The sequence below is a fragment of the Kangsaoukella pontilimi genome (assembly GCF_009830125.1).
Taxonomy (GTDB): Bacteria; Pseudomonadota; Alphaproteobacteria; order Rhodobacterales; family Rhodobacteraceae; genus Kangsaoukella; species Kangsaoukella pontilimi.
This window is the reverse complement of the sequence record NZ_WUPT01000002.1, coordinates 166481-390423: the sequence shown is the minus strand read 5'-3', so window position 1 is coordinate 390423 and position 223943 is coordinate 166481. Positions and strand designations below refer to the sequence as shown.

Sequence of the window (223943 nt, the reverse complement as noted above, 5' to 3'; positions counted from 1 at the left end):
CGGACGAGATCGGGTTCGCCACTCGCGTCGCATCCGTCCCCGCACCGAAAAGACGCGCCGACGCCTCGTCGATGAAGGAATAGGTGACGCATTCATTGTAACCCAAGGCCGCCGCCGTCCTCCGCGCGATCTGTTCGCGCTTCTGCATCGGCGTCAGGATCGGCTTCGGCACGCCGGCGGTCGCCCGCTTCATCGGCTTCGGCTCAAGATTGGTGAGCGACGCAATCCGCGCAACCTCTTCCACCAGATCGGCCTCGCCCATGATGTCCGGGCGCCAGCTTGGCGGCGTCGCCATGTCGCCATCCATCACGAAGCCCAAGGCCTCCAGCGTCGCGCGCTGTGTCTCCGCGGGAATCTCCATCCCCACCAGCGACGAACAGCGCTCGGTGTCCAGACGGAAGGCACGGGTGGTATCGGGCACGGCACCGGCGGTCACGACCTCGGACGCCTCACCGCCGCAGAGGTCCAGCACCATCTGCGTGGCCAGTTCCAGCCCAGGCAGCGTGAAGGCCGGATCAACGCCCCGCTCGAAGCGGTATTTGGCGTCAGAGTTGATCCGCAGCGCCCGCGCCGTCCGCGCGATGGTCACCGGGTCCCAATAGGCGCTTTCGAGAAAGACGTTGACCGTCTCCTCGGTCACGCCGGACTCCTCGCCGCCCATGATGCCGGCAAGGCTCTCGGGTGCGCGGTCGTCGGAGATCACCATCATGCCCGGGGTCAGCGTGTAGGTTTTCTCGTCCAGCGCCAGAAGCTCTTCGCCCCCCTTGGCGCGGTGAACCCTCAGATCGCCCTGCACCTTGTCGGCGTCGAAAACGTGAAGCGGGCGGTTCCGGTCGAAAGTGAAAAAGTTGGTGATGTCAACCAGCGCCGAGATGGGCCGGAGACCGATGGCCTTCAGCCGTTTCTGCAGCCACTCGGGGCTCGGCCCGTTCTTCACGCCACGAATGACGCGGCCCGTGAAATAGGGCGCCCCGTCCAGCGTGTCCTCGTCGATGCTGACGCCGATGGACGACGGGAACTGGCCCGGAACGGGCGTGATCGGACGTTCGATCAGCGTGCCCAGACCCCGCGCGGCGAGATCGCGCGCGATACCTTCGACGCCCAGAGCGTCCTGACGGTTGGGCGTTATCGCGATATCGATGACCGGGTCCACCTTGTCCGGCGCATTGGCGGCAAGCCAACCGGCAAAGCTCTCACCGACCTCGCCAGAGGGCAGCTCGATGATGCCGTCATGCTCGTCGGACAGCTCCATCTCGCGCTCGGAGGCCATCATGCCATGACTCTCGACGCCTCGGATCTTGCCGACCTGAATGGTCGTATCGATGCCGGGCACATAGGTGCCGGGCTTGGCCACGACCACGGTGATCCCGGCCCGCGCATTGGGCGCGCCGCAGACGATCTGCTTCACGCCCTCATCCGTCTCGACCTCGCAGACACGTAACCGGTCGGCATCGGGATGCTGCTCGGCCTTCAAAACCTTGCCGATGGTGAAATCCGAGAGCTTGGCGGCAGGATCGATGACCTCTTCGACCTCGAGGCCGAGGTCGGTCAGCGTTTCCGCGATCTCAGAGACCGAGGCGTCGGTGTCGAGGTGCTCTTTCAGCCAGGAGAGGGTGAATTTCATTGGACGGCCTCCATCGGGGGCAGTGTGTTGCAACGAATTAAGGAGGGTCGAAATCCTGAAAGGATTTCGCGCCGCATTCTTTTCAAGAATGCGGCGTCAGCCAGCGGACCGGTGCGCGGTTGCAGAAGATGACGATCTGTCCGCCGTTCTCCAAAGCCTGAAACCCGCGTCTGTCGATTTCGGCCATGAACAGGTCCATACCCGCGAACCGCTCGATATCGCGCGCCTTGCGACGAATGACGGCGCCCCGATTCACGGCCTTGCTGGAAAACAGGTCGGCCAGCCAGATCTCGGGAGAGAGGGGCGAGTTTCTGTTCTGCATCCACAGAACTTTCCGCCCGGATGGTTAAGACGGCGTAAATCTCACACCCCCCCGTGCAGCGTCGGCACCTGTAGCGACCGGAATCCGTAATGGCGGAGCCACCGAAGGTCCGAGTCGAAGAACGCGCGCAGGTCGGGAATTCCGTATTTCAGCATCGCCATCCGGTCGATCCCCATGCCGAAGGCAAAGCCCTGCCACTCGGCGGGGTCGATCCCGCCGGCTTTCAGCACGTTCGGATGCACCATCCCCGAGCCGAGCACTTCAAGCCAGCCATCGCCCTCGCCCACCTTCACGGTGCCGCCTTCCCACGAGCACTGAATGTCGACCTCGGCCGACGGCTCGGTGAAGGGGAAATGCGAGGCGCGGAAGCGGGTCTTTACGCCCGTGCCGAAGAAGGCCGAGAAGAACTCTTCCAGCACCCATTTCAGGTTCGCCATCGAGATGTCACGATCAACGGCCAGCCCCTCGACCTGATGGAACATCGGCGTGTGGGTCTGGTCGTAATCCGCGCGGTACACGCGGCCCGGTGCGATGACGCGGATCGGCGCGCCCTGCGCCTGCATCGAGCGGACCTGCACCGGCGAGGTGTGCGTCCGAAGGACATGCGGCGGGCGGTCGTCGCCTTCGGCTCGCGCCATGTAAAACGTGTCCATATCGGTCCGCGCCGAGTGCCAGTCGGGCATGTTGAGCGCGTCGAAATTGTACCAGTCGGTCTCGATCTGCGGGCCTTCGGCCACGGCAAAGCCCATATCGGCAAGAATCGCACTGACCTCTTCCGTCACCTGACTGACCGGGTGGATGGTGCCCTGACGCCGGTCGCGCGCAGGCAGCGTGACGTCCAGCCATTCCGAGCGCAGCCGCTCGTCCAGCGCGGCATCGGCCAGCGCCTCTTTCTTGGCGGCGAGCGCCGAGTTGATCTCGTCCTTGAGCGCATTCAGCGCGGGGCCGGCGACCTGACGCTCTTCCGGCGTCATCTTGCCGAGTTCGCGCATCTTCAGGCTGACTTCGCCCTTCTTGCCCACCGCCTGAACGCGCAGGTCCTCAAGCGCCGCTTCATCCGGCGCACCTGCGATCGCATCCAGGTATTTCTGCCTCAGATCGTCCATCCGGACCCCCTTGGAATGTTCCCCGCCCTGCTAGCCAGAGGGCGCCTGAAAGACAAGAAGCCGCGAGACCCGTAAAGGTCCGCGGCTTCCTGAGAATTCGTAACCCCGATTGGGGAGATTACGCGAGCGCGGCCTTCGCCTTATCGACGATGGCTCCGAACGCATCCGGCTCGTGCACAGCGAGATCGGCCAGAACCTTGCGGTCCACCTCGATCCCGGCCAGCGACAGGCCGTTGATGAAGCGCGAATAGGTCAGCGCTTCGTCATGCGCGCGGACAGCGGCGTTGATCCGCTGGATCCAGAGCGCGCGGAAGTTGCGCTTGCGCTGCTTGCGGTCGCGGGTCGCGTACTGGTTGGCCTTATCGACCGCCTGCGTGGCAGTGCGGAAGTTACGGCTGCGCGAACCGTAGTAACCTTTGGCGGCCTTGATGACCTTCTTGTGACGGGCGTGGGTGACTGTCCCACCTTTGACTCGTGCCATGGGTCAGGCCTCCTTAGCGGCTATAGGGCATGAAGCTCTTGGCGAGCTTCTGATCGGGCTCTGACAGCACCTGGGTGCCGCGAGCATCGCGGATGAACTTCTTGGTACGCTTGATCATGCCGTGCCGCTTGCCGGCCTGGCCGCCGACGACCTTGCCGGTCGCGGTGACCTTGAAGCGCTTCTTGGCGCTCGACTTGGTCTTCATCTTGGGCATTTCCATCTCCTTTATTCCGGACGGTTCTAGGTGCGCACGGCATGCCACTCGGGCCGGCGCACCCGTCGGAGCGCGTGCCTTACAAGGGAACGCGCGCTCTGGCAAGAGGGTCGGGGCCTATTCCGGATCGGACGGCAGGATCAGCCGCTCGTCGCAAGGCGCGACGCGCAGGATGTTCGTCGTGCCGGACTGGCCGAAGGGCACACCGGCGGTGACCACAAGCTGATCGGTCGGATCGGCGAAGCCTTCGCCCCGTGCGGCCCGTGCAGCCGCGATGACCGCCGACTTGAACCGGTCGACCTCGGGCACCTTCACGCAGTGCAGGCCCCAGGTCAGGCACAGCCGCCGCGCGGTTCCCATCATCGAGGTCAGCGCGATGATCGGTACCTTGGGCCGCTCCCGCGCTACCAGCAGCGCGGTCTTCCCCGACTGCGAGAACGAGCAGATGACCTTGATATCGGCGGTTTCCGCGATTTCGCGCGCGGCCGAAACGATACCGTCCGCGACCGACTGCTTCGGCCCGCCCCGGCTGGCCGCGATGACGTCCAGGTAGGTCGGATCGCTTTCCACCTCGCGGGCGACGGCGTCCATGGTCTGTACGGCCTCGATCGGATAGCTGCCCGCGGCACTTTCCGCCGACAGCATCACGGCATCGGTGCCTTCATAGATGGCCGCAGCAACGTCAGAGACCTCGGCGCGCGTGGGTACCGGGCTTTCGATCATCGATTCGAGCATCTGGGTCGCCACGATCACCGGCTTGGCGGCGGCGCGGCACTTACGGACCAGCCGCTTCTGGATCGGCGGCACGTTCTGTACCGGCAGTTCCACGCCAAGATCGCCCCGGGCGACCATGATCCCGTCGGACACGGCCAGAATTTCGTCGAACGCCTTCACGGCGGCGGGTTTCTCGATCTTGGACAGGATCGCGGCGCGGCCCTGCGCCAGTTCACGCGCCTCGGCCACGTCGGCGGGACGCTGCACGAAGGACAGCGCCAGCCAGTCGACGCCAAGACGGCAGACGAATTCCAGATCCTTGCGATCCTTCTCGCTCAACGCGGCAAGCGGCAGAACCACATCCGGCACGTTCACGCCCTTGCGGTTCGAAATCGTGCCGCCGACCACGACCGAGGTCAGCGCATGATCGGGGCCGCATTCCTCGACCCGAAGCCGGATCTTGCCGTCATTGACCAGAAGGCTCGACCCCGGCTCGAGCGCCTCGAAGATTTCCTTGTGCGGAAGCTGGACCCGCGTCGAGTCCCCCGGCGTGTCGTCGAGGTCCAGACGGAACGCCTGCCCCTCTTCCAGTTCCGCCGAATCGCCGTCGAACACACCGACGCGAAGCTTGGGGCCCTGCAGGTCCGCCAGAATGCCGATCGGGCGCCCGGTATCCTTTTCGATCTCGCGGATGATCCGGTGGCGCTCTCCGATCTCGGAGTGGTCGCCATGGCTCATGTTCAGGCGGAAGACATCCGCGCCCGCCTCGAACAAGGCGCGAATCGTGTCGTAGTCGCTCGATGCCGGCCCCAGTGTTGCAACGATCTTGACCTTGCGAAGGCGTCTCATATGCCCCGTTCCCTTCAAAGCGTCTTTTCTGGCTCGCGCCCTCTTTGCCGCAAATGTTAGCGCGTGACAACTGGCGCTTTCTTTATGGCGGGGCTAGAGACGCGGAATGACCCGGCCCGAGACCGACATGACCTGGCAACCTGTCCATATTTTGGGCGAAGCGCGCATGTCGCGCTGGCTGGTGATCTGCGATCACGCCACGAACCGAGTTCCAGACTTCGTCGGCGGCGGCGATCTTGGAATCGCGCCCGAGGATATGGCGCGCCACATCGCCTATGACGTCGGCGCTTCGGGCGTCGCGATCCAACTTGCAGAAAAGCTGGGCGCGCCCGTGGTTCTGTCGAACTTCTCGCGTCTGGTGATCGACCCGAACCGGGGCGAGGACGACCCGACGCTCGTCATGCGGCTTTATGACGGCACGATCATTCCAACGAACCGTCAGGTGACACGGGACGAGGTTCAGGACCGGCTAAACCGCTGCTACCGACCCTATCACGACGCTGTGGCGGCGATGGCGGCGCGGCTGGACGATACCGTCATCGTGTCGGTCCATTCCTTCACGCCTCAGTTCAGGGGCAGGCCCATGCGGCCATGGCACACGGGCCTCCTCTTCGCGGATGATGACCGGCTGTCGCGCCCGCTGATCGACCTTCTGCGCAAAGAGCCGGGCCTGATCGTCGGCGCGAACGAACCCTATTCCGGGCATCTAGAGGGCGACACGATCGACCGCCACGCTATTGCAACCGGTCGCCAGAACACCCTTATCGAGATAAGAAACGACCTGATCACCGACGATGCCGGCCAGACCGCATGGGCCGACCGCTTTGCCCGTCTGCTGCCGTTGGCGCTGGACCGGGCCGACGAGACCTGAAGGAGAGTTGACCATGGACGACCAGACACGGATCGAGCTTGAAGCCGCCGCCTTTCGCCGGCTGCGCCAGCACCTGATGGAAGACCGCACCGACGTTCAGAATATCGACATGATGAACCTGACAGGCTTCTGCCGGAACTGCCTCAGCCGCTGGTACCAGGAAGCCGCGAACGAACGCGGTATCGAGATGTCCAAGGAAGATGGCCGCGTCGCCTTCTACGGCATGTCATCCGCCGAATGGAAAGAAAAATACCAGACCGAGGCGACGCCAGAACAGCAGGACGCCTTCGAAGAGGCACACAAGGATATGCCCGTCTGAGACTCGCCCTTCCGGGGGCCGCCCTCGTCAGATGGCGGCCTTCCGGCTTTCGTCCAGATAGATTTCCCTCAACCGCGTTGCGACCGGGCCGGGCGTGCCCGAGCCTACCGCCTCGCCGTCGATTTCGACCACCGGCATGACGAAGGTCGACGCCGACGTGATGAACGCCTCGTCCGCGCCCTGGGCTTCTTCGATGGTGAAGGGGCGCTCCTCGACCCGCATCTGTGCCTCGCGTGCAAAGCGCAGGACCGCGGCACGTGTGATGCCGTGCAGGATCTCGTTGCCCAGATGCCGCGTCACGATCACGCCATCCTTGACGATATATGCGTTGTTCGACGTGCCTTCGGTCACCGCGCCGTCCTCGACCATCCAGGCATCGTCCTTGCCCGCCGCCTTGGCCATCATCTTGCCCATGGACGGATAGAGAAGCTGCACGGTCTTGATGTCGCGCCGGCCCCACCGCTGATCCTCGATCGAAATCACCTTCATGCCCACCTTGGCGGCGGGGCTGTCGGCCAGCTTCTTCGACTGGGTGAACAGTACGATGCTTGACGGTACCTTTTCCGGGTCCGGGAAGGCGAAATCCCGGTCCGCATCCGCACCACGCGTGATTTGCAGATAGATCATGCCCTCGGCCACCTCGTTCCGCCGCACCAGTTCGCGATGGATCTCCAGAAGCTCGTCCATCGTCACCGGGCTCGCCATGTCGAGCTCCTTCAGGGACCGCTCCAACCGAGTCGCGTGGCCCTCGAAATCAATGAGCTTGCCGTCCAGAACGCTGGTGACCTCATAGACGCCATCGGCAAAGAGGAACCCCCGGTCGAACACCGATACTTTCGCCTCGGCTTCGGGCACATAGTCTCCATTGACATAAACGATGCGGCTCATCGGATGCTCCCTTCTCTGACAGGAAACCTGTTGACCGGTCACCCCGACCGCGTCAAGCCCTGCTTCTTCTTGGGCAAAATACTCCCGCCGGAGGCAAGATACGCCGCGAAGCGGCCCACCGCGACGGGGCGAAGCCCCGGCGCAAACCCTGCCTCATGCGGCGCCGATCAGCTCCGCCTGCCGGACGATCACCTCGGCCTGTCGAACGCTGGCGATATCGACTAGCCGCCCTTTGTAGACAGCCGCGCCCGCGCCCGAGGCCTGCGCCTCTTCCATCGCGGCCAGAATTTCGCGCGCTTCGGTCACCGCCTCGTCCGACGGCGTAAAGACCTCGTTGGCCAGCGCCACCTGCTTGGGATGGATCGCCCATTTGCCGACCATACCCAGCGTCGCCGAGCGGAGCGCCTGTGCACGGTACCCCTCGTCATCCGAGAAATCCCCGAACGGCCCGTCCACCGGCAGCACGCCATGGGTGCGGCAGGCGGCGACGATGGCCGTCTGCGCCCAGTGCCACGGGTCCGACCAGTAGCGCGCCCCGTCGCGCAGCATGTAATAATTCTCCTGCGTGCCCCCGATCCCGGTCGTCTGCATCCCCATCGACGCCGCAAAATCGGCTGCACCGAGGCTCATGGCGGCCAGCCGCGGCGAGGCGGCGGCGATTTCCTCCACATGCGCGATGCCGGCGGCGGTCTCGATGATGACCTCGAAGGTGATCCGCTTCCCTCGCCCCTTCGCCGCCTCGATTGCCGTCACAAGCGCATCGACCGCATAGACATCGGCCGCATTGCCGACCTTGGGGATCATGATCTGGTCCAGCCGCTCCGACGCGCCCTCCAGCACCTCGACCACATCGCGATACCAGTAGGGCGTATCCAGCCCGTTGATCCGGACCGACAGAGTCTTCGTGCCCCAATCGATATCATGGGTGGCCGCGATGATGTTCTGGCGCGCCTCAGCCTTGTCTCCGGGCGCGACCGAGTCCTCCAGATCGAGGTTGATGACATCCGCCGCGCTCGCCGCCATCTTTTCGAAGATCGCGGGGCGCGAACCGGGACCGAACAATTGGCAGCGGTTCGGACGGGCGGGCGGAGCGGGTTGAACACGGAAGGACATTGCGCAACTTTCTTTCGTATACTGTTGGAAACCGGATATGATGTTGCGTTGCAGCATTCAAGCCCTTTTGCTGTCGCAGCATTCATCCAAAGCGTGAAACAACATCGTTATGCAAGAATATCCGGCCATCCGCTGAAATCGCGCAAGGACTTCCATCAAATGGCATGAAGTGCGCGTCGTTAGGCAGGACATTCCACAAAAAACCGGGAGACTCGCACCAAACGAACGGAGACAGTTATGATTCGCACCCCCTATCTTCTCTTCCTCGGTGACGCCCACGATCAGCTTGCCGCGAAAGTGGCGCAGGGCATTCAGGACTGGCGACCCGAAAACGTCGTCGGTCAGTTGCGCATGCCTGGCTGCAAGGCGGATGTGGGCGCGCCCGACATGACCCTGGAAGAAGCGTGGAACGCCGGTGCCCGCACACTGGTGATCGGCGTCGCGAACCGCGGCGGCGTGATCTCCGAAAGCTGGCTCGACGTGCTCGTCGAGGCCATCGGCATGGGCTACGACCTTGCCAGCGGCCTCCATAACCTCCTCCGCAACGAACCGCGTCTGGCCGAGGCGGCGACCGGCTCGGGCGCGGCGCTCCACGACGTGCGTCTGCCTACAGTCTCCTACCCCATCGCCAGCGGCGCCCGGCGCACGGGCAAGCGCTGCCTTGCGGTCGGCACCGACTGCTCGGTCGGCAAGATGTATACCGGCCTCGCCATGGATGCCGAGATGCGGAACCGCGGGCTGAAGTCCACCTTCCGGCCCACCGGTCAGACCGGCATCCTGATCACCGGGCATGGCGTGCCTCTTGACGCTGTCGTGGCCGATTTCATGTCCGGTGCGGTCGAATGGCTGACGCCGGACAACGATCCCGATCACTGGGACCATATCGAAGGACAGGGCAGCCTCTGGCACCTGTCCTTCTCGGGCGTGACCATGGCGCTGATCCATGGCGGACAGCCCGACGCGTTGATCCTTGCCCATGAGCCGACGCGCACCCATCTGCGCGGCCTGCCCGATCACGCACTGCCCAGCCTCGAGGCGCTCCGCGACATGGCGCTGCCGCTCGCCCGCATCGCGAATCCCGACTGCGTGGTGGCCGGTATCTCGATCAACACCAAGGCGCTCGATGATGAGGCCGCCGCCCGCCTCTGCGCCGAGGTCGAGGATCGGATGGGCCTGCCCACAACCGACCCGTACCGTCACGGCGCGGGCAAGCTCGTGGACGCCCTCGAAGCGATCGGGTAACCGGCACCCATGCAGATCACCGTCACCGCCGACCGCTTCCCGCTCGCCGAAACCTTCACCATCTCGCGCGGCTCCCGCGATGCCGCCGAGGTGCTGACAGTCACCGTCAGCGACGGACAGCACACCGGTCAGGGCGAATGCGTGCCCTATGCGCGCTACGGCGAAAGCATGGACAGCGTGACGGCCCAGATCGAGGGCCTGCCGGACGGGATCGACCGTATGGCCTTGCAGAACGCCCTGCCCTCCGGGGCGGCGCGGAACGCCGTCGATTGCGCATTCTGGGACTATGAGGCCAAGACCGCCGGGCGTCCGGTCTGGCAGCTTGCGGGCCTCGCAGCGCCTGATCCGGTCACCACCGCCTACACGCTGTCGCTCGACACGCCCGAGCGGATGCAGGCCGCCGCGGCGCGCCATGCCCACCGCCCTCTTCTGAAGATCAAGCTGGGCGGCGAGGGCGACATGGCGCGGCTCGAAGCCATTCGCGCGGGCGCCCCCGACACCGCCATCATCGTCGATGCCAACGAGGGCTGGACGGCCGACGTCTATTCCGACCTCGCGCCCCATCTGAAGCGGTTGGGCGTTCTGCTGGTGGAACAGCCGCTCCCCGCCGGACAGGACGACCTTCTTGCCGAGATTGAACGCCCCGTTCCGGTCTGCGCCGACGAAAGCTGCCACGACCGCGCCTCGCTGCCCGGCCTCGCCGGCAAATACGACATGGTCAATATCAAGCTAGACAAGACGGGTGGCCTGACCGAGGCGCTGGCGCTTCGTGACGCGGCGAGCGCGGCGGGCTACCGGATCATGGTCGGCTGCATGGTCGGCTCTTCGCTTGCCATGGCGCCCGCGCTTCTGGTTGCGCAGGGAGCCGAGGTCGCGGATCTCGACGGCCCGCTCCTTCTGGCGAAAGACCGAACGCCCCCTATGCATCACGACGAGAACGGCCTGCACCCGGCGGACCCGGCGCTCTGGGGCTGACAGCCTCTTCGCCTGTTCTGAAATATCTCGGGGTGAATGCGCCGAAGGCGCAGAGGGGCAGCGCCCCTCCGCGCGGTTATTCGGCAGGCACCGCCATATCCAGCCCTTCGATCGGCACGTCGAGCTTGTTCAGCATTTCCTTCGGGCAGATTTGAAGGAAGTTGCCTTTCTCGTCGTCCCAGTGCTGAAGGATCGCCTCGGCGGCCTTCGACCCGGTCTCTGCAAGGTGCATCTCGATCAGCGCCTTCAACTCGGCCATGTAATGGCCTTCGTTCACCGGCACCGTCACGATGCTCTCGAGGTTCAGCATGTCCTGCGCCTTGCCGTCGGGATCGTAGAGATAGGCCATGCCCCCGGTCATACCGGCACCGAAATTCGCGCCGATGGAACCGAGGATGACCGCGATCCCGCCCGTCATGTACTCGCACCCGTTCGAACCGCAGCCCTCGATCACCACCTTCGCGCCCGAATTCCGGACGGCGAACCGCTCGCCCGCCCGACCGGCCGCGAAGAGATGGCCGTCGGTCGCGCCGTAAAGCACGGTATTCCCGATGATGACGTTGTCCTTGGCCTTGAGCGGCGAGATCATCGGCGGACGCACCACGATGGTGCCCCCCGACAGGCCCTTGCCCACATAGTCGTTGGCATCGCCGGACACTTCCAGCCGGAGACCCGGCGCCGCGAAGGCCCCGAGCGACTGACCGGCCGAGCCCTGCAGCTTGACCGTCAGGTGATCCCGCTGCAGCGCGTTCCGCATCCCGAAGCGCTTGACGATATGGCTGGACGTACGTGTCCCGATGGTGCGGTGGGTATTCCGCACCGCATAGGACAGCTGCATCTTTTCGCCGTCTTCGAGGAACCGCTTGGCGTCCTTGACGATTTCGGCATCCAGCGTGTCACCGACCTTGTTCCGCTTGCGGTCGCGGTCGTAGACGATGCGATCCGCCCCATCGACAGTGATCAGAAGCGGGTTCAGGTCCAGATCGTCCAGATGCGCCGAGCCACGGCTGACCTGGCTGAGCAGGTCGGCACGCCCGATCACGTCATCCAGAGACCGCGCACCAATCTTGGCGAGGATCTCGCGAACTTCCTGCGCGTAGAAGGTGATCAGGTTGACCACCTTGTCGGCGGTGCCCGTGAACTTCTCGCGGAGCCGCTCGTCCTGAGTGCAGACGCCCACCGGGCAGGTGTTCGACTGGCACTGGCGGACCATGATGCAGCCCATGGCGATCAGCGCGGCGGTGCCGATGCCGTATTCCTCGGCGCCCATCATCGCCGCCATGACGATGTCGCGGCCCGTGCGCAGCCCGCCATCGGTGCGGAGAGTCACGCGGTCGCGCAGGTTGTTCATGGCAAGAACCTGATGCGCCTCGGTCAGGCCCATTTCCCACGGAAGACCGGCATACTTGATCGACGTCGCGGGCGACGCGCCCGTGCCGCCGTTATGGCCCGAGATCAGGATCACATCGGCCTTGGCCTTGGCCACGCCGGCGGCGATCGTGCCGACGCCCGAGGCGGCGACCAGCTTGACCGTCACTTTGGCGCGCGGGTTGATCTGCTTCAGGTCGTAGATCAGCTGCGCCAGATCCTCGATCGAGTAGATATCGTGGTGCGGCGGCGGCGAGATCAGCGTCACGCCGGGCGTCGAATGCCGGAGCCGCGCGATTAGCTTGGTGACCTTCATGCCGGGCAACTGGCCGCCCTCACCGGGCTTGGCACCCTGCGCGACCTTGATCTCAAGCTCTTCGCACTGGTTCAGGTATTCCGCCGTCACGCCGAACCGGCCCGAGGCCACCTGTTTGATCTTGGCCGACGGGTTGTCGCCGTTGGGCTCGGGGTGGAAATGCGCCGGATCCTCGCCGCCCTCTCCCGAGTCGGACTTGGCGCCGATCCGGTTCATGGCGACGTTCAGCGTCTTGTGCGCCTCGGGGCTGAGTGCGCCAAGCGACATCCCCGGCGTCACGAACCGCTTCCGGATCGACGTGATGCTTTCCACCTCGTCCAGCGGGATTTCCGGCCCCAAAGGCTTGATGTCGAGAAGGTCGCGCAGATGGATCGGCGGCGCCGCCCGCATCTTGGACGAATACTGCTTCCACATCGCGTAGGACGCATTGGTGCAGGCGGCCTGCATCATGTGCATCGCCTGCGCTTCCCAAGCATGGGTCTCGCCTGAGCGGCGCGCCTTGTAAAAGCCGCCGATGGGCAGAACGCTGTCGCCAAGGAAGCCCTTGCCATGCACCTCTTCTGCCTTCCGCTGAAGGCCCATGACGCCGATGCCCGAGATGCGCGAGTGCATCCCCGGGAAATACTCGTTCACCATCGCGCGGCTCAGACCCACCGCCTCGAAGTTCAGACCGCCACGATAGGAAGAGATCACGCTGATCCCCATCTTGGACATGATCTTCAGCAGGCCGGCGTCGATCGCCGCGCGGTACCGCGCCATCGCCTCGGTCAACGAACCGTCGATCAGGCCGCGCTGAATTCGGTCGGCAATCGAGTCCTCGGCCAGATAGGCGTTCACGGTGGTCGCCCCGCAGCCGATCAGAACCGCGAAATAATGCGGGTCGATGCATTCGGCCGACCGGACATTGAGCGAGCAGAACGTGCGCAGCCCCTTACGCGTCAGCCACGAATGCACCGCGCTGGTGGCAAGTATCATCGGCATCGCGACCTTGCCTTCACCCTGATGCTGGTCGGTCAGAACGATGTGCCCCGCACCCGAGCGCACGGCATCCTCGGCCTCGGACCGGACGCGGCGAAGCGCCTCGGACAGCGCCCCCTGCGCGCCGCCCGCCGGGAAGGTACAGTCGATCTCGACCATGTCGGCGTTGAACGCATCCTTCAGACGGTCGAACTGGGCGTTGCCCACGAACGGGCTGTCCAGAACAATGATCTCGGTCTGGGACGAGTCCTGATCCAGCACGTTTTTCAGGTTGCCGAAGCGGGTCTTCAGGCTCATCACCCGGAATTCCCGCAGACTATCGATCGGCGGGTTCGTCACCTGGCTGAAATTCTGCCGGAAGAAATGGCTAAGGGGACGGTACTTTTCGGACAGCACCGCAGACGGCGTATCGTCACCCATGGACGCCAGCGTTTCCTTGCCATCCTCGGCCATGGGCGCGAGGATCTGCTCCAGCTCTTCAATCGAGTAACCCGCCGCGATCTGACGGCGGCGAAGTTCCGCACCCTCGAAAAGCGGCTTCTCGGTCAGGCCCTGAAGCTCGTCATCAAGCTCGGTGATCTTGCCCACCCACTCTCCGAAAGGCTGGCTGGCGGCCAGAGCATCCTTAATCTCTGTATCGTGGAAGAGCTTGCCGTCGGCCATGTCGACCGCGATCATCTGACCGGGGCCAAGCGCGCCCTTTTCGACGACGTTGGATTCATCCGTCGGAACCATACCCGTCTCCGATCCCGCGATCAGTAGGCCGTCGCCGGTGACCGTATAGCGCATCGGGCGAAGGCCATTCCGGTCCAGACCGGCACAGACCCAGCGACCATCGGTCATGGCAAGTGCGGCGGGGCCGTCCCACGGCTCCATCACCGAGTTGCAGTAGGAATACATGTCCCGCCACGCCTCGGGCAGTTCGACGGCCTGCTTCGACCACGATTCGGGCACCAGCATGGTCTTGGCCATGGGCGCATTCCGCCCCGCACGCACCAGAACCTCGAACACCGCGTCCAGCGCGGCAGAGTCAGACGCGCCATTTGCGATGATCGGTTTGATGTCCTCGGCCAGCTCCCCGAAATAGCTCGACGCCATCCGGATCTCGTGGCTCTTCATCCAGTTGACGTTGCCCTTCAGCGTGTTGATCTCGCCGTTATGGGCCAGCATGCGGAACGGCTGAGCCAGCCACCACTGAGGGAAAGTGTTGGTCGAATAGCGCTGGTGGTAGATCGCAAAGGCGCTGACGAACCGCTCGTCCTTCAGGTCGGGATAGAATTCGGCCACCTGCTCGGCCAGCATCATGCCCTTGTAGATGATCGACCGGCAGGACAGCGAGCAGAGGTACAGCGTCGGCACCTGCGCCGCAGCCGCCGCCTTCTCGATGCGCCGGCGGATGACGTAGAGCTCGCGTTCGAAGGTCTCTTCGTCGACACCCTTCGAGTTCGAGATCAGGATCTGCTCGATCTCGGGCCGCGTCGCGTTCGCCTTCTCGCCCAGGACCGAGGTGTCGACCGGCACGTGGCGCCAGCCGTAGATATAGTACCCCATCCGCAGGATTTCGGTTTCCACGATGGTCCGGCAGGTTTCCTGCGCGCCGAAATCGGTCCGGGGCAGGAACACCTGACCCACGGCCAGAAGCTCGCCCTCGCGCGGTTCGTGACCGGTGCGCTTGATCTGCGCGCCGAAGAACTTGAAGGGAATTTGCACGTGAATTCCCGCGCCGTCGCCGGTCTTGCCATCCGCATCCACGGCGCCCCGGTGCCACACGGCCTTCAGCGCGTCGATACCGTTTTCCACGACCTTCCGCGAACGCGACCCGTCGATCGACACCACAAGGCCAACGCCGCAGGACGCGTGCTCGTCCTCGTCGCGGTAAAGCGAATGCTCAGCCATCCACTTGCGGCGTTCTTCCTCGGCGCGGACCCATTCTGCATCGTACTTGGTCATCGCAGTCTTCCTTCTTCAACCGGCCGGGACAGCCTTGCTGGCCCGAGGGTGTCAATCTGTTGTGCGAAGGGTTGGCGCGGAACGCGCCTGCACCCGTCTTATTCAGCCGCCACTTTCGCGGCCTTGCCCACGTAATCGAGGATCGCGTCCGCCGCCTCGCGGCCGTCGCGGATCGCCCAGACGACAAGCGACGCGCCGCGCACGATGTCACCGGCGGCATAGACGCCGTCCAGGCTGGTGGCGTGGGTGCGGAAGTCGGCCTTGATCGTGCCCCAGCGGGTTACGTCCAGACCATCGACGCCCCAGAGCTTGGGCAGGTCTTCCGGCTCAAAGCCAAGCGCCTTGATGACGAGGTCGGCGTCCTCGACGTAATCCGATCCTTCGATCAGTTCCGGCACCTGACGGCCCGTAGCGTCGGGAGCACCAAGGCGCATCTTCTGCACCATGACACCTTCGACCGTATCACCCGAAAAGCCCTTGGGCGCCGACAGCCAGACGAATTCGACGCCCTCTTCCTCGGCGTTCTGCACCTCGCGCTGCGAACCCGGCATGTTGGCGCGGTCACGGCGATAGAGACACTTCACGCTTTCCGCGCCCTGCCGGATGGCGGTACGGACGCAGTCCATCGCCGTGTCGCCGCCGCCGATAACGACGACGCGCTTGCCCTCAGCGTTCAGCTCACCCGACTCGAATTCCGGAACCTCGTCGCCGAAACTCTTCCGGTTCGACGCGGTCAGATAATCGATGGCGCGGACGATCCCTGCGGCACCCGAGCCCGGCCCCTGAAGATCGCGGCTCTTGTAGACGCCGGTGGCGATCAGAACCGCGTCATGCTTGGCACGGATCTCGTCGAAGGTGATGTCCTTGCCCACGTCGCAGTTCAGAACGAAGGTCACACCGCCGTCCTCAAGCTGCTTGTTACGGCGCATCACTACGTCCTTCTCCAGCTTGAAGCCGGGGATGCCATAGGTCATCAGCCCGCCCGAGCGGTCATAACGGTCATAGACGGTGACCTGCAGGCCCGCGCGGCGCAGGCGATCGGCGGCGGCAAGCCCGCCCGGACCCGCACCAATGATCCCGACGGTTTCGGGCCGCTCGACAGACGGCTTGATCGGCTTGACCCAGCCTTCTTCCCACGCCGTGTCGGTGATGTATTTCTCGACAGACCCGATGGTGACGGTGCCGTGGCCCGACTGTTCGATCACGCAGTTGCCTTCGCAGAGACGGTCCTGCGGACAGATACGTCCGCAAATCTCGGGGAAAGTATTCGTCGCCTGGCTGATCTCATAGGCTTCCTGCAACCGGCCTTCAGCCGTCAGCATCAGCCAGTCAGGAATGTTGTTGTGAAGCGGGCAGTGCGACTGGCAATAGGGTACGCCGCACTGGCTGCACCGGCTGGCCTGCTCCTTGGCCTTGGCGTCGGCATATTCGGCATAAATCTCGTTGAAATCCTCGCGGCGCTGACTGGCATCGCGCTTTTCGGGCATGTCGCGCGGGACATTCACGAATTTCAGCATGGGATTTTCGGCCATGTCGACAGACTCCGGTCGTGGTTTCGGAAGCGTCCTCTTACGAGCGATCGCGGAAAAAGAAAAGGCAGTTATGCTGACCTATATTCAACTATTTTGAGCATCATCAACCGAAATCATGCTGCACCAGCACAAAATTAGGTCCGATTCGGTTCTTAATTAGATCTTTTTGGCTGAGTCTCAGCCGGTTAGAAAGCAACGGCATTCTGCAGCGCAACGAGCCCCATGCCGCTTCTGCACCTGATTCTGGTGGCCCTCGTACAGGGTATTACCGAGTTCCTGCCGATTTCGTCGTCAGGACACCTGATCCTTTTGCCTGCGCTGACCGGCCTTCAAGATCAGGGTCAGGTCATCGATGTCGCCGTTCATGTCGGCACGCTGGGCGCCGTGATGCTCTATTTCCGGGCCGAGACCGTGCGGCTGTTCCGCGGCGCTCCTAAGCTCTTTCGGGGCCGGATCGAGGATCAGGACAGCTGGCTTGCGCTCTGCCTCTTCATCGCCACCGTGCCTGTTGTACTTGCGGGTCTTATCCTGCACCTGACCGGTTTCGACGCCCTGATGCGCTCGGTCGAAATCATCGGCTGGTCAACGCTCATTTTCGGATTCGTATTGTTCTGGACGGATCGTCGGGGCGAGACGGAGAAGTCGGCAGAGGGCTGGTCGCTTCGCGATGCGTTGGTGATGGGCCTGTGGCAGATGCTGGCTCTCGTGCCAGGCACGTCCCGCTCCGGCGTCACGATCTCGGCTGGACGGATCCTGGGCTACCAGAGGGCCGACGCCGCCAAACTCGCCATGCTCATGTCAATCCCGACGATCATGGCATCGGGCGTGCTGGTCGGCGCGGACGCTGTCGCGCATCTGAATGGTCCGGCCCTGGGCGAGGCGGCCATTGCCGCCGCCTTCGCGTTCCTTGCGGCCCTTGGCGCGCTCGCATTCATGATGCGGCTGCTGAGAAGCGTCAGCTTTACGCCGTACGTTATATACCGAGTGTTCCTCGGCATCGCGCTCCTGATCTACGCCTACGCTTAAGAACGGAGGTTCCGCGCGCTTTCCTTGAGTGTCGCGTACTGCCCCGAAGGCCGGTACATCCACAGATACGACGGCAGCACGGCTTCAAGAGAGGTCGGGCGGATGCCGAGATCGTCCAGACCTTTTGCGCCTTCCGAGACGACATTGTCCCGCGCAAGCTGCTTGACCTGATCGACGGTCACCGGCGCGGGTGCCAGCCCCAGCGTCACTGCGCGGATAGCGCCGAACACACGGCCCATCGCGCGGCCCACCCAGAACGGCAAACCGAGAACCAGCCGGCGGCGGCGGACGACCTGAAGCATTTGCTGGATCAGTTCGCGGAAGGTGTCCACGTCCGGCCCGCCAAGCTCGTAGATGCCCGGCGCAGCCTGTCCCGTTGCGGCCAGTTCGGCAGCATGCGCGACGTCATCGACATAAACGGGCTGGAACCGCGTGTCGGCCCCGAAGAGCGGAACGACCGGGCTCATCCGCGCCATGGCGGCGAAACGGTTGAAAAACTCGTCCTCGGGTCCGAAGACGATGGACGGGCGCAGGATCACGGCGGACGGAAACGCGTCCAGAACCGCCTGCTCGCCCAGACCCTTGGTCCGGGCATAGTCGCTGTCGCTCTCCGGGTCGGCGCCGATGGCCGAAACCTGGACAAGACGCCCGACGCCCTGCTCAGTGGCAATGCGCGCGATGCGGGCAGCGCCTTCGTGCTGAAGCGCCTCGAACGTGTTCTTGCCCGATTCCTCCAGAATGCCCACGCAGTTGATCACGGCGTCAGAGCCGCCCATCACCTGCCGCACGCTGTCGTCGTCGCGGATGTTGCAGAAGACAGGTTCGACCTGACCCACGACGCCATAGGGCTTGACGAAATGCGCCTCGTTCGGACGCCGCACCGCGACCCGGACGCGCCATCCCGCACGTGCCATGCGCTGCGTGACATATCGGCCCACAAAGCCCGACCCGCCGTAGATCGTGACAAGCTTGGACATGAAAACCCGCCTTTCCTTATCTGTCTTGGGTGTAGCCAAGCCCCTCACCCGGAACAAGGCGCAATTCGCCGCGCGAATCCCGTTGACAGCCCCCGAGCGGACAAGTAATCGACGGCCTCACGACACCGGCCCAGGTGGCGGAATTGGTAGACGCGCTAGCTTCAGGTGCTAGTGTCCGTACGGACGTGGAGGTTCGAGTCCTCTCCTGGGCACCATTCCCGACATTTCCCGCCAATCCGCTAAAGGCATAGCCTGGACCAGTGCGCCGAGCGTCTTCGCGACGCGTTCGGCGGCGGCGTGGCTCGTCAGGCAGTCAAGGAAGCGTGCGCGGGCATGTCGGGCCATTTCCGCGCGGGCGCCGGGTTCGGCAAGAAGCCGGATCATTCCCGCGACCAGGACATCTTCATCATTGCTCATCAATGCGGTATCGGGATCGAAGAACGCGGGGTGTTCGCCCGCGTCGGAGCAGACCACAGGCACGCCACGTTCGAGATATCCAAGAACCTTGCCAAAGGACTTGCCGCGCACAAAGGGCGCGTCGGGCAGAAGAGGCGCCAGGCCGAGGGCGACATCCTCGAAGCTCTTCAGATAGTCGCCATAGGACATGGAAGGCCGCCACTCGACCCTGAGGCCGGGAGCCGCGAAGCCATGGGCGAAGTCGGCGGCGTCGCCCTCGCGCCGATCGTAAAGGCGCAACGTCACACCGGGCATCGCCTCTGCCACCCGCACCATGACGCGCGCCACAAAGGCCGCCTCGTTCGAATAATCCATGGGCCTGGTCTGCGCCCATGCGACGGTCAATCCGCGCACCTCCTGGCCCGGCGGCTCGGAGGGCAATGACCGGGTGCCGGTCCAGACGACAGTCGCCTGCTCCGCGCCGTTGGCCAGCGCCCAATCTGCGACGTATCTGCTTCCCGCGATCACCGTCGCGACGCCCGGCATCGCCTCGCGCACGTGTTGGGCGAGGTGCTCGAGGTGGAAATCCGCGTCATCCATGTCGAAGGCAATCGGAATACCGGGATAGAGGTCGGGCCTGTTCAGCGGGTGCCGCACCCCCTGCATCAGGATCACGTCAGGTCCGAACAAGCGGATCATCCGCTTGCGCTGAGCAAGGGTCAGTGAGGGGGGCAGGACGAGACATGTCCAACCGAGCGTTTTCAGGACGCCGCAGAGATCATAGATCCGCAGACGTGCCGCGCCGTCGGTTGGCGGCTTGGCGGGCAGCGCGACAAGGCGGCGCGGCGCCGACCGCCGCATCGCAGTGGGCAGGACGCGCGCCTCGCGGATAAGGCGCAAAGCCGGGCGAAACGGAGCTTTCAGGGTGGAAGAAGGCGGAACGGGCATGGCGCGACTTTCCTAGGTATTGATTAGCGCGCGATTAACGCTGATGCGGCTATGCGAAGGATTCAGGCAATAGCCACTTGGGATCACCGCCGAACTGGGTTCTATGATAAGTCTCGAAGATCACGGCCAAGGGGCACTCATTTGACTGAAGAACCGGAATTCGGAACCAGCGGCCTGCGCGGACTGGCCGATGCACTTACCGACGATCTGGTGGCGCGCTACGCAGCCGCCTTCACGCGCAGCTTTGGGAACAATGGAACCGTCTATCTGGGTCAGGACAAGCGCGCCTCTTCCCCCCGGATCGCCGCGGCGGTGGCGCGTGGAATCGCGTCCGAGGGCTGTCTTGCCGTGGATTGCGGCGTTCTTCCGACGCCTGCACTGGCGATGGCAGCAATGGGACAGGGCACGTCATCCATCATGGTCACCGGAAGCCATATCCCCGCCGACCGGAACGGCCTGAAGTTTTATCGCGCGGACGGCGAGATCGACAAAGAGGACGAGGCGCGTCTGACCGCCGCCGTTGCGGACATGCCTCCGCCCGGCCCGGGGCCGGCCAGCACACTGCAGGGCGATGCCGCCCAGCTTTACGTCGGGCGCTACCGGGACTTCTTTGGTAAAAGGGCGCTTTCAGGCCTCAGGATCGGTTTCTGGGCGCACAGCTCGGCGGCCGCCGACGTGCTGCCGGCGGTTCTGGACGCCATGGGGGCCGAGACCGTTGTTCTCGGAAAAAGCGCCGAGTTCGTGTCGGTCGATACCGAGGCCATCGACCAAAGCGTGCGCGCAAGACTGGCCGATTGGGCGCGGACGCATATGCTGGATGCCCTGGTCTCGACGGATGGCGACGCGGACCGCCCCCTCTTCGCAGACGCAGAGGGCGTCGTCATTCCGGGCGATGTTCTGGGGCCGATCACGGCCCGGCTTCTCGAGGCTACCCACGTGGTGACGACCGTGTCGGCCAACACAATGGTCGAGCGCATGGACGCATTCGACCATGTGGCGCGAACCCGCATCGGCTCTCCCTACGTGATCGCCGAGATGGCCCGGCACGCGGGAAAGCGGGTTGTGGGATATGAGCCGAATGGAGGGTTTCTACTGGGGTTCGAGGCGGCAAGCGGCAAGTCGAGGCTCAGCCCGCTGATGACGCGCGACTCGCTCTTGCCGATCGTGGCGGCGCTGGTGGCCAGTCAGGCAGCCGGGGGAACCGCCAAGCTGATCAAGGCTCTGCCCCGGCGACGGACCGCGACCGACCGGATCAAGGACGTCCCGCGCGAAATCGGGCGCGGCATGGCCGAGGCCCTTATTGCCGGGGATATGTCCATCCTGCCGGATGGCCTTGGCGACCTGGTCGCGACCGATACTACCGATGGCGCACGCCTGACGTTTGCGGGCGGCGAGATCGTGACCGTCCGGCCTTCGGGCAATGCGCCCGAGCTCAGGGTCTATGTCGAGGCCGACAGCGGCAAGACCGCGCGGTATTTGCTGGATGAGGTGTTCGAGAAGATACGCGCGCGGCTCTGACAGGACAGCAACGAAAAAGGGCCGCCGAAGCGGCCCTTTCTACGTTTCTCGGCCTGCCAATCAGAGCAGGTCGAAACGGTCGGCGTTCATCACCTTGGTCCAGGCCGCGACGAAATCCTTCACGAACTTGGCCGCGTTGTCGTCCTGGGCGTAGACCTCGGCGTAAGACCGAAGGATCGAGTTCGAGCCAAACACCAGATCGACCGAGGTCGCGGTCCACTTCACATCGCCCGACTTGCGGTCGCGGATCTCGTAGGTGCCGCCATCTACCGGGTGCCAGCTATTGGCCATGTCGGTCAGGTTCACGAAGAAGTCGGTCGTCAGTTGCCCGACGCGGTCGGTGAAGACACCATGGGTCGAGCCGCCGTGGTTGACGCCGAGGACACGAAGACCGCCCAGAAGCACGGTCATTTCCGCCGCCGTCAGACCCATGAGCTGCGCGCGGTCGAGAAGCATTTCCTCGCCGCTGACGACATAGTCTTCCTTCATCCAGTTCCGGAAGCCATCGGCAAGCGGTTCAAGGTAAGCAAACGAGTCCACCTCGGTTTGTTCGTCGGTCGAGTCGCCCCGGCCCGGCGCGAAGGGTACGTCGGCCGACTGGCCTGCCGCCTTGATCGCGTTTTCCAGACCCACATTGCCGGCAAGGACGATCACGTCCGCCACAGACGCGCCAGTCTCGGCCGCGATCTGCTCGAGCACGCCAAGAACCCGCGCCAGACGCTCGGGCTCGTTCCCGGCCCAGCCCTTTTGCGGGGCAAGGCGGATGCGAGCACCATTGGCGCCGCCACGCTTGTCCGACTTGCGGAAGGTCCGGGCGCTGTCCCATGCGGTGGCGATCATGTCGGCGTCCGACAGGCCGCTCGCTGCGATCTTGGCCTTGACCGCATCGACGTCGTAGCCGGTGCTGCCAGCGGGGATCGGATCCTGCCAGATCAGGTCTTCGGCAGGCACGTCGGGGCCGATGTAATTCGCCTTGGGGCCCATGTCGCGGTGGGTCAGCTTGAACCAGGCGCGCGCGAAGGTGTCGGCAAAATACTCCGGATCGGCGCGGAACTTCTGGCAGATCTCGTTGTAGATCGGATCGACCTTCATCGCCATGTCCGCATCGGTCATCATCGGATCGTGACGGATGGACGGGTCGGTCGCATCAACCGGCTTTACGTCTTCCGGCATATCGACCGGCTTCCACTGCCAGGCACCGGCGGGCGATTTCGTGAGCTCCCATTCATAACCGAAGAGATAGTCGAAATAGCCCATGTCCCACTGGGTCGGGTGCTGGGTCCATGCGCCTTCGATGCCCGAGGTAAAGGCGTTTGCCGCCTTGCCGTCCATGCCCGGATTGTCCCAGCCAAAGCCCTGGCTATGCACCGGGCAGCCTTCCGGCTCGGCGCCTATGCGATCGGTGGCGCCACGGCCATGTGCCTTGCCGACGGTATGGCCGCCGCAGGTCAGCGCCGCGGTTTCCTCGTCATTCATCGCCATTCGGGCGAAAGTCTCGCGCACGTGCTGCGCGGTACGTGCCGGGTCGGGATGGCCGTTCACGCCCTCGGGGTTCACATAGATCAGGCCCATGTGAACGGCGGCCAGCGGATTGGCCAGCGTTGTGGCGTCGTCCAGATCGTCATAGCGGTTCTCGCTCGGGGCGAGCCACTCGTTTTCGGCACCCCAGTAGACGTCGGTTTCCGGGCCCCAGATATCTTCGCGGCCAAAGCCGAAGCCAAAGGTCTTCAGGCCCATGGACTCGTAGGCCATGTTCCCCGCGAGGATGATCAGGTCAGCCCAGCTCAGCGCGTTGCCGTACTTCTTCTTGACCGGCCAGAGAAGACGCCGCGCCTTGTCGAGGCTTGCGTTGTCGGGCCAGGAGTTCAGCGGCGCGAAGCGGATATTGCCGGACGCTGCACCGCCGCGGCCGTCCATCGCGCGGTACGAGCCAGCCGAGTGCCACGCCAGACGGATCATCAGGCCGCCGTAGTGACCCCAGTCCGCAGGCCACCAGTCCTGACTGTCGGTCATCAGGGCCTTCACGTCTTCCTTGACCGCCTCATAGTCCAGACCCTTCACCGCCTCGCGGTGGTTGTAATCGGGGTCCATCGGATTGGTGCGGGCGCCGCCCTGATGAAGGATGTCCAGGTTCAGCGCGTTGGGCCACCACTTGGTCACCGCGTTGTTCATACCGGTATTGCCGCCATGCATGACGGGGCATTTGCCGCCTGTCGGAATGTCGTTTCCGTCCATCGTGATCTCCATCGTCGGGGGTTGGGTGAGTCGAATTTAGAATGGTTCTTAAACGAGTCTGACAATTAGTTTAAGTTGCAATTTCTGATATGTTCGATAACCCAAGATTATGAAAAATCTTACCCTCAGACAGATGCGGTATGTCGACGCTCTGGCCCGTCTTGGTCACTTCGGACGGGCAGCCGAGGCCTGCGCCATCTCGCAGCCGGCGCTGTCGGTTCAAATCCGCGAGGTCGAGACCGCGCTTGGCGCGCGCCTCTTCGAACGGGGCGCGCGGCAGGTCTCGCTGACGCGGCTCGGGCGCGATTTTGTCGAGCGGGCGCAGGATATCCTCCGCGCAGTGGACGAGTTGGGAGATCTTGTCCGCGCGTCGAGCGATACGCTTGACGGAGAACTGCGCCTCGGCGTGATTCCGACAATCGCTCCCTATCTTCTGCCCCGCATTCTGGCGGGCGCGTCCGCCGCCTATCCGCAACTGAACCTGAACATCCGGGAGACAATCACGCCGCGTCTGATCGACGACCTGAGGGACAATCGGCTGGATGCGGCCATCGTGGCGCTTCCGGTTTCTGAGCCATCCTTGTCGGAACTGCCGCTCTTCGACGAGGAGATGCTTCTGGTCCGTCCGGCGGAGGCCGCAGGAACCCCGGCACCGAGGGCGTCCGAACTGGGCGACCATCGCCTGCTTTTGCTGGAAGAGGGGCATTGCTTCCGGGATCAGGCGCTATCCTTCTGCAAGATCGGGCCGGGCGGCACGCAGGACGGGCTTGACGGTTCGTCTCTGTCGACATTGGTGCAGATGGTCGGCGCGCGCATGGGCGTGACGCTGGTGCCGGAAATGGCCGTTCCGATGGAAACGGCGCGCGCCCCTGTGGCGGTTGACCGGCTTTCAGGTCCCTGCCCCAGCCGGACAGTCGGCATGATCTGGCGGCGACAGAGCCCCATCGCGCGGCAGTTGGAGGAATTCGCAGCCGTCGTGTCCGAGGCCCACCGCGACAGTCGCGGCGGGCCAGAGGGCGATCAGGCGATGTCCTGATAGGACAGAGTCACGTCCAGTGTCGAAACCGCGGAATAGTCGTCGTCGCTATCCGCAAGGACGGCATAGGTCTCGAATGTGATGTCGTAGGGCGTCGGCACATCGACGCTGCCCAAGAGGATGTCGAAGGTATCCTTGTTGGCATCATCCCCGAGCGCGATGATCTCGAGCCGGGTGAAGCCATCTGCGGTAGAGACGATGAGCGTGTCGTTGTCCGCATCGGACCCCGCAGTACCGCCGCCGCCGCCATCGATGATCCAGCCCTTGGTGTCGTAGGTGGTGTCATCGAAGATCTCGACGGTCGTTCCGTCGTTGCCCAGGATGGAAGTTTCGCCACCAACGTCAAAACTCAGCACTGTGCCGTTAACTTCGAGAGACGTGATTTCAACCTCCGTTTCTCCGTTCCACGCCCGGATCAGGAAGTTGGCATCATCGCCCGGGCTGTTGTTCTGGTTCAGCACGAAGTTGAAGTTGTTGACGGTTACTATCTCGTCGCCGCTCACCGTGGCGTCACCCAGGCCGTCATCCAGCAGGAACTCGATCTCGAGCCGGTCGACGATATTCCCGGTCCGGTCGAAATCCTGACCGGTGCCAACGCCGACACCGGCGCCACTGATGTTCACGGTGGTGGGTGAGCCGTCGAGTATCTCGCCGTCGCCAATCTCGGACTCGTAGCCCTTGAACAGAACGTCGATATCGCTGCCGCCCACGTTGAAGACGATCTGCGAATCCGGGTTTCCGGACGGCACGTCGGCGACGAAGTTGTCACCGAAGCTGACCGTCACGAGGTTGTCGATGGGCGCGAACATCTCGATATCGAAGACGTCCGACCCCGCCACAAGCCCGTCGGTGTCGAGCGTCATGACGAAGACGATATCGTCGACGCCCTCGTCGTAACCGCTTGACGTCCCCGAGGTGTCTCCGCCCTTCTCAGCGTAGGCCGTCAGCGTGTCGGTCCCGAAGCCGAAGACGAACACCTCGGCCTCACCGGAGAGAAGCGCCTCGAGCGTATCGGGCGTATCGTCCTGAATGATGCCCTTGAGCTGAACGATGGTTGTCCCGTCGCCGCCCCCGGTGCTGGTCACGAAATAGGCCGTGCCCGGATCATCCGCGCCGACCCTGTCGGCGTCACCCAGAAGCTCGGCTGTCGCGTCTTCTCCAGCCTTGTTCCAGACGGTGAGGGTGTCGGGCTGCAGGCTGTCTGGGCCGTCGTCGCCGAAGAGCACATTGCCCCCGAGGTCGAGCGTCCCGGTCGCGGTCTGGCTGAAGTCACCTTCCTGATCGGTGGTCTTGGCGGTCGAGAACAACTCCACCAGGTTATCACCCAGCGCCACGGTCTGGTCGATATAAGCGCCGTCATACGGGGCACCCGGCTCGGGGTGGTCCAGCTCCTCGTATTGTGTCTGCGTCACGACACCCGCGGCCTGCGAGAGCGTAAAGATCAGCCGGTCGGTGTCGGCGTCGTAAACGCCGTTTCCGCCCTTCTCCACGTAGCCGTAGACCACGCCGCCCTGCTCATCGACCCGCACGTCGTCGCCACTTGCCGTGAGGTTCGTCAGAAGCGATCCGGTCGCGCCGCCGTCAAGCTGCAGCCCCCATGTCCGGGACGTCTGCCCGCCACCGTCGGCACCGAAATCATCGCCGCCCACGACGGAAAACTCGCCGCTGAAATCGACCACGGCAACGGTCGGATCGTCACTGTCGTCATCGTCAGCAGCAATTTCGGCACGGTCCTCTCCGTCGTAATTGCCGCCGGTCGTCCCGCCGTCATAGGTCAGAATCTTCAGACCGGAGTCGGTCACGTTGAATGTTGGGGACTTCGGGCCGTCATCGCCGAAGATGATGTTGCTCGTCTCGGGCGTGTCGCCGCCGAGGTCGAGAACCGCAACCGTCGCTGTCGCGGTGTCGCCCTCCTCGTCCGTCGTCTTCGCACCCGCGACGAACTCGATCTTGCCAGCGGCCAGCGCGACGATGTCATCGCGATAGTTGCCGCTGTATTCCTGGGATATCGTGTGATCCAGCTCTTCAGACTGCGTCAGGGTCACGACGCTGCCGCTGTTGGACACGGTGAAGACCAGCCGGTCGCCCGACGCATAGCCTTCGGTGCCGTCCGTATCGACATAGCCGTAGATCACCCCGCTGACGTCGGCCAGCATCACCGTCCCGCCATCGGATGTCAGGCCGGAGTCGATGGGCGCGGTTGCACCGCTACCCAGCCGGAGCGTCCATGTCCGGTCCGTGTCGCCCGCACCGTCCGCACCGTAGTCGCCCTCGTTCGCGAAGGTGAAATCATCTTTGAAGTCGACGACCGCGACCGCCGGATTGTCGTCCGGATCGTCATCCGCGGTGACGAGCGCACGGTCCTCGCCGTCGAAGTTCCCGTCCGTCGTGCCACCGTCATATGTCAGGATTTTCCTGCCGCTGTCCGTTGCAGACACGGTTGGCGTTTTCGGCCCGTCATCCCCGAAGACGACGTTGCCGCCAAGGTCCAGACCGTCTTTCACCGTCTGGCTCGTGTCGCCCTCCTCATCCTCGACCACGACCGACGCCACAAGTTCGACCAGCCCATCCGCCAGCGCGACGGTGTCGTCCAGATACCCGCCGCTATACGCCTCGGTCTTCGTGTGATCGAGCTCTTCGAACTGTTCGAGCGTCACGACGCTGCCGCTGTTGGACAGGGTAAAGACCTTTGCCGCCTTGATGTCGGCTTCGCTCCCGCTGGCAAGTGTCGAGCCGTAGACCACACCGCCGAAGATATGGAGATAAACCGCCTTGGTGTCGGACTTCAGACCGGAATCGGTTCCTGCCGCCTTCGACAGTTCGAGCGACCAAGTCGTGGTGGCCTTGCCGGCCCCATCCGCGCCGTAGTCATCTGTGTTTTCGATTTTGAAGTCGTCCTTGAAATCGACGACCGCAATCGTCTTGGACGGGTTGGTGTCCTCGGGGGTCAGATCGCTTCCGGTGAAGTTGCCGTCAGCTGTTCCACCGTCGAATGTCTTGAGGATCAGATCGCTGTCATCCTCCGACACCGTCGGGTCGGCAGGCCCGTCATCCCCGAAGACCACATTGTTGCCCAGGTCCTGAGTTTTGCTGACTGTCTGGCTTGTGTCGCCCTCTTCGTCCTTGACCACGACCGAGGCCTCGAGACCGACAAGGTTGTCGGCAAGCGCAACGGTGTCGTCCTTATATTCGCCCGCGTAGGTGTCGGTCTTGCTGTGATCCAGCTCCTCGAACTGCTCCAGCGTGACCTTGCTGCCGTCATTCGACAGAGTGAAAACCTTGCCGGCCTTGATCTGGTCATCGGTCCCGCTCTGAACGGTCGAGCCGTAGATCATGCCGTCGATCTTGTGCAGGTAGACAGCGCTGCCATCGGAGAACAAACCGGACGCCTTGCTGCCATCGAGCAGCTTCAGCGTCCATGTCGTCGTGGCCTCTCCGGCCCCGTCCGCACCATAGTCGTCGGCATTACCGAACTCGAAGTTGTCCTTGAAGTCGACGATCGCGATGACCGACGAGGCCTTGTTTTCATCCTCATCCAACTCCGTTCCGGTGAAGTTGCCGTCCGGCAGCCCGCCGTCAAAGGTCTTCAGAACGCCTGCATCGCCCTTGAGAGTCACTGTCGGGTCGTCCGGACCGTCATCCCCGAAGACCACGTTTCCGCCAAGGTCGAGCGCATCGCTGGCCGTGGGCGTCGTGTCTCCATCCGCGTCCTTTGTCGATGCCGAGGCTTCCAGCGCGACCTGCCCGTCGGCGAGTGCTACGGTGTCCTCGATATAGTCGCCGTCATAGGTGTCTTTTTGGATGTGATCGAGTTCCTGGCTCTGGGTCAGCGTCACGACGCCCTGGGTGTTCGACAAGCTGAAGACCGCGCCTGCTTCGATCTGTTCGTCAGTTCCTGTCTCGACGGTCGACCCGTAGATTACACCGTTGATATCGTGAAGATAAATCTGACTTCCGTCGGACTTCAGACCGATCGCGGCGTCCCCCTCATTGCCGAGAAGCTTCAGCTTCCATGAGGTCGTTGCGGTGCCAGCGCCATCTGCGCCGTAGTCACCGGTACCCGAAATGGTGAAGTCGGTTGTGAAATCGACCTCGGCGATTGTGGCCGAGGCGTTGTCATCCTCGTCCAGATCGTCGCCCGGGAAGTTGCCGTCCGACAGGCCGCCATCGAACGTCTTGAGGATGCTCTCGCTATCGTCGACCGAAACGGTCGGTTCGTTCGGTACGTCGTCGATCACCTTGACCAGCACTGAACCGGTCAGGTCGACCGTATCGCCGTCGAAATCCTCGGCCTGCAGAAGTCCGCCGAACTCAATGCCCGGAACGGACCCGTCGCCGTCGATCAGGTCGAGGTTCTCTTCCGACGCCGGGTCGCCCGAATAGGTATGATCCAGCGGCGCCAGAAGTGTGAATTTCCAGTCCTGACCGGTCGGGCCGACAAGCTCGAAGGTGAAGACCTTCTTGTCGCCGGCATCCAGCCCGGCATCGCCGCTGTCGATGAAGGCCGTCAGGACGTTCCCGGTCACATCGTAAGACACGGCATTGCCGCCGGACGTCAGATCGGGAAGCGTGGCCAGACTTGTCGCGTCCCCCTTGAGCGAGAATTTCGCACCGCCACCGAGTTGCTCGTCGGTGCCGACGGATACCAGCCCCGAGAGACTGCCGGTCGCGACGTCGGTAGTGACGTTGGGATCACCGGGGTCGCCGGGAACATCCTGATCCTCGGTGGGAACGCCGGCATCTTCATTACCGATAGTGGGAAGATGCTCTTCCTCCACAGTGCCGCCAAACGTGCCACCAAGATCGACCGGCTTGTCGTCGATGACGAAATACCGGCCGAGATCGTACAGATCGCGGACGTGATCGCCATCGGTATCGACCACGATCAGCGCAGACGACATGTCGAATTCGACCGCCGCCTCAAGGTTGTCGCCCTGCGTATGGTCGACCTGGCCGAGGACCGAGAACTTCATCTCGCCGCCCGGTGTGACCTCGAACAGGATCACGTCGCGGGTTGTGCTCAGAGTGCCATTAGAAATGCCGAGCGCGCCGAAACCCGTGAAGTCCAGCGCGTTGTGAAAGACGGACTCCACCCGCAGATCGCCGCCGTCGATTTCCGCCGTCAGGAAGTCCGTTCCGTTGATCGCGTCGATCAGATCTCCGAGCGTGGCGCCGTCATTCGGAACAGTGAAGGAGAAATCATCGACCCCGGGCGAGACCTCGTCGATCTCGTAAGTTCCGGCGGCAAGCATGTAGTCCCTGTCGGTTCCTCCCGGCAATGTGCCCGTAATCGACACGACGGACCCGGTCAGGATGTATTTCGTGATCTCGTCATCCGTGTTCTTTTCGGTCGTCAGATCCCAGTCGATCAGCGCGCTCTGCGAAGTGTGCACCGGAAGCGTCGCACCGGTCGGATCGAGCGCGAAGATCGCCGTGGCGTCGTTGCCGGACACGATGAAGGCGCTGCCTGCGTCGGCCACGTAGTCGATATTGGTGATAGTCCCGAGCGCACCGTCCTCGTCGGTATCCGCATCCACGGCGGGGCCGGGGGAATCCGAGCCCTCGATGATCGTGTCGGACGTCAGATCCTCGTTGCCTCCCGTAATGCCGTGTTCTTCCTCGACATAGGCGGGGTCGGCCTTGAAGGCGGCGGGGTAGTCATCCTCGAACCCGAAGATGCCGCCGATCGCGACGCTTTCGGTGCTGACCTGCGTGATCGAGAAATTGCCGACGTCGAATTCGGCGCTGTCCTGGCCCGCGCCATCGCCGTCGTTCTCGATCATCAGTCGGGAGTGGTTGCCATCGGTGGTGTAGCTGACCGTATCGCTTGCCCTCAGGCGGCTCAGCTGCAGCCCTTCGCCGTCCTCTCCGAAGGCGACCTCGATGAAGAAGGTGTTTTCGGTCTGGTCGTCCCAGACAACCATCTTGTCACCGAAGTCCAGATCTCCCGGGTCGGTGCCATCGTCATCCGCACTGATATATGCCAGGTAAGCCGCATAGGACGTCGTGAAAGTGACATCAGGTGCGTTCTTGCCCTTGGTCCGAGGACCGGACACGACGACCGTTTCGAACCCGACCATTACGTCATTCATGTTGGCGAGCTGCGTTTCCAGATCACCTTCGAAGTCGGAGCCGGAGCGGATCTCGGTGTTTGCAGCATCTCCCAGATCATTGGCGAGCGCCGTCAGATACAGCACCGCCGCCTTGCCGCTCTGCAGCTGCACCACCTCGAAGCTGGCCCCGGTCGTCTCCAGCGCCGACAGGAAGTCGATATTCGCTTCGACATCCGCCTCGTTCTGGTCGAGATCGGGCACGGTGTAGTCGGCATTCGTCCCCTGAACAAACGTCAGGATAAGCGTGTCGCCAATCCCGTCGTCGTCCGTGTCGGCGGTCAGCATCTGGTTGTTCGAGCCGAACACCTGATCCTGTCCCTTGGCCTTCGACGAGTTCACCGTATCTCCGGTCGACAGGTTCGCGCCGCCCTCGACATCCGCCGGATCGCGCCCGGTGGCGACGATGCCATAGTCGTAGCGAAGGGTGCCATCGCCATCGGCCACCGGCTCGGCATCCTTCTCGGGGAACATGATGAACAGGTTCTGCCCTGAAGGCGCATTGGTGGCGTCGAAATCCAGACTGCTGGTCGCGGTGAGCGAAATCGCTTCATTGTCGATCAGCTTGAGAGCGTCCGGATCGTTCGGGTCTTCGTTGTCGATGGAGATGCCTTCGAACTGGACGGTGTAGAACCGGGCAACCAGCGTGTCGTTGCCCAACGCGTTCTTTGTCAGTTCCTGGTCGAGATAAATGGCAATGGCCGGCGAATCCACGTCGATCGGCTGGCCGTCCGCATCCACCTCGTATCCGACAAGTATATAGACGGGCTCATCGGTGTCGTCGGCGGGCGTCGGATCGGGCACCAGCCAAAGATGGATAGGGGCCGGGCTGGAACCTGAGGTGTTCAGTCCACTGTTCACGCCATCGGGATAGGTGCCCGTACCGCCATCATCGAAGATCGGAAACGGGTTGCCGGCAGACGTGGTGGTAAGGGCAAGGTATTCGAGGTTGAGGTCGGAAAGGGTCAGAACCTTGGTCAGCTCGAAAGAGTCCGCCGCGACAGCAGCAAGCGCGGGAAGACCAAAGTAACCGGTATCGCCTGCAAGCGTCAGGTCTTCGGTTGTGTAGATGACAAGGGTGTTGTTGACGTTCGCCGCCGTGATCCCGGTCAGCTCGGCATCATTGATTGCCGCGACGAACAGGTCGAGAGTGTCATAGTCGTCCGTGCTGAAATCGGTGGTGCCGATGGTCAGGGTCTGGCCTGCATCAAGAGTGCCGCTCAGAACCTCGGTTCCCGTGACCGACCCGTAATTGGTCAGCGCGGCCTCGTGAATCAGTTGCTCTATCGTCGTGACTTCGGTCGTGAAGTACCCCGAGAGCCAGGTCGTAAAGATGTCGGGCAGAAGACTGACGTCGATATCGTTGTCGTTGTTGTCCTCCAGGGTCTCGCCGTTCAGCGTATCGGCATCGCCGTTGTTTTGCTCATTCGTGCTTTCGTCATTGACCACACCGCCAATGATGTCGTCTTCGGTAAAATCAACCATCTCTCCGGCCCCCACCGTAGTGTCGGCGACGACGCGAAATGACCCACCTCAGCGGGCACGCTCGCGCATCGCGCGTTCCAAAATCGGGAGAGATCGCCGGTTATTGTGCTGCCTGGTCCGCCCTTTGATGCGGACCTGAACAGACCTTGTCCGACCTAATTGCCATTCTCGGCGCCCCACCCAGTGACGCCCAACGGTTCTGGCTCTGTCGCCTCGATACCAATAAAAAGAAACTCGAAACCGCGAGGCACTGCCTCAAAAGCAAAACTACTTCTTGGAATACGGGCATGGTCGGCGGAAATTGGCTGCCGGTAAACAAAATTCCCGGAAACAGACACAAGTTACCCGCTCACGGTTGTATCAGATCCGACTTGTTCCCGCATAGGCCTGCGCAAATCGGGAACCTGTCCGACGAAAGGGCCGCACTGAGTCGGCCTAGAAATCGTCTACAACGACAACACCGGGAAGCGATTTGAGCGCGCCTTTTATCGTAGGTGAAACCGGCCAGCCGTCACCGATATGAACCGGCACGTCCTGCGCGGCACCGGGCAGGGGCACGTCCAGCGCGGTGATCCGGATGGGCCCTTTGGTCTTGACCGAGCCATCATTGCGGAAGCGTTCCAGAACCGAATGGATCAGCCCGACCGCGCCCAGATCATCGATCATCACGTCCAGACCGGCGGTGTCGGCATCAACGATGTTGTCGATCGGCGCGACGCCCCGTGCGATCGGGTCGAATTGACCCTCGTTGAAGCGCGCTTCAAGCGTCATCACCACCTGCGTCGTCTGATCGAAGACCCGCCGGCACGTGTCGAAATCCTCGGGAAAGAGCGCCATGCCCGGCACCTGAAGCGTCGGATCGGAAATGTTCATCCGGAAAAACCGCGTCCCGCGCCCCGACTTCCTTTCCTGAAGCGCCGAGACGATAACGCCCACCCGCGCGATGGCCGCGCCTTCCGCTTCCGCCTTTTCCTGAAGCTCGGCCAGCGTCATCAGACCTCGCCGCTTCAGCGCCGCGGCGTAGTCGTCCAACGGATGGCCCGACAGATAGAAGCCGATGGCGGTGTGTTCTTCAGACAGACGCTCGTTCGGCAGCCAGTCATCGACGGGCGACAGGCGCGGTTCGGGCAGGTCTTCGCCCGCGTCCCCGAAAAGCGATACCTGCGCGCTGCCGCGCTGCTCGTGGATCGCGGCGGAATAGGCCGTCAGCGCATCGAGCGACTTGAACACACGGTGCCGGTTCGGGTCGAGCTGATCGAAGGCACCCGCGCGCGCCAGCATCTCTAATGGCCGCTTTCCGATCCGCTTTAGGTCCACCCGACGGGCGAAGTCGAAGAGCGTCGCAAAGGGGCTGTCACCACGCGCCTCCGCGATGAGCCGCATCGCTTCAACGCCAACATTCTTGAGCGCGCCCAGCGCGTAGACCAGTTTTCCGTCCTTCACCGAGAACGTTGGCTCGGCCCGGTTCACGCAGGGCGGAACGATCTCGATATCCAGCCCGCGCCGGACCTCTTCGGCATAGATCGACAGTTTGTCCGTCAGGTGCAGATCGCAGTTCATGACACCGGCCATGAACTCGACCGGGTAATTCGCCTTCAGCCATGCGGTCTGATAGCTGACGACGGCATAGGCGGCGGCATGGGACTTGTTGAAGCCGTAGTTCGCGAACTTGTCGAGAAGGTTCCAGACCTCCAGCGCCTTCGCCTTGTCCACCCCATTCTTGGCCGCGCCTTCAAGGAACTTCGGCCGCTCGGCGTCCATCGCCTCCTGGATCTTCTTACCCATCGCGCGGCGGAGAAGGTCGGCGCCGCCGAGGCTGTAGCCCGCCATCTCCTGCGCGATCTGCATCACCTGTTCCTGATAGACGATGATGCCCTGCGTCTCGTCCAGGATATGGTCGATCAGCGGGTGCAACGTCTCGCGTTCGGCCCGCTCGTTCTTGACGTCGCAATATTGCGGGATGTTCTCCATCGGACCGGGACGATACAGCGCCACCAGCGCAACGATATCTTCGATGCAGGTGGGCTTCATGCGCCGCAGCGCATCCATCATGCCCGAGCTTTCCACCTGGAACACGGCAACGGTCCGGGCCTTGGCGTAAAGCTCGTAGGTGGCCGGATCGTCCAGCGGGATCTGCCCGATGTCGATCTCGATCCCGCGCTCTTTCAGAAGGTTCAGCGCGTTCTGGATGACCGTCAGCGTCTTGAGGCCGAGAAAGTCGAATTTCACAAGCCCGGCCTGCTCGACCCACTTCATGTTGAACTGGGTCGCGGGCATCTCGGAGCGGGGGTCGCGGTAGAGCGGCACCAGCTCGTCCAGCGCCCGGTCCCCGATCACGACACCGGCGGCGTGCGTGGACGCATTCCGCAAGAGCCCCTCGACCTGCTGGCCATAGGTCAGAAGCCGCTGCACGACCTCTTCGGCCTTCGCCTCTTCCCTCAGGCGCGGCTCATCCGCCAGCGCCTTTTCGATCGAGACGGGTTTCACCCCCTCGACCGGGATCAGCTTGGACAGGCGGTCGACCTGGCCGTAGGGCATCTGCAGAACGCGCCCCACGTCACGCACCGCCGCCTTGGACAGAAGCGCGCCGAAGGTGATGATCTGACCGACCCGGTCGTGACCGTATTTCTCCTGCACGTAGCGGATCACCTCTTCGCGCCGGTCCATGCAGAAGTCGATGTCGAAGTCGGGCATCGACACCCGCTCTGGGTTCAGGAACCGCTCGAACAGAAGCGAATAGCGGAGCGGATCGAGGTCGGTAATCGTCAGCGCATAGGCCACAAGCGAGCCCGCGCCCGAGCCACGGCCAGGTCCGACCGGAATGTCGTGATCCTTGGCCCATTTGATGAAGTCCGCAACGATCAGGAAGTAGCCGGGAAAGCCCATCCCCTCGATGATGCCCAACTCGAAATCGAGCCGCTTGTCATACTCTTCGCGGGGCGCGGCAGGCTCGATAACCTTGAGACGTTCCTCCAGCCCCTCGCGCGCCTGACGGCGAAGTTCCTCGACCTCGTCCTCGGCAAACCGTGGCAGGATCGGATCGTGCCGCTCGGCGGCATAGGCGCAGCGGCGCGCGATCTCGACGGTGTTTTCCAGCGCCTCGGGCAGGTCCGCGAACAACGCGGCCATCTCGGACGGTGACTTGAAATAGTGCTGCGGGGTCAGGCGACGGCGGGGGGCCTGCTGGTCCACGTAAGCCCCGTCCGCGATGCAGATCAGCGCGTCATGCGCCTCGTACATCTCGGCGCTCGGGAAATAGACGTCATTGGTGGCGACCAGCGGCAGGTTCATCGCATAGGCCATCTCGACCGTTGGTCGTTCGGTCAGACGCTCGGCCTCGGGCAGCGACCCGCCTTCGCCCGGATGCCGTTGAAGCTCGACATAGAGTCGGTCGGGATAGATCGCGGCCAGCCGGGTCATCACCGCCTGCGCACGCGGGGTTTGTCCGGCGCGGATCAGCCGCCCGACAGGGCCGTCCGGCCCGCCACTCAGGCAGAGCAGACCTTCCGAATGCTGGGCAAGATCGTCCAACGTCACCTGCGGCATGTCCTGCTCGCGGAGGTAAAGCGCCGAATTCAGCTTCATCAGGCTTTCATACCCGGCGCGACTCTGCGCCAGCAGAACGACCGGCGCGGGAGGCACCTGTTTCTCGCCCGGCGCGGGCGTCTCGTAGGCCACATCAATCTGACAGCCTATGATCGGCTGAATGCCGGCACCAAGAGCCGAGACCGAGAATTCCAGCGCTGCGAAGAGGTTGTTGGTATCCGTCACCGCAACCGCAGGCATCCCGGCCTTGGCGCAAAGACCCGGCAGCTTTTTCAGCCGTACCGCACCTTCCAGAAGGGAATATTCGGTGTGCAGGCGAAGATGGATGAATCGGGGCGCGGTGGTCATGACGCCACTCTATGTTGTGGGCAGAGGCTTCGAAAAGGCCATAACCGGCCTGCCCGGAAGAAAAAACTTAGCAGAGCAGCTAACTATATTTACAACGCACCTATAGGCAGATAGTTAGCCATATGACTAACCAAATCGACCGGTTCTTTTCCGCCCTCTCCGACCCCACCCGCCGCGCTGTCATCGAGCGGCTGACCAGAGGATCCGCCCCTGTCTCCGAGCTGCATGCGCCCCATGACATCGCGCTGCCGACATTTCTTCGCCACCTCCGGGTTCTCGAAGATGCAGGGCTGGTCCGATCCGAGAAAAAGGGCCGGATCCGCACGGTTCACATCGAAGCGGGGCCGCTGGCCGAGGCCGAAGACTGGCTGAGACGGCAGCGCCGGATATGGGAGGCGCGTCTGGACCGCCTCGGCGCGCTGGCAGAAGGCCTGGAAGAGCCACTCAAACAGGAAGAGACTGAATGACGACCTTCGACCCCGAAAGGGACCTGCGCCTCGAGCGCTTCATGAAGGCTTCACCCGAAATGGTCTGGCGTTGCTGGACGGATCCCGAGCTGTTCGCCCAATGGTTCGCCCCGAAGCCCGTGAAGGTCAGCGACGTCCATTACGAGTTCCATCCGGGCGGCGCCGCAAATCTGACCATGACGCTTCCCGATGGAACCGTCATGCCGCTTCAAGGCTGTGTGGTCGAGGTAGAGCCTGCACGCCGCCTCGTCACGACGGATGCCATGACGGCAGGGTTCCGCCCCGCCGGGCAGCCGTTTCTGACCGCGATCACCGAACTGATCCCGCAGGACGGAGGCACGCTCTACCGGGCGACCGCGCTCCACAATTCGGCTGAGGCCAGCGCCAAGCACGAGCAGATGGGCTTCTACGACGGCTGGGGAACAACGTTCCGGCAACTGGATGAGCTGTCCGACAGCCTGACCTGACACCCAGAAGTTTGCGCTTGCCATTCCGGTCGCTCTTTTGTTCACTTTTGAACCAGGGCTGGCGCGTCCTCTACGCCGCATCGACGACGCGCCTTGCGATACGCAAATTCGGGTAAGGCGGCAGGATTTCACATGACAGTCACGTTTTCTCTGAACGGAGAAACTGTGTCGATCGAAGCGGCGCCGACGGTGACGTTGCTCGACTGGCTGCGCGAGACGCGCGGCCTGAAGGGCACGAAGGAAGGCTGCAACGAGGGCGATTGCGGCGCATGTACGGTGATGGTGACCGATGACCGGGGCGCGAGGGCGCTGAATGCCTGCATCCTGTTCCTGCCCCAGTTGCACGGCAAGGCACTACGCACGGTCGAGGGGATCGCCGGACCGGGCGGCAGCCTGCACCCCGCGCAGGTCGCCATGGTCGAGGCCCACGGCTCGCAATGCGGGTTCTGCACCCCCGGCTTTATCGTCTCTATGGCGACCGCGCACCTGAACGGCAGAACCGACCATGACGACGCGCTGGCCGGTAACCTCTGTCGCTGCACCGGTTACGCGCCCATCGTCCGCGCGGCCGAAGCGATCGAGGGGATCGCCGCGCCCGACTGGATGCGCGACACGCCGCCCGGGGTGGACGTCCTGCCCGAGGCGCCGGAAACAGCTGACGCGCTGGCGGCGTGGTACGAGGCAAATCCCGACGGCACGCTGATTGCCGGGGCGACCGATGTGGGTCTCTGGGTCACGAAACAGTTCCGCGATCTGGACAAGGTCGCCTTCCTGCACCGTTGTCGCGACCTGCAGAGGATCGAGACGGGAAGCGACGAAATACGGATCGGCGCCGGCGTCACAATGGCGGCGCTTCTGCCGATGCTCCGCGGGCGCTATCCGTCCTATGCGGAAATGGTCCGCCGCTATGGCTCGGATCAGGTCCGGCAGGCGGCGACCATCGGCGGGAACATCGCCAACGGCTCGCCCATCGGAGACAACCCGCCCGCGCTGATCGCTCTTGGCGCGACGCTGCACCTGAGGAAGGGTGACACGCGGCGCGATCTTCCGCTTGAGGACTTCTTCCTCGACTACGGCAAACAGGACCGCGCACCAGGCGAGTTCGTCGAGGCTGTAACGATCCCGGCCGAGGCACCGTCTCTCAGGGTCTACAAGCTGTCGAAACGGTTCGATCAGGATATCTCGGCGGTCTGCGGGGCCTTCAACGTGACGGTCGAGGACGGCGCAGTCACATCGGCCCGAATCGCCTTTGGCGGCATGGCAGGCATCCCGAAACGCGCCGCATCGGTAGAGGCCGCGCTTTTGGGTCAGCCCTGGACAGCCGAGACAATCGTCGCAGCGGCCGCGAAGATGGGCGAGGATTTCACCCCGCTCAGCGACATGCGGGCCAGCGCCGACTATCGCCTCAAAACGGCCGGGAACATGCTGCGCCGTTATTTCCGCGATCTCTCCGGCGAGACGGTCTCGGTGCTGGAGGTCGCGCCATGACCGTCGCAAAACCGCTGCCCCATGACAGCGCCGCGCTGCACGTCACCGGTCAGGCGCGTTACGTCGACGACCTGCCCCTGCCCGAGGGCGCCGTCCATCTGGCGTTCGGAACAGCGCCGGTGGCGCATGGACGTCTTCGCTCGATTGATCTGACCAAGGTGCGCGCCGCCGACGGTGTGCTGGCCGTGATCACTGCCGCCGATCTGGATCACGAGATCGACGTTTCGCCCTCGCCCTCGCCCGAACCGCTTCTGGCGGGCGATACGGTGCAGTACGTGGGCCAACCTGTCTTTCTGGTGATCGCCGAAAGCCACCTTCTGGCGCGGCGCGCGGCGGCGCTGGCCGATTACGACATCGAAGAGCTTCCCGCGATCCTGAGCATCGAGGAGGCAATGGAGGCCGGAAGCCGCTTCGAAGAAGGACCGCGAATCTACACCCGAGGAGACGCGGCGGAAGCCATAACGACGGCGCCCCACAGCCTGACAGGCTCGATCGAGATCGGCGGGCAGGAGCATTTCTATCTGGAAGGTCAGGCCGCCGCCGCCCTGCCACAGGAAGCGGGCGACATGCTGGTCTATTCCTCGTCCCAGCACCCGACCGAAATTCAGCACAAGGTGGCCCATGCGCTCCACCTTCCGATGCACGCGGTCCGCTGCGAAGTCAGGCGCATGGGCGGAGGCTTTGGCGGCAAGGAGAGCCAGGGCAACAGCCTCGCCATCGCATGCGCGCTGGCCGCGCGGCTGACAGGCCGTCCCGCCACGATGCGTTATGACCGCGACGACGACATGACGATCACCGGCAAGCGGCACGATTTCCGGATCGATTACCGCGTGGGCTTTAACGGCGAAGGGCGGATCGCGGGGATCGAATTCCTGCAACTCTGCCGCTGCGGATGGTCGATGGACCTGAGCCTGCCGGTGGCGGATCGGGCGATGCTCCATGCGGACAACGCCTATTTCATTCCGAACATGCGGGTGGAATCGCACCGATTGAAGACCAACACCCAATCCGCCACAGCCTTTCGCGGCTTCGGCGGGCCGCAGGGCATGGTCGGGATCGAACGGGTGCTGGACCACGTCGCGCATGCCGTCCGGCGCGATCCGCTGGACGTCCGGCGGGCGAATTACTACCGGCCTCTGGCCGGCGCCTCCGGCGGGGATATTTCGGAACAGGCGAAGACGCAGACGACGCATTACCACATGCCGGTCGAGGATTTCATCCTCCACGAGATGACCGAGCGCCTTGTGGAGACTTCGGACTATCGCGCGCGCCGCGCGGCGGTGGCCGAGTGGAATGCCCGGAACGATGTGCTGAAAAAGGGCATTGCGCTGACACCGGTGAAATTCGGAATCAGCTTCACGCTGACCCATCTGAATCAGGCGGGCGCACTGGTCCACGTGTATCAGGACGGGTCGATCCACATGAACCACGGCGGCACCGAGATGGGACAGGGCCTGTTCCAGAAGGTGGCGCAGGTGGCGGCGTCGCGGTTCGGGATCGGGATCGAGCGGGTCAAGATCACCGCAACAGACACCGGCAAGGTGCCGAACACGTCGGCCACGGCGGCTTCGTCCGGCTCGGACCTGAACGGGATGGCCGTGCAGGCCGCCTGCGACACGATACGCGAGAGGCTGGCCGTCTTCGTCGCCGAGCGCGCGCAGGCGCGGCCCGAGGAGGTACGCTTCGAAGGTGGCAAAGTGCTGGTCGGGGGCGAGGCGCTGAGTTTCGACGAGGTGGTGCGCGACGCCTACATGGCGCGGGTGAGCCTGTCGTCGACAGGCTTTTACGCCACGCCCAAGATCGTCTGGGACCGGATAAAGGGCGAAGGGCGGCCATTCTTCTACTTTGCCTATGGCGTGGCCGTGACCGAGGTCGCCATCGACACGCTGACCGGCGAGAACCGTATCCTCCGCACCGATATCCTCCACGACTGCGGCGCGTCCCTGAACCCGGCGCTGGATATCGGCCAGATCGAGGGCGGTTATGTGCAGGGAGCGGGCTGGCTGACAACGGAAGAGCTGGTCTGGGACGGCAAGGGCCGGCTCAGGACCCACGCGCCCTCGACCTACAAGATACCCGCCTGTTCCGACCGGCCCGATATCCTGAACGTCGCGCTCTGGGATGGGGCGAACCGTGAAGAGACGGTCTATCGCTCGAAAGCGGTGGGCGAGCCGCCCCTGATGCTGGGCATTTCGGCGCTGATGGCACTGAGCGATGCTGTGGCCTCGTGCGGCAAGGCCTATCCCGACCTTGATGCGCCGGCGACGGCGGAGCAGGTACTGCGGGCGGTCGAACGGGTTTGCACGTGAGCTTCGACCGCGACGATATCGCCCGAGCGGTGGCAGAAGGTCCGGTCGCCCGCATCTTGGTCGTCGAGACGCGCGGCTCGGTACCGCGCAGTGCGGGGACTTCCATGCTGGTCGGGCCGGATTGGACCGAAGGCACCATCGGCGGCGGAGCGCTGGAATTCGCCGCGATAGAGAATGCGCGGAAGGTGCTGGCCGCAGGGAAAGACCAGGTGGAGCGGCATCCGCTTGGTCCCGCGCTTGGGCAGTGCTGCGGCGGGGCAGTCACGCTCCTGACCGAGGTCTGGAGCGAAACGCGGCTGAATGACATCAGCGAGGGCGACATCATTGCCCGGCCCGCCCCCGGCGGAAGCGCGGAGCGACCGCTGACCGTTACCCGCCTCTTGTCTGAAGCGCGGAGCGGGCGGCGGAACGTCACGACACGGCTGATCGACGGCTGGATCGTCGAGCCGGTCGCACGGCCCGAGCGCGCGATCTGGATATGGGGCGCGGGTCATGTCGGGCGCGCGCTGGTAAATGTTCTGGCCCCCTTGCCGGCACTGTCCCTGACCTGGGCCGACAGCGGCGAGGACCGGTTTCCCGACACCGTTCCGCATGGCATCCAGACACTCACCGCCGCCAACCCCGCCGACCTTGTGCCACTCGCCCCCTCCCATGCCGAGCATTATGTGCTGACATACTCCCATGCGCTCGACCTGGAGATCTGCCATCGCGTTCTTGGCCGTCCTTTCGCGTTCCTCGGCCTGATCGGCTCGGACACGAAGCGCGCGCGATTCCGGTCGCGTCTGGCGGCACTCGGGCATACGCCTGCTCAAATCGACCGCATGATCTGTCCCATCGGCGACCCGTTCTTGGGCAAACACCCGCAAGAGATTGCGCTCGGCGTCGGGGCGGAGATACTGGCGCGGGGACAAGGGGACACCGCGATGATCGGAAAACAGGCGTGAGCCGGCCCGACCTGATCGGGATCGACGGCCTGACCAAGGCCTACCCGGGCGTGGTCGCCAATGACGGCGTGTCATTCAGCGTGGGTCGCGGCGAGGTCCACGCGCTTCTGGGCGAGAACGGCGCTGGCAAGTCCACACTGGTCAAGATGATCTACGGTCTGGTCAAGCCCGATGCAGGTCAGATGACCTTCGCCGGCACCCCCTATGCCCCCGGCAGCCCCAACGAGGCGCGCGCAACCGGCGTCGCGATGGTCTTCCAGCATTTCTCGCTGTTCGAGGCGCTGGACGTGGCCGAGAACGTAGCGCTCGGCATGGAAAACCCGCCGCCGATGCGGGCGCTCGCCAGCCAGATCCGCGACGTCAGCGAGACCTACGGCCTGCCGCTCGACCCGACGCGTCTTGTGGGCGACCTGTCCGCGGGCGAGCGCCAGCGGGTCGAGATCGTGCGCTGTCTGCTGCAGGACCCCAAGCTTCTGATTATGGACGAACCCACAAGCGTCCTGACCCCGCAGGAGGTCGAGATCCTGTTCGAGACGCTGCGCAAGCTGCAATCCGAAGGGACTTCAATCCTCTATATCAGCCACAAGCTGGAAGAGATCCGCGCGCTTTGTGACGGGGCGACGATCCTGAGGCTGGGCAAGGTTGTGGCCACCTGCGACCCGCGCGAACGTTCGGCGCGGGAACTCGCGGAAATGATGGTGGGGGCGGAACTCAGAACACCAACGGCGCGAAGCCACGCGATGGGCGATGTCGCCCTGTCCATAAAGGGGCTCAACCTGCGCTCGGCCTCGCCCTTCGGGACGTCGCTCAAGGATATCTCGATCGAGGTGCGCGAAGGCGAGGTTCTGGGGATCGGCGGCGTGGCTGGCAACGGACAGGACGAACTTCTCGGCGCGCTTTCGGGCGAACTGCGCGCACCGCGCGATGCGATCCTTCTCGGCGGGGCGCCGGTGGGCCACCTTGGCCCGAACGCGCGCCGCAAGCTGGGCCTGTTGGCGGCACCAGAGGAACGGTTAGGCCACGCCGCCGCGCCGAATATGAGCCTGACCGAGAACGCTGCGCTGACGGCCCATACCCGCAAGGGGCTGGTCAGAAACGGCTTCCTCGATTGGCAGGGCGCCCGCGCCTATGCCGAAGAGGTCATTCGGGACTTCGACGTCAGAACACCCGGCCCCGGCAATGCCGCCGGAGCACTGTCCGGTGGCAACCTTCAGAAATTCGTCATCGGGCGGGAAATCCTGCAGAAGCCGAAAGTGCTGGTGGTCAATCAGCCGACCTGGGGCGTCGATGCCTCGGCGGCGGCGGCTATCCGTCAGGCACTTCTCGATCTTGCCGCCGAGGGTGCGGCTGTCATCGTCATCAGCCAGGACCTGGACGAGATCATGGAGATCTCCGACCGCTTTGCCGCGCTCAACGAGGGCCGTCTTTCCGCGCCCGTGGATGCGCGCGGACTGACGCTGGAGCAGATCGGCCTGATGCTGGGCGGCGCGCATGGCATGGAAGTCGCCCATGTGGGCGAGGAGACCGCGATATGATCCGGCTGGAAAAACGCGCGGCCCCGTCGCGGACATGGTCCTACCTGACGCCGCTGGTTGCCGTCATCGCCACGATGATCGCGGGCGGTCTGATGTTCGCCGCACTCGGCAAAGACCCTGTGGAGGCGATCCGCACCATCTTCTGGGACCCGCTCTTTGGAGAGTTCGCCTTCTACTACCGGGGCCAGCTTCTGGTGAAGGCCGGACCGCTGATCCTGATCGCCATCGGGCTCGCGCTCGGCTTCCGGGCGGGCATCTGGAACATCGGCGCCGAAGGTCAGTATATCATGGGCGCAATTTGCGGTGCTGCCGTGGGCCTTGCCTTCTACCCGATGGAGGCGCGCTGGCTGATCTTCCCGCTGATGATCCTTGGCGGCGCGGTCGGCGGTTTCCTTTGGGCGATGATCCCCGGCATCCTGAAGACACGCTTCAACACCAACGAGATCCTCGTGTCGCTGCTACTGGTCTACGTGGCCGAGCAAATCCTTGCGTCCATGTCGCTCGGCCTTCTCCGGAACCCCGAGGGCGCGGGCTTTCCGGGGTCACGCAACCTTCGCCAGTACGAAAGCGCCGCGAATAACGAGCTGATCGCAGGCACCGGCATGCACTGGGGCGTGGTGGCCGCTCTGATCGCCGTGATCTTCGCTTATATCCTTCTCAGCCGGCACATCATGGGCTTCAACATCCGCCTGACCGGCGAAAGCCCCCGCGCCGCACGCTTCGCGGGTGTGAACCCCAACCGGCTGATCCTGTTCTGCCTTGGCCTTTCAGGCGCGCTGGCAGGGCTTGCCGGTCTCTTCGAGGTCGCAGGCCCCGCCGGCCAGATCAGCATCGACTTCAACGTAGGCTACGGCTTTACCGCGATCATCGTCGCCTTCCTCGGACGGCTGCATCCCATCGGGATTCTTCTTGCCGGTCTTCTGATGGCGCTGACCTATATCGGCGGCGAAGCGGCGCAATCGTCCCTCGGCCTGCCATCCGCCGCGATACAGGCGTTCCAGGGGATGCTGCTGTTCTTCCTTCTGGCGTTCGACGTGCTGACCCATTTCCGCGTGAAGTTCGGGCGGGAGGCCGCTGCATGATCGCGCTGGACCTGTTCATCGCCATCATGGGTGGCGCCATCGCTTTCTTCGTCGCGCTGATCATCGCCGCTCTTTTCGAGGCGGTCGGCCTCGCATGGTGGTGGCTTGCGCTGACCTACGCGGTGATCTTCGCGCTTTACATGGGCTACCGGTCGCTACGGGACAGGTATGGGACAAGCTGGGTCGACCGGCTGTTTCCGGAAACCGCAAATCCCGAGGGCGACCGGACAGCATCTCTGGCGAGCATCTACGCTGTCGGCGCCGGCTTCATCATCGCCTTCGTCACCACGCGCGTGACACCGGCCTCCGACATAATGGCGCTCTTCTGATGGACCTGTCTTCGATCAATCCCGTTCTGCTGGTGGCCTCTCTCATGGTCGCCTCGACACCGATCCTGCTGGCCGCAATCGGCGAGCTTGTCGTCGAGAAATCGGGTGTGCTTAATCTCGGTGTCGAGGGCATGATGATCGTGGGTGCGGTCTGCGGTTTCGCCACGGCGGTGGCCACCGGCTCGCCCGCACTTGGCTTCGTCGTCGCGGCGATCGGCGGAGCGGTGCTGTCCAGCCTCTTCGGCGTCCTCACGCAGTTCCTCTTGTCGAATCAGGTCGCCACCGGTCTGGCGCTGACCCTGTTCGGTCTCGGAATCTCGGCACTGATGGGACAAGGATACGTGGGCGTTCGCCCTCCATCCTCACCCCGCCTCGACCTCGGCCCGCTGTCCGACCTGCCGGTTGTAGGCCGAATCCTCTTTTCGCATCACCCGATGGTGTACCTGTCGCTCGCCCTCGTCGCGGGCGTCTGGTGGTTTCTCCGCTCTACACGCGGCGGGCTCGTCCTGCGCGCGGTCGGCGAAAGCCACGACGCCGCTCACGCGCTTGGCTATTCGGTGGTCACGGTGCGCTTCGCCGCCATCCTGTTCGGCGGTGCCTGCGCCGGGCTGGGGGGCGCATTCCTGAGCCTCGTCATCGTCCCGCAATGGACCGAGGGGATGACGGCCGGACAGGGCTGGATCGCGCTTGCCATCGTGGTCTTTGCCTCGTGGCGGCCGTGGCGGGTGCTGATCGGTGCCTATCTTTTTGGCGGAGTCACGGTTTTGCAGCTGAACCTGCAGGCCGCCGGGGTTGCGATTCCGGTCGAACTCTTGTCGATGTCGCCCTACCTGATAACCATCGCGGTGCTTGTTATCATCTCGTCCGACCGCAGCCGGGCCGCATTGAATGCGCCGGCATCACTGGGACGGGTATTCCATGCCTCGAAATGAGGCGACGCGTAAAACTCTAGGGGAGAGAACAATGAAAAAACGCACATTCCTGGCCGGGGTCGCTGCCACCGCCCTCGCCACCGCTGCCTTTGCAGGCAGCCATGGGGACGGCCCGGTCAAGGCGGGCTTCATCTATGTCGGCCCGATCGGCGACGGCGGCTGGACCTATCAGCACGACCAGGGCCGTCTTGCCGTCGAAGCCGAGTTCGGCGACCAGGTCGAGACCGTCTATCAGGAAACCGTGCCGGAAGGTGCCGACGCCGAGCGCGCGATTACGCAGATGGCGCTGCAGGGTGCTGACATCATCTTCACCACCTCCTTCGGCTATATGGACCCGACCATCAATGTCGCGGCCAAATTCCCGAACGTGAAGTTCGAACATGCGACCGGCTACAAGACCGCCGACAACGTCGCGACCTATGATGCGCGCTTCTACGAGGGCCGTGCCGTCATCGGCACCATCGCCGGGCACATGACTGAGTCGAACAAGATCGGCTACATCGCGTCCTTCCCGATCCCCGAGGTCATCCAGGGCATCAACTCGGCCTATCTGCACGCCAAGAAGGTGAATCCCGACGTCGAGATGAGCGTCGTCTGGGTCTATACCTGGTTCGATCCCGCGAAAGAGGCCGACGCGGCCAAGGCGCTGATCGAAAACGGCGTCGACGTGATCATGCAGCACACCGACTCGACCGCGCCGCAAGCCGCCGCTGCCGAAGCCGAGGGCACCGTCTACACCTTCGGCCAGGCCTCCGACATGGGCGCTTATGCCCCCGTGCCGCGGATTTCGTCAATCATCGACGAATGGTCGCCCTATTACATCGAGCGTGTCCGCGCCGTGCTGGACGGCACCTGGGAATCGGGTCGCCACTGGGGCGGCATCGCGGAAGGCGAGGTCGTGATCGGCGAGATCTCGGAAGCGGTGCCGGAAGAGGTCCGCGCCGAGGCGCTTGCGCTTCGCGACGCGATCGCGGCGGGCGAGTACCACCCGTTCACCGGCCCGATCAACAAGCAGGATGGCACGCCCTGGCTGGCCGAAGGCGAGGTTGCGACCGACGAGGAACTGCTTGGCCTCAACTTCTACGTCGAGGGCATCACCGCCGAAATCCCGAACTGATCGGGACACCGGAGAAGATTGCAAAGGCCGCCTTCGGGCGGCCTTTGACTTTTTGCCTCCGGCGGGGATTTCTTGGACCCAGAGAAAGGGGATGTTCATGCTCACGACCATATCGGGCGCGCCGGTATCGCGCTTCAGCTTCGGAACGATGCAATTCGGGGACAAGGCGGACGAGACGGCTTCGGCCGCGATGTACTCCGCGTGCCGCGAAGCGGGCATCAATTTCTTCGACACCGCCTACGGCTATACCGAAGGCCGGTCGGAGACGATCACCGGAAATCTTGTCCGCGCCGAGCGGGACGACGTCTTCGTCGCGACGAAGACCGGCGGCTCGAACGACGCGTCGCCCGCGACCATCCACGCGCAATTCGCGGAAAGCCGGCGCCGGCTGGGACTGGAGACGGTCGATCTGCTCTACGTGCACCAGATCGACCCGGTCACGCCGCTGGAAGAGACGCTCGGCGCGTTTCGTGAATATGTGGAAAGCGGCACAGTCCGCTATGTGGGCCTGTCCAACCATGCCGCGTGGCAGATCATGAAGGCACGCGGCATCGCTCGGGAGATGGGGTTCGACATCGCCGTCCTGCAGCCGATGTTCAATCTGGTCAAACGGCAGGCCGAGGTCGAAATCCTGCCGATGGCGGCCTCCGAAGGCTTTGCCGTCTGCCCCTACTCGCCACTGGGTGGCGGGCTTCTGACCGGGAAATACGCCGAGGCAGGGGGCGGGCGCCTGCTGGACGATCCGCGATACAAGGCGCGCTATGCCGTCGACTGGATGCACCAGACCGCGGCCGACCTTCTGGCGCTCGGGCGCGAGCTGAACGTCGATCCCGCCACGCTGGCGGTGGCTTGGGTCGCGCATCAGAAAGGCGTCTGGGGACCGATCATCTCGGCCCGGTCGGTGGAGCAGCTCCGTCCGTCGCTTGCAGCTATCGGCTTCGACATGGACGACGACCTGTCGGGCCGGATTTCCGCGTTGTCGCAGAAGCCCGCGCCGGCGAACGACCGTCTGGAGGAAAGCTGAGGCGTCCGCGCCCAGTTACCCATCAAGGAAAAGGCGGCGCGGGGTCCCTATCCGGCCCCGTCGCCGCCCGACTGCTCGCGTGTCTTGGCCTGTCGCGATATCTTGGCCTTGGTCGTTTGCTGTCCCTCCGCCCGTGTCAGGCGAAGTCCGGGTTATATGAAACCCGCTCGCGCAGCTTGTAACGCGGGGCGGGGTAATCGGCGAATTTCGGGGCCCGTTCCGGGAACACCTTCTTGAAGTCCTCGCGCACCTGTTTCGGCGTTTCCTTCAGGCTGTCCGGCGTGGGGAGGAAGCTTTCCACCGGAAGACCGTTGGCGGCAAAGACCTGATGCTCGTCGAACACCACGTTGTAATACGTCACCTCGTCCGGCGCGCGGTCGATGAAGGTCGAGTCGTTCAGGCCGGCGATGTCACGGGCGGGAACGAGGCAGCTTTCCGAGTCCTCTTCATCGAGAAGACGCCACCCCGGGATCAGAAGCCGGTGCGCGCTGCCGACACTGAGCGTGCGCTGCGGCATCATCGGGCCCACGGCGCGGGGCCGGAGCACGATGGGCGCGAGCGACGGATCGGCGGCGATTTCATTGGCCGTGACCGTGCGTGTCCAGATCATGCGCACAGGCTGCAGGCCATTGTCCCGCGTTACCACAAGGTCACCCTGGCGCAGGAATTCCACCCGTCGGCCGCCACAGGGCGTCCTCAGGTTCGCCCCGGCGCAAATACCGGTGACGCCTGTCTTGGCTAGCGCATCCTCTTTCGAGAAATCTGCGACCATCGTCATAGGCCTGTTCCCTTCCGCACGATACCTCTTCGGCACCTTGTCAGCCTAAGTCGAAATGTGACCGAATTAGGGTCCGGTGATGGTGAATCCGCGAAGCTTGCCCCATATGCGCCGGTTTTCGTTTCCAAATCGTGAACAATCGCCCGAGGCCATGGGAATCATTCCCCGAATCCGGCCAACAAAGCGCCGAACCGGAACACTTTGTTCGCGGGGACGTCAGTGGTTGGGGCGGGTAGCCTGTGGGGCGTTCAGCTCGTCGACGACAGCCGTCACCGCAGCAAGAGGGTCTGAAGCCCGGTGCACGGGACGCCCGACAACCACGTGATCGGCACCCGCGGCGATGGCCTCGGCAGGGGTCATGACGCGCTTCTGGTCACCAAGGTCCGAGCCCACGGGGCGCACGCCCGGCGTGACGATCAGCTTGCCCTCGGCCTCGGGCAGCGCGCGCACCAGCGCAGCTTCCTGCGGAGAGCAGATCACGCCGTGGGCGCCCGCCTCCAGCGCGCGCGCGGCGCGCTCCCGGACAAGTTCCGGAATATCACCGGGAATGATAAGCCCCTCATCCAGATCAGCGCGGTCGAGCGAGGTCAGGATCGTCACCGCAAGGATATTCAGCGTCGAGCCGCCGGCCCCCTCGCGCGCGGCGCGCACGACATGGGGGTCGCCATGAACGGTCAGGAAGTCCAGATCGAAGCTCGAGATGCCACGCACCGCCGCCTCGACCGTGGCGCCGATATCGAACAGCTTCATGTCGAGAAAAATGCGCTTGCCGTGCTCGGACTTCAGCTCATTGGCCAGAGCGAGTCCGCCTCCGGTCAGCATACCCAGCCCGATCTTGTAGAACGACACAGCGTCGCCAAGCCTCTCGGCAAGCGCAAGACCGTCCAGCGCATTCGGCACGTCGAGCGCAACGATCAGTCTGTCATCTGCTGTGGTCATGGCGCTTCACTAGACGACGCGCCCCCGCCCGGCAAGAGCGCGTGATATCGCGTCGCGGCTCTTGCGCGGAACGGTCGGCGACCCCAGATAGTTCCCGAGGCTCACAGGTGACATGCCGGTTCCGGGTGCCACCGCCATGAGCGCTTTGTAAAGGAGAGTACCATGGACTTGGAGAAGTTCACGGAGCGGTCGCGCGGCTTTTTGCAGGCGGCACAGACGATCGCCCTCAGGGAAAGCCACCAGCGGCTTCTTCCCGAACACCTGCTGAAAGCATTGCTGGATGACGAACAGGGGTTGGCCTCCAACCTCATCAAACGCGCAGGCGGCGCGCCCGAGCGCGTTGTCGAAGCCGTCGACATGGCACTGGCCAAGACGCCGAAGGTCACCGGTGACGCCGGTCAGGTCTATATGGACGGCCAGACGGTCAAGGTTCTGGACGAGGCCGGGAAGATCGCCAAGAAGGCGGGCGACAGCTTCGTTCCGGTCGAGCGCATTCTCACCGCGCTTGCCGTCGTCCGGTCGAAAGCCAAGGACGCGCTGGACGCGGGTGCTGTCACGGCACAGGCGCTGAACGCCGCCATCAACGATGTCCGCAAAGGCCGGACCGCCGATACCGCTTCGGCAGAAGAGGGCTATGACGCGCTCAAGAAATACGCCCGCGACCTGACCGAGGCCGCACGCGACGGCAAGATCGACCCGATCATCGGTCGGGACGAGGAAATCCGCCGCGCGATGCAGGTTCTCAGCCGCCGGACCAAGAACAACCCTGTTCTCATCGGTGAGCCCGGCGTCGGTAAGACCGCCATCGCCGAAGGCCTTGCCATGCGGATCGTCGACGGTGACGTGCCCGAAAGCCTGCGCAACAAGAAACTCCTGGCGCTCGATATGGGCGCGCTCATTGCCGGTGCGAAATACCGGGGTGAGTTCGAGGAGCGTCTCAAAGCCGTGCTGAACGAGGTGACTTCGGCAGCAGGCGAGATCATCCTTTTCATCGACGAGATGCACACCCTCGTGGGCGCGGGCAAAAGCGACGGCGCGATGGATGCGTCGAACCTTCTCAAGCCGGCACTTGCGCGGGGCGAGCTGCACTGCGTCGGGGCGACCACGCTGGACGAGTACCGGAAGTACGTCGAAAAAGACGCGGCACTGGCCCGGCGGTTCCAGCCGCTCATGGTGAACGAGCCGACCGAGACGGACACCGTCTCGATCCTGCGCGGCATCAAGGAGAAGTACGAGCTTCACCATGGCGTGCGGATCTCTGACGCGGCGCTGGTCGCGGCCGCGACGCTGTCGAACCGCTACATCACCGACCGGTTCCTGCCGGACAAGGCCATCGACCTTGTGGATGAGGCCGCGTCGCGGCTTCGGATGGAGGTCGACTCGAAACCCGAAGAGCTTGACGCGCTCGACCGCGAAATCCTGCAAAAGCAGATCGAGGCCGAAGCGCTGAAAAAGGAAGACGACCGCGCGTCGAAAGACCGGCTGGAGAAGCTGGAGCGCGACCTGTCCGATCTTCAGCAGCGGTCGGCCGAGATGACCGCCAAGTGGCAGTCCGAGCGCGACAAGCTGGAATCGGCCCGTGACCTGAAAGAGAAACTCGACCGCGCGCGCGCCGAGCTTGAGCAGGCCAAGCGCGAGGGCAACCTGCAACGCGCGGGCGAACTCAGCTATGGCGTCATTCCGGGTCTTGAAAAGCAACTGACCGAGGCCGAAGCCGCCGAGGACGACATCATGGTCGAAGAGGCCGTCGGACCCGAGCAGATCGCGGAAGTGGTCGAGCGCTGGACCGGCATCCCGACCTCCAAGATGCTGGAAGGCGAGCGCGAGAAGCTTCTCAAAATGGAAGAAGAACTCGGCAAGCGCGTCATAGGTCAGCGTCAGGCGGTGCGTGCCGTCTCGAACGCCGTCCGCCGGGCCCGCGCGGGTCTTCAGGACGAGAACCGGCCGCTTGGCTCGTTCCTGTTCCTCGGCCCGACCGGCGTCGGCAAGACCGAGCTGACCAAGGCGCTGGCCGAGTACCTGTTCGACGACGAGCACGCGATGGTCCGGATCGACATGTCCGAATTCATGGAAAAGCACGCCGTCGCCCGTCTTATCGGCGCGCCTCCGGGCTATGTCGGCTATGACGAGGGTGGCGTTCTGACCGAAGCCGTGCGCCGGCGGCCCTATCAGGTCGTCCTGTTCGACGAGGTCGAAAAGGCGCATCCCGAGGTCTTCAACGTGCTTCTGCAGGTGCTCGACGACGGCGTTCTGACCGATGGTCAGGGACACCGGGTCGATTTCAAGCAGACGCTGATCGTTATGACGTCGAACCTAGGCTCTCAGGCGCTCAGCCAGCTTCCCGAAGGCTCGGACGCCAGCGACGCCAAGCGCGATGTGATGGACGCAGTCCGGGCGCATTTCCGGCCCGAGTTCCTGAACCGTCTCGACGACATGATCGTCTTCGACCGGCTGACGCGGGCGGATATGGACGGCATCGTCTCGATCCAGCTTGGCCGCCTCGAACGGCGTCTGGCCAAGCAGAATATCGGGCTGGAGCTGGACGAGGCCGCGCGGACATGGCTGGCGGACGAAGGCTATGACCCTGTGTTCGGCGCCCGGCCCCTGAAGCGGGTAATCCAGCGCGCCCTTCAGGACCAGCTGGCCGAGATGATCCTGGCCGGTGACGTGAGCGATGGCGAGACCGTTACGGTTACCGCCGGGTCGGATGGGCTCCTGGTGGGCGACCGGGTCTCGACCTCGAACCGCAGGCCGCCGGACGAAGCGGTCCTGCACTGAACCATCGAAAGCCCCGCGCCAGCCGCGGGGCTTTTTCTTGGCGATTGCTCCCGATCGAAACGGGTCCTAGGTTGCGAGCATTGATCCTTCGCACGAGGGGCCGAGCGCCCCGTCCGAGACCCCTGACATGACAAGCGCCAAGACTCCGCCGCATATCGGCACGCTCATCCTGATCGTCGCGATGGCGACCCTGTCGCTGAACATGTTCCTGCCCGCGCTCGCTCATGTGGCCGAGGATCTGGGAACCGACTATGGCACGATCAGCATCGCCGTCGCCGGGTATCTTGGCGTGACCGCCTTCATTCAGCTCATGGCAGGCGCACTTTCGGATCGGTTCGGGCGACGGCCGGTCATGCTTGTGGCGATCATCATCTTTGTCCTCGCATCCCTCGGCGCGCTTCTGGCGCAGGATGTCGTGACCTTCCTTGTCTTCCGTATGTTCCAGAGCGCGGTCAGCGTCGGCCACGCGATATCGCTTGCCGTGGTCCGCGACACGACGCCGGCACGGGAGGCAACAGCGAAAATGGGGACGATCAGCATGGTCATGGCCGTGGCGCCCATGATCGGACCGACCCTTGGCGGCGTGCTGGACCAGTTCCTCGGGTGGAGGGCGATCTTCGGCAGCTATGTCATCCTGGGCCTGGCGCTGTTCGTACTCGCGTGGATCGATCTGGGTGAGACGCGGCCCCGGACCACCTCCCAAGCGCCGCGCCCGCCCGTGTTGCGGCTTTTGAAGAGCGTGCAATTCTGGGCCTTCGCCCTTTGCACGGCCTTCTCGGTCGGTGCGTTCTTCATTTTCGTCTCGGCGGTCCCGCTTGTCGCGACCGAACGCTATGGCCTGTCCTCGGCACTGGTGGGAATGGGCGTCGGCAGCATCACGGCGGGTTTCATGGCAGGCGCCGCGATCACCCGGCAGGTCGGCGCGCGTTTTCCGATTACCCTGATGATGCGGCTTGGCCGGACTCTGGCCTGTCTCGGGCTCTTGGCGGGTCTGCTGATCGCCATGGCCGAGCCTGCGTCGCCTCTGTTCCTGTTCGGGGCGACGATCTTTGTCGGTTTCGGGAACGGCCTGTCGATACCGGGGAGCAACACGGGTGCCATGTCCATCGAGCCGGCGCTGGCCGGAACTGCTTCCGGCATCGCCGGCGCGCTGGTCGTCGGGATGGGTGGCGTCCTGACCTATGCTGCCGGCCTGACCATCGAAGCGTCGCCCACCCCGGCCACGCTGATTGGTCTGATGCTGGCTGCCACGGCCGCATCCCTCGCCACAGCCTTCATAGCGAAAGAGCCCGCCGGGGAACTTCCCGTCGGGCCCGAAGCGGCGGCTCAGGCGGGCCGCCGCGCATGAAACGGCGTCAGGCCGTCTGGTCGTCGAGCTTGGCGTCCGGCGCGTTCTTGGCCACCGAGGCGATGCCGTTGTCGCGTGCCGACGTGCTCTCGTAGCTTTCGCTGGTGCCGATCACCTGGCCGTTCGACGCTTTGAGGTTGAAGCGCGCCTTGCCGCCCTTCGTCTCGGTCCGGTCGAACCGCGCGTCGATCTGGCTGTTCTTGCGCACGGACTCGATGCCGTTCATGCAGCTTGCCTTACGCTTATAGCCTTCGCTCGCCAAAATGATCTGGCCGTTCCCTGCCTTCAGACGGAACCGGAACTCACCTGCCTTGTCCTTGTAGACCTCGAATTTGCCTGCCACCGGACGATCTCCCTGGGTTGAAACAACTTGCGAGACCGTTATCCCGCAGCTTTTAAGAAAATCAAAGTCTTCAAGACCCGAGGGCTCTGCGAAGGCTATTCTTTCGTGCAAGCGTTGCTTTTGGGACTCGCAGAGCCGGATTTCGAGTTTCTGGAAACAGTCATTGGTCATTTGGGCGCTTTGTTTCCAAGATTGTCGGAGAGCTTGGCAGCTTGACGCCCATTCGCTCAAATTGGATCGGCTCACCACAATCGTGCCGCAAAGTCATCACAATTGACCGCCACATCATGCGCATCGTGACCACATGGTCTTTGAGAGAGGGGGCGCGAAAGCGCGAATTCGATGAGCAAGATTCACAGAATTGCAGGCCTCAGAATTTCACGTGTCGAACCGGTCATTTTTTCCGCCGCAGATGAAGAGATGTGGGAACCCAAGGACGCGCTTCCCGAGCTGGAGCCTCCCGAGGATCGGCTGCGTCGCTCGAAAACGCATATCTTCGCGTCGGACACGATTTCCCTGACCCATAGCTCGGCGATGGAAGACGTCTTCGCGCCCAAGGAACGTGAAGAGCACAAGGACTTCACCGCACGTGCGACGGTCTATGTGATGAACATGATCGTCATGGTCATGGCCCTGCCCGTCGGCCTTGCGCTCCTGGCGTTCAACATCCTCGGTGGAGAGAACCTGCGGACCACAGCCCATGTCATTGCACTGACGGGCATGGCGACGGCACTGGCGCAGACGCCGGGCGGGATGCAACTTCTGTCGATGTTCTAAGGCGTCTCACGCCCTCGGGTCACGCGCTCCAGCGTGGCCCGCTGTTCCGCCGTCAGATCGGCGATCTCCACAAGTACCGTATGGATCGCGAATACGATTGCGCCGGTCCTGGGCAGCTTCCGAAGCGTCTGCCGCTCCGAGCGGAGAAACCGCCCCTCATCCGACAAGTGCCTTTCGCCCGACGCTTCGGCCTTGGGGCTGTGGAGACGCGGATGATCATAAAGAAGCGCGTTGGCCCGCCAGAGCGGAGTCTCGGGCCGCATCCTGTCGAACATACGCTGCACCCGGGGCGCGACAGTGTCGCCATACTCGCGCACCGGGCGATGGATGCGCGTCATCGGGCGCCCGATCTTTTCCGACAGTGTCCAGCTTGCCGGAAAACAGAGGATGGCACCTGTCAGCACATGCTCGTCACCAACGATGCGCTGAAGGATGCAGACATCCTCCTGAACGAGCCGACCGATGGTCAGCAGAGGCCGCGCCCGGTCCACCGGGACGAGCATGCCGTCCGGTCTCAGAACCGTGCTCTCTGTTTTCTCGTAACCCTGCGTCTGCCCACAATGCCCGAGCACGAACTCAAGACACTCCGCCGCCGCCTCTTCTGCTTCGGGCAGCATCGCGTGGACATCAGCTGGCCGACCGGCGATCAACCCATCCCGCAGCGCCATCTGTCCTGCGAAAGCGTCGCTGACGCGAAGCCAGTCTGCAGGGTCGAGAGGGAATGTGCCGGGAAGCCGCCAGGCGACGGGGTCGAGCCAGGGGGCTACGTCAAGAGAGCGGTTGAGGACAGGTGTTTCCACAAGAGCCTTCTAGCGCCGCCCCAGCCCGAAGGCGATGGGCCGCGGCCTCAACCGTGCTCTTTCAAAAGACGCTGCTTCTGACGGTTCCAGTCGCGTTTGGCTTCGGTCTCGCGCTTGTCCGGTGCCCTCTTGCCCTTCGCCACGCCGATCTTCACCTTCGCGATGCCGCGATGGTTGAAATACAGCACCAGCGGAACAAGCGTCATGCCCTTGCGCTGCGTGGCGTTCCAGAGATCTGAAATCTCTTTCTTCGACGCCAGAAGCTTACGCCGACGACGATCCTCGTGCCCGAACATCGCCTGCTCATAGGGCGCGATATAGGCGTTCACCAGCCACAGCTCGGTCCCGTCCACCTCGGCATAGGACTCGGCGATATTCGACTGCCCGGTCCGAAGAGACTTCACTTCTGAGCCCATAAGCTGGATGCCGCATTCCAGATCGCGGTCGATCGTATAGTCGAAACGCGCGCGCCGGTTCTCGGCGATCACCTTGTAATTCGGGTTGTCGGGTTTGCTGGCCATGATCCGGGGCAGATAGGGGCTGAAGCGCTGCCTGTCCAGTGGACTTGACCCCGGCCAAGCATGCGGGAACATGGGATCATGCTGACCCAGCTTGCCCTCGGAAGCGTTCTGACGCTTGCCACCATCATCATCGCAACGCTTTCCTGGTGGGCGTTGGAGGCGGTCCTGATCCGCATGCATGGCTGGTCGATCCGCCCGCCTCACGGTCCGCGGCTGATGTTCGTACTTGCCCTGTCGCTGGTCTGGACCCTGATGATGATGACCGTCGCGGTCTGGGTCTGGGCCATCGCGCTGCTGGAGCTTGGGATCTTCGCCACGCTGGAAGCGGCAGTCTATTTCGCACTGGTTGCGTTCACGACGCTCGGCTTCGGGGACGTCCTGCTACCGCAGGAATGGCGCCTTCTGGGCGGCATGGCGGCTGCGAACGGGCTGCTGATGTTCGGGCTTCTGACCGCGATCCTCGTCGAGATCCTGCGCGATACAAGGCTGCGCCAGCGAGGCGGCCGTCACTAGCTGGCGGTCACCGCGCGTCTGCCGCGCGCGAGGATGTAAAGACCGGACAGGACAACGATCAGGCTGCCCACAATGGTGGGCGTGTCCAGCGTCTCGCCGAAGACGACGACCCCAAGTGTGATCCCGAAGAGAAGGCGCGAATATCGGAACGGTGTCACCGCCGAGACGTCGCCCGTCCGCATCGCCAGCGTCAGGGACGCATAGCCAGAGACCCCGAAGACCACTGCAAGCGCCATGTAGGCGCCTGCGCTGCCCGCCGGCAGGACGAAAGGCACGCCCTCGAAGAGACGATAGATCAGCCCGGCTGCGACGATGCTCAAAAAACCCCAGACGCCCAGCGCCGCCGTTCCCAGCACCTTGGGCGCGGCCCGCGTGGCGAGGTCGCGACCGGCAAAGCCCAGAAGCCCCAGCACAGCGAGGATGGAGAGCGGCGTAAAGCTCTCGGCGCCGGGACGCAGGATGATCATCACCCCAGCCAAACCGATCAAAATCGCAGTCCAGCGCCGCCAACCGACCTGTTCGCCAAAGACCAGAGCCGCACCGGCCACCACGACGATGGGCGTGGCCTGCAGGATGGCCGTGGCAGAGGAGAGCGGCGTCAGGACGATGGCCAGCGTGTAGAACAAGCGGCCCATGACCTCGAACGCAGTCCGGACCGCCATTGTGCGCCCGAAGGCGGCGCGGGGAAACACGGTCTCGCCGCGCGCCAGGGCGAGAAGCGCGAAAACCGCCGCGCCGCCTGCACCGAACAGAACCATGACCTCCGCCGCCGGAAGGCTGACCCCCGCAGACTTCAGGAACATGTCCTCGACCGCGAACCCCGCCATGGCAGCCACCATCCAGAGGCTGCCGACAAGGTTCTCGCGGCCCGTCGCGCTGGCGAAGGTCTGGCTCAGTTCAAAAGCCCCGCGTGGACCATGGCGTCACGGATCGCCGCCTTGGTGCTGTCGGACAGCCCGACGAGCGGCAGACGCACCTCTTCGCTGCACTTGCCGAGCAGCGACAGCCCGTATTTCGCGCCCGCAAGGCCCGGTTCGAGGAAAATCGCGGTATGCAAAGGCATCAGACGGTCCTGAAGGGTCAGCGCCTTGGCATAGTCCCCGGCCAGCGTCGCCGCCTGGAACTCGGCGCAAAGGCCGGGCGCGACGTTCGCAGTCACGCTGATGCAGCCGACGCCGCCATGGGCGTTGAACCCGAGGGCCGAGGCATCCTCGCCCGAAAGCTGGACAAAGTCGGCGCCGCAGGTCTGGCGCTGCTTGGACACGCGGGTCACGTCGCCGGTCGCGTCCTTCACGCCGATGATCCGGGGCAGCTTGGCCAGCTCGCCCATGGTCTCTGGCGTCATGTCGATGACAGAACGGCCCGGAATATTGTAGATGATGATCGGAATGTCCGCGGCATCATGGAGCGCACGATAATGCGCCAGAAGACCGGCCTGGGTCGGCTTGTTGTAATAGGGCGTCACGACAAGCGCGGCATCCGCGCCCACCTCGGCCGCATGCCGCAGAAGACGGATACCCTCGATCGTGTTGTTCGACCCCGCGCCCGCAATTACCGGCACCCGGCCCGCCACAGCCTTCACGACTTCTTCGATCACGGTTTCGTGCTCGGAATGGCTGAGCGTGGGGCTTTCGCCTGTCGTGCCAACGGGTACGATCGCGCTCGACCCCTCGGCAATGTGCCACTCGACCAGCGATTTAAGCGTATCGAGGTCCAGTTTGCCGTCCCGGAACGGGGTGACGAGAGCTGGCATGGAACCTTTTAGCATGCGCTTATCCTTTCGGTCGTACGGTCGCTGAAATGCGGCGCGCGGAACCTATCTTCCGACGGGTGAATTGCCAAGATCACATGAAAATGGTTTTATCTTACCGCTGAGGGGCGAATGACGAACGGACCGGCATCCATGATCAAGGCCCTCGCAAGCGCCCTTTTCCTCTGTCTTTTCAGCGGCATGTCGGCCGCACAAACCTCGCCCGAGGTGGATCTGTTCGAGCGCTCGCTCGACCGTTTGCGCGCCGGTGACTGGCGCGAGGCGCTGATTCTGGGCGAAAGCGCCGGGGCGGTCGCCCGCGATGTGGTCGAATGGCACCGGCTTCGCGCAGGGCTTGGCGACTTCGACGCCGTCCAGAGCTTTGTCGAGCGGCGCGCCGACTGGCCGGGCCTCAGGCTCTTGCGACGTGAAAGCGAAGAGGCCGTGCCCATCGCCGCCCGCCCTGAAGAGGTGCTGGCCTTTTTCGCGGACACGCCCCCCCAGACCGGCGCAGGCGAACTGGCGCTGATCGAAGCCTATCGTGCGCTCGGTCAGCCGTCCGATGCCGAGGCCGAGGCGGTCCGCGCCTGGCTGACCGCGATCCTGTCCGAGGCCGATGAAAGCGCCATCCTCGCCCGCTATGGCGAGGCGCTTCAGCCGCATCATATTGCACGGCTGGACATGCTGCTCTGGCGGAACGCGCGGCAGGCGGCCGAACGGATGTACCCCCGCGTGCCCGAAGCGCAGCGCGCGCTGGCGCGGGCGCGTCTGGCCCTCCGCGCGGATGCGGACGGCGTCGACGCCCTGATCGACGCAGTGCCCGCACCGCTTGCCGACGATCCCGGTCTTGCCTTCGAGCGGATGCAATGGCGCGCCCGCAAGGGGCGTAACGACGACGCGATCGCTCTGATGCTCGAACGTAACGGCTCGGAACTGGGCCAGGCGGAGAGCTGGGCCGGTTGGCGCCGTGCCTTCGTCCGGACAGAAATGCGGGCCGGGCGCGCAGATGTCGCATATCGGCTGGCAAGCGCGCATGGCTTGGCCGACGGGTCCTCCTTTGCGGACCTCGAATGGCTGTCTGGATACATCGCGCTGACCTACCTGAACCGGGCCGACACCGCGCTCGACCATTTCCGGCGGTTCCGCGCATCGGTCGCTTCACCCATTTCGCTCGGTCGTGCGGGCTATTGGGAAGGCCGTGCACATGAGGCACTGGGCGATGTCGAAAACGCACGGCTGGCCTATGCGTTCGGCGGCGAATACCAAACCAGCTTCTACGGTCTTCTGGCCGCCGAAAAGGCCGGCATCCCTCTCGACCCGATGCTCACGGGCCGCGAGACCTTTCCGAACTGGCGCCTGACCTCCTTCGCGGAATCTTCGGTCTTCGAGGCGGCACGCCTTTTCATCGCGGCGGGCGAACGCAATCTTGCAGAACAGTTCCTGACCCATCTGGCCGAAAGCCTGAACGAGGACGAGCTTGGCAGTCTCGGCGCCTATCTCGACCGCGAGGGCGAGCCGCATCTGGCTCTGATGGTTGCCAAGATGGGCGCTCAGCGCGGTCGCGTGATCCCGGCGGCTTATTTCCCGGTGGTGGACCTCGACATCGGACAGCTTCCGGTGCCGGGCGAACTGGCGCTGGCCATCGCCCGGCGGGAAAGCGAGTTCGATCCCGTCGTGACCAGTGGCGCGGGCGCGCGCGGCCTGATGCAGGTCATGCCCGCCACCGCGCGTGCCGTCGCCGCAGAGTTGGAGATCGATTATGACGGACGCCGCCTCCTGAATGACCCCGTCTACAACGCCCGGATCGGCACCGCCTATCTGGACGAGTTGATGGAGGTTTTCGACGGTAACCCGGTCATGGTGGCCGCCGGATATAACGCCGGCCCGGGGCGACCCTTCCGCTGGATGACCGAGCGTGGCGATCCCCGGCGCGGGCAGATGGACATGATCGACTGGATCGAACACATCCCCTTCAACGAGACGCGGAATTACGTGATGCGCGTCACCGAAAGCCTGCCCGTCTACCGCGCCCGCCTCACGGGTGAAGTCGGGCCGATCCGCTTTTCGGAGGAGCTCCGCGCAATGCCCGGACACGAACGGCAGGCGATCAAGGGCGAGCTGATCCGCCCGCGCGCGCGGCCAGCCATCCTGACAGACTAGCGCAGCGCCCGGCCCTTCATGATCGCGTCCTGCCCGAAGCGGGCGCGAATTCGGTCCGTGGCACGCTCGGCCTCGGCCCGCTTGCCGGCCTGCGGGTCAAGAAGGTCACCGCTTACGTCAGCTCCATCGGCAGGCCCGAGATGGGACAGGCCCACGCCGATCAGCCGATATGGCCCCTTGTCGCCCACCTGATCAAACAGCGCCCGCGCTGTCCGGTATATGCGATCCGCGATCTGGGTGGGTGAATCCAGACTGCTCCGCCGTGTCAGGATCTTGTGGTTCGCCTGCTTCAGTTTCAGCGTCACGACGCGCCCCGCCATATCCCGCGCCTTGGCGCGGTCAGCCACATGCTCGGCCAACCGCCAGATATGGCCGTCCAGCACATCGGCATTTGCCGTATCTTCGCCGAATGTCGTCTCGTGCGAGATCGACTTGACCGGCGCATTGCGCGTGACCTGCCGGTAATCCTCGCCCCGTGCGAGATGCCAGAGCCGTTCGCCCATGCCGCCGAACCGCGCGGTCAGGTCCTGTTTCTCCCACCGGTGGAGGTCGGCAAAGGTTCGGATACCAGCGTTCTCGAGGGACGCTTTCGTCTGTTGCCCCACGCCCCAGATCAGGCTGACCGGTCGCGGCGTCAGGAACGCCACCGTTTCGGCACGGCCGATCACGGAAAACCCGCGCGGCTTGTCCAGGTCCGAGGCCACCTTGGCCAGAAACTTGTTGTGGCTGAGGCCGATGGACCCGCTCACGCCCAGCTCCGTCTCCATCCGCCGCACCAGCCCGGCCAGCATCACGGCAGGCGGTTTGCCATGGAGCCGTGCGGTGCCGGTCAGGTCGAGGAACGCCTCGTCCAGCGACAACGGCTCGACCACCGGCGTCAGGTCATCCATCATCGCCCGGATCTGACGACTGACCTCGACGTATCGCTCCATCCGCCCTTTCACGACGACGGCATCGGGGCAAAGCTGAAGCGCCTTGAACATCGGCATGGCCGAGCGGACACCCCGGATGCGCGCGATGTAACAGGCGGTCGAAACCACGCCCCGCCGTCCGCCGCCGATGATGACGGGTTTGTCCCTGAGCGTCGGGTCATCGCGCTTTTCGACGGACGCGTAGAAGGCATCGCAATCCATATGCGCGATCGACAGGTCGAAAAGCTCGGGATGAGACATGATACGTGGACGCGCGCAGGCGGGGCAGCGCGCGCCACGGTCGAAAACGTGCAGACAATCCCGGCAAAGCGAAGGCATGATGGGCCAGATATATCAGGCGGAACGAAACCCGAACAGGTTAAGTCCTATATGACCCTTTCCTTTCATGGCGCCAAGCTGGCAATTCTTGCAGGCGACGCCATCGTCACAATCCAGCGCGACGACATCCCCGGCTTGGCCTGGGCCGGCTACTGGGACCTGCCCGGCGGCGCCCGCGAAGGGAACGAGACACCGGAGGAGACTGTCCTGAGAGAAACAGAGGAGGAACTGGGGCTCTCACTTGCGCCAAACAGGCTTCACTGGGGGATCGAGAGCACGTCGCCGCCCAACACCGTCTGGTTCTTCGTCTGCGAATGGCCCGATTTCGACCCTGCCCATATCCGCTTCGGCGATGAAGGTCAGCGATGGGCACTGGCCCCGCTAGGCTGGTACATGCGGCAGGCCCGAGCCATTCCCACGCAACGGGCGCGTCTCGGGGCCTATCTGAACCGTCGCGACACGATCCGAGGCGCCGTGTCACCCGCGTGACACTTGGCGGCGGCTTTGACCGGGCACTTAAACATGTGTTGATCTGACCCCTGTCATTCGGAACTGTCCGCGCGGGGCGCATTGATCGAGACGGTTCATGGAAGACATTTTAGCAACGCTTGGCGGCGGTGGGATCGCGACGATCCTCTTCGCCCTCTTCATCATTCTCTGCGTCTACAAGGGCGTGCGCATCGTGTCGCAGTCCGAAAAGCACGTGGTCGAGCGGTTCGGGCGGCTTCGGACCGTTCTGGGACCGGGCATCAACTTCATCGTCCCGTTCCTAGACCGGGTAGCGCATGAAATTTCCATCCTCGAACGGCAGCTTCCCAATGCCAGTCAGGACGCGATCACGGCGGATAACGTGCTGGTGCAGGTCGAAACCAGCGTCTTCTACCGGATCATCGAGCCCGAAAAGACGGTCTACCGTATCCGTGACATCGACGCCGCCATCGCGACAACCGTGGCCGGCATCGTCCGCGCCGAAATCGGCAAGATGGAACTGGACGAGGTGCAGGCCAACCGCTCGCAACTGATCTCGACCATCAAGGAAGCGGTTGAGGAAGCCGTCGACAACTGGGGGATCGAGGTTACGCGGGCCGAGATTCTTGACGTGAACCTCGATCAGGCGACCCGCGACGCAATGCTTCAGCAGTTGAACGCCGAGCGCGAACGCCGCGCGGCGGTCACCCGTGCAGAAGGCCAGAAACGCGCGGTCGAGCTCAACGCCGATGCCGAGCTTTATGCCGCCGAACAGGCAGCCAAGGCACGCCGCGTTCAGGCGGACGCCGAAGCCTACGCCACCGGCGTCGTGGCGCAGGCCATCGCGGATAACGGTCTGGAGGCGGCGCAATACCAGGTGGCCCTGAAACAGGTCGAGGCTTTGAACGCCCTCGGCGCCAGCCCGTCATCTTCAACGGTGGTCGTGCCAGCCAACGCGCTCGAAGCCTTTGGTGACGCATTCAAGATGCTCGGAGGGCGGCGCTGATGTGGTCCGTCTGGTGGGTCTGGATGGTCGCCGCGCTGGCGCTCGCCTTCGTCGAGGTTCTGGCGCCCGCGCAGATTTTCCTGGGCTTCGCGATTGGCGCAGCAGTAACCGGAATCGCCCTGCTGCTCGGGGTGCCCTCCATGGCGACATCTCTGCCTTTGACGCTGATCGTCTTTGCCATCGCCTCGCTTGTGGCGTGGATCGTCGTGCGCAAAGTCGTGGGCGTGCGCCCCGGTCAGGTAAAAGTCTGGGACCGGGACATCAACGAGGACTAGCAGACCTTATTGCAAATCCGCGAAGGCGGCTTCGATCCCGGCTATCGCCTTTTCCAGCGTCGGACGCGGTAGCGCGACGTTGAAGCGCATATGCCCCGAGCCTCCGGAGCCGAATTGCGGGCCGGGGCTCGGCACGACCTTGGCCTGGTTCAGAAGGCGCGACATCAGCTCTTCATTGTCCATCCCGGTCCCGGTGAAATCGACCCAGGACAGGTAGGTCGCACGCATGTCCAGAACGCTGACACCGGGAAGCGCGCCAACACGGTCCCTGAACAGCGCGAAATTATCCGCAATATAGGCCCGCGCAGTATCCGACCAGTCACCGCCTTCGGCATAGGCCGCGGTCAGCGCGGCCATTCCCAGCCGGTTGGGAGACCCGTACCGCGCGCGCAACAGCGGATCAAGCCGCGCGCGGAGCGCCCTGTCCGGCACGATCAGCATACCGGTCTTCAGTCCCGCGATATTGAACGCCTTGGACGGCGCCGTCACGACCACAAGCCGGTCCAGAACCTCGGGCGCGGCAACCGCCGTCGGCACCGGTCTGGTGCCTGGATAGGACAGGTCCATATGAACCTCGTCCGAAATCATGATCAGATCGTGCCGCTTGCAGAAATCGGCAACGGCCCGGATCTCGTCTACTGTCCAGATGCGCCCACCCGGATTATGCGGCGAACAGAATGTAAGGATGCGCTCTTTCCCGGTCAGCGAACGCTCAAGCGCGTCAAGGTCCATCTCATGGCGGCCATCCACGACCTTCAACGGGCTTTCCAGAACAGTACGGCCGACCGCTTGCGTCTGATGTGCAAACTCGTGGTAGGCGGGCGGAAAGACGATGACGCCGTCGCCCTTCTCGCTGAAGATTTCGATCGTATCGACAAAGCCCGACATCACACCGGTGGTGTATCGGATGATGTCCGGGTCGACCTCCCAACCGTAGCGGGACCTGGCCCATTCGGCGAAAGCGGCACCGGCCCGGCGGGTGTCGGCGAAGTAACCCATGTAACCGCGCTCGACCTCGGCTCGGAGTGCCGCAAGGATCGCGGGCGCAGCGGCAAAGTCCATGTCGGCAACCCACATCGGAATGAGGTCCGGATCGTCAGTGCCATACGCGCGCGCGATGTTATCGTACTTGGATGTATTCGCACCGCGAAGAGGCAGTGGCGTATCGAAATCGTAACCCATTAACTTCTGTCCTCGACTGTCGGAGCGCGCACCCTACCAGCGCGCCGGGCCGCTGCAAGAGCAGGTGTCTTGCGGGTTCGCATCCCTTCGCCTAGATCATCCCCATGAGCCTGAGACAGATCCTTATCCACCCCGATCCCCGCCTAAAAGCGGTGGCGGATCCGGTTGCCGAGGTCGACGATACGATCCGTCGGCTGGCCGATGACATGCTGGAAACCATGTACGACGCCCCCGGCATCGGCCTTGCCGCACCGCAGGTGGGCGTGGGCAAACGGCTTCTCGTGATGGATTGCGTCAAGGGCGAGGACGAAGCGCCCCGCCCTCTCGTTCTGATCAACCCCCAGATCACGTGGGTTTCGGACGAGATGAACACCTACGAGGAAGGCTGTCTCTCGATCCCCGATCAATATGCCGAGGTCGAGCGCCCCGCGGTCGTGGACGTCACCTGGACCGCGCTTGACGGTACCCCGCAGTCCGAGCGCTTTGACGGTCTCTGGGCTACCTGCGTCCAGCACGAGATCGACCACCTCGATGGCAAGCTCTTCATCGACTACCTGAAACCGCTCAGGCGGCAGATGATCACGCGCAAGATGCAGAAGCTGAAGCGCGAGCGGGCGCGGACGTGATCTGGCCCTTCGTGCCCTGGCCGGACGCGAAACTGCGCACGCCCGCCGAACCGGTGGGCGAAATCACCGAACAGATCGAGACGCTCTGGTCCGACATGGTTGAGACGATGGAGGCGATGCCGGGCTACGGCCTTGCCGCGCCGCAGATCGGGGTCATGCTCCGGGCCGCCGTGGTCGATTGTTCCGAGGAACGGGGCCGGGTCGTGCGCCTGGCCGATCCCGAGATCGTTTCGGCCTCGGACGACACTTTCGACTGGGACGAGGCGTCGCCCAACCTGCCTGGCGTCTCGGCCCGCGTCACGCGGCCCGCTCGCGTCAAGGTCGCCTTCACCAATGAACAGGGCAAGCGCATCGCGCAGGATTTCGAAGGGCTCTGGGCCACCTCGGTCCAGCATCAGATCGACCACCTGAACGGTCTCATGTTCTTCGACCGCCTCAGCCGGACAAAGCGCGACATGCTGCTCAGAAAAGTCAGAAAGGCGCGCGGATGAAGGTCGTTTTCATGGGAACGCCTGACTTCTCTGTCCCTGCCCTGCGGGCGCTCCGCGAGGCCGGCCACGAGATCGTCGCCGCCTACACCCAGCCGCCCCGCCCCGCAGGCCGCGGCAAGAAGGACCGGCCGACCCCCATTCACGCTGCTGCCGAGGCGCTCGGCATAGAGGTGCGCCATCCCAAGACGCTCCGCACCGACGAGGCTCAGGCGGATTTCGCCGCGCTCGGCGCGGATGTGGCCGTGGTGGTCGCCTACGGGCTGATCCTGCCTCAGGCCATCCTTGACGCTCCCCGCCACGGATGCCTCAACATCCACGCCTCGCTCTTGCCCCGCTGGCGCGGCGCAGCGCCGATCCACCGCGCGGTTCTGGCGGGCGACGCGGAAACCGGCGTCGCCATCATGCAGATGGAGACCGGGCTCGACACCGGCCCCGTCCTTCTGGAAGAGGCCACGCCCATCGGTCCCGAAGACACCACCGGCGACCTCCACGACAGGCTGTCCGCTATCGGCGCACGCCTTATCGCCGAGGCCCTTGCGCGGCTCGACAGTCTGACAGCGATTCCACAATCCGAGGACGGCGTCACCTATGCCGAAAAGATCGACAAGGCCGAAGCCCGTATCGACTGGTCGCGTTCCGCCGCCGAGGTCGATCGGCAAATTCGCGGCCTCTCGCCCTTCCCCGGCGCCTGGTGTCTGGCCGGCGACGAACGCCTGAAACTCCTCCGCTCCCGTCTGACCGACGGCAGCGGCGCGCCCGGCACCCATTTAGGTGGTTTCCGTATCGCCTGCGGCGACGGCGCGGTTCAGGTCACGTTGGCACAGCGACAGGGCAAGGCGCCAATGCCGGCAGAAGACCTCCTCAAGGGTTTCCAACTCCCCGACCAACTCGACTGACCCTTTCTCTTTCTTCTTGGTCCAAATACTCTGGGGAACCGGGGGCAACGACCCCGGCGGATCGACCGGCGAAGCCGGGCGAAACCACGAAAGGGCTTAGCACCATGTTCTTTTCATTCTGGGGATCGCTCGTGCTTGGCGGTATCGCCGCCTATCTCTCGGAAAAATGGGGCTTCACCCATCACGGCGTCCTGCAGGCGATCATCATCGCACTCGGAGGCGTCATCCTGATCTTCATGGCCCGCGTGATGTTCCACCTCTCGGTTGGCGCGCCGGGCTGGGACGCGCTCATCGGCGCCATCGGCGCGCTGATCCTGATCCCGTCCGAAGCCATCGACCGCCGCCGGAAGCGCCGCCGCTAGGCTTTCGCGCCCTTCGCGGGCTTGAAGGGTGCCATCCCCTCGCGCGCCAACTCATCCGCCCGCTCGTTCTCGGGATGCCCGGCATGGCCCTTGACCCATTCCCAGGTCACATCGTGCCGCCCCGTCGCTTCGTCCAGACGCTGCCAGAGATCGTCGTTCTTGACCGGCTTCTTGTCCGCCGTCCGCCAGCCGTTCCGCTTCCAGCCGTGGATCCAGCTCGTCACACCGTTCTTCACATAGGCCGAGTCGGTGATGACCGTGATCCGGCTCGGCCGCTCCAGTGTCTCGAGCGCCGTGATCGCGGCCAGAAGCTCCATGCGGTTGTTCGTGGTATGCGCCTCGCCACCAGACAGGCTCCGCTCCTTCAGCACGCGGTCCCCGTCCCGCGCCTGCAAGAGAACGCCCCAGCCGCCCGGACCGGGATTTCCCGAACAGGCCCCGTCGGTATAGGCGAAAAGCGCACTCATTCCGGGATATCCCACAGCCCGATATGACCCGGAAGCGCGGCAACCCTCTCCACCCAGGCCACTACATGCCCGAAACGGCCAAGGTCGAAACCGCCCTTCGTTCCGGCGGAATGCGTGTAGGCATATAGCGAGATATCCGCGACGCTCGGCCCATCTCCTGCCAACCACTGCCGCCGGGAGAGATAAGCATCCATCTGGCCGAGGATGTCGTGCCCCCGATCCAGCAGGCTTGCCATGCGCTCGGGCGTCGCAAGATGCCGCCGGCTCGCATACACCTGTAAAGCCGCCCGGACGGCGATCACGCCCTCATGCTGGTTCTGCTCCCAGAACATCCAGCCCAGCGCCTCTGCGCGGGTCACGGGATCGGCGGGCATCCAGTCGGTGCCGTCAGCCAGATAGCAGAGGATCGCGTTGGATTCCGCCAGCTTCTTTCCGTTCTCCAGTTCGAGAACCGGCAACTTGCCGAAGGGCAGGATGCCAGAGGCGTGCGCTTCGGCCAGCGCTTCGCTCTCGAATTCGAGTGGCACGTGGCGATAGGGCAGGCCCAGATGCGCAAGCAACAGGCGCACCTTGTAGCTGTTGCCGGAAGACGGCATCGAATAAAGCGTCAATTCGGTCATGAAACACCTGTAAGAAGCGCCAAACCAAAGCCTTTCAAAGGCTTTGACGCGAACTCTTCTGAAGAGTTCGCGCGCATCAGAGAACCAGAAGCGACAGGCAGGCCACAACCACCACGGTCAGCAAAATGCGCAGCCGCATCCACCATTCCGGTGCCAAACCTTGACGCCAGAAGGACCAGTCGAGCCCCAGAAGCCCAATGAAGCCCGCGATCAGGTAGATGGTAGATGAGGCCGGACCCGCCCCCACCATGAAGAAGACCCAGAGCGCGGGGATCACCGAAAGCGCATAGCCCACCGCCGCCCTGCTCCCGCTGGCGCGGGTCGCGAACCCCCAGAGCACCCCCGACATGAAAGCCAGGATGATCGTGCCGTAATTCAAAAGCACGAAGGGCGCGATGAAGCGCGGCCCGAGATTGGAGGCGCCCCATGACGCCAGCCCGCCATGAACCATAGTGAGCGCTCCCCAGAGAAACGGGATCAGCCCGGCAAGTCCGAGAAAAAGCGGCGCGCGCGGGATCATGCGCGCTCCATCGCCAGCCGACCGGCAAGAGCCGCAAAGACCGCGGCGAACCCCCGGTTCAGCCAGCGCATGACGGTGGCGCTTTGCAGAAGATAGTCGCGCGCTGCGGCGGCAAAGACCCCGTAGACGACGAAGACCGCAAAGGTCAGTGCCATGAAGACCGCGCCGAGAGTAACCATCTCGGCGGTTGCGCGAACCGGATCGCCCGAAAGAAACGGTGGCAAAAGCGCCAGAAAAAAGATCGAGAGCTTCGGGTTCAGAATGTTGATCAGCGCGCCCCTTCGCGCGATCCGCCAGTCCGCCTCCCGGCTTCTGTCCGGCTGGATCGACAGCGCACCACCCGAAGACAGCGCCGACCACGCGAGATAAAGCAGATACGCCACGCCCGCGAATTTCACCACGGTGAAGAGAACCGCGCTTGTGTGGAGAACGGCCGCAAGTCCAAGGATTGCCGCCAGAAGATGCGGCACGATCCCGAATGTGCAGCCGAATGCCGCCGCGATGGCCGCCCGTCTTCCCTGCCCGAGACCCAGCGCGAGGGTATAAATCACACCCGTGCCGGGCGCGACGACCACGACGAAGGCCGTGATCAGGAACTGGAGAGTAATCATACGGTTTCTCTCAGAACGCGCGGGACCTTGAACTCGACACGCTCGACCGCCGTTTCGACGATTTCGACGGACACGTCGAATCGCGCGCGGAAGGCGTCGATGACCTCGTTCACCAGGATCTCGGGTGCCGAAGCGCCTGCCGTCACGCCAACCGCTCCGATCCCGTCGAGTGCGCGCCAGTCGATATCGTCCGCGCGCTGCACCAGCTGCGCATAGGCGCATCCGGCGGCGCGGCCGACCTCGACCAGTCGCTTCGAGTTGGAGGAATTCGGCGCGCCGATCACCAGAAGTGCGTCGATCTTCGGCGCCACCTCTTTCACCGCCTGCTGGCGGTTGGTGGTGGCGTAGCAGATGTCTTCCTTATGCGGACCCACGATGGCCGGGAACCGTGCCTGAAGCGCGGCCACGATATCGGCCGTGTCATCGACCGACAGTGTCGTCTGCGTGATGAAAGCCAGCTTTTCGGGATCGCGGGGGGTGACTCCTGCCACATCCTCGACCGTCTCGACCAGAATAACCTCGCCCTCAGGAAGCTGGCCCATAGTGCCCAGCGTCTCGGGGTGACCCTCGTGACCGATCATCACCATCTGAAGCCCGTTGGCATGGTGACGCTCGGCCTCGATATGGACCTTGGACACCAGCGGACAGGTCGCGTCCACAAAGAGCATTTCACGGCGCGCGGCCTCGGCGGGGACCGCCTTGGGCACGCCATGCGCCGAGAAAATCACCGGACGGTCATCAGGGCAGTCGTCCAGCTCTTCCACAAAGACCGCACCCTTGTCGCGCAGCCCGTCCACGACGAACTTGTTATGGACGATCTCGTGCCGGACATAGACAGGCGGCCCCCATTTCTCGAGTGCCATCTCGACGATCTTGATCGCCCGGTCGACACCCGCACAGAAACCGCGCGGGGCCGCAAGATAGAGGGTAAGGGGTGATTTTGTCATTCGCGCTTCTCCAGCCCAAGACCTATGGGATGGCAGGGCGAGCGTCCAGACCCGCTTGACCTTCCAGTGGGGGGAAAGACTATCTCACGGCGAGTATGCAAGGAGACGGAATGAAACCTGTATTTCTGGTATCTGCTTTTGCCGTGATCGCCGTCGCGGCAGGGAGCGCATTTTTCGCAACCGGTGGCAATGCTTCGTCGTTACCCCACCTGTCGGCAGAAACCGTCGCGATGGGGGCGGAGATCTATGCCGAGAACTGCGCGAGCTGCCATGGGGCGGCGCTGGAAGGAGAGGAAAACTGGCGCGAGCGGGATGCCGACGGCTACCTGCCCGCACCTCCTCACGATGCGAGCGGTCACACCTGGCACCATCCCACGGAACAGCTTTTCGAGATCACCAAATACGGAACCGAGACGGTGGTCGGCGGCGGCTACCGGTCGAATATGGCGGGCTTCGGCGACATTCTGACAGACGACGAAATCCGCGCGGTGCTTGCCTATATCAAAAGCACCTGGCCGGATCGGATCATCGAGCGGCACAACGAGCTGGACGCGGCCTACAAGGCCAGTCAGCAGTAAACGAGGGGGCTGTCTGCCCCCTCGAACTGCCCCGAGGATATTTTGAACAGGCGAAGGAGGCGGGCGCGCCTGGGCGTCAGTCCTCGTCGCCGTCGTCACCGTCACGGGGTTCGCGCGGCGGGCGGCCGATGACTTCGCGAAGCTCGTCCAGTTCGATGAAGTTGTCGGCCTGGCGACGAAGCTCATCCGCGATCATCGGTGGCTGCGAACGGATCGTCGAGACGATGGACACCCGGACGCCCTGGCGCTGAAGGCTCTCGACGAGCGGGCGGAAATCGCCGTCGCCCGAGAAAAGGACGATATGGTCGACATGAGGGGCAAGCTCCATCGCGTCGACGGTCAGCTCGATATCCATGTTGCCCTTGACCTTGCGGCGGCCCTGGCTGTCGGTGAATTCCTTGGCCGGCTTCGTGACCATGGCGAAGCCATTGTAGTGGAGCCAGTCCACGAGCGGCCGGATCGGCGAATACTCGTCGTTTTCAAGAAGGGCGGTATAGTAGAAGGCGCGCAGCAACTTGCCACGGCGCATGAATTCCTGACGCAGCAGCTTGTAGTCGATATCGAATCCGAGGGATTTGGCGGCAGCGTAGAGATTTGCTCCATCAATGAAGAGCGCAAGTCTTTCGTCCCGGTAGAACATACGGGCTCCTTCCAAAATTCATTTTTTCGAAACGCAGGCGTCCGTGAGTGTGAGTGGTGGGCATGCCGGAAGCGTTAAGTGACCTAAACGTAAAAATACATATGGTTGCAACTATCTATTTGGACGGTTTGCATATCCTTTCGTATAGATCTGAACACGTTATGCGGTAGTTAAGGGGATAAACCGCAGAATTGGCGGCGCCTTGGAGGGTTTGCGCGCCCGCCGTCGACGCTCTATCCGTCAACGGGTGACAGGCGCACGAAAAGCCAAGAATATACTTGTGTTTCCGGCTTGGGCGGCATAGGTACGCAGCCTGATCCCATGAGCTATGGAGTCCACAATGGCCCGCGTGACGGTTGAAGATTGCGTTGACAAGGTTCCGAACCGGTTCGAGCTGGTGATGCTTGCCGCCCATCGTGCGCGCGAGATATCGGAAGGCGCGCCGCTGACCGTGGACCGCGACAACGACAAGAATCCTGTCGTCAGCCTGCGTGAGATCGCCGAAGAGACCCAGTCGGCCGATGATCTGCGCGAACGCATGATCGAGTCGCACCAGACCCAGATCGAGGTCGACGAGCCGGAAGAAGACGCCATGGCGCTTCTTATGGGGGCAGAGGCCGACAAGCCTGCCGACAACGACATGAGCGAGGAGAAGCTTCTCCGCGCCTTGATGGAAGCGCAGCGCCAGGGCTAAGGCCAGTTCCCGGCGCTGGCCAGGGGGTGGCCGGATGATAGACGCCGCCGACCTGATCGCCCTCGTTCAGAATTATAACCCGAAAAGCAACGCATCGCTGATTCAGCGCGCCTATGACTATGGGCTCGAGATGCATGAGGGCCAGTTCCGGCATTCGGGCGAGCCCTACTTTTCGCATCCGGTTGCGGTGGCCGCGATCCTCACGGAACAGCAGCTTGACGACGCCACCATCGTCACAGCGCTTCTGCATGACACGATCGAAGACACCCGCTCGACCTATTCCGAGATCGAGCGGAACTTCGGCAAGGAAATCGCCGAGCTTGTCGACGGTGTCACCAAGCTGACGAATCTGCAGCTTTCCTCGACCGAGACGAAGCAGGCCGAGAACTTCCGCAAGCTCTTCATGGCGATGAGCCGCGATCTGCGGGTGATCCTCGTCAAGCTGGCCGACCGTCTTCACAACATGCGCACGATCCGCTCGATGCGGCCGGACAAGCAGGTCCAGAAGGCCCGCGAGACGATGGACATCTTCGCGCCGCTCGCCGGCCGGATGGGCATGCAGTGGATGCGCGAGGAACTTGAAGATCTCGCCTTCCGCGTCCTCAACCCCGAGGCACGGAACTCGATTATCCGGCGGTTCATCACGCTCCAGCGCGAAACGGGCGACGTGATCCAGAAGATCACCGCGGATATCGAACGCGAACTGGACGTCGCCGGGATCAAAGCCGAAGTGCTGGGACGCGCCAAGAAGCCCTATTCGATCTGGCGGAAGATGCAGGAGAAGGAGATCGGCTTCTCGCGCCTGTCCGACATCTATGGCTTCCGGATCATCGTGCAGACCGAGCGGGATTGCTACGGCGCGCTTGGCGCGGTGCATCAGCGGTGGCGGGCAGTGCCGGGCCGGTTCAAGGACTATATCAGCCAGCCCAAGTCTAACGGCTACCGCTCGATCCACACCACGGTATCGGGTCGGGACGGCAAACGGGTCGAGGTGCAGATCCGCACGCAGGTGATGCACGAGGTCGCCGAGGCAGGCGTTGCCGCGCATTGGTCTTATCGCGACGGCGTCCGGGCCGAGAACCCCTTCGCGGTCGATCCTGCCAAGTGGATCAGCACGCTCACCGAGCGTTTCGACAGCGAGGATGACCACGATGAATTTCTCGAAGCGGTCAAGCTCGAGATGTATGCCGACCAGGTGTTCTGCTTCACGCCGAAAGGGGACGTGGTCAAACTGCCGAGGGGCGCAACGCCCCTGGATTTTGCCTATGCCATCCATACCCGGATCGGGGACAGCTGCGTCGGCGCGAAAGTGGATGCAGTGCGCGTTCCGCTCTGGACGCGGCTCAAGAACGGGCAGTCGGTCGAGATCATGACCGCCGAAGGCCAGCGGCCCCAGGCAACCTGGATCGACATCGTGGCGACCGGGCGTGCCAAGGCAGCGATCCGGCGCTCGCTTCGGGAAGAGGACCGCGAACGTTTCATCAAGCTCGGGCGCGAACTGGCGCGGCTGGCCTTCGATCAGGTCGGCAAGCGCGCAACGGAAAAGGCACTGTCGACGGCGGCGAAGCATCTTGCGCTCGAAAACAGCCAGGTTCTTCTCGAACGGATTGGATCGGCCGAGCTCACCGCCCGGCGGGTGATCGAGGTGCTTTATCCCGACCTCTCAAAGAGCAGCGGCAGCGAGATCGACGCTACCCGCGCGATCGTGGGTCTGAAACCCAGCCAGACATTCCGCCGCGCCGCCTGCTGCCAGCCGGTGCCGGGTGAGCGTATCGTCGGCATCAGCTATCGCGGCAAGGGCGTGATGATCCACGCCATCGACTGCGAAGCGCTGGCCGAGATCGAGGAGCAGTCCGAACGCTGGGTCGACCTGCACTGGCAGGAAGGGCGTCACCCGGCTGTGCATACGGTCAGCCTGGAACTGACCATCGCGAATGACAGCGGAGTTCTGGGGCGCATCTGCACGCTGATCGGCGAACAGCAGGCGAATATCTCGGACCTTGTTTTCATCGACCGCAAACCCGACTTCTATCGTCTGATCGTCGATGTGGATTTACGGGACGTTGCGCATCTCCATGCTATCATCACGGCATTGGAAGCGGAAAGCGACGTCGCCAGCGTAACGCGGCATCGCGATTTGGAACGGAAACCCTGAGGCGGGGAAGCGCGACGCGTGGTCTTCAAACGCCGAAAGCCCAGAACGTATTACGAAGCGTTCACCGAGAGCTTCTATCCCAAGGGCGGATGGCGGCGCGCGGTACAGTACATCGTCCATCGCCTGCGCCGCCTGCCCGACCCCGCGCACAAGATCAGCCGGGGCATAGCCGCCGGGGTCTTCGCCTGTTTCACCCCGTTCTTCGGGCTACATTTCGTGATCGCCGCCGGTCTGGCCGCTCTTCTCCGCGGGAACATCATGGCGGCGCTTCTTGCGACGTTCTTCGGCAATCCGCTGACCTTTCCGATCATCGCGGCCGTCGCCATGGAACTTGGCAACTGGATGCTCGGCCTGCCACATATTCCGCTCTACCGGATCGCGGGCGCGTTCTCGGACGCGGCGGTCGAGCTTTGGCGGAATTTCATGGCAATCTTCACCGCCGCACCCACGCGGTGGGGGTCGCTCGCAGACTTCTTCAGGACGATCTTCTTTCCGTATCTCATCGGTGGCATTCTGCCTGGGATCGTCACTTCGATCGCCGCATATTTCCTCACCGAGCCTGTGCTTCACGCATACCAGAAAGCGCGCGTCGCCCGCCTGAAGAAGCGCTTCGCCAAGAAACGCGAACGGGTCGTGTCGCGGCGGCTGGATGCCGAGGGCAAATCCGGCGACGGCACGGCCGCGGAGTAGCTTGCCAAGGCGCGCAAGACCGTGCCACTTGACGGACATGGCACGAAAACCGGCCCCGAAAAAAGCGAAAGCGAAGAAAGACACCGGATCGGCCCGCCGCATCCGACCCTTTCGCCTTTTCCTGAGGGGCCTCCTCACTCTTGGCTGCGCCATGGTGATCTCGATCACGCTTTACAGCGTCTTCCGGCCGCCCACGACAGCGACGATCCTGTCCGAGTCCATGCGACTGGGCGGCATTCAGCGCGAGTGGGTGGATATCGACGATGTCGCCCCTGTCATGGCGCGCGCGGTCGTGGCCGCCGAGGACGCGAATTTCTGCCTGCACTGGGGCTTTGACATGGCCGCGCTGAGGCTGGCGATCGCCGAAGGCGCGGACCGGGGCGCATCGACCCTGACGCAGCAGGTCGTAAAGAATGTATGGCTATGGCAAGGGCGAAGCTGGCCACGGAAGGCACTGGAAGCACTGATGACCCCGATGGTCGAAGCGCTCTGGTCCAAGCGGCGAATCGTCGAGGTCTATCTGAACGTTGCCGAGTTCGATGAGGGTGTCTTCGGGATCGAAGCGGCGGCCCGGCATCATTTCGGAATCCCCGCCAGCGAACTCTCGGCGCGGCAGGCCTCGCTTCTGGCGGCCGTTCTGCCCAACCCGAAAGAGCGGCAGGCCGTCAATCCGTCGACCGCCGTCCAGAGACGTGCGGCCTCCATCGCGGATGGTGCGGCGACGATCCGCGCCGATGGTCGCGCCGCCTGCTTCGAGGATTGAACGCGCGCGGCAAAAAGGGCATTCAGACGGGAATGACGGGGAAATTGCGATGATCCGCCTCTATCACGTTCCATTGTCGCCCTTCTGCCGGAAGGTGCGCCTGAGCCTTGCCGAGAAGCGGCTCGAAGTGGAGCTTGTCGAAGAGCGCTACTGGGAACGGGACGCTGATTTTCTGCGCCGCAATCCCGCCGGCAAGGTTCCCGTTCTGAAGATCGACGGACTGACCCTGACCGAAAGTGCCGCCATCTGCGAGTACCTCGAAGAGCGGAACCCTGACCCGAGCCTTATGCCCTCCGATCCCGCCAGCCGGCACGAGGTACGCCGGCTCGTCGGTTGGTTCGACGACAAGTTTCACAACGAGGTCACGTCGAAGCTGCTCTATGAGCGGGTGAACAAGAAAATCACCAAGGAAGGCTACCCGGACTCTGGCAACGTCAAGGCGGGCGCGAAGGCGATCAAGTTCCATCTGGACTACTTGGAAAACCTGCTCGAAGAGCGCCGCTGGCTGGCGGGCAATGCCCTGACGCTGGCAGATTTCGCCGCCGCTGCACATCTGTCGTCGCTGGACTATATCTCTGACGTCGACTGGAACCGGACCGCCGGTGTTCGGGACTGGTATGCGAAGATCAAGTCGCGCCCGGCCTTCCGCAGTCTTCTGGCCGATGTCGTCCCCGGTTTCCCGCCGCCTGCGCATTATGCCGATCTGGATTTCTGAGAGGGACTGCGCCGGGCGTGCCGCCCGTCGCGGTGGCCGCCCGGCATATCCGACGCCCATGCGTCCGACCGGTTGCGCTTGGCAAGCCAAGCGCCCGAGGCGAGAGGGCTTTGCCCTCTCGCGCTCTCCCAGGATATTTTCAGGCCGATAATGGATAGGGACGCTCTGAAATCGGCGCTGATCGGTGAGGCGGTCGGGGCGGGCTTTGCCATGGCCCGTCTGACCACGCCCGACGCCGTGCCGGACGTGCCGGAGCGGCTGCGCGCGTTTCTCGACGCGGGCTATCATGGGCAGATGGGCTGGCTGGAAGAGCGGGCGGCGTGGCGCGGTGACCCGGCCGCGCTCTGGCCCGAGGCGCGGTCGGTCCTGATGCTGGCCGAACCCTATACGCCCGAGCACGATCCACTTGAGGATCTCAAACGGCGGGACCGGGGTGTCGTGTCGGTCTATGCCCGGAACCGGGACTACCACGACATCGTCAAGAAGCGGCTGAAGCGCGTTGCCCGCTGGCTGGTGACCGAAACCGGCTGCGAGGTGAAAGTCTTCGTCGACACCGCGCCGGTGCCGGAGAAGGCGCTTGGGCAGGCGGCGGGGCTTGGCTGGCAAGGCAAGCATACGAACCTTGTGAGCCGCGATCTGGGGAACTGGTTCTTTCTTGGCGCGATCTTCACGACGCTCGATCTGGAGCCCGACAGCTCGGAGATCGACCATTGCGGGTCCTGCCGTCGGTGTCTCGACATCTGCCCGACCGATGCCTTCCCTGCGCCTTACCGCTTGGATGCAAGGCGCTGCATTTCCTATCTGACCATCGAGCACAAGGGACCGGTGCCGGAAGACCTGAGGACAGGGCTAGGCAACCACATATACGGCTGCGACGACTGTCTTGCCGTCTGCCCATGGAACAAGTTTGCCAGCACCGCGCGGGATCAGCGCTATGCCGCGCGGGACGATCTGGAGGCACCGCCTCTGGCAGAACTGGCGGCGCTGGACGATGGCGCGTTCCGCGCAAAGTTCTCCGGCTCGCCCATCAAGCGGGTCGGACGGGACCGCTTCGTGCGGAACGTCGCATATGCCATCGGGAATTCCGGTAAGCGAGCGCTTCTTTCCGCGCTCGACCCGCTCTTGAATGACCCCGATCCGGCGGTAGCCGACGCGGCAGAGTGGGCAAGGAGGCGGCTCGCGGAGCCTGATTAGGCACGCAGGCCTTGTCGTGCTATGGTCGCTACAGGAGGTGACGCCATGAAGCATATCCTTGACCATCCGAAGACCCGCGACGACGCGACGAAGCTGGCGCGTTTCGCCGATCTCGACCGGAAGACCGGAGACCGGCCGACGGCCGAGACGGAAACGCTGGTCCGCGCACCGCGCCGGCGGGACGCGTCCGAAAAGCTGAAGCGCTTCGTCGGTATCGCGCGGCAGGGCGACTGAACGAGAGCGCTGGCGCGACCGAAAATCCGCTGGTAGTCAGGGGTATGAGTTTCGCCCCTGTCGATCCCTTTCGCGCCATCGCGCTCAAGGTGATCTCGGTCCTTCTGTTCGTTGTGATGGCATCGTTCATCAAGGCGGCTTCTGCGGAAGTCCCGCCGGGGGAGACCGTGTTCTTCCGCTCGTTCTTCGCGCTTCCCGTGATCATCGGCTGGCTGGCCTGGCAGGGCCAGTTGGGCACCGGCCTGAAGACCGAGAACCCGCTCGGGCACCTCTGGCGCGGCCTGATCGGCACCATGGCGATGGGCATGAGCTTTGCCGGTCTAGCGATCCTGCCGCTCTACGAGGTGAAGGCCATCCAATACGCGATGCCGCTTTTCGTGGTGATCCTGGCGGCGATGTTTCTGGGCGAGACGATCCGCAAGGTGCGCCTGACCGCCGTGGGCATGGGGATGGTGGGCGTGCTGATCATCCTCTGGCCGCGCCTGTCCGCCTTCGGCAGCGACGCGCCCTTCGACCCGATGCTGGCCTTCGGCACAATGATCGTGCTGACCGGCTCTTTCTGCGCCGCTCTGGCGCAGGTCTTCGTGCGGCGTCTGGTCGAGACGGAAAACACCGCCGCCATCGTCTTCTATTTCTCGATCACCGCGACGCTTCTATCGCTGATCACCCTGCCCTTCGGGTGGAAGGTGCCGTCCGGCGAGACGCTTCTCTACCTTCTGGGTGCGGGGCTGGTGGGGGGCACCGGCCAGATTTTGCTGACAAGCTCGTATCGCTACGCCGATGCCTCGATCATCGCGCCGTTCGAGTATTCGTCGATGCTGTTTGCGGTGACGATCGGCTTCGTCTGGTTCGACGAGGTGCCGACGGCGATGATGATGCTGGGCGCCGCAATCGTTATTGCGGCAGGCGTACTGATCATCCTGCGGGAGCGGTACCTGAAGATACAGCGCGGCAAGGCGCGGAACGTGGTCACGAAGTACGGCTGACGGTCCTTTCGATGCCGGCCGGAAACGCGGCAAGAGCAAGACCGGCGAGGAAGGAAATCGCGATCATTTCGCCCCCGTCTTCTGCAATGAAGAGGGCCTCGGAGATAAACGAGTCCTTGCCGAACAGAGTTGACGCAGCCTGGTGCAGCACGTCGATCACAACCGCGCAGAAGGCTGCCGACGCGATGAAGACCAATGCGAGGACGATGTAGAGTCTTTCCGAACGATCGGCGCGCAGCCACGCCATTAGAAGCGGCGCGCCGGCAATGACTGCAAGCATCGCGAAGCCGATCAGTTCGCCCAGGTCCTGAGACCTCAGCGGGCCGGGCGCGAAATTCAGCCAGCTCTCCGAGACAAGCATCCCGACCGTTTCGTGCAGTTCCAGCATGTCGTCCAGCGCGATCGCGGCGATCGCGACCGTCAGCGCCGCGAAGATAACTCTTCGGGTGACGAGGGCTGAAACGATGAAGAGGCCACAGATGACGGCATATTTCCCGGCCGTGTAGAACGCCGCAAGGCCGAGGGGCGCACCCAGGCTTTCGGAAAGCCAGGCCATGTTGTGAGACGACATCCCGATGTCGAGATAGCTGGTGTGCAGAAGGATGAAGAACAGATCCGCCGCAAGAAAGAACACCAGCCCTGATAGGGCCGGTTGTCTCAGGAAAAGGGTGCGCGACAACCGCGCCAGATCGGAAAACACATCAAGCAAGACGAGAGGCCCCCATCCCCTCGCCTTGAAAGATAACACGAAATCAGCTTCTGACCAGCTTCTCGTAGTCCTCGGCAATGCCGCGGGCCATGGCGCCAACCTCGAAATTGTAGTCGCCGATCTGACCGACTGGGGTGACCTCGGCGGCGGTGCCGGTCAGCCAGCACTGCTGAAAGCCTTCAAGTTCTTCCGGCATGATATGGCGCTCATGCACCTTGATCTGGCGATCCTTCAGCATACCGACAACGGTCTGGCGGGTGATGCCGTTCAGGAAGCAGTCGGGAAGCGGCGTGTGCACCTCGCCGTCCTTCACGAAGAAGATGTTGGCGCCGGTCGCCTCGGCCACGTAGCCGCGATAGTCAAACATCATCGCGTCCGAACAGCCCTTCGCCTCGGCGGTATGTTTCGACAGCGTGCAGATCATGTAGAGACCGGCGGCCTTGGCGTGGCTCGGGATCGTCTCGGGTGAGGGCCGCTTCCATTTCGAGATGTCGAGCTTGGCACCCTTCATTTTGGCATCGCCGTAATAGGCACCCCATTCCCAGGCGGCGATGGCGAGACGGACAGGGTTCCGGGCAGACGCTACACCCATATCCTCGCCCGCGCCGCGCCAGGCAACGGCACGCACATAGGCATCGGTGAATCCGTTCTCGGCCAGTACCTGCACCTTCGCCGCCTCGATCTCGTCGACCGTAAAGGGAATTTCGAAATCGAGTTGTCCGGCCGAAAAGTGCAGACGCTCCGAATGCTTGCGGGATTCGAAGATCTTGCCGTTATAGGCGCGCTCGCCCTCGAAGACCGACGAAGCGTAGTGCAACGCATGGGTCAGGATATGCACCTTGGAGTCGCGCCACGGCACCATCTTGCCATCCATCCAGATCAAACCGTCGCGATCGTCGTAAGCGCCAGCCATAGCGGCCTCCGTTTTCAAAAGTTGCCCAAATAGTTCCGCATCGGACATTTTGTTGCGGAAAATTCGAGCATCGCTAACAATTGATTCTTGGAATGTCAACAAGGCTGACATAAACTCGAGCAAAACAGAACCGAGGGACAAAGACGCACAATGGCCGAGGGACAAACCGGCCCGGGGGGAGAGAGCCTGCTCTTTCTGACGGACGACCAGCTCAGAAAAGGGATCGAGGCCATGTTTTTCGCCTATCGCGGATTCACCGCCGATCCCGACCGTATTCTGGCCGAAAAAGGCTATGGCCGCGCGCATCATCGGGCGATCCATTTCATCAACCGGGCGCCCGGCACGACGGTGAACAACCTTCTGTCCATCCTGGGCGTCACCAAACAATCATTGAACCGCGTGCTGCGCACCCTGATCGAGGACGGGCTGGTGGAAAGCCGTGTCGGGTCCCGCGACAAGCGCGAACGCCATCTTTACCTGACCGAGACGGGCGAGGCGCTCGAGGCCGAGCTCTCCACGGCGCAGCGCGCGCGAATGCGCGGGGCCTTCCGTCAGGCCGGACCCGAAGCCGTATCTGGCTTTCGTCAGGTTCTGGAAGCGATGATGGATAACGACATGCGCCGCCACTATGCGCGGCTTATGGACAATGGTTGACATGATCTCGGACGCCCATCTTCTGATCGTCGACGACGACGAGCGTATCCGCGGCCTTCTGCAAAAATTCCTGATCCGGAACGGTTTCCTGGTGTCTGCCGCGCGCGACGCGGCCCATGCCGACCGCATCCTGTCCGGGCTCGATTTCGATATGGTGATCCTGGACGTGATGATGCCGGGCGAGGACGGGGTCAGTTTCTGTCAGCGTTTGCGCGCGGCACGAAACCTTCCGATCCTTCTTCTGACGGCCAAGGGCGACACCGAAGACCGGATACGCGGTCTCGAGGCCGGGGCGGACGATTACCTGGCCAAGCCGTTCGAGCCGAAAGAACTGCTGCTCCGCATCAACTCGATCCTGCGCCGCGTCCCGCAGGCCGAAGCCGTAGAGGTCACACCGAAGGTGCTTGGCCTTGGCCCCTATCGCTACGATGTCGAGAAAGGCACCCTCTGGGAGGGCGACGCGCCCGTACGCCTGACCGCAACCGAGTCGCAGCTCATGCGGATCTTCGCGACCCGGCCGGGCGCGCCCTTCTCGCGCTCCGAACTGGTCGAAGAACTGGGCCGTGACGGCGGCCAGGCGCAGGAACGCGCCGTGGACGTGCAGATCACACGGCTGAGGCGCAAGCTGGAAGCCGACCCGAAGCAGCCGCGCTATCTTCAGACCGTGCGCGGGGCGGGATACATGCTGGCCCATGACTGAGTTTTCGCCGGCTGGCGCCGTCGAGCGGCTGGGGGGCGCCGCCCCCCAGACCCCCCGAGATATTTGAAGGCCGATAATGTTGCAGGGAGGCGCGAGATTTGCGACGTCTCTTCCATGACCATTCTTTATGAACACGATGCGGCGCTGTCCCATGTCACCCCGCCCGGACATCCCGAACGGGTTGACCGGATCAAGGCAATCCGGAGTGCTTTGTCGGCCTCCGCGTTCGATGCCCTCGACCGTCGCGAAGCACCCGTTGCAGACCGGGCCGAGGTTCTGCGCTGCCACCCCGAGCGTTATGTCGCGCGGATCGAGGCGGCGATCCCCGAGAGTGGCTACCGCCCGCTCGACGCGGACACCCATGTTTCGCCGGGGTCGCTGGAAGCGGCCTTGCGGGCAGTGGGCGGCATCGCCGCAGCAGTCGATGCGGTGCTGGCGGGCGAAGACCGGACTGCCTTTGTCGCCATGCGCCCGCCGGGTCATCACGCCGAGGCCGAGACGCCCATGGGCTTCTGCCTGTTCGGGACAGCGGCCATCGGGGCCAAGCGGGCGCTGGATCATCACGGGCTGTCCCGTGTCGCGGTTCTGGATTTCGACGTACATCACGGCAACGGGACCCAGGCGCTGCTCTGGGATGAGGCGCGCAGCCTCTTCGTCTCGTCGCACCAGATGCCGCTCTGGCCGGGGACCGGCGCGGCCCATGAAACCGGCGCCCATGACAACGTCATCAATGCGCCCCTGCCCCCGATGAGCGGCGGGACGGAGATGCGCCGGGCATGGGCCGACCAGATCCTGCCCGCAGTCGATGACTTCGCGCCCGAGCTGATCATCATCTCGGCCGGGTTCGATGCCCATGCCGCCGACCCCCTGGCGAACCTGAACTGGGTCGAGGAGGATTTCGTCTGGCTGACCCGCGCCATCCGCGAGGTTGCCGACGCCCATGCAGGCGGGCGCGTGGTCTCGACACTGGAAGGTGGCTATGATCTTGATGCGCTGGCGGCGAGCACGGCCGCCCACGTAGCCGCGTTGATGGAGTGACGGACGATGAGCGAAAAGAGCGTCGGAGAGATGAGTTTCGAAGAGGCGATGAAGGCGCTCGAGGCCGTGGTCAACCGGCTGGAATCGGGCGACGTGCCGCTTGAGGAGTCGATCTCGCTTTACGAACGCGGCGCGGCGTTGAAGGCCCATTGCCAGGCGAAGCTGCGCGAAGCCGAAGAGAAGGTCGCTCAGATCACGCTTGACGGCGAGGGCAAGCCCACGGGGACCACGCCGGTCGACCCCGAGTGAGTTTCGAAGACGCATTGACGGCAAGGGCGTCTCGCATCGGTGCGGCGCTCAGGGCGGAGATGGAACCATTGCCGCCGGGTCCGGTGACCGAGGGAATGCGCTATGCCACAGGCGGCGGAAAGCGTCTTCGCGGCTTTCTGGTATGCACGGCAGCACAACTGTTCGAGGGTCCTCGCGAGGGACACTTGCTGGCGGCCGCGGCGATCGAATGTCTTCACGCCTATTCGCTTGTCCATGACGACCTGCCCGCGATGGATGATGACGACCTCCGCCGCGGCCAGCCGACGGTTCACAAGAAGTGGGACGAGGCGACCGCGATCCTTGTAGGCGATGCGCTTCAGACGTTCGCCTTCGAGCTTCTGGCGCGAGACCCGGTCGGGGACGCCGCCACCCGTATCGCGCTGATCCGCTCTCTGGCGGTGGCATCGGGCGCCGAGGGGATGGTGCTGGGTCAGGCGCAGGACATCGCCGCCGAAAGCGCCGGCCGGATGCTGACGCTGGACGAGATTACCGCGCTTCAGGCCAACAAGACCGGAGCGCTCATCCGCTGGTCGGCGGAGGCGGGCGCGATCCTTGCCGGGGCCGATCCCGCGCCGCTTACCCGCTATGCCACCGCGCTTGGTCTGGCGTTTCAGATCGCGGATGACATCCTCGACGAGACAGGCGACGAGGCGAAGGCCGGCAAGCGTCTGCAGAAGGATGCCGAGGCGGGCAAGGCGACGTTCGTGTCGCTGCTCGGTCTGGAGGGCGCGCGGGAACGGGCGCGCGAACTGGTCGCAGAGGCCGTTAACGCATTGTCCCTATATGACGATAAAGCCGACAACTTGCGCGATGCGGCGCGCTTCGTTATCTCGCGAGACTTCTGACGCCCGGAGGCACCATGTCCGACCGCCCGACCACCCCGATCCTGGACCGGGTCAACGTCCCCGCCGACATGAAACGGCTGAGCGACGCCGAGCTGAAGCGGCTGGCCGACGAGCTGCGCGCGGAGACGATCAGTGCGGTCAGCGAAACGGGCGGGCACCTTGGCGCGGGTCTGGGTGTGGTCGAGCTGACGGTGGCGCTTCACGCGGTCTTCGACACGCCCAAGGACAAGCTGATCTGGGATGTCAGCCACCAGTGCTATCCGCACAAGATTCTGACCGGCCGTCGCGACAGGATCCGGACGCTCAGGATGAAGGACGGTTTGTCGGGCTTTACCAAGCGGTCCGAAAGCCCATTCGACCCGTTCGGCGCCGCCCATTCCTCGACCTCGATCTCGGCGGCGCTCGGCTTTGCAGTGGCGCGCGATCTTGGCGGCACGACCGAGAGCGGGCTGGGCGACGCCATTGCCGTCATCGGTGACGGGGCGATCAGCGCGGGCATGGCCTATGAGGCGATGAACAACGCGGGCCACCTGAAGAAGCGGCTCATCGTCATTCTGAATGACAACGAGATGTCTATCGCACCACCCACGGGCGCGATGTCGTCCTACCTGTCGCGGCTCTATGCGGGCGATCCGTTTCAGGAGTTCAAGGCGGCGGCCAAGGGCGCGGTCGGGCTTTTGCCCGAACCCTTCCGTGAAGGGGCGAAACGCGCCAAGGATCTGCTCAAGCACACCGTCGTGGGTGGCACGCTCTTCGAGGAGTTGGGCTTCAGCTATGTGGGCCCCATCGACGGTCACGATCTGGATCAGTTGCTGCCGGTCCTGCGCACCGTCAAGGCACGCGCGACCGGGCCGATCCTGATCCACGCCATCACCAAGAAGGGCAAGGGCTATGGCCCCGCCGAAGCGGCTCGCGACAAGGGGCATGGCGTCTCGAAATTCAACGTCGTGACCGGCGAGCAGAAAAAGGCACCGTCGAATGCGCCCTCCTACACCAAGGTCTTCGCCGAGGCGCTGATCGACGAAGCGACGCGGGATGACAAGGTCGTTGCCGTGACTGCTGCAATGCCGGACGGCACGGGACTTAACCTTTTCGCCGAGCGCTTCCCCGCGCGCTGCTTCGACGTCGGAATCGCCGAGCAGCACGGTGTGACCTTCGCCGCAGGTCTGGCCGCCGGGGGCATGAAGCCGTTCGCTGCGATCTATTCGACCTTCCTGCAGCGCGGCTACGATCAGGTGGTGCACGACGTCGCGCTGCAGCGCCTGCCCGTGCGTTTCGCTATCGACCGCGCAGGCCTTGTCGGCGCCGACGGCGCGACCCATGCGGGCGCCTTCGACGTGGCCTTCATGGCGAACCTGCCCGGCATGGTGGTGATGGCGGCAGCGGACGAGGCAGAGCTGGTCCACATGGTCGCCACGGCGGTGGCACACGACGACGGCCCCATCGCCTTCCGTTACCCCCGTGGCGAGGGGGTCGGCGTCGAGATGCCGGAACGCGGCGAGGTTCTGGAAATCGGCAAAGGGCGGATCATCCGCAAAGGCAAGGGCGTCGCGATCCTGTCCTTCGGCACACGGCTGAGCGAGGTCGAAGCCGCCGCAGAAGCGCTGTCGGCGCGCGGGATCGAGCCCACCGTGGCGGATGCGCGTTTTGCCAAGCCACTCGACCGCGACCTGATCCTCGACCTTGCGGCCAATCACGATGCGCTTATCACCATCGAGGAGGGCGCGGTCGGCGGCTTCGGCAGCCATGTGGCGCAGCTACTGGCCGAGGAAGGCGTCTTCGACACCGGGCTCAAATATCGCTCGATGGTCCTGCCGGATATATTCATCGATCAGGCCAGCCCCCGCGACATGTATGACGTGGCCGCCATGAACGCCGAACATATCGAGGCAAAGGTTCTGGCCACGCTCGGTATCGCCGACATCTCAAAGCGCGCCTGATCGCCCTTTCAGGGCTGGCGGCGTATCTTCGCTGGCGACGACCGGGCCAGAAGCAGGAAGGCGGGCAGCGCGGTTCCCAGCCAGACGACGCTGTAGAGCGCTGCGGGAATTGCGTAGGCGTTGAACGTTGGCCCGTTCACGACCAGCAAACCGGCGATGGCCAGCGCCAGTGCGCCGTTCTGAACGCCGGTCTCAATCGCGATCGTCTTCGCTTCACGGTCGCTGGCCTTCAGCAGGCGCGAGAGGCCAAACCCAATGACCGAAAGCGCAGCAACGAGCGCGAACAGCCCCAGCCCCAGCCTCGCGAAGTTTTCGGTCACGACTTGCCAGTTCGAAAAGATCGCACCTGCGATGACACCCGCAAAGAGCAGAACCGCAACTCTTCCCAGACCGGGAGCGAGCGCCGTCGTGGCCGAAGGCGCGGCGGCACTGCAGATCATGCCGAGCGAGATCGGCAAGGCCGTTAGAAGAAAGGCCGTCAACGCAGTCGACAGAATGTCGATATCGGGAGCGGCCTCGCCCATGAAGGCGCCCACTGCGAAATCGAGCACGAAGGGGATGGTCAGCACGCAGGTCAGGCTGAAAGATGCGGTCAGTGTCACCGACAGGGCCACATCCCAGCCCGCCAGTTTGGTGATGATATTGCTGGCCGCTCCGCCCGGACAGGCCGCCAGGATCATGATGCCCACAGCGGTCTCGGCGGTGAATCCGAAAAGAAGGATGATGACGTAGCCAACGACCGGCAGCAGCACGACCTGGTTCAGCGCCCCGATGAAAAACGCCCGGGGCCGCCTTGCGATGCGCCGAAAGTCCGATCCCGTCAGCCCAAGGCCGAGGCTGAACATGATGACGACGACGGCGAGCGGCAGAAGCGCGCCAACAAATACGTCCATTCGCCGCCCCCTCGCGCCCGCAATTCGTTTTGTCTGCGGGGACAGTATGTCCTGTGACACGTTTTGACGAGGGTTCTGGCAAAAGAGGCGTTTCACCCGGTGCTGAGTGGCCTCGGGCCTAGGCGGCAACAGCCTGCACACCGATAGGCACGCCGATTGCGTGCATCTCCGTAATAGCCGCGACCTCCCGGGCAGCAGCAGGTTCCAGCTGCTCTGCAAGAGGAACCTCTGCGACGTAGCGCGGCCGCATTCCGACCGAACGGGCCGCCAGAAAGTCGCGACGGTGCGCGACCAGAACCGCGACGTCACCGTGGGCCACGCCGAGCGCCGCAGCGGAAGCGGTCAAGCCGACGGCAACGTCTGGCACCTCCGCCCGGCTGGACGGTGCGCTGACATGCCCAAGGCGTGATGCGGCGGTCAGAAGGGCTGCCGACCTGACGAGGTTGGTGGTCAGGATCGGATAGTCCGAGACGAATGCCGTGGGCCTCTTGAACGCCACCGGCTCCAAAAGCGTGTTGAAGACGCTCTGATGTCCGGCAAGCGACGCGGTCCAGATGTCTTCGTTGAGAATATCCAGATAGGTTTCGATCAATGCATCCCGTTGCGCATCCGAACCAGGCAGCCGACCGAGCAGTTCGAGCATCGTCATCTCCGTGAGAATGCGCGCATGGTCCCTGTCTGTAAGGATGGCGGGAATGCCGTGTTCCGCACAGGCGCGGTTGCAAGCGGTCCGCTCGAGCGCGGAGATATCGCACAAGGCGTGGACCGAACAGACGATCAGAGCTTTCATGTTGGCCTCCATCTGGTCAATTCGTGGAAATGAAAAACGCAGCGCCGGAGCACAGGCGCCGCACATCAGAGAAACAGCGCGACGTGCCAGCCGACAGCGAGAAGCAGGGAAAGAAACGAGCCGTAAATCAGGTAGAGTTGCATGTCGGGCATCCCGTGCTGGTGCTGATACAGATGAATTAGACCACCCGGTCCGGTAGGGATTGACCCGTAGGGCCACCGTTTTGACCATCACGGCCAATGTGACGACTTGTGTCGTCAGGAAACGATCACCCCGCTCAACCACGGCCGGCAATTCGCCGGGAGGCGCACAAAAAAGACGGGGCGCAGCGGCCCCGTCTCATCCGAAAAGATCGATGATCGCTTTTGTCAGGTCATCGCCAGCAAGCCCGAAAGCAAAAGGGCTGACGATGCCGTGGAAGCGATCGTCCGGATCGTGTTCCAGAAGGTCCAGCGCGGCAGATACGTCTCTTCCCAGTACGTCCCTACAGCAGCTGAGGACGCGTCGAGGCCCGCAAGCGCATCATTCATCGGCACGTTGAAAAAGACCGTCACCCCGAAGCATCCGACGAAATAGACAAGACCCGCCAGGGCAAGCAGGCTTCCCGCGCCACCGCCGACGACGAACGCGCCATAGGCCGCGATCGCAAGCGATACCGGCGCCATGCCGATGAAGAGCGTCATGAACACCCAGCGAAAGACCTCGCGATTGATGGCCTGCATGGTGCGGACACCGCCAGCCTCGGCAAGCGAACGCATTATGAAGTCGGAGAATGCCAGAAAGACCCCGCTGACAAGCGCATAGGCGATAACGGCACTTTGAAGGATGATGAAAATGAGTGATGACATGGTTGGATTCCAGTTCTGAAGAGGGCGTCGGCGGCACGGATAGTCCCGGCACCGCGTCAGAGCTCAAGGTTTGACAGAGCCGCCGGCCAGCCGTCTGCGGAAGGCAAAAACGCACAAGGCGGCTATGGCGATTTCAAAAAGCAGGGCACCGACTATTCCGGAAGACGGTGCACCGTCCGCTGCGGCACTGACGAAGCGCCCAACAGGGAAGGCGATAAACACCGTCAATGCCGTCGCCAGCGCAATCTGCACCATGGCAGGTCTAAAGATGCCCGAGAGCATCAGCACTCCCAGTACCGTAAGACCTGCCGCGGGCGCTCGGAGTTCGCTCAGCAGGCTGGGGTTCGCGGGCAGTGAAATCCCGTAGCTGGCATAGAAGGCATGTGGAACGAGAAGGATCATCGCACCGATGCCAATTGCCGTGAGGCCGGACGTGCCAAGGGCGATCTTTTCAAGAATGTTCAGGGTCATGGGCTTATCCTAGTCTTGGTTTGAAGGGCCGCGGCGCGCGTGGGCTGATCCGCTTCCACGGCGCGGGTGTCATTCAACGGGCCGGGCTCTTGCGAAGCCCGGCCGTCTTCGTAAGGCGGAGGAGTGGCGGCGGCGTCCGAAATCACCCATCCGAACGGTATGAGCAAAATCAGGGTGGCAATCTTCAGGGTTTCCATCGGACCGGATCCTTTCGTGATAGCGCATTGCCGCCGCCCGAGGCGCTAAGCGGCGCTGGTCCAGACACCGCGAGAGGCGGCGACAGCAGCGAATTCGGCAAAGTCTCTGGGCTCGCGGCCAAGCGCCCGCTGCACGCCATCGGCTGTGTACTCGTTCCGGCCGTCCAGCGTTTCGCGCGCGATCTGGGTGAAGACATCCGCCACAAACGTGTCGCCGGAGGCGGCGACATTTGCGTGGAAGTCCTCGAAGCTGATCGGCACATGCTGAATATGCCGGCCAAGCGTCCGGGACAGGACCTCGGCCATCTCGGCGAATGTCATGAGGCGAGGGCCTGTGACCTCGTAGCGCTCGCCGATGTGACCGTCTTCGGTCAGCGACGCGACGACGACGTCCGCGATATCGTCGATGTCGATGATCGGCTCCGAGATATCGCCGCCCGGCATTGGAAGGACACCGCCCAGAATGGGATCGCGAAGATATCCCTCGCTGAAGTTCTGCGCGAACCATGCGGCCCGTACGATGGTGAAGCCCAGGCCGGAGTTGCGCACGATCTCTTCGCCCATGCTGGCGAAATGTTCGCCACGACCGGAGAGAAGGACGATATGCTCAAGCCCTGATTCAGCGGCGACCCTTGTGAACGCCTCGAGCTTTTCCACCGCACCCGGAAAGGCGAGGTCGGGGAAGTAGGTGACATAGGCCTTGCTGACGCCGGCCAGCGAGGCCGTCCATGTCTCGGGCGCTTCCCAGTCGAAGGGGATTTCTGCATTGCGGGAGCCGCGGCGGACGGCGTGGCCATTGTCTTCAAGCCGGGCGACGACGCGCGAGCCGGTCTTGCCGTTGGCGCCGACAACAAGGATGGGTCGGGTGTGCATCGGTAATACTCCGTGGTTCGATGTGATGACCACGAAATATGCAAGGCGTCCGCCACTCTCTTGACAGCGACCGCCAGCCTTTTGACCCGCGCGGCCAAAGACCCGCTAGCGCCCGAGCGATCTTCGATAATTTGCCGGGGTCTGGTTCGTCCAGCGCTTGAACGCGCGGTTGAAAGCGCTTTGCTCGGAAAAACCGGCCAGGAACGCGATTTCCGAGAGAGGGCATGTATCGTCCCGCAACATGCTCATCGCGATCTCGCGCCGCGTCTCCTCGGCCAGCGCCTGAAAGCTGACGCCGTGATCCGCCAGTCGACGGTGAAACGACCGCACGCTCAGGCCCAGCTCACGGGCAATGTCCGCCATCCTCGGCACGCCTTCGCTTAGCCCGCGGGCGATCTCTTCCTTAGTGCTGCGCACAAGGGTCGGCTCGGACTTCACCTGTTCGAGTTCTGCGTCGAGATGCCGTGTCAGAAACTCGGAGAGCGCCTGATCCCCGAGCCGGTTCCTGGTCGACAGACTTTCATGAGAGAACAGGATGCCATCCGATCCGGCCTCGAAGTCGACGGCGCAGCCGAAGAACGCTTCGAAGGCAGGGGCGTCGCGCGGCGCACTGTGCCGGAACGTGACGGCGGCGGCGGTTATCGTGTCAGCCGCCACCTGCCTTATTGTCTGGAACATCGCGCAAAGCCCCGCTTCGGGCGAAAAGACAAGGCCGGGTCCGGTGCCCACCAGAACATCCTGACGCAGAAAGACCCCGTTCTCCTGCGTGTCGAGATGATAGCGCACGCTGTCGGACAAGAGAGAGTGATAGCGCGACATGCGCTGCAATGCGCCGCCCACATTCGGCGCGGCCTTGCAGGCGAGCGCCAGCGTCCCGAGCTTGTCGATATCTATCAGTCTTGCGTAGCGGATCGAAAGCTCGGCCCGGTCCGGCACCTTTTCGGCAACGAGGCCCAGGATGTCATAATGGGACTGCGCGGGGAAGCGACCGTTTTCCACCTTCGTCCGTAGCAGGACCTCGTCGCCGTCAAGCAGCACACCGGCATCCGTCAGAGTGAACCCCGCGGCTCTCGCGAAATACTGAGAGATGATGATCGAAACGCCTGCCATGTTCCCCGGCCCCGATCGGGGACTGTCCGCTAATCAAATGTGTCTTATAACTAACACGCGAGACACCGCGTTGGGAAACGCTTGTCCCCTGCGCCGACTCTAGCGGTCGTCCTCGGCCTCCAGCACGGCCGCAAGGCCGGAACGGTAGTCGGGATAACGAAGCTGGACGCCCAGCTCATCCTTGATCCGGTCATTATGCACGCGCTTGGATTCGCCGTAAAAGCTGCGGGCCATCGCGCTCATTTCGGCCTCTTCGAAAGGAATGGCCGGCGGGATCGGCAGCTCCAGAAGCTCGGCGGCATGGGCGATCACGTCTTCAGGTGGCGCTGGTTCGTCATCGCACACGTTGTAGACCGCTCCGGGGTTCGGCCTTTCGATCGAGGCGTGCACGACCGCCGCGATATCGTCCACATGGATACGGCTGAAATACTGGCCGGGCTTGATGATCCGACGCGCCGTCCCGCGCTTGACCTTTTCAAAGGGCCCGCGGTCCGGACCATAGATGCCAGCAAGTCGGAAGATGTGAACCGGCAGACCCAGGGCCAGCCAGTCGGCCTCGGCCCTGATCCGCGCCTGACCCCGGTCGGTCTCGGCCAGAAGTTCGGACGTCTCGTCGACCCAGCCGCCGTCCCGCCCGCCATAGACTCCTATGGTCGAAAGATAGCCGACCCATTCCAGATGCTGAGCCTTCGCGAGCGTTTCACCGGCCTCGATCAGGACCGGATCGCCGGCGTCATCAGGACTGACAGACGTCAGAACATGAGTTGCGCGGTCGATGGGCAGGGGATTGCCGGGCCAGATCATTGGCTCGACCCCCTCAGCGGCGAGGGTTCTGGCCTTGTCCTCGCTACGGGTCGTGCCGATCACGGTCCAGCCGAGGGGGATGAGCAGGCGGGCAAGCGCGCGCGCGGAATAGCCGTGTCCGATGGAAAGAAGCGTCTTAGTCATGGCGCCACCATCGTCGGATGTGACACCGGGCGCAAGGAGGGGGCTGTCTGCCCCCTCTGCGCGTTGCCGCGCATTCACCCCCGGGGGTTTTTCAGGACCCAAAGAACGGCAGTGCCGCTTTTGCCCGGAAAGGCTTGCAGCAGGCTGCGGTTCGGTGTCATGTCCGGCCATGACAGACGCCTTGCACCTTCCGATTTCCTCTCCCGACAGCCCGCCGCACGAAGCCTTCCGCGATCCGGCGGCCGCGGTCGCGCGGCTGAAGGAGCTTTACGATCAGGCGTCGAATTTCCTGTGCGAGAACCTGACCCAGGTGCTGGCGAATGGTGCGCCCGAGACCCGTTTCCGCGCCTTCTACCCCGAGATCCGGCTGACAACGGCCAGTTTCGCGGCCACGGACAACCGGCTGAGTTTCGGCCACGTGTCCGAGCCGGGGCAATACTCCACAACGGTGACGCGGCCCGATCTCTTTGCGAATTACCTTGCCCAGCAGATCGGTCTGATCGTCGAGAACCACGATGTGTCGGTCGAAGTCGGCGTGTCGATGACCCCGATGCCGGTGCATTTCGCCGTGGCGAATGACGCCTCACTCACGGTACCGCAAGGCGGCGCAACCGAGTTTACCCTGCGCGACGCCTTCGACGTGCCGGACCTGTCGACCACCAATGACGACATCGTCAACGGCTTCGGCTTTCAGCATCCAGACGGATCGCGCCCTCTTGCGCCCTTCACGGCGCAGCGCATCGACTATTCGCTGGCCCGGCTGGCGCACTATACCGCGACCAAGCCCGAGCATTTCCAGAACCACGTTCTCTTCACAAACTACCAGTTCTACGTGGACGAGTTCGAGGCCTATGGCCGCCGGATGATCGCCGACCCGTCTTCGGGCTATACCTCTCTGGTCGGCCCGGGCAATGTCGAGATCACCGATCCGGATGCGCCGATCCCGCAGCTGTCGAAGCTGCCGCAGATGCCGACCTATCACCTGAAGCGTCCGGGCGGGGCTGGGATCACGCTGGTCAATATCGGTGTCGGCCCGTCGAACGCGAAAACGGCCACCGATCACATCGCCGTTCTGCGCCCTCACGCCTGGCTGATGGTCGGCCATTGCGCAGGGCTGCGAAACAGCCAGCGGCTTGGCGATTTCGTGCTGGCGCACGCCTATCTGCGCGAGGACCACGTGCTGGACGATGACCTGCCCGTCTGGGTGCCGATCCCGGCCCTGGCCGAGGTGCAGGTGGCCCTGCAGGACTCGGTCGCCGAAGTCACCGAGCTGACAGGCTACGACCTGAAGCGGATCATGCGGACCGGCACCGTCGCCACCATCGACAACCGCAACTGGGAGCTGCGCGACCAGTCCGGTCCGGTGCAGCGCCTGAGCCAGTCCCGAGCCATCGCGCTCGACATGGAAAGCGCCACCATCGCCGCCAATGGGTTCCGCTTCCGGGTGCCTTACGGAACGCTTCTTTGCGTGTCGGACAAGCCGCTGCATGGCGAGCTGAAACTGCCGGGCATGGCGTCTGAATTCTACCAGACGCAGGTCGCTCGGCACCTGCAAATCGGCATCCGCGCAATGGAGCTGATCCGCGACATGCCGCTCGAACGCATCCATTCGCGCAAGCTGCGCAGCTTCGAAGAGACGGCATTTCTCTGAAAACATCAAAAAATCGCCCACAAAATGCGCGATATGGCTTGGCAAGCGGCCACAAATCGTTGTGTTATGCCGCGATATCCAGTTAAATAAGGGGAATGAGCCCCTAAGAACGGGCCAGAACGAGGAGATTCAACATGGCAAAACCGATGACCAAGACCCAGCTTGTTGCGGCGATCGCAGACAAGATGGACAGCGACAAGAAGTCGGCGGCTGCTGCGCTCGACGCGATCACGTCGATCATCACCGACGAAGTGTCTGGCGGTGGCGCCGTGACCCTTCCCGGCGTTGGCAAGATCTATTGCCGCGAGCGTCCGGCCCGCATGGTGCGGAACCCCGCCACGGGCGAGCAGATCCACAAGGAAGCCGACAAAGTGGTCAAGATGACCATCGCGAAGGCACTGAAGGACAGCGTCAACGACTGATCCCGGTCCTTACCGCGTCTCATCGGCCGTCCTTCGGGGCGGCCTTTGTTTTTCGGGTGAGGCCTGCTGCCGCGGCGCTCATGCGGGAACGGGGGTCGAGGCCATCTCCCGGCTCGGGGCGATCCCGAACTTTCTCTGATAGTCCCGGCTGAAATGCGTCGGGCTCTCGTAGCCCACGTCGAAACCGGCGGCGGCGACGCTGTGACGGCCCGCGCGCAAGAGGTCGCGCGCCGCGATCATCCTGAGGTCCTTCTGATACTGAAGCGGCGTTGTCCCGGTCACCTGTTTGAAATGGCTATGGAAGGACGACTGGCTCATGCCCGCGACGCGCGCCAGATCGCCCACCTTGAGCGTTTCGCGAAATCCGGCGCGTAGCTTCAGGATGGCCTGCGACACGCGGCTAGCATGGCTGTCGACGGACAGAAGGCTTCGCAGCGTTCCGCCGACCGGCGACATGAGCAAGCGGAAATGAATCTCCCGGAGGAGGGACGGGCCCAGAACGGCAGCGTGCAGCGGATCCTCTTGCAAGGCGAGATACCGGGCAACCGCGTCGATCAGATCGGGTCGGGCCGGCCCGGACAGAAGCGACCGCGACGCGCGGGCCTCGAAGGCATGGGGACCAACCTGCTCGTAAAGCCCCCGGAGCAGGCCGAGATCGAGCGAAACGATCAGCGCCACATAGGGCCGCTCACTCGTGGCCTCGGTGATCCGGGACTCGACCGGCAGGTCGTGACTGACGATCAGCGCATCGCCCGCCGATGGCATTGCCACCCTGTCGCCGACCGACGTTATTTTCGCACCTTGCAGGATCAGGCAGACCACCGGCTTGTATATGACCGCCTCGAACGCGGTCACCCTATCCTGTCGCAGTATCATAAGATCCGGGAGAGGTTGCGCTGTTTTCGCACGTATTCTTTCGTGAATTTCAAGTGCTTTGTCGGTCAGGTCGCGTAGTTCCATGGGGCGTCCTCCTGCCGGACTGTATATCAGACGCATCCGTCGCCAACATCATTTCCAACGAAGACTCAGAGGAATTGGCAGAATGAATGGAGTATGTGGCAGGCACCCGCTCGAAATGGCCGATACGGTTTGTCCGACGCAAACACGACCAGGGAGCCCGGCATGACCGCCATGACACAGACCTTTTGCCTTAACGACAGCACCGATATCCCCGCCGTGGGCTACGGCACTTACCTCGTGACGCCCGAGGATGCGCCGGAAGCGATCGAAACGGCGATCCGCATCGGGTACAGGCACATCGACACCGCGTCCGGCTATCACAACGAAAAATCCGTGGGCGCGGGCATACGCGCAGGGCTGCAAGCAACCGGGCTGTCGCGGGCGGATATCTTTGTGACAGGCAAGCTCTGGCCAGGCAATCCCGCCTGGGGCGACGTGCCCAAGACCGGGGCAGAGACGCTGAACGAGTGCGGGAAAAGCCTCGCCCGGCTGGGCCTCGACTATTTCGACCTCTACCTCATCCACGCGCCCTATGGTGGGCCGGAGCGGGTAGCCCAATGGCGCGCCCTCTTAGAGTTGCAAAATGCCGGCAAGGCGCGATCCATCGGTGTCAGCAATTATAACCAGTCCCATCTGGAAGAGATCCGCACCGCCGGATTGCCGAAGCCCGATGCGAACCAGATCGAATTGCATCCGTGGTCTCAGAAGCCAGAGCTGCTTGCCTACATGCGCGACCATGGAATTGCGCCGATCGCTTACAGCAGCCTCGTCCCGCTTTCGACCTGGCGCACCGAGGAGGGACAGGCCAGTGCCAAGACCGACCAGATGAAAGCGGACGGAGAGGTCTTCGTCGCAATGGCGAGAAAATACGGCGTGACCGAAGCGCAGCTTCTGCTCCGCTGGGGCGTGCAGAACGGGTACGCCGTTCTGCCCAAAAGCCTCAATCCCGAACGGATGCGCCAGAACCTGGGTCTCGCCGGTTTCGAGATCGACGCGGCCGATATGGCGGCCATGGCCGAAATGGACCGTGGCGCGGGCGTCGCATGGGCGACGGGAGACCCCAGCACGGCGGCCTAGACCGGATCGCCGGACATGCCTACCGCGCGTGGAGCCAGAAAAGCACCACGCGGAAGATCGCTCGTGTCCTAACCAAGCACCGACGAAACCGCCGCCGCCGTCTTGCCCACGACTTCGTCTGCTTCTTCGCGCGTCAGACAGAAGGGCGGCGCAAAGCCGAGGATGTCACCCTGCGGCATGGCACGGGCGATAACGCCGCGTTCCAGCAGCGCCGCCGCGATGCGCGGGCCGACCTTTTCGCTCGGATCGAAGAACACGCGTTCATCCTTGCCCTTCACGAATTCGACTGCGGCCAGCAGACCCTCGCCCCGCACCTCGCCCACATGGGCATGGTCGGAAAGCGCAGAGGAGAGGCTTTCGTTGAGATAAGCTCCCGTCTCATCCGCATTGGTCACGAGATTCAGGTCATCGAGCAGCTTTAGATTCGCCACACCGGCAGCCGCCCCGATGGGATGCGCCGAATAGGTCCAGCCGTGGCCGATGGGACCGTTTTCGTCCGTCCCCTGCTCCAGCACCTTCCAGACCTTGTCCGAGATGATCGACCCCGACAGTGGCGCATAGGCCGAGGTCAGACCTTTGGCGATGGTCATGATGTCGGGGCGGATGCCGTAGTGATCGGAGCCGAACATCGACCCCAGACGCCCGAAACCGGTCACAACCTCGTCCGCGATCAGCAGGATGTCATGCCTGTCCAGAACCGCTTGAATCGCAGGCCAATAGCCTTCGGGCGGCGGCACGATGCCCCCGGTGCCCAGAACCGGCTCTCCGATGAAAGCGGCGATGGTGTCGGCCCCTTCGCGCGCGATAAGCGCTTCCAGTTCGGCCACGCAATGAGCGACGAAACCGGCCTCGTCCATGCTCAGATCGGGGCGGCGATAGAAATAGGGCGCTTCGGTGTGCAGCACCTGCGTCAGCGGCAGGTCGAATTTCCTGTGGAACAGCTCCAGCCCGGTAAGCGACCCGCTCATCAGGCCGGAACCGTGGTAGCCCCGCCAGCGCGAGATGATCTTCTTCTTCTCGGGACGGCCGAGGATATTGTTGTAGTACCAGACCAGCTTGATGTTGGTCTCGTTCGCATCCGAGCCGGACAAACCGAAATAGACCTTGGACATATGCGCGGGCGCACGCTCCATCACCATCTTGGCCAGCGTGATCGACGCCTCGGTCCCGTGGCCGACATAGGCGTGATAATAGGCCAGCTCCCGCGCCTGTTCGGCGATGGCATCGGCGATCTCGGCACGGCCATATCCGACGTTGACGCAGTAAAGCCCCGCGAAGGCATCGAGAAAGCGGTTTCCGTCCCGATCCTCGATATGGACGCCGCTGCCGCCGGTCACGATGCGGTTCGGGCTTTCGCCCCGGGCATGCTGGGCAAGGTGGGTCGAGGGGTGAAAAAAGTTCTCGCGATCCCAGGCGTCGAGTTTGTCGTTGGTCAGCATTTCAGGCACCTCTTGCGCGGCGGTGGCGCGTCATGTCGTTGTCGATACGGAGAAGCCTTGTCGCACGCGAGCACGGGCACCGAAGGCTCCGGACACCCTCACAGCAGCGCGCTATGCCTTTATTGCGGGGCGGGTTCTGACTAGCGCCAAAAAGGCGGTTTGAAAAGGGATCAGGAGCGGATCGTCTGACCGCGCCCGCCGGATAGCGACAGGGCATGGGTGGCGATGGCGGTGTCCTGCGCGCCGGTGCCGGTCAGATCGCAGATGGTGATCGCCTCGGGCGACGTGCGCCCCGGCGCGACACCGGCCACGATATCGCCCAGCTCGACCGGTTCGACCAGCACGCCCGCTATGTGCGCCGCCTCCAACTCGCCCGAGACCTCGCATTGCGCGACCCGGTCGCAGACATAAAGATCTGCGGCCGCCAGCGCCTGTGGGTCGATCTCATTCTTTCCCGCCTGATCGGACCCCATGGCGGTGATGTGTAGACCGGGGTGCAGCCATTCGGCGCGCAAAACCGGCTCGCGCGCGGGCGTCGTCGTGACCACAAGCTGACTGTTCGCCACCAGCCGGGCCGGATCGGGTTGGGACGTGGCCGGAATACCAAGTCGGGCCGAGATATCCGCCGCGCAGCCCTCGGCCGAGACCGTATTGCGGCCCCAGACTTCCACACGTTCGAAGGGCCGGACCAGATGCGCCGCCTCGATCTGAAGCCGCGCCTGAACGCCCGTTCCGATGACACCCGCGCACTCGACCGTGGCGGGCGCAAGATGCCGGGCGGCAACGGCCCCCGCAGCAGCGGTGCGCACATCTGTCAGGTAGCCATTGTCCAGAAACAGCGCCTCGACCAGACCCGTCCGGGCGGAAAACAGGATCATCAGCCCGTTCAGACTGGGCAGGCCCAGTTTCGGATTGTCGAAGAAGCCAGGGCTGACCTTGATCGCGAAACCGTCGAAGCCGGGGATATAGGCCGTCTTGACGTCCACCTCTCCGTTCGCTTCGGCGATCTCCATCGACAGGATCGGCGGCATGACGACCCGCCCGCTGGCCAGCGCCGCGAAAGCGCGCTCGACCACGTCCACGGCGGCCAGGTCGAGCGGCACCGCCGCGCGCAATTCGGCCTCGGTCAGAATATGGACGTCATGGCTCATAGCGTCTTCCCCGCACCGTAGTGTCGCCCAGCGCAACGTCGCGCCCGGCCATGATGTCGGCATGAACCTGCATGTCCAGATTGCGCCCGGTGATTATCGTTGCGGTCGGCCCGGAAAGCTGCACCTTTCCGGTCTGCACGGCGGCGATCCCCACGACGCAGGCCCCTTCGCAGACGATCCGGTCTTCGTAATAGACGGTCTGAAGCGCGTGGTAGATCTCGTCCTCGCTGACCAGAACCACGTCATCCAGATAGTCGCGGCAAAGCGGAAACGAGATACGGTTACCCAGCCCGATCCCCCCGCCAAGGCTATCGGCGAGGCTCGGCACCTCTTCCACCTCTACGGGATACCCCGCCTTGAGAGACGCGTGCATCGCCGCGCCCCGGTCCATGCTGACGCCGATCACCCTTATATCGGGCCGGATCGCTTTTGCGGCGAAGGCGACACCCCCGGCCAGACCTCCGCCCGACAACGGGACGAGGATGGTGTCCAGATCAGGACGTTGCTCCAACAGTTCCAGTCCGATTGTCCCCTGCCCCGCGACCACATCAGGCGCGTCGAAGGGCGAGATATCGACAAGCCCCTCGGCGGCGACCAGCCGCTCCGCCTCGGCCTGCGCATCGTCCTGCGAGTTGCCGACGATCCGAACCTCGGCCCCAAGCGCGCGAACGCCCCTGACCTTGGCCGCTGGCGCAAGGCGCGACATGCAGACCACCGCGCGGAGACCACGCGCGCGCGCCGCATAGGCCACGCCACGCCCGTGATTGCCGGTCGAACAGCAGACGACGCCAGGCGTCTCTTTTGGCAGGTTCAGAATGGCATTCATCGCGCCTCTGAGCTTGAATGCACCTATGGGCTGGGTAATCTCCAGCTTGAGCAGGAAATCCACGCCGAAGGCATCCGTCATCGCGGACGGCACCAGCGGCGTCCGGTCCGCAAGGCCGGCAATCCGGTCTCGCGCTGCATGGATGTCCGACAGGGTAATGTTCATTGCCGCTCAGAGATCCAGAACCGGCAGGCCCATCGCCCCGGCAACCTGTCTGAGAAGAGGACGATGATCGCCGTAGGCGATGGCCATGTGATGCTCCAGACCGCAGGCCATCAGGTCGGCCAGCACCGCGCCCGCGGGCCGCTCGAACCTGAGCACTCCGGAGGTGCCAGTAAAGGCCATCGGGCGCCTCAGCATCTCGGCTCCGGCAAGGACCATCTTGGTCTCGCCCCGCGCCTGCGACACGCGCATCAGCGTGACGGGCCCGGGTTTCAGCGGGAACTGGTAGAGAAGCGGCATCTTGCGGTTCGTATGGATCGTCGCTTCGGCGGTGGCCTCGGGGTCGCACATCGACAGGGGCGCCTGCCCGCAATGCCAGACGACCGCACTGTCGTCCGCCACGTCCACATCGACCAGATCGGTCAGGAAGACAGGAGCGCCCGCCGCCTCCTGCAGGATCATCTGGGTCAGCGCGCCATAAACATCCGCCTCGCAGGCACAGGGACGCTTGGCCTCTGCCATCATCGCGGCAGGACCGCAGACCGCGCCCCCGTATTCCGTGAAGGTCTCGGGCCAGCAGCGAATGGCTGCGGCGCCGTAGTCGCCGCGCTCGAATATCCCGTCCAGCGCCACGCGCAGGCGAAGCGAACGGTCGAGTTCAACCTGATCCACCGCATCCAAGCCAGTCACACGGTCGGCTGCGCTGGCGCGAAGCTCGGCCACCTGTCCGGCCTCGACCACGCGCGCCTCGGCGAAGAGGTCATCGAGCGGGATCGCATCCACCGAGACACCGGCAAGGCGGCTTAGGCGATCCGCATCATAGGCGCAGGTGTCGAAACCGTCGGGATGCGTCCCGATGCACGCAATGCGCTTGCCCGACACTGCCCCCGCCACGCGTCGCGCCTCATCCTGCACATCCCCGTCGAACAGTCGGGCGGCAGGGCCGCCCTGTGCCTCCGGCGCGGACAACAGACGCTTCATCCGGGCGGCATCCATGTCTTCCGGCGCGGACAGCACCCAGTTGAAATCGATGCCGCGCAGCCCGAGCGCATGACCGGCCAGGTTCAGTCCGCAGAAGGAATTGAGCCTCAGCCGTCCACCGGCACGCGGCTCGGGCAGCGCCCAGATGGACAGAGGCAATCCGGTCTCGGCCGCCTCCACGACGATGATCGCGTCCGTGAAAGTTACCTGAAGGATCAGCAGCCGCTCCGCCCCGGCCGAGACGATATCCGAGATCGCAGAACGGGCAGCCTCCCCGTCCATCAGAAGATATCGCGGGCCGACCGTCGGCTCACCGAGCGCCGCGATGCGGTCCAGTATCTTGGCAAGCCGCTCCTCGGCATAGGGAACATCGAAGGTCGCGCGACCGACGGGAAGAATGCCAATTGTCATGTCGCGCCCTCCCCTGCCTCTGACAACAAGGCCTCGGTCTGCGCGCGATCCGGGCAGCTTTTGACACCACCGAACCGCGCGCATTTGAGCGCAGCGGCGGCGTTGGCGTAGCGTATGGCGGCGACCTCGTCGTCGCCCATCCCCAGGCGAAGCGCGAAGACCCCGTGCCAGATATCTCCGGCCCCGAGCGTATCGACCGCCTTCACAGGGAAGGACGGAACATGCCCGATACCCTCCGGCGCGATGTACCGTACGCCCTTCGGACCATCGGTCACCGCGACCCAGGCCGCGAACTCGGCACGGGCGCGCTCCAAGGCGGCGTCGACCGGCAGTGACGGCTCGAACTCGCGAAGTCCCTGCATCGAAAAGACGATATGGCTGGCCCCCCGCACCGCATCCGCATCGAACGGCGCCTCGGCATCGACGACCGCCGGCACCGACCAGCGGCGCCCTGCAGCGATGGCTTCGGCGGTGAGCACGCTCCAGCGGTTGTCGGTCAGGACGGCCCCGGCGGGCGTGGCCTCCGAAAGGTCGATACTGGGGGCAAGATTGCGGCCCCTGAAATTCATGATCTGCCGCTCACCGGTCCCGTCGATATAGATCGAGGAGAACGAGGACAGCGCATCCGGGCGGATATTGCACAGGGACAGATCGACACCTTCCTGCCGGAGTTCTTGCGCGATCATGGCGCCCACAAGGTCGCCCCCAAGCCGCGCCGCCAGCCGCGCCACCCCCCCATGCCGGGCCACGCCGATGGCGGCATTCGCCGCGCATCCGCCAACGGTCACCACGGCATCCTCGGCCCGATATTTCTCGGCGGTCCTCGGCAGCTCAGCGACCCGCATCACGATGTCGGCCACGGCAACCCCAGCGATGAGAACGTCGGTCATCTTGCAATCCTAGCAGTCCATTTCAGCCTAACCCAAGGACGGCTTCCTCGTCTGCACTCAACTAATGCCCGCCAACAGACGCTCTGTGTCTTGATCTTCCGCACGGTATCTGACCCTCTGCCGCCAAAACACACCCGGGACGCAGACGGTTGGATATTCGCGCTATCTTCATGGGGCTGGCCTTCGCGCTCATGTGGTCATCGGCCTTCACATCGGTCAGGGTGATCGTCGCCCATGCGCCGCCCCTTGCGGCCCTGTCGGTCCGCTTCCTGATCGCAGGCATCATCGCCGTCGCCATCGCCCGAGCCCTCGGTCAGACATGGCAACTCACGCGCGAGCAATGGCGCCTGACGATCGTCTTCGGAATCTGCCAGAACGCGCTTTATCTGGGTCTCTATTTCGTTGCGATGCAGACCGTGGAGGCGTCGCTTGCCGCGATCATCGCCTCGTCCCTGCCACTCTGGGTCGCGCTCTCAGGGTGGTTGATCTCGGGCGACCGGCTGCCCCCGATGGGCGTGGCCGGGCTTGTTGCGGGCTTTGCAGGAGTCGCCATCATCATGGGGTCGCGGCTTTCTGCCGGGGTCGATCCCTTCGGCGTCATGCTGTGCGGACTGGGTGTGCTGGCCCTGACCTTCGCCACTCTGGCGCTGCGGGGCGCGTCCTCGGGCGGCAACGTCCTTATGATCGTCGGTCTGCAAATGCTGATCGGTTCGGCCGCGCTCGTCGTCCCCGCGCTTTTGCTGGAGGAATGGGTGATCACACCGACATGGTCGCTGACCATCGCGTTCACCTACACGATCTTCATTCCCGGTCTCGCCGCCACCTTCACGTGGTTCCTGCTGGTGCGCCGGATCGGCACGGTGCGTGCCGCGACGTTCCACTTTCTCAACCCGTTCCTCGGCGTCGCCATCGCCGCGCTTTTTCTGGGCGAAGCGCTGGGACCGCTCGACATCCTCGGCGTGGCGATCATCACGGCAGGCATTCTGGCCGTGCAACTGTCCAAGGTCAGCACGCGGTCCTGACGCGCTTGTGACATGACAGAGAGCATATCCAGCCTCCATAAGGCGGCATGGATATCGTCCTTGGATACGCCGCCGGGCTTCTGACGCTGATCAACCCCTGCGTCCTGCCGATCCTGCCGATCGTGCTGGCGACAGCTCTTCAGGCCGGTCGCGCGGGTCCGCTGGCGCTGGCCGCGGGGATGAGCGTCAGCTTCGTGGCGCTCGGTCTTCTGGTCTCTGCCGCCGGTCGGAGCCTTGGCCTGACCGAGGAAACCGTCTCTAACGCCGCCGCCGTCCTGATGATCGGCTTTGGCGCGATCCTGCTGGTCCCCGCCTTTTCCGCCCGCTTCGCCACCGCAACCGCCGGTGCCGGATCGCGCGCAGATGCCGCCATGGACCGGGTCGGCACCGAGGGTCTGTCGGGCCAGTTCGTGGGCGGAATGCTTCTTGGCGCGGTCTGGAGCCCCTGCATCGGCCCGACCCTCGGCGGCGCGATCTCGCTGGCCAGCCAGGGCGAAAGCCTGACGCTGGCGGGCGCGATCATGGTCGCCTTCGCGCTTGGCGTCTCGACCGTAATCCTCGCTCTGGCCTATGGTGCGCAATCCCTCCTCAGCCGTCACCGGGACCTGATGATGCGCATCGCCCGCGCATCGCGCCCCGTAATGGGCGCCGCCTTCATCCTCGTGGGAACCGGCATCCTGCTCAAATGGCACCACGCCGCCGAAATCTGGGTGCTGGACACCCTGCCCGCATGGTTCACCGAACTTTCCGTCTCGATCTGATGAGGTCTCACATGAAACGCCGTCACTTCCTTGCCACCGCCGCCGCCGCCACGCTCGCCACTCCCGCCCTTGCCGCCACCGGCACCGCCTATCGCAAAGGTCTGGTCGAGGCCGAGCTTGCCGCCGGCCGCACCGTCTTCCTTGATTTCTACACCGACTGGTGCACGACCTGCCGCGCGCAGGCCGCCGCCATCCGCAAGCTCAAGTCCGAGAACCCGGCCTATGAGGCGAACATGACCTTCATCGCCGTCGACTGGGACAAGCACGCCAGCTCGCGTCTGGCCCATGACCTGAAGATCCCGCGCCGTTCGACGCTGGTCGTTCTCCACGGTGATCAGGAGATCGGGCGCATCGTCGCCAGCACCCGCCGGGCCGAGATCAAGGCCCTCATGGATGCCGGTCTGGCGGCGGCGACCGCCTGACGCCGGTCAGCTCATTTCGGCTCCAGTTCGGCCCTGAGGTCGTCCAGAAACCCGCGCATCACCTCGGTGCGTGCGCGGGCGATACGGCGGCCCGTTTCGGTCAGCATGGCGTCAGCAAGGCCCAAAAGTTTGACTTCGAAATGGTCCAGACCGAACGCGCCGTCATCCAGCGGTCGCGCAGCCGCGAAAGGATCACCCGCATCCCAGAGAGGCCGACCCAGAGACCCCGACACGGCGAAGGTCCGCGCGATCCCGATCGCCCCCAGGGCCTCGATCCGGTCGGCGTCGCGCAGGATGCGCGCGGCGTCTGTCAAAGGCTCGATCCCGGCTGAATAACTATGCGCCGCGATCGCATGAGAGGCCTCGTTGATCTCCGACCCTGACAACCCTTCTGCTGCAAGGATGGGCCGCGCCGCCTCGGCGGAGAGGGTCGAGGCACGCTTTCTGTCCGGGTGGTCCTTCGGCAAAGCAACGAGGTCATGGAGAAGCGCAGCGGCCAGAAGCGCCCGGTCCGGCATCCGTCCCTCGCCCTCGGCAATCGTCCGGCAAAGCGACCAGACTCTCAGGACGTGGCCCCGGTCATGGGCCGCGTCCCCCTCCGGCAGATGCGTCAGCAGTCGCTCGGCCAGATCCCCGAACGCGGCAGGAAATCTATCCGATAGGACCACGGACCCCACCGGTCTGCGCCCGGTCCAGCAGGATGTGGTCCAGAACCACCGCCGCGGCCATGGCCTCGGCCACCGGGACCGCGCGGATGCCGACGCAGGGGTCGTGCCGGCCCTTGGTGATGATCTCGGCCGCCTCGCCCGCCTTCGTGATCGTCTTGCGTGGCGTCAGGATCGACGACGTCGGCTTGACCGCGAACCGGACGACGATGTCCTGCCCGGTCGATATCCCGCCCAGAATGCCACCCGAATGGTTGGACGAATAGACCGGCCCGTCGGGACCCATCGAGATCTCGTCGGCGTTCTCCTCCCCGCGGAGCCGCGCAGCCGCCATGCCTTCGCCGATCTCGACGCCCTTGACCGCGTTGATCGACATCATCGCGGCGGCAAGATCGGTGTCGAGCTTGCCATAGACCGGCGCACCGATGCCCGGCGGACACCCACGGACGGTAACTTCGATCATCGCGCCCACCGATGAGCCGGATTTCCGAAGCGCATCCAGGTAATCCGCCCAAAGCTCGACCGACCCCGCATCGGGAATCCAGAAAGGGTTGCGACCGATCTCGTCCCAGTCGAACCGCGCCCGGTCGATATCCTTGTCGCCCATCGCGACCATGTACCCGGTAATCCGCACGTCCGGCGCAACATGCGCCAGCGCCGCCCGCGCGACGCCACCTGCCGCCACCCGCGCCGCGGTCTCGCGCGCCGACGAACGCCCGCCGCCCCGATAGTCGCGAATGCCGTATTTCTGCCAGTAGGTGATGTCGGCATGGCCGGGCCGGAACTTCTCCGCGATGTCACCATAGTCCTTCGACCGCTGGTCGGTGTTCCGGATCATCAGCTGGATCGGCGTGCCGGTTGTCCTGCCTTCGAAAACGCCCGACAGGATCTCTACCTCGTCGGCCTCGCGGCGCTGCGTCGTGTACTTGTTCTGGCCGGGTTTCCGCTTGTCGAGCCATGTCTGGATATCCGCCTCGGCGAGCCGAACGCCCGGCGGGCAGCCATCGACGGTCGCACCCAGGGCCGGTCCGTGGCTTTCACCCCAGGTCGTCACCCGGAATACATGTCCGTAGCTGTTCAGGCTCATGCGTCTCTCCCTCAGCGCGCCTCCCCGCTCATATCCGCTGCAGCCCGGAAGGAAAAGCGCCCCGCCCGCCCCTTCTTTGGGTCCGGAAAATCCCGGGGGGAATTGGCCGGAGGCCAAGGGGGGCAGAGCCCCCTTGTCGGCACCGGCCGCAGGCGCTAGATCTCTCCTCACCTCGGGGTGCTCCAAACCGGAGCTGAGATGCGCATATGCGCGAACCCGTTGAACCTGAACCGGTTAACACCGGCGGAGGGAAGGTCGAGCAACTCGCACTCCTTACCCCCCGTCCGGCAGCAAAGGAGACATGAGATGCTTTATCCCATCCTTGCGGCAGGACTTCTGGCAGCCACCGGCGCGGCAGCGCAGGACACGCCCGTTCTGACCGTCTACACCTATGACAGTTTCGTCAGCGACTGGGGCCCCGGCCCCATTATCGAAGAGACGTTCGAAGCGACCTGCGCCTGCGATCTCGAATTCGTGGCCGCCGGGGACGGCGCGGCGCTGCTTGCACGTATCCGGCTCGAGGGTGCGCGGAGCGACGCGGATATCGTCCTCGGCCTCGACACCAACCTGACCGCCGCCGCCCGCGAGACGGGTCTCTTCGCGCCCCACGGCATCGACGCCCCCGCGCTTGACCTGCCCATCGCCTGGGACGATGCCGAGTTCCTGCCTTTCGACTGGGGCTATTTCGCTTTCGTCCACGACACCGGCCTCGAGAACGCACCGCGCGACTTCCGCGAGCTTGCGGCCAGCGACTATTCGATCGTCATTCAGGACCCGCGCTCCTCGACGCCCGGTCTGGGCCTGCTCCTCTGGGTCAAGGCCGCCTATGGCGATGATGCTGCCGGAATCTGGCAGGACCTGTCGGACAATATCGTCACCGTGACCCCCGGCTGGTCCGAAGCCTATGGCCTGTTCCTGGAAGGCGAGGCCGACATGGTCCTGTCCTACACCACCTCGCCCGCCTATCACCTGATCGCGGAAGAGGACGAAACCAAGACTGCCGCCGCCTTCACCGAGGGCCATTACATGCAGGTCGAGGTCGCCGGAAAACTCGCGTCGACCGATCAGCCCGAGCTGGCCGACGCCTTCCTGGCCTTCATGCTGACTGACGGCTTCCAGTCGGTCATTCCGACGACGAACTGGATGTACCCTGCCGCGGTTCCGGAAGAAGGCCTGCCGGACGGTTTCGAGACCCTGATCGAGCCCGACCGTGCGCTTCTCTACCCTGCTGACGAGGCCGCCGCCATTCGTGGCGAGGCTCTGGACGAATGGCTGAGCGCGCTCAGCCGCTGACCGGTACGGTCGCCGCGGGGCTACTCGCCGCCGCGGCGATTCCCGCCCTGATCCTCGTGACGGGCGGCGCTGTCCTAACGAAAGCGACCGGGGCGAGCGGGCTTGGGCCCGGCGATTGGGCCGCGATCCGCTTCACCTTGCTGCAGGCGGCCCTGTCGGCGCTCTTTAGCGTCGCGCTCGCCGTTCCGGTCGCCCGCGCGCTGGCGCGCCGCCGCTTTGCCGGGCGCAGCCTTCTGGTGGCGCTTCTGGGCGCACCGTTTCTGTTGCCCACCATTGTGGCGATCTTCGGCCTCTTGGCGATCTTCGGACGCGGTGGCGTTCTGAACGCGGGGCTGGTGGCATTGGGTTTCGAGCCTGTCTCGATCTACGGACTTTGGGGCGTCGTCCTTGCCCATGTCTTCTTCAACCTTCCACTGGCCACGCGGCTGTTCCTGCAAGGCTGGCTCGACGTGCCTTCCGAGCGTCTGCGTCTTGCCGCCTCTCTCGGCATGGGTCCGGGCGCGATCTTCCGCCATATCGAGCTGCCGATGCTGGCCCGCACCGCACCCGGCGCGCTTCTGGTGATCTTCGTCATCTCGACCACCAGTTTCGCCGTCGCCTTGACCCTCGGCGGCGGCCCCCGCGCCACGACTGTTGAACTGGCCATCTACCAGGCGGTGAGCTTCGAATTCGACCTCGGACGCGCCGCGCTTCTCTCCGCGATCCAGCTTGGTCTGACCGGGGCGGCCGCGCTTTTCGCCCTGTCCTTCGTCGGCCATGCCGGGTTTGGCGCGGGGCTCGACCGGCCGACACGCCGCTGGGACGGCAAAGGGGCAATGACCCGGACCGCCGACAGTGTCGCCATCTGTCTCGCCGCGCTGTTCCTGATCCTGCCGCTTGCCGCCGTTCTCATCGCCGGGCTTCCGGCGCTAATATCGCTTCCGGACGTCGTCTGGTGGTCCGCGATCCGCTCGCTCGGAGTTGCGGCGGCCTCGACCTTGTTGGTGGTCGCGCTGACGCTGGCCATGGCACGCGCAGCCGTCCGCCGCCGCTCGCTCGCCCGGCCCATCGAAGGCGCGGCGCTGCTGGCCATCGCGGCGTCGCCCCTCGTCCTTGGCACCGGGCTCTTCATCCTTGTCTTTCCCTTCGCGGACCCGACGCGCCTTGCCCTGCCGGTCACTGCGCTGGTCAATGCCATCGTCACCGTCCCATTCGCGCTCCGGGCCGTCCTGCCCGCCTGGCAGAAGATCGAGGCGGACCACGGCCGTCTTGCTGCCTCACTCGGGCTGAAAGGCTGGGCGCGGCTCAGGCTGGTCGAGCTTCCGCGTCTTGCCCGCCCCCTTGGGTTTTCGGCGGGTGTGGCCGCCGCCCTGTCCATGGGCGATCTGGGCGTGATCGCACTGTTCGCGGACAGCGACACCGCGACGCTGCCCCTGCAGGTCTATCGGCTGATGGGCGCTTACCGGATGGAGGATGCTGCCGGCGCAGCCCTTTTGCTGATGCTGGTCAGTTTCGCTCTGTTCTGGCTCTTCGATCGAGGAGGCCGCGTTGATGCTGACGCTTGAGGACGTGACCTTCACCCGCGACGGCTTTTCGCTGACCGCCGACCTCTCACTCGCGCCCGGCTCGCGCACGGCGATCATCGGCCCCTCCGGCGGAGGCAAGTCGACGCTTCTTTCGCTGATCGCAGGGTTCGAGATGCCGGACGCGGGGCGCATCCTGCACGATGGCACCGACATCACGCCCCTTCCACCATCCGACCGGCCCGTCGCGATGCTGTTTCAGGACGGCAACCTTTTCCCCCATCTCGACGTGCTGACCAACGTCGCACTCGGGATAGAGCCGGTCGCGCGACCGTCCTCCGCCGCACAGAAGCGCGCGCGCGAGGCGCTTGAGCGGGTCGGCCTGACCGAGCACACCGCCAAGAAACCCGGCGCACTCTCCGGCGGACAGCAAAGCCGAGCGGCGCTGGCGCGTCTTCTGCTGACGGCAAGACCGGTGGTCCTGTTGGACGAGCCTTTCGCTGCCCTCGGCCCGTCGCTCAGGCGTCAGATGTTCGACCTTCTGGTCGAGCTTCTTCCGGGGGCCACCATCCTGATGGTCACGCACGACCCTGACGAGGCACGGCGCAGCGCCGGACAGGTGATCTTCGTGGATGGCGGACGCGCCGAGGCGCCGGTTGACGTGAACCGATTCTTCGATGCGCCCAGCGCCGCCGTCAGCGCCTATCTGGCGTGAGAGGTCAGGCGTAGAGCAGGTTGTTGATGATGACGATCCGGATCGCATAGACGGCGATCAGCGCCACCAGAGGTGCAAGGTCCAGCCCACCCGTATTCGGCATGAAGCGGCGGATCGGCCCGTAGATCGGCTCAAGCAGACGGTTCAGGCCATCCCAGATCTGGCGCACCAACGGTTGGTACAGGTTCAGCACCTGGAAATTGATCAGCCAGGACATGATGATGTGGACGATCATGATGAACCACGCCACGTCCAGAACCAGCAGAAGAATTTGCGCGACAGATTGCATGGGCGACCCCGATCAAGCGTTTTGGGACACCTAAGGTCGGAGTGTCGCCAAGACAAGCTCTGGTTGCCGCAGCGTCCAGGTTGACGTTCACGTCAGCTATGCCACATCGGGCGGAAAGGAGTCGCCCACATGTACCCATGGTTCCGATTTGCCCGTGAGATGATCCGCGCCCACAGGATGCCTGCGCTTCAGCCCGGCGAAACGCATGTCACCCCGCTCTATTGTATGCCGCAGGACATCGACATTCAGATGGAGATGAACAACGGGCGCATCATCACGCTTTTCGACCTCGGCCGCGTGCCGATGTTTCAGCGCATGGGTGTTCTGGGGCCGATGACGAAGGCGGGCTGGTACGGCACGATCGCCGGATCCTCGATCCGCTATCGCCGGCGGATCACACTGTTCCAGAAGCTGGAGCTCCGCAGTCGCTCGGTCGGCGTGGACGGGCGGTTCTTCTATATCGAGCAGGGCATCTTCCGGGGCGACGAATGCTGCGCCCATGGTCTTCTGCGCGCGGCGATCACCACCGGCAAGGGCATCGTCCCGACCGACGAGGTGATCGAGGCTTTGGGCTTCACCGAGACCATCCCGCAACTGCCCGACTGGGCGCGCCACTGGGACCAGGCCGAGACGATGCGCCCCTGGCCGCCTATGCAGGATGACCTGACCCCATCACGGGAATTGTTGCGCGCCTGACATTTGCTTGCTCTAACGGTTCCCAAGGGGACGAGGGGACCAGGCGATGGACGAAAAGACTGCGCGGAAGCGCATTTGGGGCTGGTATTTCTTCGACTGGGCCAGCCAACCCTATAACACCCTCCTCCTGACCTTCATTTTCGGTCCCTACGTGAAGGAGATCCTGGAAGACGGCGCAGCCGCTCAAACGGCCTGGGGTATCGGAGTGGGACTGGCCGGACTGGTCATTGCGATTCTTGCACCCATACTCGGCGCTATCGCGGATTCCTCCGGTTCACGGATGCGCTGGATCTGGCTCTTCTCGCTTCTCTACGTGATCGGCAGTGCGGGAATCTGGATCGCCGCGCCGGACGATTTCAACCTTGTCCTCGTCCTCGTCTTCTTTGCCATCGGCCTGATAGGAATGGAGTTTGCAACGATCTTCACCAATTCGATGCTCCCCGATCTTGGTCCGCCCGAGGTGCTGGGGCGGATCTCGGGAAATGGCTGGGCCTTTGGCTACGTCGGCGGGCTTATCGCGTTGGTCATCATGCTGGTCTTTTTCGCGGAAAGTGCGGCAGGCACCACCTTTGTCGGGCTGACCCCGCCCTTCGGACTGGACCCGGAGGCGCGTGAAGGCACGCGCTTTGTCGGACCGCTAACTGCGATCTGGTTCGTGGTCTTCATGATCCCGTTCTTCCTGTTCGTCCGAGATCCGCGCCCGGTAAAGCCCGTCGCGGGCGCCGTGAAAAACGCGCTGCGGGAACTGGGTGGAACGATCCGCACGCTGCCCCAGCATCCCAGCCTTTTCGCCTATCTCGGGTCGTCCATGTTCTACCGCGACGCGCTGAACGGCATGTACACCTTCGGCGGGCTCTACGCTGCCGGTGTCCTGGGCTGGAGTGCGGTAGACGTGGGCATCTTCGGCATCCTCGCCATCATTACCGGCGCAATCTTTGCGTGGCTGGGCGGGAGAGCGGACAGCGCGTTCGGTCCCAAGCCCGTGCTGACGGTTGCGATCCTCGTCCTGACGGCAGTTGCGATCTGTATCGTCTTCATCTCGCGCGACAGCGTCTTCGGCGTCGCGGTCACCGAAGGCTCACGCCTGCCGGACATCGCGTTCTACGTCCTCGGCGCGCTGATCGGCGCAGCCGGCGGCGTCCTTCAATCGGCGAGCCGTACGATGATGGTCCGGCAGGCCAATCCCGAGCGCATGACCGAGGCTTTCGGCCTCTACGCGCTGGCCGGCAAATCCACATCGTGGCTCGCACCGCTTCTGATCGGCTTTGTGACGCTGGCAAGCGAAAGTCAGCAGATCGGCGTCTCTCCCCTCATCTTTTTGTTCCTTATCGGCCTCCTTCTGCTACGCTGGGTAAAACCCGACGGAGATCGAGCAGAAGCATGGTCAAAAGACACTTCGCCGCTTTCCTAGCGGCCCTTTCCCTATCCCTGACACCGGTGGCCGCCGAGCCGCTTGCCAAAGAGCTCTTCGGCTCCGAGCACAGCGCGTCACGACACAAGCCCGCGCCCTTCGGCAGCTATTCCAAGGGCTGCATTGCAGGCGCCGAGGAACTGGCCGAAACGGGGCCGACATGGCAAGCCATGCGCCTCAGCCGGAACCGGAACTGGGGGCATCCCGAGGCAATCCGTTTCGTCGAACGCCTTTCTTCCTATGCAGCGCGGCAGCCTGGGTGGAACGGGCTCTACATCGGAGATATCTCGCAACCGCGCGGCGGACCGATGCTGTCGGGGCACGCGTCGCACCAGATGGGTCTGGATATCGACATCTGGATGCTGCCTGCAGATAACCTTCGGCTCAGCCGGAATGCGCGCGAAAACATCTCGTCCATTTCCATGCAGCGGGCCAAAGGCGCCTACGTCAACAGCGACTGGACTGCCGCCCATCACCGAATACTGCAACGCGCGGCAGAGGACCCGGCCGTCGCCCGCATCTTCGTCTTCCCAGGCGCCAAGGTGCAGATGTGCCGGGATGCCACGGGCGACCGGTCATGGCTGAACAAGATCCGGCCCTGGTGGGGACATCACTATCATTTCCACGTGCGCCTCGCCTGCCCCGATGGCGCGCGGGGCTGCACGGATCAGGCGCCGCCCCCCGCCGGGGACGGATGTGCCGATGCCGAACAGTGGGTTGCGAATATCCTGAACCCGCCGCCGCCCGACCCGAACGCCCCAGCGCCCACACCCAGACGAGAGCTGGTCCTGGCCGACCTGCCGCAGCAATGCGCGAAAATCCTGTCCCGCTGATATTGGTCACCACGGCTGCGGCAACAGCCGGATGGGCGGATACCGCCGAACCCGTGGCCCGCTACCTCTGGGATACCGAGATCATCGAGGGTGTCTCGGGGCTTGAGCTGGACGAGACAGGCACCGTCTTCACCGCTATCGGCGACCGCGGCTTCTGGATGACCGGACGCCTTGTCAGGACGGGCGGCGGGATCGTGGAGGTCGCCGTCGACACTCTGGCCCCGATCCTCGGGCCGGAGGGGTTCCCGGTCGCTGCCCGGCGCGTGGGCGACTGGTCGGATTCCGAGGGCCTCGCCATCGCCCCCGACGGCACAGTATGGGTGTCGTTCGAACGATGGGCGCATGTCTGGAGATACGATCAGGGTCTCGGCGGCCCTGCCTCGCACATCAAAGACCATCCGACATTCTACGATCACGCCGAGAACTGGCAGCTTGAAGCGACCGCCATTTCACCCGAGGGCGACGTCTATACCTTTTCCGAAAAACCTTTGCCCAACGGCTTTCCGATCTACCGGCTATCCTCCGGCGGCTGGGTGATCGACGGCACGCTCCCGGAAAACGACCTTTTCAGCATCGTCGGGGCGGATTTCGACGAAAACGGCGATCTGTACCTGCTCGAACGCAAGCTCGTCATGGGCTTCTGGTGGCAAAGCCGCCTCAGGCGCGTCCGCCTCGACGGGTCCGAGGACCGCGTCCTCTGGACCAGCCAGCGTGGCGATTTCGGCAATCTAGAAGGGCTGGCGCTCTGGCGCGACGGCGACACGCTGATGATGACGGCGGTCTCGGACAATAACGGCGATCTGAACACGCCGACCGAATGGGTCGATTTCAGGCTGACGCCGGCACCGCCCGAGCCCATTGACGCCGAAAGCCCCGAGGGCTAAACGCGCCGCCTGCCTCGCGAACGGGGCCAAGTCTCCGCAACCTTGTCAAAACGGAACCTGACATGTCCCGACTTCTTCCCGGCGTTATCGCCATGGCCGCCATTGTCGTGGCCTCGAACATCCTTGTGCAGTTCCTGTTCGGCCAGTGGCTGACATGGGGTGCCTTCACCTATCCGCTCGCGTTCCTCGTGACCGACGTGATGAACCGTATTTACGGCCCGTCGACCGCACGAAAGGTCGTCTTCGCCGGTTTCGTCACGGGCGTCATCTGCTCTCTGATCGGCACCCAGATTCAGGGCGAATTCGGCCCGCTGGTCACCTGGCGGATCGCCATCGGTTCGGGGCTGGCGTTCCTGACGGCGCAACTTCTGGACGTCGCCATCTTCGACCGCCTTCGCGAAGGCACGTGGTGGCGCGCGCCTCTCGCCTCGTCTCTGGTCGGATCGGCCGTAGACACCGCGCTGTTCTTCACAATCGCTTTTGCCGGCTTCCTGACCTTTGTCGAACCTGGGAACGATGTCTCGTGGGCGGGCGAGGTTCTGCCGCTTCTGGGCCAAGGGCCGGACGCTCCGCTCTGGGTATCACTGGCTGTGGCGGACTGGGGGGTGAAACTCGCCCTCGCTTTGATCGCTTTGGTGCCCTTCCGCCTGATCGTTGGGCGAATGACCGCACGGGTAGCGTAAAAATATTTGACAGACACAAAATATGTGCCAACCTCCTGATATCGGCAACAATTGAAAGGAGGTGGTCCAGTGTCTAGAGCGATATTGGAGAGAGGTGTCCGGACAGTCGGGAGGGCCGTCGCCTGAAGGCAAACCTGAAGGCAGAACACTCCTGATTGGGTCTGTCGGTACGCCGACCCCTAACTGGCCCATCTCCAAGAACCTCGGAAGGGTCGCCGCATCGGCGACCCTTCTTCGATTTACGGGCAAGGCATGAAGATCAGCGACAAGATCGAGATCGCCGACTGGGAGATCACCGAGCAATTCGTACGCTCGAGCGGTCCGGGCGGCCAGAACGTCAACAAGGTGAACTCGGCTGTCGAACTTCGATTCGAGGCGGAGCGGTCGCCGAATCTGCCCGATCCGGTCAAGCGGCGCCTGCGACGGCTTGCCGGACGGCGCTGGACCCGGGACGGCGCGCTGGTCCTTCAGGTCAGCGAAGAGCGCAGTCAGGCCCGAAACCGGGAGATCGCCCGCGACCGGTTGCGCGACCTGATCGTCGAAGCTCTCCATCCTCCGAAACCAAGGCGGAAAACCCGCGTGCCGGTCTCGCAGAAGCGCAAGCGCGTCGAGACGAAGAAGAAACGAGGAGAGGTGAAGGCGCTGCGCGGCAAGATCGACCCCTAGCGCCGGCGCGACCGGACGCGCGGTCAGGGGCTCTGCCCCTCTTGGCCTATGGCCAATTCACCCCGGGATTTCCGAGACCCAAAGAAAAAATTTGATTCAAATTGTCTTCGCCTGTTTCGAAATATCCCCGCCGGAGGCATTGCGCGCCCTGGCGCGCAAAAAAATGGCGCCCATCTGGGCGCCATTTTCTGTGTGATCGGGAAGACTTCAGGCCGCGCGGCTGACGAGAACGTCATCCACCTGCTTCTGCGCATCGGTTTCGTCCGAACCGGACACCGCCGCCACTTCGCGAGTCAGACGCTCGAGAGCCGCCTCATAAAGCTGACGCTCGGAATAGCTCTGCTCGCGCTGGTCATCGGCACGATGCAGGTCGCGTACGACTTCGGCGATGGCGATCAGGTCGCCCGAATTGATCTTCTGTTCGTATTCCTGTGCCCGGCGCGACCACATGGCTTTTTTCACGCGGGCCTTGCCCTTGAGCGTGGTCATCGCCTTGGTCACGACATCGGGGGACGACAGCGTCCGCATCCCGACCTCGGCCGCCTTGTTTGTCGGCACCCGGAGAGTCATCTTGTCCTTTTCGAACGAGATCACGAACAGTTCGAGCTTGATGCCCGCGATTTCCTGTTCCTCGATCGAGACGATCTTGCCCACGCCGTGCGCCGGGTAGACGACAAAATCGTTCGGACGGAATTCCATTTTCTTCGCTTTACTCATGCAGACTGTGTCCTTCTCAGACTCCTAAAACCAGGCGACAAGAATAACGGCGGGAACACACACATCCTCCCGTCGCTTTCGTCCCTGTCGCTGGCCGCGATGCCGGGCAGATCGCCCCAAGCACCACAATGCTGCACGAATATAGCAGAAAAAACGCCCATTTCCAAGACATATGGCGGAAACGCCATATCCTGTTGGGACTTGCGGGCCTTATCCGGTGATAAAACGCGCCCGAAGAGCGCGAATCGGTCAGCCGCCTTCGCCGGGCGCCTCCGAAAACAGGTCCATCTTCCCCGGCTTGCCGTCCATCTCATCGGCCTCCGGCAGAGGATCCTTCTTGGTGATGATGACCGGCCATTCCTCGGAATATTTCCGGTTGAACTCGACCCATTTCTCCATGTCCGGCTCGGTATCCGGCCGGATCGCGTCGGCGGGACATTCGGGTTCACAGACGCCGCAGTCGATGCACTCGTCAGGATGGATCACCAGCATATTCTCGCCCTCGTAGAAGCAATCCACGGGGCAGACCTCGACACAGTCGGTGTATTTGCAGGCGATACAATTGTCGGTGACGACATAGGTCATGGGTGCGTACTCATCGCTGGCGGTCAGGGCGTCCTACCCCGTGGGAATTCGTCAATCAAGCGGGTCGGGCAGGGAAAGGTCCATGCGCCGTCTGTCGCGCCCCGTGGGCCGACCCTTTCCCTCGTAGCGCGGATTTTCCGAACCGCTGTTCTGATCCTCGGGAGAAAGGTCGTCGTAGAGCGCCTGCGCCTCGGGCGCGGGGCCGCGCCGCGTGGCAAGCGCGACAACCCGGATCACGCGAATCCGCCGCGCCTGAGCAAAGGTCAGGGTCATGCCCGGCCTGAGAGCCAGCGACGGTTTCGAAACCTTGACTCCATCCACGCGGACCTGCCCCGAAGCGACCAGTCGTGTGGCCAGCCCGCGCGTCTTGAAGAAACGCGCGTGCCAGAGCCACTGGTCGAGCCGCTGAGTGCCCTCGGTCAGGACTTGCCGTCCTTCAGCCCCATCAGAGCCTGAGCGAAGGGGTTATCGGGGTCGATGCGATCTTTCTTGGGCGGTCGGGACTGGAAGCTCTTTGGCTTGTTGCCGCCACTGTCACGCGGGCCGCCTTTGCCCTTGCCCTTCGGACGACCCTTGCCCTGCGGCTTGCCGCCCTGACGCCGCGCCTGACCGCGGTTGCCGCCCCATGTGAAGGTATAGAAAACCTCGACCTCGGGACCCTCGGCTTCGGCGCTTTCGGTTTCGGCGGGCGCCGCGCTTGCCTCGACCGTGCTGGCGGGTTCTTCCGAGGGCGCATCCTGCTTGTCGGCATCGGGCTGCGCGTCTGCTGCGCTGTCACCCTCTGCTTCCGCGTCCGGCAAAGGTGCGTCGGCATCGGCCGGCGCTTCTGTGGCGGTCGCTTCGCTCGGAGAGTCGGTGCGCTGCTTCTCGCGCTCGCCACGGGCGGCGTTGTAACCGAGCCCTTCCATCAGGTTTGCGAACTGCTCCAGCGTCATGCCGGTAATCGACAGCATGTCCGCCGTCGCCTCGAACCCGCCCCGCGTATCCTGATTGCGCAGCATGTCGGCCAGACGCTCGAGCATGTCGATCCGGATGGCACGCTCGCCCGCAGCCCGGTAGCCCGAGCGCAGGTGATAGCCCTTGGGCGCGTCCTTGGCGACCGGAACGGTCACAAGGCCGGGCGGCGGGCTTTCGGGGAATTCGTCCAGCCCCTCGGCCAGCGACCAGAGCACAAGGCGCAGCCGGGTCGGCGCGGGCTTCAGAAGAAGCGGCATGAAGACGGTGAACTGACCGAAGCGGACCCCGTGCTTGCGGAGCAGACCGCGCGCCTCCTGATCCAGAGACTTGACCTCGTCGGCCACCTCGGCCCGGGGCAGGACACCCATCGCCTCGACAAGACGGAAGCCGAAGCCGCGCGCCATGCCGGTCAGCGTTTCGTCACGCTGGACCGCGATCAGCGGCTCGAACAGGGCTGCGATCTTGCGGTCGATGAAATGTTGCAGCCGGCGGCGCACCTTTTCGGACACCTCTTCGCTGGCTTCTTCATCGACAAAAGCCTTGACCTGCGGCTTGAGCGGATCGTCGCCCTTCACCAGCTTTCCCACCGCATGTTCGCCCCACATCAGGCCGCCCTGCTCGGTGAAGTCCATTTCGGTGTCCGGCGCGTTGTAGAACCGGTCGGCGCGCAGATGGAATTCCGGCTGAAGCGACTGAAACGCCGCCTGGCGCACCGTCTTTGCCTCGTCCCCGGTCGCGCTGGCGTCCTGATGGAACCGGAATCCTTCCAGACGGCCGACGAATTCGCCTTCAACCGTCACTTCACCTTTATCGTTCACCTCGGCCACAAGGCCCTCCTTCTGTTTCAACCGCCGAAGCAGAACACTGGTCCGCCGGTCGACAAATCTTTGCGTCAGAGCATCGTGGAGCGCATCCGACAGACGGTCTTCTACCCTGCGGGTCATCCCACGCCAATCGGATTCGTCCCGGCACCAGCCGCGACGCTGCGCGACATAGGTCCATGTGCGGATATACGCCAACCGCTTTGACAGCGCGTCGATGTCGCCGTCCGTGCGGTCGATACGTTTGACCTGCCGCGCAATCCAGTCGTCTGGAACATACCCGTGCTCGTGCAGGAAGCCGAAGATCCGTTCCAGAAGCTGGGCATGTTCCTGGTGGCTGATGCCCCGGAAATCCGGGATCCGGCAGACATCCCAGAGAAGCTGAACAGACCGCCCGTCCGACGCGCGCGCTCGGACTTCGGCCACCTGCGAAAGCGCCTTGAGCGCCATCAAGTCGTCGGCGTCGCGGGCGCGGACCAGAAGCTCGTGTTCGGGTGGCTGTTCCAGAGACTGAATAAGTCGGTCGATCGAGCCGTATTCCAGCCGCGCGTTCCGCCACTGGAGCTTTTTCAGGGGCGTGAAGCTGTGAGAGGTGATCGCGTCCACCACCGGATCCGGCAAGGGCGGCGCCTCTCCCGTCACGCCAAAAGTGCCGTCCTTCATGTATCGCCCGGCGCGGCCCGCGATCTGGGCAAGCTCGTTCGGCTGAAGGTCGCGCATGCGCCGCCCGTCGAACTTCCGTAGACCGGAAAATGCGACGTGGTTGATATCGAGGTTCAGGCCCATGCCGATGGCGTCGGTCGCCACGAGGTAATCGACATCCCCGTTTTGGTACATCTCCACCTGCGCATTCCGTGTACGCGGGCTGAGCGCGCCCATCACGACGGCTGATCCACCCTTCTGGCGGCGCAGAAGCTCGGCTATGGCATAGACGTTTTCCACCGAGAAGCCGACGATGGCCGCCCGCGGTGTCATCCGGCTGATCTTTTTCGAGCCGGTATACATCAGGGTAGAGAACCTTTCCCGCCGCTGGAACTGAACGCCGGGCACCAGCGCGGCGATGGTGCCGCGCATTGTGTCGGACCCCATGAACAGCGTCTCGTGCGTGCCGCGCATTCTGAGCAGACGGTCGGTAAAGACATGGCCCCGCTCGGGATCGGCGCAAAGCTGGATCTCGTCGATAGCGACGAAATCCGCGCCCATCCCGTCGGGCATCGCCTCGGTCGTGCAGACCCAGTACTGGGTACGCTCGGGGACGATCCGTTCTTCGCCGGTGACGAGCGCCACGACCGACGGGCCCCGGACCGCAACGATACGGTCATAGACCTCACGCGCCAGAAGCCTCAGCGGCAGCCCGATGACGCCTGTGCGGTGGGCCAGCATACGCTCGATCGCATAATGCGTCTTGCCGGTGTTTGTAGGACCTAGGACCGCGACCACGCGGCCTTTCAACTGGGACATGTCACTGTCGGGAAAATTGCGTCACAGGGGTTAAATAGCAGGACGACGCCCGAGACAAGGCGACCCCAGGCTGAGGGTTTTTCAATCTCAGACCTCTTTGCCCAAATTTTGCCACATTTTGGACATAGAAAAGTCTGTAGCGGGCCATGTTTCCGCCCGTTTTGTAATGAGTGACCAAGAACGAGTACCCCCATGCGAGCCTGGAATCTGCCCAGCCTTCAAACTCCCGATGGACTAAACTCTCCCGGAATGAGCGTTAAGAGCGCTCATGGCGGAAAGGGTTCGGCGCATCCATTGCGCCCCACGCAGCGCCCTTCGCTGCGCAAGTCGATGGGTTTTATCGATATCGAAGAAATCTTCGCGGAGATCGAGCAGGGCTAGGCGCGGGCTAGGCCCTCAGAACGAATTTTCGTCCTTGCCGCGGTTCTTGCCTTCGGACTTGCCGGGGTCACCAGCCTCGTCGCCATTTCCGCCGCCCGCATTCATACGCGAACCCTTACCATTGGTCTTGGTGGGTGCCGTCGGCTCGGGGTCTTGCGACACCGCGGTGACACGGGGCGCATCCGTATCCGTATCGGGCAATATGGCGGCCGAACTGGTACTGCCTTTACCCGGCGCCGGTCTCGGCTGGACGATCTTGCGGTCCATCCGGCCCATCACCTCGGTAATCACCCGGCGATTCAGACGCTCCCGATCCTCGGTTCTTACGGCGGGCTTCTCCTCGCCAAACGACACCATTGCGACAAGCCGTTCGGATTCGATTCCCTTGGACACCAGATAGGCCACGACCCGCTTGGCGCGCCGCATCCCCAGATCCCGATTATACGTCAGGTTACCCACCATGTCGGTATGACCGGTAACGCCGAACTTCAGATTGGGCCGTGATCGGATGTAGGCCGCCTGCTGGTCAAGCTGTTCGCGCGCCGAAGGATCGAGGAAATCGCGGTCGAAATCGAAATAGACCGTATCGAACCCCTCAAGCGACGCACCGCCAGGCAGGATTGCAAGCACCCGGTCCAGCATCGGCGCGTCGGACGCCGTAACCGGCGCCGGCACAGCACCAAGGAGAAAGATGAGCGAAAAACTTGTGAAAATTCGGGTCATTCCGTCACCTGAGCGACACCCCCGCGTCCCAGCACCGCCATTTTCCCACGAAATGTGGCGTGATCAGGGCAGGAGCGCGGATTCTCAGGGTCAGCGTTTCCCCACCCCCGACAATCCGCCGTACGCCCCCGACAGTGTCACCCGACGATCAGCTTTCGCCCGCCTCGATCAGCGTCCGAATGATCGCCTTGGCGCTGTCCGAGTTCCATTCGGCGTCCCCCCGCATCCGCGCGATCTCACGGCCTTCGGGGTCGAGAATCAGCGTGATCGGCAGGCCGAGCACCCCCATGTCGCGCGCCAGACCAGACCGCGGATCAAGGTAGAGAGGCAGGTTTTCGACGCCGACCTCCTCGAAAAACCGGCGGATGCCGGCGATCTCGTTCCGTCCCGTGGCGATGGTGACGACCTCGAAGTCGTCGCCGCCGAACTCACTCTGCAACTCGGAGAGCATCGGCATTTCCTTCCGGCAGGGTGCGCACCACGTGGCCCAGAAGTTCACCAGCACATGCTTTCCCTCGAAATCGCTCAGGCTGAACGTCCCGCCTTCGGGGTCGGTGAAGGTCTCACCCGACACCGCGACCGGGTCGGAGAACAACAGCTTCTTCATCGTCCCTTCGCGGAGCGCCTCGGCGGCGGCGACATCCGCATGTGCCGGGTTTGCACCGAGAACGAGGGCCGTGTAGAGGACGCCAAGAATGAACCGCATGTTTTCCTCCGGGGTACGAACAGCATGACCGACAGCGCGAATACGATGTGGGGCGGCCGCTTTGCCGCCGGACCCGATGCCATCATGGAGGCAATTAATGCCTCGATCGGCTTCGACCAGCGCCTTGCGCGGCAAGACATCGAAGGCTCGCGCGCCCATGCCGCCATGCTCGCGGCGCAGGGCATCCTGACAGATACCGATGCCGAGGCGATCCGGAAAGGCCTGCTCACGGTCTTGTCAGAGATCGAAGCGGGCGATTTCGCCTTCTCGACGGAGCTTGAAGACATCCACATGAACGTGGAAGCGCGGCTGAAGGAAATCATCGGAGAGCCTGCCGGACGCCTGCACACCGCCCGCAGCCGGAACGACCAGGTGGCGACCGATTTCCGCCTCTGGGTCCGGGATCAGTGCGACGCCGCGATCACCGCCATCGAAGCGGTGCAGCGCGCACTTCTGGCTCAGGCCAAGGCGGGCGCGGACTGGGTGATGCCGGGATTCACACATCTCCAAACCGCGCAACCGGTGACCTGGGGCCATCACATGATGGCCTATGTGGAAATGCTGGGCCGCGACGCCTCGCGGTTTCGCGACGCGCGTGCGCGGATGAACGAAAGCCCGCTTGGTGCCGCGGCGCTGGCCGGCACGTCCTTCCCCATCGACCGCCACGCGACGGCAGAGGCGCTCGGTTTCGACCGCCCCATGGCCAATTCGCTCGACGCGGTCAGCGACCGGGATTTCGCGCTGGAGTTCCTGTCCGCCTCAGCCATCTGCGCCGTCCACCTCAGCCGCTTTGCCGAAGAGCTGGTCATCTGGTCTTCGGCCCAGTTCCGCTTCGTGGCGATGTCCGACAGGTTCTCGACCGGCTCTTCGATCATGCCGCAGAAGAAGAACCCCGACGCCGCCGAGCTGGTCAGGGCCAAGATCGGCCGCATTCTGGGCGCGACCGTAGGCCTGTTCACGGTGATGAAGGGGCTGCCGCTGGCCTATTCCAAGGACATGCAGGAAGACAAGGAACAGGTTTTCGACGCCGCCGATACGCTGATGCTGGCGCTCGCCGCGATCGAGGGCATGGTCAGCGACATGAGCGCCAACCCCGACGCGCTTCGCGCCGCCGCGTCCTCAGGCTTTTCCACTGCGACCGACCTTGCCGACTGGCTGGTCCGCGAGGCGGGCCTGCCCTTCCGCGACGCGCACCATGTCACCGGTCGCCTCGTCGCCATGGCCGAGGAACAGGGTTCCGACCTGCCAGACCTGACGCTCGATCAGATGCAGTCGGTCCATGAGGCCATCACCGATGACGTGTTCTCTGTTCTCGGCGTGGACAATTCGGTCGGAAGCCGCACATCCTATGGCGGCACGGCGCCTGAACAGGTGCGCCAACAGATCGAACGGTGGAAGGACCGGCTGGGATGAGAAAGCACTTCTGCGCGATGCTCCTTCTTGCGCTGCCCGCCTGCGAGGATCCCACGCTGAACCTCGGCGCCTCGATCTCGTCGAGCGGCGTCTCAGTGGTGCCTTCGGTCTCGGGCCGCGCGGGCGGCATGACCGTCGCGGTCAGCCCATGATCCGCGCGGTCTTCACAGTCCTCGTCCTTGTGACGCTGGCCGCCTGCGGCGCGGATGGCGACCCCGAACCGCGCGAACCCGGGCTCTCGGTCAGCGGCGATATCCGCGTTGGTGTAAGAGGGGGGCTCTGATGTCCGGTATCCGCGTCGTCTACCTGGGCCTCGCCATCTGGGGTGCGATTCACCCGATGTATTACTTTCTGGGCTACATGGCCGAGACGGGCACCGGCCTCTCCGGCCTGATCGACGCCTGGTACGTGAATGCGTCGACAACCGGACTGGTCTGGGACCTGACCATCGCCGCCACTGCGCTGACCGTCTGGATCATTGCGGAAACGGTGGTGCGCAAGAACTGGCTCGCCCTCGTGGCGATCCCGGCCACCTTCTGTATCGGCGTGTCCTGCGGGCTGCCGCTTTACCTGTTCCTCAGAACCCGAGGCGTCGAATGACCAACCACCTGTACAAGTGCGACCTGCCCGAAGGGATCGACTGGGGCGATGCCGTCGCCATCGACTGCGAGACGATGGGCCTGAACCCTCATCGCGACCGGCTCTGCCTCGTGCAGCTCTCAACGGGTGACGGCAACGCGCATCTGGTCCAGATCGAAAAAGGTCAGACATCCGCGCCCAACCTCGAACGCCTTCTGACCGACCCGAGCATCACCAAGCTCTTCCATTTCGGCCGTTTCGACATCGCCGCGCTTTACCACACCTTCGGCGCGCTGGCCGAGCCGGTCTACTGCACCAAGATCGCGTCCAAGCTGATCCGCACCTACACCGACCGCCATGGCCTGAAGAACCTGCTGGACGAACTTCTGGGCGTCGACATCTCGAAACTCCAGCAGATGAGCGACTGGGGCGCCGAGACCCTGACCGAGGCTCAGCTCGCCTATGCCGCCTCCGACGTGCTCTACCTGCATCGCCTGCGCGACGCGCTGAACGAACGGCTCGACCGCGAGGATCGCCGAGACCTGGCCGAGGCCGCATTCCGCTTCCTGCCGACGCGGGCAAGGCTCGATCTGGCAGGCTGGCCGGAAATCGACATCTTCGCCCACTAGGCGCTCGACGGGCACTTCTTTGGGTCCGAAAATCCCGGGGGAGGCGCGCGCAAGCGCGACGGGGGCAGAGCCCCCTTGCCACGCTGATCGGCAATTCTTCGCACGCGCTGTTTCGCGCAGCCCCTCACAGGCTTATATCCCATCCATGTCCCGCGACGACCGATACAGCCGCTTGGTGCTCTGGTTGAAGGTGGCGTTCCCGCTCGCGGCGCTCGCCATTCTCTCGACCCTGTTCATGGTGGCCGAAACCCTCGATCCCGAGGCCGCGATCCCCTATGCCGAGGTGGATGTCGAACAGATCATGCGGGAACAGGGCGTCACACGCCCCACCTTCGGCGGCGTCACGCAGGACGGTGTTCAGATCGCACTCGGCGCCGAGGCTGTTCGGCCAAGCGGAGCGGCATATCGCGGCACCGAGTTGAACGTCACGCTGGACTTGCCACAGGGCGGCAGGATCACGGTCGTATCTCCCGAGGGTACGATCGACGTCCCGGGCGAAGCGGCGACACTCGATGGAGGTGTCGAGGTCGAAAGCACCACCGGCTACCGGGTCGAGACTCAGACGCTCAGAACCGCATGGAGCGTCGCCACGCTGGAGACAGACAGCACCGTCACCGCGACAGGACCAGGCGGCGATATCGAGGCGGGACGCATGGTTCTCTCCGCCGATGGCGAAGGAGGCGGACATGTTCTGGTTTTCAAGGATGGCGTCCGGCTGGTATACCGGCCGGGATTTTAAGGAGCATATGCACGTGCCGCGTTTTCTGTCCGCCATTGTTCTGACAGCCGCCCTCTGCTTTTCCGGACCGGTCCTGGCGCAGGGCGCCGACGTGGCGCTCGGCCTAGGCGGGTTCAGCCCCGACCAGCCGGTAGAGGTCACCGCTGACAGCCTGAGCGTCGATCAGGCAACCGGGCGCGCGGTCTTCAATGGCAACGTTCTTGTCGTGCAGGGCGAGGTTCGAATGAGCGCGGGAGAGATCGTCGTGATCTACGCCACCGACGAAGGTGGCGCGCCGAGCGGCATCTCGGAACTGCGTGCAACGGGCGGCGTGACCGTGGTCACACCAACCGATGCGGCCGAGGCACGCGAGGCCGTCTATGTGATCGAAAGCGGTTCCGTCACCATGTCCGGCGACGTACTTCTGACACAGGGCCAGACCGCGCTGGCGGGCGAGCGTCTCGTCCTCGACCTCGAGGCCGGCAGCGGCAGGATGGAAGGCCGCGTGCGCACCGTCTTCGGCGGCGGGGGCAACTGATGGCCTCCCCCGCACTCACAGTGGCCGACGGCGGACAGGGTCTGAGGGTCCGGAATCTGCGCAAGTCTTACCGCAACCGTCCGGTGATCCGGGACGTTTCCATGGATCTGCACCGGGGCGAGGTCGTGGCGCTTCTGGGGCCCAACGGCTCGGGCAAAACGACCTGTTTCTACTCCATCGCGGGCCTCGTCATGCCGGATGGCGGCGAGGTGACGATCGACGGCAAGGATGTCACGACCCTGCCCATGTACCGCCGCGCAAAGCTGGGTATCGGGTATCTGCCGCAGGAGCGCTCGATCTTTCAGGGGCTGAATGTCGAAGAGAACATCCTCGCCATTCTCGAAATCGTCGAGAAGGACCGGATGCGGAGACGCGAACGTCTGGAAGAGCTTCTGAACGAATTCTCTATTTCCCATCTCAGGCGGACGCCGTCGGTCGCGCTGTCGGGTGGTGAGCGCCGCCGCTGCGAGATCGCGCGCAGCCTTGCGGCCAACCCCAAATACCTGCTTCTGGACGAGCCCTTTCCCGGTATCGACCCCATCGCCGTAGGCGATATTCGCGATCTTGTAATGGACCTGAAGACACGCGGTATCGGCGTTCTCATCACCGACCACAACGTGCGGGAAACGCTCGAAATCGTCGATCGCGCCTATATCCTGCACGATGGCGGTGTTCTGATGAGCGGCACCGCCGAGGAAGTCGTCCGAGACGAAAAAGTGCGTAGCGTCTATCTCGGCCAGAGCTTTCGCATTTCCTGACCTTCATGCCGCACCGCCGCGTGAGATCTGATTGACAGACACCCCAAGGTTGTCGCCAAATGGAGCAAATGACGGACCGTAACGTCTCCGCCCAGTCTCTGTTCTTCCAAGCACCGTGGACCCGGCCGGTATTCCTCAATCTCAAGCCATTCGACTGCAGCGCACATCGCGCGGGCAGTTAGGGTTTTCCCCTCCACAACATCAGGAGTCCTCCATGCGTTACCAGATCACCGGAAAGCAAATCGACATCGGAGATGCGCTTCAGACCCATGTCCGCAACTGTCTGGACGAGGTGATTGAGAAATACGCAGGACGGCCCACCGACGCGGCCATCATCTTTTCCAAATCCGGCAGCGAATACACGTGCGAGGCGACGATCCATCTGTCCACCGGCCTCACCGCGCAGGCCAAGTCTCATGACCACGAGATCTATGCCTGTTTCGACAAGTGCTGCGAGAAGCTGGACAAGCAGCTTCGCCGCTACAAGCGCAGGTTGAAGGACCACCATCGTGAACGGGCCCAACCTGTTGAACTTCTTGCCGCTTCATCCTATGTGCTCGCGTCATCAGACGATGAGGACGAATCAGACGACTCGACGTTGCAGCCGATGATCATCGCCGAGATGGAGACGAAGATACCGTCTCTTTCCGTGGGCGAGGCTGTGATGCAAATGGAACTCGCTGGCGCACCGGTGCTGGTGTTCCGTAACGAAAAGCAGGATTCCGGCGTGAATATCGTCTACCGCCGGGATGACGGGAATATCGGTTGGATCGACCCTAACTAGGACAGCCCAAAAAGCGCAAAGGCGCTCGAGCAGGAAGACGGGTTCTTAATGGATTTGACGAAAATCCTTCGACTTGGCGCCGTAAAGGCGGTCAGTGTCGTCGGCAGCAAAAAACGGCTCTTTCAGGAACTGGGCGATATGGCCTTCGCGGCCTATGGCATTCGCGGCAGCGACGTCTGCGCGGCACTTCAGGAACGCGAAGCCCTTGGGCCGACCGGTGTGGGACATGGCATTGCCCTGCCCCATGCCCGCCTCGGCGGGCTCGATCAGGTCTGCGGCCTGTTCGTGCGGCTGGAAAAGCCCATCGACTTCGATTCAGTCGACCGGCAGCCCGTGGACCTCGTCTTCGCGCTACTTGCGCCGGAAGACGCGGGCGTCGAACACCTGAAGGCACTGGCCCTCGTGTCGCGCACCATGCGGAACGGTGATCTTTGCGCGAAACTCCGGGCCAATGGCGATGTGTCGACGCTCCACACTCTCCTGACCGAAGCGCCCGCGTCTCAGGCCGCCTGATCCGGCGCCCAACGCCGATATCCGAACATAAGATAATCCCGGCGATAGGCTGCCTCGACGGCCGACTGAATGTCGTCCGTCACGACCTCGGCCAGCGGGAACGGTGACGGTACCCGGAAACCGCCTTCAAGCGGCGGAGCCTCGACACCCGCCTCGGCGGCGATCCACTGAAGCGACTCGGCCAGCCTCTCTTCACGGATCACGCGATCGGGGATCGCGAACTGTCCGATCGCACTCAGAAGCATGTCCTGCGTCGCCCATGTATTGTCGACGCGCAGGCTGGTCTGGCCCCCCAGGTTGCCTTTCAGAAAGACGAGGAATGCCAGAAACGCGGCCCGGTGCCGGTCGAGCGTCCAGTCTTCGCCCGACCCGTCTGGCGGCAGCGGCACGTCATAGCGCGAGATCAGACCCGCGCGCATATCGGCATAGGTTTCCTCGCCCGCAGGCAGAATGAACCGGCAGAACGTGTCGTGAACCCGGTCGAGCGGATGCCTTACGACACTAAAGCCCCGATGACCCGGATGCTGCCGCTTCCAGCGGCGCATGTCCCGCTGGGTCAGTCCGCTGTCCACCTTGCCGTCCGGATCCACCGATTTCAGCCAGTCGGGCACCGGATCGAACCCGGCGCCACGGATCGGCATGTAGAGAAGTGGCGCGCTCTTGCAGACGCGGAACATTTTCAGGCCCGGCCCACGCTCGGGCTCGTGGATCGGCACTCGCCCGATATCCGGCGCGGCGATGGACAAAAGCGCCGCTTCCGCATCGGCGGGGTTGGTCAGCCGGTCGCGCACCGGAGTCGGGTTCTGCACCTTCGCCCGCACGCGCTCGGGGTCCGGCGGACCATCGGCGCCAAGATACTTGCCCAGTCCGGCGATCACGTCAGGGTCGGACAGATCGTCATAAGCGATGTGAAACGCGGTCTGCCCAGTCACCTGCAACCGATAGGCGATGTCACCCTGAAACGCGGCCAGCGTATTCAGGAACGAGACGTATTCATCGGCATCGAAAGGAACGCGCGCGGCCTTGGCCGTTTTCATGTCGCCCAGCCACCACTGATCCGTCTTGCGCGCGATCTTGAGCGACACGTAGCTGTCGATGGGCCGCCGTGTCAGAACGATCTTGGCGGCGTTCGGGTCGTCCAGAACGTGCCGGATCACCCGGGGATCGTGATCGTAGAACAGCCGGAAGCCTGGAAGACTTTTGGCATTCGTGCGCATGGCGCCCACCGCCCGGATCGGGTCCGCGTCACGCGCCGCGATGGACAGACCGAAGCGCGACTTTTCTCCCGGCTTGCCGAAGAAATGCGGATTGAACAACTCGCCATGGCTCTCGATGCCCGGCATCGCGCTCAGGTATTCCTCGAGCAGGTTGGAACCGGTCCGCATCCCGCCAAGGACGACCCAGTAGTCGAAACGCCCCACCATGTCAGCGCCTGCCCCGCTCGCGGCCGCGGCCGATACGTTCGGCCGTATGCGTGCGGTCGATCTCTGGGATGTCGCCGGCGGTATGCGGGCTCATCCCGGCATTCCGAAGCTCTTGCAGGAATCCGGCCAGCCCCTCCATCGGCTTCAGACGGGGCATCTGCGTCAGGTGCTGCGCACCGGGGACCGAGAAATCGTCAATGATCACCTGCAGCGGCAGCGCCGGGTCGGCCACGAACTCGGCCAGTGTCCAGAGACGGACCCGCGCCCGCGTCTGCCGTTCGCGCAGGCGCAGCAGGTGCTTCGCTTCACGCTTCTGAAGCCGCGCGGCTTCGGGGCGGATATCCGCGATTGCGCGTCCCGACCGCAGGAGCGGCAGCGCCCACGTGCCGCTGACCGCCGCGACATAGGCGTTGGAATCGCTCGCCAGAAGTTCGGAAATACCGGAGCAGTCACCTGGCCCGTAGAGAAAGGACTGATGCTCGCCCCGCGTCGACCAGATCAGGTTCTTGAGAAAGCTCTCGGGATTGTAGTTTCTCAACGCCGCCGAGGTCGATAGCCCGCCCGGTCCGCCATGCGCCCCTTGCGCGAACTCGGCCCTGTCGGGCGCGAACAGATGCCCATGCGCGGTCGAACCAAGCGCCTCGGCGATCCAGCCGGGAAAGTCCTCGAACAGCTCTGAGAACCCGTGAAAAACCGAATAGGGCGCGGCAGTCGGCGTCATGTCGTAGCCCGGATCGGGGAACCGCGCGGCGGAAAGAAGGCCCTGTCGACCCTCGGTCCTGCGTTTCAGCGCGGCGGCAAAGACGCGGTCGATCTCGGTCGCGGTCACGGGCGGCTCCGGCACCTCGCCCGCCGGGCGCGGCGTCAGGAAAGCATCGTAGAGACCAGACGCGCCCCGCCAGATCTTTCGCGCGAAGAACTCGTTCGAGGTCCTCAGGAGTGACAGATGGTCGTCGTAAAACAGATGCGGCTTGCCCTGAAAATCGAACTTGGACAGCGTGAGCGACATGCTTTCGATACGATGGCCAAAGCGGCGCACCATGGTCTGGTAGTAGCTCTCGTCGGGAATCCAGACCCGCCGGAAATAGCGGTCGACGGCGACCCGGTTCGGATCGCTCCGTATCTTGGTCAGAGTCTCGCGGCTGAGGCACCACCATTGCGACCCCATATGCGGCTTCAGCGCCTCGGGCATCCGGCGACGCCGGCCAATCTTGCGCTGCAGATCGACCCAGATGTCGAAAAGCCGCTTCTGCCGCTTCCACGCAAACGGGAAAGACAGCGTGAACCGCTCTTCGCTGAGGCCTCCTTGCGTCCATGGGACATCTCGGATGGTGACGCTTTCGATGAAATCCGTTCCCTGGTGCCGCTTCAGGAATGCCAGCAGCTCCGGTACCGGTTTGATCGGCAGGCAGGCACCCGACATCAGGAAGACGTGTCCGATCTCAGGGTGCCGATCGAGAAGCGCCGCCGCCCCCCGCCGCGTGGCACTGACCAGCGACCACGTTCCCCAGTCGCAGGCGATGCGCGGCAGAAGCGTGATCAGCGGCTCTTCCGAGATGCGTTGCTCCAGCCCCCTGAACTCCGCCATGGGCGTGCGGCGGTCGACGTGGATCGCCACCGGGCAGCCATGCGCCGCCAGATGCCGCGCCACCTGCGCAGCCCGATCGAGCGCGGTATGCGCCAGCATGACGAAGCCCACCGTCATGCCCAGTTGCCCTTCGACATCAGGCCAAGCGTTTCAAGCTGCCGCCACCCGGTCAGCCGCTCGGACCATTTGCACCAGAGGCCGTGACGCCCGTGCTCGGTCAGGTGATAGGCGGCATATTCGCGGCCCCGCGCGAAATGCTCGCGCCGGACGACCTCTTCCGCAGCCTTCTCGATCAGGCTGTCGAGGAACTTGGCGTGCAGCAGGCAGCCGGAGGTCTTTTCGCCGCCCTTCCGGTCATAAACCTGGTTCAGACCGCGCGGCAGCAGCATATGGGTTGAGGAAACGAAGGCGTATTTCCGGTCCCACCGAACCAGCGGGATCTTGTTCAGCGACGGCGCCTCTTCGGGGGCATCGGGAAAATAGACCCGCGCCCTTGGTCCACCCTGTATCCAGAGGTTCCCGTATTTCGGGTTCTTGCTGATCGAGTAGTTGCCGGGATCGAACCAGTCGGCCAGCGAGAACGGGTCCTGCCCCTCGCGGTAGCTGAGCCCCGACAGCGGTCCTTTGGGGTACATATCCACCATAAGCGTGCCGAAAGACCGGATACCGGACTGATCCAGCCAGTCGCAGAGCGCGGACAAGGGCCGGGTGTCGCAGAACGGGTAGACGAGAAACTCATCGGGATCGAGCGTCAGCGTCCAGTGGCCGTGGCCGTACCGGAATTTGAGCCAGTTCATCCAGTCCGTGCCATACCGGCTGCGGCGATAGCTGGCATTGGTCCGCCAGACCGAGACGTCGGGCTGCGCCGCAAGGTATTCGCACCCCCCGTCGTCCGAGCCGTTATCGACGAAGAGAAAATGGTCGACGCCCAGACGGCGATAGTAGTCGAGGAAATAGGGAAGTCGCGGCTTCTCGTTCCGGACAGAGAGAAAGGCAAGGATATTGCCCTTCCCGATCAGGTCGGTGCGGTCGGACACTGGTGCCAGGTCGCGGCGCCGCCGAATGGCGCGAAGCTGCCAGCGCCGCCGCTCCATCCTCAGCCGGAATGCCGTCGAAAGGCCCACGTCTGTCCACTCCGCCGTCGCGGATGGTCAGCCCGCGATCATTTTATCAGGTCGAAGACACGGGCAAAGTGCCGGTACCACGTCGGAATGCGGTATGCGCGAAGCTCCGATCTGCGGCGGGTCTGCTCTGCCAAGTCCTCGCTGGCCAGGTCTCTGATGGCCCTGAACCATTGATACATGTCGCCCGCTTTCGCGTAAACGGCCATATCCCCAAGATGTGCCTCTATCGAGGGCAGCGGCGTCGATATCGTGGGGACGCCGAGCGACGCGGCCTCATAGGGCGGCAGCCCGAAACCTTCTGCCAGCGACGGGAAAAGCAGCCCCGTCGCACCCGCCAGATGCGCCTTCATCTCCTTGTCGGGAAGCGGACCCAGCTCGAACACGGTACGGCCCATCATCGGAGAGGAATCAAGACGGTTGAACAGCTCTTCGTTCTTCCAGCCCCGGCCACCGATGATCCTGAGCTCGGGCACCTTCTGCTCGTCCATCTTCTGGTGCATCCGCTCCCAGATATCGAGGAGGAAGCCATGGTTCTTGCGTGGCTCGATGGTCCCAAGAACGACGAAATAGGGCTTCTCGGAATGCTCGACCTTGGCGGGCGGGGCGCCGATGCTGACGCCAAGAGGCGCCACCGTGATTGGCACACGGTGCCCCGTACCCACCATGCGATGCTCCAGCCGTTCCTTCACGTCATCCGAGGGCACAACGATGTGGTTGGCGAAATTGATAGTGGCCGTCAGCCGTTCGATGAATTTCGAGCGGGCGACGTCAGTCTGAAACTCGGGGAAATCGATGGGAATCGTATCATGGATCATCACGATCTTGGTGTGATCCGGCATTTCCATCATCGCACGGAAGGTCTGCGGATTCAGGTTGGTGTGCCCGACATTGATGTAGGCCAGCCCGTTCGGCATCCGCCACATGATCTTGCGGATCGACAGGCTCGATGCACGCGACGACGCGATCGCCCGAATGGTCGAGGCCATATCGGCGCCGTCCAGATCCTTGCGATCGAAATACTCGGGCAGGCGGGCAAGGCGGTCCGGCTCGAACATCAGGAACCCGCGAATGGTGCGGATCAGGCCCCAGCCTTCCTGTTCGATCACCTCATCCAGATATGCGCGTTCAACCCGGTCGATGCCTGTTTGCACCGGGCTCCCAAGCCGGGAAAACGTTCGGCTGAGGTCGAGAACTGGCGTCGCCACTTTCCGTTTCCGCCTTTTCTTCCGTCCTACTGGTTCTGCGTACCCAACGTCGGCACGATCTGCCGAAGATATTCGGACAATTCATCCCGCAGGTCCGATCTTGCAAGCGCGAAACCTACCGTTGCCTGAAGAAATCCCGCTTTTGAGCCACAATCGAACCGCTGACCGTCGAATTTCAGGCCATGAACGGGACGGCCGGCAGCGATTTCGGCGGCGATGGCGTCGGTAAGCTGGATTTCCCCGCCTGCACCCTTGGTCTGCGTGTTGAGGGTTTCCAGCACGGAAGGCGTCACGATATAGCGTCCGATCACCGCCAGCGACGAGGGCGCCTCGTCGACCTTGGGCTTCTCGACCATACCCTTGACCTTGAGAAGGCGACCGTCCGGATCGCCGGCGGACGTGTCGAGGTCCAGAATACCGTAAGAGGACGTCTTCTCGCGCGGGACCTCCATGGCGGCAACCATCGATCCGCCTGTCTCGGCATAAGCTTCGACCATCTGCTTCAGGCAGGGCGTGTCGGCGGCGATGACGTCGTCGGTCAGGATGATGGCAAAAGGTTCATCCCCGATCAGGCGGCGGGCGCACCAGACGGCGTGTCCCAGACCCATGGGCTTGTGCTGCCGGATATAGGCGATAGCACCCGATTCCATGTTCGTGGCTTTAAGCGCATTGATCAGCTCATCCTTGCCCGAGCCTTCCAGTGCGGCTTCGAGCTCTGGCGCGAAGTCGAAATAATCTTCGAGCGCGGATTTCCCGCGCGACGTGACGAAGATGAATTCGGTGATCCCGGCGGCACGCGCCTCGTCGATGGCGTACTGAATGAGCGGTCTGTCGACCAGCGTCATGATCTCTTTCGGAACGGCCTTGGTGGCTGGCAGGAATCGAGTCCCTAACCCCGCGACCGGAAACACGGCCTTGGTCACTTTACGCGTCGTATTCGTCACAACTGCCCTCTCGTCCCGTGTTTTGAATTCGCCTCCGGCGCCGCTCTCGGAGCGGCAATTCCCCGCGAGCCTTTCGTCGCCATGTCGGGGAAGTATGCAGTTTCTCCGATACCACGGAGCAATGCAACGCGCCGGATTTCTTCACGAACCCGATCGGCAAAACTGCACCACCGGAAGGCGGGGCCGGACCGCAGGCTGCGGCCGAACTGCCCGCCGGTCTGAACCCAGATTCCAGGGCGCAGAAACCGGACGCGGTGCCGGATCGAGGTCGCAGAGAAGCTAAAAACGCTGGCGCGCCCACCCTCGGCGACGATCCGCGCTGCACGCAATATGGCGGCGCGGCGCCCGAAAAGCCGTGCGGTGATGACGCGATGTCCTAAGGCAACGCAAGCGCTGCGCCGGAACGTCCCCTCGGCCCGGATCGGTTCAGGATAGGGCGGGCTCAGCACCGCACCTTCCCGCCACCCGGCTTCCAGCGTCGCCATGCGGGGCGCGATGTCCCTGGGCTCGCAAGTGCCGCGCACCATATGGGCGACAAGCCGCTGACGTTCTCGCTGGAACAGGCGTTCCTTGATCTCGTCGGGCGGCGCACCGCGATAGCGGTGGGCGAAAATGGCAGTGCTTCGGCCGACCTCGGTCAGGTCCAGCGGCGCCCTGAGGCGGGTCCGACGACCTGACGGTGCGAACGCGTGATGCACCTGCGCCAATGGCGCGACCCCCGCCACATGCCCCGCGCGGGCCAGCCGGATCGACAGGTCGGTATCGTCCATGAAGAAGCGATATGCCGGATCAAAGCCGCCGACAGACAAAAGTATATCGCGCCGGATCAGGCAATTGGTCCCGACCAGCTTCAGCGCCCGCCCCGTTTTGAGAGAGGGCACGAAGGCAACGCCGTCGCCTGCGTGCTCGGTATGCGTCTCGCCCTCGGCGTCGACCGAAGCCACCGCACTTTGATAGCTGATCCCGTTCCGGCCACGCACGAAACCGACCAGCGCGGGGACATCAAGCAGCGCGGCAGCGTCCATGTAGTGGGTCAGCCAAGTCGGTTCGGCCACGGCATCATCGTCAAGGAACGCGATCCACTCGCCGCCCGAGGCCCGGATGCCCGCATTTCGCGTCACCGAAATATTGCCGCCTTCGACCGTGACCACGCGGATCGCGCCGCGCAGCGGGTGCGGGTCGAGCGCCTCGATGGACGCGGCATCGGCGGCGACCACGATCTCGAAGGCTGGATAGTCGAGCTGACCCAGGGACGTCAGGCAACGGGCAAGCCATCCGGGCCGCGCGTGGCTAGCCACGACGACGCTGACTTTGGGATGACCCGTTCCCGGCAAACCTACTCCGCGACCAGGTCGACACCCGGGGCGAGCGCCAGAAAATGAGGATTGCGGAAGCCGGGTTTTCCGTAGGCGAGCGGCGTGTGATCGTCGCGATTCAGAACTGTCCCTCCGGCTGCATTCAGAACGGCGTGACCTGCAGCGGTATCCCACTCCATCGTTGGACCGAGACGAGGGTAGAAATCCGCCTCGCCCGCCGCCACCAGACAGAACTTCAGCGACGATCCAGCCGCCACGCTGTCGGCAACCGAGTACCGCCCGATATAGTCTTCAAGCTCTGGGCTCCGGTGAGATTTCGAAGCGACCACGAACAATGCGGAATTGTCGGGGCGCCTGACGCATATCGCGCGAGTTTCGCCCATGGTCTCCGGATCGAGCGCGCCGGTTTCCTCGACTGCGCCGCCGTCGGCGAGGGTCAGAAACAACCGGCCCTTGGCGGGTGCATAGACGACCCCCAGAGTAGGCGTCCCGTTCTCGACCAGCGCGATATTGACGGTGAAATCGCCGCGCCGGTTCACGAACTCTTTCGTGCCGTCCAGAGGATCGACAATCAGGAAGGTGTTGGCGTTCAGATCGTGGGTGGCGGCCTGCTCCTCGGTTACCAGCGTCAGATCCGGCCAGCCGGCGCGCAGCCCGTCCGAGATGATTCCATCTGCCAAAAGATCGGCCTCGGTCACCGGGCTTTGGTCCGCCTTCTCGGTGACAGCGAACTCGTCACGCTCGTAAACGTCCATGATCGCGCGACCCGCTTCGATGGCGAGGCGGCGAAGTGTCGAAACCATGTCAAACCGGTGAATTTCCGCCATCCCGATTCCTTTATGCTGGGCGCAGATGCTATTGATGGCTTATGGTGTCCCCCGGGGGCGACGACAAGGGCGGCAAGACCGGTACCAAAAACCGGCGAAACCGACCTACTAATACAGGCAGGCGACGACCCAGTGTTTCAGACCGAGCAAAGACAGCGGCCCTCTCTTGTCCGTTCTGCGGGCACGATTCTGTCCCTTGTATTCCACAGCACCGTCAGGTCGATCCGATCGGGTCATCGTGATGCTCTGATGGCGATCGCCAAGAACCTGCTTCAGATGATCGTCATGATCGGCATTTTCTTTGTCGTCATGGATATGCTTGGCGGGCGCCGCATGGCGGTTCGGGGCGATTTTCTGCTCTACGTCATGTCCGGCATTTTCGTCTTCATGACCCATGTAAAGGCGATGGGCGCGATATCCGGTGCAGACGGCCCGGTATCTCCGATGATGCAGCACCTTCCGATGACACCGCTCATCGCCATCGTCTCGGCGGCACTGGGTGCGATCTATGTGCAGGTTCTGTCCATGGCAGTGCTTTTGACCGTCTATCACCTGATGTGGGAACCCATCTCCATCGCGCACCCGGTCGGCGCTGTGATGATGCTGCTGCTTGCGTGGTTCTCGGGCTGCTGCTTCGGGCTGGTCTTCGCGGCGCTCAAGCCCTGGCTGCCCGGTGCGACGGGCATGATCCAGATGGTCTACCAGCGCGTCCAGATGTTCGCCTCAGGCAAGATGTTCCTGGCGAACGGTCTTCCGACAAAGATGTTCGCGCTTTTCGCCTGGAACCCGCTTTTTCACATCATCGACCAGGGGCGCGGCTATATCTTCGAGAACTACAACCCGATGCGCACGTCTCTCGAGTATCCGCTGACAATCTCCATCGTGGTAGGTGTGATCGGAATTCTCGGCCTGAGCTATACCAACCGCTTCGTGTCTCTGTCGTGGAGCGCCGGCCGTTGATCCGCGCCGTGCTGGCCATTGTTCTGCTTCTGGCTGGACCGGTTCACGCAACTCAGGACGCCTTTCCCGGCCTTTACGATGTCACCGGCGTTGCCTCGGATGACGTGCTGAACATCCGGAGTGGTCCGGGCGCGAGCCACGCCATCATCGGGTCGCTGCCACCCGACGCCACCGATATCGAGGTCATCGCCCCAGACGACCGTCACCGTTGGGCCAAGATCAATTTTCGGGAGGGCACCGGCTGGGTCTCGATGGACTACCTCGTCCCGCATCCCGGACAGGTCAGCGGTTTCGTCCCCGACATCCGTCACTGTTTCGGCACGGAGCCCTTCTGGTCGCTGACTTATGATCAGCCGCGTATCACGCTCAGCATGCCCGATATCGAACCGCGCGACGGGCTGATCTCGGGCTATCACGGTTCGCTGTCGCGGCGGGACCGCTTCGCCTTCACCGGCTCGTTTTTCCCGACAGCGGCGGGCGACCGCGAGATCCAGCTTTTCGTCCGGCAGGAGATCTGCACCGACGGCATGTCGGACCGTGAATATGGCATCGCCGCCGACGTGCTGATCAAGCGTCCGACGGCCGGCGGCGACCATAGCGGAACCGGATTCTATGCCGGGTGCTGCAGCCTTACCCCGCCATCCGCAAGGTGACGTTGACCCGCCCGCCCTCGGGCAACAGGTCCGACGACCGGAATTTGATCCGGTCGATCCCGTGCCATGCCAGCCGGGCCGCCCCGCCTATAACGGCCACGTCCCCCGACTTGAGCCAGCGGCTTTTCGAGGGCGTCGGTGTCTCGACCCCGCCCACACGGAACAGCGCGTCATCTCCGAGTGAGATCGAGACGACGGGCCAGTGCAGATCGGCCTCATCCTTGTCCTGATGAAGACCCATCCGCGCGCCCTCGCCGTAGAAGTTGACCAGGCAGGAATCGGGGTCGCGATCGACGCCGGAGACCTGCCGCCAGACCGTCAGGACGCTTGCCGGAATATCCGGCCAGGGTGATCCGTCGAATGACGTCTCGGCATAGCGATAGCCCTTGCGGTCCGTGACCCAGCCGCGCGCGCCCGCTGCCGTCATCCGCACGCTCATCTGCCGGCCGCCCGGCGTCTCGTACTGCCGGAACGGAGCGGCCTTCGCGACCGCGCGAAGATCGTCTAGCATCGCCTCCTGCGCGCGCCTGTCCAGATGCCCCGGCATGATCGTGACACCGTTCAGATCCACCGCATCGGAAAACAGATCAGCCACGCCATTCCTTCCGTCCATTTTGCGCGATTCGTTTGCGCCGGATCGCTTGCAGGCGCATTTTGCGCTCCTTATATACCCCACGAAGCCGTGATCGGCCCGGACGGGTCGTCACACATCAACTCTGGGATGGGACAACGGGGCGCCGAACCGGGCCCATGTCCCCACTATCGCCGTAAAGAGAGGATAGAGCATGGGTAAAGTAATCGGTATCGACCTCGGGACGACCAACAGCTGCGTCGCCATCATGGACGGGTCGCAACCCCGGGTGATCGAGAACGCCGAAGGCGCGCGCACGACGCCGTCGATTGTCGCCTTCACCGAAAGCGAGCGTCTGGTGGGCCAGCCGGCCAAGCGTCAGGCGGTCACCAACCCCGAAAACACCATCTTCGCCGTCAAGCGTCTGATCGGGCGCCGTGTCGACAGCGAGGAAGTGAACAAGGACAAGAAGATCGTCCCGTATAACATCGTGGACGGTGGCAATGGCGACGCCTGGGTCGAATCCCGTGGTGAGAAATATTCGCCGTCGCAGATTTCGGCCTTCATCCTTCAGAAAATGAAGGAAACCGCCGAATCATATCTGGGCGAAAAGGTCGAGCAGGCGGTCATCACCGTTCCGGCCTATTTCAACGACGCCCAGCGTCAGGCGACGAAGGACGCCGGCAAGATCGCCGGCCTCGAAGTCCTGCGGATCATCAACGAGCCGACGGCAGCCGCGCTGGCCTATGGCCTCGATAAGAAAGAGACGCGCACCATCGCCGTCTATGACCTTGGCGGCGGTACGTTCGACATCACGATCCTGGAAATCGACGATGGCCTCTTCGAAGTGAAATCGACCAACGGGGACACGTTCCTCGGCGGTGAAGACTTCGACATGCGGATCGTCAACTACCTCGCCGACGAGTTCAAGAAAGAGCACGGCGTCGATCTGACCAACGACAAGATGGCGCTTCAGCGTCTGAAGGAAGCGGCCGAAAAGGCCAAGATCGAGCTGTCGTCGTCCAGCCAGACCGAGATCAACCAGCCGTTCATCTCGATGAACAAGGACACCGGTTCGCCGCTGCACATGGTCATGAAGCTGACCCGCGCCAAGCTGGAAAGCCTTGTGGGCGACCTGATCAAGAAGTCGATCAAGCCGTGCCAGGCCGCTCTGAAAGATGCGGGCCTGACGACCGGCGATATCGACGAGGTCGTTCTCGTCGGCGGTATGACCCGTATGCCGAAGGTCATCGAAGAGGTTACCAAGTTCTTCGGGAAAGAGCCGCATAAGGGTGTCAACCCGGACGAGGTCGTCGCCATGGGCGCCGCCATTCAGGCCGGTGTTCTGCAGGGCGACGTCAAGGACGTGGTCCTTCTGGACGTCACACCGCTTTCGCTCGGTATCGAAACGCTGGGCGGTGTCTTCACCCGCCTGATCGACCGCAACACGACGATCCCGACCAAGAAGTCGCAAATCTTCTCGACCGCCGAGGACAACCAGAACGCTGTGACGATCCGGGTGTTCCAGGGCGAGCGTGAGATGGCCGCGGACAACAAGCTTCTGGGTCAGTTCAACCTGGAAGACATCCCGCCCGCTCCGCGCGGCATGCCCCAGATCGAGGTGACGTTCGACATCGACGCCAACGGCATCGTGTCGGTCAGCGCCAAGGACAAGGGCACCGGCAAAGAGCAGAACATCACGATCCAGGCGTCGGGCGGTCTCTCGGATGACGAGATCGAACAGATGGTCAAGGACGCCGAGGCGAATGCCGAGGCCGACAAGGGTCGCCGCGAGCTGGTCGAAGCCAAGAACAACGCCGAAAGCCTCATCCACTCGACGGAGAAGTCGATGGAAGAACACGGCGACAAGGTCGACCCGACCACGATCGAAGCCATCGAGCTGGCCATCGCCAACCTCAAGGAACAGATCGAGACGGACGACGCCGGCAAGATCCGTGGCGGCATCCAGAACGTCACCGAAGCCGCGATGAAGCTGGGCGAGGCCATCTACAAGGCCGAGCAGGCCAAGGCCGACGGCGGTTCGGATGAGGATGACGAAGGACCGCGCGGTGTGGACGACGATATCGTCGATGCCGACTTCGAGGATCTCGACGACGACAAGCGTGCCTCGTAAGGCCGATTGAACGCGTGACCGGCCGGCCTGATCCGTTCGGGCCGGCCTTCGCGTTCCAAGGGGATGAACCAAATGGCCAAACGCGACTATTACGAGGTTCTGGGGGTCTCGAAAGGCGCTTCAGCCGAAGAGATCAAGAAGGGCTATCGCAAGAAGGCGAAAGAGCTTCACCCGGACCGGAACGCTGACAATCCCGACGCCGAATCCCAGTTCAAGGAAGTGAACGAGGCCTATGACGTCCTGAAGGACGCCGACAAGAAAGCCGCCTATGACCGTTTCGGTCACGCTGCTTTCGAAGGCGGCATGGGCGGCGGCGGACGACCGGGCGGCGGCTTTGGCGGCGGCGGTCAGGGCGATTTTGCCAGTGCCTTCTCGGACGTGTTCGACGACCTCTTCGGCGACATGATGGGGCGCCGTGGCGCCGGTGGCGGACGCCGCGCCGTGCGCGGGTCGGACCTGCGCTACAACCTGCGCATCTCTCTGGAAGACGCCTTCAACGGCCTGCAAAAGACGATCCAGGTGCCCACTGCGGTCGCCTGCGATGTCTGTAACGGAAGCGGTGCCGAGGGCGGTGCCGAACCCACCACCTGCCCGACCTGCTCGGGAATGGGCAAGGTCCGTGCGCAGCAGGGCTTCTTCACGGTCGAACGCACCTGCCCGACCTGTTCCGGCATGGGGCAGATCATCAAGAACCCCTGCACGAATTGCGGCGGCGCGGGCCGGGTCGAGAAGGACCGCTCGCTCAGCGTGAACATTCCGGCGGGCGTCGAGACTGGCACCCGCATCCGGCTTGCCGGTGAGGGCGAAGCGGGCCTGCGCGGCGGGCCATCGGGCGACCTCTACATCTTCATCGAGGTGAAGGAGCACACGCTCTTCCAGCGCGATGGCAGCGATCTCTACTGCCGCGTGCCCGTCTCGATGGCGACCGCAGCACTTGGAGGCGACATCGAAGTGCCGACCATCGACGGCGGCCGTGGCCGGGTCAAAGTACCCGCAGGCAGCCAGTCGGGCCGTCAGATGCGCCTGCGCGGCAAGGGAATGCCTGCGCTTCGCGGTGCGGGCACCGGCGACATGTTCATCGAGCTTGCAGTCGAGACACCCGTGAACCTGACCGCACGCCAGAAAGAGCTTCTGACCGAGTTCGAGAAGCTTTCGGAAGAGAACAACCCCGAAAGCTCCGGCTTCTTCAAGAAGGTAAAGTCCTTCTGGGAAGGCATGAAAAGCTGATACGGCGGCGCGTCTGACGCGCCCCGGCTTCTTCTGTTCGGAAATACTCCGGGGAGTCGCGCCAAAGGCGCGGCGGGGCAGCGCCCCCATTAACCCGACATTCACCACATGCGCGCGAATGTGGCCTATGGACCAGTTGCCCCTTCAATTCTCAGAAGCGCCACTTCGCGCTCTGGTCAAGCGACAGCCTTCTTACATCGCCGGTCATCGAGAACGGCTGCGCGACCGTTTCGTCACCGGTGGTGCTGCGGCTCTTCCGGATTACGAGCTTCTGGAACTGGTCCTCTTCCGGGCCGTCAGGCGCGGCGACGTGAAACCGATGGCTCGGCACCTTCTCGACCGTTTTGGGGACTTCGCCTCGGTGCTGTCGGCACCTCGCGGGCAACTGGTTGAGGTGGACGGCATTGGCGATGCCATTGTCACCGAACTGAAGATCGTCGAGGCGGCCGCGCATCGCCTCGCCCAGAAGCGCGTGCTGTCGCGCCCCGTTATCTCAAGCTGGGACGCGTTGGTCGACTATGTCCGGACCGCCATGGCCCATAGCGCCATCGAGACGTTCCGCACGCTTTACCTCGATACGCGGAACACGCTCATCGCCGATGAGGAGGTGGCACGCGGCACCGTGGACCACGTCCCTGTCTATCCCCGCGAAGTGATCAAGCGTGCGCTTGAACTGAATGCCTCGGCCCTGATCCTCGTCCACAATCACCCTTCGGGCGACCCGACCCCGTCGGAGGCGGATATCGTCATGACCCGCGCCATCGCGGAGGCCGCGCAGGTCTTTTCGATCACGCTTCACGACCACCTGATCATTGGCAGCGGTGGCGAGCGGTCGTTCCGGGCCGATGGGCTGATCTAAAGCAGGGACTGACCGGGCCGGCGCATGGGGGGCGGCGTCTTCAGAACGATGGGAACCAGCGTCGCCGCGGGCGGCACCGGCAGCGGCGGCGTGCGGCCTTCGTTCTTGAGAATGGGCGCGGCATCCGGCATCTCACCTGTTGCTGCCACGCCGGGCTTGTCCGTCAGAACGGTCTGCATGATGTGACCCGATCCGAAAGCGATCACCAGCGCGATGAGCGCGGTGATCGCACGTCTGCGATCGATTGATACGAAACCGAGCATTGCCCCGAACCCTGTCTGTACGGCGGCATCCTAGGCGCGCGACCATGGGCCAGACCAGCCCACAGGGCGAGGCAACCGAAAAACCGATACGCCAGAGGCGTTTAGGTCACAGGGTCAGAGCGCGCCGTGGCAGTGCTTGAACTTGTTGCCCGATCCGCAGGGGCAGGGATCGTTCCGACCCGGATTGCCCCAGGTGGTCGGATCGTCCTCGACGAAGCCCGCTTCGATGGCCTCTTGCGTGGGCGCGGGCAGCTTGCGCTCGGGCGAGGCCGCAGCCTCGGCTGCCTTTGCCTGCCCGGTCATCTGTGCCAGCATCGCTTCCTGCTCTTCCTGCGTCAGCGGCCGGATATGGGCGAGCTTCTGCGTGACCTCGCCCCGAAGCCCGTCCAGAAGCCCCTCGAACAGCTGGAAAGCCTCGCTCTTGTACTCGTTCAGCGGGTCGCGCTGCGCGTAGCTGCGGAAACCCACGACCGAGCGCAGATGCTCCAGCGTCAGCAGATGCTCACGCCACTTGGCATCGATGGTCTGCAGGATGAGTTGCTTTTCGATCGAGCGCATCTGCTCGGCCCCGAAGGCCTCGGCCTTGGCGGCCATGTGGACGTCGGACGCCTCGTAAAGACGCTCGCGGATGACCTCGTCATCCACACCCTCTTCATCGGCCCATTCCACGACGGGGACAGAAATGCCGATCTCTTTCTCGATTTCAGCCTTCAGACCCTCGGTATCCCACTGGTCAGCATAGCTCTTGGGCGGCATGTGCACGTGGACAAGATCGTCGATCACATTGTGGCGCATGTCCTGCGCGATCTCTTCCAGATCGTCGGCTTCCATGATTTCGCGGCGCTGGCTGAAGATCACCTTCCGCTGCTCGTTCATGACGTCGTCGAACTTCAGAAGCTGCTTCCGGATGTCGAAGTTGCGGCCTTCGACCTTGGCCTGCGCCCGCTCAAGCGACTTGTTCACCCAGGGGTGCTTGATCGCTTCGCCTTCCTGCATGCCCAGTGTGGAGAGAACCTTGTCCAAGCGTTCAGAGCCGAAGATGCGCATCAGATCGTCTTCCAGCGACAGGTAGAAGGACGAACGCCCCGGGTCACCCTGACGGCCCGAACGGCCGCGAAGCTGGTTATCGATACGGCGGCTTTCATGGCGCTCGGTCGCCAGAACGTAGAGACCGCCTGCCTCAAGCACCTTTGCCTTGTCACCGGCCACTTCGGCCTCGATCCGGTTGCGGAGCGCCTCGGGGTCGGCCTCGGGATCGGCGGCCATCGCCTGCATCACGCGCATTTCCACGTTGCCGCCAAGCTGAATGTCCGTCCCGCGGCCGGCCATGTTGGTGGCGATGGTCACTGCGTCGGGCTTGCCCGCGTCGGCAACGATCTGTGCTTCCTGCTCGTGCTGACGTGCGTTCAGGACGTTGTGCGGCACGTTCTCGGCCTGCAGAAGACCCGACAGGAATTCCGACCGTTCGATCGAGGTGGTGCCGACCAGAACCGGCTGGCCCCGCTCGTTCGCGGCTTTGATCTCCTGCACGATGGCTTTGTACTTTTCGTCCGCCGTCCGGTAGATCTGGTCGTCTTCGTCGACACGTGCGACCGGCTTGTTGGTCGGGATCTCGACCACGCCAAGGCCATAGATTTCCTGGAATTCCTCGGCCTCGGTCGACGCGGTACCGGTCATACCGGCAAGCTTCTCGTAGAGACGGAAGTAGTTCTGGAAGGTCACGCTTGCCAGCGTCACGTTCTCGGGCTGGATGGCCACGCCTTCCTTGGCCTCGATCGCCTGATGCAGACCGTCAGACAGGCGGCGGCCCGGCATCATGCGTCCGGTGAATTCGTCGATCAGAACGACCTGATTGTCGCGGACGATATAGTCCTTGTCCTTCTGGAACAGCTTGTGTGCGCGCAGGCCCTGGTTCACGTGGTGAACGATGGTCGTCGACTCGGGGTCGTAGAGCGTGTGGTCTTCGGGCAAGAGGCCCGCACCATGCAGACGCTCTTCCAGAAACTCGTTGCCCTCGTCGGTATAGGTGACGTTGCGGGTCTTCTCATCCAGCGTGAAATGTTCTTCGAGCAGTTCCGGGATGATCTTGTCGATGGTGATATAAAGCTCTGACCGGTCCTGAGCAGGGCCAGAGATGATCAGCGGCGTCCGCGCCTCGTCGATCAGGATCGAGTCCACCTCGTCCACAATGGCAAAGTAGTGCCCCCGCTGCGCCATCTCGGAGAGCTGCATCTTCATATTGTCGCGAAGGTAATCGAACCCAAGCTCGTTGTTGGTGGCATAGGTGATGTCGCAGGCATAGGCCGCCTTCTTCTCGTCCTCGGGCTGCTGCGGATAGACGACACCGGTCGTCATGCCGAGAGCGCCATAGACCTTGCCCATCCACTCGGCGTCGCGCTTGGCCAGATAGTCGTTGACGGTGACGATGTGCACGCCCTTGCCCGTCAGCGCATTCAGATAGGCCGGGAAAGTCGCCACCAGCGTCTTGCCCTCGCCCGTCTTCATCTCGGCGATGTCGCCCGAATGCAGGAAATAGCCACCGATCAGCTGCACATCGAAGGCCCTGAGACCAAGCGCCCGCTTCGCGCCCTCGCGGCAGTTGGCGAAGGCTTCGGGCAGAATGTCGTCCAGGTCTTCACCCTTGGCGATACGGTCGCGGAACTCGGCGGTTTTCTCTTTCAGCCCTTCGTCCGACAGAGCTGCGAATTCCGCCTCGAGCGCGTTGATCCGGTCCACGATAGGCTGTACCGCACGCACCCTGCGGTCGTTGGTGGTGCCGAAGATCTTCTTCGCGATCGTTCCAAATCCAAGCATGTATCACTGCCTTTAAAGCGCTGGTCTGACGAGGAAGTGTGAGGGGATGCGCTTGCCCGTGCCTCTGGCCCGCCATAGAAGGGGCAAACGCCAACCGGCGCAGCCGTCTCAGGCGATGTAAGGGGCCGGTTTCACAGTGTCAACGCCGCCCGCAAGGGCAGCTGAAAGGATAATGTATCATGTTGTTCCAACGAGCCACGATGACCGCCGCCGTACTGCTTGCCAGCGCCCTTGGCGCCCAGGCCGACAGCCACGTGAATGCCGACACCGTCGTTGCCACCGTGGGCGACACCGAGATTACCCTCGGCCACATGATCGTGCTCAAGGCGCGGCTGCCGGAACAGTACCAGTCCCTGCCGAACGACGTGCTGTTCGACGGCATCCTCGACCAGCTTGTGCAGCAGAGCCTTCTGGCCGAAACGCAGGAGACGCTCAGCATCGGCTCGCGGAAGTCGCTTGAAAACGAAGAGCGCGCGCTCCTCTCGTCAGAAGCCGTGCGCGGCATCGCCAACGAGGTGACCTCGGAAGAAGCCGTTCAGGCCGCCTATGACGCCGACTATGCGGGAAACCCGGAGTTCGCGCGGTTCAATGCCCATCACATCCTCTTCCTGATCGACCCGGTGCCGGGTGCGGATGAGACGCAGGAAGCCTTCGATGCGAGGGACGCCGAACAGCGCGCCCGCGCCGAAGAGGTGATTGCCGATCTGGCCGCAGGCGAAGACTTCGCGACCATCGCACAGGAACGCTCGGAAGGGCCGTCGGCCTCGGCAGGCGGCGCACTGGGCTGGTTCGAGTCGGGCCGCATGGTTCCCGAATTCGATGCCGCCGTGAAAGACATGAGCGCGGGCGACATCTCGGTCGAGCCGGTTCGCACTCAGTTCGGCTGGCACGTGATCCGTCTGAACGAGGTGCAGTACCCCGAGCTTGATGCAGTCCGTCCGCAGATTGTCGAGACGATTCAGCGCGCGGCGATCGATGCGCGGCTGACCGAGCTTCGCGACAGCGTCGAAGTGACCACCTCGACCGACGAGATCGACCCGACCCTGCTCGACGATCTCTCGCTTCTCGGAGAATAACATTGGGCCACGACCTTCCGCAGTCGCCGCTTGCCCCGAAGGGCGGCTTTCCGGACCTGCCGGTGATCGGCGGCGTTCGCTTCGCAAGCCACGCAGCGGGCGTGCGGTATTCGGGCCGCGTCGATGTGATGCTGGCCGAGCTGGCGCCCGGCACCGTCGTGGCCGGAACCTTCACCCGGTCGAAGACGCGCTCGGCCCCGGTTCTGGATTGTCAGGCAAAACTCGGGGGACCCGCCGATGACGGCGCGGCGATCCTCGTCAATGCGGGCAACAGCAACGCCTTTACCGGGCATAAAGGGGTCGAGGCCGTCGAGGCGATCACCGGCGCAGTTGCCGACGAAATGAACGTGCCCAAGGCGCGCGTTTTTACCAGCTCGACCGGCGTTATCGGTGAGCCGCTGCCGTTCGAACGCGTGACCGCCGCGATTACAACGCTGAAGGGTCAGCTGGACGAGACCGGCATCGCCGGCGCGGCCCGTGCCATAATGACCACCGATACGTTCCCGAAAGGCGCCGGCGCCACGGTGACCATTGGCGGTCGAGAGGTTCGGATCGCAGGCATCGCCAAGGGCTCGGGCATGATCGCGCCGGATATGGCGACTATGCTGGTCTATATCTTCACCGATGCCAGTATCGGCTTCGACGCATTGCAACCCATGGTCGCGCGCCTCACCGACGGCAGCTTCAACGCGATCACGGTGGACAGCGATACGTCCACATCCGACACGCTTCTTGTCGCCGCGACCGGTTCGTCCGGCGTGAACGTCACCGGTGAGACGGCCTTCGAAGAGGCTCTGGAGCGTGTGATGCTGGACCTTGCGCATCAGGTCGTCCGCGACGGCGAGGGGGCAACGAAGTTCGTCACCGTCGAAGTCACAGGTGCCGCAGATCACGCCGACGCCAAGCGCTGCGCCATGGCCATCGCGAATTCGCCGTTGGTCAAGACCGCCATCGCCGGAGAGGACCCGAACTGGGGCCGTGTTGTCATGGCGGTCGGAAAATCCGGCGCCGAGGCCGACCGCGACCGGTTGTCCATCTGGTTCGGTGACGTGCAGGTCGCGGAGAACGGCCTCCGCCACCCCGATTACTCGGAAGAGGCCGCAGCCGCCCACATGAAGCGGGACGAGGTCCGCATCCGCGCCGATCTCGGGCTGGGGGGCGGCAGCTTTACCGCGTGGACCTGCGATCTGACCGCAGGCTACATCGCCATCAACGCAGATTACCGTTCGTGAAGACCGTGCTCGTCTCGGCTGTAGCGCTGATCGACGGCGACGGGCGCGTCCTCATCGCCCAGCGCCCTGAGGGCAAGTCGATGGCAGGCCTCTGGGAGTTCCCCGGCGGCAAGATCGAGCCGGGCGAAACGCCGGAGGCGGCGCTGATCCGCGAGCTTCAGGAGGAGCTTGGCATCGACACCTGGGAAAGCTGCCTCGCACCGCTGACCTTCGCCAGCCACAGCTATGACGACTTTCACCTGCTGATGCCGCTCTTCGCCTGTCGGAAATGGCAGGGTACGCCTGTCTCGAAAGAAGGACAGACGCTGAAATGGGTCTTCGCGCGGGATCTCCGCGATTACCCCATGCCCCCTGCGGACCTACCTCTCATCCCGATCCTGAGGGACTGGTTGTAAGCCGGTAGCCGCTTCGCGGCACATTTTGCCTTCGGCGAGGATATTTTATTTCCGAACAGGCGAAGAAAATTTGATTCAAATTGTCTTCTTTGGGTCCTGAAAATCCCGGGGTGAATTGGCCGCAGGCCAAGAGGGGCAGAGCCACTGAACTGAAAAGGGCCGTCATTTCGACGGCCCTTTCAATGAGATTCTCTCAGGCGATCAGCTCAGCGAGCGTTCGACCTCTTCGCGCTCGAAGATCTCGATGACGTCGCCCGGGCGGATGTCTTCATAATTCTCGAAGGCCATACCGCATTCCTGGCCGGACTGCACTTCGGCAACCTCGTCCTTGAAGCGCTTGAGCGTCTTCAGCGTACCTTCATGGATGACCACATCGTCGCGGAGCAGACGGACGCCCGCAGAGCGACGCGCAACACCCTCGGTCACGAGGCAGCCGGCCACGCGGCCCACGTTCGAGACCTTGAAGACCTCGCGAATTTCCGCGTAGCCGATGAAGTTCTCGCGCACCTCGGCCGACAGAAGACCCGAAGCCGCCGCTTTCACGTCATCCACAAGATCGTAGATCACGCTGTAGTAGCGAATCTCGACGCCCTTCTGGTTGGCCGCATTCCGCGCGGGCGCGTTGGCCCGGACGTTGAAGCCGATGACCGGTGCGCCGGAGGCTTCGGCAAGGCCGATATCCGATTCCGTGATCGCGCCTACACCGGAGTGGAGCACGCGGACGCGAACCTCTTCGTTTCCGATCTTTTCCATCGCCTGAACGATGGCTTCGGCCGAGCCCTGCACGTCGGCTTTGACGAGGATGGGCAGTTCCGCCACGTTCTCGTCTTCCTTTGCCTTGGCCATCAGCTGTTCCAGCGTGGTGGCGGCACCGGCGGCGGCGCGTTTTTCCTTGGCGGCCTTCTCGCGGTATTCCGCGATCTCGCGCGCCTGGGCTTCGGTCTCGACCACGTTCAGGACGTCGCCCGCTTCGGGCGTGCCGTTCAGACCGAGAACCTCGACCGGAACGGACGGACCGGCTTCCTTGACGCGCTCGCCCTTGTCGTTCTCCATCGCGCGCACCTTGCCCCACTGTTCGCCCACGACGAAAATATCGCCCTGGCGAAGTGTGCCGTGCTGGACAAGAACCGTGGCAACCGGGCCGCGGCCCACATCGAGCTGGGCTTCAATCACGGCACCCTGCGCGGCGCGGTCGGGGTTGGCTTTCAGCTCGAGCAGCTCGGCCTGAAGCGCGATGGCTTCGAGCAGATCGTCAAGGCCCTGGCCCTTGATGGCCGAGACTTCCACGTCCTGAACGTCACCCGACATCTTCTCGACGATCACTTCGTGCTGAAGAAGATCGGTCCGAACCTTGTCCGGCGTAGCGTCCGGTTTGTCGATCTTGTTGATCGCGACGATCATCGGCACTTTTGCGGCCTTGGCGTGATTGATCGCCTCGACCGTCTGCGGCATGACCGCGTCATCGGCGGCAACCACAAGCACCACGATATCGGTGACCTGCGCACCACGCGCACGCATCGACGTAAAGGCGGCGTGGCCCGGCGTATCGAGGAAGGTCAGCAACTGCCCGCCATCGGTCTTTACCTGATAGGCGCCGATATGCTGCGTGATGCCGCCGGCTTCGCCGGAGACAACCTTGGCATTCCGGATCGCGTCCAGAAGCGAGGTCTTGCCGTGGTCGACGTGGCCCATGACGGTGATGACCGGGGGACGCGGTTTCAAATCCGCTTCTGCGTCCTCGACAGTGTCGATGACGTCTTCCACGTCTGAGTCCGAGACGCGCTGCACCCTGTGACCGAACTCTTCGATAATCAGCTCGGCAGTATCCTGGTCGATCGTCTGGTTCTGCGTCGCCATGATGCCGTTCTGCATAAGCGCCTTGACGACATCGGCCACACGCTCGGTCATACGGTTGGCGAGCTCGGAGACGACGATCGCCTCGGGAAGCTGCACTGTGCGCACAACCTTCTCGCGCTCGACCGGGCCGCCCATGGCCTTCTGCCGGGCACGCTCCTGCTTGCGCTTCATCGCGGCGAGCGATTTCTGACGTCCGCCCTCGCCGCCCGAAAGCGCCTGGTTCAGCGTCAGCTTGCCCGCGCGGCGCCCGCCGTCGCGGTCGCCGCCGCGGCCACGGGTTTCACGTTCCTGACCGCGGCGATCGCGATCGTCGCGTTCGCGTGCCTTGGGCGCAGCTTTCGTGTTGGGCTTGCCAGCTTCAGGAGCCTCTTCCGGAGCGGGCGCGGTAGCGGCACGCGCCTTGGCCTCTTCGGCCTCGCGCTGGCGGCGCTCGTCTTCTTCGGCTTTGGCGCGGGCTTTTTCCTCGCGCTCGCGCTCTTCCTGCTCCTTGGCCTCAGCCTCGGCGCGGCGGCGCTCACGCTCTTCAGCGCGCGCACGCTCTTCGGCTTCGCGGGCCTCCTGCTCCTCTGTCTCGCGCGCCTTCGCGGCGGCGAGCGCCTTCATCCGGCGTTCGAGTTCGGCGTCGGAGATCCCAGCGGGACGCTTGCTCTGGTCGCCCGCCTGCGGAGAAGCCGCGCCGGCGCCGCCTGCCTTGGCCGCACCCGGCTTCGGCACCACAACGCGCTTGCGCTTGGTCTCGACCACGACGTTCTTGGTCCGGCCATGGCTGAAGCTCTGCTTCACCTGTCCGGGTCGTCCGGAGCCGCGCAGTCCAAGGGGTTTTTTGCCGTCAGTGTCGCTCATAGGGTCTTCTTTACCTTTCCGGCGGCGTCACCGCCGATACTCTCGCGAACGCCGGATAACCTGATGGCGTCCTCTCTGATACGTTCAGTGAGTCCGCCCTTTCCAAGCGCGGCATGTATCACACGTTCGCGCCCAAAGGACAAACCCAATTCTGAGGCCGTCAAAACCTCGAAAAAACTGCCCCGTCCGCCCGGCGGAAAGAGCTTCGATTTCCCCCGTTCCGACCCGTCCGAGGCCTGGAACAGGATTCGGACCGACTCTTTCCCGAGCGCGTCCTTGACCTTTTCGTAGCCGGCAATCGCCAGCCCGGCCTTCCGCGCCATCGAGATGCCGTCGATCACCCGGCGGGCCAGAAGCACCTCGACCTGATCGACCAGATCATCAGGCACCGTAACCTGCGCCTTGGCACCGCGGGCGAAAAGCCCCTTCGCGACAGCCTTTTCAAGCGCCTCACGCTCGGCGCTGACCCAAAGACCGCGACCGGGCAGCTTTGCCAGAATGTCCGGCACCACCTGCCCGTCGGGACTGACGGCAAAGCGGATCAGCCCACGCTTGGGCTGAACCTCGCCGGTGACGAGGCAGCGACGCTCGGGGTCGTCGCGATACTTGTCCTTGCCACCGCGTGACATGGGCCAGCTCCGAGGCCTGCGATCAGGCCTCGGCCTCCTCGGTTTCAGTGCCCTCGACCTCGTCCTCTTCGGACTCCAGATCGGCCGGATCGACCCAACCCAGAAGGATACGGGCCGTCATGATCATGTGCTGGGCCTCTTCCAGCGACACATCGAAGGGTTCGAGGATACCGTCATCCTTGACGCGTTCGCCGCCATCGGTGGTCCAGCCGCCGGCAAGCTCCCAGTCGGCGCAGGTGGCGAAGTCTTCCAGCGTCTTCACGTCATCCTTGGCCAGAGCCTCTACCATCTGGGGTGTCAGCCCCTCGAATTCAATGAGGCTGTCCTCGGCGCCAAGCTCGCGCGCGTTCTCCAGCGCCTTCTTGTTCTGCGCATCGATATAGTCGCGGGCGCGGGCCTGAAGCTCGTTCGCGGTGTCCTCGTCCACGCCGTCGATCACCAGCAGCTCGTCCAGCTCGACATAGGCGACCTCTTCAAGGCTGGTGAAGCCTTCGGAGACCAGAAGCTGCGCAAAGAACTCGTCCAGATCGAGCGTGTCGACAAAGAGCTTGGTGCGCTCTTCGAACTCGGCCTGACGGCGCGCCGATTCTTCTTCCTCGGTCATGATGTCGATATCGAGACCGGTCAGCTGCGAGGCCAGACGCACGTTCTGACCACGACGGCCGATGGCAAGCGAAAGCTGCTCTTCCGGCACGACGACTTCGATCCGCTCGGCTTCCTCGTCCAGAACAACCTTTGTCACCTCGGCCGGCTGAAGCGCGTTGACCAGGAAGGTCGGCGCGTCTTCGTTCCACGGGATGATGTCGATCTTTTCGCCCTGAAGCTCGTTCACGACGGCCTGCACGCGGCTGCCGCGCATACCGACACAGGCGCCCACGGGATCGATCGAGTTGTCATAGCTGATGACCGCGATCTTGGCGCGGCTGCCCGGGTCGCGGGCCACAGCCTTGATCTCGATGATGCCGTCGTAGATTTCCGGCACTTCCATCTTGAACAGTTCGGCCATGAATTCGGGCGCGGTGCGGCTCAGGAAGATCTGGGGACCGCGGGCCTCGCGGCGGACATCCTTGATGTAGCAGCGGATGCGGTCGTTCGGGCGATAGCTTTCGCGGCCGATTTTCTCGTTCCGGCGGAGCACACCCTCGCCATGACCCTGAAGGTCAACGATGACGTTGCCGTATTCCTCGCGCTTGACGACGGCGTTGATGATCGTGCCGACGCGATCCTTGAATTCCTCGTACTGACGATCACGCTCTGCCTCGCGGACCTTCTGCAGGATGACCTGCTTGGCCGACTGCGCGGCGATCCGGCCCATCTCGACCGGGGGCACCTCGTCCACGATGACGTCGCCCGGCTTGGGGTCGTCCAGATACTGCTTGGCCTGCTCGGGCGTCATCTGCGCCTGATAGTTCTCAAGCTCTTCGGTCTCGGGGTCGATCACGGTGCGGACGCGGGTGAAGGTCGCCTTGCCCGTCTTGCGGTCGATCGACACGCGAATGTCCATTTCCGCGCCGTAGCGGCTTTTCGCGGCACGGGCGAGGCTTTCTTCCATCGCCTCGATCACCAGCGCGGGGTCGATCATCTTCTCGCGCGCGACGGCCTCGGCCGTCTGGAGAAGTTCAAGCTGGTTTGCGGATGTGATCGCCATTCTCAGGTCTCCTCGTCGCCATCCATGATGGTCTGTATTTCGTCGAACTGCTTTTCATCTACCTGGCCCGCGTCCTTGCGGGCCTTCAACACGTCGCGGATCAGGTCGTCGGTAAGCACCAGTTTCGCGTCCGACAACCAGTCGAACTGAAGCCCGATGGTCACCGGTTCGCCGTTCACCTCGATCTCGATCAGCACTTCCGAGCCTTCGGTGCCCTGAAGCGTCCCCTTGAAGCGGCGGCGGCCGTCGATCATCTCGGCGGTTTCCAGCTTGGCCTCGTAGCCTTCCCAGGTCTCGAAATCCTTGAGCCGGGTCAATGGCCGGTCGATACCGGGCGACGATACTTCAAGCGTGTAGGCGTCTTCGAGTGGATCCTCGACATCCAGTGTCGCACTGACGGCGGTGGAAATCTCGGCGCATTCGTCGACTTCGATCCCGCCATCGGGACGCTCGGCCATGATCTGAAGCGTCTTTGTGTTGCCGCCCATCAGCCGCACGCGCACCAGTTCGAACCCCATGTCCTCGATGACGGGGGTAATGATCTCGGCAAGGCGCCGGTCGATGCTGGCTTTGGCAATAAGATCGGACATTGGTTCAGACATAAAAAAACGGGCCAGCGGGCCCGTGGAATTTTCCGGTGGAGCCTCGGGGGTGGAAGCCGAAGCGCCGCTGTTGAGATGCATATACGCAGGCGGCCCTGAGTCTGCAAGGGGAGAGTGTGCGCCCTAGAGAAGCGCGCGCACCCAGTCGATGAAATCATCCAGTAGCGGAGAGCGCGGCCCCTTCGGCACAACGGCGTAGTAGTCCAGAATTCCGATCGGCGCCGTCGGCATCTGCACGATCTCGCCCGCCTCGATGAAGCGGCGCGCGATCCGCTCATTGAACAGCGTCAGACCAAGCCCCTGCCGCAGCGCCTGAAGCTGAAGTTGAGCGCTGCCGATCCGTACCCATTTGATCCGGCCAAGGTCCAGCCCGGCCGTCTCCATGATCTCGGGCTTCGGTGCCATTTCGTCATGCAGGAGCCATGGCATGTCGTGAGGGTCGGCGGTCCCGTCCCCCACCAGTTTGGGCGCCCCCACAACCATCATTTGCGCTTTCGCAAGGAAGATCGCGTCCAGTCCCGGCCAGTCCGGTTCCTTCGTCGACGGGATGACCCGGATGCCGCAATCAAAACCTTCGCGGATGATGTCGATGAACTTTCGCGCGGGGAAAAACGCGATCTCGACGCCCGGATGCCGCTCCCAGAACTGGGACAGGTTCGGCATCAGGATTTCGTCCACCAGAAACTGCGTCGTCGTGATCCGAAGGCCGCGATGAGCCTCGGCATCGGCCAGCGCCTCGACCCCCTTGGCGATCTGTCCGAAACCCTCCGACAGCGCCCCGGCCAGATGCGCACCCGCATCCGTCAGAACTACGCTTCGCCCTTGTCGCATGACCAGCCGGACGCCCAGCGCCGCCTCCAGCCCGCGCACCTGTTGCGCAACCGCGGCATGGGTCACGTTCAAGGCGCGCGCGGCGCCGGCAAAGCCCCCCTCGCTCGCCGTCGTCTCGAAGGCGCGGAGCGAGGACAACGAGGGCAGATGGCGCCAGTCCACAGACATGATAGCTGAACTTTCGTATGGCTATTATTTCTGCTTAGGCGAATTGGTCCCCTTTGGATAGCCTGTTTCCAGGATCAGTTGAGTTCAGCGGAGACCCTGAAGATGCTTGCAACCGACACCGTGGCCCAGGAAAATCGGACCTTCATGACCGAACCCAAGCCCTTCACGCTTCGCCGTTTCACCCGCGAGGCGGACGTACCGATGGCAGAGGCCAAGGCGCTTCTTCTTGATCACGCCCGTTTCATGCATGGCCGCATGGTCGGCGCGGGCGGTCCCGATTTCGATATACACGCCCATCTGGATGCCTTCTGGTCCAACTTCGGGGCGGTCCTCCCACCCAACGGTAGCTACTATCTGGCCTTCGATCCGTCGGGGAAGGTCGTGGGAACCGGTGCGCTCAAGCGGCTGTCACCGACCACGGGCGAGATGAAACATCTCTATGTCCGGCCCGAAATGCGGCGCTCTGGCCTTGGACAGGCACTCGTCGAAGCGCGCATTAGAGACGCGCGAGAGATGGGGCTGACCGAGCTTGTGGCAGACACTTTCTCGGCCAACCACGAACAGCCCGCGCTGTACGACAAGATGGGGTTCGAGCGGCTGGATCGGCCCGGTCAGGCCTCGACCAGCGCAATCGCACCAGAGCTGACACCGTTCATGCTGTTCTTCCGGATGACGCTCTAGGCCCTCCGGGCCGAACCACGTCTCCGCCAGGGCTTCGCCCGTTCGACGCTCAAAAGGTCCACAGGACATTTTGTCGACCCTCCGGGCCGAACCACGTCTCACCCAATGAAGTTCTGGGTAATCCAGAAGCGGCCGCAGAAATCGGCTTTCGGCTCGAACGCGATGGCCGAGGATACGGCTTTCGCGTTGCGGTCCAGGATATTCTTGCGGTGACCGGGGCTTTCCATCCAGAGCGTCACGATATGCCGCGCAAGGGTCGCATAGGAATGCGCCGGCAGCGGCTCACCCTTGGTCGAAACAAAGGCGCAAGAGTTCGCGTCGATGATGCGGAAGCGCCGGTTGTCGACCTGATAGCGATGGACCATCCCTATGTTCTCGGACCCGGTGCGGAACCGGACGCCGGACTTCTTGATGCGCTGCATAAGTGTTGCGCGCCCGGCAACGGTGCTCTTGTGAGCGAGCTGTCCGGTCTTGGCCATCCACTTGCTGTGGGCGTGCGCCTGACGGGCCAGACCGTTGCCTGCGTCCCCCAGTTCAGAGAGACCCACACGACACCGGTGATAGTTGACCTCGACACGGATCGCGGCCTCCAGAAGGTCCTGATCGATGCCCTTCGCCGGTACCTGCGTTTTCACTGCCTTGGCCGGCACAGCGCGCGAGCACGCTTCCGCCGAAGCCGCCGACAGAACCACAACGGTAGCCGCGATAGCAGCCGTCCAGATTTTTCCGCGCATCCCCAGGTCCTTTGCAGCGCCCCCGGAGGACACAAAATCCAGCAATTGGGGCGAAACAAGGGCGACCTGCCGGCAGGTCTTGGGAAATCGGAAAACCGCGCAACCGCATCAAGGGGCCGGCGAAAAACTGCGCAAGCGCGGCAAACGCATTAGAACCGGCGGCGCAAACCGTCCATCACGCGCACCAGTTCCGCGCTGATCCCGGGCTCGGACAGGGCATGGCCCGCGCGCGGCACGATGGTCAGCGAGGCGCCGGGCCAGGCCGCCGCAAGCCGATGCGCCGCAGCGGGCGGGCAGATCATATCGTACCTGCCCTGAACAATGGTGCCGGGAATATTGGCGATGGTGCCGATATTCTCTTCGATCCAGCCATCGCTTTCCAGGAAACCGCCATTGGTGAAATAATGGTTTTCAAGCCGGGCAAAGGCGCGGGCGTATTCCGCAGGGCTTTCGCCACCCGGCCCATCATTCGAGATCGAGGCCAGCGTGTTCTCCCAGCTTGCCCAGGCACGGGCGAAACGTGTCTCCTGACTGAGGTCGCCCGAGAACAAGCGCCGGTGATAGGCGGCGATCAGGTCGTCATGCTCATCCACGGGGATGATCGCCGTGAACCGTGACCACACATCGGGCCAGAAACTGCCCGCACCGCCGCCATAGAACCAGTCAAGCTCGGCCCGCGTCATCAGGAACACACCGCGCAACGCCAGATAGGCGGTCCGGTCGGGATGGGTGATGGCATAGATCAGCGACAGCGTCGCACCCCAGCTTCCGCCGAAGACGATCCACTTGTCGATGCCCAGCGTCTCGCGGATCAGCTCGATATCACGCACCAGATGCCAGGTGGTGTTGTCCTTGACGACCGCATGAGGTCGGGAGCGACCGCATCCGCGCTGATCGAACAGGATCACACGATAGTGGCTCGGATCGAAATAACGCCGCATCGCCGGGCTGCATCCGCCACCCGGCCCGCCATGCAGCACCACCACAGGCTGACCCTCTGGATTGCCGCATTGTTCGACATAGACGCGATGACCGTCGCCCACGTCCAGCATCCGCTGATCGAAGGGGTCGATCGGCGGATAGAGAAAATGTGCCGCACTCTTTTTGTCTACGGACCGGTCCATGACGGATCTATATAACTCGAAAATCCGGCAATCTATGGGTGCCGGGTCAGAATGTTCATGCCGGGGGCCTTATGGAAAGCGCAACAACCATCGATCCGTCCGAAATCGCCAAGTTCGAGGCGATGGCCGCCGAATGGTGGGACCCGAACGGTAAGTTCAAGCCGCTGCACATGCTGAACCCCTGTCGGCTGGACTATATCACACGACAAATTGCGGTCGAGTTCGATCGCGACCTGTCCGCGTCGCGACCGTTCGAGGGGCTGCGCATTCTGGACATCGGCTGCGGCGGCGGTTTGTTGTCCGAACCGATGGCCCGGCTCGGGGCCGATGTGGTGGGCGCCGACGCCGCCGAACGGAACATCCCCGTCGCCCGTGTCCATGCTGAGGCGCAGGGCCTGAAGATCGACTATCGCCACACGACGGCCGAGGCTCTGGCCGCGGCGGGTGAGCGATTCGACGCGGTTCTCAACATGGAAGTGGTCGAACACGTGGCCGACCCGTTGGCCTATCTGACCGCCTGCCATGACCTGCTGAAACCGGGCGGCCTGATGACCTGCTCGACCATCAACCGGAACCCCAAGAGCTTCGCCATGGCCATCGTCGGGGCCGAGCACATCATGCGCTGGCTCCCCAAGGGCACGCATGAGTGGTCGAAATTCATCACGCCGGACGAGCTTTATAGTCTGCTGTCGCAAGCCGGCCTCGACCCGGTGGATCGCAAGGGCTTCGTCTTCAACCCGGTGTCATGGCGCTGGTCGCTGAGCGACAAGGACCTGTCGGTCAACTACGTGACGACGTCCCTTCGTCCTGCGTAGCTTCTTCGTCGAAGCGCCGCCGGATCTCGCGGATCACTGGCAGGGCGTTCCGGACACGCTCGGGGCCGACCGCCTCGACCGCTTCGCTGATGATGGGATAGATCGCGGCGATCGCCGCCTCGCGCGCCTTGCGACCGGTCGCGCTGATGGACACGAACTTGCGCCGCGCGTCGTCCCAGTCGGGCCGGACATGGACGTAGCCCGCCCATTCCAGCTTGCTGACCGTGTTGGTCATTGCGCCCCGCGTGACGTGAAACGCGCGAGCCAACTGCGCCGGGGTGCGTTCGGCATTCGCGCGGGCCAGATGGTTCAGAACCGAGAAATGGCTCAGCTCCATTCCCTTCGGCAAGGCCTTGGCCAGACGCGCGCGGGCAAGCTGATCCGCCATGAACATCTCGCTGAACAGCGCGATCGACAGCGGGTCGCCGGGGTCCTTGTTTTCGGCCATTACGGTCCTTCGAAGTCTCGGTCATGGGTCAGGGACGGCACGCGTCCCCGCACATCCTTGACCGCAGACACGTCCAAATCAACCGTTGTGACCCCGGGCAAATCGCCGCCATCGGCCAGAATTCTTCCCCATGGATCAACAGCCAGCGAATGGCCATGGGTCCGCCTTTCGCGGCCCTGCACGGCCCGGTGCGTGCCGCATTGCGCCGGCGCCAAGACGAAAGACCCGGTCTCGATCGCGCGCGCCCTTAGAAGCGTTTCCCAATGCGCCGCGCCTGTGTCCGGCGCAAAGGCGGACGGTACCGTCAGCACCTCGGCCCCCGCCTGTGCCAGACGGCGGAAGAGATAGGGAAAGCGCAGGTCGTAGCAGATCGTCAGGCCAAGCGCGGCTGCGCCGGCCTGAACAAGCACAGCGCGGTCACCGGGCGCATAGCCCGCGCTTTCGCGATAGGTCTCGGTCTCGGAAATCGAGACGTCGAACATGTGCATCTTGTCATAGCGCGCGGCGATCCCGCCATCCGGCCCGATCAGCAAGGACCGGTTCACAAAACGGCCATCTGCACCGCCCTTCAGCGCCAGCGACCCGATCAGCACCCGCATTCCGCGCCGCGCGGCAAGCTCGCGCACCGCCGCAAGGGTGATGTCTTCATTCTCGTCCTGCAGCACTTCAGCCTGCCGCGCGCGACTGGCCGAGACACAATTCGTCACCTCGGGCGTCAGCGCGATCTCCGCGCCTGCGTCGGCGGCGTCTTCAAGAAAACCAAGCGTCACGGGCAGATTGGCGGCCGGATCGTCCGAGGCGTTGAGCTGGACCAGTGCCGCGCGCATCGGCCTCAAGCCGCCAGTATCGGGTCGAGCTTACCTGCGCGCTCGAGCGCGTAGAGATCGTCGCAACCGCCCACGTGCTGACCGTCTACGAAGATCTGCGGCACCGTGTGGCGCCCGTTGGCCCGCGCCATCATCTCCTGCCGCTTGTCAGGAGCGCGCGAGACGTCAATCTCGGCAAATGCCGCATCCTTCTGCGTCAGAAGCCGCTTCGCAGCGTGGCAGAACCCGCAAAGGGGCGTCGTATAGATTTCAATCTGGGCCATGGAGGTCTCCGCATTCCGTTGCCCCTTATCTAGGGGCTTCGGACCGCCCGTGCCAGCACCCCGACGATAACCCGGCTTGCACCCGCGTCATGGCAGGCCGTGGTCGCGGCGGCGAGTGTCGCGCCCGAGGTCATAACGTCATCCACAAGGATCACCGTTCTACCGTCCAGCGCAGACCGTTTCGCCCCAGCCACCACGATGGCATCGGCGACATTCGCAAAGCGCGCGTCGATCCCAAGCCCGTCCTGCACGGCGGTCGCCCGGAGCCGTGTCAGCGCATCGGGCACGGCAGGCACCCCCAGAAGCGGCCCCATCGCCCGCGCGATCTCGGCCGCCTGATTGTAACGCCGCCGGAGAAGCCGACTCCAATGCACAGGCACCGGGACCACAACCGCGTCACACTCAACCAGCGGGCGCAAACGCTCGGTGAGCCAGCGCGCAGCGGGACCTGCAAGGTCGGTCCGGTCGCCATGCTTCAGCGCCAGCACGAAGCGTCGCCCCGCGTCACGATAGAGCATCACTGCCCGGCCCTTGTCCCAAGGGCGCGCAACCGTCAGGCAGTCGTCGCAATGATCCGCCGCCCCATCCCCCTGCCCCGGCAGAGGCGCGCCACACGCGTCGCAGACATGGCCCTGCACGAAGGGGACCCCGCGCCAGCAGTCAGGGCAAAGCGCGCCGGGCTGATCCACCAGATTTCGGCAGATCAGGCACTGATCGGGATAAAGAACCGAGAGTGCGCGTTGCAAAGCGCTCATGCGTCGTTACCTTCTGGGGCGTCATGCAGACCCTGACCGACCGATCCGCGCTCATCGCGCACCGACGCCGCGCCACGATGGAGGATGCCTTCCTCCACGCCGAAGCGGCTGCCGAGATCGAGGAAAGACTGAGCGAGGTTAACAGGACGTTTACGGCGCCTGCCGTCATTGGACTGTCGAAGGGGCCATTTGCCACGCTTCTGCCCGGGGCGACCCAGCTGGACGACGCGCCGGAACTGTCCGGCTCGCGCGGCGCGCATGACCTTGTGGTCCATGCAATGTCGCTGCACTGGGCAGATGACCCGGTCGGGCAGCTTGTTCAATCGCGGCTGCTTCTCAAACCCGACGGGCTCTTCATCGGCACGATGTTCGCCGGTCAGACCCTGCACGAGTTGCGCACCTCTCTCGCCGAGGCCGAGGCGCGGGTCTCGGGCGGCCTTTCGCCGCGTGTGCTGCCCATGGCAGATTTGCGCGATCTGGGCGGGCTGATGCAGCGTGCGGGCTTTGCGCTGCCAGTCGCGGATTCCCAGCGGCTGACGGTGAGGTATCGCACGCTTGCCGCGCTTTGCCGCGATCTGCGCGTTATGGGCGAAACGAACGCGCTTGCTGACCGCCCACGGCAGTTCACCAACAGGCGGCTCTTTTCCACGGCCGAGGACATCTACCGCAGCCATTTCTCGGACGACGAAGGCTATCTGTTGGCGACATTCGAGATGGTCTTCCTGACCGGTTGGGCGCCCGATGAAAGCCAGCCGAAACCTCTTCGCCCCGGCTCGGCGCAACAGCGTCTGGCAGACGCGCTTGGCACCACTGAAAGCCCTGCGGGCGATACGGTCGCACCCCGCATACGTTGACCTTGGCGAAAGGACCGTTATGTCGCGGCTCTAGGGGCAGACATGCGAAACAGGGTTTTCTAGGATGTTGGATGCGCGCTCACGTCAGGATGTGACCTTGCCGAAAGACGAAACAGAACCGCACAACCCGCACCTTCCGGCGGATCACCCGCCGGTTAAGCGCCCGCGCGTGGGCGTCCTGCTGGCCAATCTGGGGACGCCGGACAACTACGATTACTGGTCCATGCGCCGCTACCTGGGCGAGTTCCTGTCAGACCGCCGCGTCATCGATTACAGCCCGTGGATCTGGCAGCCGCTTCTGCAGCTTGTGATCCTGTCCAAACGGCCCTTCTCATCCGGCGCCGCGTACAAGTCGATCTGGAACGAGGATCTGGGCGAAAGCCCCCTCATGACGATCACCAAGGCGCAAACGGAAAAGATCAAGGCCGCGATGCAGGCGCGCTATGGCGATGACGTGCTGGTGGACTTCTGCATGCGCTACGGCAACCCGTCGACCAAATCCAAGGTCCGGGTCATGGCCGAGCGCGGCTGCCGGAAGATCCTGTTCTTCCCGCTCTATCCGCAATACGCGGGTGCCACGACCGCGACCGCGAACGACCAGTTCTTCCGCGCCCTGATGGAAGAAAAGTGGCAGCCGCCGGTCCGCACCGTCCCCGCCTATTTCGACCGCCCGTCCTATATCGAGGCGCTTGCCCAGTCGGTCGAACGTGCCTACGCGATGATGGAGACCAAGCCCGACATCCTCGTCTGTTCCTATCACGGCGTGCCGCAGCGTTACCTTATGGAAGGCGATCCCTATCACTGCCAGTGCGTGAAGACGACGCGGCTGCTGAAAGAGCGCCTGGGCTGGGACGACACCCAGATCACCTCGACCTTCCAAAGCCGCTTCGGCCCGGAAGAATGGCTCAAGCCCTACACCGTCGAAGAGGTCGCGCGCCTTGCCGAGGACGGCAAGAAGCGCATCGCCATCATCGCGCCGGCGTTCTCGGCCGACTGCATCGAGACGCTGGAAGAAATCAATGAAGAGATTCGCGAGAGCTTCGAGGAAGCGGGCGGCGAGCACTTCACCTACATCCCCTGCCTTAACGACGACGAGGCGCATATCGCGGCGCTCTCCGAGGCGATCGAGGATAACCTCAAGGGGTGGCTCGACTGACCGGCTTTCAAAGTTGGTCACAATGTCCACGCGTCTTGAGCTGTGCCCTCAGATGCGGAATATTAACTTATTTTGTAAAATGATGTCGACATTTCCAAACTCGCGAACAGTCGACGTTATTAGCCAGTGAGAGATAGGGCAGCGCAGGGCATGTCAGACTTTCCCACGTTCGATAGAGGCAGCGACCACCTCAATCTGATTCAAGCTACGTCCGAGATCGGAATCTGGGAGCTTGATGCCGAAACCGGGAAGGCAGAGCGCAACCTACGGCACGACCAGATTTTTGGGCACGAGACGCTTCTCGACGAATGGAGCGCAGAGATTTTCCTGAGCTACGTCGCCGAAGAAGACCGCGACCGTGTCGAGAACCTCCTGAATAGCTCGCTCACCGACGGCAACCCTTGGTCTTTTGAAACCCGGATACGGCGCGCCGACGGCGTCGATCGCTGGATCAGTGCGAAGGGCATGCCGATTTTCTCCGACTCGGGCGAGGTCACGAAACTGATCGGCCATGTGATCGACATTACCGAAACTAAGCGGAACGAAGATCGGCTCAAGCTGCTTTCGAGGGAACTCGACCATCGTGTTTCGAACACCTTCGCGATCATGAACTCGATGATCCGGCAGGTCGCCAAAAGAGCGGACTCGGTCGAAGAGTTCTCGGAGACACTGATGGAACGGCTGGCGGCCCTGTCGCGCGCCAACAAGGTTCTCATTTCGGACGAAGCCGAGCGGTCCAGCCTTAAAGACATCCTGACGACGGAATTGGATGCCTTTTCCGGCTGGCTGGACCGCCTCTCAATCACTGGCGAAACACGCATCTGGTTCACGGGTGAAGCGTCAGAGGCGCTTGCCATGATTTTCCACGAGCTTCTGACAAACGCGGTCAAACACGGGGCGCTTTCCCTGCCGGACGGTAACGTCAGCATAGATGTCTCGACACATGCAGACCGCACCGTATCTATCCGCTGGGTCGAAACGGGTGGCCCGGCCATCGCCGACAATCGGCTCTCCGGCATCGGATCGTCTATCTTTCGGAATGCCCTGCGTGACGACGGGGCGGTGGATATATCTTACTCGGATGACGGTCTGAAATGTGACATCAGGGTACATCGTAGCTTTCAGAACGAGGCGCTTCCGGACACCCCTTCGATTGCGGTCTCGACACCGGACCAAGCGGCGGATCCCGAAACGTGGTTCTCGGGTCGCCGGATCATGGTGGTCGAAGACGACCCGATCATCGGCATGGATCTGGCCGATATCTTCGAATCCCGAGGAGCTACGGTTCTGGGTCCGTTTTCCAGAGTGACCGATGCCTTTGCGGCACTGGAAAGCCCGCCCGAAGCCGCCTTGATCGACTTCAATCTCGGTCGGACAACATCAGATGAGATCGCGTCCCGCCTGTCGGAACTCGCGGTCCCGTTTATCGTCCTCACAGGGCAGTTGGACAGCGCAGACCTCGGAGAGGCATTCGAAGGCGTCACCGTGATCTCCAAACCCTTCCGCGAGGTTGACCTGGTCGCGCAGATGATCGCTCTGGGTTCGTAGCCGCTATCTGACAACAGCAAAAAGGCCCCGCGCTCACCGCCGGGGCCTTTCCTGTTTCACCTGACGGTTACCGTCAGATCACCAGAACCTGCGTTCCAACCTTGGAGAGATCGTAAAGCTCGGTGATGTGCTCGTTATAAAGGCCGATGCAGCCATTCGACGAGCGGCGTCCGATCTTGCGCGTGTCGTGGGTGCCGTGGATGCGGTAATAAGTCCAGGTCAGGTGCATCGCGCGGATGCCGAGCGGGTTGTCCGGTCCCGGCGGCATGTAGTCGGGCCAGTCCGGGTTCCGCTGCTTCATAGCCGGTGTCGGGCGCCAGTCTGGCTCGGGGTCCTTCAGAACCACGCGGGTCCGGCCACGGCGGGTCAGATCCTCGCTCAGCGGCACGCTGGTCGGGTAAAGCTTGTAGATCGTGTCGGTCTCGTCCCAGTAGTGCAGCGCACGCGACGTGATATCGACAAGGATCGCTCCGTTATTCAGGTTGTCGAAATAGGGCCGCCATTCCAGCGCCCGAAAGCTCGACGCATTCCGCCTTACCGAGTCCGACACCTGGTCGCGGAATTCGGGGTCGACGTTGCTTTGCGCGATGGCAGGCGCGGCCAGCACAGAGGCCGCCCCGGCGGTGCCTGCGATAAAGCCGCGGCGGTCCAACTTGGGAATAGTCATTACTTACATCTCCGTTTCCGGTCCGCTGCAGAACTTAGTGCGGAAAAGAAACAGCTTCAAATCAAACCGGCGTTAGCTTGCCGAACAGTGTGGCACTTCGGTTTGTATAGGAGGCACGTTGGCTGTAAGGCTTGCCCCGAAAAATGTCATCGAGTGTTTCCCATGCTGCGTAAGTTTCTTCTGCTGATCGGCCTTGCCTTTACCCTCACAGCCTGCGCAACGCCCGAGCCGCCGCGTTTCGGTCCGGACGGGCGCCCGCTTCCGCAGATCTACCGCATCGACTCATCGGACACGTCCGAGATCCAGTTCCGGGTGCTCGACGGGGTGAACGCACTTCGCGCGGCGTCGGGGGCCGGTCAGGTGAAGCTGTCGGCGGAACTGAACGCAGCCGCTGCAACCCATGCGCAGGACATGTCGCTTCAGAACCGGCCTTGGCACTTCGGGTCGGACGGGTCCAGTCCGCTCGATCGTGTGCAGCGGGCAGGCTATCGCGGCGGACTTCTGGGCGAGAATATCTCGGAAACCTACGAATCCGAACTTGAGACCCTTGCCGCCTGGATGACGCAGCCCGACACGCGTGGCGTCATCCTCGATCCGCGCGCCACCGATCTGGGCATCGCTTGGTTTCAGGAGCCGTCGGGCAAGATCTGGTGGACGCTGATTACCGGTCAGGCCAGCACGGCAGCCCTTCAGGGATAAATCGAGACGATGGTGCCGTCGCGCACCATTGCATAGACCTCTTCGATCTCGTCATTGGTTACGGCAATGCACCCCCAGGTCCAGTCCCGGCGCAGCCGGGACACCGGATTGCCCTGCCCGTGGATGAAGATGTCGCCGCCCGGCTCCTTGCCCAGCGCGCGCGCCTCCGCAATGTCATGGGCGCGCGGATAGTCGATACCGATCGAGAGGTGGTAGCGACTGTTCGGATTCCGTCGGTCGATCAGGTAATGCCCTTCCGGCGTTTTGCCGTCGCCCTCGACCTTCTTGTCACCCACCGGCGCAAAGCCGAGGTCGATGTCATAGGCCTTCAGAACGCTCTTGTGATGCAGAAGATACATCCGGCGGCTGTCCTTGAAGACGGCCACGCGTGTGACCGCTGGCCCGGTATAGGACTGAAATTTCGAGCCGCAGCCCGTCAACGCCAGTAAGCTGCCCCCGATAAGGGCGGCGCGTCTTGTCAGTTTCATTGGGTCTTCGCCCGATTTGATGCCTCGGAAATCACGCTACCCGAAAGCGTAACGTCTGGGAATCCTCAATCGGTTAACGTGAAGCTGGCCGCTAGTTCCACGTGGGGCGACCACCGGAACTGATCGACCACGTCCACCCAGTCAAGCGCATAGCCCGCCGCGACGAGCGTCGCCGCATCCCGCGCGAAGGTCACCGGGTTGCACGACACATGGGCCACACGCGGTACGCGGGCCGTTGCGATTTCCGCGATCTGGGCGGCAGCACCCGCGCGGGGCGGGTCGATCACCAAGGCAGCGAAACGCTTCAGCTCATCCGGCAAGAGCGGGCGCCGGAAAAGGTCCCGCGTCTCGGTCGTGACCTGGCGAATGCCGGTCGCACCGCGCCAGCCCCTGTCGAGCACGCTGGTCATGGCTGCGGCGCCTTCAACCGCGTGCACCTCGTGGCGCGCCGCCAGCGGAAAGGTGAAGGTGCCGATCCCGGAAAACAGGTCCGCGACCGCCCCCCGGGCACCATCCAGCGCATCCGCCACAGATGCCGTCAGCGCCGCCTCTCCGGGAATCGTCGCCTGAAGAAAAGCGCCGGGCGGCAACGGCACGCGGAAGCCGCCGATGGTGACGAAAGGCTCGGTTTCCTGAAACACGGTCTCGTCATTCCATGTCAGCCGCGTCACACCCCCTCCCGACACAAGCGCCGTCAGCCGCGTACGCCGGTCCAGATCCAGATCGGGGCCGTACTGTACCGACAGGTCCAGCCCCGCATCGGTCACCGTTGTGGTCAGCCGAAGCTCGCCCTTCCGGCTGCCACCGATGGCCGTGACCTGCTCCAGAACGGGTAAGGCAGCCGTCAGGGCCGGGTCCAGAACGCGACAGTCCGGCACAGCGGTCAGAGTATGGCTTTGCGGTCCGTGAAACCCGACGATCGCCCCCGACTTTGTCCGCCGCCCGCCGAAGACGGCGCGCCGGCGGCTTTCGGGGGGCGAGGTGTGAAGGCGGCGGAGAGGCGCGGACAGACCATTCGCCTCCAACGCGGTGCGCACGATGCCCAGCTTCCACTCGGCCACGAAATCGTCGCTGACATGCTGAAGAGAACACCCGCCGCAGGCCTTGTAGTGCCGGCAGGGCGCGGCAACCCGGGCGGCTGACGGGGTGACAATCCGGGGCGCGGTCAGCTTTTCGCCCTCCGGGATGCCTTCGACCACCTCGCCCGGCAGAACGCGCGGTACGAAGACGGGGCCGGGCGCGATACCGTCACCCTTGTGGCCCAGACGCTCGATCGTCACCCGCACCGGGCTTGTCATTCGGCGGCCTCTTGCACGCCGATGAACCCGCCCGACTGCCGTTGCCAGAAGCGGGCATAGACCCCGCCTTGCTCCAGCAATTCGGCATGGGTCCCCTGTTCGACAATATGTCCGTCATCGAGCACCACGATCCGGTCCATGCGGGCAATCGTGGAAAGCCGGTGCGCGATGGCCATGACCGTTTTGCCATCCATTACGCGCTCGAGCGCTTCCTGAATCGAGGCTTCGACCTCGCTGTCCAGTGCGCTTGTCGCTTCGTCCAGAACCAGAATGGGCGCGTCTTTCAGAATGGCGCGCGCCAGTGCGATCCGCTGGCGTTGCCCGCCGGAGAGCTTGACGCCCCGCTCGCCCAGATGCGCGTCGTATCCCGTACGTCCCTTGTGGTCCTTCAGGCCCAGAATGAAACCATGCGCCTCGGCCCGCTTTGCCGCCGCGATCATCTCGTCCTCGGTGGCATCGGGACGCCCATAGAGGATGTTCTCGCTGGCCGAACGATTGAACATGGCGGTTTCCTGCGTGACCATCCCGATCTGCTGGCGCAGGCTTTCCTGTGTCACGTCGCGGATATCCTGCCCGCCGATGGTCACGCGGCCGCCCTCGGTGTCGTAGAGCCTGAGAAGCAGCGCGACGAGCGTGGACTTGCCCGCGCCCGATGCGCCAACGATCCCGATCTTCTCGCCCGGCTCGATGACGAGCGAAATCGCTTCGACCCCGCCCGTGCGCCGACCGTAGGAAAAGCTCACATCCTCGAAGGCGATCCGGCTGGCATCCGCCGGAAGCGCCGTCGCGCCGGGCCGGTCGGTCAGAGCGTGGGGCGGCGTCAGCGTGCGCATGCCGTCCTCGACCTCTCCGATAGCGGCATAGATGGCCATTAGTGTATGGCTGACCCAGCCCGTCATCTGCGCGATGCGGATGGCGATAGCTCCGGCGGCGGCGATGTCGCCCGGCGTCGCCGCGCCCAGCGACCAGAGATAGAGCGTGGCCCCGATCAGGAAGACCGGCAGAACTCCGGCCAGCGACATCAGGCAGAACCGGAACATCCCCGAGATGTATCCATAGGCCAGCGTCTTTTCACGAAAGCTCTTTACCGCGCCCAGCGCCGCGCCTTCCTCGTAGTCGGCATGGGCGAACAGTTTGACGGTCTTGATATTGGTGACCGTGTCGACGATCTGGCCCGTGACCATGGCGCGCGCACCTGCCCGCGCCTGCGACCTCACGCGGATACGCGGCATGAACCAGCGGATCATCAGGAGATAGATCACAAGCCAAAGCCCAAGCCCCACGGCCATCCATCCGTTTATCGTCGTCAGCAGCAGCGCGGACCCCACCAGAGAGGCCAACGCGAAAAAGCCCACGTTGATTATCTCGCTGACGATGTCCGTGACCGCGCGCGACGTCTGAAGCTGCTTCTGCGCGATCCTTCCGGCGAAATCGTCGTCGAAGAACGTCACAGCCTGCCCCAGCGTCCAACGATGCAGACGCGTCAGCACCAACGGGTTGATATTGGGCATGACAACGACTGCGTTAGTCAGCGAGTTCGCGCCGAACAGGATGGGACGCAGGACCAGAAAGAACCCGAGTAACAGCAACAGCGTCGTGGTGTTGGTCGAGAAATAGACCTCCGGTGTCGAGTTCAGCGCCGAATCGATCACCATGCCCAGAAGGATCGCGCTCAGAACCTCGAGCGTGCCGGTCGCTGCGGACAGGACCGCGGCCACGGCCAGAACGGGCATGGCGCCCTTGAGGACCCAGCGAAAGAACGGCCCGAGCGTCTGCGGGGGTGGTCCCTCCGCAGGGCGAAACGCGTCGATCAGATCCTCGATCCGGGTCACTCGGCGGCCTCTGTCGTGTCGATGAAACCGCCCGACTGGCGGCCCCAGAACCGGGAATATAGACCGCCCGCCGCCAAAAGCGCGGAATGGCTGCCTTCTTCCACGATGTGACCGTCGTCGATAACCACGATGCGGTCCAGATGGGCAATGGTGGACAATCTGTGTGCAATCGCGATGACCGTCTTGCCTTCCATCATCCCGTAGAGCGTTTCCTGAATTGCCGCCTCGACCTCGCTGTCCAGCGCGCTTGTCGCCTCGTCCAGAATGAGGATCGGTGCGTCTTTCAGGACGACGCGTGCCAGCGCGATCCGCTGACGTTGCCCGCCGGACAGTTTCACGCCGCGCTCGCCGACCTGAGCGTCATATCCCGTCCGACCCTCGGGGTCCTGCAGGTCCAGAATGAAGTCATGCGCCTCGGCCCGTTTTGCCGCCGCGATCACCTCGTCCTCGGTGGCGTCGGGTCGGCCATAGAGAATGTTGTCCCGCACCGAACGGTGAAGAAGGGACGAATCCTGCTGAACCATGCCGATCTGCAGCCGGAGCGAGTCCTGCGCCACGTGGGCAATGTCCTGACCGTCGATGCGGATCGCACCAGCCTCGGCATCGTAAAACCGCAGAAGCAGCCTCACGAGCGTCGACTTGCCGGCACCCGAACGCCCGACAAGCCCGACCTTTTCGCCGGGACGAATGGTCAGGGTAACACGGTCCAAACCGCCAGAGCCTCGCCCGTAATGATGCGACAGCCCGTCGATCTCGATCAGGCCCTTCTCCAGTCTCAGAGGCTTCGCGTCCGGCGCATCCACCAGCTCGATCGGCTGCGCGATGGTCTGCATGCCCTCGGCCACAACGCCGAGGTTGCGGAAGAAGCTGGACAGCGCCCACATGATCCATCCGGTCATGGCGTTCAGCCGGAGCACAAGCGCAGACGCGGCAGCAACGACACCCACAGTCGCGGCACCGGTCGCCCAGAGCCACACCGCCCAGCCGACGACGGCGACGATCAGGAACCCGTTCAGAAAGACCAGCCCAACATCCATCTTGGTATAGATGCGCATTTCCGTCTGGAACGTCTCTCGGGCGTGTTCGATGGCCTCTTTCGCATAAGCGCGCTCGGCCTCGTTGTGGGCGAACATCTTGACCGAGTGGATGTTGCTATAGGCGTCCACGACACGGCCTGTCACCTGACTGCGCGCGTTCGAAGCCGCCTGACTCGCCGGGCCGACGCGTTTGATGGTCCAGCGCACCAGCCAGAGATAAAGGCCCAGCCAGAGCAGCATCGGCAGCATAAGCCGGGGATCGGAGCCGGACAGCAGGATCAGCGCGCCGACGATGTAGGCAAAGGAATAGGCCATCGCATCGAAGACCTGAAAAACGGCCTCGCCCGCCGCGGGCGGGGTCTGCATGATCCGGTTCGCGATACGCCCCGCGAAATCGTTCTCAAACCAGCCGACGGACTGTCTGAGCACATGACTGTGCGCCCGCCAGCGGATCAGCGTGCCGAAATTCGGCATGATTCCGTTGTTCAGAAGCCCGACATCCACAAGCTGGACCAGAGGGCGCAGGACCAGAAGCGCCACGCCGATCGCCACCATCTCGAACCCGTAATCGTCCCAGAAGGTCGTCCGGTCGGCACTGGCAAGAAGGTCGACCAGACGGCCCATATAGGCAATCAGCCAGACCTCGATCAGGGCGACTAGGATCGTCAGGGTGCCGGTGACGGCAAAGAGCTTCCGGAACGGCTTGCTGTAGTCCCAGATAAAGGGCCAGAGCCGCTGCGGTGGACGGTCCTGTTCCTCATAGGCGACGTAGGGATCGACAAGGTTTTCAAAGAAACGAAACATGGAAAAGACTTTCGAAGAAGATGCGAGGGCTGCAATGGACGGGCAAAGGGCCGTCCCGAACTGGATCCGGCCGGTCAGGCGGTGTCGGACAACATCCAGTTCATGAGCTCGCATCCTTCTTGAAAGGTGTTATCCGATTAGCCGAAAAAACCGGCCCTGTCATCCCGCTTTCCGCGCGACGCCTTCAAGGCTCTGACGGTCCAGCGAAAAATCACTGTCGATCCAGGCGCGCTCGGCCGCTTTGAGCGCACGCCCCAGGGCCGCGCCGGACAGGTCCGGCATCAGGTCGGCGGCGGTCAGGGGAAACTGCGCCTGCATGCCCCTGGCGATCACCCGGCCGGTCTCCGGCGCCAGCGGGGCCTCGGACATCGCTGCGCGCAAAAGCGCTGCGTCCCATGCGATTTCCGCTCCCTCGCGCCACGCCAGTTCGGCAGGGCCGGTACCCTCTTCGACCGCTGACCGCAGAGTATCCAGCCGCCTCGCGTCCTGCCGGCTAAGCCGCAGTTCCGCGCCCGCGCCGCCCAGCGCGGCCAGCCTGCGAATGGCCTCAGGTGGGATGCCGCCCTCACCTTCGAGATAGACCAACGGGCCGACAAAGCGCGACGACGCGCCGGGAAGAAGCCGCCCTAGAACGCCGGACGTCTCCATGGCGGCGAGCGCGGGTGCAGGGTCGGCCGCAGAAAGAAGCTTCCTGAGCTCGCTCCAGACCCGTTCTGCAGCCAGTTGACCCAACCCGTCCAGATTGCCGGCAATGGCCGCCAGCGCATCGGCGTCGAGACCGCGCTCGGGATCGCCGTATTGCGCGTGAAACCGGAAAAAACGCAGGCTTCTGAGATAGTCCTCGCGAATACGGTCCTCGGCATGGCCCACAAAGCGCACATGACGCTCGCGCAGGTCTGGCAGGCCGTTCACCGGGTCTGTCACAGTGCCATCCGCATCCGCGTAAAGCGCGTTCATCGTGAAATCGCGCCGCGCCGCATCGTCTTCCAGCGTCGCGGAGAAACTCACCACAGCCCGGCGCCCGTCGGTTTCGACGTCCCGGCGAAAGGTCGTGATCTCGAACCCTTGGCCGTCGATCACCAGCGTCACGGTTCCATGATCCACACCTGTCGGCACGCTTCGGATGCCCGCAGCGTCCGCCAGTTCGATAACCGTTTCCGGCGGGGCAGAGGTAGCGATATCGACGTCATTGACAGGCACACCCAGAAGCGCGTTTCGCACGCAGCCGCCCACGACAAATGCCTGATGGCCCGCGCCCGTCAGAAGGCCGAGCGCCTGTTGCGTCGCGTCATCGCGAAGCCAGTCCGCATCAAGTCGTGTCATCGGCCATCCGGTCCGCCAGACCGCGCAATATACGCGCGGTCGCACCCCAGATGTAATAGGGCCCCCAGGGCACCGTAAAGTAGGATCGCGACTGCCCCCGCCAGAGCCGGGACTGAACGCTGTAGTTCCGAGCGTCCAACAGATGCGCCAACGGCACTTCGAAGACCTCGTCCACCTCGCCCGCCTCGCGCCTATATGCGGACGGTGGCGTCAGCAGCGCCAGAACCGGCGTCACCTGAAACCCTGTCACCGTTTCATGGGGCGCAAGAGTACCGATGACCTCGATCGTCTCGGGCGGTACGCCGGTTTCCTCATGCGTTTCGCGAATGGCCGCCGCGACGACATCGGCATCGACGGGATCGACCTTGCCGCCAGGAAAGGCAATCTGGCCGGGGTGATGCTTGAGCGCCGAGGACCGCTTGGTCAGCAGAACACGCGCGCCACCGCCGCCCTCGATCACGCCAATCAGGACGCCTGCGGCACGGAGCTTGCGGTTCTCGGGCAGGACAACGGACGGGTTCAGGTCGAAATCCGAAGAGGGCCGGTCGGTCCGGGTCGCCGCCCGGACCAACCGGTCCCGAAGATCAGTCACCTTCAGGGTCCTTTTCGGCCTCAAATCCCAGCGTCAGCGGGTCGAACTCGTAATGCGCCCCGCAGAACTGGCAATCCGCCGTCACGATCCCCTCGTCGGTGGTCATGTGGCCGATATCCTTTGCCGAATAGATCGAAAGCGACTGACGCACACGATCCGACGAACAGGTGCAGCCGAACTTGACCGGCTGCGCATCGAACACCCGCGGGCCATCCTCGTGATAGAGCCTGACCAGCAGTTCGGTCGGCTGGACCGTGGGTCCGATCAGCTCGATCTCTTCGGCGGTGTCCAGAAGCACGTTCACGTGGTTCCAGTTCTCGGCCTCGTTCCCTTCGAGGATATCTTCGGCCAGAAGAAGCCCGTTATCGCCGGACCCGCCGCCCGACGCCCCGGGCGACGCCTTGGGCATCTGCTGAAGCATCATGCCACCCGCGCGCCAGTGAAGCGACTGCCCCGGCACCTGCGACTGACCGAAGCTCAGCGCGAACCGCGTCGGCAATTGCTCGGACTGGGCGAAATAGGCTTCCGCACAGGCAGCGAGCGACCCGCCCGCGATGGGCGTGATGCCCTGATAAGGGGTCATGCCCGCCCCCTGATCGATCAGGATCGCAAAATAGCCTTTGCCGATCTGCGGGAACGGATCGCCGTTCGGGTCCAGCCGCTCCTTGTCAAAGCTGGCATAGGCGCGGATACGCGCCGGCTCGCCATCCTCGGTCGGGCCGTAATAGTCCGTGGCGATCAGACGCGCCGGCCCATCGCCCCGCACCTGAAGCGACAGTTTCCACTTCAGCTTGATGGTCTGGCCGATCAGCGCGGTCAGCAGAGTGGCCTCGGCGATCAGGGCTTCGATGGCCGGCGGGTAATCGTGCTGGGACAGAACCTGTTCCAGCACACCGTCGAGCCGGGCCACGCGGCCCCGCGTGTCCGTTCTATCAAGCTGAAAGGGAAGGACGGTATCGTCCCAGGCGATATTCGATCCGATGTTCATGGGGTTTTCCTGTCGAGCGCGCTCGTGCATACCGCCTCCATATAGGAACCGCAAACGAAGGACCAAGGGGATGATCCCAAGACTGGGCGAACCGGTTCGGTCAGATCGCCGCTACAGGCTCAGGCCCGGTGTCTACGCGATCCTTCCGCGGGGCGGGGACGTTCTGCTGACATACCAGGCGGAACCCGAGCACGAGGTCCAGCTTCCCGGCGGCGGCATCGACACCGGCGAGCAGGTCCTGCCAGCGCTGCATCGCGAGGTTTTCGAGGAAACGGGTTGGACCATTGCGGGTCCGAAACGCGTCGGCGCCTTCCGTCGCTTCGCCTATATGCCGGATTACGACCTCTGGGCCGAAAAGGTCTGTCATGTCTATGTCGCACGTCCCGTTCAGCGCATCAGCGCACCGACCGAGCCCGAACACACTGCCATCTGGGCACCGTTCGAGGCCGCGCCCGGCCTCATCCAGAACGAAGGCGATCGCATGTTCCTTCTCAGGGTACTTTCGCGCCTTTGAATCAGGGCCTCACGTCCGCTCGATCACCATGGCGGAAAGGTCGTCGGGAAAATCCGTCCGGCCCGCAAACGCGCCCAACGCATCGGTCAGCGCGGCGACGAACGCCTCGCCATGGAGATGCCTGTTGGCCAGGACCATGTCCCGCAGCCCTTCTTCCTCCAACAGCTCGCCGTCGGGTCCAGGACATTCCGTCAGACCGTCCGAATAGAGGATCAACCGGTCGCCTTTCGAAAGCTGCACGACCGTCTCGTCGTATTCCGCCCCGGGGATCAGACCGACGGGCAGGCCATAGGTAGCCAGATACTCGGCCCGGCCATCCGCACGAATAAGGAGCGGGCTGGGATGGCCCGCCTGCGCCATCACGATCCGCCCGGAGGCGAGGTCGATCTCGGCCAAAATCATCGTCAGGTACTTGTCGGTATCCGATTCCTCCAGAAGAAGCCGGTTCAGCACCTGACAGACCTCAGCCGGGGGGAGCATCGCGCGCTGCCCCGACGCATAGACCGTCAGCGCCACGTTCTGATCGGGCGACACCGCGGACAGGTTCGCCGCCAGCCGCGCGGTCATCAAAGCCGAGGCGATACCGTGCCCCGCAACGTCCAGCGCGTAGACCCCATACCGGTTCTCGCTGATCGGGAACATGCCGACCAGATCGCCGCCGACATGTCCGCTAGGCTGATACAGGATCGACAGGTCGGCCCCCGGCAGGGCGCGAAACCGCTCCGGCACCAGACCTTGCTGAAAGCTGTGCGCCTCTTTCAGGTCACGCTCGATCGCACCTTGCGCCTCTTCCAGATCGTCCAGCGTCCGACGCAGAAGCCGGTTCTTGGCGATCAGGTCGCGCTGGGCGTGAAGCACCCGCTGACCGGCACGAACACGGGCCTTCAGCTCGATCACGTTGAAGGGTTTGGACAGGAAATCGTCAGCCCCGCTCTCCAGACCCTCTGCCAGCTTTTCGCGTTCGGTCTGCGCGGTGAGCAGAATGAAATAGGCTGGGCGCTCCGACTTCAGCGCGCGGAATCGCTGACAGAATTCGACGCCGGTGAGGCCGGGCATCAGCCAATCGCTGATGACGAAGTCCACATCGACTGACGCGCAGATCGACAGCGCTTCGTCGCCTGAGCCAGCCTCAATCGTCTCATAGCCCCATTTCGTCAGTGTTCGGGACAAAAGACGACGCTGCGCCCGGCTGTCGTCGACAACAAGGATCGGGCGCGCCTCTTCGGCGGCCACAAGCTTGGGAAACGCGGATTCGGACGCATTCATGCGGTGGGTGCTACACCAGCAGCGGTTAATGTGTCCTGAAATCACGGGCTGCCGCGGCGGAACGCAAAATTAACGCACCTCCGCTAGACGGTGCCCATGATCGACTGGGCACGCATTGAAGAACTGAAGGCCGAGGTGGGCGAAGACGCCGTCGCCGAGGTTGTTGAAATCTTCTTCGAGGAGGTGGACGAGGCGATGGCCGCGCTGGGCAGCGCCGGCACGCCGGACGCCTTGGCAGATGCGCTGCATTTCCTGAAGGGCAGTGCGCAGAATGTCGGGATGTCGGACGTTGCTGGCGCCTGTGCGGCGCAGGAAGTCGACGTGCGCGCGGGCAGACGCACAGCCGTCGATCTTCCCGCAATTCAGACCGCGCTACGGTCAGCCCGTACCGAACTGATCCAGCGCCTGCCCTAGATCAGGAACCGCGCCAGCAATTCGTCCGCAGTGATGTCGCGGTAGGACAACCCACCGGCATCCATCGCCGCGAAGAGCCGGTCGAAATTCTCGGGCTCGGACGTCTCGATCCCGATCAGGACCGAGCCAAAGTTACGCGCGGATTTCTTCAGGTACTCGAACCGCGCGATATCGTCGTCCGGGCCGAGCATTTCGAGAAAGTCGCGCAGCGCTCCGGGTCGCTGAGGCAGGCGCAAAACGAAATACTTCTTGATGCCCCGATAGCGCTGCGCCCGCTCCTTCACCTCTGGCAGACGCTCGAAATCGAAGTTTCCACCCGTGGTGATGCAGACAACCGTCTTTCCCGCGATGCGATCGGTAATGTCCTGAAGAACATCGACCGACAGCGCGCCAGCCGGTTCCAGAACGATGCCTTCGACATTCAGCATTTCCAGAATCGTTGCGCAGAGACGGTTTTCAGACACTGCATAGAGATCGCCCGGATCGACGGATTTCAGAACCTCGAACGGCCGCTCGCCGATCCGGGCGACCGCTGCGCCATCGACGAAATTGTCCACGCGGTCCAGCGACACCGGCTCACCCGCGTCCAGCGCCGCCCGCAGGCTCTGTCCGCCTTCCGGCTCGACAAGGATCACCTCGGTCGCGGCCCCGAACGCCCGAAGATAAGACAGAACACCCGCCGACAGCCCGCCCCCGCCGACAGGCATGACCAGGATGTCAGGCGGCGTGCCCATGGCTTCGATCAGTTCGACCGCAATGGAGGCCTGGCCTTCGATCACGTCAGGATCGTCGAAGGGCGACAGGAAATGTGCCCCGGCGCTGGTGCAGAAGGCCTGCGCCGAGCGCAGCGTTTCGTCGAAATAGTCACCCGTCAGTTCGATTCGCACATTGTCGCCGCCGAAACTGCGCGTCTTGTCGATCTTTTGCTGAGGCGTGGTCACTGGCATGAAAATCGTCCCATTGACGCCAAAATGACGACAGATATAGGCGACCCCCTGCGCATGGTTCCCCGCACTGGCGCAGACGAAATCGCGCTTTTCCGGTGCGGTCTGCAGCGCCTTACGGACCGCATTCATCGCCCCCCGGATCTTATAGGAGCGAACAGGCGTCAGATCCTCGCGTTTCAGCAGGATATCGGCCCCATAACGCAAGGAAATATGGTCATTTCGCTGGAGCGGCGTTGCCGGGAAAAGCCCGCGGACCGCGTGTTCGGCGGCCTTGGCATCAGGTAGTATTCCGCCCATCTTCACGCTCCTTTCGCCCGGCTGATTTCCGCCATCGCACCCGGCCCAGCCCGCTTCTGCGGCCGGAACAGGGTGACGGCCACATTTGCGCCATCTATCGTTTCTAGCGTCCCGGGCATAGACCATGCACCCGAAAAGGAGACCGGAAATGCGGAAGACACTACGCCAGACAATGGCGGCCATCCTGCTCTCGTCGGTCGCCCTCGTGCCGGCAGCGACGGTTTCCGTCATCGCAACCGCCGATGCGGCCTATGCAAAGTCCGAAAAATCGCGCGGCGGTGGCGGGAAACCCGATCACGCCGGGCAGAAACTGATCCGCGGCAAGTCGGGCGACACGACGGCCTCGCGTGGTGGCGGCTCCAAGTCGAACCGTGGCCTGAAAGGCTTTGGCGACGACCTGCGCGGGATGGGCCGCGAGATGCGCAATCTGTTCGACGGAGACACGCGGGGCAAAAAGCCCGCCAAGGTCGCCGGCGGCGGCAAGAAGGCCGCAGCGCCCGACGGCGAGGAACAGCTATTCGCGCGCGGCAAGTCGGGAAAGGTCAGCGCGTTTCACCCGAGCGAACTTGGCAACATGAACGGCGCCATGAACGCGAATATCAACGCGGTTCTGGCGCATATCCGGAATGGCAACACCAACGGCCCCGTCGGACACATGGCGCTGCTTGCCGTGTCTGGTGCGGCCATCTATGCCGCCGCAGGCGTTGTCGAGCGTGAGATGCTCTATCAGTCGCTGGACGATGCTGTAGTCGGGTCGGAATATGACAGTCTGGAAGACTATCTGACTGCCGTCAAAGAGGGCGCTGACCGCGATCCGGCAATCGACGCAGCGCTTGATGGCGTCGGTTACAGTGAGGACGGATTCGCCGTCACGCGCCCGGCCGAGGAAGACTACCTTGCCGCGCAGGAAGAACTTGACGGTTACGACGAGGACGACTTCCAGGCCAAAGCCGACGCCGAGGCCGCGATCCTTGCGTATTGGAACAAGAACTCCGCAGAAGGTGACCTTCGCACCGACGAGGAACAGACTCTTCTCGACGAACTCTATTCCCGCTTCGACGGCCAGCAGGACGCTATCGACGGCGCCATCGCTGCGTCGGAGACCCACGGATCGGACGAGGATGATGACGACATCGCCGATACCTGTGGCGATGACGAGGTCTGCGACGAAGACGATATCGCTCTTGTCGACTGACCTGAGGTGACACCGAATGGTGCAAAGGGCGGCTTCGACCGCCCTTTCTGTTCGCCCGCCCTTGTTCAGGCGCGCAAAACTCCGTAAACGCCGCTTGCCCAGCGAAACGGGGAAAACCATGTCCGCACCGAAGAAAGTCGTCCTCGCCTATTCCGGCGGTCTCGATACGTCGATCATCCTGAAATGGCTTCAGACCGAGTACGGTTGTGAAGTAGTCACCTTCACCGCCGATCTCGGTCAGGGTGAGGAACTCGAACCCGCCCGCCAGAAGGCCGAGATGCTGGGCGTCAGCGAGATCTATATCGAAGACCTGCGCGAAGAGTTCGTACGCGACTTCGTTTTCCCGATGTTCCGCGCCAACGCTCTCTATGAGGGGCTTTACCTTCTGGGCACGTCCATCGCGCGGCCGCTGATCTCGAAACGTCTGGTGGAGATCGCCGCCGAGACCGGTGCCGACGCCGTCGCCCATGGTGCGACCGGCAAGGGCAACGATCAGGTCCGTTTCGAGCTTTCGGCCTATGCGCTGAACCCCGACATCAAGGTGATCGCGCCCTGGCGTCTGTGGGACCTGACCAGCCGCACCAAGCTGATCGACTTCGCGGAAAAGAACCAGATTCCCATCGCCAAGGACAAGCGCGGCGAGGCCCCGTTCTCGGTCGATGCCAACCTTCTGCACACCTCCTCCGAGGGCAAGGTGCTGGAAGACCCTGCCGACGAGGCGCCCGATTACGTCTATCAGCGCACGGTCCATCCCGAGGATGCGCCCGATACGCCCGAATACATCGAGATCGGGTTCGAAGGTGGCGACGCCGTCTCGATCAATGGCGAGGCGATGAGCCCCGCGACCGTCCTGACGAAACTCAACGAGCTGGGCGGAAAGCATGGCATTGGGCGGCTCGACCTTGTCGAGGGACGTTTCGTCGGCATGAAGTCGCGCGGCATTTACGAGACACCCGGTGGCACGATCCTTCTTGAGGCTCACCGCGGGATCGAGCAGATCACGCTCGACCGTGGCCAGGCGCATTTGAAAGACGAACTGATGCCGCGCTACGCCGAGCTGATCTATAACGGTTTCTGGTTCAGCCCCGAACGCGAAATGCTTCAGGCCGCCATCGACAAGAGTCAGGAGCACGTTACAGGAACGGTGCGCCTCAAGCTCTACAAGGGTCTGGCGCGCACCGTTGGTCGGTGGTCTGATCACTCGCTCTATTCCGAGGCACATGTGACCTTCGAAGAGGATGCGGGCGCTTATGATCAGAAGGACGCGCAGGGCTTCATTCAGCTCAATGCGCTGCGCCTCAAGCTGATCGCAGCACGCAAGCGGCGCCTTTCCGGCAAGTAACGTGAACGGTGACGTGTTCTCACGTCACCGTGACCTCACGGCCCGGTGAATTGCGTGGCCTTTCCTCCGCGGGGCAGTCTTGCCCCATGTCGAGAAAGGACAGCGCCATGAGTTTGACCGCACAATCCCTGAAAGCCCCGATGTTGGCGCTTTTCATCGTGCTTGGCCTTGCCATCGAATGCGGCAAGGCACAGGCCGCCGCGACCGAGACGGCTTATTTCGCCGGCGGCTGCTTCTGGTGCGTCGAAGCCGATTTCGAGAAGGTCAGAGGCGTTGACGAGGTTGTGTCCGGCTACACCGGCGGCACGGTTGCCAACCCGACATACAAACAGGTCACGCGCGGCGGTACGGGCCACTACGAGGCGGTAGAGATCCGCTACGATCCGGCTGTCGTCAGTTACGAGGCACTGCTTCACGCCTTCTTCCGGTCGGTCGACCCCACCGATGCTGGCGGTCAGTTCTGCGACCGGGGGGACAGCTATAGAACCGCCGTTTTCGTCTCTAACCCTGAGGAAAAGCGTCTTGCAGAGGCAGCCAAGGCCCGCGCCGAGCGCGATCTGGGACAACGGATCGTGACCCCGATCCTTGATGCCTCGGCCTTCTACGATGCCGAAGAATATCATCAGGATTATTACAAGAAGGGTGAGATCGTCCTGACCCGACGCGGCCCGAAATCCAAGATGGAAGCCTACAAGTTCTATCGGAACGGCTGCGGCCGCGATCAGCGGATCCGACAGCTCTGGGGAAATGACGCGCCCTTCGCGTCCTAAGGGCTGAACGCTTCGACTTCGGCTCGCATCGGAATCGCATTAGCGGTCCCATGCCGGGTGACCTTCAACGCAGACGCCTTGCCCGCGAACGCCATCGCTTCTTCCGGCTTCATGCCTTCATGCAAAGCTGCCGCAAGATAGCCGGCGAAAGTGTCCCCCGCGCCGGTGGTATCGACGGCCTCAACGCGGGTGCCCGCGACCTCCCAGCTGTCACCAGACCGCGTGTCGATCCAGCGCGCACCCTTTGCGCCCAAAGTCACGACGATCCGGGCGACGGGTAGGGAAAACAGGCTCTGTTCAAGGGCTTTTTCAAGTTGCGCCGCCTCAACCTCGTTCAGAAGCAGCATGTCGGTTGCGGGGAGAATTGCGCGCACCGCCTCGGCATCGAATGGTGCGGCGGAATAGACGACCTCGACACCCTTTTCGCGAGCGACGCGGGCCGCTTCGACCTGACAATTGGTTTCGTTCTGGATCAGCAGAACGTCTCCCGCGCCTGCGTCTTGCAGAGCGGCCGCGATCCGGTCCTCGGATTGCGCCCCATTCGCACCAGCAAGGATCACGATGGCGTTCTCACCGTCCTCCGCCACGTTGATAATCGCATGGCCGGTCGGAACATCGAGGGTCGCAATATGCCGCGTGTCGACACCGTATGATTCAAGTCGCTCGAAGATCCACTCGGACCCCGGCCCTACCCCGCCGATATGAATGACCTGTGCGCCTGCCTTTGCCGCCGCAACAGACTGGTTGGCGCCTTTGCCGCCCAGACCCGTGGTGAGTTCCAAAGCCGCGAGTGTTTCCCCCGGCTCTGGGATATGCGGCACGGCATAGAAGTGGTCTGCGTTGACAGAACCCAGGCAATAAATCGTCATCTCAGCCAACCTTGCTCGCGGCCAGAAGCGCCATGTTCAGAATGTCATTTACCGAGCTGACGGTCGGGCAAATCTGGATGGGCCGATCAACACCGGTCAGAATCGGTCCGATGACCGTCGCGCCCGCCATTTCCTGCATCAGCTTGACCGAGATCGAAGCCGAATGCCGCGCCGGCACCACCAAGACATTTGCCGGGCCGGTGAGCCGCGAGAACGGATAGGCCTCTTGCGCTTTGGCGTTGAGAGCCACGTCCACTGTCATCTCGCCTTCATACTCGAAGTCGACATTCATCTTGTCGAGAACATCGGGCGCCCAGGACATTTTGACCGCCCGTTCCGACACAGGATAGCCGAAGGTCGAGAAGCTGAGAAAGGCGACTCTAGGCTCTAAACCAAGGGATTTCGCCACTTTTGCGCCCTGAATTGCGATCTGGGCCAAGTCGTTTTCATCCGGCCATTCATGGACCAGCGTATCCGCAATCAAGACGATCCGTCCCTTGTGCAGCACGGCCGTCACGCCAACAGCACCATGCTCGGCGCTGGCATCGAACACATGGTTAATCAGCTTCAGAACATGGGCCGATTTACGCGTCGCGCCGGTCACAAGCGCGTCGGCATGGTCATGCGCCAGCATGAGTGAGGCAAATACGTGCCGATCCCGCGCCGCAAGGCGGTGAATATCGGCGGCGTCAAAACCGCTCCGCTGGAGCCGGTTGTAGAGAAAGCTCTTGTAGGTCTCGAGATGCTCGGTTTTGGCCGCGTTGATGACCTCAATCTCGCCAACGGCATCGCCTAAACCCTCTGATTTGAGTCGCGCTTCGACGTCCTGATCCCGTCCGACCACAACCGCCTTACCGAAACCGTTCCGCTGATAGGCGACGGCCGCGCGCAACACTCGGTTGTCGTCACCCTCCGCAAAGACGACACGGGACTGCGCCGCCCGGGCCCGCGCGTTGATTCCGCGCAGGATCGACGCGGTCGGGTCCATCCGCGCCTTCAGGCTTTCGCGATAGGCCTCCATGTCGATGATGGGCCGCCGCGCCGCGCCCGTATCCATGCCTGCCTTCGCAACAGCGGGCGGTATGCGATAGATCAGCCGCGGATCGAACGGCGTCGGGATGATATAGTCACGGCCAAAAGTCAGCTTTTGCCCATAGGCCATTGCGACCTCGTCCGGCACATCCTCTCGCGCCAGCTCGGCAAGCGCCTCAGCACAGGCGATCTTCATCTCGTCGTTGATGGCGCGTGCGTGAATGTCCAGCGCCCCCCGAAAAAGATACGGGAATCCCAGCACGTTATTGACCTGGTTCGGATAGTCAGACCGACCGGTCGCAACGATGGCGTCAGGGCGAACGGCTTGCGCATCCTCGGGTGTGATCTCGGGGTCAGGGTTCGCCATGGCAAACAGGATCGGATCCTTGGCCATGCTTTCGACCATCGCCTGTGTCACGGCCCCTTTTGCGCTGACGCCGAGAAAGACGTCGGCGTCCTTCATCGCGTCTTCCAGGGTCCGCGCGTCGGTCTTGACCGCATGGGCCGATTTCCACTGGTTCATGCCCTCGGTCCGGCCCTGATAGATGACGCCCTTGGTATCAGCCACGATGCAATTTTCGTGCCGCGCACCCATCCGCTTCAGCAGCTCGATACAGGCGATCCCGGCGGCACCAGCGCCGTTGAGGACGATCTTCACGTCCTCGATCTTTTTCCCCGAAAGATGCAGCGCATTCAGAAGCCCCGCCGCACAGATCACCGCCGTCCCGTGCTGGTCGTCGTGAAAGACGGGGATGTCCATCTCTTCCTTGAGGCGCTGTTCGATGATGAAGCACTCCGGCGCCTTAATGTCCTCAAGGTTGATCCCGCCGAACGTTGGCCCCATTAGCCGGACGGCATTGCAGAAAGCATCCACGTCCTCGGTATCCAGCTCAATATCGATCGAGTTCACGTCGGCAAAGCGTTTGAACAGAACTGCCTTGCCCTCCATCACCGGCTTCGAGCCCAGTGCACCAAGGTTGCCAAGACCCAGAACCGCCGTCCCGTTCGAGATGACGGCAACCAGATTGCCCTTGTTCGTGTAATCATATGCCGTCTCCGGCGCGGCGGCGATTTCCTCGCACGGCACGGCAACACCGGGGCTATAAGCCAGCGAAAGGTCGCGCTGCGTCGTCATCGGGACGGTCGCCTGCACCTCGAACTTGCCCGGCGTCGGGTGCATGTGAAAGGTCAGCGCGTCCTCGCGCGTATACTTGGTCTTGGCCATTGGGGTCCTCCACTTACCGCCCATCCTGACGGGGCCGGCAAGGCGGGGCAAGATGCCGATTTTCACCTTTCGCCGCGTCATTGGGGCCGTTAGATTCTCACGACCACCGAAGCTTGGGGGAGCGTTCGTGACCGTTGCCAATGCCGCCGTCACCCCGATGATGGCGCAGTATCTCGAAATCAAGGCCGAGCATCCGGGTTCGCTTCTGTTCTACCGGATGGGCGATTTTTATGAGCTTTTCTTCGACGATGCCGTCGCCGCGGCCGAGGCGCTGGACATTGCGCTGACCAAACGCGGCAAACATCTGGGCGACGATATTCCGATGTGCGGCGTGCCGGTGCATTCGGCCGAGAACTATCTGCTGACGCTCATTCGCAAGGGGTTTCGCGTTGCAGTCTGCGAACAGTTGGAGGACCCGTCCGAAGCGAAGAAGCGCGGGTCGAAGGCCGTCGTAAAACGTGGGGTCGTGCGAGTCGTCACTCCCGGCACAATTACCGAGGACTCGCTTCTGGAGGCGCGGCGGCATAATTTTCTGGCCGCGATTTCCGATATTCGCGGGGATGGCGCGATTGCCTGGGTCGATATCTCAACGGGCGAGTTTCGCGTGCTGTCCGGTTCGCAGGTTCGCTTCGGTCCTGAACTGGCGCGCCTCGCGCCTAGCGAAGTCGTTCTGGCCGACAGCAAAGAAGCGGAATTGTCCGATCTAGTGACTGATATAGGAGCATCCGTTACGCCGCTGGCTGCTGCGAGCTTTGACAGTCAGTCGGCCGAAAAGCGCCTCACAAAGCTCTTCAAGGTCGATAGCCTGGACGCCTTCGGCACATTCAGCCGCCCCGAGATTTCGGCCATGGGCGCTCTGATCGACTATCTGGACCTGACGCAGAAGGGCAAGCTGCCGCTGCTGAGGCACCCGATCCGCGAACAGCCCCGTGATGTCCTGCAGATCGACGCGGCCACGCGGCGGAACCTGGAGCTGACGCAGGCGCTGTCCGGCGGTCGGGCGGGGTCGCTTCTGCACGCCATCGACCGGACGGTGACTGCGGGCGGCGGGCGCCTATTGGAACGGCGGCTGTCCTCGCCATCGCGTCACCTGCCGACCATCGCGGCGCGGCTTGATGCGGTCGACTACGCGCTGGAGACGCCCGATTGGGCAGAAGATACGCGCGACGCGCTGAAATCCTGCCCCGACATGGACCGGGCGCTGTCGCGCCTCGCGCTCGACCGGGGCGGTCCTCGGGACCTTGCCGCCATCCGCGACGGGTTAAGCCAGGGCGCACGCCTTATTGCGCGAAAAGCCGCGGATATGCCCGGTTTAGTGACTGATCTGCTCGACCGACTGACCGGCCTGGACGAGGTTACCGACGCGCTTGATACGGCCCTGATCGCTGAGCCACCGCTTCTTGCGCGGGATGGCGGCTATATAGCGGCGGGCGTGGATGATGAGCTGGACGAGGCACGCAAGCTGCGCGACGAGGGGCGCAGCGTCATCGCCGGGTATCAGGCTGAGTATGCCAGGGAGACTGGCGTCAGCTCGCTGAAGATCAAGCACAACAATGTACTTGGCTATTTTATCGAAACCACGGCCACCCATGCGGAAAAGATGCTGTCCGCTCCGCTTTCCGACACGTTCATCCATCGCCAGACGACGGCCAATGCCGTGCGCTTCACGACGGTCGATCTGTCCGAGATGGAAACCCGCATCCTGAATGCGGGCGCGCGGGTCATCGAGATCGAGAAACGTCACTATGACAGGCTGAAAGCGCTGATTTTGCACCACGCTCCCGGAATTGGCGACGCGGCGCGTGCGCTCGCGGAGATCGACGTCATCACCGCGCTTGCGGCGCTTGCCCGCAGCGAGGATTGGTCCCGCCCGAAAGTCACGGAAGGCCGGGAATTCAGGATCGAAGCGGGCCGGCACCCGGTGGTCGAGCGCGCGCTGAAATCCGAAGGCGCGCCCTTTATCGCCAATGGATGTGATCTGTCGGCCGAGTCCGGAGCCGCCATCTGGCTTCTGACGGGACCTAACATGGCCGGTAAATCGACATTCCTTCGTCAGAACGCGCTCATCGCCATCCTCGCGCAGTCCGGCAGCTACGTACCCGCGGATAGCGCGGAAATCGGCCTTGTCAGTCAGGTTTTCAGCCGCGTCGGCGCCTCGGATGATCTGGCGCGCGGTCGCTCGACCTTCATGGTCGAGATGGTCGAGACCGCCGCGATCCTGAACCAGGCGGATGACCGCGCGCTGGTGATTCTGGACGAGATCGGGCGCGGAACGGCGACGTATGACGGTCTTTCCATCGCCTGGGCGACGCTGGAGCACCTACACGAGGCGAACCGCTGTCGAGCGCTTTTTGCGACCCATTACCATGAACTGACTCAATTGGCCGACAAGCTGGAGGGTGTCGATAACGCCACCGTCGCGGTCAAGGAATGGGACGGCGACGTCATCTTCCTGCACGAAGTGCGGAAAGGCGCTGCCGACCGCAGTTATGGCGTGCAGGTGGCGCGGCTCGCCGGACTGCCCGCAAGTGTGGTCGAGCGGGCGCGCATTGTTCTGGATGCTCTCGAGAAGGGTGAGCGAGAAGGCAGTACGCACCAAAAAGCGCTGATCGACGATCTGCCGCTTTTTTCGGTCACGGCACCGCAAGCGGCGCCGAAACCGACGAAATCATCCGAAATAGAGACGGAAATAGCCAGGCTGCTGCCCGACGAGATGACACCGAAAGAGGCTCTCGCCGCGCTTTACGAGCTCAAGGCGATGCTGGACGTATCCTGATCAGGAGGCTGGCGCAGAGCTGACGCCGACCTGTGCCGGGCGCAGCAGGCGGTCATGCAGCATGAAACCGTGCGCCGAGACCTGAATGATATCGCCTGCGCGGGTGCCCGGCAGCGGGGCCTCGAACATCGCTTCATGGTGCTGCGGATCGAACCGGTCGCCGACTTCGGGCATGATCGGCACGATGCCGTGCTTTTTGAAGACGTTCAGAAGCTCACGCATGGTCAGCTCGACGCCCTCGATCACGGCGGCATTCGTTTCACGCGCGTCCTCGGGGATCGAATCCACAGCGCGCTTCATGTTGTCGAACACGGGCAATAGATCACGCGCCAGACGAGACCCGCCGTATTGCTCGGCCTCTCGGCGATCCCGTTCGGACCGCTTGCGCGAATTCTCGGCATCGGCCAGCGCACGCATGAACTTGTCACGGAACTCGTCGCGTTCCGCTTCCAGCGCCTGGATACGTTCGTCGATGTCCGGGTCTTCCAGCGCCTCCGGACTGTCGATGTCGATCAGCTCTTCTTCGGCGGCTTGCTTTTTCGCGTCTCCGTCACTCATGACTGTCCTCGGTCTGATATCAGGCGCCCAACCAGCTGGGCGGTATAGTCAACAATTGGAACGATGCGGCCGTAATTCAGGCGTGTTGGCCCGATCACGCCGACTGCACCGATGATCTTTCGATCCGCGTTCATATAGGGAGAGACCACCAAAGAGGAACCGGAAAGTGAGAAAAGCTTGTTCTCGGAGCCAATGAAAATACGCACGCCCTCGCCGGTTTCCGTCAGGTCGAGAAACTCGGCGATATCCCTCTTCCGCTCGAGGTCATCGAAAAGCGAGCGGATGCGCTCCAGCTCTTCTTCCTCGGCGCTTCCGGCCAGAAGATTCGCGCGGCCACGGACAATCAGTCGCTCATAGGATCCGCCTTCGTTTTCCCAGAACGCACTTCCATTTTCGACCAGTTCCCGCGCGGCGCTGTCAAGTTCCTGACGGTGCTTGGCGATCTCACGCGAGACGACCTCACCCAATTCACTGATGGTATGGCCATCCACGATAGAGTTCAGGAAATTCGCCGCCTCGCGCATGGAGCTGGCGGTCTGTCCCGCCGGAGGCGTGAAGATGCGGTTCTCGACATGGCCGTTTGAAAAAACAAGCACCACAAGCGCGCGATCATGCGCCAGGCTGACAAAGTCGATATGCTTGAGTGGTGCTTCGAGCTTTGGCGCAAGAACGAGGCTAGCCCCGTGAGTCGCACCGGAAAGCGCAGAACCGACCCGATCCAGAAGGCCGCCGACCTCGGAAGACGAGCCCTTGAGCGAAACGTCGATGGCGCCGCGATCCTCATCCGAAAGCTCGCGCACCTCAAGGAGTCCGTCCACGAACATGCGCAGACCAAGCTGGGTCGGGATGCGGCCCGCCGAAACATGGGGAGAGTCGAGCAGGCCCAGATACTCCAGGTCCTGCATGACGTTTCTGACGGTTGCGGCACTGACCTTTTCGCTCAACTCGCGGGTCAGGGTGCGGCTACCGACCGGGTCGCCCGTTGCCAGATATCCCTCGACGACGCGGCGAAAGACTTCGCGCGATCGCGCGTTCATCTCTTCCAGAATTTTGCCAGTCTCGGTCATCAGCCGCCTTGTGAGAAGCGATGCAATTAAAGGGAAGGCGCCAGCGGCGTCAATCGGGGTTGATGAGGGGGGCCACCATGACTATCAACCGCCAACCCGCAAAGGAGAAACCAATGCGCCCTTCCGGACGTGATGTAAGAGAAATGCGACCCGTTTCAATTGAAACGGATGTGACCCGTCATGCCGAAGGCTCGTGCCTGATCCGCTGCGGGGACACGCATGTCCTCTGCACCGCGTCCATCGACGAGCGGGTACCGCCGTGGATGAAGAACTCGGGCCTTGGCTGGGTTACTGCGGAATACGGGATGCTTCCCCGCGCAACCCACAGCCGGATGCAGCGTGAGGCGAAAAAGGGTCAGTCTGGCAGAACGCAGGAAATTCAAAGGCTTATCGGTCGATCGCTGCGCGCGGCTGTTGATCGCTCGGCCCTGGGGGAACGTCAGATCACCGTGGATTGCGACGTGATCCAGGCCGATGGCGGGACGCGCTGCGCATCGATCACCGGCGGCTGGGTCGCGCTCCGACTGGCGGTTAACAAGCTGATGAAGGCGGGGATGATAAGCAGCGATCCGCTGACCGATCATGTCGCGGCGGTATCCTGCGGCATCTACGCCGGTCAGCCGGTGCTGGACCTCGATTATCCCGAGGACAGCGAGGCTGGCGTCGATGGCAATTTCGTGATGACGGGCGGCCGACGCCTGATCGAGGTTCAGATGTCTGCCGAAGGCGCGACCTATTCCCGGGATCAGATGAATACGCTCCTGGATCTGGCGGACGCGGGCGTCGGCACATTGGTCGGGGCTCAGAAAGCGGCTCTTGGCTGATGCGCAGGTTCGACGGCGATACCCTGCTGGTTGCGACCCATAACAAGGGAAAGCTGGAAGAGATCGCAGATCTTCTCTCCGATCTGGGCATCACCGTTACCGGCGCGGCCGACATGTCCCTGCCTGAACCGGAGGAGACCGGCACCACTTTCGTGGAGAATGCACGGATAAAAGCCCATGCCGCGGCCAGCGCGACGGGGCTCCCGGCTCTGGCCGATGATTCCGGCATATCTATCGACGCGCTCGATGGCGCGCCCGGTGTCTATACTGCCGACTGGGCCGAGACACCGAATGGCCGAGACTTTGTGCTGGCCATGACCCGTGCGCATGAAGAGTTGGAGGCGCGGAATGCGCCGCATCCGCGGCGGGCCGCGTTCAACTGCACTTTCGTTCTGGCTTGGCCCGACGGACATGACGAGGTCTTCGAAGGCTGTGTGGGCGGGCATCTCGTCTGGCCGATGCGCGGCGAAGAGGGTCACGGATATGATCCGATATTTCAGCCTGACGGTTACGACGTAACCTTTGGCGAGATGGACCGGTGGGAGAAAAACCGGATCAGCCACCGCGCGGATGCCTTCAGGAAGCTGCGCGCCGTATTCGACAATGACTGACCCGCGCCACGTTGCGCTTTACGTCCATTGGCCCTTTTGCCAGGCGAAATGTCCCTACTGTGACTTCAACAGCCATGTCGTGGCTGGTGTAGACCACTCGCGCTGGCGGAATGCGTTGGTCGCCGAACTCGATCGTGTCGCTTCGGATGTTCCCGATCGTATTCTGACGTCGATCTTCTTCGGCGGCGGAACGCCCAGCCTGATGCAGCCCCAAACGGTGCGCGCCATCATTGACGCAGCGCGGACTCGCTGGAGCGTAGCGAATGACGTCGAGATCACGTTGGAGGCCAATCCAACTTCGGTCGAGGCCGATAAATTCCGCGCGTTTCGCGATGCAGGCGTCAACCGGGTTTCGGTTGGGCTTCAGGCGCTGAACGACACCGATCTGCGGGCGCTTGGTCGTCTGCATTCGGCAGATGAAGGCATCCGCGCTTTTGAAACGGCAAGGGACGTCTTCGCGCGTACGTCTTTCGATTTGATCTACGCCCGACAGCATCAGACGCGAGAGGCATGGGAGCAGGAGTTGCGCCGCGCCATCGGTTTCGGTCCGGATCATATGTCGCTCTATCAATTGACGATCGAGCCGGGGACGGCCTTTGGCGACCGGTTCGACCGGGGTCGTCTGAAAGGGCTTCCGGATGAGGATATCGCCGCCGACATGTACGAACTGACGCAGAGCATCACAGCATCCGCCGGTCTGCCTGCCTATGAGGTCTCGAACCATGCAAGGCCCGGCGCTGAATCGCTGCACAACCTTACCTATTGGCGCGCGGGCGATTGGGTCGGCATAGGTCCTGGCGCGCATGGGCGTTTTACGCGGCACGGTACGCGGCTTGCGACCGAGACTTTTCTGGCGCCGGGCGCATGGATCACAGCAGTCGAGAGCGGCAACGGCGAGAACAACCGTCAGAGTGTTTCTCCAGACGACATTCAGGCTGAGCGGTTGATGATGGGCCTGAGGCTGACCGAGGGCGTTCCGGTCGAGGACATCGCGCCCGATTTTCTCTCTAGGGTCCACGAAATCAATGAGTTGATGGAGAGTCCGGCTTTGGATGTCTCGAACGGCCGACTTCGGGTGACCTCATCAGGCCGTCCTGTCCTCAACGCCGTCCTGCGCGAACTCTTGGTCTAAACCTCGCCTGCGCCAGTCGTCACGGAAAGACGGCGGCAAATCTCATCAAGCTGATCGAGGTCCTTGTACCGCAGCGTCATCGTCCCAGACCCGGCTTCGCCGTTATGCGAGATCGACACCGGAAGGGACAGCGCCGCAGCAAGGTCTTTTTCCAAAGCCTTGGTATCGGCGTCCTTTTCAGGCGTTGTGGCCGTGTTCGTGGTCTTCTTACCGGGCGTGCCCTTGGCGAGTTTCTCGGCCTGACGAACCGAAAGACCGCCCTTGATCACTTCCCGCGCCAGAGCCAACGGATCAGGTGCCGTGATGAGTGCTCGAGCATGGCCCGCAGACAAGGAGCCATCGCGCACCATGTCCTGCACTTCTTCGGGAAGATTGAGCAATCTCAAAAGGTTAGCGATATGGCTGCGGCTCTTTCCAAGCGCTTCAGCAAGTTTTTCCTGCGTGTGTCCGAACCGCTCCATGAGTTGACGGTAACCCGCGGCTTCTTCGACCGCGTTCAGGTCGGCGCGCTGGATGTTTTCGATAATGGCGATCTCAAGGACCTCAGTATCGTCCAGCTCGCGGACGATGGCAGGAACCTCGTGCAACTGCGCGCGCTGAGCTGCCCGCCACCGACGCTCGCCGGCAACGATCTCGTACTGCCCCGACCCACCTGGCCTGTTCCGCAGGATCAGCGGCTGAATGATGCCCTTGGTCGCCACCGAGGCCGCAAGTTCCGCCAAGGCCTCTTCCGTGAAAGTCCGGCGGGGCTGATCAGGATTGGGAAAAATCTTGTCGATCGAGATCGTAACCTCGGCCTTGCGCGCGGGCGTATCGCCACGCTTTGCGGGCGCCGTATCGACATCCGCCATAAGGGCCGAAAGCCCGCGCCCCAAGCCGCGCCGTTCCGTCTTTGCCTGTGCCATGCCCCTACCCTATCAAGTAGCCGATTGAATCTTTTCTACCATTTCTTGTGCCAAAGCGCGATAGGCATATGAGCCTTTTGACATCGGATCGTAGGTGATCACCGGCATGGCAAAAGACGGCGCTTCGGACACACGAACGTTGCGCGGAACGATTGTCTTGAAGACCAGGTCCCCAAGCGTCTCGCGCGCGTCCAGCTCGACCTGCTGGCTTAGATTGTTCCGCCCGTCATACATTGTGAGGACGACGCCCTCGATCCTGAGATCGGGATTTGCGGACTGACGCACCTCGCGAACGGTGAGCATGAGCTGCGAAAGCCCTTCCAGCGCAAAGAACTCGCTTTGAAGCGGGATCAGGACACTGTCAGACGCGACCATCGCGTTCACTGTCAGAAGATTCAGCGACGGCGGGCAATCGATCAGGATAAAATCCAGGTCATAGTCATCGATCCGCGGCTGCCTGAGCGCATCATACAGAAGAAAGCTCCGCCGCTCGTTCGATACCATTTCGATATCCGCCGAACTGAGATCCGTCGTCGCGGGGGCAATCAAAAGCCCTTCAATATTCGTCGCCCGGATTACTTTTGACAGATCAGCGTCTTCGACGAGAAGATCATAGGTCGTATATCCCCGATCCTCGGGGTCAATCCCGAGGCCCGTCGAAGCATTCCCCTGCGGATCCAGATCCACCAGAAGGACGTTGAACCCTTCCTCCGCAAGCGCCGCGCCAAGATTGATGGCTGTCGTGGTCTTACCCACGCCGCCTTTCTGGTTTGTCACGGAAATGATGCGGGGCTGAGAGGGCCGCGTTGGGTCAGACACGCTCGATTTCTCCGATATTCAGGACAACGGCCTCTGAGTCCGTCTTGCTTGGGTGAGTTTCGCAATCGAAGCGCCAGCGTTCAAGCGCATTCGAAAGCTCAACAGCATGTCCTGCGCCCTTCAACAAAAGCGCCCGACCAGACGCAGAGACATGCCGGACGACGAGGGGCAAAAGCTCGGGGAGAGGCGCAAGCGCCCGCGCCGAAACGATATCCGCCTGCTGCGGTTCGGCCGCCTCGATACGCTCCGCCAGTACCTGAAAGCGCACGCCCGTCTCTCGGCTGACAGTCCTCAGAAACGTCGCTTTTCTCTGATCGGATTCGATGAGTGTCGTGCTCCGCGCAGGCGCACGCTCCGCCGACAGGATTGCAATGACTGCGCCAGGGAAGCCTCCGCCGCTGCCCAGATCGCACCATGTTTCTGCGGACTCCGGCGCCAACTCCAAAAGCTGGGCGGAATCCAGAAAATGTCTGCTCCAAAGTGCGTTGAGCGTGCCGGGCGCAATCAGGTTTATCCGTCTCGTCCACTTTTGAACGAGCGATTCGTAGATATCCAAGCGCTCAAGCGTTTCACGTGAAACATTTACCGCGCGTTGAAACGCGTCTCGCTCCGAATTCATGCCGACTGGCGCGCCTGACGGCGGAGTCGCGCGAGTATCAGCGTCAGGCCTGCCGGGGTCATACCTTCAACGCGCCCGGCTTGGCCAAGCGTCGCCGGACGAACCTTTTCCAGCTTCTGGCGCAGCTCATGGGAAAGCCCGTCGAGGCTGGCGTAATCGAAATCTGTGGGAATCGCCTGCGCTTCGTCTTTCTTCAGGGAGGCCACATCTTTCGCCTGTCGTGCGATATACTGCGCATAAAGCGCGTCGCGCTTGAGTTGCTCTCGGATTTCGGGCGCGATCTCGGCCAGATCCGGCCAAATAGCGAGGATCGTATCAAACTCGACATCGGCGAAGGCCAGAAGGTCATTTCCGTTCCGCTTGGGCCCGTCGACCGAAACCTTTATTCCCGCACCAGCCGCTTCGCGCGAAGATATCGTAACGCTATCCAGGCGTTCCTTCCCTGCGGACAGCGCTTCCATCTTATTCTCGAACAACTCCTGCCGGCGTGAACCGACGCAGCCCGCTGAAATACCGAGAGGCGTCAGCCTTTGATCCGCGTTGTCGGCCCGCAGCGACAGACGGAACTCTGCGCGCGATGTAAACATCCGGTAGGGCTCGGTAACGCCCCGCGTCACCAGATCATCCACCATGACGCCTATGTAACTCTGATCCCGCGTGAAAATGACCGGATCGAGGGAAAGCGCCGCACCAGCGGCGTTCAGGCCAGCGACCAGCCCTTGCGCAGCCGCCTCCTCATATCCCGTCGTGCCATTGATCTGACCAGCAAGATAAAGCCCTTTGACGTCCTTGAGTCGCAGATCAGACCTCAGCGCACGCGGATCCACATAGTCATACTCGATGGCATAACCCGGCTGAACGATCTCGGCGCTCTCAAGCCCACGGATCGAGTGCACATAGGCCTCTTGTACATCCCGCGGCAGCGACGTCGAAATACCGTTGGGGTAAACCAGATCACTGGTCAGACCTTCCGGTTCCAGGAAAATCTGGTGACTTTCTTTTTCCGCAAAGCGCACGACCTTATCCTCGATCGAGGGGCAATAGCGTGGGCCCACGCCATCGATGTGGCCGCCATACATAGCAGATCGGCTCAGATTTTCCTGAATGATTTCATGCGTGCGGGTGTTTGTATGGGTGATCCCACAGGCAACCTGCCGTGCGGTAGCCGCCTTAGACAAAAACGAAAACAGCACCGGGTCGTCATCGCCTGGCTGCATTTCGAGTTTTGACCAGTCAATGCTCTGACTGCGCAGCCGTGGAGGCGTACCGGTCTTCAATCGACCCAGCGGGAGGCCGAAAGCATCTATCCGCTCGGCCAAATGCGTGGAGGCCTTGTCACCCATGCGGCCACCGGAGCGCGACTCGTCGCCAATATGGATGACGCCGCGCAGAAAGGTACCTGTCGTCAGAATGACTGCGGCAGCCTTGATCCGCGAACCATCGGCAAGCTCAACGCCGGCAACCGTTTCGCCCTTCAGGACAAGATCCGTAACCTCTCCCTCAACCACCGTGATACTCGGATACGCTTCGATCTCGAACAGCATTTCGGTTTGATAGATGGCGCGATCCGCCTGCGCGCGCGGACCTTGGACCGCAGGTCCTTTACGTCGGTTCAAGAGGCGGAACTGAATGCCAGCCTTGTCCGCCACGCGGCCCATAACGCCGTCCAGCGCGTCAATCTCCCTTACGAGATGGCCTTTCCCAAGCCCGCCGATAGCTGGATTGCAAGACATGACGCCTATGCCATCACGCTTCAGCGTAACGAGTGCAACCTTGGCACCGCGCCGCGCTGCCGCGTGCGCAGCCTCGGCACCCGCATGGCCTCCGCCAATCACGATTACATCTGCGTCCCGCTGTTTCACGTGAAACATCCCCTACTTCCCGATGCAGAAGCTTGAGAAGATATCGTCAAGCACATGCTCGACATCAACCCGCCCGACAAGGCTGTCCAGGGCGCGGACGGCATCCCGGAGTTCTTCTGCGATCAGTTCGGCCAATTCAGGCGCGCTGTCTAACCGATCCTCCGCGATTCCCAAAGCCTCGATTGCCCTCTGCATCGCAATTCTGTGTCGATCCCGCATGGCTATCCCTGCACCTGTCGCGCGGGCCGCTAGTGCCTCCGAAATGCGTCCAACAAGACGATCAAGCCCGGCACCTGTCGCACCGGACACGTCGCCCTCTGCATCGACATCGGATTTCGACCTCAGGACGATATCATCCGCTCCGGGCGTGAAAGCCGGCGAACTCTCGCCATGGCCAAGAAGAATGATCCTCAGATCGGCTGCTTCCGCCCGCTTGAGCGCTCGCTCGATCCCCAGACCCTCAACCTTGTCGGCCGTTTCCCGCAAACCGGCTGTGTCGAGGAAGGTAACCGGAAGCCCCCCAAGGTCCATCCGAACTTCAATGACATCACGCGTGGTGCCAGCCACATCCGAGGTGATTGCAGCCTCACGACCCGCGAGCGCGTTCAACAAGGTTGACTTGCCCGAATTCGGTGGCCCGACAATCGCCACTTCAAAGCCGTCGCGAATGCGCTCGGCAACTCCGATACCGTCCACCTGTCTCGCAAGCTCTGTGCGCACACCGGCCAGAAGCTCTTTCACTTCGGGACCGACGTCGACCGGTACTTCCTCATCCGCAAAGTCGATGGTCGCTTCAAGAAGCGCCGCAGCCCGGATCAGCCACATTCGCCAGGATTCGGCGAGCTCGCCCAAAGCACCCGAGAAGACGCGCATTGCCTGACGCCGCTGCGCCTCCGTCTCGGCTTCAATGAGATCGGACAAGCCCTCGACCTGGGCGAGGTCCAGACGATTGTTCTCCAGTGCGCGTCGCGTGAACTCCCCCGCCTCGGCGGTGCGAAGTCCAGGTTGTTCTGAAAGCGCGGTCAGCACCGCGTTCACGATGGCCGTGGCCCCGTGGACCTGCAGCTCGATCACATTCTCGCCCGTGAAGCTGGCTGGTGCGTCAAAGCGAAGAACCAGCGCTTCATCCAGAACCATGTCGTTCCAGGTCAGGCGTCTGGTCGCCGCCGTCCGGACCGCTGGCAGCGATATGCCAAGAGCCTTGGCCGCGTCATGCGCTCGCGGCCCCGATATGCGAATGACTGCAACGCCGGATTTCCCCCGCGGCGTCGCAAGGGCAAAGATGGTATCCATGACTATCCTGTTGATTTAAAACAGGAATTACGTGTTCATCGAGTCGAAGAATTCAGAGTTTGTCTTGGTCTGCTTCAGCTTCGAGATCAGGAATTCGATCGCATCGGTCGTTCCCATCGGGTTCAGAATACGACGCAGAACGAAGGTCTTGGCCAGGTCGCCCTTGTCGACCAGAAGGTCTTCTTTCCGGGTCCCCGACTTGAGGATATCGAGCGCCGGGAACACGCGCTTATCGGCGACCTTGCGGTCAAGCACGATTTCGCTGTTACCCGTACCCTTGAACTCTTCGAAGATGACTTCGTCCATCCGGCTGCCGGTATCGACCAGTGCAGTGGCGATGATGGTCAGAGAGCCGCCCTCTTCGATGTTCCGCGCGGCGCCAAAGAAACGCTTGGGCCGCTGCAGAGCGTTCGCATCCACACCACCGGTCAGTACCTTGCCCGACGACGGAACGACGGTGTTGAATGCACGACCCAGACGCGTGATCGAGTCGAGGAGGATCACCACATCCCGCTTGTGTTCTACAAGCCGCTTAGCCTTTTCGATCACCATCTCGGACACGGCCACGTGACGGGTCGCCGGTTCGTCGAAGGTCGACGAAATCACCTCACCCTTCACCGAGCGCTGCATGTCCGTGACCTCCTCCGGCCGTTCGTCGATCAGAAGAACGATCAGATAGCACTCGGGATGGTTGGTCTCGATGGAATGGGCGATGTTCTGCAAAAGCACCGTCTTACCAGTCCGCGGAGGCGCGACGATCAGCGAGCGCTGACCCTTACCGATAGGCGCGACGAGGTCGATGATCCGGGCCGAACGATCCTTGATCGTAGGGTCCTCGATCTCCATCGTAAGACGCTCATCCGGGTAAAGCGGCGTCAGGTTATCGAAGCTGATCTTGTGACGCGCGCGCTCGGGGTCTTCGAAGTTGATCTTCTCGACCTTCGTCATCGCAAAATACCGCTCGTTGTCGTTCGGCTCGCGAATGACCCCTTCCACGGTATCGCCGGTCCTGAGCGCAAACTGACGGATCATCTCGGGCGAAAGGTAGATATCGTCCGGGCCCGGAAGATAGTTGGCCTCTGGCGAGCGCAGAAATCCGAACCCGTCCTGAAGAACCTCCAGAACGCCATCCCCGCCAATGATCCAGTCCTCGTCCGCGCGCTCTTTCAGGATCGAGAACATCATCTCGCCCTTGCGCATGGTGGACGCGTTCTCGATCTCGAGCTCTTCGGCAATCGCCAGCAGTTCTTTCGGAGATTTCAGCTTGAGGTCCGACAGGTTCAAACGATCGGTCATGACATGTCCTGATGGGCCGCGCATAAGACGCGGTCTGAATTTCGTGGTCTGGAAAAGCGAAGTCTGGCCAGGACGGCCAACGCTGAGCCGCATTTAGGCAGGCCAGACGGCCAAGTCAATCTTTCTCAGACCGGCTTCACGATCACCGAAAAGACGATCACGATCAGCAGGAGCGTCGGCACCTCGTTCATGATCCGGTAGTAGCGGCCGGGATGCGTGTTGGTACCTGCCATGAAATCCTTGCGCCTCAGTCCGCACCAGTGATGGAACCACGTCATTGTCAGAACGGCCAATGCTTTGGTCCAAGGCCAGACCTGACCCCAGTCGATCGCACCCGGCGTGAACACCATGAGAAGGCCGGCAACCCATGCCGCGATCATAGCGGGGTTCATGATCGCTTTGAGAAGCCGACGCTCCATCGTCATGAACAACTCATGCGTCTCACCGCTCATTCCGACTTTCTCAGCGTGATAGACATAAAGTCGGGGCAGGTAGAATAACCCTGCCATCCACGCGATGACCGAGATCACGTGAAACGCTTTGACCCAGGGGTAAAGTAACCAGAGGGTATCGCCCATCATCCCCGCCTTTCTTCACGGCTCTCTTAATACATAAAAGAAAAAGAGAAAGAGATGATGTGGTTTGTAGGACAGGGGCATAAGTGGAATTAATGACTTACTAACCAAGATTTCCCAGACGTGGATAGTCGAGGCGCCATCGGCTCAAATCCTGAAGGTAACCTGAAAAGTCTCTTTATATCAGATATCTAAACGGATACTGGACGGGAATAACCCGTGGATAACTCTGGGAAGCGTTTTGGATATCCGCCTTGTCCACACACACCCGATCCGGCTTTCCCACCGGGGATAACTTTGGCACTCTTTTCCCGCGTATCCTCGGATCGGGGGGAACACCTGTGCTTGCCCGTGAGCGGACGAGATGTCATCTGAACCATCACACGCTCAGCCACAGACTTATCCACGACATGTCCCCACTCGTCCTTGCCTCAGCTTCGGAAATCAGACGCCAGTTGCTCGACCGGTCTGGGGTTCCCTGCCGCGTTCAACCGGCGCGCGTGGACGAGGACGCGATCAAGGACGCGCTTCTGTCAGAGGGCGCATCACCTCGGGATATCGCGGATGCGTTAGCCGAAGCGAAGGCCCGCAAGGTTGCGTCGAAAGAGCCGGGCGCCCTGGTTCTGGGATGTGACCAGGTTCTGGATTTCGAGGGCACCATCCTGTCGAAACCCGAAAGCCCGGAAGACGCACAAATCCAACTCAAGGCCATGCGCGGCAAGCGACATATGCTGCTCTCCGCCGCTGTCATTTACGACGACGCCAAACCAGTCTGGCGGCATGTCGGGGTCGTTCGTCTGTACATGCGCGATGCAAGTGACGGTTGGATCGACGACTATGTCAGCCGGAACTGGGACAGCATTCAGCACGCGGTTGGTGCATACAAGCTGGAAGAAGAGGGCGTGCGCCTTTTCAGCCGGATCGACGGCGACCATTTCAATGTGATGGGCCTGCCGCTTCTCGAGATCTTGTCCTATCTGACTTTGCGCGGCACTTTGCCCCGATGAGCACGAACGTCATCCCTCTCGCCGGTGTCATAGGATCGCCCATCGCGCATTCGAAATCACCACGGCTGCATGGCTATTGGCTGAAGAAATACGGAATTCCGGGGCACTACGTTCCGCTCCACGTCAATTCCGACGATTTGGAAGACGTGCTGAAGACCATGCCGCGGATGGGATTTGTCGGGGCGAATGTCACCATCCCTCATAAGGAACACGTTCTCACCTTCGCGGATGTGGTTACGGATCGCGCTGCGCTGATCGGGGCCGCGAACACGCTGATCTTCAGGGAAGACGGCAAGCTTCTGGCGGACAACACGGACGGTTACGGATTCATCGAAAACCTGCGCCAGGGTGTGCCGGGCTGGTCTGCAGACGCCGGCCCTGCCGCCGTGATCGGTGCAGGAGGCGCAGCCCGGGCCGTCGTCTCGGCCCTCATCGAAGTGGGGTGTCCCGAAATTCGTCTTGCCAACCGGACAAAGGCACGAAGCGAAGCGCTCAGGCAGGAATTCGGAACAAAGATACAGGTTATCGACTGGGTTCAGGCGGGCAATATGCTCGAAGGGGCCGCACTGGTGGTCAACACGAGCTCGCTCGGCATGGAGGGCAAGGCCGAAATGCGGATACCGCTGGATGGCATCTCGCCAGACGCTGTGGTCACCGATCTTGTTTATACGCCGCTTGAGACAAAACTTCTTGCCCATGCCCGGAGCATCGGCTGCCGCACGGTCGACGGGTTGGGCATGCTGCTTTATCAGGCCGTTCCCGGCTTCGAGCGCTGGTTTGGGACACGACCAGAAGTAGACGACGCATTGCGCGAAACCATGCTGAAATGACTCGGCCAACCGTCATCGGTCTGACCGGGTCTATCGGCATGGGCAAGTCCACCACCGGCACGATGTTCGAAGAGATGGGCATCCCGGTCTGGAGCGCAGATGCCGCTGTCCATCGGCTATATGCCAAAGGTGGATCGGCTGTGGCCAAGATCGCAGAGCTATTCCCTGATGCCATCCGCGACGGTGCCGTCGACAGGACACGCCTGAGCGAGATCATCGCGGGCGATGGCTCGGCACTGAGAAAGATCGAAGCCGTGGTCCATCCGCTCGTCGCTGCGGACCGCGAGGCCTTTTTGAACAGCGTCGATACCGATCTGGCACTTGTCGATATTCCGCTTCTCTTTGAGACAGGCGCGGAAAGCTCTGTCGACGTTGTTGTCGTCGTTTCCGCGCCGGAAGATGAACAGAGGCGCCGGGTTCTGGAGCGGCCTGGTATGACCGGAGCCAAGCTGGACCTGATCCTGTCGAAACAGATGCCCGATGCGGAAAAGCGCGCGCGCGCCGACTTTGTGATCGACACCACCACCCTTGAAGCAGCCCGCGCTGCCGTTCAGAATGTGATCGGGCAGATCAGGAACAGGCAGAACGATGCGTGAAATCGTCCTTGATACCGAAACCACCGGATTCGACCCCGAAACCGGCGACCGGATTGTGGAGATCGGTGCAGTCGAACTGCGTGGACACGTGCCCACCGGTCAGACCTATCACCAATATATCAACCCGGAACGGTCCATGCCGGACGAGGCGTTTCAGGTTCACGGGCTGGGCGACGACTTTCTCAGGGACAAGCCGGTCTTCAAGGATATCGCACAGGCGTTTCTGGACTTCGTAGGCGACGCGAAACTGGTCATCCATAACGCTGCCTTCGACATGAAATTCCTGAATGCCGAGCTTGGCTGGTGCAACCTGCCCAAGTTGGACTGGGAACGCGCGATCGACACGCTGGACATTGCGCGAAAGAAATTCCCCGGCTCGCCGGCGTCTCTCGATGCGCTTTGCCGTCGCTATGGGATTGATAACTCGTCCCGTACACTGCACGGCGCACTTCTGGACAGTGAAATTCTGGCCGAAGTCTATCTTGAAATGATCGGCGGGCGGCAGCCCGATTTCGCGCTGACCACGGACAATTCTTCGAACGGCCCTCAGGGTGAAAGCGGTGCCCTGCCACGCGTTGGCAAACGGCCCGAGCCGCTGCCCCCTCGTCTGACCGAGGAAGAGCGCGCCGCCCATGATGCGTTCATCGCAAAAATGGGCGACGCGGCGCTTTGGAAAAAGGTCAGCTGACCTGCGTATCGGCAGCGGCGGCCTGCTGCTGCTGACGCTGAAGCAGCGTCTGACGATAAAGCGACACGAAGTCGATATTATCGATATTGAGCGGCGGGAAACCACCGTCACGGGTCACGTCGCTGACGATGCGGCGCGCGAAGGGGAACAGCATCCGCGGGCACTCGATCAGAAGAAACGGATGAAGCTGCTCTTCCGGGACGTTGTCGATGTGGAAGATGCCGCCATATTCCAGTTCGAGCAGGAACAGTGTTTCACCGCCGTTCTTGTTCTTGGACGTCACTTTGTACTTGGACAGAACCTCATACTGCTTGTCGTCCTCACGTTTGCGCGCATCCAGAGATACCTGAACCTGAATATCGGGCTGAACGTCGCCCTGAACCGGTTTCTGAGACAGGATGTTCTCGAAAGACAGGTCGCGGATGAACTGACCCAGGATTTTCAGTTGCGGGGGCGTCGGCTGTGCGGGTGCCGCGCCGTTTTCATTCTCAGCCATGGATAACTCCGTTGAGCATGTCAAAATTCCGCAGTCGGATAGCAGGTTGCGCGGCTGCCCTCAATGCCGGGTCCACCCCGATGGCCCTTGCTGGCCTTTCGGCGGGTCCAGATCCTCGTAATCGCCATCGATAATCGTTGGATCCTCGGGTGCGCGTTGCGGACGGCTGCCGTATTGGACCGTTTCGATATTCACTCGTTTGCGAATTGTGCGGTACATCGCCGACCGTATGCCCGGCACAAGCAGGGCAAATCCGACCGCATCGGTAAAAAAGCCCGGCGTCAGAAGAAGGGCGCCGGAAAACAGGATCATGGCGCCATGGGCCAGAGGCTCGGTCGGATCGCGGAGCTCTTCGAAGGAACCGCGAAGCTGGTTAAGCACCTGCAGCCCCTGGCTGCGCACCAGAAACGTACCCAGAATGGCGGTCAGGATGACGATGGCCAGTGTCGGCCACAAACCGATGAGCCCGCCAATCTGGATGAACAGGGCGATCTCGATCAGCGGGACGAGCAGAAACAGCAAAAACAGTCGCATATGATCCTCTTGGTCGCAGGTGGGCCGGTAGACTCGGGCTCACCCTCGCCCTACATATGTGCCCTGACGAGCGGAAACCCAAATTCATCGTTTCGAGAGAGAAATGGAATCTCAGTTGATACAGCTTCTCGTACTGGCCGGCATCGCGATCTTTCTCATTCTGCGCCTGAGAAGCGTTCTCGGAACACGTGATGGTTTCGAGAAGCCCCCGGTCGAAGGCCCGTCGCCCGCGCGACGCGTCGGCAATCGCCCTGAGTTCGACGTGATCGAGGGCGGCCCGGACCGCGACATCACCGACCACGTGGAAGACGGATCGCCGTCGGCCAAGGCGCTCGCCTCGATGAAAATGGCTGAGAACGGTTTCAACGTGACCGAATTTCTCGAGGGCGCACGCGGCGCCTATGAGATGATCCTGATGGCTTTCGAGAAAGGCGACCTTTCGCCTGTTGCCGACTTCCTGTCGTCCGATGTGCGCGAGGCGCTGCAATCCGTGATCGACCGCCGCGAGGAAGAGGGCCTGTCCGTCGAAGCCAATTTCGTTGGCGTTCGCGAGATTGCGTTGAAGTCCGCCGAGTTCGATCGTTCGACGAATGAAGGCGAAATGACGATCAAGTTTGTGGGCGAGCTGACCTCGGTCGTGCGGAATTCCGAAGGCGAAATCGTTGAAGGCAACCCGAACGAGATCAAAAAGCAGCGCGACGTCTGGACCTTTGCCCGTGTGATGGGGTCCAGCGATCCGAACTGGCAGCTTGTCGCAACGGGCGAGTAATCGGGCCGCGGGGGGTCTTTGACCTATGTCCCGCCGAAAGCCACGTGGATTGCGCCCCGACGAGCAGGAACTTTGGTCGCGCATCGCGAAATCGGCCAATCCGATGCGTTCGGCCAAGCCTGACAAGGGCGAGCCGGGCAAGATCACCCTGCCCGGCAAGGCCAAGCCAGTTCCTGAAAAGCCAAGACCCGAACCGATAGCACCCTTTCGCCTGGGAGAACGGGCGTCGACCGCCCTGCCCCCCAACGACCTTTCTGCGCCGCTTGGCGACCGTCTCGCGGCTCAGCCCGTCGCGATGGACAAGAAAGCACATAAGCGTATGTCGCAGGGCCGATTGACGCCCGAGGGCCGGATCGACCTGCACGGCATGACGCTGGACACGGCCCATGGTGCGCTGACCTCGTTCATCCTGTCCTCACAGGCCGCAGGCAAGCGTCTGGTTCTTGTGATCACAGGAAAGGGCCGCAAGGTTGAATCCTATGACCCGATCCCGACCCGTACCGGCGTTCTGCGCCATCAGCTGCCGCACTGGCTGTCGCTTCCGCCTCTGTCGCAAGCGGTCCTTCAGGTCTCGGAGGCGCACCGGAAACATGGTGGCTCTGGCGCCTTCTACGTCTACCTACGCAGGCGCTAGGCTGCGCTTCGCGCGGGCGGTCGCAACCCAGACCAGAATGGCAGCGATCAGGAAATAGACCACCAGGACCCCCATCTGTTCCGGAAAGCTGTAGCCGAGGTCGATCAGCGCACCGGATATGCCGGGGCCGATGGCGGATCCGAATACCATTATGCTGGTCGAGACCGCCTTGATCGCACCGATATGCCGGGTGCCGAAATACTCCGACCAGAAGGCGGCAGGTACGGTCGATTGGATGCCGTGGCCGATGCCGAAGAAGATCATCCCGATGGCCGCCACGCCAAGTGTCTCGGCCGATCCGATCAGAAAGAACGTCGCCGCGAAGGGCAGCATGTAGAAGCGCGCAAGCGCGGCCGATCCGAAGCGGTCGATCAACTGCCCGGATACAAGCGTCGCCGCGATGCCAACCACTGTCAGCAGCGGGATCAGGGCCAGATAATCCACCAGAGGCCAGCCTTTGACCGCCGCGATATGCACCTGCTGAAAGAACAGCGCCGTCCCCCACGCGGGCGGACCAAGAAGCATAGGCAGCAGGAGCCAGAAGATAGGCGAGCGCAGGACCTCGCCCCGCGTCCAATGCCGCCCGTCCATGCCCACCGATTGCTTGTCTTCCGCGTGGGATTGCGGCGTCCGCTCCTTGGTCAGAAGCCAGTGCAGGAGCGGAACAGAAAGGGCCAGGATCAGCGCTGCGCCCACCCACATGGACCGCCAGTCGAAGACCGTCAGACCAAGCGCGACGATAACCGGTAGCCCGGCCTGACCGACCGCAAAGCCGAGTGCGGCGAGCGACAGCGCCAGCCCCCTCCGCGCCGCGAACCATCGCGCCATCGCGACGACGGAAAGCTGCATGGTCATCCCCTGCCCGAACAGCCGCAGAAAGAAGATCACGAGGAACAGTAACGGCACCGCCGAATTTGCCGCCATGGCAAGGCAAGTCAGCGCAAGAACGGGAAGAACTGTCCAGATAAGTTGCCGCACGCGAAACCGATCGGTCAGCGCCCCGGCCCAGAGCATGACCAGCGCCGAGGCCGTGGTCGAAACGGTATAAAGGCCGCCCCACTGGCCGTCCGACAAATCGAACGTCCCCATGATCTCGGCTGAAAAAATCGCAATGAAATAAGTCTGCCCGAAGCTGGACAGGAACGACAGAACCGCACCCGCGAAAAGAAAGCGGCGGTTCTCGTGCAGGAATGCGAAAAGACTCATGCGGCCTTAATGTGACCGATCTCTTCGGGACAAAAGCGGAAAAGAGTTGGCGCTGCGCAAATTAGGGACGATCGAAAGCCCGACGTCAGGAAACGGCAGGGCGCGCCAAGAGCGCCCCGGGTCTCAGCCGCGCCGCGCCCGTGCCACGCCCAGACCCGCCAGACCGGCAAGAAGAAGAAAGCCCGAGGCCGGAAGCGGAATTTCAGGAGGGGTGACGGTCGTACCGATAGTATAGGACATGCGCTCGATGTGGATCTGATCGAACGGATCGAACGTGCCGTCGTTGAAGCTGAAGAACAAAGACGAGACATTTTCGAAGCCGGACAAGTCCCACAGGCATTCGATGATCCGGCACGCGAGATCGCCGGCGACAAAATCCGTCCCGGCTTCGTGATCGACGGTCACGCCGCCCTCACTGTTGATCGCGGAATAGGACACCTGAAGATCATTCACGAGGGTGTTGAACGTGATCTCCATTTCATAGCCGCTGTTGTTGTCGAAGGAGTTGGTCTGAAGCACTGACGCTGGCGCGCCACCGACATAGGTCGAGATAAGGATCGAGGCCGCGACATCGGTATCGACAAGATCAACAGAAAAGTCGGCATATTGATCCGTGATCGGTGTTCCGTTGGCATATTCGTCGAATTCTATGACCACGCTGGCCGTCGCAGGACTGGCGGAAAGAAGTGCTACCGCTGCCAAAGCTTCAATTCTCATTTCGTACCCCCTTCATAAACAACGCGATTGTATCCGAAAAGCCGGTGGCGAAATGGTGCAAACGCCCTATCCTCGGCTCCATGGAACTTACCCTCAAAGAGCACGAAGCACTTGAAATCGAACGCGCTCAATCCGCGCTTCTGGATGGAACCACGCTGAATGACGAAAGCCGGACGCGCGCCCTGCTGGTGCAAATGCGAAAACTGGTCAGGGCCGTTCGGAGCTTTGCGGCCTTTCCCCTGGAAGGCGGATACCGGTTCATCAGCGACGGCTGCGGTCCGCAGATCGAATCGTATCTGATGTCCAATATCGAGGGCTTTGACGCGGACGGAAATGTGCTTCTGGCCGACAAGGAGTTGGAAGAGATCAACCGCCGCCGCAGGAACATGGGTGCGGGCGTTCATCACGAGGGGCGCCTTCAGATGCGCGAGAAGATCGTCGAAACCACATATTTTCGAGATGTTTTCGAGCCTGCGGGGATGCACCACGTGATCGGCATCACCGCGCCGATGCCGGTTGGGGAGGCGGTTTTTGCCTTTGGCTTCAGGGGCGACGACGACCCCGGTTTCCGAGGCGAAAGAAGCGAAGCGCTGCTGCGGTTGATGCTGCCTGCCTTTGTCGCGGGTTTCGGGAAGCTGGCGGCACCAGTTGTTACCAAACCTGACGTTGCCAGCGCATTGCCGCCGAAAGCGACGCTGATCGAAAGCGGGCGCGCACTTGGCCTGTCGCCGAGACAGGCTGAAACAGCCGCACTTATCGCCGAAGGTCTGACAGCACGGCAAATCGCCAATGCGATGGGCGTGACCGTCGATACCGCCCGTCGGCATTCCGAGGCGGTCTTGTCGCGGCTCGGCGTCAGATCACGCGCGGCTGTCCTGCCGCGCCTGATGGATCAGAGCACGTAGCGGCTCATATCCGAACCATGGGCGAGGTCGCCCAGGTTGGTTTCGACGAAATCCGCGTCGATTGTCACGGTTTCGCCGGTTCTGTCGGGGGCGGTGAAACTCAGCTCTTCGAACACACGCTCCATCACGGTGTAGAGACGCCGCGCACCGATATTCTCGATGCTCTGGTTCACGTTGGCGGCGATCCGTGCAAGCGCGGCGATCCCGTCATCGGTGAAATTCACCGTCACTTCCTCGGTGCCCATGAGGGCCGTGTACTGCCGTGTCAGCGCATTATCGGTTTCGGTCAGGATGCGGACGAAGTCCTCTTCGGTCAGCGCGCGGAGGTTCACCCGGATCGGCAGGCGGCCCTGAAGCTCGGGCAGAAGATCGGACGGTTTGGCGATATGAAACGCGCCTGAGGCGATGAAGAGGACGTGATCCGTCTTCACCGGCCCGTATTTGGTCGACACGGTCGTCCCTTCGATCAGTGGCAGGAGATCGCGCTGCACCCCTTCCCGGCTGACATCCGCGCCACGCGTCTCGGACCGGGCGGTCACCTTGTCGATCTCGTCCAGAAAGACGATGCCGTTCTGTTCGACTGCTTCCAGCGCAGCCTTCTTGACCGCCTCGTCATCGAGGAGCTTGTCGGCCTCTTCGCCAATCAGGATTTCATAGCTTTGTGCCACGGTCATCTTCTTGCGGGTGGTGCGGCCGCCGAAGCCCTTACCGAAGATCGAGCCGAGATCGAGCGCCATACCGCCCTGCCCCGGCGGCATTCCTGGCATCTCCAGGCCCTGAAAGGGGTTGGTCTGATCCGCGATGTCGAGTTCGATCACCGTGTCGTCCAGATCGCCATCGCGGAGTTTCTTCCGGAACATCTCGCGGGTCTGTTCGCGTGCGCTCTCGCCCGCGATGGCGGCAAGAACGCGGTCCTCGGCGGCCTGATGCGCGGCCGCTTTCACGTCCTCGCGCATGTGTTCGCGGGTCATGGTGATGGCCGCCTCGACCAGATCGCGGATGATCTGCTCGACGTCGCGGCCGACATAGCCGACCTCGGTGAACTTCGTGGCCTCGACCTTGAGGAACGGTGCGCGGGCCAGCTTGGCCAGCCGCCGGCTGATCTCGGTCTTGCCGACGCCGGTCGGGCCGATCATCAGGATGTTCTTCGGGTACACCTCGTCCCTCAGGTCATCGGCAAGCTGCTTGCGACGCCAGCGGTTCCGAAGCGCCACAGCGACAGCGCGCTTGGCGTCCTTCTGTCCGATGATGAAACGGTCGAGTTCTGAGACGATTTCGCGAGGGGTCAGATCGGTCATTGTGAAATGGTTTCCACGGTCAGGTTGCCGTTGGTGTAGACGCAGATATCAGCGGCGATCGCCATGGCGCGGCGGGCGATGTCTTCGGCGTCGAGGTCTGTGTCGACAAGGGCGCGGGCCGCAGCGAGAGCATAGTTCCCGCCGGAGCCGATGGCGGCCACGTTGTGCTCGGGTTCAAGGACATCACCGGCGCCGGTGACAACGTAAAGGTCCTTGCCGTCGGTGACGATCAGCATCGCTTCGAGCTTCTGGAGGTATTTGTCGGTGCGCCAGTCCTTGGCGAGTTCGACTGCGGCGCGCTGAAGCTGACCGGGGGCCGCTTCCAGTTTGGCTTCGAGGCGTTCGAGCAGTGTGAAGGCGTCGGCGGTAGAGCCGGCGAAACCGGCGACGACGTCATAGCCGCCGGGGCTGAGGCGGCGCACCTTGGTCGCCGTGCCTTTGATGACGGTCTGGCCCAGACTGACCTGCCCATCGCCCGCGACGACAACCTTGCCGTTCTTGCGGACGCCGATGATCGTCGTCCCGTGCCAGCCGGGGAAATCCTCTGCCATGTCAGCCTCCGTTCAGTTCGGGGGTATATGCGGTTGATTGGCGCCCACTGCAAGGAGGGGGTGATCGACGCCTCCGGCGCCGATCCGCCGGGGCTCTGCCCCGGGCCCCGGGATATTTGAAGGCCGATAATGGACAGGACAGCAAAAAGCCGCCCCGGTGGGACGGCTTTTCACGAAATCGGGATGCGTGCGCTTCAGAGAGCGTCGTCGATCCAGCCCTTGAGTGCGGCTTTGGGCGCGGCGCCGGTCTTGTTCGATACGACCTGTCCGTCCTTGAAGAGGAACAGAGCCGGGATGCCCCGAACGCCAAGCTGCGCCGGAGAGTTCGGGTTCTCGTCCACGTTGACCTTGGCGATCTTCACCTGGCCGGCATACTCGTCGCTCAGTTCTTCGAGGGCGGGTCCGATCATCTTGCAGGGGCCGCACCATTCGGCCCAGAAATCGACGACGACCGGGATGTCCGAGTTCCGGACTTCGGCGTCGAAGGTATCGTCGGTAACGGCAACGGTGGCCATGCGGCTCTCCTTCCGGTGGGATGTGTCAGGGGAGCGAAACTAGGTATCCGCCAGCGGCGCGTCAAGCCGATGTTGTGCGTGAAAAGGCCCGGATCGCGATATCGTGTGGAACGTTCATGGGGGTCGCATCAACCGTCCAGAGAACGATCAGATCAACCTTTTTTTCGGGCCAGATCTGCTGCGCGGCAGTCAGATAGGCGCCCATCTGCCTCAGGACACCTTCGGGAATTGCGTCGGGCGATTGGGGACGGACGGCATTCGTCTTGTAGTCCACGATGGTCACCCGCGTATCGCTCAGGATCAGGCGGTCGACGGTGCCGGTCAGGCGCGAAGTTTCGTCAAGCCGGCATGTCAGATCGATCTCGCTGAGCCCATCGGTCTGGAAAAGCTGCGGCAGCGCATGGATGCAACGCGCGGCCTCGTCCAGAAGCGCTGGAATTTCTGCCTCGGAAGCTGGTTCTGGACCGCGTGACAGGATGTGAAGCGAAAGTTCCGGCCAGGTGGCCTCCGGGTGGCCTGGCAGATGTTCCAGCAGCGCATGTATCCAACGCCCGCGGCGCTTGGCCTCCTCCTCCGGCAGGCCGGCGTCGCCGGGGACGATCTTTGCGCCTCCCAGATCGGATGGGGAAAGAATACGCTCCGGAGCCGCGCTCACGGGGGCGGGGTCGCTCCAGGTGCCAGTGGCGCGCGGCTCATTCTCATTGCTCTCGTCGACAGGCTCGGGCGCTGGTTCCTTCGGCCAAAAACCGCTTTCCAGCCGAAGGATGGCACCACCGCTATCCGGCACCGCCTCTGCGCCCGCGGCTTCTGCCCCTGCCCGGATCGAGGCGTGCCAGCTTTTGTCCCCGCTACCCTTCTTCGGTGCGATACCCGCCACGATCAGCCAGTGCTCGGCGCGCGTCATCGCCACGTAGAGAAGGCGGTGCCGTTCCTCGCGGTCGGCGTCACCCTGCACGGCCTTGGCCGTCAGAACGAGGCGGGGCGATTCCGTGGCGGCTGTGTTCCAGACCGGTGCACCAGTGCCTGTGATCACAAAGCTACCAGAACGGGACGTTTCGGCGCGGATCGTCTCGGGCAGAATGACGATCGGGCTTTCGAGACCCTTTGCGCCATGAATCGTCATTACCCTGATCTGACCGCTGTCTCCGTCGAGTTGTCTTTTGACCTCGATCTCGGAGGACAGCATCTCGGATACGAACCCGGTGATCGTCGGAACTGCGGTTTGTTCGTAATGCAGTGCCTGATTGAGAAGCTCGTCGATGGCATCCTCGGCTTCGGGACCCAGTCGCGCGGCCAGCTTTGTGCGCCCGTCGAACCGTGTGAGGATCGTCTCCAGCATCTCGAAGGGTCGATGGAAATCGACCTTGTGCCTGAGTCCGTCCAGGATCGCGACGGTTTTGGGCCACTCGTCGCGCCGCGCCCTGAGCTCGGCCCAGAGAAAGGACGCCTTCCTGCCCTGGGCCAAGTCGTAGAGATCGGCTTCCGACCAGCCAAACAGGGGGGAGCGCAGGGCAGTTGCGAGCGAAAGATCATCTTCGGGCAAAGCGAGAAAGGACATCAGCGCCAGCAAATCGCGCACCGCAAGGGACGATGTAATCCTCAGCTTGTCTGCTCCCGAAACGGGGAGGCCTGCCGCCTTGCAGGCACGTATGATCTGATGAAACAGCGTCGCGCGGCGCTGGACCAGAATCATGATATCTCCGGCCAAAACCCTCCGGAATTGGCCATTTTTTGCCGGAATAGTCTCTGTTTCCAGAAGCCCCGATATATGGCCCGCGATCTGCTCCGCCAGAAGTACCGCCGGGTCGTCATCGGCGACGCGATCGACCGGGTGATACCATTCCGGAGGGTCGCTCGCGGCTGGTGCGGCAATCGGCGGCCAGACATCGACGCGGCCGGGAAGATCGGGGAAGACCGCCTCGTGCGAGACCGCGTCCCCTGCCCCCTTCAACCCGGCAGCCTCGAACGTGGCATCCACCGCCTTGAGGATTGCGGGCGACGAACGAAACGAGAAGGGCAATTCCTGCCGCTCAAATCGTCCGCCTTGCGCCATCATGTCTTCGAAGCGTTCTGACATGCCGTCAAAAGCACGCGCATCGGCGCCCTGAAAGCTGTAGATCGACTGTTTTTTGTCGCCGACCACGAAAAGTGAGCGCGGAACCGCGGCGCGCGACCCCTCGCCCGATGCGATCTCTTCGGCCAATGCCGAGATGATCGACCATTGCGCCGGACTGGTATCCTGCGCTTCGTCCACGAGAATATGGTCGATCCGCGCGTCGAGCCGGTAGAGAACCCAGGCAAGCGACCGGTCGGTCAGAAGCGTCCGGGTCTTGTGGATGAGGTCGTCGAAGTCCAGAAGCCCACGATCATCTTTGGCTTTCTGGTATGCGGGTAGCAGTCGGCTGGCGAAGCGGTGCAGGGTAAGCGATTTCTTCGTGGCATCGAGCGAGACGATCTGCTCGCGGGCCTCTGCGACACGCCCGGCGATTGCAAGATATCGACCGAGAAGCGGCGCAAAGGCACCTTTCTTCAGGTCAGCGGTCGGCGGAGAGGTTTTGGGACTGAAAGGCTCGGTCGCGGTTGACCCGGTCAGCATCGTCCCGACGAGTACGTCGAGCGCGTTGCGATCAGGCATCGAACCAAGACCCGTCAGAGCCGCGCCGACCTTCTGGTCGGTCGTCTTTTCGCTGGTCAGAAGAACGGAACCACAATCCTTCAGAAACCGGAGATCGTCCGGCGAAATCGCGGTTGTGATCACAGAATGTTCAGTCACGCCATCCGCCAGCCCGAAGAGCCTGCGCAAGGCCGTCTCGTCCTGGATCGGATCGAAGGCGTCGCGTGATCCGGTTACCTCTTTCGCCAGTGAAACAAGGTCGCTACCGCTAAGCTGTCGCGCGACGCCGCTCACGATGTCCGGCTCTGCAAGGCAAAGCGCATTCACCACATCTTCAAGCAGGTGATCCTGCCCGGTCTCGTCCAGTTCGCGGAAACCGGGGCTTACGCCAGCTTCCAGCGGAAACTGCCGCAGGATGGCGCTGCAGAACGAGTGGATGGTCTGGATCTTGAGGCCGCCCGGCGTTTCGATCGCGCGCGCAAAGAGCGTTCTGGCACGCGACAGATCGAGCGGACCGGTCTCGCCCAGACCGCGAAGCCGCTTCGACAGGTCCTCGTCGTTCAGCATCGACCATGTGCCGAGATTGGCGAATAGGCGGTTCTGCATCTCGCCGGCCGCGGCCTTGGTGTAGGTCAGGCAGAGAATGTTCTGCGGATCGGCTTTTCGGAGTAGAAGCCGGGCCACGCGGTCGGTCAGCACGCGGGTCTTGCCCGAACCTGCATTGGCGGCGAGCCAGGTCGATGCGTCGGGATTTGCGGCAGCGTTCTGCCGTGTTGTCGCCGCGTCGATGCTCATGGCAGCAAGACCTTTGTCGCCGGCTTCGTGTCGTCCCACTCCCCATATCGCGCCAGATGGTCATAGTCGCCATCCCATGCCAGTTCCTCCATGGCGCGCCGCGACGGATATCCTTTGTCCGGATTGTCGAAAGCCGTAACCAACTGGCTCAATTCCGCTGAAATAGTGACTGTTCTGAAGTCCAGCTCGTCACCCGCCACCAGTTCGTGCATGTCCTCGCCATGCTTCCTGTCCAGCCCGAGATGGCTGACAAAGGCGACCTCGGCAGGGTCGATATCCTTGAACCCGCCAGCCTTGGCCATCACCGCCTCGATCAGAAGCTGCCGCTGGAAATAGCGCATCCGCTTGGCCGAGGGCGGTCCCCCCGCCTTGTAGTCGAAAATCGCCAGCCGTCCGTCTTTCAGGAGGTCGATGCGATCAGCCTTGCCCTTGATCGTATAGCCATTGCCCAGGGGAATCTCGCCCCATTGCTCGCGCCAGATGCGTTGGGCGCGCACCTGTCGAACAATCTCTCGTTCAGAGAAACCAGGCGCGATCGCCTCGAAATGGGCGCCCCACTGAACGCGGGCAGACGGCCAGGGCACGGTTTCGCCCAGAACCTCCCTGGCCTTTGAAATCAGGCACTGTTCAAGGGATTTCGCGTCCTCAAACGGCCCGAAAGCGAGCGCACGATCCATGATTTCGTGATAGACGATGCCCCTCAGAGCCATGTCGGGCCTCGGTCGCAAGGGATCGAGCGGTTTCACCCTGAGCACATGTTTGGCGTAGATGGCATAGGGATCGCGGATCAGCGTTTCGATCTCGGTGACGGAAAGCGTGCGCGGTCGGACGGACACCGGCGGCGCCGGGGCAGGGCGCGGCGCCGGCTGCTCCGGTTCAACGGGTGTCTCCAGCCCTTGTGCGATATCCAGATACCGCTTGCCGCGGTCTTTCATCGCGTCGAGCGCGGCTTGCCCATTCTGATTGGGCAAACCCCTGAGAAGGTTCGTGAATCGGTTCAGCCAACGCGAAGGAACTGTTTGCGCTTCGGCATCCCTCAGAGAGCGCGAGAGGATCACCGTCTCCGCCGCAACGGCTTGCTGATAATCGTGTGCGGACAGCCCGATCTGACGTTCCGGCAGCAGAAGCCCCGCCTCGCGGCGCATGGCACGGTTGAGCCATGGGTCGGCGCTGGGCGTGCCCGGCCAGGACCCGTCGTTTAGGCCGCCGAGAATGACAAGGCTCGCCCCCTGGACGCGCGCCTCAAGCGTCCCCCAGATCATCACGTCGCGCCGCACGGTGTCCGGGTTTCGCATGTTTTCGGCCGCAAGGGCGCGGTCGAACAGCCGGATATAGTCCGGAAGGGGCATCGGTGCCCCGGACGCGCCCGTCTCTCGGAACCGGTCCATCAGAACCGAGATGTCCCTGCCTGCCTGTTCGCGCCAGAGTGTGCCACCGCCCGTGCCGCCATCCGCAATAAGCTCGGCAAGGCGAAGATGTGCGTCCACCATCAGCCCAAGCGAGGGATCAGGTACGACACGCGCGATATCCAGAACGCGGGCAATCCAATCCGCCCATTCGCTGCGCTCGGGTTTCGCGTCGGTGAAGGCATCCAGATCGGCCTGACCGGGAAGATGGGTGCCTCGCCGCCGCAAGAGCAACTCGAAATCCCGCGTATGCAAAAGATGCGGGCCGCGATCCGCGTCCCCCGACCGGACCAGCGGATGCTTGAGCATCGCGACCAGCGCCTCAGAGGTCACTTCAGCTCCGATCAGCCGGACAGCCTGGCGCAGAAACCGGCCGGGCGCGGTTTGGTTCAACGGCTGGCCGGCGCTGTCATCGGGCTGGATATCCCAACGGGCGAGGCTGGCGGCGACGCGGCGCCCCAGAACGCGGTCAGGTGTGATCAGCGCGACCGTCTCGCCACGTTCGACGGCGTCGCGGATCGCGACCGAAATGGCCGTAGCCTCTGCGCGCTGGCCGGGCGCTTCGATCAGGGTCATGCGCGACGTGGCGGGGATCAGGTCACCCAGCGCTGGTCCTTCCGACAACCACTGATCGGTGACCGGGGCAGGGCGCAGCGACAGCGAGACAAGCGCGTTCCGCGCTGGATCCGGTACCGCGCTGGGCCAGGGCGAAACCTGACCCGGGGCAACGCCGAGCGCCTTTAGAAGCAGGGCGAAGCGGTATTGCGGGTGATCCTCGACTCCGTTGCCATCGGTCAGAAGCGACCAGATTTCACTGGGGAGGTGATCGTCGAAACCGGGCAGGATAAGAGCGCCTTGCGGCAGCGACGCCACGGCCTGCATTAGTCGGAACGTGGTGCCGCGCGATCCGGTCGAACCTGCAACAATGACGGGTCCATCCGGCGGGTCCTGCGACCAGCCGTCCAGAAGAATATCCAGCGCGGCGCGATTGATCGCCTCAGGATTGGCCTGACCGTCGTCGGTGGCAGCGAGATAGTCGGTGACCACACCAAGGAACGTCTGCGTGCGTGCCCAATGGCCGGAGCCATCGCCGGTGCGGATGTTGCGCAGCCGGTCGGGCGGCACGCCTTCGACCTGCATTTCGTCCAGAAGCGCGGCAAGGCTGTCGGCCAGATCGAAAAGCGCGGCGCGCGGCGCCAGCGTCGGATCCTGATCGAGCAGCGCGGCGATGAGACGAGCAAGTTCCAGCCGCCTTGCAAGCGCTGAGGTGGGGCGGGGTAGGGGTGCCGTCGGCACTAACTCGGCAATGTCGGTCACAAGCCGGATGCGCGGCAAAAGCCGGGCGGTGTCGCGAGAAAAGAGCTCTCGCAACCGTCGCTGCATCCGGCGCGTGTTGACCAGAACCGTCACCCGGGCGAGTGCCTCGGGCGGTTGCCCTGACATCCGGTCCAGAATGCCCGTGACCACGGCGTCGGGAAAATCCGCGCCGGGCGGCACGCCGAAGACGCGGGGGGTATCGGTTGGATCAAACATGGCCGGTCGCCATCATCCGCTCGGCCAGCGTCAGTCCCTCGGGGTGGCCGATGTCGCACCAGTCGCCAGCGTATTCGATCCCTCTGAGCCGACCGTCGGCATTCAGCCGGTCCCAGACCTGATTGAGCGAGAAGGCGGTGTCGGAAATATCGGCAAGTATTTCGGTGCGGAGGATCTGGACACCACAGTAAACGTAATCGCCGCCCCGGCTGAGCCTACCACCATCGAGCGTGAAGTCTCCGCCGCCCTGCCGCCCGAGGGCACGTTCCATCGGCACGACCAGCAAGAGCGCGCCATCGTCCTCGCGCCACGCGCCCAGAAGCTGTTCGACCGGGTTCGGGCCGCGCCAGCCGGCGTCGGGGTTCATCGTGACGACCGGGCCCGGCCCCAGAAGCGGCAGCGCGGCCTTGAGACCGCCGCCTGTATCGAGAATCTCGGGCTCTTCCCGGCTGATCGCGACGCCACGCTCGGTGAGATGCGGCTCGATCCGGTGGGCCAGATAGTGCGTGTTCGCGACAAGAGTACTCAGACCCGCCGAACGACCCATCGAGATCGCGATGTCGATCATGGGCTGACCTGCCACGGGCAGCATCGGCTTGGGCAGGTCTTTCGTCAGCGCACCCATGCGCGTTCCGAAGCCAGCGGCGAAAATCATCATAGAGCGGGGCATGTCGCTCATGCGGTGGCGGCCTCTTCCTCGAAGGATCGTCGCCAAAGGTCTGCTCTGCTATCGGACCAGTCGATCACAACGCTCCGCCCTTCGCCATCATGGGCAAAGCGCAGGCGACAGGCGTCCGCCGGTGCCATATCGCCCAGCCGGTCCGGCCATTCGATCAGAGCGATGGCGCTTTGCATGGCCTCGTCCAGACCCAGCTCGACCACCTCTAATGGATCGGAAAGGCGATAGAGATCCGCGTGCCAGATCTCGACCTGTCCGTCGTCATAGGTTTGCACCAATGTGAACGTGGGCGAGGGCACGTCTTCGGACAGTCCTGCCTCTGCCAGACGCCACTGGATCAGGGACCGCGCGAAATGGGTCTTTCCCGCGCCGATGGGCCCGTCCAGCAAAAGCGTGTCGCCCGCGCGCAGGAGCGGCGCAAGCGCCACGGCAAGCCGTTCTGTCGCTTCGGCATCGGAAAGGTGAAGGCGGATCTCGGCGGACATATTGTCAGTTTGGCCGCCGGGCCAGCGGGCTTCAAGCGCCGATCACACCACCGCCATCAGGTCATCCTCGACGGGACCGGAAACAGCGCCGCCAATATCGAAAACCGTCTGCATTCCGCCATCGGCGAGAGGGATGAACCGGCAAACCATGTTGCGACCGTCCTTCAGGGTCACCGTCGCCGCCCATTCCGCGCGCTCGGTATCGTCGCGGGCGAAATCCCGCACGTCGCCCCAGATCGGGGTCGGCGCGGAATGCGCGTGCCAGAGCCGGGTGGCATCGACGATGGACGCAGGTTCAAGCCGGGCTTCGGGATCGACCGAGAACGCCCGACGATAAGCACGGTTCGACAGGATCAGCGCTCCGCTGGCGGAAAACACAGCGACGGCCTGATCCATATTGTCGAGCACGGTCTGCCCGGTCTCGATCTCGGACCGGAAACGGCGGGTCAGCGAAACCTCGGCAGATATATCCTGTATGAGGAACGCGATGGCCCCGTCGGGATGCGGGCGGCCCGTCACGCGAAAGGTCCGGTTTCCCGGCAGAAGCCATGTCTCGGAGTACGTGCCGTCTGCGGCTGCGGCCTCAAGCTCTGCGATGGATTGGCGCCAAGACTTGTAGTCGCGTGGCTCTGGCAGCATCCGCTTTTCCCTGAGCTTGTCGAGGAGCGCGACAAGGCTGGGGCGTGCGGTGAGAAAGTCTATCGGCAAACCCGTCAGATCGGTCAGCGCCGGATTGAACAGAACCAGTTGGCGGGATTTGTCGAAAATCGCCAGCCCGATATCTAGCTGTGCAAATGTCTTGGTCAGCGTCTGCATAAAGTCCTTGAGCTGGGTTTCCGCCTGAACCGTCGCGCTGGCATTGAACGCCGTGAAGAGAGTGTCGTCGCCGATCCGCGTAGAATGAATGTCGTACCAATCGAGCGACTTGCCCGCAGCATTCGCAAGCGACAGACGGCGCGCCCCGCCGCTTCTGAGATCGGGGAAGAGGCGCGGCAGGGGCCATGACAAGAGTCGCTCACTCCCGAAAGCTGCACCGACGCTGTCGGCATAGGCGCGGTTCACCCAGACGGGCGTTCCGTCGGGCGCCTCGCGCCAGACGAGGAAAGGAGAATGCTCGGTGCTTTCGCGAAGCGTCTCCAACTCGGCCTCGCTGGCCACCTTGCGATAGAGGTCGTCATGGCCCGAACGATGCTCGCCCGAGGGAAAGATCCTGATACGAACTGCGTTTTGGACGGATTCGGACGTCAGAAGAAGGCTTCCGTCACGGGACGCCGCATGGACGTCCGAACTTCCTGAACCCGGTCGGATCAGCGCATCGACGCCGTCGAACTGACTGGCCAGCGCCGCACGCAGGCGTGACATGCCGGACGGAGCAAGAGGAAAGCGCTGCAGAAAGCGCTCGCCCTCAAAATTTGAATCCGCCAGTACACCGTTCCTGATGAGATATACGATCGGCTCCGAGACAGTTTCGGCCCGGCGACGGCTATTGCCGACAAGGCCCGCGCCCGCATTGCGGACGACCAGCCGATAGGTCGCGATAGCAGACAGAAATGCCGCAGCGCCAAAGAGCGCAGGGTGAAGCAGGTTGATCACGTAAAGCCCCCCTTTGCGTTATCGGGACGAGCCTCTGCGATCAGGGTTAATGGGCCGTTAACAAATCCGCCGTCGCAGGATTTCAGCGCACGTGAGGTGCGGCGATAGGAGTATTCTGCCCCAGGGCTGCGCGGGCTTCGGCCTCGCGACCGACCTGAGCGCGCACCCATGTGGCCTGAACGATGGCGCCCGACCGCTCGCCGGCGATGGCGCGGGCATCGTAGGGCTCGCGCCCATTGGCGAAGGTGATCTCGGCGCCGGTTCGCTCCAGCAGCGTTTTGGCGATGAACAGACCGAGGCCCATCCCCTCGTATCCCGGACGGCGCGTCTGGCCGCGCCTCCGGCGTCTCAGAAACGGATCGCCAAGCCGTCCGATCACGTTCGTTGAGTAGCCCGGACCGTCATCAACAATTCGCACGCTCAGTGTCGTGTCCGTCCAGAAGATATCCACCCAGACATTGGCCGACGCGAAATCGACTGCGTTCTGAACGAGGTTGCGCAAGCCGTGGATAATTTCCGGTGACCGGTCGATGATCGGTTGCTCGGGATCGGTACCTTCCGCAGGGGCAATGTCGTAATGCAATTCCTTGCCACGGTCACGGTGAGGCTCCGCCGCCTCGCGGACGACCGCGCCGATCGGGGCCTGCCGCATGTGGTGGTCGCTTTTCCCGGCCTGACCCATCGAGCGCAGGATATCGCGGCAGCGATCCGCCTGATCGCGGATCAATCGCGCGTCTTCCAGAAGGTCCGGATGCTCTTCGAGCTCTTCGATCAGTTCGGCGCTGACCAGTTTGATCGTGGCAAGGGGCGTCCCGAGCTCATGCGCCGCAGCTGCCACGACGCCGCCGAGATCGGTCAGCTTCTGTTCACGGGCCAATGCCATCTGGGTCGCGGCGAGGGCGTCGGACATCGTGTTGATCTCGGTTGCGACGCGACCGACATAAATCGCCAGGAAAACGATGCCGATGGTGATGGCCGTCCAGAAACCCCAGACAAAATCCTGCGGCATGCGCATGACGAAACCCAGATCGGTGCGCAGCGGCAGGTGCCAGAAGGCCAGTGCCGACACGAGCCCGATTGTCAGCGCGCCGAGAAGCGCCGTTGTCCTGCCGCTGAGCGTCGCTGCCGAGATGGTGACGGGCGCCATGATCAGAAGGGCAAAGGGGTTGTTCAGGCCGCCGGTGAGATACAGCAGGAACCCAAGCTGCCCGATGTCGAAGACCAGCATTCCGGCCACTTCGCGCTCGCTCAGGCGGCGGTTTTCGGGGAAGACGAAGATCGCGATCAGGTTGGTCACAATAGCCGCGCCGATGGCCAGGAAACACAGCCCGAGGTTCAGGTTCAGTTCGAACAGGCGCTGCGCCACCGTGATCGCGGCCAACTGCCCGGCAATCGCGAACCAGCGCAGAACGATCAGCGTCCGAAGCCGGACCCAGTTCGACCGAAGCCGGCGCTGATCGAAACTTGTGCTGTCAGTCATCACGTCCTCGGGACCGGGGCATCCTGTCCTCTTGTAGTCGGGCGAGGCTTTCACGATCAATGCGCGAAACCCCGGACAGGACTTGTGCCATGACCAAATTCGCCGCCTCAGCCTCTGCGCTTGCCATCGTCGCCCTTATCGGTGCGACCGCCGCCTACACGTATCTTCGGCCTCTGCCGGATTGCGGCGGCAACTCGGTCGCGGGTGGAAGCGCGGCAATCGGCGGCCCGTTCGAGCTTCTCAATGGCGCTGGCGAGACCGTGACGGAGGCGGATATCATCGACGGGCCAACGCTGGTTTATTTCGGCTACACCTTCTGCCCTGATGTCTGCCCCTTCGACGTGGCGCGGAACGTGCTGGCCGTCGATCTGCTGGACGAGATGGGCCACGACGTCACGCCGGTTTTCATTACCATCGACCCGGCGCGGGATACCGTCGAGATCATGGATCAGTACGCCAGGGACATGCACCCAAAGATGATCGCCCTGACCGGGTCGGATGAGCAGGTGCGCGCGGCGGCACAGGAATACCGGGTCTATTATGCGAAGGGCTCGGGCGAAGGCGACTTCTACCTCATGGATCATTCCACCTTCACCTACCTCATGTTCCCGGAAACCGGGCTGGCCACCTACTTCGGCAGAACCGCGACACCGGAAGAGATGGCCGGGGAAATCGCCTGCCATATCGGAAACGCCTAAACACAAGTCACATCGTTGAAATTGACGGCGGACACCCCCCGACCTAGTCTTTCAGTCGAATGACAAGAGGCACAGGCATGAGCGAGCAAACCTTGAAGGACATCGGTCCCGACGCATCACTTCTGATCGTGGACGATGACGAGCCGTTCCTGCGCCGTCTGGCTCGCGCGATGGAGAAGCGCGGCTTTGCCGTCGAGACCGCCGAAAGCGTCGCAGCCGGCGTTGCCATCGCAACGGCGCGACCGCCAGCCTACGCCGTGGTCGACCTGCGCCTTGAGGACGGCAACGGTCTGGACGTTGTCGAGCGCATTCGCGAGCGTCGGGCCGACAGCAAGGTTGTCGTCCTGACCGGGTACGGTGCCATCGCCACCGCCGTCGCCGCGGTAAAGATCGGCGCCACGGATTACCTGTCCAAGCCCGCCGACGCGAATGACGTCACCGCCGCACTCCTGGCCTCGGACGACGAGCTGCCGCCGCCGCCGGAAAACCCGATGAGCGCGGATCGCGTGCGCTGGGAACATATCCAGCGTGTCTACGAGCTGTGTGACAGGAATGTCAGTGAGACGGCCCGCCGTCTGAACATGCACCGCCGCACGCTTCAGCGCATTCTGGCCAAGCGGTCGCCGAAATAGTCTCTAAAGACGATTAATCAGGTCTTTGTGGCGTGCCACGAAGGCATTCCGCACGTCTTTCGGTGGTCTGAGTCTGAGCTCGAGCCCATTGGCGATATCGCCCTGAGGCTCGCCAAAGAGCTTGTTGGCCTCGGTCAGTGTGAAGCCGGCAAGCTGTACCGCCTCAAGCCAGGCTGAAATCTTGTCGGCGGCCTTGATCTTGCGCTTAACGGTTTGCGGGATGCTCGCGGGCAGGCCGAAGCGGATATGGATCGCGGCGGTAAGACGCTCGTCAAGCGCACCATAGCCCGGCCCCACCGCCGCTTTCACCGGCGAAATCATGTCCCCGATCACGTATTCCGGCGCGTCATGCAGAAGCGCGGCCAGCTGCCATTTGACCGGTGCATCGGGAACGAGGCGCGCAAAAATTTCCTCAACCAGAAGCGAATGTTCGGCCACCGAATAGGGCCAATCGCCCTTCGTCTGCCCGTTCCAACGCGCGACGAAGGCCAACCCATGGGCAATATCCTCGATCTCGATGTCCACCGGAGTGGGATCGAGCAGGTCGAGGCGACGGCCGGACAGCATACGCTGCCACGCGCGGGAAGGGGGCTTTCGCGGCATGTCGCCAGAGGTGACGTGGCCGGGCGCGATGGTCAAGGGTCACACGCGCCACACGCGCAGGTGGCGGCGCGTGATTTGGGAAGACCTGGGATCGGACCATATGAAAGAAGAGAGCCCGGCACCGAAATGCCATGATCCTGTCCGGTATTCCGGCACAATTAGCGGGTTCAATTGTAACTATTCCGGCCGTAACAGAGAAACTTTTCTGCTGATCTGGTTACGGAACCGAAACGATCTGTCGCTAGTTTCCTGTTTCAAACAACAATCAAGGGAGGGTCTCAGGCAAACGCAGCCCCGCTGCAGAAAGGAGCCTATGATGCGACGTACCCTTACCAGCCTGACACTTCTGGCGGCCTTCTTTCCCGCCGCCCTGCACGCGCAAGTCAATTGCGCAGCCCGCGATACGGTGATCGAAAAGCTCGAAAGTGGCTATGGCGAGGTTTTCGCCGGTGGCGGGCTTCAGAACTCGACCCGCATTTTCGAGGTCTGGTTCTCCGAAGAAAAGGGCACCTGGACCATCCTCATGACACGGGCGGACGGCATGTCCTGCATCATGGCCTCGGGCACGAACTGGCGCGAGGGCATTCCAGGCATGAAGGTTCCGGCAGGCATACCAAGCTGAGGCTGGTTGCCCGGTCCCCGTGCCGGTGCTAAGTGAACCCGAAATCCCATAAGGAGACGGGTTCATGGCCAACGACTATGTCGTTCGCGACATTGCCCTTGCAGCATTCGGCCGCAAGGAAATGGACATCGCAGAAACCGAAATGCCGGGCCTCATGGCGCTTCGGGAAGAATATGGAAGTGCGCAGCCGCTGAAAGGCGCCCGGATCGCCGGATCGCTGCACATGACGATCCAGACCGCTGTTCTGATCGAAACGCTGAAGGCGCTTGGCGCGGATGTGCGTTGGGCGTCCTGCAACATCTTCTCGACGCAGGACCACGCCGCGGCTGCCATTGCCGAAAGCGGCACGCCGGTCTTCGCCGTCAAAGGCGAAACGCTGGAGGAATACTGGACCTATACGGACCAGATCTTCCAGTTCGCCGACGGCGCGAACATGATCCTGGACGATGGCGGCGACGCCACGCTTTACATCCTTCTGGGTGCGCGGGTGGAAGAGGGCGAGGACAACCTGATCGCCGTTCCCACAAGCGAGGAGGAAGAGGCGCTCTTTGGCCAGATCCGTAAGCGCATAGCGGAAACGCCCGGCTGGTTCGCCCGGCAGCGCGATCTGATCCAGGGCGTCACGGAAGAGACGACGACCGGTGTGCATCGCCTTTACAAGATGGTGGAAGAGGGCCGGCTGCCTTTCCCGGCCATCAACGTGAACGACAGCGTTACCAAGTCGAAATTCGACAACAAGTACGGCTGCAAGGAAAGTCTGGTCGACGGCATCCGCCGCGCTACCGATACGATGATGGCCGGCAAGGTCGCCGTCGTCTGCGGCTATGGCGATGTGGGCAAGGGCTCGGCTGCGTCGCTCCGGGGTGCCGGCGCCCGCGTGAAGGTGACGGAAGTCGACCCGATCTGCGCGCTTCAGGCCGCGATGGACGGCTACGAGGTGACTCTGCTGGAGGACGAAGTCGCCAGCGCCGACATCTTCATCACCACGACCGGCAACAAGGACGTCATCCGCATCGAGCATATGCGCGAGATGAAGGACATGGCGATCGTCGGGAACATCGGCCATTTTGACAACGAAATTCAGGTCGCCAACCTGAAGAACCACAAGTGGACCAACATCAAGGAACAGGTGGACATGATCGAGATGCCGTCGGGCAATCGCATCATCCTTCTGTCCGAAGGCCGGCTTCTGAATCTCGGAAACGCCACGGGCCACCCCAGCTTCGTGATGTCAGCCAGTTTCACCAACCAGGTGCTGGCCCAGATCGAGCTCTGGACCAAGGGCGACCAGTACGACAACAAGGTCTACATCCTGCCCAAGCATCTGGATGAAAAGGTCGCCAAGCTGCATCTTGCGCGGATCGGCGCCAAGCTGACCGAGCTACGCCCGGATCAGGCCGATTATATCGGTGTGAAGCCGGAAGGTCCGTTCAAGTCCGAGCACTATCGCTACTGACCAAAAAAAAGCGCCACGCCTGACCGGCGTGGCGCGTTTTATTCCTGACGCGGCTGGGATCAGCCTGCGAAGGCCAAGAGACCCCTTACAGAGACGCCATCGACCAGCTTCGCGACATCCGCAGGCGCGGCCTTGCCGATGATGCGGATATAGCTGTTTTGCGTCAGCGGCACCGCCAACTCGATCGGCATCAGTGCCGTGTCGGTCGGATCGAGCGCGACGTTCCCGCGTCCGATTGCCGGGCGGCCGTCGAAGGTTGTGATCACAGGCGCCTGGCCCTTGGGAAAGCCGGTTCGATCCGCGAACATCTTCTGTGCCCAGGCTGTTCCGGCGTTCTCCGGGCCCAGTTCTTCGCCGTCGGGAAGGAACTTGAGCAGAACCTGCAGATGCGCGCCATTTCCGGCAAGGTAGTGCGCCTGCGCCTGCACCTCTTCCAGTGCCTTGGTCTTGTTGGTCTTGACCTGATTCATGCGGACGAACTTCGACAGGCTGGAAAAACCGGGGTTCTGGTCCAGCGTGACTTCCGCATTCTCCGGCCATTGACCGCGAAGCTGGTCGAGCGCGGAAATCTTCCGCACGTCGCTCAACGTGGCGCGCACCCAGCCATCGGGTGCCTCTGGCAGGTGATAGA

General features: G+C 63.1%; 218 protein-coding genes, 1 tRNA gene and 1 riboswitch (2 of these 220 running past the window's edge). Of the genes, 106 read left to right on the top strand and 113 right to left on the bottom strand.

What is annotated here, in order from left to right:
* The 6 genes from pheT to pyk form a co-directional block, all read right to left on the bottom strand.
* On the bottom strand, positions 1 to 1624 hold the 5' portion of the coding sequence (gene pheT / locus GQ651_RS11295; RefSeq protein WP_160764358.1) for a phenylalanine--tRNA ligase subunit beta. It extends 773 nt beyond the left edge of the window; the window shows 1624 of its 2397 coding nt (coding positions 1-1624); its start codon is at positions 1622 to 1624; the stop codon falls past the left edge of the window.
* 82 nt (positions 1625 to 1706) lie between these two features.
* Positions 1707 to 1946 (bottom strand): aspartate aminotransferase, encoded by a 240-nt coding sequence (locus GQ651_RS11290; RefSeq protein ID WP_160764357.1) that lies wholly within the window; start codon positions 1944 to 1946, stop codon positions 1707 to 1709.
* A 41-nt stretch (positions 1947 to 1987) separates the two neighbouring features.
* Positions 1988 to 3052: a phenylalanine--tRNA ligase subunit alpha gene (gene pheS / locus GQ651_RS11285; protein WP_160764356.1), complete on the bottom strand. Its 1065-nt coding sequence runs from the start codon at positions 3050 to 3052 to the stop codon at positions 1988 to 1990.
* A 118-nt stretch (positions 3053 to 3170) separates the two neighbouring features.
* The gene (gene rplT, locus GQ651_RS11280; protein ID WP_160764355.1) at positions 3171 to 3533 is read right to left on the bottom strand and encodes a 50S ribosomal protein L20; all 363 of its coding nucleotides are present in this window, start codon (positions 3531 to 3533) and stop codon (positions 3171 to 3173) included.
* A gap of 13 nt (positions 3534 to 3546) precedes the next feature.
* Positions 3547 to 3747: a 50S ribosomal protein L35 gene (rpmI, locus tag GQ651_RS11275; RefSeq protein ID WP_160764354.1), complete on the bottom strand. Its 201-nt coding sequence runs from the start codon at positions 3745 to 3747 to the stop codon at positions 3547 to 3549.
* A gap of 117 nt (positions 3748 to 3864) precedes the next feature.
* Complete coding sequence (pyk, locus tag GQ651_RS11270) at positions 3865 to 5310, bottom strand: pyruvate kinase (RefSeq protein WP_160764353.1); 1446 nt, start codon at positions 5308 to 5310, stop codon at positions 3865 to 3867.
* 127 nt (positions 5311 to 5437) lie between these two features.
* Between pyk and GQ651_RS11265 the strand changes: the two genes are divergently transcribed.
* Both GQ651_RS11265 and GQ651_RS11260 read left to right on the top strand, forming a co-directional pair.
* Positions 5438 to 6181, top strand: coding sequence for an N-formylglutamate amidohydrolase (locus GQ651_RS11265; protein WP_227258245.1), 744 nt, complete (start codon positions 5438 to 5440; stop codon positions 6179 to 6181).
* A gap of 13 nt (positions 6182 to 6194) precedes the next feature.
* A complete protein-coding gene (locus GQ651_RS11260; RefSeq protein ID WP_160764351.1) occupies positions 6195 to 6500 on the top strand; it encodes a DUF1244 domain-containing protein in 306 nt (101 codons plus the stop codon).
* A gap of 27 nt (positions 6501 to 6527) precedes the next feature.
* On the opposite strand, the gene GQ651_RS11255 is transcribed toward GQ651_RS11260, so the two are convergent.
* The gene (locus GQ651_RS11255; protein ID WP_160764350.1) at positions 6528 to 7388 is read right to left on the bottom strand and encodes a D-amino-acid transaminase; all 861 of its coding nucleotides are present in this window, start codon (positions 7386 to 7388) and stop codon (positions 6528 to 6530) included.
* Between the two features lie 153 nt (positions 7389 to 7541).
* Positions 7542 to 8501, bottom strand: a complete 960-nt coding sequence (locus GQ651_RS11250; RefSeq protein ID WP_160764349.1) for an L-malyl-CoA/beta-methylmalyl-CoA lyase — start codon at positions 8499 to 8501, stop codon at positions 7542 to 7544.
* A 237-nt stretch (positions 8502 to 8738) separates the two neighbouring features.
* Here GQ651_RS11250 and dgcN point away from each other — a divergent pair, with 237 nt between their 5' ends.
* Positions 8739 to 9743 carry an N-acetyltransferase DgcN gene (dgcN, locus tag GQ651_RS11245; protein WP_160764348.1) on the top strand — a complete coding sequence of 335 codons (1005 nt, stop codon included), beginning with the start codon at positions 8739 to 8741 and terminating at the stop codon, positions 9741 to 9743.
* A 9-nt stretch (positions 9744 to 9752) separates the two neighbouring features.
* The gene (gene dgcA, locus GQ651_RS11240) at positions 9753 to 10718 is read left to right on the top strand and encodes an N-acetyl-D-Glu racemase DgcA (protein ID WP_160764347.1); all 966 of its coding nucleotides are present in this window, start codon (positions 9753 to 9755) and stop codon (positions 10716 to 10718) included.
* A 76-nt stretch (positions 10719 to 10794) separates the two neighbouring features.
* Here the strand turns inward: dgcA and gltB are convergent, their stop codons facing one another.
* Entirely contained in the window at positions 10795 to 15330 is a 4536-nt protein-coding gene (gene gltB / locus GQ651_RS11235) for a glutamate synthase large subunit (protein WP_160764346.1), read from the bottom strand.
* 98 nt (positions 15331 to 15428) lie between these two features.
* Positions 15429 to 16862, bottom strand: a complete 1434-nt coding sequence (locus GQ651_RS11230; protein ID WP_160764345.1) for an NAD(P)-dependent oxidoreductase — start codon at positions 16860 to 16862, stop codon at positions 15429 to 15431.
* Between the two features lie 222 nt (positions 16863 to 17084).
* Between GQ651_RS11230 and GQ651_RS11225 the strand changes: the two genes are divergently transcribed.
* The gene (locus GQ651_RS11225) at positions 17085 to 17888 is read left to right on the top strand and encodes an undecaprenyl-diphosphate phosphatase (RefSeq protein ID WP_160764344.1); all 804 of its coding nucleotides are present in this window, start codon (positions 17085 to 17087) and stop codon (positions 17886 to 17888) included.
* On the opposite strand, the gene GQ651_RS11220 is transcribed toward GQ651_RS11225, so the two are convergent.
* Positions 17885 to 18865, bottom strand: coding sequence for a complex I NDUFA9 subunit family protein (locus GQ651_RS11220; RefSeq protein ID WP_160764343.1), 981 nt, complete (start codon positions 18863 to 18865; stop codon positions 17885 to 17887). The genes GQ651_RS11225 and GQ651_RS11220 overlap by 4 nt on opposite strands.
* Before the next feature lie 128 nt (positions 18866 to 18993).
* On the opposite strand from GQ651_RS11220, the gene GQ651_RS11215 reads away from it, so the two are divergent.
* Positions 18994 to 19080 (top strand) — tRNA-Leu (locus GQ651_RS11215).
* Here GQ651_RS11215 and GQ651_RS19090 read toward each other — a convergent pair.
* Complete coding sequence (locus tag GQ651_RS19090; protein ID WP_227258244.1) at positions 19034 to 19471, bottom strand: glycosyltransferase family protein; 438 nt, start codon at positions 19469 to 19471, stop codon at positions 19034 to 19036. The two genes, GQ651_RS11215 and GQ651_RS19090, sit on opposite strands and share 47 nt — an antisense overlap.
* Positions 19472 to 20350: 879 nt before the next feature.
* On the opposite strand from GQ651_RS19090, the gene GQ651_RS11205 reads away from it, so the two are divergent.
* Positions 20351 to 21727, top strand: a complete 1377-nt coding sequence (locus GQ651_RS11205; protein ID WP_227258148.1) for a phosphohexomutase domain-containing protein — start codon at positions 20351 to 20353, stop codon at positions 21725 to 21727.
* Between the two features lie 60 nt (positions 21728 to 21787).
* Here GQ651_RS11205 and katG read toward each other — a convergent pair whose 3' ends face one another.
* The gene (katG, locus tag GQ651_RS11200) at positions 21788 to 23962 is read right to left on the bottom strand and encodes a catalase/peroxidase HPI (RefSeq protein ID WP_160764341.1); all 2175 of its coding nucleotides are present in this window, start codon (positions 23960 to 23962) and stop codon (positions 21788 to 21790) included.
* 109 nt (positions 23963 to 24071) lie between these two features.
* Between katG and GQ651_RS11195 the strand changes: the two genes are divergently transcribed.
* Complete coding sequence (locus tag GQ651_RS11195; RefSeq protein ID WP_160764340.1) at positions 24072 to 24998, top strand: hydrogen peroxide-inducible genes activator; 927 nt, start codon at positions 24072 to 24074, stop codon at positions 24996 to 24998.
* Here the strand turns inward: GQ651_RS11195 and GQ651_RS11190 are convergent.
* Both GQ651_RS11190 and dnaE read right to left on the bottom strand, forming a co-directional pair.
* On the bottom strand, positions 24983 to 32593 hold the full coding sequence (locus tag GQ651_RS11190) for a hypothetical protein (protein WP_160764339.1): 7611 nt from the start codon (positions 32591 to 32593) through the stop codon (positions 24983 to 24985). The two genes, GQ651_RS11195 and GQ651_RS11190, sit on opposite strands and share 16 nt — an antisense overlap.
* Positions 32594 to 33028: 435 nt before the next feature.
* On the bottom strand, positions 33029 to 36487 hold the full coding sequence (dnaE, locus tag GQ651_RS11185) for a DNA polymerase III subunit alpha (protein WP_160764338.1): 3459 nt from the start codon (positions 36485 to 36487) through the stop codon (positions 33029 to 33031).
* A gap of 122 nt (positions 36488 to 36609) precedes the next feature.
* Between dnaE and GQ651_RS11180 the strand changes: the two genes are divergently transcribed.
* From GQ651_RS11180 to GQ651_RS11130, 11 genes are all read left to right on the top strand, one after another.
* A complete protein-coding gene (locus GQ651_RS11180) occupies positions 36610 to 36954 on the top strand; it encodes an ArsR/SmtB family transcription factor (protein ID WP_160764337.1) in 345 nt (114 codons plus the stop codon).
* Entirely contained in the window at positions 36951 to 37421 is a 471-nt protein-coding gene (locus GQ651_RS11175) for an SRPBCC family protein (protein WP_160764336.1), read from the top strand. The genes GQ651_RS11180 and GQ651_RS11175 overlap by 4 nt, the downstream gene beginning before the upstream one ends.
* 132 nt (positions 37422 to 37553) lie before the next feature.
* The gene (locus GQ651_RS11170; protein WP_160764335.1) at positions 37554 to 38909 is read left to right on the top strand and encodes a xanthine dehydrogenase small subunit; all 1356 of its coding nucleotides are present in this window, start codon (positions 37554 to 37556) and stop codon (positions 38907 to 38909) included.
* Entirely contained in the window at positions 38906 to 41218 is a 2313-nt protein-coding gene (gene xdhB / locus GQ651_RS11165) for a xanthine dehydrogenase molybdopterin binding subunit (RefSeq protein ID WP_160764334.1), read from the top strand. Before GQ651_RS11170 ends, xdhB begins: the two co-directional genes overlap by 4 nt.
* The gene (gene xdhC, locus GQ651_RS11160; RefSeq protein WP_406565458.1) at positions 41215 to 42162 is read left to right on the top strand and encodes a xanthine dehydrogenase accessory protein XdhC; all 948 of its coding nucleotides are present in this window, start codon (positions 41215 to 41217) and stop codon (positions 42160 to 42162) included. The genes xdhB and xdhC overlap by 4 nt, the downstream gene beginning before the upstream one ends.
* A complete protein-coding gene (locus GQ651_RS11155; RefSeq protein WP_160764332.1) occupies positions 42159 to 43697 on the top strand; it encodes an ABC transporter ATP-binding protein in 1539 nt (512 codons plus the stop codon). The genes xdhC and GQ651_RS11155 overlap by 4 nt, the downstream gene beginning before the upstream one ends.
* Positions 43694 to 44779 carry an ABC transporter permease gene (locus GQ651_RS11150; protein ID WP_160764331.1) on the top strand — a complete coding sequence of 362 codons (1086 nt, stop codon included), beginning with the start codon at positions 43694 to 43696 and terminating at the stop codon, positions 44777 to 44779. The genes GQ651_RS11155 and GQ651_RS11150 overlap by 4 nt, the downstream gene beginning before the upstream one ends.
* Positions 44776 to 45108, top strand: a complete 333-nt coding sequence (locus GQ651_RS11145) for a hypothetical protein (protein WP_160764330.1) — start codon at positions 44776 to 44778, stop codon at positions 45106 to 45108. The genes GQ651_RS11150 and GQ651_RS11145 overlap by 4 nt, the downstream gene beginning before the upstream one ends.
* Positions 45108 to 46040 carry an ABC transporter permease gene (locus GQ651_RS11140; protein ID WP_160764329.1) on the top strand — a complete coding sequence of 311 codons (933 nt, stop codon included), beginning with the start codon at positions 45108 to 45110 and terminating at the stop codon, positions 46038 to 46040. The genes GQ651_RS11145 and GQ651_RS11140 overlap by 1 nt, the downstream gene beginning before the upstream one ends.
* A gap of 31 nt (positions 46041 to 46071) precedes the next feature.
* Positions 46072 to 47157 (top strand): BMP family ABC transporter substrate-binding protein, encoded by a 1086-nt coding sequence (locus tag GQ651_RS11135; RefSeq protein ID WP_160764328.1) that lies wholly within the window; start codon positions 46072 to 46074, stop codon positions 47155 to 47157.
* 97 nt (positions 47158 to 47254) lie between these two features.
* Positions 47255 to 48181: an aldo/keto reductase gene (locus GQ651_RS11130; RefSeq protein ID WP_319637408.1), complete on the top strand. Its 927-nt coding sequence runs from the start codon at positions 47255 to 47257 to the stop codon at positions 48179 to 48181.
* A 136-nt stretch (positions 48182 to 48317) separates the two neighbouring features.
* On the opposite strand, the gene GQ651_RS11125 is transcribed toward GQ651_RS11130, so the two are convergent.
* From GQ651_RS11125 to GQ651_RS18915, 3 genes are all read right to left on the bottom strand, one after another.
* The gene (locus GQ651_RS11125) at positions 48318 to 48959 is read right to left on the bottom strand and encodes a Hint domain-containing protein (protein WP_160764326.1); all 642 of its coding nucleotides are present in this window, start codon (positions 48957 to 48959) and stop codon (positions 48318 to 48320) included.
* Positions 48960 to 49175: 216 nt separating this feature from the next.
* Entirely contained in the window at positions 49176 to 49898 is a 723-nt protein-coding gene (gene pyrF / locus GQ651_RS11120) for an orotidine-5'-phosphate decarboxylase (RefSeq protein ID WP_160764325.1), read from the bottom strand.
* A gap of 9 nt (positions 49899 to 49907) precedes the next feature.
* Complete coding sequence (locus GQ651_RS18915) at positions 49908 to 50036, bottom strand: hypothetical protein (protein ID WP_264464697.1); 129 nt, start codon at positions 50034 to 50036, stop codon at positions 49908 to 49910.
* 24 nt (positions 50037 to 50060) lie between these two features.
* On the opposite strand from GQ651_RS18915, the gene clpB reads away from it, so the two are divergent.
* Together clpB and GQ651_RS11110 are read left to right on the top strand one after the other, a co-directional pair.
* Complete coding sequence (clpB, locus tag GQ651_RS11115; RefSeq protein WP_160764324.1) at positions 50061 to 52676, top strand: ATP-dependent chaperone ClpB; 2616 nt, start codon at positions 50061 to 50063, stop codon at positions 52674 to 52676.
* A gap of 127 nt (positions 52677 to 52803) precedes the next feature.
* Positions 52804 to 54024 (top strand): MFS transporter, encoded by a 1221-nt coding sequence (locus GQ651_RS11110; protein ID WP_160764323.1) that lies wholly within the window; start codon positions 52804 to 52806, stop codon positions 54022 to 54024.
* Positions 54025 to 54031: 7 nt separating this feature from the next.
* Here GQ651_RS11110 and GQ651_RS18910 read toward each other — a convergent pair whose 3' ends face one another.
* Positions 54032 to 54367, bottom strand: a complete 336-nt coding sequence (locus GQ651_RS18910; RefSeq protein WP_319637406.1) for a YegP family protein — start codon at positions 54365 to 54367, stop codon at positions 54032 to 54034.
* A 342-nt stretch (positions 54368 to 54709) separates the two neighbouring features.
* On the opposite strand from GQ651_RS18910, the gene GQ651_RS11100 reads away from it, so the two are divergent.
* Complete coding sequence (locus GQ651_RS11100) at positions 54710 to 55144, top strand: hypothetical protein (RefSeq protein WP_160764322.1); 435 nt, start codon at positions 54710 to 54712, stop codon at positions 55142 to 55144.
* On the opposite strand, the gene GQ651_RS11095 is transcribed toward GQ651_RS11100, so the two are convergent.
* Both GQ651_RS11095 and smpB read right to left on the bottom strand, forming a co-directional pair.
* Positions 55141 to 55944: a heme-dependent oxidative N-demethylase family protein gene (locus tag GQ651_RS11095; protein WP_160764321.1), complete on the bottom strand. Its 804-nt coding sequence runs from the start codon at positions 55942 to 55944 to the stop codon at positions 55141 to 55143. The genes GQ651_RS11100 and GQ651_RS11095 overlap by 4 nt on opposite strands.
* 47 nt (positions 55945 to 55991) lie before the next feature.
* Positions 55992 to 56465: an SsrA-binding protein SmpB gene (gene smpB / locus GQ651_RS11090; protein WP_160764320.1), complete on the bottom strand. Its 474-nt coding sequence runs from the start codon at positions 56463 to 56465 to the stop codon at positions 55992 to 55994.
* Between the two features lie 60 nt (positions 56466 to 56525).
* On the opposite strand from smpB, the gene GQ651_RS11085 reads away from it, so the two are divergent.
* Entirely contained in the window at positions 56526 to 56978 is a 453-nt protein-coding gene (locus tag GQ651_RS11085; protein ID WP_227258147.1) for an ion channel, read from the top strand.
* Here the strand turns inward: GQ651_RS11085 and GQ651_RS11080 are convergent.
* Positions 56975 to 57805 carry a DMT family transporter gene (locus tag GQ651_RS11080; RefSeq protein WP_406565457.1) on the bottom strand — a complete coding sequence of 277 codons (831 nt, stop codon included), beginning with the start codon at positions 57803 to 57805 and terminating at the stop codon, positions 56975 to 56977. The genes GQ651_RS11085 and GQ651_RS11080 overlap by 4 nt on opposite strands.
* Before the next feature lie 65 nt (positions 57806 to 57870).
* On the bottom strand, positions 57871 to 58746 hold the full coding sequence (gene dapA, locus GQ651_RS11075; protein WP_160764318.1) for a 4-hydroxy-tetrahydrodipicolinate synthase: 876 nt from the start codon (positions 58744 to 58746) through the stop codon (positions 57871 to 57873).
* A 135-nt stretch (positions 58747 to 58881) separates the two neighbouring features.
* Between dapA and GQ651_RS11070 the strand changes: the two genes are divergently transcribed.
* Positions 58882 to 60888, top strand: a complete 2007-nt coding sequence (locus GQ651_RS11070; protein ID WP_160764317.1) for a lytic transglycosylase domain-containing protein — start codon at positions 58882 to 58884, stop codon at positions 60886 to 60888.
* Here GQ651_RS11070 and GQ651_RS11065 read toward each other — a convergent pair.
* Positions 60885 to 62138, bottom strand: coding sequence for a DNA polymerase IV (locus GQ651_RS11065; protein ID WP_160764316.1), 1254 nt, complete (start codon positions 62136 to 62138; stop codon positions 60885 to 60887). The two genes, GQ651_RS11070 and GQ651_RS11065, sit on opposite strands and share 4 nt — an antisense overlap.
* 51 nt (positions 62139 to 62189) lie before the next feature.
* Here GQ651_RS11065 and GQ651_RS11060 point away from each other — a divergent pair, with 51 nt between their 5' ends.
* The 3 genes from GQ651_RS11060 (at position 62190) to GQ651_RS11050 (ending at position 63887) form a co-directional block, all read left to right on the top strand.
* Positions 62190 to 62627 carry an NUDIX domain-containing protein gene (locus tag GQ651_RS11060; RefSeq protein ID WP_160764315.1) on the top strand — a complete coding sequence of 146 codons (438 nt, stop codon included), beginning with the start codon at positions 62190 to 62192 and terminating at the stop codon, positions 62625 to 62627.
* A 97-nt stretch (positions 62628 to 62724) separates the two neighbouring features.
* Entirely contained in the window at positions 62725 to 63612 is an 888-nt protein-coding gene (locus GQ651_RS11055) for an SPFH domain-containing protein (RefSeq protein WP_160764314.1), read from the top strand.
* The gene (locus tag GQ651_RS11050; protein ID WP_227258146.1) at positions 63612 to 63887 is read left to right on the top strand and encodes an NfeD family protein; all 276 of its coding nucleotides are present in this window, start codon (positions 63612 to 63614) and stop codon (positions 63885 to 63887) included. The genes GQ651_RS11055 and GQ651_RS11050 overlap by 1 nt, the downstream gene beginning before the upstream one ends.
* Positions 63888 to 63893: 6 nt before the next feature.
* Here GQ651_RS11050 and GQ651_RS11045 read toward each other — a convergent pair whose 3' ends face one another.
* Positions 63894 to 65069, bottom strand: coding sequence for a MalY/PatB family protein (locus GQ651_RS11045; RefSeq protein WP_160764313.1), 1176 nt, complete (start codon positions 65067 to 65069; stop codon positions 63894 to 63896).
* A gap of 104 nt (positions 65070 to 65173) precedes the next feature.
* Between GQ651_RS11045 and def (GQ651_RS11040) the strand changes: the two genes are divergently transcribed.
* From def (GQ651_RS11040) to GQ651_RS11025, 4 genes are all read left to right on the top strand, one after another.
* The gene (gene def, locus GQ651_RS11040; protein WP_160764312.1) at positions 65174 to 65695 is read left to right on the top strand and encodes a peptide deformylase; all 522 of its coding nucleotides are present in this window, start codon (positions 65174 to 65176) and stop codon (positions 65693 to 65695) included.
* Positions 65692 to 66186 (top strand): peptide deformylase, encoded by a 495-nt coding sequence (def, locus tag GQ651_RS11035; protein ID WP_160764311.1) that lies wholly within the window; start codon positions 65692 to 65694, stop codon positions 66184 to 66186. Before def (GQ651_RS11040) ends, def (GQ651_RS11035) begins: the two co-directional genes overlap by 4 nt.
* Positions 66183 to 67082, top strand: coding sequence for a methionyl-tRNA formyltransferase (gene fmt / locus GQ651_RS11030; protein ID WP_160764310.1), 900 nt, complete (start codon positions 66183 to 66185; stop codon positions 67080 to 67082). Before def (GQ651_RS11035) ends, fmt begins: the two co-directional genes overlap by 4 nt.
* Before the next feature lie 104 nt (positions 67083 to 67186).
* Positions 67187 to 67444: a hypothetical protein gene (locus GQ651_RS11025; RefSeq protein ID WP_160764309.1), complete on the top strand. Its 258-nt coding sequence runs from the start codon at positions 67187 to 67189 to the stop codon at positions 67442 to 67444.
* Here GQ651_RS11025 and rnhA read toward each other — a convergent pair.
* From rnhA to ispH, 5 genes are all read right to left on the bottom strand, one after another.
* Complete coding sequence (gene rnhA / locus GQ651_RS11020) at positions 67441 to 67911, bottom strand: ribonuclease HI (protein ID WP_160764308.1); 471 nt, start codon at positions 67909 to 67911, stop codon at positions 67441 to 67443. The two genes, GQ651_RS11025 and rnhA, sit on opposite strands and share 4 nt — an antisense overlap.
* Entirely contained in the window at positions 67908 to 68531 is a 624-nt protein-coding gene (locus GQ651_RS11015; protein WP_227258145.1) for a glutathione S-transferase family protein, read from the bottom strand. Before GQ651_RS11015 ends, rnhA begins: the two co-directional genes overlap by 4 nt.
* Before the next feature lie 76 nt (positions 68532 to 68607).
* Complete coding sequence (locus GQ651_RS11010) at positions 68608 to 69051, bottom strand: DUF3429 domain-containing protein (protein ID WP_160764307.1); 444 nt, start codon at positions 69049 to 69051, stop codon at positions 68608 to 68610.
* Positions 69048 to 69662, bottom strand: coding sequence for a LysE family translocator (locus GQ651_RS11005; protein WP_160764306.1), 615 nt, complete (start codon positions 69660 to 69662; stop codon positions 69048 to 69050). The genes GQ651_RS11010 and GQ651_RS11005 overlap by 4 nt, the downstream gene beginning before the upstream one ends.
* Positions 69659 to 70609, bottom strand: a complete 951-nt coding sequence (ispH, locus tag GQ651_RS11000; RefSeq protein WP_160764305.1) for a 4-hydroxy-3-methylbut-2-enyl diphosphate reductase — start codon at positions 70607 to 70609, stop codon at positions 69659 to 69661. Before ispH ends, GQ651_RS11005 begins: the two co-directional genes overlap by 4 nt.
* Positions 70610 to 70719: 110 nt before the next feature.
* On the opposite strand from ispH, the gene GQ651_RS10995 reads away from it, so the two are divergent.
* Positions 70720 to 71187 carry a c-type cytochrome gene (locus tag GQ651_RS10995; RefSeq protein WP_160764304.1) on the top strand — a complete coding sequence of 156 codons (468 nt, stop codon included), beginning with the start codon at positions 70720 to 70722 and terminating at the stop codon, positions 71185 to 71187.
* Positions 71188 to 71263: 76 nt separating this feature from the next.
* On the opposite strand, the gene GQ651_RS10990 is transcribed toward GQ651_RS10995, so the two are convergent.
* Positions 71264 to 71827 carry a LabA-like NYN domain-containing protein gene (locus tag GQ651_RS10990; RefSeq protein WP_160764303.1) on the bottom strand — a complete coding sequence of 188 codons (564 nt, stop codon included), beginning with the start codon at positions 71825 to 71827 and terminating at the stop codon, positions 71264 to 71266.
* Between the two features lie 340 nt (positions 71828 to 72167).
* On the opposite strand from GQ651_RS10990, the gene rpoZ reads away from it, so the two are divergent.
* From rpoZ to GQ651_RS10950, 8 genes are all read left to right on the top strand, one after another.
* Complete coding sequence (gene rpoZ, locus GQ651_RS10985; RefSeq protein ID WP_160764302.1) at positions 72168 to 72521, top strand: DNA-directed RNA polymerase subunit omega; 354 nt, start codon at positions 72168 to 72170, stop codon at positions 72519 to 72521.
* Positions 72522 to 72555: 34 nt separating this feature from the next.
* Entirely contained in the window at positions 72556 to 74676 is a 2121-nt protein-coding gene (locus GQ651_RS10980) for a RelA/SpoT family protein (protein ID WP_160764301.1), read from the top strand.
* Between the two features lie 18 nt (positions 74677 to 74694).
* Positions 74695 to 75366, top strand: coding sequence for a DUF2062 domain-containing protein (locus GQ651_RS10975; protein WP_160764300.1), 672 nt, complete (start codon positions 74695 to 74697; stop codon positions 75364 to 75366).
* A gap of 37 nt (positions 75367 to 75403) precedes the next feature.
* Complete coding sequence (gene mtgA, locus GQ651_RS10970; RefSeq protein WP_160764299.1) at positions 75404 to 76129, top strand: monofunctional biosynthetic peptidoglycan transglycosylase; 726 nt, start codon at positions 75404 to 75406, stop codon at positions 76127 to 76129.
* A 49-nt stretch (positions 76130 to 76178) separates the two neighbouring features.
* Positions 76179 to 76844 (top strand): FtsZ-binding protein FzlA, encoded by a 666-nt coding sequence (gene fzlA / locus GQ651_RS10965; protein WP_160764298.1) that lies wholly within the window; start codon positions 76179 to 76181, stop codon positions 76842 to 76844.
* A gap of 150 nt (positions 76845 to 76994) precedes the next feature.
* Positions 76995 to 78038, top strand: a complete 1044-nt coding sequence (queG, locus tag GQ651_RS10960; RefSeq protein ID WP_160764297.1) for a tRNA epoxyqueuosine(34) reductase QueG — start codon at positions 76995 to 76997, stop codon at positions 78036 to 78038.
* 45 nt (positions 78039 to 78083) lie between these two features.
* Positions 78084 to 78272, top strand: coding sequence for a hypothetical protein (locus tag GQ651_RS10955; protein WP_160764296.1), 189 nt, complete (start codon positions 78084 to 78086; stop codon positions 78270 to 78272).
* A 44-nt stretch (positions 78273 to 78316) separates the two neighbouring features.
* Complete coding sequence (locus tag GQ651_RS10950; protein ID WP_160764295.1) at positions 78317 to 79258, top strand: DMT family transporter; 942 nt, start codon at positions 78317 to 78319, stop codon at positions 79256 to 79258.
* Here the strand turns inward: GQ651_RS10950 and GQ651_RS10945 are convergent.
* Positions 79242 to 79967 (bottom strand): hypothetical protein, encoded by a 726-nt coding sequence (locus GQ651_RS10945; protein ID WP_160764294.1) that lies wholly within the window; start codon positions 79965 to 79967, stop codon positions 79242 to 79244. The two genes, GQ651_RS10950 and GQ651_RS10945, sit on opposite strands and share 17 nt — an antisense overlap.
* 43 nt (positions 79968 to 80010) lie before the next feature.
* Complete coding sequence (locus GQ651_RS10940; protein WP_160764293.1) at positions 80011 to 80880, bottom strand: branched-chain amino acid aminotransferase; 870 nt, start codon at positions 80878 to 80880, stop codon at positions 80011 to 80013.
* Between the two features lie 150 nt (positions 80881 to 81030).
* Between GQ651_RS10940 and GQ651_RS10935 the strand changes: the two genes are divergently transcribed.
* From GQ651_RS10935 to dxs, 6 genes are all read left to right on the top strand, one after another.
* Positions 81031 to 81534, top strand: coding sequence for a MarR family winged helix-turn-helix transcriptional regulator (locus GQ651_RS10935; protein ID WP_160764292.1), 504 nt, complete (start codon positions 81031 to 81033; stop codon positions 81532 to 81534).
* Positions 81527 to 82234, top strand: coding sequence for a response regulator (locus tag GQ651_RS10930; protein ID WP_227258144.1), 708 nt, complete (start codon positions 81527 to 81529; stop codon positions 82232 to 82234). The genes GQ651_RS10935 and GQ651_RS10930 overlap by 8 nt, the downstream gene beginning before the upstream one ends.
* Before the next feature lie 114 nt (positions 82235 to 82348).
* On the top strand, positions 82349 to 83272 hold the full coding sequence (locus GQ651_RS10925) for a histone deacetylase family protein (protein ID WP_160764291.1): 924 nt from the start codon (positions 82349 to 82351) through the stop codon (positions 83270 to 83272).
* 6 nt (positions 83273 to 83278) lie between these two features.
* On the top strand, positions 83279 to 83521 hold the full coding sequence (locus GQ651_RS10920) for an exodeoxyribonuclease VII small subunit (RefSeq protein ID WP_160764290.1): 243 nt from the start codon (positions 83279 to 83281) through the stop codon (positions 83519 to 83521).
* Positions 83518 to 84387: a polyprenyl synthetase family protein gene (locus GQ651_RS10915; protein ID WP_319637401.1), complete on the top strand. Its 870-nt coding sequence runs from the start codon at positions 83518 to 83520 to the stop codon at positions 84385 to 84387. Before GQ651_RS10920 ends, GQ651_RS10915 begins: the two co-directional genes overlap by 4 nt.
* A gap of 14 nt (positions 84388 to 84401) precedes the next feature.
* On the top strand, positions 84402 to 86327 hold the full coding sequence (dxs, locus tag GQ651_RS10910; RefSeq protein ID WP_160764289.1) for a 1-deoxy-D-xylulose-5-phosphate synthase: 1926 nt from the start codon (positions 84402 to 84404) through the stop codon (positions 86325 to 86327).
* 8 nt (positions 86328 to 86335) lie between these two features.
* Here the strand turns inward: dxs and GQ651_RS10905 are convergent, their stop codons facing one another.
* The 8 genes from GQ651_RS10905 to GQ651_RS10870 all read right to left on the bottom strand — a co-directional run bounded on the left by GQ651_RS10905 (position 86336) and on the right by GQ651_RS10870 (position 92457).
* On the bottom strand, positions 86336 to 87220 hold the full coding sequence (locus GQ651_RS10905; RefSeq protein ID WP_160764288.1) for a bile acid:sodium symporter family protein: 885 nt from the start codon (positions 87218 to 87220) through the stop codon (positions 86336 to 86338).
* Positions 87221 to 87338: 118 nt separating this feature from the next.
* A complete protein-coding gene (locus GQ651_RS10900; protein ID WP_160764287.1) occupies positions 87339 to 88010 on the bottom strand; it encodes a hypothetical protein in 672 nt (223 codons plus the stop codon).
* Positions 88011 to 88378: 368 nt separating this feature from the next.
* Positions 88379 to 88858, bottom strand: coding sequence for an anthrone oxygenase family protein (locus GQ651_RS10895; RefSeq protein WP_160764286.1), 480 nt, complete (start codon positions 88856 to 88858; stop codon positions 88379 to 88381).
* A gap of 63 nt (positions 88859 to 88921) precedes the next feature.
* The gene (locus tag GQ651_RS10890; RefSeq protein WP_160764285.1) at positions 88922 to 89329 is read right to left on the bottom strand and encodes a DUF4345 domain-containing protein; all 408 of its coding nucleotides are present in this window, start codon (positions 89327 to 89329) and stop codon (positions 88922 to 88924) included.
* Entirely contained in the window at positions 89326 to 89526 is a 201-nt protein-coding gene (locus GQ651_RS10885) for a hypothetical protein (RefSeq protein WP_160764284.1), read from the bottom strand. Before GQ651_RS10885 ends, GQ651_RS10890 begins: the two co-directional genes overlap by 4 nt.
* A 45-nt stretch (positions 89527 to 89571) precedes the next feature.
* Positions 89572 to 90399 (bottom strand): SDR family oxidoreductase, encoded by an 828-nt coding sequence (locus tag GQ651_RS10880; protein WP_160764283.1) that lies wholly within the window; start codon positions 90397 to 90399, stop codon positions 89572 to 89574.
* Positions 90400 to 90504: 105 nt separating this feature from the next.
* Complete coding sequence (locus tag GQ651_RS10875; RefSeq protein WP_160764282.1) at positions 90505 to 91509, bottom strand: helix-turn-helix domain-containing protein; 1005 nt, start codon at positions 91507 to 91509, stop codon at positions 90505 to 90507.
* 99 nt (positions 91510 to 91608) lie between these two features.
* Complete coding sequence (locus GQ651_RS10870) at positions 91609 to 92457, bottom strand: SDR family oxidoreductase (protein WP_160764281.1); 849 nt, start codon at positions 92455 to 92457, stop codon at positions 91609 to 91611.
* 169 nt (positions 92458 to 92626) lie between these two features.
* On the opposite strand from GQ651_RS10870, the gene GQ651_RS10865 reads away from it, so the two are divergent.
* Together GQ651_RS10865 and GQ651_RS10860 are read left to right on the top strand one after the other, a co-directional pair.
* Positions 92627 to 94108 (top strand): AMP nucleosidase, encoded by a 1482-nt coding sequence (locus tag GQ651_RS10865; RefSeq protein WP_160764280.1) that lies wholly within the window; start codon positions 92627 to 92629, stop codon positions 94106 to 94108.
* A 134-nt stretch (positions 94109 to 94242) separates the two neighbouring features.
* Positions 94243 to 94530 carry an HU family DNA-binding protein gene (locus GQ651_RS10860; protein WP_160764279.1) on the top strand — a complete coding sequence of 96 codons (288 nt, stop codon included), beginning with the start codon at positions 94243 to 94245 and terminating at the stop codon, positions 94528 to 94530.
* A 78-nt stretch (positions 94531 to 94608) separates the two neighbouring features.
* Here GQ651_RS10860 and GQ651_RS10855 read toward each other — a convergent pair whose 3' ends face one another.
* Positions 94609 to 95490 carry an AraC family transcriptional regulator gene (locus tag GQ651_RS10855; RefSeq protein ID WP_160764278.1) on the bottom strand — a complete coding sequence of 294 codons (882 nt, stop codon included), beginning with the start codon at positions 95488 to 95490 and terminating at the stop codon, positions 94609 to 94611.
* 162 nt (positions 95491 to 95652) lie between these two features.
* On the opposite strand from GQ651_RS10855, the gene GQ651_RS10850 reads away from it, so the two are divergent.
* Positions 95653 to 96567, top strand: coding sequence for an aldo/keto reductase family protein (locus tag GQ651_RS10850; RefSeq protein WP_160764277.1), 915 nt, complete (start codon positions 95653 to 95655; stop codon positions 96565 to 96567).
* 68 nt (positions 96568 to 96635) lie between these two features.
* Here the strand turns inward: GQ651_RS10850 and GQ651_RS10845 are convergent, their stop codons facing one another.
* The 5 genes from GQ651_RS10845 to GQ651_RS10825 all read right to left on the bottom strand — a co-directional run bounded on the left by GQ651_RS10845 (position 96636) and on the right by GQ651_RS10825 (position 102427).
* Positions 96636 to 98006 (bottom strand): aspartate aminotransferase family protein, encoded by a 1371-nt coding sequence (locus GQ651_RS10845; protein WP_160764276.1) that lies wholly within the window; start codon positions 98004 to 98006, stop codon positions 96636 to 96638.
* Between the two features lie 170 nt (positions 98007 to 98176).
* Positions 98177 to 99157, bottom strand: a complete 981-nt coding sequence (locus GQ651_RS10840) for a cyclodeaminase (protein WP_160764275.1) — start codon at positions 99155 to 99157, stop codon at positions 98177 to 98179.
* Positions 99147 to 100148: a hydroxyectoine utilization dehydratase EutB gene (gene eutB / locus GQ651_RS10835; RefSeq protein ID WP_160764274.1), complete on the bottom strand. Its 1002-nt coding sequence runs from the start codon at positions 100146 to 100148 to the stop codon at positions 99147 to 99149. The genes GQ651_RS10840 and eutB overlap by 11 nt, the downstream gene beginning before the upstream one ends.
* A gap of 6 nt (positions 100149 to 100154) precedes the next feature.
* Complete coding sequence (locus GQ651_RS10830) at positions 100155 to 101537, bottom strand: L-fucose/L-arabinose isomerase family protein (protein WP_160764273.1); 1383 nt, start codon at positions 101535 to 101537, stop codon at positions 100155 to 100157.
* Entirely contained in the window at positions 101534 to 102427 is an 894-nt protein-coding gene (locus GQ651_RS10825) for a PfkB family carbohydrate kinase (RefSeq protein ID WP_160764272.1), read from the bottom strand. The genes GQ651_RS10830 and GQ651_RS10825 overlap by 4 nt, the downstream gene beginning before the upstream one ends.
* Positions 102428 to 102576: 149 nt before the next feature.
* On the opposite strand from GQ651_RS10825, the gene GQ651_RS10820 reads away from it, so the two are divergent.
* From GQ651_RS10820 to GQ651_RS10810, 3 genes are read left to right on the top strand one after another with little or no spacing between them, the layout of a single operon-like run.
* Positions 102577 to 103449 carry a DMT family transporter gene (locus GQ651_RS10820; RefSeq protein ID WP_160764271.1) on the top strand — a complete coding sequence of 291 codons (873 nt, stop codon included), beginning with the start codon at positions 102577 to 102579 and terminating at the stop codon, positions 103447 to 103449.
* Between the two features lie 47 nt (positions 103450 to 103496).
* Positions 103497 to 104210: a cytochrome c biogenesis CcdA family protein gene (locus tag GQ651_RS10815; protein WP_160764270.1), complete on the top strand. Its 714-nt coding sequence runs from the start codon at positions 103497 to 103499 to the stop codon at positions 104208 to 104210.
* A gap of 11 nt (positions 104211 to 104221) precedes the next feature.
* Positions 104222 to 104632 carry a thioredoxin family protein gene (locus tag GQ651_RS10810; protein ID WP_160764269.1) on the top strand — a complete coding sequence of 137 codons (411 nt, stop codon included), beginning with the start codon at positions 104222 to 104224 and terminating at the stop codon, positions 104630 to 104632.
* Positions 104633 to 104643: 11 nt separating this feature from the next.
* On the opposite strand, the gene GQ651_RS10805 is transcribed toward GQ651_RS10810, so the two are convergent.
* Both GQ651_RS10805 and aroC read right to left on the bottom strand, forming a co-directional pair.
* Positions 104644 to 105300, bottom strand: coding sequence for an HD domain-containing protein (locus tag GQ651_RS10805; protein ID WP_160764268.1), 657 nt, complete (start codon positions 105298 to 105300; stop codon positions 104644 to 104646).
* Positions 105284 to 106384 (bottom strand): chorismate synthase, encoded by a 1101-nt coding sequence (aroC, locus tag GQ651_RS10800; protein WP_160764267.1) that lies wholly within the window; start codon positions 106382 to 106384, stop codon positions 105284 to 105286. The genes GQ651_RS10805 and aroC overlap by 17 nt, the downstream gene beginning before the upstream one ends.
* A gap of 163 nt (positions 106385 to 106547) precedes the next feature.
* A riboswitch (TPP riboswitch) is annotated at positions 106548 to 106653 on the top strand.
* 37 nt (positions 106654 to 106690) lie between these two features.
* Here aroC and thiB point away from each other — a divergent pair.
* The 3 genes from thiB to GQ651_RS10785 are packed head-to-tail and all read left to right on the top strand — an operon-like array spanning position 106691 to position 109894.
* Complete coding sequence (gene thiB / locus GQ651_RS10795) at positions 106691 to 107677, top strand: thiamine ABC transporter substrate binding subunit (protein WP_160764266.1); 987 nt, start codon at positions 106691 to 106693, stop codon at positions 107675 to 107677.
* Positions 107653 to 109221 carry a thiamine/thiamine pyrophosphate ABC transporter permease ThiP gene (locus GQ651_RS10790; protein WP_160764265.1) on the top strand — a complete coding sequence of 523 codons (1569 nt, stop codon included), beginning with the start codon at positions 107653 to 107655 and terminating at the stop codon, positions 109219 to 109221. Before thiB ends, GQ651_RS10790 begins: the two co-directional genes overlap by 25 nt.
* Positions 109208 to 109894, top strand: coding sequence for a thiamine ABC transporter ATP-binding protein (locus GQ651_RS10785; RefSeq protein WP_160764264.1), 687 nt, complete (start codon positions 109208 to 109210; stop codon positions 109892 to 109894). The genes GQ651_RS10790 and GQ651_RS10785 overlap by 14 nt, the downstream gene beginning before the upstream one ends.
* 4 nt (positions 109895 to 109898) lie before the next feature.
* On the opposite strand, the gene GQ651_RS10780 is transcribed toward GQ651_RS10785, so the two are convergent.
* Entirely contained in the window at positions 109899 to 110183 is a 285-nt protein-coding gene (locus tag GQ651_RS10780) for a YggT family protein (RefSeq protein WP_160764263.1), read from the bottom strand.
* Positions 110184 to 110312: 129 nt separating this feature from the next.
* On the opposite strand from GQ651_RS10780, the gene GQ651_RS10775 reads away from it, so the two are divergent.
* The 6 genes from GQ651_RS10775 (at position 110313) to arfB (ending at position 115356) form a co-directional block, all read left to right on the top strand.
* The gene (locus GQ651_RS10775; protein WP_160764262.1) at positions 110313 to 110879 is read left to right on the top strand and encodes an acyl-CoA thioesterase; all 567 of its coding nucleotides are present in this window, start codon (positions 110313 to 110315) and stop codon (positions 110877 to 110879) included.
* 46 nt (positions 110880 to 110925) lie between these two features.
* On the top strand, positions 110926 to 112290 hold the full coding sequence (locus GQ651_RS10770; RefSeq protein ID WP_160764261.1) for an MFS transporter: 1365 nt from the start codon (positions 110926 to 110928) through the stop codon (positions 112288 to 112290).
* Positions 112260 to 113123 (top strand): penicillin-insensitive murein endopeptidase, encoded by an 864-nt coding sequence (gene mepA / locus GQ651_RS10765; protein ID WP_160764260.1) that lies wholly within the window; start codon positions 112260 to 112262, stop codon positions 113121 to 113123. Before GQ651_RS10770 ends, mepA begins: the two co-directional genes overlap by 31 nt.
* Complete coding sequence (locus tag GQ651_RS10760; RefSeq protein WP_160764259.1) at positions 113099 to 114007, top strand: esterase-like activity of phytase family protein; 909 nt, start codon at positions 113099 to 113101, stop codon at positions 114005 to 114007. Before mepA ends, GQ651_RS10760 begins: the two co-directional genes overlap by 25 nt.
* A 62-nt stretch (positions 114008 to 114069) precedes the next feature.
* Positions 114070 to 114690 (top strand): queuosine precursor transporter, encoded by a 621-nt coding sequence (locus GQ651_RS10755; protein WP_160764258.1) that lies wholly within the window; start codon positions 114070 to 114072, stop codon positions 114688 to 114690.
* A 252-nt stretch (positions 114691 to 114942) separates the two neighbouring features.
* Positions 114943 to 115356, top strand: coding sequence for an alternative ribosome rescue aminoacyl-tRNA hydrolase ArfB (gene arfB, locus GQ651_RS10750; protein WP_160764257.1), 414 nt, complete (start codon positions 114943 to 114945; stop codon positions 115354 to 115356).
* A 207-nt stretch (positions 115357 to 115563) separates the two neighbouring features.
* On the opposite strand, the gene GQ651_RS10745 is transcribed toward arfB, so the two are convergent.
* From GQ651_RS10745 to GQ651_RS10730, 4 genes are all read right to left on the bottom strand, one after another.
* The gene (locus GQ651_RS10745; protein ID WP_160764256.1) at positions 115564 to 116073 is read right to left on the bottom strand and encodes a CarD family transcriptional regulator; all 510 of its coding nucleotides are present in this window, start codon (positions 116071 to 116073) and stop codon (positions 115564 to 115566) included.
* A 249-nt stretch (positions 116074 to 116322) separates the two neighbouring features.
* Entirely contained in the window at positions 116323 to 116658 is a 336-nt protein-coding gene (gene fdxA, locus GQ651_RS10740; protein WP_160764255.1) for a ferredoxin FdxA, read from the bottom strand.
* A gap of 51 nt (positions 116659 to 116709) precedes the next feature.
* Complete coding sequence (locus tag GQ651_RS10735; protein ID WP_160765131.1) at positions 116710 to 117081, bottom strand: RNA-binding S4 domain-containing protein; 372 nt, start codon at positions 117079 to 117081, stop codon at positions 116710 to 116712.
* Positions 117078 to 119897 carry a helicase-related protein gene (locus GQ651_RS10730; RefSeq protein ID WP_160764254.1) on the bottom strand — a complete coding sequence of 940 codons (2820 nt, stop codon included), beginning with the start codon at positions 119895 to 119897 and terminating at the stop codon, positions 117078 to 117080. The genes GQ651_RS10735 and GQ651_RS10730 overlap by 4 nt, the downstream gene beginning before the upstream one ends.
* A gap of 249 nt (positions 119898 to 120146) precedes the next feature.
* Between GQ651_RS10730 and GQ651_RS18905 the strand changes: the two genes are divergently transcribed.
* The gene (locus tag GQ651_RS18905; protein WP_264464696.1) at positions 120147 to 120278 is read left to right on the top strand and encodes a hypothetical protein; all 132 of its coding nucleotides are present in this window, start codon (positions 120147 to 120149) and stop codon (positions 120276 to 120278) included.
* 15 nt (positions 120279 to 120293) lie between these two features.
* Here the strand turns inward: GQ651_RS18905 and GQ651_RS10725 are convergent, their stop codons facing one another.
* Positions 120294 to 121001 carry an OmpA family protein gene (locus GQ651_RS10725; protein WP_160764253.1) on the bottom strand — a complete coding sequence of 236 codons (708 nt, stop codon included), beginning with the start codon at positions 120999 to 121001 and terminating at the stop codon, positions 120294 to 120296.
* Positions 121002 to 121149: 148 nt separating this feature from the next.
* Positions 121150 to 121707, bottom strand: a complete 558-nt coding sequence (locus tag GQ651_RS10720) for a TlpA disulfide reductase family protein (RefSeq protein ID WP_160764252.1) — start codon at positions 121705 to 121707, stop codon at positions 121150 to 121152.
* A 24-nt stretch (positions 121708 to 121731) separates the two neighbouring features.
* Between GQ651_RS10720 and argH the strand changes: the two genes are divergently transcribed.
* The 10 genes from argH (at position 121732) to GQ651_RS10675 (ending at position 127639) form a co-directional block, all read left to right on the top strand.
* Positions 121732 to 123120, top strand: coding sequence for an argininosuccinate lyase (gene argH / locus GQ651_RS10715; protein WP_160764251.1), 1389 nt, complete (start codon positions 121732 to 121734; stop codon positions 123118 to 123120).
* On the top strand, positions 123117 to 123272 hold the full coding sequence (locus tag GQ651_RS10710) for a hypothetical protein (RefSeq protein WP_160764250.1): 156 nt from the start codon (positions 123117 to 123119) through the stop codon (positions 123270 to 123272). Before argH ends, GQ651_RS10710 begins: the two co-directional genes overlap by 4 nt.
* The gene (locus GQ651_RS18900) at positions 123269 to 123403 is read left to right on the top strand and encodes a hypothetical protein (protein ID WP_264464695.1); all 135 of its coding nucleotides are present in this window, start codon (positions 123269 to 123271) and stop codon (positions 123401 to 123403) included. Before GQ651_RS10710 ends, GQ651_RS18900 begins: the two co-directional genes overlap by 4 nt.
* Entirely contained in the window at positions 123403 to 123720 is a 318-nt protein-coding gene (locus GQ651_RS10705) for a DUF2834 domain-containing protein (protein WP_160764249.1), read from the top strand. The genes GQ651_RS18900 and GQ651_RS10705 overlap by 1 nt, the downstream gene beginning before the upstream one ends.
* Positions 123717 to 124328: a ribonuclease D gene (locus tag GQ651_RS10700; protein ID WP_160764248.1), complete on the top strand. Its 612-nt coding sequence runs from the start codon at positions 123717 to 123719 to the stop codon at positions 124326 to 124328. The genes GQ651_RS10705 and GQ651_RS10700 overlap by 4 nt, the downstream gene beginning before the upstream one ends.
* A 145-nt stretch (positions 124329 to 124473) precedes the next feature.
* The gene (gene lptC / locus GQ651_RS10695) at positions 124474 to 125067 is read left to right on the top strand and encodes an LPS export ABC transporter periplasmic protein LptC (protein ID WP_160764247.1); all 594 of its coding nucleotides are present in this window, start codon (positions 124474 to 124476) and stop codon (positions 125065 to 125067) included.
* Between the two features lie 13 nt (positions 125068 to 125080).
* Positions 125081 to 125584, top strand: coding sequence for an LptA/OstA family protein (locus tag GQ651_RS10690; RefSeq protein ID WP_406565456.1), 504 nt, complete (start codon positions 125081 to 125083; stop codon positions 125582 to 125584).
* Positions 125584 to 126342 carry an LPS export ABC transporter ATP-binding protein gene (lptB, locus tag GQ651_RS10685; protein WP_160764246.1) on the top strand — a complete coding sequence of 253 codons (759 nt, stop codon included), beginning with the start codon at positions 125584 to 125586 and terminating at the stop codon, positions 126340 to 126342. The genes GQ651_RS10690 and lptB overlap by 1 nt, the downstream gene beginning before the upstream one ends.
* 214 nt (positions 126343 to 126556) lie before the next feature.
* Positions 126557 to 127126, top strand: coding sequence for a ribosome hibernation-promoting factor, HPF/YfiA family (gene hpf / locus GQ651_RS10680; RefSeq protein ID WP_160764245.1), 570 nt, complete (start codon positions 126557 to 126559; stop codon positions 127124 to 127126).
* 48 nt (positions 127127 to 127174) lie between these two features.
* Positions 127175 to 127639 carry a PTS sugar transporter subunit IIA gene (locus tag GQ651_RS10675; protein WP_160764244.1) on the top strand — a complete coding sequence of 155 codons (465 nt, stop codon included), beginning with the start codon at positions 127175 to 127177 and terminating at the stop codon, positions 127637 to 127639.
* On the opposite strand, the gene GQ651_RS10670 is transcribed toward GQ651_RS10675, so the two are convergent.
* The 7 genes from GQ651_RS10670 to cysQ form a co-directional block, all read right to left on the bottom strand.
* The gene (locus GQ651_RS10670) at positions 127627 to 129063 is read right to left on the bottom strand and encodes a sulfotransferase (RefSeq protein WP_160764243.1); all 1437 of its coding nucleotides are present in this window, start codon (positions 129061 to 129063) and stop codon (positions 127627 to 127629) included. The two genes, GQ651_RS10675 and GQ651_RS10670, sit on opposite strands and share 13 nt — an antisense overlap.
* Before the next feature lies 1 nt (position 129064).
* The gene (locus GQ651_RS10665) at positions 129065 to 130768 is read right to left on the bottom strand and encodes a beta-1,6-N-acetylglucosaminyltransferase (RefSeq protein ID WP_160764242.1); all 1704 of its coding nucleotides are present in this window, start codon (positions 130766 to 130768) and stop codon (positions 129065 to 129067) included.
* On the bottom strand, positions 130765 to 131775 hold the full coding sequence (locus tag GQ651_RS10660; protein ID WP_160764241.1) for a glycosyltransferase family 2 protein: 1011 nt from the start codon (positions 131773 to 131775) through the stop codon (positions 130765 to 130767). Before GQ651_RS10660 ends, GQ651_RS10665 begins: the two co-directional genes overlap by 4 nt.
* Positions 131776 to 131813: 38 nt before the next feature.
* Positions 131814 to 132926 carry a glycosyltransferase family 4 protein gene (locus GQ651_RS19040; RefSeq protein ID WP_160764240.1) on the bottom strand — a complete coding sequence of 371 codons (1113 nt, stop codon included), beginning with the start codon at positions 132924 to 132926 and terminating at the stop codon, positions 131814 to 131816.
* Between the two features lie 80 nt (positions 132927 to 133006).
* Positions 133007 to 133924, bottom strand: coding sequence for a UTP--glucose-1-phosphate uridylyltransferase (locus tag GQ651_RS10650; RefSeq protein ID WP_160764239.1), 918 nt, complete (start codon positions 133922 to 133924; stop codon positions 133007 to 133009).
* Entirely contained in the window at positions 133921 to 135258 is a 1338-nt protein-coding gene (locus GQ651_RS10645; RefSeq protein WP_227258142.1) for a glycosyltransferase family 2 protein, read from the bottom strand. Before GQ651_RS10645 ends, GQ651_RS10650 begins: the two co-directional genes overlap by 4 nt.
* A gap of 2 nt (positions 135259 to 135260) precedes the next feature.
* Positions 135261 to 136067: a 3'(2'),5'-bisphosphate nucleotidase CysQ gene (gene cysQ / locus GQ651_RS10640; RefSeq protein ID WP_227258141.1), complete on the bottom strand. Its 807-nt coding sequence runs from the start codon at positions 136065 to 136067 to the stop codon at positions 135261 to 135263.
* 249 nt (positions 136068 to 136316) lie between these two features.
* On the opposite strand from cysQ, the gene GQ651_RS10635 reads away from it, so the two are divergent.
* Entirely contained in the window at positions 136317 to 137027 is a 711-nt protein-coding gene (locus tag GQ651_RS10635; RefSeq protein WP_227258140.1) for an ABC transporter permease, read from the top strand.
* On the top strand, positions 137024 to 137680 hold the full coding sequence (locus GQ651_RS10630) for an SH3 domain-containing protein (RefSeq protein ID WP_160764237.1): 657 nt from the start codon (positions 137024 to 137026) through the stop codon (positions 137678 to 137680). The genes GQ651_RS10635 and GQ651_RS10630 overlap by 4 nt, the downstream gene beginning before the upstream one ends.
* On the opposite strand, the gene GQ651_RS10625 is transcribed toward GQ651_RS10630, so the two are convergent.
* Positions 137658 to 138293 carry an alpha-ketoglutarate-dependent dioxygenase AlkB gene (locus GQ651_RS10625; protein WP_160764236.1) on the bottom strand — a complete coding sequence of 212 codons (636 nt, stop codon included), beginning with the start codon at positions 138291 to 138293 and terminating at the stop codon, positions 137658 to 137660. The genes GQ651_RS10630 and GQ651_RS10625 overlap by 23 nt on opposite strands.
* Before the next feature lie 172 nt (positions 138294 to 138465).
* On the opposite strand from GQ651_RS10625, the gene dnaK reads away from it, so the two are divergent.
* From dnaK to radC, 3 genes are all read left to right on the top strand, one after another.
* Positions 138466 to 140385, top strand: coding sequence for a molecular chaperone DnaK (gene dnaK, locus GQ651_RS10620; protein WP_160764235.1), 1920 nt, complete (start codon positions 138466 to 138468; stop codon positions 140383 to 140385).
* 72 nt (positions 140386 to 140457) lie between these two features.
* Positions 140458 to 141612: a molecular chaperone DnaJ gene (gene dnaJ / locus GQ651_RS10615; RefSeq protein WP_160764234.1), complete on the top strand. Its 1155-nt coding sequence runs from the start codon at positions 140458 to 140460 to the stop codon at positions 141610 to 141612.
* Between the two features lie 127 nt (positions 141613 to 141739).
* Complete coding sequence (gene radC / locus GQ651_RS10610; RefSeq protein WP_227258139.1) at positions 141740 to 142471, top strand: RadC family protein; 732 nt, start codon at positions 141740 to 141742, stop codon at positions 142469 to 142471.
* On the opposite strand, the gene GQ651_RS10605 is transcribed toward radC, so the two are convergent.
* Positions 142468 to 142734 carry a hypothetical protein gene (locus GQ651_RS10605; protein WP_160764232.1) on the bottom strand — a complete coding sequence of 89 codons (267 nt, stop codon included), beginning with the start codon at positions 142732 to 142734 and terminating at the stop codon, positions 142468 to 142470. The two genes, radC and GQ651_RS10605, sit on opposite strands and share 4 nt — an antisense overlap.
* Before the next feature lie 114 nt (positions 142735 to 142848).
* A complete protein-coding gene (gene secA, locus GQ651_RS10600; protein ID WP_160764231.1) occupies positions 142849 to 145548 on the bottom strand; it encodes a preprotein translocase subunit SecA in 2700 nt (899 codons plus the stop codon).
* A 179-nt stretch (positions 145549 to 145727) separates the two neighbouring features.
* Between secA and GQ651_RS10595 the strand changes: the two genes are divergently transcribed.
* From GQ651_RS10595 to mutT, 3 genes are read left to right on the top strand one after another with little or no spacing between them, the layout of a single operon-like run.
* On the top strand, positions 145728 to 146624 hold the full coding sequence (locus GQ651_RS10595) for a peptidylprolyl isomerase (protein ID WP_227258138.1): 897 nt from the start codon (positions 145728 to 145730) through the stop codon (positions 146622 to 146624).
* Positions 146625 to 146626: 2 nt separating this feature from the next.
* Complete coding sequence (gene argJ / locus GQ651_RS10590; protein WP_160764230.1) at positions 146627 to 147856, top strand: bifunctional glutamate N-acetyltransferase/amino-acid acetyltransferase ArgJ; 1230 nt, start codon at positions 146627 to 146629, stop codon at positions 147854 to 147856.
* Positions 147853 to 148251: an 8-oxo-dGTP diphosphatase MutT gene (gene mutT, locus GQ651_RS10585; RefSeq protein WP_160764229.1), complete on the top strand. Its 399-nt coding sequence runs from the start codon at positions 147853 to 147855 to the stop codon at positions 148249 to 148251. Before argJ ends, mutT begins: the two co-directional genes overlap by 4 nt.
* A gap of 201 nt (positions 148252 to 148452) precedes the next feature.
* On the opposite strand, the gene infB is transcribed toward mutT, so the two are convergent.
* The 5 genes from infB to GQ651_RS10560 form a co-directional block, all read right to left on the bottom strand.
* Positions 148453 to 150951 (bottom strand): translation initiation factor IF-2, encoded by a 2499-nt coding sequence (gene infB, locus GQ651_RS10580; protein WP_160764228.1) that lies wholly within the window; start codon positions 150949 to 150951, stop codon positions 148453 to 148455.
* Positions 150948 to 151580 (bottom strand): RNA-binding protein, encoded by a 633-nt coding sequence (locus GQ651_RS10575; protein ID WP_160764227.1) that lies wholly within the window; start codon positions 151578 to 151580, stop codon positions 150948 to 150950. Before GQ651_RS10575 ends, infB begins: the two co-directional genes overlap by 4 nt.
* Positions 151581 to 151602: 22 nt before the next feature.
* Positions 151603 to 153228, bottom strand: coding sequence for a transcription termination factor NusA (nusA, locus tag GQ651_RS10570; RefSeq protein WP_160764226.1), 1626 nt, complete (start codon positions 153226 to 153228; stop codon positions 151603 to 151605).
* A 2-nt stretch (positions 153229 to 153230) separates the two neighbouring features.
* Complete coding sequence (gene rimP, locus GQ651_RS10565; RefSeq protein WP_160764225.1) at positions 153231 to 153818, bottom strand: ribosome maturation factor RimP; 588 nt, start codon at positions 153816 to 153818, stop codon at positions 153231 to 153233.
* A gap of 135 nt (positions 153819 to 153953) precedes the next feature.
* The gene (locus GQ651_RS10560; RefSeq protein WP_160764224.1) at positions 153954 to 154829 is read right to left on the bottom strand and encodes a LysR family transcriptional regulator; all 876 of its coding nucleotides are present in this window, start codon (positions 154827 to 154829) and stop codon (positions 153954 to 153956) included.
* 102 nt (positions 154830 to 154931) lie between these two features.
* On the opposite strand from GQ651_RS10560, the gene GQ651_RS10555 reads away from it, so the two are divergent.
* The gene (locus GQ651_RS10555) at positions 154932 to 155510 is read left to right on the top strand and encodes a GNAT family N-acetyltransferase (RefSeq protein ID WP_227258137.1); all 579 of its coding nucleotides are present in this window, start codon (positions 154932 to 154934) and stop codon (positions 155508 to 155510) included.
* Positions 155511 to 155608: 98 nt separating this feature from the next.
* On the opposite strand, the gene GQ651_RS10550 is transcribed toward GQ651_RS10555, so the two are convergent.
* Together GQ651_RS10550 and pip are read right to left on the bottom strand one after the other, a co-directional pair.
* Positions 155609 to 156244, bottom strand: coding sequence for a CAP domain-containing protein (locus GQ651_RS10550; protein ID WP_160764223.1), 636 nt, complete (start codon positions 156242 to 156244; stop codon positions 155609 to 155611).
* A gap of 149 nt (positions 156245 to 156393) precedes the next feature.
* Positions 156394 to 157368 carry a prolyl aminopeptidase gene (gene pip / locus GQ651_RS10545; protein WP_160764222.1) on the bottom strand — a complete coding sequence of 325 codons (975 nt, stop codon included), beginning with the start codon at positions 157366 to 157368 and terminating at the stop codon, positions 156394 to 156396.
* A 71-nt stretch (positions 157369 to 157439) separates the two neighbouring features.
* On the opposite strand from pip, the gene ubiG reads away from it, so the two are divergent.
* Positions 157440 to 158183 (top strand): bifunctional 2-polyprenyl-6-hydroxyphenol methylase/3-demethylubiquinol 3-O-methyltransferase UbiG, encoded by a 744-nt coding sequence (gene ubiG, locus GQ651_RS10540; protein WP_160764221.1) that lies wholly within the window; start codon positions 157440 to 157442, stop codon positions 158181 to 158183.
* Here the strand turns inward: ubiG and GQ651_RS10535 are convergent.
* The 4 genes from GQ651_RS10535 to GQ651_RS10520 are packed head-to-tail and all read right to left on the bottom strand — an operon-like array spanning position 158149 to position 160476.
* A complete protein-coding gene (locus tag GQ651_RS10535) occupies positions 158149 to 158631 on the bottom strand; it encodes a MarR family winged helix-turn-helix transcriptional regulator (RefSeq protein ID WP_160764220.1) in 483 nt (160 codons plus the stop codon). The two genes, ubiG and GQ651_RS10535, sit on opposite strands and share 35 nt — an antisense overlap.
* Positions 158631 to 159458 carry a carbon-nitrogen hydrolase family protein gene (locus tag GQ651_RS10530; protein ID WP_160764219.1) on the bottom strand — a complete coding sequence of 276 codons (828 nt, stop codon included), beginning with the start codon at positions 159456 to 159458 and terminating at the stop codon, positions 158631 to 158633. The genes GQ651_RS10535 and GQ651_RS10530 overlap by 1 nt, the downstream gene beginning before the upstream one ends.
* 5 nt (positions 159459 to 159463) lie before the next feature.
* Positions 159464 to 159721 (bottom strand): glutaredoxin 3, encoded by a 258-nt coding sequence (gene grxC, locus GQ651_RS10525; RefSeq protein WP_160764218.1) that lies wholly within the window; start codon positions 159719 to 159721, stop codon positions 159464 to 159466.
* 29 nt (positions 159722 to 159750) lie between these two features.
* Positions 159751 to 160476, bottom strand: a complete 726-nt coding sequence (locus GQ651_RS10520) for a ComF family protein (protein WP_160764217.1) — start codon at positions 160474 to 160476, stop codon at positions 159751 to 159753.
* 23 nt (positions 160477 to 160499) lie between these two features.
* Here GQ651_RS10520 and GQ651_RS10515 point away from each other — a divergent pair, with 23 nt between their 5' ends.
* The 3 genes from GQ651_RS10515 to GQ651_RS10505 all read left to right on the top strand — a co-directional run bounded on the left by GQ651_RS10515 (position 160500) and on the right by GQ651_RS10505 (position 164034).
* Positions 160500 to 161330 carry a methyltransferase domain-containing protein gene (locus GQ651_RS10515; RefSeq protein WP_160764216.1) on the top strand — a complete coding sequence of 277 codons (831 nt, stop codon included), beginning with the start codon at positions 160500 to 160502 and terminating at the stop codon, positions 161328 to 161330.
* Between the two features lie 64 nt (positions 161331 to 161394).
* Positions 161395 to 162486: a ferrochelatase gene (gene hemH / locus GQ651_RS10510; RefSeq protein WP_160764215.1), complete on the top strand. Its 1092-nt coding sequence runs from the start codon at positions 161395 to 161397 to the stop codon at positions 162484 to 162486.
* Positions 162487 to 162612: 126 nt separating this feature from the next.
* Positions 162613 to 164034 (top strand): HWE histidine kinase domain-containing protein, encoded by a 1422-nt coding sequence (locus GQ651_RS10505; protein WP_160764214.1) that lies wholly within the window; start codon positions 162613 to 162615, stop codon positions 164032 to 164034.
* Positions 164035 to 164107: 73 nt separating this feature from the next.
* On the opposite strand, the gene GQ651_RS10500 is transcribed toward GQ651_RS10505, so the two are convergent.
* Positions 164108 to 164701 (bottom strand): L,D-transpeptidase, encoded by a 594-nt coding sequence (locus GQ651_RS10500; protein WP_160764213.1) that lies wholly within the window; start codon positions 164699 to 164701, stop codon positions 164108 to 164110.
* A 162-nt stretch (positions 164702 to 164863) separates the two neighbouring features.
* Between GQ651_RS10500 and GQ651_RS10495 the strand changes: the two genes are divergently transcribed.
* Complete coding sequence (locus GQ651_RS10495; RefSeq protein ID WP_160764212.1) at positions 164864 to 165400, top strand: CAP domain-containing protein; 537 nt, start codon at positions 164864 to 164866, stop codon at positions 165398 to 165400.
* On the opposite strand, the gene GQ651_RS10490 is transcribed toward GQ651_RS10495, so the two are convergent.
* The 7 genes from GQ651_RS10490 to hslO form a co-directional block, all read right to left on the bottom strand.
* Entirely contained in the window at positions 165391 to 165888 is a 498-nt protein-coding gene (locus GQ651_RS10490) for a L,D-transpeptidase family protein (protein WP_160764211.1), read from the bottom strand. The two genes, GQ651_RS10495 and GQ651_RS10490, sit on opposite strands and share 10 nt — an antisense overlap.
* A gap of 65 nt (positions 165889 to 165953) precedes the next feature.
* On the bottom strand, positions 165954 to 167186 hold the full coding sequence (locus GQ651_RS10485) for a class I SAM-dependent RNA methyltransferase (protein WP_160764210.1): 1233 nt from the start codon (positions 167184 to 167186) through the stop codon (positions 165954 to 165956).
* Positions 167183 to 169018 carry an ABC transporter ATP-binding protein gene (locus tag GQ651_RS10480; protein WP_319637400.1) on the bottom strand — a complete coding sequence of 612 codons (1836 nt, stop codon included), beginning with the start codon at positions 169016 to 169018 and terminating at the stop codon, positions 167183 to 167185. The genes GQ651_RS10485 and GQ651_RS10480 overlap by 4 nt, the downstream gene beginning before the upstream one ends.
* Positions 169015 to 170859, bottom strand: a complete 1845-nt coding sequence (locus GQ651_RS10475) for an ABC transporter ATP-binding protein (protein WP_160764209.1) — start codon at positions 170857 to 170859, stop codon at positions 169015 to 169017. Before GQ651_RS10475 ends, GQ651_RS10480 begins: the two co-directional genes overlap by 4 nt.
* A 159-nt stretch (positions 170860 to 171018) precedes the next feature.
* Positions 171019 to 172182 (bottom strand): CCA tRNA nucleotidyltransferase, encoded by a 1164-nt coding sequence (locus tag GQ651_RS10470; RefSeq protein WP_160764208.1) that lies wholly within the window; start codon positions 172180 to 172182, stop codon positions 171019 to 171021.
* On the bottom strand, positions 172169 to 172774 hold the full coding sequence (locus tag GQ651_RS10465; protein WP_160764207.1) for a CoA pyrophosphatase: 606 nt from the start codon (positions 172772 to 172774) through the stop codon (positions 172169 to 172171). Before GQ651_RS10465 ends, GQ651_RS10470 begins: the two co-directional genes overlap by 14 nt.
* Positions 172767 to 173762 (bottom strand): Hsp33 family molecular chaperone HslO, encoded by a 996-nt coding sequence (hslO, locus tag GQ651_RS10460; RefSeq protein WP_160764206.1) that lies wholly within the window; start codon positions 173760 to 173762, stop codon positions 172767 to 172769. The genes GQ651_RS10465 and hslO overlap by 8 nt, the downstream gene beginning before the upstream one ends.
* A 70-nt stretch (positions 173763 to 173832) precedes the next feature.
* Between hslO and GQ651_RS10455 the strand changes: the two genes are divergently transcribed.
* Positions 173833 to 174276: an NUDIX domain-containing protein gene (locus GQ651_RS10455; RefSeq protein ID WP_160764205.1), complete on the top strand. Its 444-nt coding sequence runs from the start codon at positions 173833 to 173835 to the stop codon at positions 174274 to 174276.
* 9 nt (positions 174277 to 174285) lie between these two features.
* On the opposite strand, the gene GQ651_RS10450 is transcribed toward GQ651_RS10455, so the two are convergent.
* Positions 174286 to 175542, bottom strand: coding sequence for a PP2C family protein-serine/threonine phosphatase (locus GQ651_RS10450; protein WP_160764204.1), 1257 nt, complete (start codon positions 175540 to 175542; stop codon positions 174286 to 174288).
* A 96-nt stretch (positions 175543 to 175638) separates the two neighbouring features.
* Here GQ651_RS10450 and GQ651_RS10445 point away from each other — a divergent pair, with 96 nt between their 5' ends.
* Positions 175639 to 175956 carry an Hpt domain-containing protein gene (locus tag GQ651_RS10445; protein WP_160764203.1) on the top strand — a complete coding sequence of 106 codons (318 nt, stop codon included), beginning with the start codon at positions 175639 to 175641 and terminating at the stop codon, positions 175954 to 175956.
* Here GQ651_RS10445 and ilvA read toward each other — a convergent pair.
* Positions 175953 to 177200: a threonine ammonia-lyase IlvA gene (ilvA, locus tag GQ651_RS10440; RefSeq protein ID WP_160764202.1), complete on the bottom strand. Its 1248-nt coding sequence runs from the start codon at positions 177198 to 177200 to the stop codon at positions 175953 to 175955. The two genes, GQ651_RS10445 and ilvA, sit on opposite strands and share 4 nt — an antisense overlap.
* 148 nt (positions 177201 to 177348) lie before the next feature.
* Here ilvA and GQ651_RS10435 point away from each other — a divergent pair, with 148 nt between their 5' ends.
* From GQ651_RS10435 to msrA, 3 genes are all read left to right on the top strand, one after another.
* Entirely contained in the window at positions 177349 to 178395 is a 1047-nt protein-coding gene (locus GQ651_RS10435; RefSeq protein ID WP_160764201.1) for a hypothetical protein, read from the top strand.
* 118 nt (positions 178396 to 178513) lie between these two features.
* Positions 178514 to 179737: an argininosuccinate synthase gene (locus tag GQ651_RS10430; RefSeq protein WP_160764200.1), complete on the top strand. Its 1224-nt coding sequence runs from the start codon at positions 178514 to 178516 to the stop codon at positions 179735 to 179737.
* 107 nt (positions 179738 to 179844) lie between these two features.
* Positions 179845 to 180507 carry a peptide-methionine (S)-S-oxide reductase MsrA gene (msrA, locus tag GQ651_RS10425; protein ID WP_160764199.1) on the top strand — a complete coding sequence of 221 codons (663 nt, stop codon included), beginning with the start codon at positions 179845 to 179847 and terminating at the stop codon, positions 180505 to 180507.
* Here the strand turns inward: msrA and GQ651_RS10420 are convergent.
* Positions 180504 to 181376 carry a ribokinase gene (locus GQ651_RS10420; protein ID WP_160764198.1) on the bottom strand — a complete coding sequence of 291 codons (873 nt, stop codon included), beginning with the start codon at positions 181374 to 181376 and terminating at the stop codon, positions 180504 to 180506. The genes msrA and GQ651_RS10420 overlap by 4 nt on opposite strands.
* 1 nt (position 181377) lies before the next feature.
* Positions 181378 to 183633 (bottom strand): NADP-dependent malic enzyme, encoded by a 2256-nt coding sequence (locus tag GQ651_RS10415; RefSeq protein ID WP_160764197.1) that lies wholly within the window; start codon positions 183631 to 183633, stop codon positions 181378 to 181380.
* Between the two features lie 157 nt (positions 183634 to 183790).
* Here GQ651_RS10415 and mutS point away from each other — a divergent pair, with 157 nt between their 5' ends.
* The gene (mutS, locus tag GQ651_RS10410; protein ID WP_160765124.1) at positions 183791 to 186409 is read left to right on the top strand and encodes a DNA mismatch repair protein MutS; all 2619 of its coding nucleotides are present in this window, start codon (positions 183791 to 183793) and stop codon (positions 186407 to 186409) included.
* Here mutS and GQ651_RS10405 read toward each other — a convergent pair whose 3' ends face one another.
* Together GQ651_RS10405 and hrcA are read right to left on the bottom strand one after the other, a co-directional pair.
* The gene (locus GQ651_RS10405) at positions 186410 to 186967 is read right to left on the bottom strand and encodes a nucleotide exchange factor GrpE (protein WP_160764196.1); all 558 of its coding nucleotides are present in this window, start codon (positions 186965 to 186967) and stop codon (positions 186410 to 186412) included.
* Positions 186964 to 188034 carry a heat-inducible transcriptional repressor HrcA gene (gene hrcA, locus GQ651_RS10400; RefSeq protein ID WP_160764195.1) on the bottom strand — a complete coding sequence of 357 codons (1071 nt, stop codon included), beginning with the start codon at positions 188032 to 188034 and terminating at the stop codon, positions 186964 to 186966. Before hrcA ends, GQ651_RS10405 begins: the two co-directional genes overlap by 4 nt.
* Positions 188035 to 188147: 113 nt before the next feature.
* Between hrcA and rph the strand changes: the two genes are divergently transcribed.
* The 3 genes from rph to hemW are packed head-to-tail and all read left to right on the top strand — an operon-like array spanning position 188148 to position 190601.
* Positions 188148 to 188858 carry a ribonuclease PH gene (rph, locus tag GQ651_RS10395; RefSeq protein WP_160764194.1) on the top strand — a complete coding sequence of 237 codons (711 nt, stop codon included), beginning with the start codon at positions 188148 to 188150 and terminating at the stop codon, positions 188856 to 188858.
* Entirely contained in the window at positions 188855 to 189469 is a 615-nt protein-coding gene (rdgB, locus tag GQ651_RS10390) for an RdgB/HAM1 family non-canonical purine NTP pyrophosphatase (RefSeq protein ID WP_160765123.1), read from the top strand. The genes rph and rdgB overlap by 4 nt, the downstream gene beginning before the upstream one ends.
* Positions 189462 to 190601: a radical SAM family heme chaperone HemW gene (gene hemW / locus GQ651_RS10385; protein WP_160764193.1), complete on the top strand. Its 1140-nt coding sequence runs from the start codon at positions 189462 to 189464 to the stop codon at positions 190599 to 190601. The genes rdgB and hemW overlap by 8 nt, the downstream gene beginning before the upstream one ends.
* Here the strand turns inward: hemW and GQ651_RS10380 are convergent.
* The 7 genes from GQ651_RS10380 to hemJ all read right to left on the bottom strand — a co-directional run bounded on the left by GQ651_RS10380 (position 190598) and on the right by hemJ (position 197973).
* The gene (locus GQ651_RS10380; RefSeq protein ID WP_160764192.1) at positions 190598 to 191506 is read right to left on the bottom strand and encodes a ParB/RepB/Spo0J family partition protein; all 909 of its coding nucleotides are present in this window, start codon (positions 191504 to 191506) and stop codon (positions 190598 to 190600) included. The two genes, hemW and GQ651_RS10380, sit on opposite strands and share 4 nt — an antisense overlap.
* A gap of 12 nt (positions 191507 to 191518) precedes the next feature.
* A complete protein-coding gene (locus GQ651_RS10375; RefSeq protein WP_160764191.1) occupies positions 191519 to 192325 on the bottom strand; it encodes a ParA family protein in 807 nt (268 codons plus the stop codon).
* A complete protein-coding gene (gene rsmG, locus GQ651_RS10370; protein WP_160764190.1) occupies positions 192318 to 192944 on the bottom strand; it encodes a 16S rRNA (guanine(527)-N(7))-methyltransferase RsmG in 627 nt (208 codons plus the stop codon). Before rsmG ends, GQ651_RS10375 begins: the two co-directional genes overlap by 8 nt.
* Entirely contained in the window at positions 192941 to 194815 is a 1875-nt protein-coding gene (gene mnmG / locus GQ651_RS10365; protein WP_160764189.1) for a tRNA uridine-5-carboxymethylaminomethyl(34) synthesis enzyme MnmG, read from the bottom strand. The genes rsmG and mnmG overlap by 4 nt, the downstream gene beginning before the upstream one ends.
* Positions 194816 to 194818: 3 nt before the next feature.
* On the bottom strand, positions 194819 to 196099 hold the full coding sequence (gene mnmE, locus GQ651_RS10360) for a tRNA uridine-5-carboxymethylaminomethyl(34) synthesis GTPase MnmE (RefSeq protein WP_160764188.1): 1281 nt from the start codon (positions 196097 to 196099) through the stop codon (positions 194819 to 194821).
* 27 nt (positions 196100 to 196126) lie between these two features.
* Entirely contained in the window at positions 196127 to 197395 is a 1269-nt protein-coding gene (rho, locus tag GQ651_RS10355) for a transcription termination factor Rho (protein ID WP_160764187.1), read from the bottom strand.
* Between the two features lie 125 nt (positions 197396 to 197520).
* A complete protein-coding gene (gene hemJ, locus GQ651_RS10350) occupies positions 197521 to 197973 on the bottom strand; it encodes a protoporphyrinogen oxidase HemJ (protein ID WP_160764186.1) in 453 nt (150 codons plus the stop codon).
* A gap of 407 nt (positions 197974 to 198380) precedes the next feature.
* Here hemJ and GQ651_RS10345 point away from each other — a divergent pair, with 407 nt between their 5' ends.
* The 4 genes from GQ651_RS10345 to dnaQ are packed head-to-tail and all read left to right on the top strand — an operon-like array spanning position 198381 to position 201091.
* Positions 198381 to 198977, top strand: a complete 597-nt coding sequence (locus tag GQ651_RS10345) for a Maf family protein (RefSeq protein ID WP_160764185.1) — start codon at positions 198381 to 198383, stop codon at positions 198975 to 198977.
* Positions 198974 to 199807 carry a shikimate dehydrogenase gene (locus GQ651_RS10340; protein ID WP_160764184.1) on the top strand — a complete coding sequence of 278 codons (834 nt, stop codon included), beginning with the start codon at positions 198974 to 198976 and terminating at the stop codon, positions 199805 to 199807. The genes GQ651_RS10345 and GQ651_RS10340 overlap by 4 nt, the downstream gene beginning before the upstream one ends.
* A complete protein-coding gene (gene coaE, locus GQ651_RS10335) occupies positions 199804 to 200403 on the top strand; it encodes a dephospho-CoA kinase (protein WP_160764183.1) in 600 nt (199 codons plus the stop codon). Before GQ651_RS10340 ends, coaE begins: the two co-directional genes overlap by 4 nt.
* A complete protein-coding gene (gene dnaQ, locus GQ651_RS10330; RefSeq protein ID WP_160764182.1) occupies positions 200396 to 201091 on the top strand; it encodes a DNA polymerase III subunit epsilon in 696 nt (231 codons plus the stop codon). Before coaE ends, dnaQ begins: the two co-directional genes overlap by 8 nt.
* Here the strand turns inward: dnaQ and secB are convergent.
* Complete coding sequence (gene secB / locus GQ651_RS10325; protein ID WP_160764181.1) at positions 201084 to 201587, bottom strand: protein-export chaperone SecB; 504 nt, start codon at positions 201585 to 201587, stop codon at positions 201084 to 201086. The genes dnaQ and secB overlap by 8 nt on opposite strands.
* A 60-nt stretch (positions 201588 to 201647) precedes the next feature.
* On the bottom strand, positions 201648 to 202121 hold the full coding sequence (locus GQ651_RS10320; RefSeq protein WP_160764180.1) for an FxsA family protein: 474 nt from the start codon (positions 202119 to 202121) through the stop codon (positions 201648 to 201650).
* Between the two features lie 103 nt (positions 202122 to 202224).
* Here GQ651_RS10320 and GQ651_RS10315 point away from each other — a divergent pair, with 103 nt between their 5' ends.
* Together GQ651_RS10315 and GQ651_RS10310 are read left to right on the top strand one after the other, a co-directional pair.
* Positions 202225 to 202890, top strand: a complete 666-nt coding sequence (locus GQ651_RS10315; RefSeq protein WP_160764179.1) for a Tim44/TimA family putative adaptor protein — start codon at positions 202225 to 202227, stop codon at positions 202888 to 202890.
* A gap of 49 nt (positions 202891 to 202939) precedes the next feature.
* Complete coding sequence (locus GQ651_RS10310; RefSeq protein WP_319637398.1) at positions 202940 to 203524, top strand: Smr/MutS family protein; 585 nt, start codon at positions 202940 to 202942, stop codon at positions 203522 to 203524.
* On the opposite strand, the gene GQ651_RS10305 is transcribed toward GQ651_RS10310, so the two are convergent.
* Together GQ651_RS10305 and GQ651_RS10300 are read right to left on the bottom strand one after the other, a co-directional pair.
* Positions 203510 to 204730 (bottom strand): MFS transporter, encoded by a 1221-nt coding sequence (locus tag GQ651_RS10305; protein WP_160764177.1) that lies wholly within the window; start codon positions 204728 to 204730, stop codon positions 203510 to 203512. The genes GQ651_RS10310 and GQ651_RS10305 overlap by 15 nt on opposite strands.
* A gap of 123 nt (positions 204731 to 204853) precedes the next feature.
* A complete protein-coding gene (locus GQ651_RS10300; RefSeq protein WP_160764176.1) occupies positions 204854 to 205447 on the bottom strand; it encodes a VPLPA-CTERM sorting domain-containing protein in 594 nt (197 codons plus the stop codon).
* 80 nt (positions 205448 to 205527) lie between these two features.
* Between GQ651_RS10300 and GQ651_RS10295 the strand changes: the two genes are divergently transcribed.
* Positions 205528 to 206352 carry a helix-turn-helix domain-containing protein gene (locus GQ651_RS10295; protein WP_160764175.1) on the top strand — a complete coding sequence of 275 codons (825 nt, stop codon included), beginning with the start codon at positions 205528 to 205530 and terminating at the stop codon, positions 206350 to 206352.
* On the opposite strand, the gene hslU is transcribed toward GQ651_RS10295, so the two are convergent.
* The 9 genes from hslU to regB form a co-directional block, all read right to left on the bottom strand.
* Positions 206340 to 207650 (bottom strand): ATP-dependent protease ATPase subunit HslU, encoded by a 1311-nt coding sequence (gene hslU, locus GQ651_RS10290; RefSeq protein ID WP_160764174.1) that lies wholly within the window; start codon positions 207648 to 207650, stop codon positions 206340 to 206342. The genes GQ651_RS10295 and hslU overlap by 13 nt on opposite strands.
* The gene (hslV, locus tag GQ651_RS10285) at positions 207647 to 208201 is read right to left on the bottom strand and encodes an ATP-dependent protease subunit HslV (protein ID WP_160764173.1); all 555 of its coding nucleotides are present in this window, start codon (positions 208199 to 208201) and stop codon (positions 207647 to 207649) included. Before hslV ends, hslU begins: the two co-directional genes overlap by 4 nt.
* Positions 208202 to 208395: 194 nt before the next feature.
* Positions 208396 to 208716: a thioredoxin gene (trxA, locus tag GQ651_RS10280; RefSeq protein WP_160764172.1), complete on the bottom strand. Its 321-nt coding sequence runs from the start codon at positions 208714 to 208716 to the stop codon at positions 208396 to 208398.
* Positions 208717 to 208777: 61 nt separating this feature from the next.
* Complete coding sequence (gene addA, locus GQ651_RS10275; RefSeq protein ID WP_160764171.1) at positions 208778 to 212125, bottom strand: double-strand break repair helicase AddA; 3348 nt, start codon at positions 212123 to 212125, stop codon at positions 208778 to 208780.
* A complete protein-coding gene (gene addB, locus GQ651_RS10270; RefSeq protein WP_160764170.1) occupies positions 212122 to 215064 on the bottom strand; it encodes a double-strand break repair protein AddB in 2943 nt (980 codons plus the stop codon). The genes addA and addB overlap by 4 nt, the downstream gene beginning before the upstream one ends.
* A complete protein-coding gene (locus tag GQ651_RS10265; RefSeq protein ID WP_319637397.1) occupies positions 215057 to 215743 on the bottom strand; it encodes a nucleotidyltransferase family protein in 687 nt (228 codons plus the stop codon). Before GQ651_RS10265 ends, addB begins: the two co-directional genes overlap by 8 nt.
* On the bottom strand, positions 215740 to 216228 hold the full coding sequence (gene tsaE, locus GQ651_RS10260) for a tRNA (adenosine(37)-N6)-threonylcarbamoyltransferase complex ATPase subunit type 1 TsaE (protein WP_160764169.1): 489 nt from the start codon (positions 216226 to 216228) through the stop codon (positions 215740 to 215742). Before tsaE ends, GQ651_RS10265 begins: the two co-directional genes overlap by 4 nt.
* Before the next feature lie 42 nt (positions 216229 to 216270).
* Positions 216271 to 217821: a PAS-domain containing protein gene (locus tag GQ651_RS10255; protein WP_160764168.1), complete on the bottom strand. Its 1551-nt coding sequence runs from the start codon at positions 217819 to 217821 to the stop codon at positions 216271 to 216273.
* 82 nt (positions 217822 to 217903) lie between these two features.
* A complete protein-coding gene (gene regB, locus GQ651_RS10250) occupies positions 217904 to 219301 on the bottom strand; it encodes a sensor histidine kinase RegB (protein ID WP_160764167.1) in 1398 nt (465 codons plus the stop codon).
* 89 nt (positions 219302 to 219390) lie between these two features.
* Here regB and GQ651_RS10245 point away from each other — a divergent pair, with 89 nt between their 5' ends.
* A complete protein-coding gene (locus GQ651_RS10245) occupies positions 219391 to 219999 on the top strand; it encodes an SCO family protein (protein ID WP_160764166.1) in 609 nt (202 codons plus the stop codon).
* A gap of 77 nt (positions 220000 to 220076) precedes the next feature.
* Positions 220077 to 220631 (top strand): ActR/PrrA/RegA family redox response regulator transcription factor, encoded by a 555-nt coding sequence (locus tag GQ651_RS10240; RefSeq protein ID WP_160764165.1) that lies wholly within the window; start codon positions 220077 to 220079, stop codon positions 220629 to 220631.
* 3 nt (positions 220632 to 220634) lie between these two features.
* Here GQ651_RS10240 and GQ651_RS10235 read toward each other — a convergent pair whose 3' ends face one another.
* Positions 220635 to 221234 (bottom strand): HD domain-containing protein, encoded by a 600-nt coding sequence (locus GQ651_RS10235; protein WP_160764164.1) that lies wholly within the window; start codon positions 221232 to 221234, stop codon positions 220635 to 220637.
* 316 nt (positions 221235 to 221550) lie between these two features.
* Between GQ651_RS10235 and GQ651_RS10230 the strand changes: the two genes are divergently transcribed.
* Both GQ651_RS10230 and ahcY read left to right on the top strand, forming a co-directional pair.
* A complete protein-coding gene (locus GQ651_RS10230) occupies positions 221551 to 221856 on the top strand; it encodes a hypothetical protein (protein ID WP_227258136.1) in 306 nt (101 codons plus the stop codon).
* 64 nt (positions 221857 to 221920) lie between these two features.
* A complete protein-coding gene (gene ahcY, locus GQ651_RS10225) occupies positions 221921 to 223312 on the top strand; it encodes an adenosylhomocysteinase (protein ID WP_160764162.1) in 1392 nt (463 codons plus the stop codon).
* A gap of 59 nt (positions 223313 to 223371) precedes the next feature.
* On the opposite strand, the gene GQ651_RS10220 is transcribed toward ahcY, so the two are convergent.
* Positions 223372 to 223943, bottom strand: partial view of a hypothetical protein gene (locus tag GQ651_RS10220; protein WP_160764161.1) — the 3' portion only. 343 nt of this gene lie beyond the right edge of the window; only the last 572 of its 915 coding nucleotides appear in the window; its start codon lies off the right edge, out of view — the gene reads right to left on this strand; it ends in the stop codon at positions 223372 to 223374.

What these genes read in the sequence shown, in the direction of transcription:
- GQ651_RS11290 (WP_160764357.1), bottom strand. Translation starts at nt 1,946, where the DNA reads ATGCAGAACAGAAACTCGCCCCTCTCTCCCGAGATCTGGCTGGCCGAC.
- pheS (WP_160764356.1), bottom strand. Translation starts at nt 3,052, where the DNA reads ATGGACGATCTGAGGCAGAAATACCTGGATGCGATCGCAGGTGCGCCG.
- rplT (WP_160764355.1), bottom strand. Translation starts at nt 3,533, where the DNA reads ATGGCACGAGTCAAAGGTGGGACAGTCACCCACGCCCGTCACAAGAAG.
- rpmI (WP_160764354.1), bottom strand. Translation starts at nt 3,747, where the DNA reads ATGCCCAAGATGAAGACCAAGTCGAGCGCCAAGAAGCGCTTCAAGGTC.
- pyk (WP_160764353.1), bottom strand. Translation starts at nt 5,310, where the DNA reads ATGAGACGCCTTCGCAAGGTCAAGATCGTTGCAACACTGGGGCCGGCA.
- GQ651_RS11265 (WP_227258245.1), top strand. Translation starts at nt 5,438, where the DNA reads ATGACCTGGCAACCTGTCCATATTTTGGGCGAAGCGCGCATGTCGCGC.
- GQ651_RS11260 (WP_160764351.1), top strand. Translation starts at nt 6,195, where the DNA reads ATGGACGACCAGACACGGATCGAGCTTGAAGCCGCCGCCTTTCGCCGG.
- GQ651_RS11255 (WP_160764350.1), bottom strand. Translation starts at nt 7,388, where the DNA reads ATGAGCCGCATCGTTTATGTCAATGGAGACTATGTGCCCGAAGCCGAG.
- GQ651_RS11250 (WP_160764349.1), bottom strand. Translation starts at nt 8,501, where the DNA reads ATGTCCTTCCGTGTTCAACCCGCTCCGCCCGCCCGTCCGAACCGCTGC.
- dgcN (WP_160764348.1), top strand. Translation starts at nt 8,739, where the DNA reads ATGATTCGCACCCCCTATCTTCTCTTCCTCGGTGACGCCCACGATCAG.
- dgcA (WP_160764347.1), top strand. Translation starts at nt 9,753, where the DNA reads ATGCAGATCACCGTCACCGCCGACCGCTTCCCGCTCGCCGAAACCTTC.
- gltB (WP_160764346.1), bottom strand. Translation starts at nt 15,330, where the DNA reads ATGACCAAGTACGATGCAGAATGGGTCCGCGCCGAGGAAGAACGCCGC.
- GQ651_RS11230 (WP_160764345.1), bottom strand. Translation starts at nt 16,862, where the DNA reads ATGGCCGAAAATCCCATGCTGAAATTCGTGAATGTCCCGCGCGACATG.
- GQ651_RS11225 (WP_160764344.1), top strand. Translation starts at nt 17,085, where the DNA reads ATGCCGCTTCTGCACCTGATTCTGGTGGCCCTCGTACAGGGTATTACC.
- GQ651_RS11220 (WP_160764343.1), bottom strand. Translation starts at nt 18,865, where the DNA reads ATGTCCAAGCTTGTCACGATCTACGGCGGGTCGGGCTTTGTGGGCCGA.
- GQ651_RS19090 (WP_227258244.1), bottom strand. Translation starts at nt 19,471, where the DNA reads ATGTCCTATGGCGACTATCTGAAGAGCTTCGAGGATGTCGCCCTCGGC.
- katG (WP_160764341.1), bottom strand. Translation starts at nt 23,962, where the DNA reads ATGGACGGAAACGACATTCCGACAGGCGGCAAATGCCCCGTCATGCAT.
- GQ651_RS11195 (WP_160764340.1), top strand. Translation starts at nt 24,072, where the DNA reads ATGAAAAATCTTACCCTCAGACAGATGCGGTATGTCGACGCTCTGGCC.
- GQ651_RS11190 (WP_160764339.1), bottom strand. Translation starts at nt 32,593, where the DNA reads ATGGTTGATTTTACCGAAGACGACATCATTGGCGGTGTGGTCAATGAC.
- dnaE (WP_160764338.1), bottom strand. Translation starts at nt 36,487, where the DNA reads ATGACCACCGCGCCCCGATTCATCCATCTTCGCCTGCACACCGAATAT.
- GQ651_RS11180 (WP_160764337.1), top strand. Translation starts at nt 36,610, where the DNA reads ATGACTAACCAAATCGACCGGTTCTTTTCCGCCCTCTCCGACCCCACC.
- GQ651_RS11175 (WP_160764336.1), top strand. Translation starts at nt 36,951, where the DNA reads ATGACGACCTTCGACCCCGAAAGGGACCTGCGCCTCGAGCGCTTCATG.
- GQ651_RS11170 (WP_160764335.1), top strand. Translation starts at nt 37,554, where the DNA reads ATGACAGTCACGTTTTCTCTGAACGGAGAAACTGTGTCGATCGAAGCG.
- xdhB (WP_160764334.1), top strand. Translation starts at nt 38,906, where the DNA reads ATGACCGTCGCAAAACCGCTGCCCCATGACAGCGCCGCGCTGCACGTC.
- GQ651_RS11150 (WP_160764331.1), top strand. Translation starts at nt 43,694, where the DNA reads ATGATCCGGCTGGAAAAACGCGCGGCCCCGTCGCGGACATGGTCCTAC.
- GQ651_RS11145 (WP_160764330.1), top strand. Translation starts at nt 44,776, where the DNA reads ATGATCGCGCTGGACCTGTTCATCGCCATCATGGGTGGCGCCATCGCT.
- GQ651_RS11140 (WP_160764329.1), top strand. Translation starts at nt 45,108, where the DNA reads ATGGACCTGTCTTCGATCAATCCCGTTCTGCTGGTGGCCTCTCTCATG.
- GQ651_RS11135 (WP_160764328.1), top strand. Translation starts at nt 46,072, where the DNA reads ATGAAAAAACGCACATTCCTGGCCGGGGTCGCTGCCACCGCCCTCGCC.
- GQ651_RS11130 (WP_319637408.1), top strand. Translation starts at nt 47,255, where the DNA reads ATGCTCACGACCATATCGGGCGCGCCGGTATCGCGCTTCAGCTTCGGA.
- GQ651_RS11125 (WP_160764326.1), bottom strand. Translation starts at nt 48,959, where the DNA reads ATGACGATGGTCGCAGATTTCTCGAAAGAGGATGCGCTAGCCAAGACA.
- pyrF (WP_160764325.1), bottom strand. Translation starts at nt 49,898, where the DNA reads ATGACCACAGCAGATGACAGACTGATCGTTGCGCTCGACGTGCCGAAT.
- GQ651_RS18915 (WP_264464697.1), bottom strand. Translation starts at nt 50,036, where the DNA reads ATGGCGGTGGCACCCGGAACCGGCATGTCACCTGTGAGCCTCGGGAAC.
- clpB (WP_160764324.1), top strand. Translation starts at nt 50,061, where the DNA reads ATGGACTTGGAGAAGTTCACGGAGCGGTCGCGCGGCTTTTTGCAGGCG.
- GQ651_RS11110 (WP_160764323.1), top strand. Translation starts at nt 52,804, where the DNA reads ATGACAAGCGCCAAGACTCCGCCGCATATCGGCACGCTCATCCTGATC.
- GQ651_RS11100 (WP_160764322.1), top strand. Translation starts at nt 54,710, where the DNA reads ATGAGCAAGATTCACAGAATTGCAGGCCTCAGAATTTCACGTGTCGAA.
- smpB (WP_160764320.1), bottom strand. Translation starts at nt 56,465, where the DNA reads ATGGCCAGCAAACCCGACAACCCGAATTACAAGGTGATCGCCGAGAAC.
- GQ651_RS11085 (WP_227258147.1), top strand. Translation starts at nt 56,526, where the DNA reads ATGCGGGAACATGGGATCATGCTGACCCAGCTTGCCCTCGGAAGCGTT.
- GQ651_RS11080 (WP_406565457.1), bottom strand. Translation starts at nt 57,805, where the DNA reads ATGGCGGGGTTCGCGGTCGAGGACATGTTCCTGAAGTCTGCGGGGGTC.
- dapA (WP_160764318.1), bottom strand. Translation starts at nt 58,746, where the DNA reads ATGCTAAAAGGTTCCATGCCAGCTCTCGTCACCCCGTTCCGGGACGGC.
- GQ651_RS11070 (WP_160764317.1), top strand. Translation starts at nt 58,882, where the DNA reads ATGATCAAGGCCCTCGCAAGCGCCCTTTTCCTCTGTCTTTTCAGCGGC.
- GQ651_RS11065 (WP_160764316.1), bottom strand. Translation starts at nt 62,138, where the DNA reads ATGCCTTCGCTTTGCCGGGATTGTCTGCACGTTTTCGACCGTGGCGCG.
- GQ651_RS11060 (WP_160764315.1), top strand. Translation starts at nt 62,190, where the DNA reads ATGACCCTTTCCTTTCATGGCGCCAAGCTGGCAATTCTTGCAGGCGAC.
- GQ651_RS11055 (WP_160764314.1), top strand. Translation starts at nt 62,725, where the DNA reads ATGGAAGACATTTTAGCAACGCTTGGCGGCGGTGGGATCGCGACGATC.
- GQ651_RS11050 (WP_227258146.1), top strand. Translation starts at nt 63,612, where the DNA reads ATGTGGTCCGTCTGGTGGGTCTGGATGGTCGCCGCGCTGGCGCTCGCC.
- GQ651_RS11045 (WP_160764313.1), bottom strand. Translation starts at nt 65,069, where the DNA reads ATGGGTTACGATTTCGATACGCCACTGCCTCTTCGCGGTGCGAATACA.
- def (WP_160764312.1), top strand. Translation starts at nt 65,174, where the DNA reads ATGAGCCTGAGACAGATCCTTATCCACCCCGATCCCCGCCTAAAAGCG.
- fmt (WP_160764310.1), top strand. Translation starts at nt 66,183, where the DNA reads ATGAAGGTCGTTTTCATGGGAACGCCTGACTTCTCTGTCCCTGCCCTG.
- GQ651_RS11025 (WP_160764309.1), top strand. Translation starts at nt 67,187, where the DNA reads ATGTTCTTTTCATTCTGGGGATCGCTCGTGCTTGGCGGTATCGCCGCC.
- rnhA (WP_160764308.1), bottom strand. Translation starts at nt 67,911, where the DNA reads ATGAGTGCGCTTTTCGCCTATACCGACGGGGCCTGTTCGGGAAATCCC.
- GQ651_RS11015 (WP_227258145.1), bottom strand. Translation starts at nt 68,531, where the DNA reads ATGACCGAATTGACGCTTTATTCGATGCCGTCTTCCGGCAACAGCTAC.
- GQ651_RS11010 (WP_160764307.1), bottom strand. Translation starts at nt 69,051, where the DNA reads ATGATCCCGCGCGCGCCGCTTTTTCTCGGACTTGCCGGGCTGATCCCG.
- GQ651_RS11005 (WP_160764306.1), bottom strand. Translation starts at nt 69,662, where the DNA reads ATGATTACTCTCCAGTTCCTGATCACGGCCTTCGTCGTGGTCGTCGCG.
- ispH (WP_160764305.1), bottom strand. Translation starts at nt 70,609, where the DNA reads ATGACAAAATCACCCCTTACCCTCTATCTTGCGGCCCCGCGCGGTTTC.
- GQ651_RS10995 (WP_160764304.1), top strand. Translation starts at nt 70,720, where the DNA reads ATGAAACCTGTATTTCTGGTATCTGCTTTTGCCGTGATCGCCGTCGCG.
- GQ651_RS10990 (WP_160764303.1), bottom strand. Translation starts at nt 71,827, where the DNA reads ATGTTCTACCGGGACGAAAGACTTGCGCTCTTCATTGATGGAGCAAAT.
- rpoZ (WP_160764302.1), top strand. Translation starts at nt 72,168, where the DNA reads ATGGCCCGCGTGACGGTTGAAGATTGCGTTGACAAGGTTCCGAACCGG.
- GQ651_RS10980 (WP_160764301.1), top strand. Translation starts at nt 72,556, where the DNA reads ATGATAGACGCCGCCGACCTGATCGCCCTCGTTCAGAATTATAACCCG.
- mtgA (WP_160764299.1), top strand. Translation starts at nt 75,404, where the DNA reads ATGGCACGAAAACCGGCCCCGAAAAAAGCGAAAGCGAAGAAAGACACC.
- fzlA (WP_160764298.1), top strand. Translation starts at nt 76,179, where the DNA reads ATGATCCGCCTCTATCACGTTCCATTGTCGCCCTTCTGCCGGAAGGTG.
- queG (WP_160764297.1), top strand. Translation starts at nt 76,995, where the DNA reads ATGGATAGGGACGCTCTGAAATCGGCGCTGATCGGTGAGGCGGTCGGG.
- GQ651_RS10955 (WP_160764296.1), top strand. Translation starts at nt 78,084, where the DNA reads ATGAAGCATATCCTTGACCATCCGAAGACCCGCGACGACGCGACGAAG.
- GQ651_RS10950 (WP_160764295.1), top strand. Translation starts at nt 78,317, where the DNA reads ATGAGTTTCGCCCCTGTCGATCCCTTTCGCGCCATCGCGCTCAAGGTG.
- GQ651_RS10940 (WP_160764293.1), bottom strand. Translation starts at nt 80,880, where the DNA reads ATGGCTGGCGCTTACGACGATCGCGACGGTTTGATCTGGATGGATGGC.
- GQ651_RS10935 (WP_160764292.1), top strand. Translation starts at nt 81,031, where the DNA reads ATGGCCGAGGGACAAACCGGCCCGGGGGGAGAGAGCCTGCTCTTTCTG.
- GQ651_RS10930 (WP_227258144.1), top strand. Translation starts at nt 81,527, where the DNA reads ATGGTTGACATGATCTCGGACGCCCATCTTCTGATCGTCGACGACGAC.
- GQ651_RS10925 (WP_160764291.1), top strand. Translation starts at nt 82,349, where the DNA reads ATGACCATTCTTTATGAACACGATGCGGCGCTGTCCCATGTCACCCCG.
- GQ651_RS10920 (WP_160764290.1), top strand. Translation starts at nt 83,279, where the DNA reads ATGAGCGAAAAGAGCGTCGGAGAGATGAGTTTCGAAGAGGCGATGAAG.
- dxs (WP_160764289.1), top strand. Translation starts at nt 84,402, where the DNA reads ATGTCCGACCGCCCGACCACCCCGATCCTGGACCGGGTCAACGTCCCC.
- GQ651_RS10905 (WP_160764288.1), bottom strand. Translation starts at nt 87,220, where the DNA reads ATGGACGTATTTGTTGGCGCGCTTCTGCCGCTCGCCGTCGTCGTCATC.
- GQ651_RS10900 (WP_160764287.1), bottom strand. Translation starts at nt 88,010, where the DNA reads ATGAAAGCTCTGATCGTCTGTTCGGTCCACGCCTTGTGCGATATCTCC.
- GQ651_RS10895 (WP_160764286.1), bottom strand. Translation starts at nt 88,858, where the DNA reads ATGTCATCACTCATTTTCATCATCCTTCAAAGTGCCGTTATCGCCTAT.
- GQ651_RS10890 (WP_160764285.1), bottom strand. Translation starts at nt 89,329, where the DNA reads ATGACCCTGAACATTCTTGAAAAGATCGCCCTTGGCACGTCCGGCCTC.
- GQ651_RS10885 (WP_160764284.1), bottom strand. Translation starts at nt 89,526, where the DNA reads ATGGAAACCCTGAAGATTGCCACCCTGATTTTGCTCATACCGTTCGGA.
- GQ651_RS10880 (WP_160764283.1), bottom strand. Translation starts at nt 90,399, where the DNA reads ATGCACACCCGACCCATCCTTGTTGTCGGCGCCAACGGCAAGACCGGC.
- GQ651_RS10875 (WP_160764282.1), bottom strand. Translation starts at nt 91,509, where the DNA reads ATGGCAGGCGTTTCGATCATCATCTCTCAGTATTTCGCGAGAGCCGCG.
- GQ651_RS10870 (WP_160764281.1), bottom strand. Translation starts at nt 92,457, where the DNA reads ATGACTAAGACGCTTCTTTCCATCGGACACGGCTATTCCGCGCGCGCG.
- GQ651_RS10865 (WP_160764280.1), top strand. Translation starts at nt 92,627, where the DNA reads ATGACAGACGCCTTGCACCTTCCGATTTCCTCTCCCGACAGCCCGCCG.
- GQ651_RS10860 (WP_160764279.1), top strand. Translation starts at nt 94,243, where the DNA reads ATGGCAAAACCGATGACCAAGACCCAGCTTGTTGCGGCGATCGCAGAC.
- GQ651_RS10855 (WP_160764278.1), bottom strand. Translation starts at nt 95,490, where the DNA reads ATGGAACTACGCGACCTGACCGACAAAGCACTTGAAATTCACGAAAGA.
- GQ651_RS10850 (WP_160764277.1), top strand. Translation starts at nt 95,653, where the DNA reads ATGACCGCCATGACACAGACCTTTTGCCTTAACGACAGCACCGATATC.
- GQ651_RS10845 (WP_160764276.1), bottom strand. Translation starts at nt 98,006, where the DNA reads ATGCTGACCAACGACAAACTCGACGCCTGGGATCGCGAGAACTTTTTT.
- GQ651_RS10840 (WP_160764275.1), bottom strand. Translation starts at nt 99,157, where the DNA reads ATGAGCCATGACGTCCATATTCTGACCGAGGCCGAATTGCGCGCGGCG.
- eutB (WP_160764274.1), bottom strand. Translation starts at nt 100,148, where the DNA reads ATGAACATTACCCTGTCGGACATCCATGCAGCGCGAGACCGGATTGCC.
- GQ651_RS10830 (WP_160764273.1), bottom strand. Translation starts at nt 101,537, where the DNA reads ATGACAATTGGCATTCTTCCCGTCGGTCGCGCGACCTTCGATGTTCCC.
- GQ651_RS10825 (WP_160764272.1), bottom strand. Translation starts at nt 102,427, where the DNA reads ATGACCGACGTTCTCATCGCTGGGGTTGCCGTGGCCGACATCGTGATG.
- GQ651_RS10815 (WP_160764270.1), top strand. Translation starts at nt 103,497, where the DNA reads ATGGATATCGTCCTTGGATACGCCGCCGGGCTTCTGACGCTGATCAAC.
- GQ651_RS10810 (WP_160764269.1), top strand. Translation starts at nt 104,222, where the DNA reads ATGAAACGCCGTCACTTCCTTGCCACCGCCGCCGCCGCCACGCTCGCC.
- aroC (WP_160764267.1), bottom strand. Translation starts at nt 106,384, where the DNA reads ATGAGCCTGAACAGCTACGGACATGTATTCCGGGTGACGACCTGGGGT.
- thiB (WP_160764266.1), top strand. Translation starts at nt 106,691, where the DNA reads ATGCTTTATCCCATCCTTGCGGCAGGACTTCTGGCAGCCACCGGCGCG.
- GQ651_RS10790 (WP_160764265.1), top strand. Translation starts at nt 107,653, where the DNA reads ATGGCTGAGCGCGCTCAGCCGCTGACCGGTACGGTCGCCGCGGGGCTA.
- GQ651_RS10785 (WP_160764264.1), top strand. Translation starts at nt 109,208, where the DNA reads ATGCTGACGCTTGAGGACGTGACCTTCACCCGCGACGGCTTTTCGCTG.
- GQ651_RS10780 (WP_160764263.1), bottom strand. Translation starts at nt 110,183, where the DNA reads ATGCAATCTGTCGCGCAAATTCTTCTGCTGGTTCTGGACGTGGCGTGG.
- GQ651_RS10775 (WP_160764262.1), top strand. Translation starts at nt 110,313, where the DNA reads ATGTACCCATGGTTCCGATTTGCCCGTGAGATGATCCGCGCCCACAGG.
- GQ651_RS10770 (WP_160764261.1), top strand. Translation starts at nt 110,926, where the DNA reads ATGGACGAAAAGACTGCGCGGAAGCGCATTTGGGGCTGGTATTTCTTC.
- mepA (WP_160764260.1), top strand. Translation starts at nt 112,260, where the DNA reads ATGGTCAAAAGACACTTCGCCGCTTTCCTAGCGGCCCTTTCCCTATCC.
- GQ651_RS10760 (WP_160764259.1), top strand. Translation starts at nt 113,099, where the DNA reads ATGCGCGAAAATCCTGTCCCGCTGATATTGGTCACCACGGCTGCGGCA.
- GQ651_RS10755 (WP_160764258.1), top strand. Translation starts at nt 114,070, where the DNA reads ATGTCCCGACTTCTTCCCGGCGTTATCGCCATGGCCGCCATTGTCGTG.
- arfB (WP_160764257.1), top strand. Translation starts at nt 114,943, where the DNA reads ATGAAGATCAGCGACAAGATCGAGATCGCCGACTGGGAGATCACCGAG.
- GQ651_RS10745 (WP_160764256.1), bottom strand. Translation starts at nt 116,073, where the DNA reads ATGAGTAAAGCGAAGAAAATGGAATTCCGTCCGAACGATTTTGTCGTC.
- fdxA (WP_160764255.1), bottom strand. Translation starts at nt 116,658, where the DNA reads ATGACCTATGTCGTCACCGACAATTGTATCGCCTGCAAATACACCGAC.
- GQ651_RS10730 (WP_160764254.1), bottom strand. Translation starts at nt 119,897, where the DNA reads ATGTCCCAGTTGAAAGGCCGCGTGGTCGCGGTCCTAGGTCCTACAAAC.
- GQ651_RS18905 (WP_264464696.1), top strand. Translation starts at nt 120,147, where the DNA reads ATGAGCGTTAAGAGCGCTCATGGCGGAAAGGGTTCGGCGCATCCATTG.
- GQ651_RS10725 (WP_160764253.1), bottom strand. Translation starts at nt 121,001, where the DNA reads ATGACCCGAATTTTCACAAGTTTTTCGCTCATCTTTCTCCTTGGTGCT.
- GQ651_RS10720 (WP_160764252.1), bottom strand. Translation starts at nt 121,707, where the DNA reads ATGCGGTTCATTCTTGGCGTCCTCTACACGGCCCTCGTTCTCGGTGCA.
- argH (WP_160764251.1), top strand. Translation starts at nt 121,732, where the DNA reads ATGACCGACAGCGCGAATACGATGTGGGGCGGCCGCTTTGCCGCCGGA.
- GQ651_RS10710 (WP_160764250.1), top strand. Translation starts at nt 123,117, where the DNA reads ATGAGAAAGCACTTCTGCGCGATGCTCCTTCTTGCGCTGCCCGCCTGC.
- GQ651_RS18900 (WP_264464695.1), top strand. Translation starts at nt 123,269, where the DNA reads ATGATCCGCGCGGTCTTCACAGTCCTCGTCCTTGTGACGCTGGCCGCC.
- GQ651_RS10705 (WP_160764249.1), top strand. Translation starts at nt 123,403, where the DNA reads ATGTCCGGTATCCGCGTCGTCTACCTGGGCCTCGCCATCTGGGGTGCG.
- GQ651_RS10700 (WP_160764248.1), top strand. Translation starts at nt 123,717, where the DNA reads ATGACCAACCACCTGTACAAGTGCGACCTGCCCGAAGGGATCGACTGG.
- lptC (WP_160764247.1), top strand. Translation starts at nt 124,474, where the DNA reads ATGTCCCGCGACGACCGATACAGCCGCTTGGTGCTCTGGTTGAAGGTG.
- lptB (WP_160764246.1), top strand. Translation starts at nt 125,584, where the DNA reads ATGGCCTCCCCCGCACTCACAGTGGCCGACGGCGGACAGGGTCTGAGG.
- hpf (WP_160764245.1), top strand. Translation starts at nt 126,557, where the DNA reads ATGCGTTACCAGATCACCGGAAAGCAAATCGACATCGGAGATGCGCTT.
- GQ651_RS10675 (WP_160764244.1), top strand. Translation starts at nt 127,175, where the DNA reads ATGGATTTGACGAAAATCCTTCGACTTGGCGCCGTAAAGGCGGTCAGT.
- GQ651_RS10670 (WP_160764243.1), bottom strand. Translation starts at nt 129,063, where the DNA reads ATGGTGGGGCGTTTCGACTACTGGGTCGTCCTTGGCGGGATGCGGACC.
- GQ651_RS10665 (WP_160764242.1), bottom strand. Translation starts at nt 130,768, where the DNA reads ATGACGGTGGGCTTCGTCATGCTGGCGCATACCGCGCTCGATCGGGCT.
- cysQ (WP_227258141.1), bottom strand. Translation starts at nt 136,067, where the DNA reads ATGGCGGAAATTCACCGGTTTGACATGGTTTCGACACTTCGCCGCCTC.
- GQ651_RS10635 (WP_227258140.1), top strand. Translation starts at nt 136,317, where the DNA reads ATGGCGATCGCCAAGAACCTGCTTCAGATGATCGTCATGATCGGCATT.
- GQ651_RS10625 (WP_160764236.1), bottom strand. Translation starts at nt 138,293, where the DNA reads ATGGACGGAAGGAATGGCGTGGCTGATCTGTTTTCCGATGCGGTGGAT.
- dnaK (WP_160764235.1), top strand. Translation starts at nt 138,466, where the DNA reads ATGGGTAAAGTAATCGGTATCGACCTCGGGACGACCAACAGCTGCGTC.
- dnaJ (WP_160764234.1), top strand. Translation starts at nt 140,458, where the DNA reads ATGGCCAAACGCGACTATTACGAGGTTCTGGGGGTCTCGAAAGGCGCT.
- radC (WP_227258139.1), top strand. Translation starts at nt 141,740, where the DNA reads ATGGACCAGTTGCCCCTTCAATTCTCAGAAGCGCCACTTCGCGCTCTG.
- GQ651_RS10605 (WP_160764232.1), bottom strand. Translation starts at nt 142,734, where the DNA reads ATGCTCGGTTTCGTATCAATCGATCGCAGACGTGCGATCACCGCGCTC.
- secA (WP_160764231.1), bottom strand. Translation starts at nt 145,548, where the DNA reads ATGCTTGGATTTGGAACGATCGCGAAGAAGATCTTCGGCACCACCAAC.
- GQ651_RS10595 (WP_227258138.1), top strand. Translation starts at nt 145,728, where the DNA reads ATGTTGTTCCAACGAGCCACGATGACCGCCGCCGTACTGCTTGCCAGC.
- infB (WP_160764228.1), bottom strand. Translation starts at nt 150,951, where the DNA reads ATGAGCGACACTGACGGCAAAAAACCCCTTGGACTGCGCGGCTCCGGA.
- GQ651_RS10575 (WP_160764227.1), bottom strand. Translation starts at nt 151,580, where the DNA reads ATGTCACGCGGTGGCAAGGACAAGTATCGCGACGACCCCGAGCGTCGC.
- nusA (WP_160764226.1), bottom strand. Translation starts at nt 153,228, where the DNA reads ATGGCGATCACATCCGCAAACCAGCTTGAACTTCTCCAGACGGCCGAG.
- rimP (WP_160764225.1), bottom strand. Translation starts at nt 153,818, where the DNA reads ATGTCCGATCTTATTGCCAAAGCCAGCATCGACCGGCGCCTTGCCGAG.
- GQ651_RS10560 (WP_160764224.1), bottom strand. Translation starts at nt 154,829, where the DNA reads ATGTCTGTGGACTGGCGCCATCTGCCCTCGTTGTCCTCGCTCCGCGCC.
- GQ651_RS10555 (WP_227258137.1), top strand. Translation starts at nt 154,932, where the DNA reads ATGCTTGCAACCGACACCGTGGCCCAGGAAAATCGGACCTTCATGACC.
- GQ651_RS10550 (WP_160764223.1), bottom strand. Translation starts at nt 156,244, where the DNA reads ATGCGCGGAAAAATCTGGACGGCTGCTATCGCGGCTACCGTTGTGGTT.
- pip (WP_160764222.1), bottom strand. Translation starts at nt 157,368, where the DNA reads ATGGACCGGTCCGTAGACAAAAAGAGTGCGGCACATTTTCTCTATCCG.
- ubiG (WP_160764221.1), top strand. Translation starts at nt 157,440, where the DNA reads ATGGAAAGCGCAACAACCATCGATCCGTCCGAAATCGCCAAGTTCGAG.
- GQ651_RS10535 (WP_160764220.1), bottom strand. Translation starts at nt 158,631, where the DNA reads ATGGCCGAAAACAAGGACCCCGGCGACCCGCTGTCGATCGCGCTGTTC.
- GQ651_RS10530 (WP_160764219.1), bottom strand. Translation starts at nt 159,458, where the DNA reads ATGCGCGCGGCACTGGTCCAGCTCAACGCCTCGGACGATCCGGCCGCC.
- grxC (WP_160764218.1), bottom strand. Translation starts at nt 159,721, where the DNA reads ATGGCCCAGATTGAAATCTATACGACGCCCCTTTGCGGGTTCTGCCAC.
- GQ651_RS10520 (WP_160764217.1), bottom strand. Translation starts at nt 160,476, where the DNA reads ATGAGCGCTTTGCAACGCGCACTCTCGGTTCTTTATCCCGATCAGTGC.
- GQ651_RS10515 (WP_160764216.1), top strand. Translation starts at nt 160,500, where the DNA reads ATGCAGACCCTGACCGACCGATCCGCGCTCATCGCGCACCGACGCCGC.
- hemH (WP_160764215.1), top strand. Translation starts at nt 161,395, where the DNA reads ATGTTGGATGCGCGCTCACGTCAGGATGTGACCTTGCCGAAAGACGAA.
- GQ651_RS10500 (WP_160764213.1), bottom strand. Translation starts at nt 164,701, where the DNA reads ATGACTATTCCCAAGTTGGACCGCCGCGGCTTTATCGCAGGCACCGCC.
- GQ651_RS10495 (WP_160764212.1), top strand. Translation starts at nt 164,864, where the DNA reads ATGCTGCGTAAGTTTCTTCTGCTGATCGGCCTTGCCTTTACCCTCACA.
- GQ651_RS10490 (WP_160764211.1), bottom strand. Translation starts at nt 165,888, where the DNA reads ATGAAACTGACAAGACGCGCCGCCCTTATCGGGGGCAGCTTACTGGCG.
- GQ651_RS10485 (WP_160764210.1), bottom strand. Translation starts at nt 167,186, where the DNA reads ATGACAAGCCCGGTGCGGGTGACGATCGAGCGTCTGGGCCACAAGGGT.
- GQ651_RS10475 (WP_160764209.1), bottom strand. Translation starts at nt 170,859, where the DNA reads ATGTTTCGTTTCTTTGAAAACCTTGTCGATCCCTACGTCGCCTATGAG.
- GQ651_RS10470 (WP_160764208.1), bottom strand. Translation starts at nt 172,182, where the DNA reads ATGACACGACTTGATGCGGACTGGCTTCGCGATGACGCGACGCAACAG.
- hslO (WP_160764206.1), bottom strand. Translation starts at nt 173,762, where the DNA reads ATGAACATCGGATCGAATATCGCCTGGGACGATACCGTCCTTCCCTTT.
- GQ651_RS10455 (WP_160764205.1), top strand. Translation starts at nt 173,833, where the DNA reads ATGATCCCAAGACTGGGCGAACCGGTTCGGTCAGATCGCCGCTACAGG.
- GQ651_RS10450 (WP_160764204.1), bottom strand. Translation starts at nt 175,542, where the DNA reads ATGAATGCGTCCGAATCCGCGTTTCCCAAGCTTGTGGCCGCCGAAGAG.
- GQ651_RS10445 (WP_160764203.1), top strand. Translation starts at nt 175,639, where the DNA reads ATGATCGACTGGGCACGCATTGAAGAACTGAAGGCCGAGGTGGGCGAA.
- ilvA (WP_160764202.1), bottom strand. Translation starts at nt 177,200, where the DNA reads ATGGGCGGAATACTACCTGATGCCAAGGCCGCCGAACACGCGGTCCGC.
- GQ651_RS10435 (WP_160764201.1), top strand. Translation starts at nt 177,349, where the DNA reads ATGCGGAAGACACTACGCCAGACAATGGCGGCCATCCTGCTCTCGTCG.
- GQ651_RS10430 (WP_160764200.1), top strand. Translation starts at nt 178,514, where the DNA reads ATGTCCGCACCGAAGAAAGTCGTCCTCGCCTATTCCGGCGGTCTCGAT.
- msrA (WP_160764199.1), top strand. Translation starts at nt 179,845, where the DNA reads ATGAGTTTGACCGCACAATCCCTGAAAGCCCCGATGTTGGCGCTTTTC.
- GQ651_RS10420 (WP_160764198.1), bottom strand. Translation starts at nt 181,376, where the DNA reads ATGACGATTTATTGCCTGGGTTCTGTCAACGCAGACCACTTCTATGCC.
- GQ651_RS10415 (WP_160764197.1), bottom strand. Translation starts at nt 183,633, where the DNA reads ATGGCCAAGACCAAGTATACGCGCGAGGACGCGCTGACCTTTCACATG.
- mutS (WP_160765124.1), top strand. Translation starts at nt 183,791, where the DNA reads ATGATGGCGCAGTATCTCGAAATCAAGGCCGAGCATCCGGGTTCGCTT.
- GQ651_RS10405 (WP_160764196.1), bottom strand. Translation starts at nt 186,967, where the DNA reads ATGAGTGACGGAGACGCGAAAAAGCAAGCCGCCGAAGAAGAGCTGATC.
- hrcA (WP_160764195.1), bottom strand. Translation starts at nt 188,034, where the DNA reads ATGACCGAGACTGGCAAAATTCTGGAAGAGATGAACGCGCGATCGCGC.
- rph (WP_160764194.1), top strand. Translation starts at nt 188,148, where the DNA reads ATGCGCCCTTCCGGACGTGATGTAAGAGAAATGCGACCCGTTTCAATT.
- hemW (WP_160764193.1), top strand. Translation starts at nt 189,462, where the DNA reads ATGACTGACCCGCGCCACGTTGCGCTTTACGTCCATTGGCCCTTTTGC.
- GQ651_RS10380 (WP_160764192.1), bottom strand. Translation starts at nt 191,506, where the DNA reads ATGGCACAGGCAAAGACGGAACGGCGCGGCTTGGGGCGCGGGCTTTCG.
- rsmG (WP_160764190.1), bottom strand. Translation starts at nt 192,944, where the DNA reads ATGAATTCGGAGCGAGACGCGTTTCAACGCGCGGTAAATGTTTCACGT.
- mnmG (WP_160764189.1), bottom strand. Translation starts at nt 194,815, where the DNA reads ATGTTTCACGTGAAACAGCGGGACGCAGATGTAATCGTGATTGGCGGA.
- mnmE (WP_160764188.1), bottom strand. Translation starts at nt 196,099, where the DNA reads ATGGATACCATCTTTGCCCTTGCGACGCCGCGGGGGAAATCCGGCGTT.
- rho (WP_160764187.1), bottom strand. Translation starts at nt 197,395, where the DNA reads ATGACCGATCGTTTGAACCTGTCGGACCTCAAGCTGAAATCTCCGAAA.
- hemJ (WP_160764186.1), bottom strand. Translation starts at nt 197,973, where the DNA reads ATGGGCGATACCCTCTGGTTACTTTACCCCTGGGTCAAAGCGTTTCAC.
- GQ651_RS10345 (WP_160764185.1), top strand. Translation starts at nt 198,381, where the DNA reads ATGTCCCCACTCGTCCTTGCCTCAGCTTCGGAAATCAGACGCCAGTTG.
- GQ651_RS10340 (WP_160764184.1), top strand. Translation starts at nt 198,974, where the DNA reads ATGAGCACGAACGTCATCCCTCTCGCCGGTGTCATAGGATCGCCCATC.
- coaE (WP_160764183.1), top strand. Translation starts at nt 199,804, where the DNA reads ATGACTCGGCCAACCGTCATCGGTCTGACCGGGTCTATCGGCATGGGC.
- dnaQ (WP_160764182.1), top strand. Translation starts at nt 200,396, where the DNA reads ATGCGTGAAATCGTCCTTGATACCGAAACCACCGGATTCGACCCCGAA.
- secB (WP_160764181.1), bottom strand. Translation starts at nt 201,587, where the DNA reads ATGGCTGAGAATGAAAACGGCGCGGCACCCGCACAGCCGACGCCCCCG.
- GQ651_RS10320 (WP_160764180.1), bottom strand. Translation starts at nt 202,121, where the DNA reads ATGCGACTGTTTTTGCTGTTTCTGCTCGTCCCGCTGATCGAGATCGCC.
- GQ651_RS10315 (WP_160764179.1), top strand. Translation starts at nt 202,225, where the DNA reads ATGGAATCTCAGTTGATACAGCTTCTCGTACTGGCCGGCATCGCGATC.
- GQ651_RS10305 (WP_160764177.1), bottom strand. Translation starts at nt 204,730, where the DNA reads ATGAGTCTTTTCGCATTCCTGCACGAGAACCGCCGCTTTCTTTTCGCG.
- GQ651_RS10300 (WP_160764176.1), bottom strand. Translation starts at nt 205,447, where the DNA reads ATGAGAATTGAAGCTTTGGCAGCGGTAGCACTTCTTTCCGCCAGTCCT.
- GQ651_RS10295 (WP_160764175.1), top strand. Translation starts at nt 205,528, where the DNA reads ATGGAACTTACCCTCAAAGAGCACGAAGCACTTGAAATCGAACGCGCT.
- hslU (WP_160764174.1), bottom strand. Translation starts at nt 207,650, where the DNA reads ATGACCGATCTGACCCCTCGCGAAATCGTCTCAGAACTCGACCGTTTC.
- hslV (WP_160764173.1), bottom strand. Translation starts at nt 208,201, where the DNA reads ATGGCAGAGGATTTCCCCGGCTGGCACGGGACGACGATCATCGGCGTC.
- trxA (WP_160764172.1), bottom strand. Translation starts at nt 208,716, where the DNA reads ATGGCCACCGTTGCCGTTACCGACGATACCTTCGACGCCGAAGTCCGG.
- addA (WP_160764171.1), bottom strand. Translation starts at nt 212,125, where the DNA reads ATGAGCATCGACGCGGCGACAACACGGCAGAACGCTGCCGCAAATCCC.
- addB (WP_160764170.1), bottom strand. Translation starts at nt 215,064, where the DNA reads ATGTTTGATCCAACCGATACCCCCCGCGTCTTCGGCGTGCCGCCCGGC.
- GQ651_RS10265 (WP_319637397.1), bottom strand. Translation starts at nt 215,743, where the DNA reads ATGAGCGACATGCCCCGCTCTATGATGATTTTCGCCGCTGGCTTCGGA.
- tsaE (WP_160764169.1), bottom strand. Translation starts at nt 216,228, where the DNA reads ATGTCCGCCGAGATCCGCCTTCACCTTTCCGATGCCGAAGCGACAGAA.
- regB (WP_160764167.1), bottom strand. Translation starts at nt 219,301, where the DNA reads ATGACTGACAGCACAAGTTTCGATCAGCGCCGGCTTCGGTCGAACTGG.
- GQ651_RS10245 (WP_160764166.1), top strand. Translation starts at nt 219,391, where the DNA reads ATGACCAAATTCGCCGCCTCAGCCTCTGCGCTTGCCATCGTCGCCCTT.
- GQ651_RS10240 (WP_160764165.1), top strand. Translation starts at nt 220,077, where the DNA reads ATGAGCGAGCAAACCTTGAAGGACATCGGTCCCGACGCATCACTTCTG.
- GQ651_RS10235 (WP_160764164.1), bottom strand. Translation starts at nt 221,234, where the DNA reads ATGCCGCGAAAGCCCCCTTCCCGCGCGTGGCAGCGTATGCTGTCCGGC.
- GQ651_RS10230 (WP_227258136.1), top strand. Translation starts at nt 221,551, where the DNA reads ATGCGACGTACCCTTACCAGCCTGACACTTCTGGCGGCCTTCTTTCCC.
- ahcY (WP_160764162.1), top strand. Translation starts at nt 221,921, where the DNA reads ATGGCCAACGACTATGTCGTTCGCGACATTGCCCTTGCAGCATTCGGC.